Raw genomic sequence first — 161,807 nt, 5'->3', positions numbered from 1 at the left:
TTGCAGAGGGGGTGGCCAAGGGGGGGAGTGCGTTTGCGGGGGGAAGGGGGGTTTTGGGGGGGGGTTCCGGAGGAGGGGGGGGGGGGGGGGGGGGCGGGGGGGCCCCGGGGGGGGGCCCCCCCCCGGCCCGATGTGCACGGAGCCGTCGCCGGCGGGGCGTCTATTCGAGCAGCTCCGCGTAGGACCCCATGGCGAGCGCGATGTCCGCCTGGGCCCAGAACCGGTGGTACGTGAACGTCGGTGCCGCGCCGCCCGCCAAGTAGGCCTCGACCTTGGGCCAGTTGGGGTCGTCCTTGTAGAAGGAGCGCAGCGAGGAGAACGTGGACGAGGAGTTGATCGCGTCACCGTTCGGCATCGTGCCCGTCCAGCCGCTCGGCACGTAGACCGGGTCGTCGAACCGGCTGTAGTCGGTCCGTGTCTCCGGCACCGCGATACCGAGCGCGTCCTGGTCGTGCTCCCACATGCCGTCGAGCAGCGCCTTCGCCGTGCTCTTCGCCTGCGCGTCACCCGACTTGGCGGCGTAGTACGTCAGGGTCTTCGCGTACGCCGCGGCGACGCCTACATCGTTCGTGTAGTCGGCGACCTTGACGTGAAGTCCCGTATTGCCACCGGGAGTCGACGCGTTCCAGGTGTCGGGCTTGCCCGACCACTGGAGCGTCGAGGGGATACGGAACGTGCCGTCGGGGTTGACGGTCGTCTCGGACAGGGCCCAGTCGACCCACTTGTCCAGGACCACCTTCGCGTCGGCGTCGCCCGTCTGCTGGTAGTACTCGGCGACGCGCTCCATCGACCACGCCTGGAAGCCGAACCACTGGTTCGACGGCGGGTCGTGGTAGACCGGCGCCTCGTCGTAGAACATGCCGTAGAAGGTCGGCGTGCCCGACGGCGGGGTGCCGTAACTGCCGCCCCAGCTGTTCGTCGCGCCGCCCGCGATACCGCCCTCGTCCGACTGCAGCCAGCGGTAGAACTCCAGCTGCCGGTCGAGCGACTTGGCCCAGTCCGCCTGTCCCGTCGCCGACTTGGGCTTCAGATCGGCGGCCGAGGAGAGCGCGTACGCGGCGAGCGGGTTCTGGTAGCCGCCGTGCGTATGGCTCGAACCGATGCGCCAGGCCCAGCCCGCCGAGGTGTCGGCCGCGCCGCCCCAGGCGTAGTACCAGGACATCAGGTAGTGCGAGGCGTCCTTGCCGGTGCCGGCCGGGCAGGAGGTCGGCCCGACGCAGTTCCCGACCTTCTTGAAGTACTTGTCGTACATCGAGTACCGCAGGTAGTCGCCCATCTTGGCGGCCTTGCCGACGGTCGCCGACACGTCCGAGCCCTTGCCCTGCTGCTTGGCCCACACGTCCGCCCAGTAGGCGGCCTGCACCGCCCGGGCATCGGCGTCCGGGGCGTTGGTGAACTTCCACTGCTTGGCGTAGGAGGAGTCGCCGGTGAACAGGTCCAAGTACCCGTTCTTGCCGCCGTACTTGAAGGCGTCGCACGTCGGCTGCGGCACCGTCTCCCACACCGATTCCTGCGCGCCGCGCTGGAAGGTGTTGATGTAGGACGGCCCGGTGGCGCTCGGACCAGCCTCGCACTTGCCGGGTTCGTTCCCGTAGCCGTAGACGTTGTCGACGTCCTGGAGCCAGTGCATGCCGTAGACGTCGTCCGTGCCGTACGCGCTCCTCAGCTCCGCCGCGATCGGGTCGGGGCCGACGGGGACCGACGGGTCGAGCTTCGCCGGGTACTGGGACGGCAGGTCGTGCTCGGGCGCGTACGTCGCGGGCTTCGAGGCGTTGTACGAGGAGTTCGTCGGCTGGTCCGCGTGGGTGGGGATCATGTACTTCTCCATGAGGCCCCACGCCCCGTTGAACTTCGACCAGTCGCCGCTCACCTTGCCGTACATCGCCTGGAGCCACAGGAGGTAGCTGTACGCCTCCGACGTCGTCTCGTGGCCCTGGTCCGGCGCCTCCACGATCAGCGTCTCCACCGAGTGGTACGGGACGCCCTCCGGCGAGAAGTAGCCGTTCGCCGGGTTGGTGATCTTCCCGTAGAGGTCGAGGAAGCGGGCGTCGTACGTCTTGGCGGCGGCCAGCTGGGTGGCCGTGACCGTGGCCTTCGTGTGGCCGGGGGCCGACACCGTGAAGGTGGCCGCGCCCGTCCCCGAGGAGTCGGCCGCGATCGTCACCTTCTGGGCCGTGCTCCAGTTGGCCGGCGTGAAGGTCAGGCTCGCGCCGGAGGAGACGGACAGGCCGGTGTTGCCGCCCGTACGGGCCGCCGTGACCGTGACGTTCGACGCCGGCTGCGTCGAGAGCTTCACGTCGAAGGAGCCCGACTTGCCCTGCTGGACACCGAGTTGGGACGGCGTGGCGACCACGGCGGGGCCCGCCGCGACGGTGATGCCGACCGGCGTCGACTCCCCGGCCGCGCCCTGGCTGTCGTACGCCTTCGCGTACAGGGAGTGCGTCCCGGTCGCCAGACCGCCCGTGCCCAGCTCGTACGGCGCGGTGGTGTCCGTGCCGAGCAGCGCCGTGTCGTCGTAGAACTCGACCTTGTCGACGCTCGCCCCGTCGGCCGCCGCCGCGGTCGCCGCCAGCGGGACGTTGTCGCCCGCCGAGTAGACCGCGCCGGCCTTCGGGCTGGTGAGCACCGCGACCGGAGGCTGATGGGCACCGGCGCAGGTCGTGCCGTTGATCGCGAAATCGGTGGGTGCCGAATTCGCGCCACTGTACGTGAATTGCGCGCCTGCCGACGCGGCGGCGCCGACCGCGATCTTGGCGTTGTACGAGAGGCTTTTCGCGGTGATCGTCTTTCCGGACTGCGTCCAGGCCGCGTTCCAGCCGCTGGCCAGTTTCTGGTTTCCGCCGTAGCTGTAGGTGAGGGTCCAGCCGTCGATCGCCGCGGTGCCGCGGTTGGTGATCGTCACATCGGCCGTGAAGCCGGAGCCCCAGTCGTTGGTCTTGTAGTCGATGCTGCACGCAACTGCCGCTGCCTCAGCGGTGGTTGGCAGTGTCGCGAGTGTGGCGAGCGGTAGTGCCAGGGTGGCCGCGACAGCGGTCCACAGCCGCCGGGCCGGTCTGTGTGGCATGCCTGGTTCCTCCTTGCGGTTCGGGGGAGCGGGGGGTGCGAAAGGATGGTGAGTGACGTGGGCGTCACAACCTGTGAACCAGTGGGAGCGCTCCCAAGGATGGGGACGAGGGAATTGAGGGTCAAGAGGGTTGAAGAGTCGAATTAATTCGACAGTAAGAATTCGTAACTCCTCTGTTGCTTGACGGCAGTTCCTTCTCTACAGTCCACCAGCAACCAGTGGGAGCGGTTCCATCAGTGGACGCGCCGGCCTGTGCCGGTCGTGTCCGAGCTGCAAGGAGTCGCTCATGCGTCACCCCCCGCGCCGTGTGCTGTCCGCAACCCTGCTCGCGTGTGCCGTCTCGGCGGCCGCGCTCGTCCCCCTGACCGGCACCGCGACCGCGGCCGCCCCCGCCTGCTCGGTGGAGTACTCCGTCACCGGACAGTGGGGCGGCGGCTTCCAGGCCGCCGTGAAGGTCACCAACAACGCTGCCGCGAAAAACAGTTGGGACCTGACCTTCGCCTTCGCCGACGGCCAGAAGGTCACCCAGGGCTGGGCCGCGAAGTGGTCCCAGTCCGGCACGGCCGTGACCGCGTCCAACGAGTCCTGGAACGGTGCGCTGCCCTCCGGCGGCACCGTCTCCGCCGGGTTCATCGGCTCGTGGTCGGGCGCCAACACCGTGCCGACGGCCTTCAAGCTGAACGGCACGACCTGCAACACCGACGTCACCGACCCGACGGACCCCACGGACCCGACCGATCCGGGGGACGACGGCGCGGCCCCGGCCCTCAAGGTCTCCGGGAACAAGCTCGTCGACGGCGCAGGCGCCACGCACCGGATCCTCGGCGTGAACCGCTCCGGCGCCGAGTTCATGTGCGTACAGGGGTACGGGATCTTCGACGGTCCGGTCGACGACGCGTCCGTCGCGGCGATCGCCGACTGGAAGGCCAACGCCGTCCGGATCCCGCTCAACGAGGAGTGCTGGCTCGGCCTCGCCAACATCAAGCCCGAGTACGCGGGCGTCAACTACCAGAACGCGATCAAGGAGTTGGTGACCAAGGTCAAGGCCCACGGAATGACGCCGATCCTGGAGATGCACTGGTCCTACGGCCAGTACACCGGGAACTCGGCGGGCTGCACCGACCTCCACGCCACCTGCCAGAAGCCGATGCCGGACGCGCAGTACGCGCCCAGCTTCTGGTCGTCGGTGGCCAGCGCCTACAAGGACGATCCGGCCGTTGTCCTCGACCTGTTCAACGAGCCGTATCCGGACCGCGCGACCTCCAGCCTCGCGGACGCGTGGGCCTGCTGGAAGGACGGCGGCACCTGCCCCGGCATCGGCTACGAGGTCGCCGGCATGCAGGATCTCGTCGACGCGGTACGCGGCACGGGGGCCAGGAACGTGATCCTCGCGGGCGGCCTCGCCTACTCCAACGACCTGGGACAGTGGCTCGCCCACCGGCCCGACGACCCGGCCGGCAATCTCGCCGCGGCCTGGCACGTCTACAACTTCAACACCTGCGCCACCGAGAGCTGCTGGGACTCCACGCTCGCGCCCGTCGCGGCCCAAGTCCCGTTGGTGGCAGGGGAGATCGGCGAGAACACCTGCTCGCACGGGTTCGTCGACCGCGTCATGAAGTGGTTCGACGACCGGAAGCTGTCGTACCTCGGCTGGACCTGGAACACCTGGGACTGCTCCTCAGGACCGTCCCTGATCAGTTCCTACGACGGCACACCGACCGCGTTCGGGATCGGCCTGCGCGACCACCTGCGCGGCCTCTCCGGATGAGGGCCCCGCACCCCACCGACCACCTCCACCTCGCGGACCGTCCGCGCCCCACGATCCATCGTCACCTCATGATCCACCCGCACGAACCCCTCACCCCCGAGAAAGGGACACCGCACACCATGAGCCGTACCAGAACGCGAGCCGGGACCGCCGTGCTCGCCGCCCTCACCCTCACCGGCGCCGCCTTTGCCGGCACCGCCGCCGCGCTGCCCGCCGACGTCGCGGTGGGCGCCGCGGCCGCCGGATGCAGCGTCGACTACAAGGTGCAGAACCAGTGGGGCAGCGGCTTCACCACCGCTGTCTCCGTCACCAACAACGGCGCGGCAGTCAGCAGTTGGAACCTCACCTGGACCTTCGCGGGCGACCAGAAGGTCACCAACGGCTGGAACTCCGACCTCACCCAGTCCGGCGCGAACGTCACCGCCAAGAACGCCTCCTACAACGGCGCCCTCGCCACCGGCGCCTCCGCGTCCTTCGGCTTCAACGCCTCCTACAGCGGCACCAACGCCGTGCCCGCCACCTTCAAGCTGAACGGCGTGACCTGCAACGGGGCCACCGACCCGACGGACCCGACCGACCCCACGGATCCGACCGACCCGACCGACCCGGGCACCAAGGTGGACAACCCGTACGCCGGCGCCAAGGTGTACGTGAACCCGGAGTGGTCCCAGAAGGCCGCCGCCGAACCCGGCGGGACCGCGATCTCCAACCAGCCCACGGGCGTCTGGCTCGACCGCATCGCCGCCATCAACGGCGTGGGTGACGGCATGGGGCTGCGCGACCACCTCGACGCGGCCCTCAGCCAGAAGGGCAGCGGCGAAGAAGTGGTCCAGCTGGTCGTCTACGACCTGCCAGGCCGCGACTGCGCCGCCCTCGCCTCCAACGGCGAGCTCGGCCCGACGGAGATCGACAAGTACAAGAGCGACTTCATCGACCCGATCGCCGCGATCCTCGCCGACCCCAAGTACACGGGCCTGCGCATCGTCACGACGATCGAGATCGACTCGCTGCCCAACCTCGTCACCAACGTCAGCGGGCGCCCCACGGCGACGCCCAACTGCGACGTGATGAAGGCGAACGGGAACTACCAGAAGGGCGTCGGATACGCCCTCGACAAGCTCGGTGACATCCCGAACGTCTACAACTACATCGACGCCGGTCACCACGGCTGGCTCGGCTGGGACGACAACTTCGGCTCCTCGGCCGAACTGTTCAAAACCACCGCCTCCAGCAACGGCGCGAAGCTGTCCGACGTCCACGGCTTCATCGTGAACACGGCCAACTACAGCGCCCTGAAGGAGACCAACTTCACCATCGACGACTCGGTCAACGGGACCTCGGTCCGCCAGTCCAAGTGGGTCGACTGGAACCGCTACACCGACGAGCTGTCGTACGCCCAGGCCATGCGCACCAAGCTGGTGTCGCTCGGCTTCGACCAGAACCTCGGCATGCTGATCGACACCTCCCGCAACGGCTGGGGCGGCGCCGCCCGGCCCGCCGGTCCGGGCGCGAAGACCAGCGTCGACACGTACGTGGACGGCGGCCGCATCGACCGTCGTATCCACCTCGGCAACTGGTGCAACCAGTCCGGTGCCGGTCTCGGTGAGCGGCCGAAGGCCAGCCCGGCCACCGGTATCGACGCCTACGTGTGGATGAAGCCGCCGGGTGAGTCCGACGGTTCGAGCTCCGCCGTCGACAACGACGAGGGCAAGGGCTTCGACCGCATGTGCGACCCGACGTACACCGGTAACGCGCGCAACAACAACAACATGTCCGGAGCGCTGCCGAACGCGCCGGTCGCCGGACACTGGTTCTCCGCCCAGTTCCAGCAGCTCATGAAGAACGCCTACCCCGCGCTGTAGGCACTCCGCGGTCCGTCGGGGCCCGGGCTTCCCGCCCGGGCCCCGGCGGGCCGCGTCGGCGCGCCCGGTCCCGCACCGTTTTGCGCAAACAGCAACGCTGCTTGCTTCTCCGCGGGGCGCCCGAGCATCCTGGGCGCGGACCCCAGGACAGGCGCGAAGGGCGGCGAACCGAGATGGCACACGGCCACCACCAGCACGGCGATCACCAGCACGGGCACCACCAGGGCCACGCCAGCACGCACCCGGACTGGGCCGACATGATCCCGCACCTGGAGCGCAACGCGGAGGTCTACGCACCCCTGTACACACAGGCCCTCGACTGGCTGCGGGCCTCCCGGCCCGGCGGCACCGGGCTGATCGTCGACGCGGGCAGCGGCCCCGGCGCCGTCTCCCGCCGGCTGGCCGCGGCCTTCCCCGAGGCCCGGGTCGTCGCGGCCGACCCCGAGGAGGCGCTGCTCGCCCGCGCCGCCGAGCGGGCCGAGGAGGCGGGGCTCGCCGGCCGGGTGAGCACCCTGCGGGTCGAACTACCCGACGGCAGCGCCGAGTTGCCGGCCGCGGACCTCATCTGGGCGGCCCGTTCCCTGCACCACGTGGGCGACCAGCGGGCCGCGGTCGCCGCGCTCGCCGGCCGGCTCGCACCGGGCGGCACCCTCGCGCTCGTCGAGGGCGGGCTGCCGTCACGCTGCCTGCCGCGCGACTTCGGCCTCGGCCGCCCCGGCCTGCAGACCCGCGCGGACGCCGTGGAGGAGGAGTGGTTCGCCGAGATGCGGGCCGGTCTGCCCGGTGCCAAGCAGGACACGGAGGACTGGGCGGCCCTGCTGACGGACGCGGGACTGACCGGCGCGCGCAGCCGCACCTTCCTCCTCGACCTGCCCGCCCCGCTCTCGCCGGCCGCCCGCGAACTCGTCGTCGAGCTGTGGAAGCGGCGCCGTGACGTCTTCACGGACGCCCTGTCGGTGGACGACATCGAGGTGCTCGGCCGTCTCGTCGACCCGGCGGATCCCCAGAGCCTCTACCGTCGCGACGACGTCTTCCTCCTGACGGCCCATACGGTGCACACGGCCGTCCGGGCCTGAGGGCCGCCGGCCACCGACCGGGCGCGCACCAACGGAACGAGGCCACCGGCGCGGGCATCATCTCTGCCCGCTCCGGTGGCCCCGGTCGCCGTCGAGGCTCAGGCCACGTCGAACGTGGCCGGGTCCGGGCCGAGCCGCCGGTCCTCGTTGAGCGCGCTGATCGCGCCGAGGTCCTCGGTGTCCAGCTCGAAACCGAACACGTCGATGTTCTCCTTGATCCGTGACGGCGTCACGGACTTGGGGATCACCACGTTGCCCAGCTCGATGTGCCAGCGCAGGACGACCTGCGCGGGCGTCCTGCCGTGCTTCCGCGCGATCGCGACGATCGCCGGAACCTCCAGCAGGCCCTTGCCCTGGCCGAGCGGCGACCACGCCTCGGTCGCGATGCCCAGCTCCAGGTGCTTCTCCCGGGAGGCGCGCTGCTGGAGGTGCGGGTGGAGCTCGATCTGGTTGACGGCCGGGACGACGGAGGTCTCGGCGATCAGCCGGTCGAGGTGCTCGGGCAGGAAGTTCGAGACGCCGATCGCCTTGGCGCGACCGTCCGCGAGGATCTTCTCGAACGCCCTGTACGTGTCCACGTACGTGTCCTGGGACGGCAGGGGCCAGTGGATGAGGTACAGGTCCACGTAGTCGAGACCCAGCTTGTCGAGCGAGGTGTCGAAGGCGCGCAGGGTGGCGTCGTGGCCCTGGTCGGCGTTCCACAGCTTCGTCGTGACGAAGAGGTCCTCGCGGGGCAGGCCGGACGCGGTGATCGCCTTGCCCGTGCCCTCCTCGTTGCCGTAGATGGCGGCGGTGTCGATGCTGCGGTACCCGGCCTCCAAGGCCGTCGCCACGGCCTTCTCGGCCTCGTCGTCCGGCACCTGCCACACGCCGAAACCGAGCTGCGGCATCTCGGTGCCGTTGTTCAGGATGATCGGGGGGACCTTGCTCACGAGGTGTCGATCCTTAAGTCGGTGGTTGGTACTCCCATGGTCAACGATCACAGGCGTACCCGCATTCCTGTGCGGGGACCCGCGCGACCTGCCACGGGAGGCGTGCCGGCTACCAGCATGCCAGTCACGTATGTGAATTTTGTACCGGGGCCTGCGTCCCCAGATACGCCTCGCGTACCCGCTCGTCGGCCCGTACTCCCCCGGGAGTCCCGTCGGCCAGCACGCGTCCCAGATCGAGCACCACGACCCGCGTGCACAGCTCCATCACGAACGCCACGTCGTGCTCCACGAGCAGCACCGCGCACCCGTCCTCCGCGGCGAGGCGCCGCACCGTCGCCGCGAGCAGTTCCCGCTCCCCGGCCGTCATCCCCGACGCGGGCTCGTCCAGGAGCAGCACCCGCGGCCGGTCCGCCGCGGCCCGGGCCAGCTCCACCATGCCGGCCTGCCCGGCCGGCAGCGTCCCCGCGTACGCCTGCGAGAGCCCTTCGAGGCCGCAGCCCCGCAGCAGCTCCCGCGCCCGCCCGGGGTCCGCGCCACCGCGCCGCCACTCCTGCGCGACCAGCAGATTGTCCGCCACCGTGAGCTGCCCGAACAGCTGGCGGCGCTGGAACGTACGCCGCATCCCGTGCCGCGCCCGCCACACCGGGGAGCGCCGCGTGATGTCCGCGCCGTCGAGCAGCACCCGGCCCGTGTCGGGCCGCCGGATCCCGGAGACGGCGTCGAACAAGGTCGTCTTGCCCGCGCCGTTCGGCCCGATCAGACCGCACACCTCGCCCGCGGCGAGCCGCAGCCCCACCCCGTCGAGGGCCCGCACCCCGCCGAACCGCACGCCGATGCCCTCGGCCTCCAGTACGAAGCTCATGCCCGGCCCGCCTCCTCGCTCGGCTGCGGCCGGACCGGCGTCGCCGCGATGCCCAGGTAGGCGTCGGTGAGCCGCTCCGCATCGACCTTCTCGCGCGGCCCGCACCAGGTCACCCGGCCCTGCGCGAGATACGCCACCGTGTCGGCGACGCCGAGGATCTCGGACGCCTTCTCCTCGACGAGGAGCAACCCGGTGCCCGCGTCGCGGACTTCGGCGAGCAGCCGGTACACCTCCTCGACGACGCGGGGCGCGAGACCGAGCGAGGGCTCGTCCGCGACGAGTACCCGCGGCGGGCGGTGCAGCAGCGGAGCGAGCGCGAGGAGCTGCTGCTCGCCGCCGGAGAGCGAGCCGGCCGGGACGCCCCGCCGGGCGGCGAGCCCGGCGAAACGTTCGTACACCGCCGACCGGTCGGCCCGGGCGGGCAGTTGGAGTGCGAGGTTCTCGTCGACCGTGAGGGACGGGAAGATGCCGCGTCCCTCGGGGGCCAGCACCACCCCGGCCCGCGCCCGTCGGGCGGCTCCCTCGCGACCCGCGGCGCGCCCGGCGACGCGGACCTGCCCGTGCAGCGGTGTCAGCAGCCCGGCCGCGACCTTGCACAGGGTCGATTTCCCCGCGCCGTTCGGTCCGAGCAGGGCCACGATCTCACCGGGGCGGACAGTCAGGTCGACGCCCTGGAGGACCGGCGCTCCGTCGTAACCGGCCTGGACGCCGAGGAGTTGAAGTGTGGCCTCGTCGTCGGGGACGGCTTCGGAGCGTGGCCGGGCCGGGGTGCCCGCGGCCGCCGCCCCGCGCCGGTGCCGGCGCACCGAGAACGCGGCACAGTACCCGTCCGGGTCGTTGGCGAGCGCGAGCCCCGCGAGCCCGAACAGGATGACCGGCAGCTGCACGGACTCCGTCACGTAGTCGCTGATCAGATGCGGGACGACGGCGAACGTGAGCCCCGCGACCACCGCGAACTGCGGCCTGCGCACCCCCGCCGCGACCACCACCGCGAGCCAGATCAGCCCGGTCATCGCGGTGAAGTCGGTCGCCGTGACACGGGTGTTGTACGAGGCGTACATCACGCCGCCGAACCCGGCGAGGCCCGCCGAGACGGTGAACAGCAGCAGCTTCGTGCGGACGACGGAGATGCCGGAGGCCATGGCCGCGGCCGGCGCCGAGCGCACCGCGAGCATCGCCCGCCCGGCCCGCGACCCCCGCAGCGCGCCGAGCGCCGCCACAGCCGCCGCGCACAGCACGACCATGGCCACGCCCATCGCCCGGTCGTCCCCGAGGTCGACCGGCCCGAACACGGCCCGCGGGATCTCCCAGCCGGTGTCACCGTTGCGCAGCCGGCCCACCTGGAAGAGGACGTGGTCGGCCAGGAAGGCCAGCGCGAGCGTGGCGAGCGCGAGGGAACGGCCGCCGAGCCGCAGCGCGGGCAACGCCACCAGAGCGCCCAGCAGCGCCGCCGCGCACGTCCCGGCGAGGGCCGCGCCGAGGAACGGCCAGCCGTGGCTCATCAGCACCCCGGCGACCAGCGCCGCGCCCGTCACGAACGACGCCTGCGCGAGCGAGACCATCGCCCCGAGCCCGGTCACCACCGTGAACGACATGAACACCAGGGAGATCGCGAGGCCCTGGGCGAGGACCCCGCTCCAGAAGGGTGTCGTCACCGTGTAGAAGGCCGTCGCGAGCAGCACCGCGGCCGCCGCCCACGGCCCCCATCGCCGCGGCCACGACCGGCCGGCGAGATAGTCCACGGGCGGGGCGTCGCTCGCGGCCGTGCCCGCCGTGCGCTGCCGCCGCGTGAGCAGCAGCAGCCCGGCGAAGAGGATCAGGAAGGGCACCGCCGTCCGGAACCCGGTGATCTTCTCGGCGAACGAGGCGTACCCCGCCACGAGGTTCTGCAGCACCCCGAGGCCGAGCCCGCCCGCGAAGGCCAGCGGCACCGACATGAACCGGCCGAGGACCGCGGCCGTCGCCGACACGAACAGGAACAGCGTGAAATCGTGCGCGGAGAGCCCGAGCAGGGGAGTGGCGAGCACGCCCGCGAGGCCCGCGAGCCCCGAGGACAGCATCCAGGCCACCGACGACAGACGGTCCGCGCTCATCCCGCGCAGCTCGACCAGCGAGCGGTTGTCGACGACGGCCCGCAGCCGGAGCCCGAGCGCGGTGTGCCGCAGCAGCAGCCACAGTCCGAGCGCGACGAGGGCGGTCGTCGTCCAGGTGATGAGCTGGTCGGAGTCGATGCCGACGCCGTCCGTCAACTGCCAGTTCTCGGCCGGGCTCGGCCCGACGCCGGGCAGGCCGAACTGGTTCTCCGCGGGCTTCACCGGCGCCCCCGCGCCGTCGAGCAGTTCGACCACCCACAGGCCGAGCGCGGGCAGTGCGACGAGCAGCCCGATCGTCGCCACGATCTGCGCGCTCTCGCCGGCCCGCGCCAGCTTGCGGAACATCAGGAGGTCAAGTCCCCACCCCAGCAGCGGACATGCGAGAAGGACAAGGAGCAGGGCCGTCGGCAGGGCGGGCCAGCCGAGCCCCGAGCGCAGCTCGTAGAAGGCCAGCGCGCAGAGGTACGCGGTGGCGCCGTGCGCGAAGTTGAACAGACCGGACGCCGAGTAGGAGAGCACGAGCCCGGTGGCGAGCAGCGCGTACAGCGCGCCCGAGACCAGCCCGCTCAGGACGAAGGCAAGCAGGTCAGCCATGCGAGAGACCTTTCGGGCGGGCCTACTTGAACGGGATGGGCGGGTAGCACTTGAACGGTGACGACACCCGGTACGCCCCGCCCTTGAGCTGTACGAGGGCTCCGCAGCCGAACGACTCCCGCTGCCCGCGCGGCAGTTCACGGTCGCCGACCATCGTCCCGGAGTCCGCGAAGCCGTCCGCCGCCTTCTGGAAGGAGGCGACGTCGAGCTTTCTGCCCGCCTTCTCGGCGATGGCGAGGAAGAGGTCGGCGCTCATGTACCCGGTCATCATGTGCATGTTCAGGGGGACGTCCTTGCCCGCCGCTCTCCTGATGTCGGCCTTGAACTGCTTCATCGCCGCGGTCGACGACTCGAACGGTTGGAAGGAGAGCAGGACGTGCACCCCGTCGAGCGCCTGCTTCGTCGCGGTCTTGGCGAGCAGGCCGGGGTCGTAGTCGGTCGGGTCGGTCAGCACCCCCTTGAAGCCGGTGCGCTTGACGGCCGTGAACAGCCCGATGTTGTACGGCGTCTGCATCACGGAGACGACCACGTCGGGCGCTTTGCCGCCGTCGCCGCGCAGCAGTTCCTTGGTGTACGCGGACCAGTCGCTGGGCACCGACGTGGCGGGCACGGACGCCTTCGCGTACGTCACCTTGTAGCCGGCCGCGGCGAAGGACTGCCGGTAGGTGCGGATGGCGAAGGTGCCCGCGTCGTTGTCGTTGGCGAGGATGGCGACGGACCTGCCCCGCGCGCCGCCCGTGACGTTCTTGAGCCCCTCCGGCCAGGTCTGCGAGATCGTGCCGCCGGGGCTCGGCACCATGCAGCCGCCGAAACCGTAGATGTACGCAGGCCCGCAGAAGGTCGGCAGCGTGCCCCAGCCGAACGTCGGTACCCGCTGCTTCTGCAGGAAATCGGCCCCGGAGAACGTCACCGAGCTCATCGGGGCGATCGCGAACACCTTGTCCCGCTGCACGAGTTTGCGGGCCGCTGCCAGATTCTTCGCCGGGTCCTGGCCGTCGTCCTCCGCACCCAGGTAGTCGATCTTCCGGCCGTGGACGCCGCCCTCGGCGTCGGCCCGCGCGAAGCGCGCCCTCGCGCCCAGGTCGGTGTCCTTCTTGCTGTACCCGCTCGCCGTCGTCATGGAGACGATCCCGCCCACCTTGACGGCGTCGTCGCTCACCCCGCGTACGGAACCTCCCCCGTCCGCCGACGAACCGCCGCTCGCGGTGGAGTTGCAGGCGGTGGCGATCAGCAGCGCCGCCACGGTGGCGGTGATGGCGCGGATGGGTCGCGACACGGTCGGCCTCCTCCGTCGAAGTGAGGCAGATTCTGTGTCGGACCTGACGAAGCGTCAATAACTGACGCAGTGAAACTTGATGGCTCGTCAGAAACCGGTGTCGCGGCGGATCATCCCCGGTACAGGGCGTCCACCTCGGCCGAGTACGCCGACTCGATCGACTTCCGCTTCAGCTTCAGCGAGGGGGTGAGCAGCCCGTGCTCCTCGGTGAACTGATGGGCCAGGATTCGGAACGTACGGATCGACTCCGCCTGCGAGACGAGCGTGTTGGCGGCGACCACCGCACGCCGCACCTCCATCTCCAGGTCGCCGTCGCGCACCAGGTCCATGGGGGTCATCAGCTGTTTGCCGCGCATGCCGAGCCAGTGCTCGACGGCCTCGGAGTCGAGCGTGACGAGCGCCGCGATGTAGGGGCGGTCGTTGCCCACGACGATGCACTGCGCGACGAGCGGATGGTCCCGGACCCGCTCCTCCAGTTGCTGCGGCGAGACGCTCTTGCCACCGGAGGTCACCAGGATCTCCTTCTTGCGCCCGGTGATGGTGAGATAGCCGTCCGCGTCGAGGGCGCCCAGGTCACCGGTGGCGAGCCAGCCGTCGTGCAGGGCGGAGTCCGTCGCCTTGGGGTCGTTGAGGTAGCCCTGGAAGATGTTGGCGCCGTGCAGCCAGATCTCGCCGTCGTCCGCGATGTGCACGGTCGTGCCCGGAATGGCCTTGCCGACCGTGCCGTAGCGGGTCTGCTCCGGCGGGTTCGCGGCGGCCGCCGCCGTCGACTCGGTCAGTCCGTAGCCCTCGTAGATGGCGACGCCCGCGCCCGCGAAGAACAGGCCGAGCCGCCGGTCCATGGCCGAGCCGCCGGACATCGCCTGCCGCACCCGGCCGCCCATCGCGTCGCGCACCTTGGAGTACACCAGCTTGTCGAAGACCGAGTGCTGCATGCGCAGCGACGCCGACGGCCCCGGGCCGGTGCCGAACGCCTTCGCCTCCTGCGCGTCCGCGTACTTCACCGCGCACTCCACGGCCTTGTCGAAGGCGCCGGCCCTGCCCTCCTTCTCGGCCTTGCGGCGGGCCGCGTTGAAGACCTTCTCGAAGATGTACGGCACCGCGAGGATGAAGGTGGGCTTGAACGCCTGGAGGTCGGGCAGCAGCGCCGCCGCGTTGAGCTGCGGCTGGTGCGCCAGCTTCACGCCACCGCGCACGGCGGCGATCTGCACCATCCGCCCGAAGACGTGCGCCAGCGGCAGGAAGAGCAGGGTGGACGCGACGCTGTCCCGCTTGGAGGCGAAGACCGGCTCCCAGCGCGACACCATCGTGTCCGCCTCGAACATGAAGTTCGCGTGCGAGATCACGCAGCCCTTGGGGCGGCCCGTCGTGCCGGACGTGTAGATGATGGTGGCGGTCGAGTCCGGGGTGACCGCGCGGCGGTGCCGGTGCACGGTCTCGTCGTCGATGTGGGTGCCGGACGCCGACACCTCGCCGACCGCGTCCGCGTCCAGCTGCCACAGCCGCCGCAGGTGCGGCAGCCGGTCGATGACCGTGGCGATGGTCATGGCGTGGTCCTCGTGCTCCACCACCGCGGCCGTCACCTGGGCGTCGTAGAGCATCCAGAAGACCTGCTCGGCGGAGGAGGTGGGATAGACCGGGACGACCTGGGCGCCGATGGTCCACAGCGCGAAGTCGAACAGCGTCCACTCGTAGCGCGTGGGGGACATGATCGCGACCCGGTCGCCGAACCGGATGCCCTGGGCGAGCAGACCCTTGGCGAGGGCCAGTACCTCGTCCCGGAACTGGGCCGCGGTGACGTCGTGCCACTGGTTCCGCTTGTCCTTGCGGCCGAAGGCGATGTGTGAGGGGTCCTCCAGGGCGTGATCGAAGACGACGTCGGCCAGGCCGCCCACCGGCGGCGCCGTCGCCAGAGCGGGGTTGGTGAACTCGCGCAAAGTTGCTCCTTGTGGCGCTCCGCACAGCGTCGGTGACGGTACCCGACCGCGCGCCTCGGCGGGAGGGGTACCAAGTCGCCGGAAGCGCGCGGAATATGCACAGGTCAGCCGGGTAAATGCGGCCACAAGGGAAGGGGCGGGACAGATTACTTACGCATCAGTAAGTTTCGGTGGCGTAATCTCCCGGCGCTCTTCACCGGCCTCCACGGAATCTGTACGGAGAGGTCACCGAGGCGCCCCGACCGGCTTTTTGCACGGAGCAGTCGGTTCCGCATCGAGGGCCGGGGCCGACCGTACCAGGACGCGCAGGGCGGGGCCCGCGACGAGGGCCGCGCAACCGTCCGGCTACCGGGCTGCCCGGTGCAGGCGGTCCCCGCCGGCCAGGATCGCCCGGGCCAGAGCGGATCCGGCCCCGCCCTGATCCCGCCCCCGGCCCGCGGAATCGTGCAGCAGCACGAAATCGACCTCCCCCAGCTCCGGAAGCCCCACCCGGTCGGGGACCCGCACGAGCCCCGGAGGGATGAGCCCGCGCGCATGGGCCATCACGCCGAGACCGGCCCGCGCCGCCGCGATCAGCCCGTTCAGCGATCCGCTCGTGCAGGCGATCCGCCAGGGCCGCCCGTGCCGCTCCAGCGTCTCCAGGGCCATCGCCCGCGAGATGCCGGGCGGCGGATAGACGATCAGCGGCACCGGCCGCTCCGGGTCGATCCGCAGCCGCTCGGCCCCGATCCACACCATCCGGTCGTGCCACACGGACTCACCGCGCGGGTCCTGCGGCCGTCGCTTGGCCAGGACCAGGTCGAGCTTCCCGGCGTCGAGCTGCTCGTGCAGCGTCCCCGACAGCTCGACCGTCAGCTCCAGATCGACCTCGGGGTGCTCGTGCCGGAACGACTCCAGGATCTCGGTGAGCCGGGTCAGCACGAAGTCCTCGGAGGCCCCGAACCGCAGCCGCCCGCGCAGCCGCGTCCCCGTGAAGAACGCCGTGGCCTGCTCGTGCACCTCCAGGATCCGCCGCGCGAAGCCGAGCATCGCCTCCCCGTCCTCCGTCAGCTCCACGGAGTGCGTGTCCCGCGTGAACAGCGTGCGCCCGGCCGCGTCCTCCAGGCGCCGCACGTGCTGGCTGACCGTCGACTGGCGCACTCCGAGCCGCCGCGCCGCCTGCGTGAAGCTCAGCGTCTGCGCGACGGCGAGAAACGTCCTGAGATGCCCGGGGTCGTACATACCCCGACCCTATCGCCGCTCATCACGCGGCACGATCACAGTCAGAGCGGTATGCAGGATTCCCGATCACGGTGATCAGGGGGACCATGGAGAGGGCACGACCTGAACCGAGAGCAAGGAACCAATGGAACGCCTGCACCGGCCGCGCTGGATGCCGATCGACCCGTACATCATGGCGTTGATCGCGACCGTCGGCCTCGCCGCACTCCTCCCGGCCCGCGGCGCCGCCGCCGATGTCGCCTCCGGCGCCTCGACCGGGGCGGTCGCCTTCCTCTTCTTCCTCTACGGGGCCAGACTCTCGACCCGCGAGGCGATGGACGGCCTGCGGCACTGGCGGCTCCATGTCACGGTCCTCGCCTGCACCTTCGTCGCGTTCCCGCTGCTCGGTCTCGCCGCCCGCGGCCTCGTCCCCGTCCTGCTCCCGCGGAACCTCTACGAGGGCCTGCTCTTCCTCACCCTCGTCCCCTCCACCATCCAGTCGTCGATCGCGTTCACCTCGATCGCGCGCGGCAACGTACCGGCGGCGATCTGCGCCGGCTCCTTCTCCTCCCTCGCCGGCATCGTCCTCACGCCCCTGCTCGCCGCGGCGCTGCTCGGCAGCGGCGGCGGGGGCTTCTCCGCCGACTCGCTCGTCAAGATCGTGCTGCAACTGCTCGTGCCGTTCGTCGCGGGCCAGTCGCTGCGCCGCTGGGTCGGCGGCTTCATCGCCCGCCACAAGAAGGTTCTCGGTTACGTCGACCGCGGCTCCATCCTGCTCGTCGTCTACACGGCGTTCAGCGAGGGCGTGGTGCAGGGCATCTGGCACCAGGTCAGCGCCGTCCGCCTGGCGGGCCTGCTCGCCGTCGAGGCCGTGCTCCTCGCGGTGATGCTCACCGCGACCTGGTACGGCGCCAAGGCCCTCGGCTTCGACCGCGCCGACCGGATCGCCGTCCAGTTCGCGGGGTCGAAGAAGTCCCTCGCCTCCGGACTGCCCATGGCGAGCGTCCTGTTCGGCGCGCACGCCTCGCTCGCGGTACTGCCCCTGATGCTCTTCCACCAGATGCAGCTGATGGTGTGCGCGGTCATCGCCAAGCGCCGCGCGAAGGACCCCGAGGAGCCGACCGGCGAGCCGCTCAGCCCAGTCGCAGCGACACGAACCGCGGCCGGTACAGCGACACGTTCCGGCTGAGGTGCGCCTGCGCGGTGGCGGGCGCGGCGTCCAGCCAGTTCACGTCGTAGCTCAGCACCAGCCGCCCGCCGCCGCTCAGGTCCCGGTGCACCTGCGGGTTGTACGCGGCCACCGTGCCGTCCGGCAACGCGGGCGCGAACCCCTTCGCGGGGCCGTGCCAGGGCCCGGTGGGGGAGCACGCCCAGTACGAGGTCACGGTCGTCAGCCCCGCCGTCCCCGCCGCCATGGTGAACAGCACGTACGTCCCCGAGTCCCGCACCACACCGAACGCGCTCCCCACCCCGCGCCGCCGCCCGTCCCCGAGCACCGGCGCCGCCCGGGCGCCGGCCCGCCAGTGCCGGCCGTCCCAGTACTCCCAGGACCGCGTGGAGCCGAGCCGCCCGCGCGGGACCCGGGCCACATAGGCGCGGTGCACGGCGGCCTGCCCGTCGTCGCCGCCGAACACGTACGTCCACGCGCCCTCGTCGACCATGGTCGTGCCGTACAGCACCCGGCGCGCCGGGTCCGGCACCTGACGCTGGTCGAGGACCTGCGTGATGCCCTCCAGGCGCAGATCCGGCAGGGACAAGGTGGCCACCTCGGTCGCTGTCGGCACCCCGTAGATGTACGGGCCGGTGCCCGCCGTACGCGTCCACAGCAGGACGCGTACGACCGACGCGTCCGAGCCGGGGGAGCGCGGCTCCACCCGCGCCGCGACGGGCCACCGCCACTCGCCCGCCCCGGTGTCCGGGAACATCGGCGCGGCCACGGTCCGCTCGATCCGCCCCGAACGCCCCATGACCACAGCGGAGTTACGCACGAACGGGGCGTCCGGGCCACGCCAGGAGTGCGGCTCCCCGACCGGGTTGGGCGGCGGCCGCACGGCTCCCAGATACGTGTCGGAGAACAGCCAGAGCACCCGGCCGTCCGGCAGTCGCACGGAGTGGGTCCCGTCGCCGCCGGTCCAGTCGTCGGTGCGGGCGGCGTCGTCGCCGTAGCGGGTGAACTCCCCGTCCAGCGCGGAGTCCGGCTCCCAGGACGTCACGGAACGGGCCGCGCAGGCCGAGCCGTCCTCCCGCCGAGCGGGAACGGCCACGAGTATCAGCACAAGCCCGCAGGCGAGCGCCAGGACCAGCCCCGCCAGGAGCACGGGGAACCGCACGACCGGCCCCCACCGGCCGCGAGACGCCCACGTTTCCTCACGGCCCCCCACAGGACGCGACGCTAACCCCCCGGCCGCACCCGATCCAGCGGCAGCCACAGAACGGTCCGCCCGCCGGAGGTGACCCGCACGTCGTCGAGGGCCCCGCCGAAGAACGCCCGGCTGTCCATCCGCTGCCCCACATGCACCCCGAACGGCGAGTTCCGGCTCACCGATCCGGGTACGCCGGCCGCGCTCGCGACCACCGCCCCGTCGACGGACAACGTCAACCGGCCGCCCGCACGGCGGAGTCGGACCTGATGCCACGCCCCGTTGTTGTACGCGGACGAACTGCTCACCGAGACGGACCGCGGGGCACCCGCGCCGTCCCGCACAGTGATCGAGCCGGTGATCCGGTGCGAGGCGGGCTCACCGCGCAGCCACACCTGCGGCTGCGCCGCCCCGACCCCGCCCATCCACAAGAACGGCTGCTCGCCGCCGGTCGCGGTGTACCTGAACCGCAGCGACGCCGTGAACTCCCGCGCGCCCAGGGCGAGTCCCGGGCGGAAAGGCAGCCGGACCGCGTCGTCGACCCCGTCGAACGAGACCGCCCGCCCCACCGCGTCGGCCGTCACCGACGCCCCGCCGAGGACAGCGGCGCCGCGCGCGTGCCGCGCCCGGTCGTCCGTCGTCGGGCCGGCGCCGCGCCGCTCCTTCAGCCGGCCGGGCGTGAAGCGGACGAAGCGGATCTCGTCGCGGGCGTCCACCGCGCCGCCCTCGTACACCAGGCCCACCTGGTCCCGGCCGGCCCGCACCAGGTCCGAGTAGCCCGACCAGTCCGTGGTCACCACGGTGGCCCGGTCGAAGCTGTCCCAGGTGCGTCCGCCGTCGTAGGAGGAGCGGACGGTCATGGTGCGCCGCCGGTCCGGGTCGCCGGGGCAGGCGAGCAGCAGCCGCCCGCCCCCGCCGACGGGCAGGACCGAGCACTGCACCTGCGGCGCGTACAGGTCGGGGAGCGCCGCGAAGGGGCGGGCGAACGAGTTCCCGCCGTCGCGGCTCACCGTGTGCGTGCGGTGCCCGGGGTCGGTGCCGTCCTGCTCGCGCCCGCTGACGTAGACCGTGCCGTCGGGGAGTTCGGCGAGCGTCAACTCGGAGGGCTTCTGGCGGAACGTGCCGTCGTCCGCGACCGGCCACGAGTCCTTCGCGCCGGTGCGCCAGTGCTCGCCGTGGTCGTCGCTGATCAGCAGGGCGGCGTGGTTGGCGGTGATCCGGGCGCCGCCTCGCGTCTCGGCGTTGACGGTGAGGACGAGGCGCCCGCGGTGCCGGCCCCTGGTGAGCTGGATGCCGTGCACGGGGCCGGTCGCGTACCAGGAGTTGAAGTCGGGGGAGAGCAGTGCGCCGCTGAGATCGCGCGGCGCGGACCAGGAGCGTCCGTCGTCGTCGCTGTACTGGAGGTGCGGGGTGCGAGCGCACGGCACACCGCAGTTCCCGTTGCCGGTGCGGCCCGTGTTGTACGTCTCCGCGAGCATGATGCGGCCGGTCCGCAGGTCCACGACCGGCGCCGGGTTGCCGTGGGTGTCGCCCGCGCCCTCGTTGACGACCTGGAGCGGCGACCAGGTCAGGCCGCCGTCCTCGGACCGCTTGACGACGATGTCGATGTCGCCGGCGTCTGCGCAGTCGTTCGTGCGCCCCTCGGCGAAGGCGAGCAGGGTGCCCTCGGCCGTCCTCACGATCGCGGGGATCCGGTAGCAGGCGTACCCCGGATCCTGGGACGCCTTGAACAACACCTGCTGTTCGAAAGGGGGTTGGAGCTGCTCTCCGATGGTGGTGGTGGCGGCGCGCGCGGCCCCTGGCGCGGGCGGCGCGGGCAGTACGGGCAGTGCCGCGGCGACCGCGAGCGCCACCACCACGGATCTCGGGCGTGCGCGGAGTAGCTTGCTGCGGCGCATGGCGTGTCCCACCTTCCAGGTGAGCGACTGGATACGGACAACGGGACATCCCGTGTCCAACGTATGCATTCCAGGCATCACTGGAGCCGCTCGCCACCCCGTAGGAACCGCGCGTCACGAGAACAGACGACCGCGATCCAGGGGGCTCACGGGACTCAGGGGATGAGGACGACCTTGCCGAGGTTGCCTCGCTCCTCGATCACCGCATGCGCCCGCGCCGCGTCGGTGAGCGCGAACTCCGCGTGGACGACCGGTTTCAGAGCCCCCGTCAGGAACAGCCGCCACAACTCCTTGCGCCACAGGTCGTACGTCTCGGGCCTGCCGCGGGCGAGGAGGGCCATCTGGAACCCGATGACCGACTTCGCGCCGACGAGCAGGTCGTACGCCTCCACGGTCCCGCCGCCCGAGCTGTACGCCACGAGCCGCCCGTACGGCGCCAGGGCGGCGACCGCGGGCCGCAACAGCTCGCCGCCGACCGCGTCGAGGACGTACTCCACCGGCTCGCCCCAGGATTCGGCGTCGTACGCCACGACGGCGTCGGCCCCGAGCCCGCGCACGAAGTCGCCCTTGCGGTCCACGTCGGAGACGGCGGCCACGACCCGGGACGCGCCCTCCAGCCGGGCCAGTTGCAGCGCGAGGTGGCCCACACCGCTCGCCGCCGCCGTCACCAGCGCCGCCTCGCCCGGCTCCGGCCGCGCCGCCCGCAGCGCCCCGTAGGCGACGAGCCCGCTGCGGACGAGCGCCACCGCGTCGACCGCGCTCGCCGCGTCCGGCACCGGAGAGGCCATCGCCACATGGAGCAGCGCGTGGTCGGCGTAACCGTGGCCGAGGACCAGGCCCGTGACGCGGTCGCCGGGTGCGTACGCCCGCACGCCCTCGCCGAGCGCGACCACCTCGCCCGCGATCTCGCCGCCGAGCGCGATGGGCGCCCGGGGTTCGCGGACCTTGCGGACGACGGGCAGGGTGACGCCGATCGCCTCGACGCGTACCAGCAGCTCGCCGGGGCCGGGCGCGGGGACCGGCACCTCCTCCAGGAACAGGACCTCGGGACCACCGCTGTGCGTGTACCGGACACGACGCATGCGCCACCACCTCCACGGATCGACCAACCGTTGGGATTCCCAACGTTCGGTCGAGGATAGGGGCATCTTCGTTGGGAAGTCCAACGGAATTTCGGTACGCTGAGCCCATGAGCACGCCATCCAGCGCCCCGAGCACCATCCGCGACCTGCCGAGCTGGCTGCTGGGGCGGGCCGCCGCGCGGGGCCGCGCCCTCGTCGCCGAGGCACTGGCCGAGCAGGGGCTGAAGATGTGGCACCACGTCGTCCTCGCCGCGGTCGCCGACCTGGAGCCGGTCGCTCAGGCCGACCTCGTGCGCAGCGTCCAGCTCGACCCGAAGGACATGGTCGGTGTCCTGAACGATCTCCAGGGCGCGGGCCTCGTCGAGCGCGCCCCCGACCCCCGGGACCGGCGCAAGAACGCGGTCACCGTCACCGAAGAGGGCGCCCGTCTCGTCGAGGTGTGCGCCCGCGCGGCCCGCGGCGCCAACGACGCGCTGCTCGCCCCGCTCTCGGCGGCCGAGCGCGAGCTGTTCCTCGGCCTGCTCCGCCGGGTGTCCGGCACATCGGCGTAGGGGCCCGGCCGGCGCAGGGGGCGCTCCCCGCCGGTCCGGACCCCCGCCACCGTGCCGCGGGCGCCGGGTCAGCCGTGCTGGTGCGAACCGGCCGTCGTGGCCCGCAGGGCGACCCGGTGCTCACCCGCGTACACGTTCATGGAGGTGCCCCGCAGGAAACCGATCAGGGTGAGGCCGGACTCGGCGGCCAGGTCGACGGCGAGCGACGACGGCGCCGACACCGCCGCGAGCACCGGGATGCCCGCCATGACGGCCTTCTGCGCCAGCTCGAACGAGGCGCGGCCGGAGACCATGAGGACCGACCGCGACAGCGGCAGGTCCCCGTTCTGCAGAGCGCGGCCGACGAGCTTGTCCACCGCGTTGTGCCGGCCCACGTCCTCCCGTATGTCGACGAGACGCCCCTCCTCGTCGAAGAGGGCCGCCGCGTGCAGGCCCCCGGTCCGGTCGAAGACGCGCTGGTCCTCGCGGAGCCGGTCGGGGAGCGAGGCGAGCAGCTCGGTCGAGAGCAGGACCGGGGGAGTGTCGGCGATGGGGAACCGGGCCGTGGTCCGTACCGCGTCGAGGCTCGCCTTGCCGCACAGCCCGCAGGACGAGGTCGTGTAGACGTTGCGCTCCAGCGTGATGTCGGGCAGGACGACCCCGGGCGTGGTCCGCACATCGACCACGTTGTACGTGTTCACCCCGTCGGCCGTCGCGCCCGCGCAGTACACGATGTTCTGCAGGTCGTCGGCGCCGCCGAGCACGCCCTCGCTGACCAGGAAGCCCGCGGCGAGCGCGAAGTCGTCACCGGGTGTGCGCATGGTGATGGCCAGCGGCTTGCCGTTCAGCCGGATCTCCAGAGGCTCCTCGGCGACGAGGGTGTCAGGCCGGGTCGACACCTGCCCGTCCCTCACCCGGATCACCTTGCGCCGTTCCGTGACTCGTCCCATGTCCTGATCAGTCCCGGTTCTGTACGTGCTGGTAGCCGAAGCGGCCCTTGATGCAGAGGTTGCCGTGCGTCACCGGGTTGTCGTGCGGTGACGTGACCTTCACGATCTCATTGTCCTGCACATGGAGCGTGAGGTTGCAGCCGACTCCGCAGTACGCGCACACCGTCGTGGTCTGCGACTGCGCCGGCTCGTCCCAGGTACCCGCGGCCCGCATGTCGAACTCCGACTTGAACGACAGCGCGCCCGTCGGACACACCTCGATGCAGTTGCCGCAGTACACGCACGCCGAATCGGTCAGCGGCGCGTCCTGCTCCACCGCGATCCGGGCGTCGAAACCGCGCCCGGTGACCGAGATCGCGAAGGTGTTCTGCCACTGGTCGCCGCAGGCGGCGACGCACTTGTAGCAGAGAATGCATTTGTCGTACTCGCGCACGTAGAGGTCGTTGTCGAGCCGCGGTTCCTCGTCGAGACGGGCCGCGTCCGGCCCGAACCGGTCCGGCTCCGCCTCGTACTCCTTCAGCCACGAGGCGACCTGCGGTGTCGTCGACAGGTCGACCGAGGACGCCAGGAGTTCGAGGACGACCTTGCGGCTGTGCCGGGCCCGCTCGCTGTCCGTGCGCACCTCCATCCCGGGCTCGGCCTTCCTCGAACACGCGGGGACGAGGGTCCGGGCGCCCGTCACCTCCACGACACAGAGCCGGCAGGCGTTCTTCGGGGTCAGCGTGTCCCCGTGGCAGAGCGTCGGGATGTCCTTCCCCGCGGCGCGGCAGGCGTCGAGGACCGTCGCCCCCTCGGCCGCGCGCACCGGCGCGCCGTCGATCGTGAACTCCAGCAGACGGCGGGGGATCCCCAGTTCGACGGCGGTCATGACGCGTACGCTCCCAGACGGTCGATGGCGGACTCGATGGCGTTCCAGGCGGTCTGGCCGAGACCGCAGATCGAGGCGTCCTTCATGGCGCGCCCCACCTCGCGCAGCAGCGCGATGTCGTCGTCGGCGGCGATGCCCTTCTTCTCGGCGATCCGGTGCAGCGCCTCCTGCTGGCGCACCGTTCCGACCCGGCACGGCACGCACTGCCCGCAGGACTCCTCGCGGAAGAACTGGGCGATGCGCAGCAGGACACGCGGCAGCGGCAACGCGTCGTCGAACGCCATCACCACGCCGGAGCCGAGCGTGGTGCCCGCGGCGCGGGTGCCCTCGAAGGTGAGCGGGATGTCCAGCTCGTCGGGGCGTACGAAACCGCCCGCGGCGCCGCCGAGCAGGATCGCCCGGAGCGGGCCCGGGGTACCGGCGAGGGCGAGGAGGTCGCCGAGGGTGGCGCCGAAGGGCACTTCGTAGAGGCCGGGCCGGTCGACGGCGCCGGAGACGCAGAACAGCTTGGGCCCGGTCGACTGCCCGGTGCCGACGGCCGCGTACGCCTGCGCGCCCATGGTCAGGATCGGCAGGACGTTGACGAGGGTCTCCACGTTGTTGGCCGCGGTCGGCTTGCCGAACAGCCCCTTCTCGACGGGGAACGGCGGCTTGGAGCGCGGCTCGCCCCGGTAGCCCTCGATGGAGTTGAACAGCGCGGTCTCCTCGCCGCAGATGTAGGCGCCCGCGCCGCGCCGGATCTCGATGTCGAAGGCGAACCCCTGCCCGAGGATGTCCTCGCCCAACAGGCCCCGCGCGCGGGCCTGTTCGACGGCGTGGCTCATGCGGGCGAGCGCCCGCGGGTACTCGCCGCGCAGATACAGGTAGCCGTGGTGGGCGCCCGTCGCGTACGCCGCGATCGTCATGGCCTCAACGAGCGCGTACGGGTCGCACTCCATCAGGACCCGGTCCTTGAAGGTGCCGGGTTCGGACTCGTCGGCGTTGCAGACGAGATAGTGCGGGCCGGCCGGCTGCGCCGCGGTGGCCTGCCACTTCCGCCCCGTCGGGAACGCGGCGCCGCCCCGCCCCACGAGCCCCGCGTCGGTCACTTCCCGGATCACCCCGGCGGCCCCGATGGCGAAGGCCCGCCGCAGCGCGGCGTACCCGCCCTCGGCCCGGTAGTCGTCGAGGGAGGAGGGATCGACGCGGCCGACGCGCTTGAGGAGGACGAGAGCGGGGTCACCGGCTTGCGGCACGGCCGCAGACGCGACGGGTTCCCCTCGAGGAGCGGAGTCCGGGGCAGCGCCCCGCGGCAGTCCGACGGGCGCGGCGGAACAGGGAGAACCCGCCCGCACCAGCAACGCCGCAGGCGCCCGCTCGCACAACCCCAGACACGGCGACTCCTCGACCCGCACATCGGCCCCGAACCGCCCCCGCGCCGACTCGCACAGCTCCACGCCCCCGACCCGGGCACAGGCAAGGTCCGTGCACACGTGCAACACCGTCGCGGGACGCTCCCGCACAGAGAACATGGAGTAGAACGTGGCCACCCCGTACGCCTCCGCGGGCGGCACCGTGAGCCGCCGGCACAGATAGTCCAGCGCACCAGGGCTGATCCATCCCACCCGGTCGTTGACCGCGTGCAGCCCCGGCAGCAGCAGGTCCCGCCGCGCACGGGCCGCCCGCCCGCCCCGCGCCCAGCGCAGATCGGCGTCGGAGCGGTCGTCGGCCCCCTCCCACGCGGATTCCGGCGGCCCGAGCAGAGCGTCGAGCGCCTCCCGCTCCTCGTCCGTCGGTTTGCTGTCACCGAAGCGCAGATCCACGTTTCCTCAGCCCCTCACTGCTCACTCACTGCTCACTCACGCGGTCAGCTTCTCGATACGTACCGCCGACGCCTTGAACTCCGCCGTCCCCGCGATCGGGCAATTGGACTCGATCGTCAGCGCGTTGGTGTCCACCTCGTCGGGGAAGTGCATGGTCATGAAGGCGAGCCCGGGACGCAGCCCCGGATCGACCCAGACCGGCGCGGTCACCGCGCCCCGCCGCGACGAGATCCGGACCTCATCGCCGACCACGACCCCGTACCGCTCGGCGTCCTCCGGGCACAGCTCGACGTACTCGCCGCGGCGCAGCGGGGACGCGAAACTCCCGCTCTGCACACCGGTGTTGTACGAGTCGAGGCGGCGCCCTGTCGTCAGCCGGACCGGGTACGCCTCGTCGGTCAGGTCGACCGGCGGATCGTGCTCGACGAGCCCGAACGGCGCGAGCCGCCCGCGCCGCGCCGGATCCGCCTCCCACAGCCGGCCGTGCAGATACGAGGTGGGCGGCTCGTCCACGTCGGGGCAGGGCCACTGGAGCCCCTGCGCCTCCGCAAGCCGGTCGTACGTCATCCCGAAGTGGTCCGGCGACAGCGCGCGCAACTCGTTCCAGACGGCCTCGGCGTCCGCGTACTTCCAGTCGTGGCCCAGGCGGGAGGCGAGGTCGCAGATGATGTCGATGTCCTCGCGCGCCTCGCCGGGCGGGGTGAGCGCGGCCCGCACGCGCTGGACGCGCCGCTCGCTGTTGGTCGTCGTGCCGTCGGTCTCCGCCCACGCGGCCGTGGCGGGCAGTACCACGTCGGCCATCTCGGCGGTCCTGGTCAGGAAGATGTCCTGGACCACGAGGTGGTCGAGGGCGGCGAGCCGGCGCGCGGCCTGCTCGCTGTCGGCCTCCGACTGCGCGGGGTTCTCGCCGATGCAGTAGACGGCGCGCAGCCCGCCGTGCTCCATCGCCTCGAACATGTCCGTCAGGGTCATGCCGTACCGCGGCGGGATCACCGCGTCCCAGGCCCGCTCGAACTTTCCCCGGTGGCCGTCGTCGAGGAGGTCCTGGAACCCGGGGAGCCGGTTGGGGATGGCGCCCATGTCGCCGCCGCCCTGCACGTTGTTCTGCCCGCGCAGCGGTTGTACCCCGGCGCCGTACCGGCCGACGTGGCCGGTCAGCAGGGACAGGTTGATCAGCGCCCGGACGTTGTCGGTGCCGTTGTGGTGCTCGGTGATGCCGAGTGTCCAGCACAGCTGGGCGCGTTCGGCCCGCGCGTAGGCGTGCGCCAGCTCCCGGATCGCGGCGGCGGGGACGCCGGTCACCTTCTCCGCGAGGGAGAGCGTCCAGGGCTCGACGAGCGCCTTGTACTCCTCGAAGCCGGTCGTCGCCCGCGCCACGAACGCCTTGTTGTACAGGTCGGCGGCGATGATCTCCCGGGCGACGGCGTGGGCGAGGGGGATGTCGGTGCCGACGTTCAGGCCGAGCCAGCCCTCCGCCCACTCGGCCGTCGAGGTGCGGCGCGGGTCGACGGCGTACATCCGCGCCCCGTTCCTGATCCCCTTCAGTACGTGCTGGAAGAAGATCGGGTGCGCGAAGCGGGCGTTGGAGCCCCACATCACGATCAGGTCCGTCCGCTCGACCTCCGCGTACGAGGAGGTGCCGCCGCCCGAGCCGAACGCCGCCGACAGACCGGCGACGCTCGGCGCGTGACACGTACGGTTGCAGGAGTCGACGTTGTTCGTCCCCATGACGACCCGGGTGAACTTCTGCGCGACGAAGTTCATCTCGTTGGTGGCGCGGGCGCAGGACAGCATCGCGAAGGCGTCCGGGCCGTGCTCCTCGCGGGTGCGCCGGAAACCGTCGGCCGCGACCGTCAGGGCCTCGTCCCAGGTGGCGGGCCGGAAAGGGGAGGTGCGGTCGCCGGGTGTCTCGCGCACCAGTGGCCGGGTGAGCCGGGTGTAAATCTTCGGGGTGCGGTCGCGCCGCTTCTGCCTCGTGCTCATGCGGCGTCCCTCCTCATCATGGCGCGGGCGAGCAGGTCCGAGAGGGCGTGCACGGTGCGCAGCGTGGGCACCTCGACGCCCGTGATGTCCGCCAGCTCCACGACAGCGGCCAGCAACACGTCCAGCTCCAGGGGCTTTCCGCGTTCCAGGTCCTGGAGCGTGGAGGTGCGGTGGTCGCCGACCCGTTCGGCGCCGGCCAGGCGGCGCTGCACGGAGATGTCGGGTGTGCAGCCGAGAGCCGCGGCGACGGCGAGCGTCTCGGTCATCATGATCTCGATGACCCGGCGCGTACCGCCGTGCAGGCACATCTGCCGCATCGTGGCGCGCACCAGGGCGCTGATCGGGTTGAAGGAGATGTTGCCGAGCAGCTTGATCCAGAGGTCGGAGCGCAGATCCGGCTCGACGGGGCACTTCAGGCCGCCCGCCCGCATCGCGTCACTGAACGCGACACAGCGCGCCGATACCGTACGGTCCGGCTCCCCGAGGGAGAACCGCGTCCCTTCCAGGTGGCGGACGACTCCCGGCGCCGCCAGCTCCGTCGCGGCGTAGACGACACAGCCGACGGCCCGCTCGGGGGCGAGCACCGCGCTCACGGCCCCGCCCGGGTCGACGCTCTCCAGCCGGTGGCCGTCGTGCGGGCCGCCGTGCCCGTGGAAGTACCACCACGGGATGCCGTTCTGCGCCGCGACCACCGCCGTACGGTCGTGCAGCAGCGGCTCGATCAGCGGCCCGCACGCCGCGTACGAGGTGGCTTTCAGGCCGAGGAACACATAGTCGACGGGCCCGATCTCGGCCGGGTCGTCGGTGGCGTGCGCCCGCGCGGTGAAGTCGCCGCGCGCGCTGATGATCTGGACGCCGCTGTGCCTCATGGCCGCCAAGTGCGGTCCACGGGCGATGAGATGGACGTCGGCGCCCGCGCGGTGCAGCGCGGCTCCGACATAGGCGCCGATCGCTCCGGCGCCGAGGACTGCGACTTTCACGGGCGGGCTCCGTCCGGTCGAGGGTTCGGCTCCGCCCCGCTCGCACGGGCAGTGGCGGTCCGAAGTGAGGCGAAGACGGTCGGCAACGCGGCGACGACTGCCGGAAAGGCAGCGGAGACTGTCGATGGAATATTGTCTACAGTATGGAAGTTGGGTCGACAAGGCTTCGCGCACGGGCTCGCACCATGGCTTGCCCAGGCATTGCATACCGTCGACGGATTCTGTACGGAGTCTCGTCCCGCCCCTTCCCAACGCCCGGGCCGCTGCCTACGGTTCTGGATCATGAGGCCCCCCGTCGCACCACCCGGCTGGAGCCGCTGGCTCGTACCGCCCGCCGCCCTCTCGGTCCATCTCTCCATCGGCCAGGCCTACGCCTGGAGCGTCTTCAAACCGCCCCTCGAATCCGCCCTGGACCTGAGCGGCACCCAGAGCGCGCTGCCGTTCCAGCTCGGCATCGTGATGCTCGGCCTCTCCGCCGCGTTCGGCGGCACCCTCGTCGAACGCAACGGCCCGCGCTGGGCGATGTCCGTCGCCCTCGTCTGCTTCTCCTCGGGCTTCCTGCTCTCCGCCCTCGGCGCCGCCACCGAGCAGTACTGGCTGATCGTGTTCGGCTACGGCTTCGTCGGCGGCATCGGACTCGGCATCGGCTACATCTCCCCGGTCTCCACCCTCATCAAGTGGTTCCCGGACCGGCCCGGCATGGCCACCGGCATCGCGATCATGGGCTTCGGCGGCGGCGCGCTCATCGCGTCACCGTGGAGCGCGCAGATGCTGGAGTCCTTCGGCGCGGACAGCGACGGCATCGCGCTGGCCTTCCTGGTGCACGGCCTGGTGTACGCGGTCTTCATGACGCTCGGCGTCCTGCTGGTGCGGGTGCCCCGCAAGGAGGGGCGGCCAGGGGCGCGGGAGGCGGCGCGGACGACCCCCGCCGGCCCGCAGGTGTCGGCGCGACAGGCCATCCGCACCCCCCAGTTCTGGTGCCTGTGGCTGGTCCTGTGCATGAACGTGACGGCCGGCATCGGCATCCTGGAGAAGGCCGCGCCGATGATCACGGACTTCTACGCGCGGACCAGCACCCCGGTCACGGCGAGCGCGGCGGCCGGCTTCGTCGCCCTGCTCTCCGCCGCGAACATGGCCGGACGCATCGGCTGGTCCTCCACCTCCGACCTCATCGGCCGCAAGGACATCTACCGCCTCTACCTCGGCGTCGGCGCCCTGATGTACCTGCTCATCGCCGTCTACGGCGACTCCTCCAAACCCCTCTTCGTCCTCTGCGCCCTCGTGATCCTCTCCTTCTACGGTGGCGGCTTCGCGACCGTCCCCGCCTACCTGAAGGACCTGTTCGGCACCTACCAGGTGGGCGCCATCCACGGCCGGCTGCTCACCGCCTGGTCCACCGCGGGCGTCCTCGGCCCGCTCATCGTCAACCGGGTCTCCGACAGCCAGGAGGAGATCGGGAAGCATGGCTCGTCCCTCTACGGCCTCTCCTTCACGATCATGATCGGGCTGCTGGCCGTCGGCTTCGTCGCCAACGAGCTGGTCCGCCCCGTCCACCCCCGCCACCACGTCCCCGCCCAGAGGGAGTCCGCCGATGACAGCGCCGACGCCACCGCCGACCGTGACCGCCAGCAGCCCGCCTAGGCGCCGGGGCCTGATCGCCTTCGCCTGGCTGTGGGTGGGGGCGCCACTCGCCTACGGACTGTACGAACTGGTGCAAAAGGCCACACAGCTGTTCACAGGCTGACCGGGTGGAACTCTCCAACCGAGACCGCACAATCCTGTTGCTTACGTCACCTCCTACTCGCCGGTCGCTGAGCAGACTTGAACGTCCGCGACCCGCACGGGGGCGGGCCAGGCACACGAGGGGACCAGCTCCATGACCGGTTCGCGCATCGTCGGTATCGGCCACTACCAGCCCGCGAGAATTCTCACCAACGAGGACCTGGCGGCCATGGTCGACACCGACGACGAGTGGATCCGCTCCCGCGTCGGCATCCGGACCCGGCACATCGCGGGACCCGACGAGCCGGTCGACGAGCTCGCCGCGCACGCCGCCGCGAAGGCGCTGGCCGCGGCGGGTCTGACCGCCGACGCCATCGACCTGGTCGTCGTCGCCACGTCCACCGCCGTCGACCGTTCGCCGAACATGGCGGCCCGCGTCGCCCACCGCCTCGGCGTCCCCTCCCCGGCCGCGCTCGACCTGAACGTCGTCTGCGCCGGGTTCACCCACGCCCTCGCCACCGCCGACCACACCCTGCGGGCCGGGGCCGCCACCCGCGCGCTCGTCATCGGTGCGGACAAGATGTCGGCCGTCACCGACTGGACCGACCGCTCCACCTGCGTCCTGGTCGGCGACGGCGCGGGCGCCGTGGTCGTCGAACCGTGCGCCGACGGCCAGGAGCCCGGCATCGGCCCCGTCCTGTGGGGCTCGGTCCCCGAGATGGGCAACGCCGTACGCATCGAGGGCCAGCCCGCGCGGTTCGCCCAAGAGGGCCAGTCCGTCTACCGCTGGGCGACCCGGCAGCTCCCGCCGCTCGCCCGCGAGGCCTGCGCGAAGGCGGGCCTCGACCCGGCCGACCTCGCCGCCGTCGTCCTGCACCAGGCCAACCTGCGCATCATCGAACCCCTCGCCGAGAAGATCGGCGCCGTGAACGCGGTGGTGGCGCGGGACGTCGTCGACTCCGGCAACACCTCCGCCGCGAGCGTGCCGATGGCGCTGTCCAAGCTGATCGAACGCGGCGAGCTGGCCACCGGGGCGCCCGCGCTGCTCTTCGGCTTCGGCGGGAACCTCTCCTACGCGGGCCAGGTCGTGCGCTGTCCGTAACGCGGGGGATGCGGGATGTGACGAGGCCAACTGCCCCTGGTGGTAGCGATTGTGCTCGGTAAACTGTATTCCAAAGACAATCGAGTGTTCCGATCCGGGCCGACACCGTGTGGGCCGGGGACACCGGATCCGGGACCGGAATCGGCGTGCCGGATGCTCGAAGCCCAGGAGGGGGAGCGCGATGTTGTCCACAGGACTGCCGCAGGGGGCGGTGCCCAAGCTGGAGCGCCCCGGCCCGTTGCGCGAGCGGGTCTACGAGGCGCTGCTCGCACTCATCACGACCCGCGCCCTCCAGCCCGGCCAGCACCTCGTCGAGAGCGAGCTGGCCGGACATCTCGGGGTCTCGCGCCAGCCGGTGCGTGAGGCGCTGCAACGGCTGAACACCGAGGGCTGGGTCGACCTGCGCCCGGCGCAGGGCGCGTTCGTGCACGAGCCGACAGAGGAGGAGGCCGACCAACTCCTCACCGTCCGTACGCTGTTGGAGGCCGAGGCGGCCCGGCTCGCCGCGGCCAACGCGGGCAGGACCGGCATCACCGCCCTGGAGGAGCTCTGCGCCAAGGGTGAGCAGGCCGTCGCCGACGGGGACGTGGACGTGGTGGTCGCGACGAACGCCGAGTTCCACGCGAAGGTCATGGAACTCGCGGGCAACGTGGTCCTGGCCGAACTCGCCGGCCAGGTCGACGCCCGCGTCCGCTGGTACTACCAGCCCGTCGCCCGCCAGCGCGGCAAGCAGTCCTGGATCGAGCACCGCGAACTCATCGCGGCGATCTCGGCCCGCGACGAGTCACGGGCGACGGCGGTGATGCGGGCGCACACCGAGCACACCCGCGAGACCTACCACCACCGCAACCAGGAGTAACCTCGGCTTCCCGGGGCCCCCGGCCCTAGCCGTCGGCCTGCCACTGCGGATCGCGGCCCGTGAACGCCAGCAGCCGGGCCGCCGGGCCCGCCCCCGCCGGGCCCGCCCCCGCCGGGGCCGGGACGGCCGGGGCGTACTTGTGGAAGTTGTCCCGGACGAAGTCGACGAAGCGGTCGGCCGGCACCTGGAGGCCGGTGGCCAGCTCGTCCGTCAGGGGTAGCCGCCGGCCCGTCGCCCGGGCGATGTCCCAGGCGTGCACGCCCGCGTCCAGAGCGGCGGCGGCCGTGCCCAGCCAGGCCGGGAGCGGGCCGAAAGGCGTCGGGACGTCGCTCGCGCCACGGCCGACCGACTCCCACGCCTCGGTCACCGCGGCCAGCACCTGCTCCAGCTCGCCGAGCGGGTCGGGCCCGAGCGCGTTCTCCGGCGCGAACGGATCGCCGGCCGGCGCGATGTCGGATATCTGCATCACCAGCGCCTGCTGGTCGAGGCGGGCGTGGTTCAGTACCTGGCGCACGGTCCACTCGGCGCACGGCGTGGGCCGGTCCCAGCCGTCCACCGGTACTTCGCGCACTGCCGCACGCAGATACTCGTGCGCCTGCTCCAGCAGCTTGTATCCATCGACCGGTCCGTCTCCATCGATCGAACTCAAGGTCCCCACCCCTCTCGTAGTCGCCCCGCCCGGCGGGCAGGACGGAATCAGCGGTCGAAACGGTGCGCGTGCTCCCGGGTCCACCGGGGCTCCGGCCGCGGTGCGGAGCGTATGGCCTGCGAGCCGGCGTTCCCTGTCGCCCCCGTCGCCCCCGTCGCCTCCGTCCCCAGGATCATCCGGGCTCCCCGGCCGCGCCGCCACCCATGGTGGACGCACGAGGGGACCAGCGTGCCTCAGCGGCCAGCATCACCACCAAGGAGACGACGAGAGCGAGGAGTTGGGCCAGCGCGGAGACGTAGATGCCGAGCAGCGCCGTCGCGAGCACCACCGGGACCGAGAGCGTCCGGTACCCCAGCGGGAACAGCCGCATGGCCGCCCGGAACGCCGCGTCTCCCGCCAGGAACAGCGCGACACCGCCCGCGAGGGCCAGCGCGGGCCCCGTGTGCAGATGCTCCCCGATGTGCCCGAGCGACTTCTTGATCCCCGCGGCGAGAAACGCCACGCCGAGCAGCATGGGCAGGAACGCGTAGTAGTACGCGGTCATCGCGAGGCGCCAGCGCCGGTCGGCCGGTGTCGCGGCGAAGGCGTGCTCGGCGCCGCCCTCGTCGCGGACGAAGTAGGTCCACCACAGCGCCCCGGCGAGCGCGAGCGCCAGGAAGACACCGCTGAAGACGCTCGCCGTGAACGGCAGATCGCCGATGCCCACGCCGATCGCGATGACCGACTCGCCGAAGGAGACGATCAGCAGAAGACCGTGCCGCTCCACGAAGTGCCCGGGGTCCAACGCGCCCATCTGTGCCCGGAGTTCGGAGTTGGCGCGGCCGGAACGGCGGGCCGGGCCGTACTCCGCCATCACCGGGGTCACGAACTGCAGGGCGATGGCCAGCACCCACAGCCCGTCCGCGAGCAGCCCCGTGCACAGGCCGGCGCCCGTGACCGCCAGCGCGGCCAGGGAGTTGGGCGCCGCGTACCAGACGACGTCGTGGCCGTGGCTGCGGGTGTACAGGGCGCTGTGGACGACGACGACCAGCAGAAGACCGAGGCCGAAGACGACGCCCGCGTCCGAGTGCGGGTCGAAGACGTGCGGGATGGACAGGGCGCAGACGAGGAAGCCCGCCATGCCGAGCAGCATCAGCAGGCGGCGCGACGGCCGGTCCGGCGGCACCTGGTTGGTGAGGTAGGCGTAGGCCGAGTACATCCAGTACAGCACGGCGAAGATGAGCACGACGCGGCCCGCGGTGGCCCACGACAGATCGTGCGCGATCAGCACGGTCAGCTGCGTGAGCGTGTAGACGAAGACCAGGTCGAAGAAGAGCTCCAGCGAGGTGACCCGCTGCGAGAGCGCCGGTTGCCCCCCGCCGTCCCGTTCCTCGCGCTGTGGTGGTGCCGCCTGCGGCGTCATGCCTGAACTCCCCCTGTGACGTGGCGCGTTGTCGCGGCGCACAGACTACGGGCCGGTGACGTCCGGCGCAGGAGGACCTCAGGGAGTCCGCCGGGAGCCGACCTTTGTCCTGTGACTGGAGAAAGTCATGGGTAATTCCTGCGCAACTTCTTCCCACACCCGGCAGGCACTGCTACGTTCCCCATCGAAAGAACGACTGCGTGACTGGCCGAAACAGCATCGGTCCGGCCGGTCCACCGGAGCCCGAAGAGGCGGGGAGGGGCACGTGAGACGCATGACGGCTCGACCCGCCAACGCGCACCAGGCGCGCTTGCTGCGACTGCTGCGCGACGGAGGACCCAACTCCCGTGCCCAGCTGGGCGACCAGATCGATCTGTCGCGCTCCAAGCTGGCCGTCGAGGTGGACCGCCTCCTGGAGACCGGGCTCGTGGTCGCCGACGGACTCGCCGCCTCGCGCGGCGGCCGCCGCTCCCACAACATCCGGCTCGCCCCCGGTCTCCGCTTCCTCGGCGTCGACATCGGCGCGACCTCGGTCGACGTCGCCGTCACCAACGCCGAGCTGGAGGTCCTCGGGCACATCACCCAGCCCATGGACGTACGCGAGGGGCCGGTCGCGGTCTTCGAGCAGGTACTGGCCATGGCGGCGAAGCTGCGGGCATCGGGGCTGGCCGAGGGGTTCGACGGAGCGGGCATCGGAGTGCCCGGCCCCGTCCGCTTCCCCGAGGGCGTCCCGGTCGCCCCGCCGATCATGCCCGGCTGGGACGGCTTCCCGGTCCGCGAGGCGCTCAGCCAGGAACTGGGCTGCCCCGTCATGGTCGACAACGACGTGAACCTGATGGCAGTGGGGGAGCAGCACGCGGGCGTCGCCCGCTCCGCACGCGACTTCCTCTGCGTCAAGATCGGTACCGGTATCGGCTGCGGCATCGTCGTCGGCGGCGAGGTCTACCGCGGCACGACCGGATCGGCCGGCGACATCGGGCACATCCAGGTCGAACCCGACGGCAGGCAGTGCGCCTGCGGCAACCGGGGCTGCCTGGAGGCCTACTTCAGCGGCGCGGCGCTCGCCCGTGACGCCGAGGAGGCCGCCCGTGACGGGCGCTCGCCCGAGCTCGCCGGACGCCTGGAACTGGCCGGAAAGCTCAGCGCCGCCGATGTGGCGGTGGCCGCGGCCGCCGGTGACGGCACCTCCCTCGATCTCATCCGCGAGGGCGGCAACCGCACCGGCCAGGTCATCGCCTCCCTGGTCAGCTTCTTCAACCCCGGACTCGTCGTCATCGGCGGCGGCGTCACCGGCCTCGGCCACACGCTCCTCGCCGCCCTGCGCACCCAGGTCTACCGCCAGTCGCTCCCCCTGGCGACCGGCAACCTGCCCATCGTCCTGGGCGAGCTGGGCCCCACCGCCGGAGTCATCGGCGGCGCCCGCCTCATCAGCGACCACCTGTTCTCACCCGCGTAGCACTCCCGACACCCGTAACCGCACAGCGCCCTGCTCTGCCCTGCCCTGAAACCGGCCCGCACCCGCTGCTAGGGGAACCGCCATGGCACTTTCGGCACCAGAACCACCGCTGCTCACCATGAACGGCATCACCAAGTCGTTCCCCGGCGTACGCGCCCTCGACGGGGTGGACCTCGACGTCCGCCCGGGCGAGGTGCACTGCCTGCTCGGCCAGAACGGCGCGGGCAAGTCCACGCTCATCAAGGTCCTCGCCGGCGCCCACCAGCCGGACTCCGGCGCCATCACCTGGCGCGGCGAGCCGGTCTCCCTGCGCTCGCCGATCGCCGCGATGCGCCTCGGCATCGCCACCATCTACCAGGAACTCGACCTGGTCGAGGGGGTGTCGGTGGCCGAGAACGTCTTCCTCGGACACGAGCCGACCTCGGCCGGCTTCGTGGTCCGCGGACGCGACGCGAAGGCGGCGACAGCGGCCCTGCTCAAACGGCTCGGGCACGGCGAGATCGCCCCCGGCACCCTGGTGGGGAACCTGTCCGCGGCCGGGCAGCAGATCGTCTCGATGGCCCGCGCGCTCTCCCACGACGTACGGCTCATCGTCATGGACGAACCCTCCGCCGCGCTCGACCCCGACGAGGTCGACAACCTCTTCCGTATCGTCGGCGACCTCACAGCGGACGGCGTCGCCGTCGTCTACATCTCCCACCGCCTGGAGGAGATCCGCCGCATCGGCGACCGGGTCACCGTCCTCAAGGACGGCCGGGCCGTGGCCGGCGGCCTCCCGGCGAAGGACACGCCGACACGTGACGTGGTGGCGCTGATGACGGGCCGCAACGTCGAGTACGTCTTCCCGGACCGTCCGCCGGCCATCACGGCGGCCGAACCGGTCCTGCGCGTCCAGAACCTGTCCCGCCAGGGCGAGTTCGCGCCACTGGACCTGGAGATCCGCCCGGGCGAGATCGTCGGCCTCGCCGGACTGGTCGGCTCCGGACGCTCCGAGATCCTGGAGACGATCTACGGCGCCCGAAAACCGACGACCGGTCAGGTCAGTGTCGAGGGACGGGCGTTGCGACCCGGCAGTGTGCGCGCCGCGGTCCGGGCGGGCCTCGGTCTCGCCCCCGAGGAGCGCAAGGCCCAAGGGCTCCTGATGCTGGAATCGGTGACCCGCAACGTCTCGGTCTCCTCCATGTCCCGCTTCTCCTACGGCGGTTGGGTCGACCGGGGCCGGGAGGACGAGGCCGCCCGCAAGGCCGTCCGGGAGCTGTCGCTGCGCCCGGACAACCCGTCCGTCCCCGTCCGCACTCTCTCCGGCGGCAACCAGCAGAAGGCGGTGCTGGCCCGCTGGCTGCTCCGCGGCTGCAAGGTCCTGCTCCTGGACGAGCCGACCCGGGGCGTCGACGTCGGCGCCCGCGCCGAGCTGTACGCGGTCATCCGCCGCCTCGCCGACGACGGCCTCGCCGTCCTGCTGGTCTCCAGCGAGGTGCCCGAGGTCCTGGGCCTCGCGGACCGCGTCCTGGTCCTGCGCGAGGGCCACGTCGTCCACGAGGCCCCGGCCACGGAACTGACGGAGCACCGGGTCCTGGACCTGGTGATGGAAGGAACGCCGGCGTGAGCCGCCCCGCCGGGGGCGCGCCCGGGGGACGACCGCCCCGGCGCCGCCCGTGGACGACCCGCGCCCCAGCTCCGCCGCACAGACGACCCCGATCAGAAGGGACCCCGGCGTCATGACGCAGCCCGCCACCCCAACCCGCCCGGCGGAGCCCAAACGCGCCGCGGCCGCCAAGAACGTCAAAGCCGTCCGCCTGGACATCCGCACGCTCTCCCTGCTCGGTGTCCTCGCCGTCCTCATCGTCATCGGCGGGATCACCCAGCCGGACTCCTTCCTGGACACCGACAACGTCCAGCTGATCCTCACCCAGGCGTCCGTCATCGGTGTCGTCACCGTCGGCATGACCTTCGTGATCATCTCCGGCGGCATCGACCTCTCCGTCGGCGCGATCGTCGCCCTGGCCAGTTGCTGGGCCACGACGGTCGCCACCCAGGAGTACGGCTTCGTCGGCATCCTGTTCACCGCGATCGTCGTGGGTGTGGCCTGCGGCCTCGTCAACGGTGTCCTCATCGCGTACGGCGCCATGGTCCCCTTCATCGCCACCCTCGCGATGCTCGCCTCGGGCCGTGGTCTCGCCGAGCAGATCACCGACGGCAGCACCCAAGTGGTCACCGTGGGCAGCGTGTTGAAGCTCGGCGAGCGGGACGCCTACATCCTCGGCATTCCGCCGCTCGTCCTCGTCTTCGCCGCCGTCACCGTCATCGGCTGGCTCGTCCTGAACCGCACCACGTTCGGCCGCCGCTCGGTGGCCGTCGGCGGCAACGCGGAAGCCGCCCGGCTGGCCGGCATCGACGTACGCCGTCAGCGTCTGTACCTCTACCTGCTCTCCGGCCTGTGCTGCGGCATCGCCGCGTTCCTGCTGATCGTGCTGGCCGGCTCCGGCCAGAACACCAACGGCAACCTGTACGAACTCGACGCCATCGCCGCGGCCATCATCGGCGGCACCCTCCTCACCGGCGGCCGCGGCACCATCGTCGGCTCCGTCCTCGGGGTCCTGATCTTCACCACGATCACCAACATCTTCGCGCTGAACAACCTCCAGAGCGACGTACAGCAGATCGCCAAGGGCGCGATCATCGTCGCCGCGGTCCTGGTCCAGCGACGTACAGCACACACCCACTCCTGACCTCTCAAGCCCCGGGAAGGGACGACGTCATGCCAGAGATCACGAGCCGCAGAGGACTCCTGTTCGGCGCGGCCGCGGCCGTCACCACAGGCGGTCTGCTCACGGCCTGCACCAGCAACGAGCCCAGCGACAAGGGCGACAGCAGCAAGGCCGCCGACCAGCCGGTCGCCGACGACAAGCCCGGCAAGAAGGTCACCATCGGCTTCGCCGGGCCGCAGGCCGACCACGGCTGGCTCAACGCCATCAACGAGAACGCCAAGGAGCGGGCCAAGAAGTACTCCGACGTCGCCCTCGAAGCCACCGAGGGCTCCAACGACACGGCCGCGCAGATCGGCCAGGTCGAGACGCTCATCAACAAGAAGGTCGACGTCCTCGTCGTGCTCCCCGCCGACGGCAAGGCGCTGACGCAGGTCGGCCTCAAGGCGATGCGCGCCGGCATCCCCGTCGTCAACCTCGACCGCATCTTCAACACCCCGCAGGCGTACCGCTGCTGGATCGGCGGCGACAACTACGGCATGGGCCTGAGCGCCGGCAACTACATCGGCGAGAAGCTCAAGGACAAGAAGAACGCCAAGGTCATCGAGTTGGCCGGCATCGACAACCTCGAACTCACCAAGCAGCGCACCCAAGGGTTCGACGACGCCCTGAAGAACTACCCGAACATCGAGAAGGTGGCCCGCCAGGCCGCCGACTTCACCGTCGAGTCGGGGCAGGCCAAGATGGCCCAGCTCCTCCAGGCGCAGAAGAGCTTCGACGCGCTGTGGAACCACGACGACGACCAGGGCGTCGGCGCCCTGCGCGCCATCAAGCAGGCGGGCCGCGACGGGTTCCTGATGGTCGGTGGCGCCGGCGCCCTCGCCGCGATGCAGGCCATCGAGGCCGACGACAGCGTCCTGAAGGCCACCGTCCTGTACCCGCCCACCATGGCCGCGTCCGCCATCGACCTGGCCCGCGCGCTCGGTCAGGGCAAGGGCATCGGCGGCATGGCCGAGTTCGAGATACCCGCCCACGTGACCCTGTTCTCCGCCGTCGTCGACAAGGAGAACGTCGGCCAGTACATGCCGACCGGCTTCAAGTGACGGGCGCCGGCACGAGGCACCTGGGGATCACCGCGTGGACGAGGAGGACTTCCGCATGGCAGGCAGCAGCACGGGTTCGACGGCTCGGGTTACGGGCGGCGACAACGACGGAGAGGTGAAGCCGGTCCTGGGGGTCGGCATGGTCGGCTACGCGTTCATGGGCGCCGCCCACTCACAGGGGTGGCGCACCGCGGGCCGGGTCTTCGACCTGCCGCTGACGCCCCGGCTCGCCGCGGTCTGCGGCCGTGACGGCTCGGCCGTGCGCGCCGCGGCCGACCGGCTCGGCTGGGCCGCCGCCGAGACGGACTGGCGGGTGCTCATCGAGCGGGACGACGTCGACCTCGTCGACATCTGCACGCCCGGTGACAGCCATGCGGAGATCGCCGTCGCGGCGCTCGAAGCGGGCAAGCACGTGCTGTGCGAGAAGCCCCTCGCCAACTCCGTCGAGGAGGCCGAGGCGATGACCGAGGTCGCCCAGCAGGCAGCCGAGCGCGGCCTGGTGGCGATGACGGGCTTCAACTACCGCCGCGTCCCCGCCATCGCCCTCGCCCGCCGCATGGTCGCCGAGGGCCGCGTCGGCACCCTGCGGCACGTGCGCGTCAGCTACCTCCAGGACTGGCTCGTCGACCCGTCGTTCCCGCTGACGTGGCGGCTGCAGAAGCCGTACGCGGGCTCGGGCGCGCTCGGCGACCTCGGCGCCCACGCCGTCGACCTCGCCCAGTACCTCGCGGGCGAACCGGTCGCGGGCGTCTCGGCGCTCACCGAGACGTTCGTCCGCGAGCGCCCCGTCCTGGAAGGCGCCTCCGCCGGACTCTCGGCGACCGGGGGAGGGGGCCTCGGGCAGGTCACCGTCGACGACGCGGCCCTGTTCACCGCCCGCTTCGCCTCCGGGGCGATCGCCTCCTTCGAGGCGACGCGTTTCGCGACCGGCCGCAAGAACGCGCTGCGCGTCGAACTCAACGGCGAACGCGGCTCGTTGGCCTTCGACCTGGAGCGCCTCAACGAGCTGTCCTTCCACGACCACACGGAACCCGGCATCAGCGCCGGCTTCCGCCGCATCCTCGTCACCGAACCCGAGCACCCCTACCTGGAGGCGTGGTGGCCGCCGGGCCACGGCCTCGGCTACGAGCACACCTTCGTCCACCAGGCCCGCGACCTCGTCCACGCCATCGCCGAACACACTGTGCCCGCACCGTCGTTCGCCGACGGTCTCCAGGTGCAGCGCGTCCTCGCGGCGGTCGAGGAGAGCGCGGCGAAGAACTCCGTGTACACCCCTGTTCAGGCTTGAGGAGGCTTGCGACCGTGCCACGCCAGTTCACCCTGTTCACCGGTCAATGGGCGGATCTTCCGCTCGAAGAGGTCTGCCGCCTGGCCCGCGACTTCGGCTACGACGGCCTCGAACTCGCCTGCTGGGGCGACCACTTCGAGGTCGACAAAGCCCTCGCCGACCCCGGATACCTCGACTCGCGCCACGCGCTGCTCGACAAGTACGGCCTCAAGTGCTGGGCGATCTCCAACCACCTGGTGGGCCAGGCCGTCTGCGACGCCATCATCGACGAGCGGCACGAGGCGATCCTGCCCGCCCGGATCTGGGGCGACGGCGAAGCGGAGGGCGTCCGGCAGCGGGCCGCCGCCGAGATCAAGGACACGGCCCGCGCGGCCGCCGCCTTCGGTGTCGATACCGTCATCGGCTTCACCGGCTCCTCGATCTGGCACCTGGTCGCCATGTTCCCGCCGGCCCCCGAGTCGATGATCGAGCGCGGCTACGAGGACTTCGCCACGCGCTGGAACCCGATCCTCGACGTCTTCGACGCGCAGGGCGTGCGCTTCGCCCACGAAGTGCACCCCAGCGAGATCGCGTACGACTACTGGACGACACACAAGGCGCTGGAAGCGGTCGGCCACCGGCCGGCGTTCGGCCTCAACTTCGACCCGTCCCACTTCGTCTGGCAGGACCTCGACCCGGTCGGCTTCCTGTGGGACTTCCGCGACCGCATCTACCACGTCGACTGCAAGGAGGCCCGGCGCCGCCTCGACGGCCGCAACGGGCGTCTCGGCTCCCATCTGCCCTGGGGCGACCCGCGCCGCGGCTGGGACTTCGTCTCCGCGGGCCACGGGGACGTGCCCTGGGAGGACGTCTTCCGCATGCTCCGCTCGATCGATTACCAGGGGCCGATCTCGGTGGAGTGGGAGGACGCCGGCATGGACCGGCTCCAGGGCGCTCCCGAGGCGCTGGGCCACTTGCGCAAGCTCGACTTCGAGCCGCCGAGCGCGTCCTTCGACGCCGCGTTCAACAGCTGAGGGACCGCCCGCCGCACCGGGCACGGGGCGGGGACCGGACGCACCGCCGGTCCCCGGTCCGGCCTGCCCGCACCCTGCTTTGTCCTGTGATGGGAAAAAGCTCAACCAGTCGTGTCGCAAGGGGTGTTCGGCCCGGACGAACGCGGCTACGGTCCCTGAAGTGTCACTGAAGCGTTCAGGCCACACGTACCTCCGGGGTGACGGTGCACCCCGGCGCCCGCACCGCACGTCCTCGCACCCGTTCCGTACGGCCCACCCCGTTCCCGGAGGGACTTCGTGCACACAAGCAGCAGCAGAAGAAGCACCACCAGGCGCTCCAGACTCCGCACCACCCTCGCCCTGCTCACCGGCTCCGTACTGGTCGGCTCGTCCCTGGCGCTGGTGCCCGGTACGGCCGTCGCCCACCCGGAGCCGGACGCGCCCGCCGCGGACTCCGACTTCCAGCAGGTCACCCTCGCCAAGGGCGCGGACGAGACCGGCGAACCGATGTCGCTGGCCGTCCTCCCGGACCGCAGCGTCCTGCACACCTCCCGTGACGGCACGCTGCGGCTGACCGACGCGGGCGGCAGCACCTCCGTCGCCGGAAAGCTCGACGTGTACAGCCACGACGAGGAGGGCCTCCAGGGCGTCGGCATCGACCCGGCCTTCAAGGACAACCGGTTCATCTACCTCTACTACGCGCCGCCGCTGGACACTCCGGCCGGCGACGCCCCGGAGACCGGCACCGCCGCCGACTTCGCCAAGTTCGACGGCGTGAACCGGCTGGCCCGCTTCGTCCTCAAGGCGGACGGCACCCTGGACAAGGCCAGCGAGAAGAACATCCTCGAGGTCAAGACCTCCCGCGGCACCTGCTGTCACGTCGGCGGCGACATCGACTTCGACGCCGACGGCAACCTGTACCTGTCGACCGGCGACGACACCAACCCCTTCGCCTCCGACGGTTTCAGCCCCCTGGACGAGCGCGCCGACCGCAACCCGGCCTTCGACGCGCAGCGCAGCTCCGGCAACACCAACGACCTGCGCGGCAAGGTGCTCCGCATCAAGGTCAAGGCGGACGGCACCTATGACGTCCCCGCCGGCAACCTCTTCGCGCCGGGCACCGAGAAGACCCGCCCCGAGATCTACGCGATGGGCTTCCGCAACCCGTTCCGCATCAGCGTCGACAAGCCGACCGGCACCGTCTACGTCGGTGACTACGGGCCCGACGCCGGCGCCGCCGACCCCAAGCGGGGACCGGCAGGGCAGGTCGAGTTCGCCAAGATCACCAAGGCGGCCAACTTCGGCTGGCCGTACTGCACCGGCGACAACGACGCCTACGTCGACTACGACTTCGGCACCAAGGTCTCCGGCGCGGCCTTCGACTGCGACGCGCCGAAGAACACCTCGCCGAACAACACCGGCCTCACCGACCTGCCGCCGGCCCAGCCCGCCTGGATCCCGTACGACAACGCCTCGGTGCCCGAGTTCGGCTCCGGCTCCGAGTCGCCGATGGCAGGCCCGGTCTACCGCTACGACGCGAACCTCGACTCCCCGGTGAAGTTCCCCGAGGAGTACGACGGCGACTTCTTCGCCGGCGAGTTCGGCCGCCAGTGGATCAAGCGGATCGAGCAGGACGGCTCCGGGAACGTCTCGAAGATCAACGACTTCCCGTGGTCCGGCACCCAGGTCATGGACAGCGCCTTCGGCCCCGACGGCGCGCTCTACGTCCTCGACTACGGCCTCTCCTGGTTCGGCGGCGATGAGCACTCGGCGCTGTACCGCATCGAGAACGCCACCGGCGGTCACTCGCCGATCGTCGAGGCCAAGGCCACCAAGACCTCCGGCCAGTCGCCGCTGCGCACCACGTTCACCGCGACCGGCACCGACGCCGACAACGACCCCATCACCTACAGCTGGGACTTCGGCGACGGCACCAAGGGCACAGGCGCCAACCCCAGCCACACGTACCGCAAGGACGGCACGTACGTGGTGACGGTGACGGGTGACGACGGCACGGGCCGCACCGGCTCCGCCAACGTCCGTGTCGTCGTCGGCAACACCGCCCCCACGGTGAAGTTCCAGAACCCGCCCAACGGCCAGCTCTTCAAGTTCGGTGACACCATCCCGTTCAAGGTCGCGGTCAGTGACCCGGAGGACGGCACGATCGACTGCTCCAAGGTCACCGTGCGCTACCTCCTCGGCCACGACAACCACGCCCACGCGATCACCTCGGCCAACGGCTGCGAAGGCACCATCACGGCGCCCGCCGACGCCGAGCACGACCCGAACGCCAACATCTACGGCGTGCTCGACGCCGAGTACACCGACGGCGGCGGGGGCGGCCAGGCCGCACTCACCAGCCACGACCAGGTCCAGCTCCAGCCGCGCCACCGCCAGGCCGAGCACTACACCAAGCAGCAGGGCACCACGCCGCAGAACAAGACGCAGGCCAACGGCGGCCGGACCGTCGGCGACATCCAGGACGGCGACTGGATCGCCTTCTCGCCCTACAACCTCACCGGAGCCAAGAAGCTCACCGCCCGGATCTCCTCCGGCGGCGCGGGCGGCTACCTGGAGGTGCGCGCCGGATCGGCGACCGGCACCCTGCTGGGCTCCACCACGGTCCCCGTCACCGGCGGCTGGGAGACGTTCCAGAACGTCGACGTGCCGCTGCGCAACGTCCCGAAGAAGACCACCGACCTCTACCTCGTCTTCAAGGGCGGTGCCGGCGCGCTCTACGACATCGACGACTTCGAGATCAGCGGCGACGGCCCCGTGAAGGGCGCCAAGCGGGTCCTCGTCTTCTCCAAGACGGCCGGCTTCCGCCACGACGCGATCCCCGAGGGCATCGCGGCCCTGAAGGAGCTCGGCGCGACCAGCGACATCACGGTCGATGCCACCGAGTCCGCCGCCCAGTTCACCACCAACAACCTCGCCCGCTACGACGCGGTCGTCTTCATGTCGACCACGGGTGACGTCCTCAACGACAGCCAGCAGAAGGCGTTCGAGGAGTTCATCGCCAAGGGCGGCGGCTACATGGGCGTCCACGCGGCGGCCGACACCGAGTACGACTGGCCGTACTACGGCAACCTCGTCGGCGCCTACTTCGACTCGCACCCGGCCATCCAGAAGGCCACCGTGCGCGTCGAGGACTCCGCCAACCCGGCCACCGCCCACCTCGGCCAGGCCTGGGAGCGCACCGACGAGCTGTACAACTACCGCACCAACCCGCGCGACAAGGTGCACGTCCTCGCCTCCCTCGACGAGACGACGTACCAGGGCGGGAACATGAAGGGCGACCACCCGATCGCCTGGTGCCAGAGCTATGGCGGCGGCCGCTCCTTCTACACCGGCCTCGGCCACACGAAGGAGTCCTACGCGGACGACGCCTACCGCACCCACCTGCTCGGCGGTCTGAAGTACGCCAGCGGCCAGGCCAAGGCGGACTGCAAGCCGAACAGGGACTACCGGCCGATCTTCAACGGTCAGTCCCTCGACGGCTGGAAGCAGGCCGGCCCCGGCACCTTCAACGTCAAGGACGGCGCCCTGGAGTCCGAGGGCGGCATGGGGCTGCTCTGGTACCAGGCCAAGGAGCTGAAGTCGTACTCCCTCAAGCTCGACTGGAAGATGCAGGGCGACGACAACTCCGGTGTCTTCGTGGGCTTCCCCGCCTCCGACGACCCCTGGTCCGCGGTGAACAAGGGCTACGAGATCCAGATCGACGCCACGGACGCCGCCGACCGCACCACCGGCGCGGTCTACACGTTCAAGTCGGCGAACATCAAGGCCCGTGACCAGGTCCTGCGGCCGCCCGGCCAGTGGAACTCCTACGAGATCAAGGTCCAGGGCGAACGCCTCCAGGTGTTCCTCAACGGAGTCAAGATCAACGACTTCACCAACAAGGACCCCGAGCGGAGCCTGACCGACGGCTACATCGGCATCCAGAACCACGGCGCCGACGACCAGGTCTCCTACCGCGACATCCAGCTCAAGGAACCGCCCACCACGGGCGACTAGAACGGCGGCGGGCGGAGGACGCCGGACCTCCGCCCGCCGTCTCACCCGGCACACCCCGGCACCGCTCACGACCCCCGGTTCGTGTTTGACAAGGAGGCTGCCCATGTCCGCCGAACCGTCCCTTCCCTCCCCCCTCCCTTCCCCTCTCTCCGCTTCGTCCCCGGCCCCGCGCTTCGGCGTCTGGCTGGTCGGAGCACGCGGCTCCGTCGCCACCACCGCCATCGCGGGCTGCGCCGCCGTCGCCGCGGGCCTGCACCCGCCGACCGGCATGGTCACCGAGACCACCCCCTTCACCGATGTGGGTCTGCCAACGTTGTCGTCGCTCGTCTTCGGCGGCCACGACACCGTCGACTGCCCGCTGCCCAAACGCGCCGAACAACTCGCCGCCGGCGGTGTCCTGCCGCACGGCCTGCCTGCCGCCGTCGCCGCCGAACTGGCGGCCGCCGACCGGGAGATCAAGCCCGGCGGCCCCCTGCCGGGCCGCGACGACGACCGCACCCAGGACGAGCTGATCACCACCTTCGCCACCGACATCCAGGACTTCGTACGCGACCAGGGCCTCGCGGGCGCCGTCGTCGTCAACGTCGCCTCCACCGAACCGGCGCCGACCACCGACGGACCCCTCCCGCCCAGCTCGCTCTACGCCGCCGCCGCCCTCCGCGCCGGCTGCCCGTACGTCAACTTCACCCCCTCCACGGGCCTGCACCACCCGGACCTCGCGACCGCGGCCGCCGCCGCCTCGGTCCCCCACGCCGGCCGCGACGGCAAGACCGGGCAGACCCTGCTGCGCTCCGTACTCGGCCCGATGTTCCTGCAACGCGCCCTCGCCGTACGCGCCTGGTCCGGCACCAACCTGCTCGGCGGCGGCGACGGCGCCGCCCTCGCCGACCCCGCCGCGGCCGCGGCGAAGAACGCAGGCAAGGAACGCGTCCTTGTCGACACCCTCGGCGCCGCACCCCAGGGCGAGGTCCACATCGACGACGTGCCCGCACTCGGCGACTGGAAGACCGCCTGGGACCACATCGCGTTCGACGGCTTCCTCGGCGCGCGCATGGTCCTCCAGACCACCTGGCAGGGCTGCGACTCCGCGCTCGCCGCGCCCCTCGTCCTCGACCTGGCCCGGCTGCTGCTGAGCGCCACCGACCTCGGCCTGACCGGCCCCCGCCCCGAACTCGGCTTCTACTTCAAGGACCCGGACGGCGGCGCCTCGTCGGCGCTCGGCGAGCAGTTCGCCGCACTGGTGGACTTCGCCCAGCGGCTGCGAGACCCACGATGAGCGGCGGGCGACGGCGCGCCTGGGCCGAACTCCTGCGCCTTCCCGCCCTGTTCACCGTCCCCGGTGACGCCCTCGCCGGCGCCGCCGCCGTCGGTGCCCGCCCCGGCCGCGGCACCTTCCTCGCCATCGGCTCCTCCCTGTGCCTGTACGAGGCGGGCATGGCGCTCAACGACTGGGCGGACCGCGCCGAGGACGCCGTCGACCGCCCCCACCGCCCGATCCCCTCCGGGCGGATCCGCCCCGCCGCGGCACTCACCGCGGCCGGCGCGTTCACCGCGGCGGGGCTGGGCCTCGCGTTCCGCGCGGGCCGCACCGCCGGAGCACTGAGCGCGGCGCTCGCGGCGACGGTCTGGGTGTACGACCTGGGCCTGAAACGGACCCCCGCCGGACCACTGGCGATGGGCGCCGCCAGGGGCCTGGACGTGCTCTTGGGCGCCGCCGGATCGCAGCGGGACCAGCCGGGGCCGACGCGCCTCGGGCCACTCGTGAGCGCGGCCCGATCGCGGAGGACCGGGCTCGGTGGGAGCGCGGGTACGGGAGCGGGTGCTCGTGCCACGGCTGGCGCCGCTGCCGGGGCTGGTGGTGCCGAGCGTCCGGTACCGGGACTGGTATCGGCACCGGCACCGGCACCGGCGCCGCCGCCGAAGCCCGGGCAGTTGCGGGCGACAACACCCGGGCCGGGGTGGTTCGGCCCGCTGTCGGGCGCGGCCGGATCGCGGAGCGCCCCGCCCGGCCGCCGCGGCGTCCAGAACCCCGGCCCGCCCCGTCTGCTCGCGGCGCTACCCGCCGCCCTGACCCTCGCCACACACACCGCGGCGGTGACCACCGTCTCCCGCAACGAGACGACCGGCGGCACCCCCGCCGCCCCCGCGGCGGCCCTGGCCATTACGGCAGTGCTGACCAGGCATCTCCTCAAGCTCCCGGCGGGCCGAGGCGCCGCAGCCCTCCTCGGCCTGCCGGGTCCCACCGCGTACGCCGCCACCGTGACCCGCCCTCTCCTCCACGCCACCCTGAACCCCTCCCCACCCCTCACCCAACGCGCCGTCGGCGCCGGAATCCGCGCCATGATCCCGCTCCAGGCGGCCCTCGCCGCACGCGCGGGATCACCGGGCACAGCCCTGGCCACCGCCGCCCTCGCCCCACTGGCCCGCCGCTTCGCGAGGAAGGTGAGCGTGACGTGAGCCCTCTTTTGCCGCGCACGGCCGCCCGGAGCAGTGCCCGGGTCTGGGGCCCGGCCCCGGCCACCGCCGTCACCTTCACCCCGCCGGAGGTGAGCCCCATATGAGCACCCACCCGTCGCACCTCACCCAGGACGACAGCCCGAGCACCACCGCGACCGGCGCCGAGCACACCACCCCGCGCTGGGGCTACGGCACCAACGGCCTCACCGACCTTCGCCTCGACGACGCCCTCGCCCTCCTCGCCGACCTCGGCTACGACGGCGTGGGCCTCACCCTCGACCACATGCACCTGGACCCGCTGGCCCCGGACCTGGCGGCCCGCACCCGGCACGTCGCCCGGCTCCTGGAGCGGCACCACCTCACCGTGACCATCGAGACCGGCGCCCGCTACGTCCTCGACCCTCGCCGCAAACACGGCCCCTCCCTCCTCGACCCCGAACCCGACGCCCGCGCGGCCCGCGCCCGGCTGCTCGTCCGCGCCGTCCAGGTCGCCACGGACCTCGGCGCCCACGCCGTGCACTGCTTCAGCGGCATCACCCCCGACGGGACCGACCCGGACACCGCGTGGAAGCGCCTGGCCGACGAACTCGGCCCGGTCGTGGAGGCCGCCACCGGCGCCGGCGTCCCCCTCGCCATCGAGCCCGAACCCGGCCACCTCCTGGCGACGCTCACCGACTTCCACCGGTTGCGCCACGCCCTCGGCAGCCCGGACGCCCTCGGCCTCACCCTCGACATCGGGCACTGCCAGTGCCTGGAACCGGACTCGCCGGCCGACTGTGTCCGCGCGGCGGCGCCCTGGCTGCGGCACGTCCAGATCGAGGACATGCGCCGCGGCGTCCACGAACATCTGCCGTTCGGCGACGGTGAGATCGACTTCCCGCCGGTGCTCGACGCGCTCGCCGCCACCGGCTACCAGGGCCTGACCGTGGTCGAACTGCCCCGGCACTCCCACGCGGGCCCCGAACTGGCCGCCCGCTCCCTGCAGTTCCTGCGAGCAGCGGCACGAGGAGGCAGCGCATGACCCACCCCACCACCGTCACCGCACTCCGCACCCAGCTCGACACGGCCCTGACCGGCGCCGCCCGCGCCTGGCTCGACCAGGCCCTGGCCGAAGCCGCCGCGCACACCGGCCCCCGCGACGAACACGCGCCGCCCGTATGGGAGCTGAGGTTCGCCGAAGCGGGCCGCCGCACCGGCCAGAACCACGCCGACACCGCCCGTGTCCTCCTGCTGCACGCGGCGCGCGCCGACACGGCCTCCCTCACCCGCCTGTACGCGCAGGGCACCGCCGCCGAACGCCGCGCCGTCCTCCAGGCGCTGCCCCACCTCGTCCCCGGGCCCGACGGGCTGCCGCTCGTCGAGGACGCGCTGCGCACCAACGACACCCGCCTCGTCGCGGCCGCCGTCGGCCCGTACGCGGCCGAGCACCTGCCCGCCCACGACTGGCGGCACGCCGTCCTGAAGTGCCTGTTCACCGGCGTATCGGTGGACGCCGTCGCCGGGCTGCGGCGGCGCGCAGGCGGAGACACCGAACTCGCCCGCATGCTGGGCGACTTCGCCCAGGAACGCACCGCGGCGGGCCGGGCCGTCCCCGAGGACCTGCACCGCGTGCTGACGCTGACGGCACCCGCGAAGGAGGAGTTCTGATGCGCATCTTCGACCCCCACATCCATATGACGTCGCGCACCACCGACGACTACGAGGCCATGTACGCCGCCGGGGTCCGCGCCCTCGTCGAGCCCTCCTTCTGGCTCGGCCAGCCCCGCACCTCGCCCGCCTCCTTCTTCGACTACTTCGACGCGCTCCTCGGCTGGGAACCCTTCCGCGCCGCCCAGTACGGCATCGCGCACCACTGCACGATCGCCCTCAACCCCAAAGAGGCCAACGACCCGCGGTGCACGCCCGTCCTGGACGCGCTGCCCCGCTACCTCGTCAAGGACAACGTCGTCGCGGTCGGCGAGATCGGCTACGACTCCATGACCCCCGCGGAGGACGCGGCGCTCGCCGCCCAGCTGCAACTCGCCGCCGACCATGAACTGCCCGCGCTCGTCCACACCCCGCACCGCGACAAACTCGTGGGGCTGCGCCGCACCCTCGACGTCGTCCGCGAGTCCGCGCTCCCTGTCGATCACGTCCTGGTCGACCACCTCAACGAGACCACCGTCAAGGAGGCCAAGGACGCCGGCAGCTGGCTCGGCTTCTCCGTCTATCCCGACACCAAGATGGACGAGCACCGCATGGTCGAGATCCTGCGCCTCTACGGACCCGAGAAGGTACTCGTCAACTCGGCCGCCGACTGGGGCAGGAGCGACCCCCTCAAGACCCGCAAGGTCGCCGACGCGATGCTCGCCGCCGGCTTCACCGACGACGACGTCGACCAGGTCCTGTGGCGCAACCCGGTCGCCTTCTACGGACTGAGCGGTCGCCTCCAACTCGACGCGGTGACACCCCCGGAAGCGACCCACGAGGGCAACTCCATCCTGCGCGGGGGAGCGTGACACATGCGCTTCCGCCACCCCGACGGCTCCACCGTCCACCTCGCGTACTGCACGAACGTGCACCCCGCCGAGACGCTCGACGGCGTCCTCGCCCAGCTCCGTGACCACTGCGAACCGGTCCGCAGACGCCTGGGCCGCGACCGCCTGGGCATCGGCCTGTGGCTCGCCAAGAACGCCGCCCGCACCCTGACCGCCGACCCGGCGGCGCTGCGCGGCCTGCGCGCGGAACTCGACCGGCGCGGCCTCGAGGTCGTCACGCTCAACGGCTTCCCCTATGAAGGGTTCGGCGCCGAAGAGGTCAAGTACCGCGTCTACAAACCGGACTGGGCCGACCCCGAGCGCCTCGCCCACACCAGCGACCTGGCCCGCCTCCTCGCCGCGCTGCTCCCCGCCGATGTCACCGACGGCACCATCTCCACCCTGCCGCTCGCCTGGCGCACCGGGTACGACGAGCGGCGCGCCGACACCGCCCGCACCGCCCTGGTCACGCTCGCCGAACGCCTCGACGCCCTCGAGGAACTGACCGGCAAGTCGGTCCGCATCGGTCTGGAGCCCGAACCCGGGTGCACCGTGGAGACCACCGCCGACGCGATCGCCCCGCTCACCGCCGTGGCCCGCACCGACCGCATCGGTCTCTGCCTCGACACCTGCCACCTCGCCACCTCCTTCGAGGACCCGGACACCGCGCTCGACGGCCTCGCCGCCGCCCGCGTCCCCGTCGTCAAATCCCAGCTCTCCGCAGCCCTGCACGCCGAACACCCCCATCTCCCCGAAGTACGCGAGGCACTCGCCGCCTTCGACGAACCCCGCTTCCTGCACCAGACCCGCACCATCACCGCCGGCACCCTGCACGGCACCGACGACCTCGGCCCCGCCCTCGGCGGCGCCGCGCTGGCGGACACCGCACCCTGGCGGGCCCACTTCCACGTCCCGCTCCACGCGGCCCCCGCCGCACCGCTCACCTCCACGCTGCCCGTCCTGAAGTCCACGCTGGCCCGGCTCGTCGGCGGCGCGCGGCCTCTCACCCGCCACCTCGAAGTCGAGACGTACACCTGGCAGGCGCTGCCGCCCGAAGTACGCCCCCGCGCCCGGTCCCAGCTCGCCGACGGAATCGCAGCCGAACTGGCGCTCGCCCGCGACCTGTTGACCGACCTCGGCCTCAAGGAGCTGCCATGACGGACACCGGCCCCACCCCGCTCCTCGTCCTGGACGTCGTCGGCCTCACCCCCCGTCTCCTCGACCACATGCCCCATCTCAAGTCCCTCGGCCAGTCAGGCTCCCGCGCGCCCCTCGGCACGGTCCTGCCCGCCGTCACCTGCGCCGCCCAGTCCACGTTCCTGACCGGCACGACGCCGTCCGAGCACGGCATCGTCGCCAACGGCTGGTACTTCCGCGAACTCGGCGACGTCCTGCTGTGGCGCCAGCACAACGGACTCGTGTCCGGCGACAAACTCTGGGACGCCGCCCGTCGCGCCCACCCCGGCTACAGCGTCGCCAACATCTGCTGGTGGTACGCCATGGGCGCCGACACCGACATCACGATCACGCCCCGCCCGGTCTACTACGCCGACGGCCGCAAGGAACCCGACTGCTACACCCGGCCCCCGGCGCTGCACGACGAACTCACCGAGAAACTCGGCACGTTCCCCCTCTTCCACTTCTGGGGCCCCGGCGCCGACATCGTCTCCAGCCAGTGGATCATCGACGCCACCCGCCATGTCATGGCCACCCGCCACCTTGACCTGATCCTCAGCTACCTCCCCCACCTCGACTACGACCTGCAACGCTTCGGCCCCGACGACCCCCGCGCCCACCGGGCCGCCGCCGAACTCGACACGGCCCTCGCCCCACTCCTCGACGACGCGCGGGCCGAAGGGCGCACCGTCGTCGCCCTGTCCGAGTACGGCATCACCCGCGTCGACCGCCCCGTCGACATCAACCGGGCGCTGCGCCGCGCCGGCCTCCTCGAGGTGCACACGCAGGACGGCATGGAGTACCTCGACCCGATGACGTCACGGGCGTTCGCCGTCGCCGACCACCAGATCGCGCACATCTACGTGCGGCGCCCCGAGGACCTCGACGCCACCCGCGCCGCCCTCGCCGACCTGCCCGGCATCGAGCAACTCCTCGACGACCAGGGCAAGAAGGACCAGCACCTCGACCACCCGCGCTCCGGCGAACTCGTCGCGATCGCGGAACCCGACGCCTGGTTCACGTACTACTACTGGCTCGACGACGCTCGTGCGCCCGACTTCGCGCAGCTGGTCGAGATCCACCGCAAACCCGGCTACGACCCGGTCGAACTGTTCATGGACCCCCTCGACCCGTACGTCAAGGTCAAGGCCGCGGGCGCGCTCGCCCGCAAGAAGCTCGGGATGCGCTACCGCATGGCGGTCGTACCGCTGGATCCCTCACCTATTCGAGGCAGCCACGGCCGCCTGCCCACGAGCGACGACGAAGGTCCGCTCATCATCAGCTCCACCCCCCACGCTTTCCCCGGCCGGGTCCCGGCCACCCAAGTGAAATCCCTGCTCCTCGACCTGGCCGGACTGGGCCGAGCCGCGACACAGCTCGGCCCGACCCGCTCCTGACCAGGGCCAGTTACAGAGAGTGAAGCACGCGCCACTGACAACACGCCAGTGGTCCCCGCCCTATTCACCCGCACGTCGAAGAGAGGCACCCGTGACCGACTTCCAGGACACCCCCGCCGCCGACGCCCTCAGACAGCGTCTCGGCCTCGACCGCCGCCGTTTCCTCAGCACCTGCACCGCCGTCGCCGCGGGTGCGATCGCCGCGCCCGTGTTCGGCGCCGCACCCTCCTTCGCCCAGTCGCAGACCGGGGGAGGCGGCGGTCACGGACCCGCCCACGACCACGGCGGTCACGGCCGCGGCAGCGAACTCGTGCCCGCGAACAAGCGCGGCATCATCCTCTACACGGTGCGTGACGCGACGGGCCGCGACCCGCTCACGAGCGACCTGCCCTCGGGCTTCCGCGAGGTGTTCAAGGAGCTGGCCCGCTACGGATACAAGCAGGTCGAGTTCGCGGGCTACGGCCAGCACGCGAACGCACCGGGGGGCGCCAACCTGGAATCGGTCGCCGGGGCCAAGCTGTTGCGTTCCTGGCTCGACGAGTACGGCCTGCGGGCCCAGGGCAACCACGGCTTCATCCCGTCGTCCTGGCCGCTGACCCAGGCCGACATCGACACGTTCAAGAAGAACCTGGAGATCGCCAACATCCTCGGCATGGCCCACATGGGCACCGGCGGCGACCCCACCACCAGCTCCTACAAGGCCGACTGGGACGTGGCCGCCGACAAGTGGAACGCCCTCGGCGACCTCGCCCGCAAGGCCGGCATCAAGCTCTACACCCACAACCACGACGCGGCGTACGGCTTCCTGCTCGACGGTGGTCCGCTCGACGCGCAGGGTCGCCCGACCCGCAGCTCCGGCATCCGCAAGCTGGAGTACTTCCTCAAGGGCACCGACCCGAGGACGGTCTGGCTGGAGATGGACATCTTCTGGGCGCACGTCGCCCAGTACAAGTTCCACACCTACACCGCGCACGACGGTTCCCAGCGGGAGAAGGTCTTCGACCCGGCCGGGCTCGTCGTCCGCCACAACAAGCGCTACCCCCTGTTCCACGCCAAGGACGGCACCCGCAACGAGACGAGCGGGGAGGGGTACGACATGGGTGTCTTCGGTGAGGGCGTCATCGACTACCGCACCTTCTTCAGCCGGGTCGGCGAGAAGAACTACCGCAACCCCATGGTCGAGCAGGACAACGCACCGAGCTCCACGGACCTCGGCCAGTCCCTGAAATACGCCAAGATCGGTTACGACAACCTGGCGGCGCTGCGCAAGAAGCGCTGACCGGTCGACCGACCGCAGGCGGACCGAGAGGGGCCGGCCGACAGGCCGGGCCCCTCTCGGTCCGTGCGCGCGCCTACCGCGCGGCCGCGTTCCGCCCCTTTCCCGGCTGGCGCAACAGCAGCGCGACGGCTGCCGCCACCATCGATACGCCGCCGGCCAGCGCGTACGCCCCGTTGTAGCCCCACGCGGCGACCACCATCGAGCCGAGCCCGCCGCCGAAGAGGCCGCTGACGAGTTTTCCGCTGTAGACCAGCCCGTAGTTGGTGGCGTTGTAGTTCTCCCCGAAGTAGTCCGGGGTCAGCGCCGCGAACATCGGGTAGAAGGCGCCGCCGCCGAAGCCCGACAGGAAGGCGAAGAGCAGGAACAGCCACTCGCTGCGGACGTCCCCGGCCCAGATCACGCCGAACTGGGCGAGGCCGAGCACCACGATCACGAAGACGAGGCTCGCCTTGCGGCCCAGGATGTCCGACAGCCAGCCGACGACCGCGCGGCCGACGCCGTTGATCACGGCCATGACGCCCATCGAGGACGCCGCGACGAGAGGACCGAAGCCGACCTCCTTGGCGAAGTCCACCTGGAAGGAGATCCCGAAGATCGACACCCCGGCCGTCAGCACCAGACTCAGCCACATCAGCGGCAGCATCCCGGTCCTGATGGCCTCCTTGGGCGTGAACTGCCGCACCGCGGGCGGATTCTTGGCGAGGCTCCTCGCGTTTTTGCCCGACCCGTCCTTGGCCATCGGATCGATCCCGGCCGGCCACCAGTTCTTCGGCGGGTCCCTGAAGAAGAAGGCGCAGACCAGAACGACGACCAGGACATACACGCCGATCATGTCGAGCACCCGGTGGTAGTTCGACGTGTCGAACCCGTAGTTGAAGATGAAGATGAACGGCAACGACCCGTAGGCGAAACCGCCGTTGACGAATCCGGTCCTGCCGCCCTTACGTTCCGGGAACCATTTGCCGACCATGTTGATACAGGTCGCGTAGACGAGACCGGAGCCCAGGCCGCCGATGACACCGAACCCGAGGATCGCCAGCCACACGTCGTCGAAATGGGACAGGGCGAGAAATCCCAGTAAGCACATGAACGCGCCGGTCATCGTCGCTCTTTTGGCCGTCAGGATCCCTCTCTCGCGCATCCACCCGGCCGGGAAGGCGATGCCCGCCTGGAAGAACACCCAGATGCTGAGGATCCAGAAGGTGTTCGACTGCGTCCAGCCGTGCGCGCTGGACAGCGTGTCCTCCGCCGAGCCGTACGCGTACTCGGAGACGCTGATGGCCATCATCGCGAGCCATGGCAGATACACCATGAACTTACGGGAGTGGCCGAGGATGTCGCGGTCCGTCTCGCCCACGCGGTAGACGCGGCCGTTCTCGTCGGTTATCTCTCGGTACTCCGTGCCGGTGGCCGGTGCTGAATTTCCTGCGGCGATGGGCTCCGCCGTCATATCAAGCCATCTCCTCACCGAGTGGTTGCGGGTTGGGTCGGACATCACGGGGCTTCGGCCTGCCGGGCGGCGACAGGAACAGCGCGATGAATCCGGCGAAGAACGAGATGCAGCCGGCCAGGACGAAGGCGCCGGAATGGCCCCACGAGCCGACGACGACAGCGCCCATGCCCGCGCCCAGTCCGGAGACGAGTTTGGAGCTGTAGACCATGCCGTAATTGGTCGCGTTGTTGTTCTCGCCGAAGTAATCCGCGGTGAGCGCCGCGAACATCGGGAAGATGGCGCCGCCGCCGAACCCCGATACCGCGGAGAAGACCAGGAAGCAGGGAAGGTTCTTGGCCTCGGCCGAGAGGAGGATGCCGAACTGGGCGGCGCCCAGAATGACGCAGACGGCGAGCAGGCACTGCTTGCGGCCGTAGCGGTCGGAGAGCCAGCCGATGACACCGCGCCCGCTGCCGTTCACGATCGCCTTCAGCGACATCGCGGTGGCCACGATCCCGCCGGCGAATCCCGCCTCCTCACCGATGTCGACCTGGAAGGCGATACCGAAGATGTTCACACCGGAGGTGCACGCCAGACAGCACCACATCAACGCGACCCGCCCGGTCCGCCACGCCTCCATGGGGGTGTACTGCTTGACGGCCGGCGGGTTCTTCTCCAGGGAACGCCGCGCGCGCGGGTCCTCCGGAGGGTTGAGCGGGTCGATGTTCTCGGGCCACCAGTTCTTCGGCGGATCCTTGAAGAAGTAACCGGCGGACGCGACCATCACCGCGAGCAGGACCCCCACCGAGAGCAGCACCCAGCGGAAGTTGGTCAGATCCATGAAGCCGGTGAAGAGGAAGACGAACGGCACCGAACCGTAGGCGAAGCCGCCGTTGACGAAGCCGGTCTTGCCACCCCTGCGCTCGGGATACCACTTGCCCACCATGTTGACGCAGGTGGCGTACACCATGCCCGCGCCCATCCCGCTGAGCACGCTGAAACCGAGGTACGCGACGACGACGTGCGGCGCGAGAGCCAGCGACAGGTACCCCATGAAGGTGCCCGCGGCGCCGATCATCATCGCCCAGCGAGCGGACAGTCTGCCGCTCTCACGCAACCGGCCCGCTGGGAAGGCCACCGCGGCCTGGAAGAAGACCCAGACGGTCATCATCCAGAAGATGTGCAGGCTGTTCCAGTCGTGCGCGGTGTGCAGCGTCTCCTCGGCGGACGCGAACGCGTACTCGGCGGAGGAGATCCCCATCATCCCCACCCAGGGCAGGATCACCATCCACTTGCGCTTGCGGCCCATGATGTCGATGTCGCTCTCGCCGACCCGGTACACCCGGCCGTTGACGTCCGCCACCTCCCTGTACGGGACGGAGACGGGTAGCTCGGTGGTTGTCATGACGGTCGCACCCCTCGCGTCGAAAGATCTGGCCAGCGCCCCCTGTCCAAATTGCTTTCGTGTGCGCACGGGACCTGGGTCCGGACGACGCGCACCGCCGACCGGACCCGAGGGAGGTCAGGTCATGGACCGCCCCCTCAGCAGGCCGGCCGCGCGCGCCCACCGGTACTTGGCGCCGAGCACCGCCACCGGCTTCTCGGTCGTGTACGGATACGCGACCACGCCGCGCTCGAAGAGGTACTGGCACGCCTCCTCGACCTCGACGTCCCCGGCCAGCGACGCGACGACGGGCTTCTCGATGCCGCGCTCCCGGAACTCCTGGACGACGCGGGCCGTTACCTCCGCAAAGACCATGGGAGGGGTGACGATGGTGTGCCAGTAGCCGAGCACGAGCGCGTGGATGCGCGGATCCTCCAGGCCGAGCCGGATCGTCGCCTCGTACGTCGACGGCGGTTCCCCGCCCGTGATGTCGACGGGATTGCCCGCGGCCCCGAAGGGCGGGATGAACTTCCGGAAGGCGGCGTCCAGGTCGGCCGGGATCTCCATGAGCCGCAGCCCGTTGTCCGTCACCGCGTCCGACAGCAGCACACCGGAGCCGCCCGCACCGGTGATGATCACGATGTTGTCGCCCCGCGGCGCCGGCAGCACGGGCAGCGCCCGCGCGTACTCCAGCATGTCGTTCAGGCCCGGGGCCCGGATGACGCCTGCCTGCCGGAGAATGTCGTCGTAGACGGCGTCGTCCCCGGCCAGCGCGCCCGTGTGCGACCCGGCGGCCCTTGCGCCTGCGGCCGTGCGCCCGGCCTTCAGGACGACGACGGGCTTCTTCGGCACGGTCGCCCGCGCGGCCTGCACGAAGGCGCGCCCGTCCTTGAGGTCCTCCAGGTGCATGGCGATGCACGTGGTGTGCGGGTCCTCGCCGAACCAGGTCAGCAGATCGTCCTCGTCCAGGTCCGACTTGTTGCCGAGCCCCACGATCGCCGAGACGCCTGTCTTGGTGGTGCGTGCGAAGCCGAGAATAGCCATCCCGATGCCACCGGACTGCGAGGTGAGGGCGACACCGCCCCTCACGTCGTAGGGCGTGCAGAACGTGGCGCACAGGTCATGCCACGTCGAGTAGTAGCCGTAGATGTTCGGCCCGAGCAGCCGCACCCCGTACCGCTCGCCGATGGCCACGATCTCGTCCTGGAGGCCCTGTTCACCGGTCTCCGCGAAGCCGGAGGGGATGAGCACCGCGTTCGGGATGCCCTTGCGTCCCACCTCCTCCAAGGCCGCTGCCACGAACTTGGCGGGGATCGCGAAGACCGCCACATCCACCTCACCGGGGACGTCCGTGACACTCTTGTACGCCTTGCGGCCCAGAATGTCATCGGCCCTGGGGTTCACCGGATGGATCTCCCCGGAGAAGCCGCCGTCGACGAGGTTGCGCATGACCGAGTTGCCGATCTTGCCCTGCTCGTTGGAGGCACCGATCACGGCGACCGAGCGCGGCTCCATGAGACGCCGCATCGATGTGAGGATCTCCTCGCGCGTGTACGTACGCCGCGCTTTGGGCGCCCCTTCGGAGAGCAGCACCCGGATGTCGGCGGCGACCGCGCCCTCCGGGGTGGCGATGACGGGGTTGAGGTCGACCTCGGCGATCTCCGGGAAGTCGGTGACCAGTTGGGACACGCGACGGATCTGCTCGGCCAGCGCCCACCGGTCGACACCGCGCGCACCGCGCACCCCGCGCAGCACCTCGGCCGCCCGGATGGAGTCGAGCATGCCGACCGCCTCGTCGGCATCGACGGGGGCGAGCCGGAAGGTGATGTCCTTCAGCACCTCCACGAGCACCCCGCCGAGCCCGAAGGCGACGACCTTGCCGAAGGTCGGGTCGGTGACCGCCCCGACGATGACCTCCTGCGTGTCCGCCCCCGTGGGCAGCAACTCCTGCACCTGTGCGCCTTCGATGCGGGCGTCCGGCGCGTACGCGCGCGCGTTGTCGATGATCCGGTGGAACGCCGCACGGATGTCGGCCGCGCCCTCCACCCCGACGACGACGCCGCCCGCGTCGGTCTTGTGCAGGATGTCCGGGGAGACGATCTTCAGCACGACCGGCCCGCCGAAGCGCGCCGCGGCCGCCACCGCCTCGTCGACGTCGGTGGCCAGGTCCTCGCCGGGGACGGCGATCCCGTACGCGTCGGCGAGCACCTTCCCCTCCGGCGCGGTGAGCGCCGCTCGGCCCTCGGCCCGTACGGTGTCGAGCAGCGCGCGTACCGTCAGCGCACGGTCCTCGGCCATCAATCAGATCACTCCGTTCGATTTGAGCAGGAGCAACTCCTCGTCACCGAGCCCGAGTTCTCCGACGAAGACCTCTTCGTTGTGCTGGCCGAGCAGCGGGGAGCTGGTGACGTCCACGGGGGAGTCGGAGAGCTTGAGCGGGGAGCCGACGGTCGTGAAGGTGCCGCGCTGCGGGTGCTCCACCTCGACGACCATCTCGTTGGCGACGAGCGAGGCGTCCTCGATGATCTCCTTGGTGGAGAGGATCGGGCCGCACGGGATGTTGTGGGTGTTGAGCTTCTCCAGCACCTCCCACTTGGGGAGCGTCGAGGACCACTCCTCGATCAGCTGGAACATCTTGCCGAGCTTGGGAAGGCGCGCCTCCGGGGTCGCCCACTCGGGATCGCCGGCCAGCTCGGGCCGGCCGATCAGCTCGCTCAGCGGCTGCCAGCCCACGGGCTGCACGATCACGTACACGTAGTCGTTGGGCCCGCCGGGCGCGCACTTCACCGCCCAGCCGGGCTGGCCACCGCCCGAGGCGTTCCCGGAGCGCGGCACCTCGTCACCGAAGTCCTCGTTCGGGTACTCGGCGAGCGGGCCGTGCGCGAGGCGCTGCTGGTCGCGCAGCTTGACGCGGCACAGGTTGAGCACCGCGTGCTGCATGGCCACGTTGACGCGCTGGCCGCGCCCGGTGCTCTCCCGCTGGAGCAGGGCGGCCAGGATGCCGGCCACCGCGTGGATCCCGGTGCCGGAGTCGCCGATCTGCGCGCCGGTGGCGAGGGGCGGCCCGTCCGCGAAGCCGGTGGTCGACATCGACCCGCCCATCGCCTGGGCCACGACCTCGTACGCCTTGAAGTTGGTGTACGGGCCGTCGCCGAAGCCCTTGATGGAGGCGTACACGATCCGCGGGTTGATCTCCTGGATGCGGTCCCAGGTGAACCCCATGCGGTCGACGGCGCCGGGCCCGAAGTTCTCGACCAGCACGTCGGAGCGGCGGATGAGCGCGGTCAGCAGCTCCTTGCCGCGCTCGGTCTTGGTATTGAGGGTGATGCTCCGCTTGTTGCAGTTGAGCATCGTGAAGTAGAGGGAGTCGACGTCCGGGAGGTCGCGCAGCTGCTTGCGTGTGATGTCGCCCGACGGCGCCTCCAGTTTGACGACGTCCGCACCGAGCCACGCGAGGAGCTGGGTGGCGGAGGGCCCCGACTGGACGTGGGTCATGTCGAGGACGCGTATGCCTTCGAGAGCCTTGGTCACGAGGGACTCACCTCACTACTTGTACATGGTCTGGTTCATGGTTCCGGGGGCGTACGCGTCCGGATCGACCCATACGTTGATCAGCGACGGCTTGCCGGACTCGCGCGCGCGGCGCAGCGCCGGACCGATGTCGGCGGGGTCGCGGACCTCTTCGCCGTAGCCGCCGAGCATCTGGGCGAACTTGTCGTAGTGCACATCGCCGAGGGTGTTGCCGACGCGTTCGCGCGCCTCGCCGTACTTGGCTTTCTGGCCGTACCGGATCTGGTTCATCGAGGAGTTGTTGCCGACGATCCCGACGAAGGGCAGGTCGTAGCGGACGAGCGTCTCGAAGTCCCAGCCGGTCAGGGAGAACGCGCCGTCTCCGAAGAGGGCGACGACCTCCTTGTCGGGCCGCGCCTTCTTGGCGGCGAGGACGAAGGGGATGCCGACGCCGAGGGTGCCGAGCGGGCCCGGGTCCATCCAGTGGCCGGGCGACTTGGGCTGCACGACCTGCCCGGAGAAGGTGACGATGTCACCGCCGTCGCCGATGTAGATCGAGTCCTCGGTGAGGAAGTCGTTGATCTCGCTGACGAGGCGGTACGGGTGGATGGGGGAGGCGTCGGAGCGCAGGTTCGGCAGCCGTTTCTCGATCGCCGTCTGCTCGGCGGCCCGCAGCTCGTCGAGCCACTCCTTGCGCCTGGCCGCGCCGCCGTTGATCCGCCCGGAGGCGGCCTCGGTCACGGACTTCAGGACGAGCCCCGCGTCGCCGACGATGCCGAGGTCGATGTCGCGGTTCTTGCCGACGGTGCGGTAGTCGAGGTCGATCTGCACGACGGTCGCGTCCGGGGAGAGCCGTTTCCCGTAGCCCATGCGGAAGTCAAAGGGGGTGCCGACGATGACGATGAGGTCGGCGTTGGAGAAGGCGTAGCGGCGCGACAGCTGGAAGTGGTGCGGGTCGCCCGGCGGCAGGGTGCCGCGGCCCGCGCCGTTCATATAGGCGGGCACGTTCAGGGTGCGGACCAGGTCGATGGCGGCCGTGGTGCCGCGCGTCGTCCACACCTGGCTGCCGAGCAGGATCGCCGGCTTCTCGGCGTGCACCAGGAGGTCGGCGAGTTTCTCGACGGCGTCCGGGTCACCGGCGGACCTGGTGGAGGCCCGGTATCGGCCGGCGCTCGGCACTCGTGCCTTCTCCACCGGCACCTTGGCGTCGAGCACGTCGCGCGGGATCTCCAGGAAGGAGGGGCCGGGCGCCCCGTGGTAGCACTCGCGGAACGCCATGGACACCATGTCGGCCGCCCGCGCGGTGTCCGGCACGGTCGCGGCGAACTTGGTGATCGGCGTCATCATGTCCACGTGCGGCAGGTCCTGGAGGGAGCCCATCTTGTGCTGGGTGTGGGCTCCTTGGCCGCCGATGAGCAGCATCGGTGACTCGGCGCGGAAGGCGTTGGCGACGCCGGTGACGGCGTCGGTGGTGCCGGGCCCGGCCGTCACGACGGCGCAGCCGGGCTTGCCGGTGATGCGCGCGTAGCCGTCGGCGGCGTGCGCGGCGACCTGTTCGTGGCGCACGTCGACGACTTCGATGCCCTCGTCGACGCAGCCGTCGTAGATGTCGATGATGTGGCCGCCGCACAGGGTGTAGATGACCTCCACCCCCTCGGCTTTGAGCGCCTTGGCGACCAGATGCCCGCCGGAGATCAGTTCCTGGCGGTTGTCCGCATCGGACTGGGGCATGGCGAAGTCCCGTCCCTTCGTAGGGGAGTGAAAGAGAGCAGGTCGAAGGCGTGGCAGCCACGGCTCCGGCATGGTTCTCACGCGTCGCTCGTACATTGCATACAGTCGACGAATACTGTATGAACCTTGTTATCCCGCATCCGATGGGTGGTGTCCAGGGGGCGTGCGGCACTTTCGAGTCAGGAGCCGAAATGGACCTGTACGAGCACCAGGCAAGGGAACTCTTCGCGGAACACGGCATCGTGGTACCGCAGGCCGAGGTCACCGACTCCGCCGGACAGGCGCGTGACATCGCCCGCAGGCTTGGCGGGCCGGTCGTCGTCAAGGCACAGGTCAAGACCGGCGGCCGCGGCAAGGCGGGCGGCGTCAGGTTCGCCGCGGACCCGGCCGCCGCCGAGGCCACGGCGCGGCAGATGCTCGGCATGGACATCAAGGGCCACACCGCGCACACGGTGATGCTGGCCCGGCCTGTGGACATAGCCGCCGAGTACTACGTCTCGTACGTCCTCGACCGTGCGGCCGGCGCCTTCCTCGCCATCGCCTCCGCCGAGGGCGGCACGGAGATCGAGGAGGTCGCCGCGGCCCGCCCCGAAGCCGTCGCCCGCGTCCTGATCGACCCGGCGGAGGGCGTCACCACCGCCAAGGCCGCACAGATCGCCGAGGCGGCCGGGCTTCCCCCGCAGGCCGTCGACGTCCTCGTCCGGCTGTGGGGCGTACTCACCCGTGAGGACGCCGTCCTCGTCGAGGTGAACCCGCTCGTGCGCACCGCACAGGGGCAGATCGTCGCGCTCGACGGCAAGGTCACCCTCGACGACAACGCCCGCTTCCGGCGCGAGCGTTGGGGCATCCAGGAGGTCACGCACGACGACCCGTGGGAGGCCGAGGCAGCCGCCAAGGGCCTCAACTACGTGCGGCTGGACGGCGAGGTCGGCGTCATCGGCAACGGCGCGGGCCTCGTCATGGCCACCCTCGACGCCGTCGCCGGCTGCGGCGCCCGCCCCGCCGACTTCCTCGACATCGGCGGCGGGGCCTCCGCGCGGACCATGGCCGACGGACTGAACGTCATCCTCTCCGACCCCGCCGTGAAGTCCGTCCTCGTCAACGTCTTCGGCGGCATCACCGCCTGCGACGCCGTCGCCGACGGCATCGTGCGGGCCCTCGACAGCGTCCGGCTGACCAAGCCGCTCGTCGTCCGGCTCGACGGCAACAACGCCGCCCGGGGGCGCGCCATCCTGGACGGCCGCGCGCACCGGCTGATCCAGCAGGCCGCCACCATGGACGGCGCCGCACGGCAGGCCGCCGACCTCGCCCTCGCCGCCAACGCCCGCTGAGGAGTCCGGACATGGCCATCTACCTCACCAAGGAGAGCAAGGTCCTCGTCCAGGGCATGACCGGCGCCGAGGGCATGAAGCACACCCGCCGCATGATCGCCGCCGGCACGAACGTGGTCGGCGGCGTCAACCCCCGCAAGGCCGGCCGCACCGTCGACTTCGACGACCGGGCCGTCCCCGTCTTCGGCAGCATGGGGGAGGGTGTCGAGGCCACCGGCGCCGACGCCACCGTCGTCTTCGTGCCGCCCGCCTTCGCCAAGGCCGCCGTCCTCGAAGCCGCCGACGCGGGCATCGCGCTCGCCGTCGTCATCACCGAGGGCATCCCGGTGCACGACGCCGTGGCCTTCCACGCGTACGCCCGCCGCCAAGGCACCCGCGTCATCGGCCCCAACTGCCCCGGCCTCATCACCCCCGGCCACGCCAACGCCGGCATCATCCCCGCCGACATCGCCAAGCCCGGCCGTGTCGGACTCGTCTCCAAGTCGGGCACGCTCACCTACCAACTCATGTACGAGCTACGGGACATCGGCTTCTCCACCTGCGTCGGCATCGGCGGCGACCCCGTCATCGGCACCACCCACATCGACTGCCTCGCCGCCTTCGAGGACGACCCGGACACCGAACTCGTCGTCCTCATCGGAGAGATCGGCGGTGACGCCGAGGAACGGGCCGCCGCGTACATCCGGGACCACGTCAACAAACCGGTCGTCGCCTACATCGCCGGGTTCACCGCGCCCGAGGGCAGGACCATGGGCCACGCGGGCGCCATCGTCTCCGGTTCGTCCGGAACCGCGCGGGCCAAGAAGGAGGCGCTGGAGGCGGCCGGGGTGCGCGTCGGGTCCACGCCGACAGAAGCGGCCCGCCTCGTCCTGGACCGGATCGCGGCCACGCGCGGAGGCGTAGTGACGCGTCTCATACCCGCCGACCCGGCTGTTCCATAAGGTTCTTGGCGTACGGGAGGTGCCCGCCGGGCACCTCCCGTCCAGTACGAGAAGCCACGACCCGCGACCAGCGCCGAGTGCTCAGCGATCAACGCTCAGCGCGAAGAGTCAGCAACTGGAACAGCTCTCAGCACGAACAGCCATGACACCCGCCCCGCCCCGACTGTGCACCGTGAGCGGAGATCAGAGAAATGGCAACCACCCTCACCACCGTCCCCACCACCCTCAAGGCAGGTACCGCCTGGGACGACGCCTGGCGGCGCTGCCTCACTGTCGCCCCCGAGGCGTTCCGCGACGACCGCGTCCTCAACCTCTGGAACGGCGGCTGGCACGCCGACGGCCGCGCCCTGCCCGCGACCAGCCCCGTCGACGGCAGCCCCATCGCCGGCCCGCCCCGCCTCGACGCGACCACCGCCCACCAGGCCGTACGCGCCTCGCTCGACCAGCACCGCGTCTGGCGGCACATCCCCCTCGCCGAACGGCGCGCCCGCGTCGCCGCCACCCTCGACGCGCTCACCCACCACCGCGAGCTGCTCGCCCTGCTCCTCGTCTGGGAGATCGGCAAGCCGTGGCGGCTGGCCCAGGCCGACGTGGACCGGGCCATCGACGGAGTGCGCTGGTACGTCGACGGCATCGACTCCATGCTCGGCGAACGCACGCCGCTGCCCGGGCCGGTGTCGAACATCGCCAGCTGGAACTACCCGATGAGCGTGCTCGTTCACGCAATGCTGGTCCAGGCACTGGCAGGGAACGCGGTCATCGCCAAGGCCCCGACCGACGGCGGCGTCTCCTGCCTCACCCTGGCCTGCGCCCTCGCCGCCCGCGAGGGCATCCCCGTCACCCTCGTCAGCGGCAGCGGCGGGCAGCTCTCCCAGGCGCTGGTGCGGGCGCCCGAGATCGGCTGCGTGTCCTTCGTCGGCGGCCGCGACACCGGCGCCTCCGTCGCCACGGACGTCGCCGACCTCGGCAAGCGGCACATCCTCGAACAGGAAGGTCTCAACACCTGGGGCATCTGGAACTTCACCGACTGGGACAGGCTGACCGCGACCCTCCCCAAGCTCTTCGACTACGGGAAGCAGCGCTGCACCGCCTACCCGCGCTTCGTCGTGCAGCGCGACGCCTTCGACGCCTTCCTCGCCGCCTACCTGCCGGCCGTACGCACCCTGCGCGTCGGTCACCCCCTGGCCGTGGCGGACCCGGCGGACCCCCACCCCGAGCTGGACTTCGGCCCGCTCATCAATGCGGCGAAGGCCAAGGAACTGACCGACCAGGTCACCGAGGCGATCGACCGCGGCGCCGTCCCCCTGTACCGCTCCACGCCCGACCCCGGCCGCTTCCTCCCGGGCCAGGACATCAGCGCGTACGTGCACCCGGTCACCCTGCTCGCCCCACCCCCGTCGTCACCGCTGCACCACGCCGAACCCTTCGGCCCGGTCGACACGATCGTCCTGGTCGACACCGAGGCGGAGCTGCTCGCCGCGATGAACGCCTCGAACGGCGCCCTGGTGGCCACCCTCTCCACCGACGACGAGGCGACGTACGCGCGTCTCGCCCCGCAGATCCGCGCCTTCAAGGTCGGCCACGGCACCCCGCGCTCGCGCGGTGACCGGGACGAGTTGTTCGGCGGGTTCGGAGCCTCCTGGCGGGGAGCGTTCGTCGGCGGCGAACTGTTGATCAGGGCGGTCACCGAGGGGCCGACCGGGGAGCGGCTGCCCGGGAACTTCCCGGAGTACCACCTGATGCCGTGACCCCGGCGGCGTGACCGGCCCGTCACTCCTGGTGAGACTGTAAACCCCCAGGTCAGACCGGCGGGGCGAGGGCCGGATATGCAGGTGAGAGCCACTCCGAAACCTTGGTATTGTTGTCCATGTCGCCGCGGGGAACACCCCGCGAACGACAGACACCTTGTCCGGGTGGCGGAATGGCAGACGCGCTAGCTTGAGGTGCTAGTGCCCTTTATCGGGCGTGGGGGTTCAAGTCCCCCCTCGGACACCACAGAGAACCACAGAAATCCCCAGGTCATCGATGACCTGGGGATTTTGTGCTGTGCCCTCACCCACGTCGCAGCCGGGGCGCAGAAGGTTGCTGGGCGGCCCCGGTCAAGCCGGGCGCAGCGCGTCGATCGCCAGGTGCAGCAACCGTCCTGTCCGCTCGGGGCAGTTGCTCGCCGTGGTGGACAGGAAGACCCCGAGGAGCATCATCGTGACCTCCTCCGCCTCCACGTCCGCGCGCAGGGTGCCGGCCTCGGCCCCGGCGTCGAGGATCATCGCGATGGCGGCGGTGATCCGTTCGCGGGTGGCCGGGGTCGCGATGGCGCCGGAGGCCCAGCCCGCCCGCAGCGTGTCGGACATTCCGCGCTTGGTGGCGAGGAACGCGGCGTAGCGGTCCACCCAGGCGCGCAGCGCCGGCTCGGGCGGCAGGTCCTGGAGGAGCGCCGGTGCGCTGGTGACGACGGCGTCCAGTTCGGCGGCGTAGAGGGCTTCGACGAGGGCTTCGCGGGTGGGGAAGTGGCGGTAGAGCGTGCCGATCCCGACACCGGCCTCGCGGGCGACGGCCTCCAGCGGGGCGGTCCCGTCCGTCGCGGCGAAAGCGGTGCGTGCGGCGGCGAGGAGCTTCTCCCGGTTGCGCCGGGCGTCGGCGCGGGCCGGACGCGCGGCCGCTGCCGGGGAGCGGCCGGGGCGCGCGGGCTCGGGGCGCGCCGCATGGGGACGCGCAGGATCAAGGCCCGCCGCATCGGGGCGCGCGGGATCGGGGTGCGCGAATTCTGGGCGTGCGAATTCTGGGTTCGCGGAATCGGGCGCGGTCAAAGCGGAGGCCCTCCGGTTAGTGCTACGGTCCTAGTAACGGAGTCCCTCCGTTTATCTCATCGTCTCACGAGGGCGGCACTGTCATGGCTTCCACCACCCGATCCGACCAGTTCACAGCCGTCGGGGCGGCCCGGGCCGGCGGACCCGGCACGCTCGCCGGACGCACCGTCTCCCGCGTCGGCTACGGCGCCATGCAGCTGGAGCGGCTGCGGGGCGACCGCGCCGCCGCTGTCGCGCTGCTGCGCCGCGCCGTCGAACTCGGCGTCGATCACGTCGACACCGCCCAGTTCTACGGGAACGGCTTCGTCAACGAGGTCATCGCCGAGGCGCTGCGCCCCGAGGACGACGTCATCGTCGTCAGCAAGGTCGGCGCCGAACCCGACCCCGACGGTCCGATCCCGCTCCGTCTCGCCCAGCGGCCCGAGCAGCTGCGGGCCGGTGTCGAGGAGAACCTCAAGAGCCTGGGCCTCGAACAGATCCCCCTCGTCAACCTGCGCCGCGCCGACACCGGCCCCGGGCTGCGCCCCGAGGGTGACCAGGTCGTCGACATGGACGACCAGCTCGCCGTCATGACCGCTCTGCGCGACGAGGGCAAGATCGGTGCGATCGGCCTCAGCAGCGTCACCCCGGACCAGCTCCGCAGGGGCCTTCCGGCGGGTATCGCCTGCGTCCAGAACGCCTACAGCCTCGTGGCGCGCGACGACGAGGACATGCTGCGGATCTGCCTCGACCAGGACATCGCCTGGGTGCCGTACTTCCCGCTCGGCAGCGCCTTCGCCGGCCTGCCGAAGGTCACCGACGAGGCCGCCGTCGTCGCCGCGGCGCGGGCGCTGGGCGTCGCCCCGGCCCAGGTCGGGCTGGCCTGGCTGCTCCACCACGCCCCGAACGTGCTCCTCATCCCCGGCACCGCCGACCCGGAGCACCTGCGGGCCAACGTGGACGCGGGGGCGATCACGCTCGACGAGGCCACGCTCACCGCACTCGACGCCGTCCCGACGCGCGCCGGGGACATCGAACTCGGCTAGGGCGTGTTGCGAAAGTCCCGCCTGACCCGCGACGCCACACACGCGCGCTCCCAGACGCCACACACGCGCGCTCCCAATGGAGCGCCGTCAGGTCTACGGCACTCGCGCCGTCCACTCCGGCGTGCCGAACTTCGTGCGGACGAGTTCCTCAGCGCGGGCCCTCTCCGCCTCGGTCACCCGGCCGTCGCTGAGCCCGTACCGGCCGCGGAACGAGTCGATCATGCGGTCGATGACCTTCTCGCGGGGCAACCCGGTCTGCCGGCGCAGGGGGTCGACGCGCTTCTTCGCGCTCTTGGTTCCCTTGTCGGAGAGCTTCTCGCGGCCGATGCGCAGCACCTCGACCATCTTGTCGGCGTCGATGTCGTAGGACATGGTCACGTGGTGGAGCACGGCGCCGGTGCCCGCCACGATCCGCTTCTGGGCGGCGCCCGCGACCTTCCCGACGTCCGTGGCGATGTCGTTGAGCGGCTGGTACCAGGCCTTGATGCCCATGTCGGCCAGCGCGCCGAGCACCCAGTCGTCGAGGTAGGCGTACGAGTCCTGGAAGGAGAGGCCCGAGACCAGGGACTCGGGGACGGCCAGGGAGTAGGTGATCGTCGACTTCGGCTCGGCGAACATCGCGCCGCCGCCGGAGATCCGCCGCACCACGGTGGCCCCGTGCCGGGCCACGCCCTCGGGGTCGACCTCGTTGCGCAGCGACTGGAAGCTGCCGATGATCACGGCCGGGCGGTCCCACTCCCACACCCGCAGCGTCGGCGGGCGGTGCCCGAGGGCGACCTCCTCCGTGATCACCTCGTCGAGCGCCATGTGCAGCACGGGGGACTGCGGGGCGTCGTGGATGAGCTGCCAGTCGTAGTCGCGCCAGTCGGTGGCCTGGGAGAGCGCGCGCCGCACGGCCGTCGCGACCCCGTCGGTGGTCAGGCCGAGCATGGTGGTGCCGGGCGGGAGCGCCGCCTCGACGCGGGCGGCGAGCGTCGCCTGGTCCGCGTCGGCCGGGGCGCCTTCGAGCGCGGCGTCGATCGCCGGGAGCGCGTCGTCCGGTTCCAGGAAGAAGTCACCGGCCACCCGGACGTCGCGCAGCACGCCGTCCTCCACGCCGACATCGACGACGACCAGCTTGCCGCCGGGGATCTTGTACTCGCCGTGCACCGTGTGCCGCCTTCCGTCGCGGATGTCCGGAATCCGCGAATGTTCCTCATGCCGTCAACGCTATCCGCAAGCGGGACATTCCGGTTCGCGCCGACGCTCCGCCCGGTGCCGTCCGCGGCCCCCGTCCTCCCTTGACACTTCGTCAGTTCTCCCGCATCGTCCCCCAGCACCCTGCGGAGGAGCGATGCGATGGACCTCGACGTGCTGTACGAGATCGACGTACCGAAGCCCTGGAGCGGCGCCCATCCGCACGGCCAGCGCGCCGCGGAACAGCGGGCCTACCGGGAGGCCGTCGAGCAGATCCGGCTCGCGGACCGGATGGGCTTTCGCACCGTGTGGGCGGTCGAGCACCACTTCAGGGAAGGGCGCTCGCACTGCCCCGCGCCCGAGGTGCTGCTCGGGCACATGGCCGCGCTGACCGAGCGGATCCGGCTCGGCTTCGGGGTGACGCTGACGCCCTTCGGGTTCACGCCGCCGCAGCGTATCGCCGAGAAGGTCGCGGCCGTGGACGTCCTGTCGGACGGGCGGGTGGAGTGGGGCACCGGCCGCTCCACGCCCATGGAGCAGGCGGCGTTCGGTGTCGACCGGGAGCGGTCGCGGGCCGACTGGCGCGAGGCCGTCGAGATCGTCACCGGGATGTGGCGCGAGGAGTACTTCAGCTACGAGTCCGAGCGGTTCCGCTTCCCGCGCCGCATGGTCACCCCGAAACCCGTACAGGACCCGCACCCGCCGTGCTGGATGGCCGCCACCTCGCCCGGCTCGGCGGAGGTCGCGGGCGCCGCCGGGCTCGGCCTGCTCTCGTTCTCGATCATGCAGCCGCTGGCGGCGATGGGCCGCCAGATCGCCGCGTACCGGGAGGCGGCCCGTGCCCCGCGCCCGCTCACGGACGTGACGACGGACCGGGTCGCCGCCTACACCCTCGTGCACGCCGCCGACCGGCCCTCGCCCCGCGTCTGGTCCTCCGTGGCCTGGTGGTACCGCAACCTCGCGCAGTTCACCCTCGACTGGGAGCTGCCGCACCTGAGCGCCGACGAGCGCGAGAGCACCTTCCCGCTGCTCACCCCGATCATCGAGGGGCACGTGCCCGTCGAGGAGTTCGACGCCGGCGACATGATCCTCATCGGCGACGCCGAGACCATCGTCCGCAAGGCCAAGCGGTACGCGGACCTCGGCGTCGACCAGCTGATCTGCTACGTCCAGTGGGGCTATCTGGAACACCGCGAGATCCTGCGCACCATCGAGGTGCTCGGCAAGGAAGTCATCCCCGAACTCGCCGCGTACGTACCGAAGCCGGCGACGGCGTCATGACCCCGTCCGAGCCGCCCGACGTGACCCCCGTGCCCGACTACGCGGCCCTGCACCGTCTCGACGGCCGCCGCGTTGTGCTCCTCGGCGCGGGCAACGGCATCGGCCGCCAGAGCGCCCACGCGCTCACCGCGTCCGGCGCGCGCGTGCTCTGCGTCGACCGCGACAAGGAGCGCGCCGAGGCGGTCGCCGCGCAGACCGGCGGCGCCCCGTACGTCGCCGACGTCACGAGCCGGGCGGACATGCGGGAGCTGTTCGCCCACGCCCGGGCGGCGGGACCCGTGCACGGCGTCGTCGACATCGTCGGGATGGCCCGCTACGCCGCGCTCGACGAACTCGACGACGACGCCTGGGAGTGGCACTTCTCGATGGTGCTGCGCCACGCGTGGCTCGCCGTGCAGTACGGCGGCGCCGCCGTCGCGGAGGCGGGCGGCGGCCCGCTGGTCTTCGTCGCGTCCGTGTCGGGTCTGACCGCGGCGCCCCTGCACGGCGCGTACGGGGCGGCCAAGGCGGGGCTGATGTCGCTGGTGCGCACGGCCGCCGTCGAGTTCGGGCCGCGCGGGGTGCGGGTCAACGCGGTCGCGCCCGGAGTGGTGTGGACGCCGCGGGTCGCGGGCCTGCTGGGGGAGGAGGGCCGGGCGCGGAACGCCGCGAACGCGCCGCTCGGCCGGGTCGCCGAACCCGCCGACATCGCCGCCGCCCTGCTCTTCCTCGCCTCGCCGCTCTCCTCGTACGTGACCGGGCAGACGCTCGTCGTGGACGGCGCCGCCGGGGTGAAGTTCCCCTACCCGACGCTCGGCGGCGCCCGATGAGGGAGTACGTGCGCGGCGCCGCCTGGTGGGCGCCGGACGGCCGCCCCGTGCGCGCCGACCCGGCCGGCCGGGACAGGCTGCCCGCGGACACCTGGGAACGGGCGTTGATGCCGGCCGGGGTGCGTCTGGAGTTCAGGGCGCGCGGCGTCACCGCCGTCCAGGTCGCCTACGAGGGTCAACAGCCGGCGGAGGCCGACGCCCACCGCGGGATGCCGGCGGCGTTCACCGTGATCGGCGGCGTGGACGTGCCCGCCGCCGTCGGCGCCCATGTGGTGCGGCTTCCGCTGCCCCGCCCTGACGGCACGTACACCGTGCAACTCCCGGAAATCATCCGCCCGTTGCTCCGCGAGGTGCGGGCTCTCGGCGGCGGCACGATCGAACCGGCGCCGCCCCGCCCCCGGTGGCTCGTGTACGGCGACTCCCTCGTGGAGGGCTGGGCCGCGACCCGCCCGCACTTCGCCTGGCCCTCCGTCGCGGGACGGGCGCTCGGCGTCGAGGACGTGAACCTCGGGTACGCGGGCGCGGCCCGCGGCGAACTCGCCTCCGCCCGGCAACTCGCCTCCCTGGCCGCGGACCTGGTGGCCATCGCGTTCGGGACGAACTGCTGGTCGCGTACGCCGCACTCGGCGCCGGAGCTCCACGGGACGGTCCGCGCCTTCCTCGCCGCCGTCCGCGCGGGCCACCCGCATGCGCCGCTGCTCGTACTCTCCCCGGTGCTCCGCCCGGACGCCGAGACGACGCCCAACGAACTCGGCGCCAACCTGGCCGAGTTGAGGGACGCGATGGAGCAGGCGGTACGCGATGCCGTCGACAGCGGCGACAAGCGGCTCGTCCTCCTGCCGGGCGGCGATCTGCTCACCGCGGAGCACCTCGTGGACGGCGTGCACCCCGGCGACCGCGGCCATCTGCTGATCGCGCGCGCGGTGGCGGAAAACCTCAGGAGCAACGACGGCCCCGGCCACGTGATTCGGTAAGGGCCTTGACTAATACCTGTTCGAAGTCGAAGGATCCGTTACCGCAGACCAGTTGCTTTCTGGTGAATCCTGTTTGCTTCGAGGGGACCCGTCCATGCCTGTCACCCGCAGAACCGTGCTGGCCGCGGGCGCGGCCGCCCCCGCCGCCGGGGCCCTCGCCGCACCCGCGGCGCGCGCCGCCGAGCGCACCGCGACGGTCGGGCGCCGCACCGTCGAACTCACCGACGGCTGGCGCTTCGCGCTGGTCGACCCCGGCGGGATCACCGACCCGACGGGGGCCTACGCCGACGCCGGACAGCCCGGCTTCGACGACACGGACTGGCGCACGGTCGCGGTCCCGCACGACTGGAGCATCGAGCAGACCCCCACCACCGAACACCGCACGACGAGCGGCACCGGGTTCCTGCCGGGCGGACTCGGCTGGTACCGCAAGAGGTTCACCGTGCCGCGCGACTACGCGGGCAAGCGGATCTCCGTCGAGTTCGACGGCGTCTACATGGACGCGAACGTCTACGTCAACGGCGAGCTCGTCGGCAACCACCCCTACGGCTACACCGGCTTCGCCTACGACATCACCGACCTCGTGCACACCGACGGCCGCACCCCGGACGTCCTCGCCGTCGAGGTCCGCAACCAGCTGCCCAGCAGCCGCTGGTACTCCGGCAGCGGCATCTACCGTCACGCCCGTCTGGTGGTCACCGAGCCGGTGCACGTCGAGCGCTGGGGCACGTTCGTGACGACGCCCGGCCTGGCCGCCACCCTCGACAAGGGGTACGCGACCGTCGACGTGCGCACCACGGTCGTCGGCGAGGCGGGCGTCGCGCGGGACGTCACCGTCGTCTCCACCGTCCGCGACCCCAAGGGGCGCCGCGTCGCACGCGCCGAGACCGTGATCGAGGCGGTCGCGGGCGACCCGGGCACGTCCCACGACCGGCTCACCGTCAAGAGCCCGCAGCTGTGGTCCATCGACACCCCGGAGCACCGGTACACGCTCGTCACCGACCTGCGCGTGGGCGGCCGCACCGTCGACACGTACCGCACCCGCTTCGGCATCCGGCACGCCACCTTCGACCCCGAGCGGGGCCTCTCCCTCAACGGCGTCCACACGAAGATCAAGGGCGTCGACCTCCACCACGACCTCGGGGCGCTCGGCGCCGCGGTCCAGCCCGACGCCGTACGACGCCAGTTGCGGATCATGAAGGACATGGGCGTCAACGCCCTGCGCACCTCCCACAACCCGCCCGCGCCCGAGGTGATCGAGGCCTGCGAGGAGCTGGGCGTCATCATGCTCGTCGAGGCCTTCGACTGCTGGCGCACGGGGAAGAACACCTACGACTACGGGCGGTTCTTCGACGAGCACAGCGACGCCGACCTCGCCGAGATGGTGCGCGCGGCCCGTAATTCGCCCGCCGTGCTGATGTGGTCGATCGGCAACGAGATCCCCGACTCCACCCGCACCGAGGGCGTCGCCATCGCGCGGCGCCTCGTCGCCTGCGTCAAGGCCCTGGACACGACGCGGCCGGTCGTCATCGGCTCCGACAAGTACCGGTCGCTGCCTGCCGCCGGGTCGCCCGCCGACCTGATCCTGGCCGAGCTCGACGGCCTCGGCCTCAACTACAACACGGCCGCCTCCGTCGACGCGCTGCACGCCCGCTACCCGCACCTGTTCCTCTTCGAGTCCGAGTCGTCGTCGCAGACGTCGAGCCGGTCCACGTACCAGGAACCGCAGCACCTCAACACGGGCGAGAACCACACCCCGGGCCGCCGCGCCACCTCCAGCTACGACAACAACCTCGCCTCCTGGACGATGAGCGGCGAGTACGGCCTGAAGAAGGACCGCGACCGGCGGTACTTCGCGGGCGAGTTCCTGTGGTCCGGCATCGACTACATCGGCGAGCCGACCCCGTACGACGTGTTCCCGGTGAAGGCGTCGTTCTTCGGCGCGGTCGACACCGCCGGGTTCCCGAAGGACATGTACCACCTCTTCCGCAGCCAGTGGTCCGCCGAGCCGATGGTGCATCTGCTGCCGATGGACTGGACGACGTACGAGGCCGGGGAGGAGGTGGAGGTGTGGGCGTACGCGAACGTCGCCGACGTCGAACTGTTCCTCGACGGCCGTTCCCTGGGCGTGCGGTCCTTCGACGCGAAGAAGACCGTCGACGGCCGGGCCTACCTGGAGACCACGGAGGCGACCGGTGACGACAAGACCGTCACCACCGGCGCCTACCCGGGCAGTTACACCAGCCCCAACGGCAGCGCGGGCAAGCTGCACCTGACGTGGAAGGTGCCGTTCGCGCCCGGCGAGCTGAAGGCGGTGGCGCGGCGGAACGGGCGGATCGTGGCCACGGACGTCCTGCGCACGGCCGGGAAGGCGCACGCCGTACGGCTGACGGCCGACCGCAAGTCCCTCGCGGCGGACGGGCGTTCCCTGGTCTTCGTGACGGCCGAGGTCGTCGACAAGCGTGGCGTGGTCGTGCCCGACGCCGAGCACCTCATCGAATTCGCCGTCGAGGGCGGGCACTTGGCGGGGCTCGACAACGGCCGGCAGGAGAGCGCCGAGCGCTACCGGGCCAGTACGCGCACCGCCTTCCACGGACTCGCCCTCGCGATGGTCCGCTCGGGGACCAGGCCCGGCGCGCTCACCGTGACCGCGCGGGCGGACGGGCTGCGCGCCGGGAAGACATCCGTGCGGATCACCGGGCCGGCCGGCGCGCCCGTCACGCCTGCCGCCCCCTTCACTCCGGACCCGGGGCCCGACGTCACGTACCCGCGTGCGGACGCCAGTTACTCGGGCGCCGTGCACACGCTGCCCGCCGCGATGCTCGACGGGGATCCGGCCACCCAGTGGTCCAACGCCTTCCAGAAGGCGGCCACCGCCCTGCTGCCCGCCTTCGACGGGGCCCGGCCGCGGGACTGGGTGTCGGTCGAGTGGGAGGAGGAGCGGACGATCGGCCGGGTCGAAGTCTCCTTCACCGTCGACGCCCGGCACGCGCTGCCCGAGACGGTCGCCGTGTCGGCGTGGGACGGCAAGCGGTACGTTCCCGTGCCCGACGCGGACATCGACCGGTCCGCGGTCTCCGGTGAGCCGACCGTCGTCACCTTCGACGCGGTCCGCACCCGCCGTCTCCGCCTCGACCTCGTCAGCGCGCGACCGGGTACACCGCAGGGCGCGTTCGGCATCAGCGCGCTGGACGTGGCCCCGTCATGACCCCGGGGGCGGGCGAGGGCCTGTGGCACGAGCCCGCCTACCTCGCGGTCCGCGCCGCGCTGTCGGATACCTGACGCGAGGTCGGCAACCTTTGGGGGGTCGTACGGCGACTGCACATCAGCCCGTGTCCTCCGGCGCGGGCGCCCCCCACCCGTAACGGAGTGCAGCCGAAGATGAGCGACACCCGCAGCAGGGCCCGGCACCGCAAGCGCAAGACCGTCCTCGGAGCGGGGGCGCCGCTCGCGGTGGCCGCCGCCCTCGTCCTCGCCCACGGAAGCGGCGTCCTCGGCGCGGGCGGCGGTGGGCGGGCCTCGGCCGCCGCCGCCCCCACCGCCGCCGCGGCAGCCTGGGCCGACGACGTGGCCGACGGCTTCGCGTCCGTCGACGCCCAGGGACAGAAGGGCACGTACGGCGGGCGCGACGGCCGGACCGTGACCGTGAAGACCCTCGCCGACCTGGAGAAGTACGCGACCGCGAGCGAGCCGTACGTCATCGTCGTCGCGGCCGCCATCACCATGAACCCCGTCGGCAAGGAGATCAAGGTCGCCTCCGACAAGACGATCGTGGGCTCCGGCACCTCGGGACACATCGTCGGCGGCGGCTTCTTCCTCGGCACCGGCGTGCACAACGTGATCATCCGCAACCTGACGATCCGCGACACGTACCAGGGCACCTGGAACGACAAGGACCACGACTTCGACGCCATCCAGATGGACGGCGCGCACCACGTCTGGATCGACCACAACGACCTGCGGCACATGGCCGACGGCCTCATCGACGTGCGCAAGGACAGCACGGACGTGACCGTCTCCTGGAACAAGCTCAGCAACGACAACAAGGCCTTCGGCATCGGCTGGACCGACAACCTCGTCACCGACATCACGATCCACCACAACTGGATCCGCGAGACCGAGCAGCGCAACCCGTCCACCGACAACTGCGCCCACGCGCACCTCTACAACAACTACCTCCAGGACGACCCGGACACCGCCATCACCTCCTCGTACGGCAACTACTCCCGGGGCCGGACCAGGATGGTCCTGGAGAACAGCTACTTCCAGGGGGTGAAGAACCCCGTCACCAAGGACGCCACCGCCACCGTCGAGCAGCGCGGCAGCGTCTTCTCGGGGACCAGCGGCAGGAACGAGAGCGGCGGCACGGCCTTCGATCCCAAGGACTTCTACGCCTACACGCTCGACAAGGCGGCGGCCGTACCGGCGCTGCTCAAGTCCGGTTCGGGGCCACGGAGTTCGATCGGCACCCAGGCCGCCAACCTGACCGCGGCGGCCACCACCCTCACCGTCGCCAAGGACGGCAGCGGGCAGTACAAGGCCGTGCAGGCGGCCGTCGACGCCGTGCCCACGGGCAACACCGCGCGCGTGGACATCCTCATCGCGCCGGGCACGTACCGCGAGACCGTGACCGTGCCCGCGAACAAGCCGCACGTCACCCTGCGCGGCACGGGGGCCAGCCGCAAGGACACCGTCATCGTCGAGGGGCACGCCGCCGGCTCCACCAAGCCGGACGGCTCGACGTACGGCACCTCGGGCAGCGCCACCGTGCACGTCCTCGGCGCCGACACCCAGCTGCGCAACCTCAGCGTCACCAACGACTTCGACGAGGGCGCGAACCAGTCCATCGCCGGGCAGGCCGTGGCCCTGCGCACCCACGCCGACAAGACCTTCCTCGACAGCGTCATCGTCAGCGGTGACCAGGACACCCTGCTGCTCGACGGCTCCGGCAAGCGTGTCTACATGACGAACTCCTACGTCGTCGGCAACGTCGACTTCATCTTCGGCGGCGCCACCGCGGTCATCGACAAGTCCGTGATCACGCTGAAGAAGCGGTGGAACGGCACGTCCGCCGGGTACGTCGCGGCGCCGAGCACCGCCGCCGCCGACAAGGGCATCCTCATCAACCGCACCACCATCAGCGGTGACGTCTCCGCCGGCAGCTTCTACCTCGGCCGCAACTGGCACGCGGGCGGCAACGCCGCCCTCGATCCGCAGGCCACCGTGCGGAACTCGACGCTGAGTGCCGCGATCAGGCCGACGCCCTGGACGGACATGGGCGGCTTCTCCTGGAAGGACGACCGTTTCGCCGAGTACAAGAACACCGGGGCGGGCGCCGGTTCCGCGAGCGCCGACCGGCCCCAGCTGACCGACGCGCAGGCCGCCGCCCAGGAAGTCGCGGACTGGCTCGGCGACTGGACGCCGACCGCCGGATGAGCCCGGGGACCCGGCCGGCTCTGTAGGAATCGTTGACGGGTGGGCGCCGGACGCTTAGCTTCTGGTCGGTTTACCGAGCTGCCGTCGATATATCGACCAGGAGTGAGGTCCACGTGGCTTCCGGCCCCACCAGAAGAGCCCTCATCGGCGCCGCCACCCTGGGGGCGGCCGCGCTCTCCCTGGCCCCGGGCCGCGCCGACGCCGGACCGCGCACGGCAGCCGCCCCCGGTCCTGCGGCGCCCGCGGCGTGGACGGTACGCCCCTTCGTCCTCGGCCAAGTGGCGCTCGGAAAGGGCGTGTTCGCCGACAAGCGGCGGCTGATGCGTGGACCGCAGCCGGACTGCTCACGCCCGCCGACGTGACAAAGAGCGTGGCGACGGCGGAACGGGCGTCCTACCAGACGTGACGGGGCTGCCGACGTCCTCCGGCTCGCGCCGGACGTCGATGACGCCACGGGGAGGACCGGGCCGGGGCCCCAGCCCGCTCAACGGGCCGGCCCTGTAAGGGGATACGTTCTCTGCTCATGCGGATCACGAAGTACACCCATGCCTGCGTACGGTTCGAAGACGAGGGGCGCGTGTTGGTCGTCGACCCGGGGATCTGGAGCGAACCGGACGCCCTGGCCGGGGCCGACGCCGTCCTGGTGACGCACGAGCACGCCGACCACGCCGACATCCTGCGCCTGCGCGCCCTCGGCGTGCCGGTGCACGTCCCGGCCGAGGCCCACCTCCCCGGCCTGGACGTCCAACGGGTGCGCGCAGGAGCGGAGTTCACCGCCGCGGGCTTCACCGTGCACGCCGTCGGAGGCCGGCACGCCACCGTGTACGGCGGACAGCCGGACTGCGCGAACCTCGGCTACGTCGTCGACGGCGCCGTCTACCACCCCGGCGACGCCCTGCACGTGCCAGAGGAGCCGGTGGACACGCTGCTCGTCCCGGCCCACGGTGCGTGGATGAGCACGGCGCAGGCGATCGACTTCGTCAACTCGGTCGGCCCGCGCCGGGCGTTCGCCGTGCACGACGCGCAGATCAACGAGCGGGGCTTGAGCAGCGTCAACGGCTGGCTCGCGCAGGAGACCGGCACCGACTACCGGTATCTGCGCCCCGGCGAACCGCTCTGACCCCGGGAGCCGTTCACCGGCCTTGATCGGTTACGCTGCCGCTCTCTGACGGCAAAGACGGCAGGTACACCAAGAGGAGCTATGTCCTGGAAGCGGCGTCCGGCACTCGCCGGGCTGACGATGGTGTTCGTGACCGTGCTCGCGGCGTGCGGCGGCGGTGCGGACAACGCGTCGTCGGCGCACGCCGGTCCCGCGAAGGGCGACAGCGCCTACGCCGGACAGCAGGAGGCGCGGCCGCGGACGGTCGCCGGGGTCCGTGACACCCTGCGGCACGTCACCCGTCAGACCACCAAGGGCACCAGGCCGCACCTGGTGAAGAAGTGCACGACCGGCAGCCGCAAGGTCAAGCACTCGCAGCGCGGCAAGGGCCGTACCAAGACCTGGTACACCACCGAGAACCACCAGGACTGCGAGAAGGTGCGCCGGGGCACCGAGACGTACACCCGCGTCCTGCGGCAGGAACGCTGGTGCGTCGCACTGGACGACGTGAACGGCCGGCCCGCCGAGGACGACGTCTGGTACCGCGTCCGCCGCGCGGCCTACAGCGAGGTCAACGAGGCGGACGCGCGCGCGAAGGTGACGTTCGAGCCGCTTGCCGAAGGCTGTTGAGGGCCCGGGGTCACGCGACCCCGGGTATCCGCTCCTTCACCATCGCGTACAGCACGCCGGTTCTGCTACGTCGCCGGGGCTCGTGCGTCTTCTACGTCGCTGGGGCTCGGGCGGGCCGTCACTGGTTGCGTACCGCGCGCTGAACCGCCTCGGCGGCGAGGTGTGCGGCGGCGCGGCGGGTGGCGGAGGCGAGCAGATCCGTGTGGATCGGGCCGCCCGCGGCGAGGTGCCGGTCGTAGGGCAGGTGGACGACGCCGACGCCGGTCTCGCGGACATGGGCGGTCGCGGCGGCCAGGTCGAGGTTCTGGTCCGGCGCGCCGGAGGTCAGCGCCACGACGGTGGACGGCAGCGCGGAGTGCGGCAGCCCGGCCAGCCAGTCCAGGACGACGCGGGTGCCGCCGACGCCCTCGGCGGTCATCGGGGCGACGATGATGCGGGCGTGCGCGGTGTCCATGGCGGTACGCGCGACTTCGCCGGGCAGCGTCTCGCAGTCGACGACCGTCATGGCGAAGTGGCGGCGCAGCGCGAGGGTGACGGTGCGGTAGGTCGGGATGTCGAGCGGGGGCCCGACCCGGCCCTGGCTGGCGGGCAGCAGCCAGCCGCCGTCGGGGAGCGGCACCAAGTAGCCGGTGATGTCGAGGAGATGCATCGACGGCGTCAGTATGCGGGCCAGTTCGCCGCACGACCAGCGCACCGACTGGGCGCCGAGCCGCACCGCCAGCGTACCGAGGGCGGCGTCCGCCTCCAGGGCGAGAACGGGGTCCTGGCGGACCCGCTGGAGGGTGCGGGCGACGAGCGCGGCGGCGGTGGTCTTGCCGACGCCGCCCCGGATCGAGGTCACGGCGATGACCCGGCCCTTGGTCACCGGGTGCTGCAACTCCCGCGCCCAGCGCGCTTCTTCGCCACCGGCCTGGGCCGAAGGTCTGGCGATCCGGCGCAGTGACTGCCCCGAACGCCGCGCCACCGAGTCGCCGTGCTGCGGCTTGCCCGCGGCCTGCGTGAGCCGCGGGTCGACGGTGAGAACGGGCTCGGGCGCCGGGAACGCGATCCCCGGCCGGGGGCGGACGACGGGCACGGAGCCCGTCGTCGCGGGCGGCTCGGGCGGCATCGGCGGCGCGGACGCGACGGGCCCGTGCGTCGCGGCACCCGGCGCGGGCGACCCCGGGTTCGCCGCGGCGCGGGGGGCCGCCCCGTGGGCCGCGTCCTGCCCCGGCATCGGCCCGGGCACGCTGTCCTCGGGCTCCGGCGCGGCGCTGGGTGGGGGCGTGCTGTCCGCGGGTGCGGGGCCGTTCCGGGGCTGCGTCCCCGGGATCGGCCTGGGCGTGAAGTCGATGGCGACCGGCGCGACGCTGACGGTCGAGCGTGGCAGCGGGGCGTTGCTCTCCGAGCCCAGGCTCCCTGAGTCCAGGCTCCCTGAGTCCAGGCTCTCCGAGCCCAGCCTTTCGGCGACCGGGGTCGGGTCGGAGGCGGGTGCGGGTGCGCTGTCGGTGCGGGGTTGCGGCGCGGAGTTCTCCGTACGCGGCGACTGCGGCGCGTGGACCTCTGCACCCGCGCGCTCCGCTGAACTCTCTGCGCGCGGCTGCCCTATCTCCGAGCCTTCGCTGCCCTGCTGGGGCGCCAAGCCCTCCGTACGCGGCCGCACCGCAGCCGAGCCCTCCGCACCTGGCCGCACCGGAGCCGAGCCCTCGTTGCCCGACCGTGGTGCCAAGCCTTCTGCACCCGGCTGCCCTATAGCGGAGCCGTCCGCACGCGGCTGTCCTGCAACCGAGCTCTCCGCACGCGGCTGCCCCACAACCGAACCCTCCGCGCGCGGCTGCGGTGCCTGGGTCTCCTGGCGCGGGCGTGGCGCCCTGGGCCTGGATTTCGAGCGGACGGTCCCCGGGTTGGGGCGGTCCTTGTCCGGGTGGCGTACCGGCAGCGGGGTCTTGGCGCGGTCCGGGGTCGCGTGCTCGGTGTTGTTCTCCACGTGGGTCACCACGCCTGCCGGGCGGCAGCCCGGGTCGGCACCAGCGGACCAGTCATCCTCGCCCCCACGTCGAACATCATCGGCAGACCCCCGGATCGAGTCAGTTCGCCTTCACTTGTGCCGGGCGCGGCCCGCGACGGACCCCCGGCCGCGAAAGCCTATCTCCCCGCACCCGTAGCACTGGCAAAGGCCCGCGCGTACCGCCCCTGGGGTGCGGTCGCCGCGTCACGCCTCCAACGCCCGCGCCCGCCCGGCCCCGGCCGCCAGCCGAACCCGAGCGCGTCGCCGAGCGGCGCCCAAGGCGGCGTGGGCGCATACCGAGACCGTGGAGGCGGCCATGGAACATATGGCGGAGCAGGGGACGGGCGCGGTGACGGTGACGGCGACGGAGGCCGGTGAAGGGTGAGGCGCCCTCTCGACATTCCGGACGCAGTCACCACCAGCACCCTGGGTTGCAGCGGCATCCGGCTGCGCACCGCGCCGCCCCGCCGCACCCCTGTCGGTGGCGCCCGCACGGTTCTACCCTGACTGTGCCTCACCGGGCTTCGAGGGGGAGTCGCATGAGCGATGGCATCGAGCGCACCCATGACGACGGCCGACGGGCGGACCCTCCGGGCGGTGGCGAGCGCCTGGCCGACTGGGCGGACGGCCGGCTCGGCCTGTACCAGCTCGCCAAGACCCAGATGCGCAAGATCTTTCCGGACCACTGGTCCTTCATGTTCGGCGAGATCTGCCTCTACAGCTTTCTCATCCTCATCCTCACCGGCGTCTATCTGACCCTGTTCTTCGAGCCCAGCAACGCCGAGGTCGTCTACAACGGCTCGTACGAACCGCTCAAGGGCATCCTCATGACCCGGGCGTACGAGTCGACGATCGACATCAGCATGGAGGTACGCGGCGGTCTGCTCATCCGGCAGATCCACCACTGGGCCGCGCTGGTCTTCGTCGCGGCGATGCTCGCGCACATGATGCGGGTCTTCTTCACGGGCGCGTTCCGCAAGCCCCGCGAGGTCAACTGGCTGTTCGGCTGGACCCTGTTGATGCTCGGCATCATCACCGGCCTCACCGGCTACTCGCTCCCCGACGATCTGCTCTCCGGTACGGGTCTGCGCTTCGCGCAGGGCGCCATCCTGTCGGTGCCGGTCGTCGGGACGTATCTGTCGTTCTTCCTCTTCGGCGGCGAGTTCCCCGGCGAGGACTTCATCGCCCGGCTCTACCCGGTCCACATCCTGCTGCTGCCCGGCATCATGCTGGGCCTGGTCGCGGCCCATCTGATCCTGGTCTTCTACCACAAGCACACCCAGTTCGCGGGCCCCGGCCGCACCGAGCGGAACGTCGTCGGCGCGCCCTTCCTGCCGATCTACGTGGCCAAGGCCGGCGGCTTCTTCTTCCTCGTCTTCGGCGTGCTCGCGATGATGGGGGCGGTCGCGACGATCAACCCCGTGTGGGCCTTCGGCCCGTACCGGACGGATCTCGTCACGACGGGCGCCCAGCCCGACTGGTACCTCGGCTTCTCCGAGGGCCTGATCCGGGTGATGCCGGGATGGGAGATCAACGCCTGGGGCCACACGTTGCAACTGGGCGTCTTCATCCCGTTCACGCTGTTCCCGCTGGTCATGACGGTGATCGCGGTGTATCCGTTCATCGAGGCATGGATCACGGGCGACAAGCGCGAACACCACATCGCCGAGCGCCCGCGCAACCGGCCCGTCAGGACCGGACTGGGCGTCGCGTGGCTGGCGCTGTACGCGGTACTCCTGATCGGAGGCGGCAACGACATCGTGGCTCTCAACTTGCACCTGTCCATCAACGCCATCACCTGGTTCGTGCGGATCGCCTTCTTCGTCGCCCCGGTGTTCGCCTTCGTCGTCACCAAGCGGATCTGCAACGGGCTTCAGCGCCGGGACCGCGAGAAGGCCCTGCACGGCCGCGAGTCCGGCACGATCAAGCGGCTGCCGCACGGCGAATTCATCGAGGTCCACGAACCGCTCACGCGCGCCGAGTTGTACACCCTGAACCTGCACGAGCAGCCCAAGCCCTACGAGTTGGGGCCGCGGATCGACGAGAACGGGGTGGCGCGGAAGTTCTCCGTGCGCCAGCGGGTGCGGGCACGTCTCGCCAAGGCGATGTACGGGCCGGGGACCTACGTGCCGAAGGCGACCGCCGAGGAGTACCGGGCGCTGCACGCCGGATGGCACGAGTCCGAGCGGGACCCGTCCGCGCACTGACGCGCTCCCGTCCACCCGCGTACGGGCGCCTGTCGTTCCCGCGGCATCGCTGCTACCTTCCCATCTAACAAATGTTAGGTAGGAAGGTGGCGGAGTCGCTGATGCCTGTCTCCCTCTCGTTCGCGGACCACGCCGACAACGCCGACAACGCCGACAACGCCGACAGTGCCGACGGCTCCGCGGCGGACAAGGCCATCGCCGTCGTCGACGTCGACTACGCCCCGGTCAACGCCCTGCCGGTGCAGGGCTGGTACGACCTCGCCGACACCGTGCGCGCGGCGGGCCGCGACCCCGACGTGCGTTGTGTCGTGCTCACCGCCGCCGGCCGCGGGTTCAACGCGGGCGTCGACATCAAGGAGATGCAGCGCGACAGCGGCCACGCGGCGCTGATCGGCGCCAACCGGGGGTGCGCGGCGGCGTTCGCCGCCGTCTACGAGTGCGAGGTGCCCGTCGTCGCCGCCGTGCAGGGCTTCTGCCTCGGTGGCGGGATCGGGCTCGTCGGCAACGCGGACGCGATCGTGGCGAGCGACGACGCCACGTTCGGCCTGCCCGAGCTCGACCGGGGCGCCCTCGGCGCCGCCACCCACCTGGCGCGGCTGGTCCCGCAGCACCTGATGCGCGCCCTCTACTACACCTCGCGCACCGTGACCGCCGCCGAGCTGCACGCGCACGGCTCGGTCTGGAAAGTCGTCCCGCGTCACGAACTGCGCTCCCAGGCACTCCAGTTGGCGGCCGAGATCGCCCGCAAGGACGGCTACCTGCTGCGGCTCGCCAAGGCCGCGCTCAACGGCATCGACCCCGTCGACGTACGCCGCAGCTACCGCTTCGAGCAGGGCTTCACCTTCGAGGCGAACCTCAGCGGCGTCGCCGACCGGGTCCGCTCCACCTTCGGCGCCGCCCCGCAGGAGACGACATGAGCACCGACGGGACCGGCCTGATCGACAAGAGGCTCTCCGCCGACGAAGTGGCCGCCCGGCTGCGCAGCGGCATGACACTCGGCATCGGCGGCTGGGGCTCGCGCCGCAAACCCATGGCGCTGGTGCGGGCGGTGCTGCGCAGCGATCTCACCGACCTGACCGTCGTCTCCTACGGCGGCCCGGACGTGGGGCTGCTGGCCGCCGCGGGGAAGGTGCGCAAGGTGGTGGCGCCCTTCGCCACGCTCGACTCGATCCCCCTGGAGCCGCACTTCCGCGCCGCGCGCGAGCAGGGCCGCATCGAACTGACGGAGGTCGACGAGGCCATGTTCATGTGGGGGCTGCGCGCCGCCGCGAACCGGCTGCCGTTCCTGCCCGTGCGGGCGGGCATCGGCTCGGACGTCATGCGCGTCAACCCCGGCCTGCGCACGGTGACTTCGCCGTACGAGGACGGGGAGACGTTCGTCGCGATGCCCGCGCTGCGCCTGGACGCGGCCCTCGTCCACATGAACCGCGCGGACCGGGCGGGCAACGGCCAGTACCTGGGCCCCGACCCCTACTTCGACGACCTGTTCTGCGCGGCGGCCGAGGAGGCGTACGTCTCCTGCGAGCGGGTCGTGGACGGCGCCGACCTCGCCAAGGGCGGCCCCGCGCAGTCGCTGCTGATCAAACGGCACCGGGTCACCGGCGTCGTCGAGGCGCCGAACGGGGCGCACTTCACCTCCTGCGTACCCGACTACGGACGCGACGAGGCGTTCCAGAAGCTGTACGCGACAACGCCGTTCGGGGAGTTGCGGGCCCGGTTCCTCGACGGGGACGAGGAGGCGTACCAGGCCGCGGTCGAGACCTGGCGCCAGGAGCGGGAGAGCGGGGACGGACGATGACGACCACGACGGACGACGCCACGGCCGGGCTCGTGACCCGCGCCGACCACTGCGTCATCGCCTGCGCCGAGGCGTGGCGCGGCAGCGGGGAAGTGCTCGCGAGCCCCATGGGTACGGTCCCCGGCATCGGGGCGCGGCTCGCCCGCCGCACGTTCGCGCCCGGACTGCTGCTGACGGACGGCGAGGCCACGCTGATCGGCCCCGACGGGGAGCCCGAGGGCTGGCTGCCCTACCGCCAGCACCTGGAGCTCGTGGCGAGCGGCCGCCGGCACGTCATGATGGGCGCGAGCCAGCTCGACCGGTTCGGCAACCAGAACATCTCCTGCATCGGCGACTGGCGCCGGCCCACCCGGCAGCTGCTCGGTGTGCGCGGCGCACCGGTCAACACGCTGAACAACCCGACGAGTTACTGGGTGCCCAAACACTCCCGGCGGGTCTTCGTGGCCCAGGTCGACATGGTGAGCGGCGTGGGGTACGACAGGGCCGCCGCGGCCGGGCCGTCCGCCACCCGCTTCCACCACCTGCCGCGCGTCGTCACGAACCTCGCCGTGCTGGACTTCGCCACGCCGGACCACACGATGCGGCTCGCCTCGCTGCACCCGGGGGTCACGGTCGAGGAGGTGTGCGAGGCGACCGGGTTCGAGCTGGTCCTGCCCGACGAGATCCCGTACACCCGGGACCCGACAGCGGCCGAACTCCAACTCATCCGGGCCGAGTTGGACCCGGGCGGCCTGCGCCACCGCGAGGTGCCCGCGTGACCGGTGGGCCCGCGCCCGACCCGCCGTCGGGCCCGGTGCTGAAGACGGCCCTCACCGAACTCACCGGCGTACGCCACCCGATCGTGCAGACCGGCATGGGCTGGGTCGCCGGAGCCCGGCTCGTGTCGGCCTCCGCGAACGCCGGAGCTCTCGGCGTGCTCGCCTCCGCGACGATGACCACCGGCCAACTCCGCGCGGCCGTACGGGAGGTGAAGGCCCGCACCGACCAGCCCTTCGGGGTCAACCTGCGGGCCGACGCGGGGGACGCGCGCGACCGCGTACGCGTCATCGTCGAGGAAGGCGTGAAGGTGGCCTCCTTCGCGCTCGCCCCCTCCCGGGACCTGATCGCCGAGCTGAAGGATGCGGGCGTCGTCGTCATCCCCTCCGTCGGGGCGCGCCGGCACGCCGAGAAGGTCGCCGCGTGGGGCGCGGACGCGGTCGTCGTGCAGGGCGGCGAGGGCGGCGGCCACACCGGCGAGGTGGCGACCACCGTGCTGCTGCCGCAGGTCGTCGACGCGGTCGACATCCCGGTGATCGCCGCGGGCGGCTTCCACGACGGCCGCGGCCTGGTCGCGGCGCTCGCCTTCGGGGCCGCCGGCGTCGCCATGGGCACCCGCTTCCTGCTCACCTCGGACTCGACCGTGCCCGACGCCGTGAAGGCCCGCTACCTCGCCGCGGGCGTCAAGGACGTCACCGTCACCACCGCCGTCGACGGGCTCCCGCACCGCATGCTGCGCAGCGAACTCGTCGCGTCCCTGGAACGCGCGGGCCGCACCGCCCGCCTGCTCCGCGCGGTGCGGCACGCGGCGGCCTTCCGTGAGGTGTCCGGGCTCGGCTGGACCCGGATGCTCCGCGACGGCCTCGCGATGAAGCACGGCAAGGAGCTGACCTGGAGCCAGGTGCTGCTGGCGGCCAACACGCCCATGATGCTCAGGTCCGCGATGGTGGACGGCGATCCGCGAGGCGGCGTGATGGCCTCAGGACAGGTCGCCGGCCTCGTCGAGGACCTGCCCTCGTGCCGTGAGCTGGTGGACCGGATCATGGCCGAGGCGGGGGAGACACTGGAGCGGCTGCGGTCGGCGTAGCCGAAGGGCGGGCCGCACCGACCGCGGGTCGCCTACAGGCGCTCGATGATCGTCACGTTGGCCTGGCCGCCGCCCTCGCACATCGTCTGGAGACCGAACCGGCCGCCCGTGCGCTCCAGTTCGTGCAGCAGCGTCGTCATCAGCTTCACGCCCGTCGCGCCCAAGGGGTGGCCGAGGGCAATGGCGCCACCGTTCACGTTGACCTTCTCCGGGTCGGCGCCGGTCTCCTTCAGCCAGGCCAGGACCACCGGGGCGAACGCCTCGTTGATCTCCACCAGATCGATGTCGTCGAGCGACATCCCGGTCTTCTTCAGCGCGTACGCCGTCGCGGGGATCGGCGCCGACAGCATCCGGACCGGGTCCTCGCCGCGTACGGAGAGGTGGTGGACGCGGGCGCGGGGCGTCAACCCGTGTTCGCGCACGGCCCGTTCGGACGCGAGGAGCATCGCCGCGGCGCCGTCCGACACCTGCGAGGAGCATGCCGCCGTGATGGTGCCGCCCGCCACGACCGGGGCGAGCGACGCCATCTTCGCCAGGGTCGTGTCCCGGCGCGGGCCCTCGTCGACGGTGACGTCGCCGTACGCGACCGTCTCGCGCGCGAAGCGCCCCTCGTCGATGGCGCGGACCGCCCGCCGGTGCGAGCGCAGCGCCCACTCCTCCATGGCGGCCCGGGTGATGTCCCACTTGTCGGCGATCAGCTGCGCGCCGTGGAACTGGTCGACCGGCTGCGTGCCGTAGCGGGCGCGCCAGCCCTCGCTGCCCGCGAACGGGCCCTCCGCCAGGCCCAGCGGTGCGGCCGCCTGCCGCGAGGCGAACGCGATCGGGACGAGCGACATGTTCTGCGTGCCGCCCGCGACCACCAGATCCTGTGTGCCGGAGAGCACGCCCTGCGCCGCGAAGTGCACGGCCTGCTGCGAGGAGCCGCACTGCCGGTCGACCGTGACCCCCGGCACCTCCTCGGGCAGCCCGGCCGCGAGCCACGCGGTCCGCGCGATGTCACCGGCCTGCGGGCCGACGGCGTCGAGGCAGCCGAACACGACGTCCTCGACGGCGCCGGGGTCCACCCCGGTGCGCTCCACGAGCGCCTTGAGCACGTGCGCGCCCAGGTCGGCGGGGTGCACGGCGGAGAGACCGCCTCCGCGCCTGCCCACCGGGGTCCGCACAGCGTCCACGATGTACGCCTCGGGCATGGTCGACTCCTCCTGGCTGTAGGGGTTCAGGCGTGCCGGTCGCTGACGGAGAGCACCTCACCGGTCAGGTACGAGGAGTAGCCGCTGGCCAGGAAGACGATCGTGTTGGCGACCTCCCACGGCTCGGCGTACCGGCCGAACGCCTCGCGTGACGTCAGCTCCGCCAGGAGTTCGGGCGAGGTGACCTTCACCAGATGCGGATGCATGGCGAGGCTCGGCGCGACCGCGTTGACGCGGATGCCGTGCTCCGCCGCCTCGACGGAAGCGCAGCGGGTCAGCGCCATCACCCCCGCCTTCGCGGCCGCGTAGTGCGCCTGCCCGGCCTGGGCGCGCCAGCCCAGCACGGAGGCGTTGTTGATGATGACGCCGCCGCGGCCCGCCTCCTTCATGCGCCGCAGGGCCGCGCGGGTGCAGCGGAACGTGCCGGTCAGTGTCGTGTCGATGACCTTCGCCCACTGCTCGTCGGTCATCTCGGTCAGTTCGGCGGTGCCACCGAGGCCCGCGTTGTTCACGACGATGTCCAGGCCGCCGTGGACCTGCCCGGCCAGCGCGAACAACGCCCGCACCTGCTCCTCGACGGTCACGTCGCAGGGGGTCCCCGCCACGCGGTCGGCGCCGAACTCCTCGGCCAGCGCCTCCACCGTCTCACCCGTGCGTCGCGCGTGCGCGTCCCCGACGACGATCCGCGCACCCTCCTCCAGGAAGCGGCGGGCGGTGGCGCCGCCGATGCCGGCGCCGGCCGCCGCGGTGATCACGGCGGTACGCCCGGCGAGCAGTCGATGACCGGGCTCGTACGGCGGCGGTGCGCTCATCCGGGTACCTCCCTGGGCTCTCGACGGCTGTCCGATCCGGAGGCTAATCTACCAAACACTTGTTAGGGAAGAAGAGGTGTGAGGCCGATGGACCTGACGATCGACGCCGAGGACGCGGCCTTCCAGGAACGGGCCCGCGGCTGGCTCGCCGCACACGTACCGGCCGAACCGCTGCCCTCCCTGGAGACCGGGGCCGGCTTCGCCGCGCACCGGGAATGGGAGCGTGAACTGGCCGCCGACCGCTGGTCGGTCGTCTCCTGGCCCGAGCGGTACGGCGGCCAGGGCGCCGGCCTCGTACGGTGGCTGCTGTTCGAGGAGGTTTACTACGCGGCCGGGGCGCCCGGCCGGGTCTCGCAGAACGGCATCCACCTCCTCGCGCCGACCCTGTTCGACCACGGCACCGACGAGCAGCGCGCCCGGATCCTGCCGCCCATGGCGAGCGGCGAGACCGTCTGGGCGCAGGCGTGGTCCGAACCCGGATCCGGCTCCGACCTCGCCTCGCTGCGCTCGACCGCCGTCCCCGTCGCCGGCGGTTGGCTGCTCAACGGCCAGAAGACGTGGTCGTCGCGGGCCGCCTTCGCCGACCGGGCCTTCGGCCTGTTCCGCAGCGACCCGGCCACCGGGAGGTCGGACAAGCCGCACCGCGGGCTCACCTACCTCATGTTCGACCTGCGCGCGCCGGGCGTCACCGTCCGGCCCCTCGCGCGCCTCGACGGCAAACCGGCCTTCGCGGAACTCTTCCTCGACGACGTCTTCGTCCCCGACGCCGACGTCATCGGGGAACCCGGGCAGGGATGGCGCATCGCCATGTCCGCGACCGGCAGCGAGCGCGGTCTGACCCTGCGCTCGCCCGGCCGGTTCCTGGCGAGCGCCGAGCGGCTGGCGCGGCAGTGGCGGGCGGCGGGCGACCCGGCGGACAGCGGGATCCGGGACCGGGTCGCCGACGCCGTGATCGGGGCCCGCGCCTACGAACTGTTCACCTGGACCCACGCCTCGCGCGCCCTCGACGGCCAGGAACTCGGCGCCGAGTCCAGCCTGAACAAGGTCTTCTGGTCGGAGTACGACCTGGCCCTGCACGAGACGGCCCTCGAACTCGACGGCCCCGAGGGCGAGCTGGCGGACGGGCAGTGGGCGGAAGGGTACGTCTTCTCCCTGGCCGGGCCGATCTACGCGGGCACCAACGAGATCCAGCGGGACATCATCGCCGAGCGGCTGCTCGGCCTGCCGAAGGGACGGCGCTGATGCGTTTCCTCCTCGACGCCGAGCAGCGGGAGTTCGGCCGCACCCTCGACGCGCTGCTCGGCGCCGCGGACGTACCGGCGGCGGCGCGCGCCTGGGCCGCGGGCGAGCACGCGCCTGGCCGGGCCCTGTGGCGCCGCGTCGCCGGCACCGGCCTGTTCATGCTCGCCGTCCCCGAGGAGTTCGACGGCGTCGGTGAACTCCCCGTCGAACTGGCCGTTGCTTTCGAGGGGTTGGGGCGGCACGCGGTGCCTGGCCCGTACGCGGAGTCGGTGGCGGCGGCCTCCCTGATCGCGGCGCTCGCGGCCGGCGGCGCGGGCAAGGACCTCCTGGACGGGCTGCTCGGCGGGGACGCCATGGTCACCCTCGGCGCGCCGGGGAACGGGCCCTACGTCGTGGACGCCGACGCGGCCGACGCGCTGCTCGTGGTGGAGGCCGGCCGCGCCCCCGGAGCGCCCTGGACAGTGCGCTCCGCGCCCGGCCACGGCCCCGTCCGCCCCGGCCTCGACGCGGCCCGCCGCCACGCGCTGCCCCTGCCCGGCGGTGACGGCCTCGCCGCCGGGCCGGCCGTACGGGAAGCGGCCCTGCACGCCGCCGCGCTCGCCCGCCTCGCCACCGCCGCGCAGGCCCTCGGGGTCGGCCGGGCCCTGCTCGACCGCACGGTCGCGCACGTCAGGCGGCGCACCCAGTTCGGGACACCGATCGGCGCGTTCCAGGCCGTCAAGCACCGGCTCGCGGATACCCTGATCGCCGTGGAGTTCGCCCGCCCGCTGGTGTACGGCGCGGCCCTGACGATGCGCCCGGCCGACCTCGCCGCCGCCAAGGTGGCCGCGGGCGAGGCCGCGTACACGGCCGCCCGCACGGCACTCCAACTGCACGGCGCCATCGGCTACACCGCCGAGTTCGACCTGAGCCTGTGGCTCACGAAGGCGCGGGCGCTGCGCGGGGCGTGGGGTACGCCGGGCGCGTGCCGGGCACAGGTGCTCGCCGGGTGAGTCCGGTCACCGGCCGCCGGCCGCGTAGGCCCAGAAGTCCCGCATGACCGGGGGCAGCGGCGAGGGGCCGGTCAGGGCGAGCTGGGTCATCAGGACGGTGACCGTGCCCGTCGACGGGGTCAGGTGCCCCGCCGTGCCGGTGCCGCCGACCCAGCCGTAGCGGCCCGGCACGTTCCACGGGTCGCGGCGCTCCACGTCCACGGAGCCGCCGAAGCCCCAGCCCGCCCCTTGCGTGAACAGCTCGGCGGCCGCGCGCTGGTCCGCGCTCAGATGGTCCGTCGTCATCAGCCGCACCGACTCGGCGGAGAGCACGGACCCGCCGCCGTCGAGCAGCATGCGGGCCAGCGCCCACCAGTCGTCCACCGTGGAGGCGAGCCCGCCCGCGCCGGAGGGGAACGCGGGCAGGCCGCTCCACTGGCCGTCGGGGGTGTCGACGCGCTCGGCGCCGCCGTCGGCCGTGGGCACGTAGGAACTGGTGAACCGGGACCGCTTGGCCGCGGGGACCTCGAAGGCGGTGTCGCGCATGCCCAGGGGCTCGAAGATCCGCTCGGCGAAGAAGTCCGGCAGGGGCTGCCCGGTCACCCGGGAGACCAGGGCGCCCTGGATGTCGGAGCACGTGTTGTAGAGCCACGCCTCGCCGGGCTGGTACAGCAGCGGGACCCGGCCGAGGGCGGCGAGCCAGGTGTCCGGCTCCGGCAGGCGCTGCGGCCCGTGCGGGTCCATCAGCGCGAACACCGGCCGCACGGCGGGCAGCGAGAAGTCGGACGGGCAGCCCCAGCCCGCGCGGAACGTCAGCAGGTCCTCCACCGTGATCGGGCGGGCCGCCGGCACGACGTCCTCGACCGGACCCGCCGGGTCCCGGACGACGTTCGGCGTGGCCAGCTCGGGCAGCCAGTGCCCGATCGGCGAGTCGAGGGTGAGGCGCCCCTCGTCGAGCAGGATCATCACGGCCGCCGCCGTGACCGGCTTGGTGAGCGAGGCGATGCGGAAGATCGAGTCCCGTGCGAGGGGGGTGGTGCCCTCGGCGTCGGCGTGCCCGACGGCTGCCACCTCCACCCGGTCGCCGCGGGCCACCAGACCCACGGCTCCCGGCACGGGCCCCTTCGTGACGTGCGGGGCCAGAACATCGCTCAAAGCGGACTCGGACATCGGGGTCACCCTTCTGGTCAGGCGATGGCGTACGTGGTGCGTACGAGAAGGGTGACCGCAGGACCGCTCTCAACTCATCGGTTCACCGTCCCACAGCGTGTCGTGCGCACGGTGCGCGTCGGTCAGGCCGTCCGCGAAGAACCGCTCGTAGTACTCACCCTCCACGTGGTGCGCCTGCAACCAGATGCCGGGCACGTGGATGGCGTCCGTGTGCGCGGGAAAACGGCGGTGCGTGGCCAGGATGTACGTACAGACGTCACGGGCGCAGTCGATGACGCGCTCGTCGTACTCGCTGGCCTCGGCGAGATAGCGCTGCCCGTAGTCCTCCTTGTAGATGCGGCTGAAGACGTCCTTGTCGCCGTACGTGCCGCCCGCGCCGAACTTTGTCTCGACGATCGCGTCGACCGCGTCCGACATGGAGGCGTGGGCGGGCGGACAGGCGGCCGCGATCAGCGGCTCGCCCGTGGCGGGGTCGGTCAGGCCGACCGGTTGCGAGCGCAGCGTGGCGTACTTGGGCAGCGGGACGTGCCAGCGCCACAGGTCGGCCAGGCGCCAGCGCGGCGTGACGAACGTGAAGCCGAGCATCCGGCCGTACACCTTGCTGAACTTCGGGTACCCGAGCGCGATCTGCGGATTGAGTGAGGCGTGGATCCAGGCGCCGAGCCCCATCGCCTCCGCCGTCAGCATCACCGTCTGCAGCAGCAGATCCGCCTCGATCTGGGTCCGCATCGGCCCGAGCGCGCCGAGCGGCAGCTTCAGGTCCTTGTTCAGGAAGCCGTTGTCCATCCACTTCTTCACGCCCGCCGGGCGGTACAGATTGCGGTCGTCGACGAAGGTCGGCCGCGCCCCGTCCGGCTGGGTGAGCAGATACATCAGCGCGTTGATGTACTGGTGCGAGAGGTCGACGACCGGGAACAGGACGGTGGTGCCCGGCAGGTTGGACAGGAACCGGTTGGAGTCCAGGTACGCCGGGAAGTCGCGCAGCCCCTCGGCCACGTCGAGGCGGTGGTCGAGGACCTTGACCTTCGTCCGCCGGGCGCGTTCGATCAGCGTCCGCGCGTCGAACGGCTCGTGCGGGGCGGCGGGCAGCTTGCGCAGGAAGTACGTACCGCTGTCGTTGATCAGGAAGAAGTACGTGCCCTGCGCGTTGTCGGGGCTGCCGGCCGTGCGGCCCGTCATGGTCAGGTTCGGCTTGGCCATGATGGGCTTGTGGTCGCGCGGGTCCTCGAACGGGCGGTCCGGCATGGTCAGCCCGGTGGAGCCGGTGACCGCGATGAGCAGCGCCTCCTCCAGCTCGGTCAGCGGCTGCGCCTTGTGCGGCGACTGATAGCTCATCGACCCGGCCGGCACCGACGCGCCCCGGGAGACCCGGTGGGTGCGCCGCCGCCAGACGGTCTGCAGGAACGGGCGGGAGAGCAGGTCGTCCAGGCCCCGGTCGCCCGAGCCGCCCGGCTCCGCGTCAGCCGATGTCATCGTGGCCTCCGGTGGCCGCCGGGGAGACCGGCCGCCACGGCGCGAACGCGCTCGCCTCGCGCGGCATCAGGCTTGCCAGCTCCGGGCAGTGCCGCAGCACGACGGACTTCATGCCGCCCTTCTCCACCCAGTCGATACCGAGCGGCGTGTAGATCTCCGGGCGGTAGTCGACGGTGAGGAACCGGTCGCTCTGGAGCCGGCGCGTCGCCATCAGGATGAAGACGCGGAACGCGGTGTCCGAGAACCCGAAGCCGGTCGGCGGGTTCTCCGCGAACAGGCCGACGACCGTGTCGATCTCGTCGACCGTGCGGTACACCTCCTTGAGGCGCGCCAGGGTCTCCGGCTCCTGCGTCAGGTCCTCGAAGCGGCGGATGCGCTCCTTGTGCAGGCCCGCGCGGAAGTCGTTGTAGCGCGGCACCCCGCGCCTGCGGGTACGCACCAGGTCGACCACCGACAGGTCGATGATCTCGCCCTCGCGCTGGAAGTTCTGGAGGGACTTCGGGTAGTTGTGCAGCGTGATCGCGCCCGGGTGCGCGATGCCGAACGAGTACAGGGTGTTCGCCAGGCCGGTCTTGCGGATCTGGCTCTCCGCCGCCGCGCCCTGGATGTCGTTGAAGCCGACGGTCTCCAGGCGCTGTCCGAAGTGGTGCTCGCGCAGCTCGTAGTCGTCGGGGATCAGCGGGTGCATCCGGTAGACGGTGACGAAGTCCTCGGTCAGCGCATACGGCGCCCCGTGGTGGTCGGGGAGCGTCTTCGGGATGCCGGTCAGCGCATGCGATTCGAGGAGCCACAGGCCCAGCTGGTTCAGCCAGTTCTTCGGCGGGCCCTCCCAGTTGGTGCGCAGACCGATGTCGATCGCCTTCGTCGCGAGGATCGCCGGGGTCCACTCCACGGTGTGGATCTTCGCGATGAGCGCCGAGACGACGAGCCGGGCCGTGTGGTAGATCCGGTCCTCGCTCATCGACGGGTACTCGGCGCGCAGCGCGTCGCAGACGGCGTTGTGCTCACGGGCGAACAGCGTGTGCATGGCGCTGAGCCCCATCCACCAGTTGTCCTTGAACCCGGTGATCGGGATGCCGTGGCGGTCGATCGGGATGTGCCCGCCGTCGAGCAGCAGCTTGGCGCCGCCGTCGGGCTCCCGCAGCTGCTTCGCCGTCGTCTCGTCGCCGCCGTACACCTCGGAACCGTCCCACCAGTGCGAGGCGGTGTTCCCGAAGAGGATCGGCGGTTTGTCGCCGGGCAGCTCGATGCCCTCGTTCTCGGCGAACCGCATCAGGTTCTCCTGCGGGCCGCCGGGGGAGTTGGTCCAGGTGCCGCCGCCCGGGGGCAGCGGCACCTCGACCGTCCTGCCGCCCTCGCCGTAGCGCCGGTGGTTCACCCAGTCGTGCACCTGGAACTGGATCCACGCCGCCGCCAGCACGTTCAGGGAGGTCGCGGGCACGAAGCTGTCCCGGGTCAGGAGCTGACGGCTGACCGTCACCGGGTTCGGGGTGTCGAAGAGGTCGGGCCGGTACACCGGCTTGAGGTTGCGGCCGAACGCGGCGCCCACCGCGCCCATCTTCGGCGCCGACAGATCGTTGTAGGTGCCGTCGTACGAGCGTGAGGTGCGCAGCCGCTCGTCGACCGGGACCGGCACCGGCTCGGCCTTCGGCGGCGCTTCCGGCACATCGGTGTCGATGAGGTTGAACCGGCGCAGCACCCTGCGCAGGAACACCAGGTTGAGCAGGCTCGCCTCCAGCGGCAGCCGGTGCCACGGCACGACGCGGTTCAGGGCCCGGAAGACGTACGCGACCGGCGCGCCGAGGACGCGGTTCCTGACCGGCTCCTCGGTGGTGAAGCGGAGGTCGCCGCGGTGCGCGGCGCTCGCCCGGTACGCGACCTTGCGGGCCCGGTTGATGTTGCCGAGCGGCTTGAAGTCCTCCGTCGTGAACCACGGGTTGAACGCGAGCTCCTCGATCCGCCGCGCCGCCGAACCGGCCTCGGCCGTCGAGATGTCCTGCCGCGGGATCGTCAGCCGCGCCACCACGACGGGCGGCGTGATCGCCTCCTGCCACTCCACGGAGCCGTCCTCGACGGGCGTGCGGCGCTCGTCGACGTAGCGCTGCACGCACAGGTCGAAGGCGACGTCGTCACGGGAGAGGCGCCGGCCGAGCTCCGCCCGCAGGAAGTTCGGGTCGCGGCGGTCCGGGTGCGGTGCGACGCCGCCACCGCCCGCGGCGGGCCGGAACAGATAGCGGACCGGGCCCGCCTCCGCCCACAGGATCGCGCCCCGGCTCCAATAGGTCTCCCGGGCCAGGGAGTTGACCGTGTGCCGGGTCGCCGCCCGGACATTGCGGCGCATCCGGTTCGCGGTACCGAGCCCCACCGCGAGTGGCAGCTTCACGAACAGGCCGATGGCCTTCCGCAGCGGGCTGCGCGCTCCGGCCATTGCCTTGGCGAAGGCCACGAACTCGCGGGCGTCGCGGGCGTGCGACACCGGGAAACTGGTCGCCATGAGGTCGTGGCTCTCGTCGCCCGTGACCTGGACGCGGACAGCGACGCCGTGCAGATCGGGCGCGCCGTCGGGGCCGCGGATGCCGCTGGCGTTCGACAGCCGTACCGTCGCCGGATAGTCGGCGCCGGGCTGGGCGAAGCCGCTGCGCAGAGCGGCCGGGAGGTCGTCGGCGAAGCGCAGCCGGGCGTTCTCCACGCCGAGCGCCGCCTTTGCGTGGAAGACGCGCTCGTACCCGGGGGTTCCTGCGGCCCGCCGGTTCTTGACCTGCACCTTCATGATCTCTCGGGCGAGGTGTTCGAACACGAGCCGCTCGGCCTCGGGGCTGCCGCCCTCGTACCGCTCGTACTGTGCCGATTCGTACGGAGTGTGGCGTTCGGTCTCGGCCATGGGTTGCCGTCCCTGTCGTGTGCTGTGCGTCGGGAGATCGGGCCTCGTACGCGGAAGGGGAGGGGTCAGCGACGCTAGCGGCGCCGCGACACGCCCCACAGCGCCCGTTCCCGCCATGTCCACCACCCCGCCCCGGGCCCGAACTCCCGTACGCACGAGCGGGTTCGGGCCTGTCAGCGGCGCACACCCGATCGGCGCCCGCCGCGCCGACGCACCGTGCGCCGCCCACCCCTCACCCGCCCCACCCGAAGGCCCCGCCGATGGCCGGTCAGCGACGCCTTGACGGCGCCCCGCTCCGGTGGTGTGCTCAGCAGCCCGCCCAGGGAGGTTCCATGCGGGACACGACCGAGCACGGCCCCACCTTCGCCGCACTGCGCCCCTGCAAGGAACCGACGTTCGTCGAACCGGGGCGGACCGGCTTCCCCGTCTACCCCGACCTGCTCGACCGGCTCCTGGACGACAAAGGCCACCCCGACCCGGACGGCGTCCTTCCGCACGCCTTCGCGACCTGCTCGGCGTACGCGTACGCCGGGTACGGCCAGCGCGGCGACGCCCGGACGATGGCGACGATGGCGACCCGCCTCGGCCTGCCCGAGAACCGCTGCCGCCTCGTCGAACAGCGCGTCGACGCCCTCTACATCGCCTCGGCCGCCTACCTCGTCCAGGACAAGGACCGCCGCGTCGCGATCCTCTGCTACCGCGGCACCCAGCCCGAGGACATCATCAGCATCCTCACCGACGCCGACGTGCACCCCGACACGCTCCGCGTCGACCTCGACGGCGTGCGCCACCCCGTGCACGCGGGCTTCTACCGCAACATGCGCGCCACCCGCCATCTGGTCCTGGAGGCCCTCGACCGGGCCGTACGCGGCGAGTCCGTCGACCTCGCGGAACAGGGCGTCCGCGGCGGCGGCCTCGAAGCGCTCTACATCACCGGCCACAGCCTCGGCGCGGCCATGGCGGCCCTCATGGCGGTCACCCTCGTCCACGAACCGCGCTACGCGCACATCGCCCGCTGTCTGCGCGCCGTCTACACCTTCGGCCAGCCCATGCTCGGCGGCCCCGAACTGGCCCGCGCCTGCGAGAGCGCCACCGACTCGAACGGTACGCACCTGCTCCGCGACCGGCTGCTGCGCTACATCCACGACCGCGACATCGTGCCCGCGCTCCCCCCGCGCCCCGTGGGCCCGTACGCCGCGTTCGGCCGCGAGTTCCACTACCGCAGGCCCCGCGCGGGCCTGGACGCGCTGCTCGGGGCGGCGGCCGACGCGGCGGCCGAGGCCGTCGCGGTCCCCGGCGACCTGCTCACCGGCGCCAACCCGCTGCGCCGCCTGCGCCGGCTCGCCGAGGTCCCGGCCCGCTCCCGCCGGCAGGGCTGGGCCGAGCGCCGCGACCCGGCCCCGCACTACGCCCAGATGGACAGCCTGGCGGGGCTCGCCGTCGTCGCCCCGCTCGCCTTCTTCGCGGCGCGGCTCGCGCTGACCCGGTCGATCCCGTTCCAGTACTCCTTCGAGGACCACGGGCCCGGGAACTACGTCAACGCGCTGGCCCCGGAAGGCGTGCTGAGCGAGTTCGGCGACGTGCGCTGAGACCGCCCGGCGCCACGGGCCACCTCAGTCCCGGCACACGTCCCCGACCGGCAGCTCGGCCGGGGCGCCCGGACGGAAGGCGATGACCGGGTCCGCCACCCACTGGCCCCCGGCCAGCCGCACCGTGCGCACGGCGAGCGTGTGGGCGTCGCCCTCGCGGGCCACGAACACCTCGTTGTAGCCGTTGCTCTCGTCCGTCTCGCGGCTGCCGAGCGCGGGCGCCCCCGCGATCCGCGTCGTCCACTCCCGCGCGCCGCCGAGCAGCCGCTCGGCGGCCAGGAACCCCAGATGCGTATGGCCGTGCAGGACCAGAGAGGTCTCGGCGGCGGCGAGCGCCCATTTCGCCTGACCCGCGTTGACGACACCCGAGTACGGGGCGATCTCCACCGTGGGCACAGGGGAGAGCGGATGGTGCAGGGCGGCGAGGGTGGTGTAACCCCGGTCGGGCGCGAGCCGGTCCAGCACGCCGCGCGAGACGACACCGGGATCGATCCGCTCGAAGTCCATTATCAGCGAAGCCAGTTGGGACTCGCCCAGGGTGTGGGCGAACTCCTCCTGGGCGGCCTCCAGCTTCTGCCGGTCCTCGTCGTGCGCCACCTCGCCGCCCGACTCCGCGGAGCCGAGGAGGGCGATCCGCAGCCCCGCCTCCGGATAGCGCACGTACAGGCGGCGCCGGTCGTGCCGGGGCTCCTGGAGGTCGGGGTGCGGGAACTCGGCGAAGGTCCGCGCGAACCACTCGTGCCGCGCCGCCGGCCGCGGATCGAGGGACAGGTCCCACGACACGTCGTGATTGCCGCCCACCAGCAGGATGCGGGGGTCGTCCGGGCGCAGGTCCGGATGGTCCGCGAGCTTCTTGCCCGCGTCGCGCAGCCAGTTCAGCGCGAGGGTGCCGAAGGGGTCGTGCGGCCGGTTCACCAGATCGCCCGTGACGAGCAGCAGATGAGGGGCGCGGCCGAGTTCGCCGAGGTGGCGCAGATGCTCCAGATAGCTGTCCATGGGAGAGCCCGCGCCCGCGAGAGAGCCAAGCTTGCGGCCCGCCCTGGTGCCGTCCTTGGCGTCGACGTTGGACCGCAGGCTGCCGCCGTGGTGCAGGTCGGACACGTGATGGATGCGGAGCACCTCGGGCAGATGGCGGGCGAGCACCGGATCGGCGGCCGGGTCCGCGGCACCGGTCCGCGGCTGCCCGGCCCGGTCGCCCGCGCCGGCCACGTCCACCCCGGCGCGGTACCACCGATGCGCGCGCAGCCGCGAGCGGCCCACCGTCGACGTGCCGTCGTGGAACCACTGGCCGATGTAGGCGTGCTGCTGCACGGCCGCGTCGCAGGCCGCACGGTCGAGCGCCTCCGCGTCCGTACGCAGCTCCGGCTGCGACTCCGCGCTGTGCAGAGCCAGTTCGAGAAGGAACGGGGTCTGGAGCCAGCCGGGGAAGGAGTCGCGGAGCAGCTCCACCACCGGGGGCGCCCAGTCGGGGGCGCGCCCGGCCAGGCGGGCGCACTCCTCGGGCGAGAGCACGGGCGGGCGCACCACGTCCTTGGGGTGGTCGGCGCCCAGGTACGGGACGAGCAGTTCGTGTTCGGCCGGTGTCGCGAGGACCACGGGGACGATCCCGGCCGCCCGTACCTGTTCGAGTCCGGCGGCGAGCACGGCCGGTTCGACACCGAGCCCCCGCCCGTCCGCCGTGGAGAGCGCGGGCTCGTCGACGAACAGCACCGTCCCCGGCGCCCGGGCCGGTGCCGTACGACGGCCGACGAGACAGCCGAGGCCGGCCCTGCGGACGGTCGCCTCGCCGGAGCGCAGATCGATCCGGCGCGCCCTGCCCGGGGCGTGCGCCCGCTCGGCCGCCTGGGCCAGCCAGCTCTTTCCGGCGCGCCGCGCCATCACGACGACCCACGCGGTGCTGTTGGGTTGCTGGCCCTCGACCAGCGGGCGGGCCCACGCCGGGACCGTGCCGTCGGCGAAGCGGATGTCGAGGTCCTGGCGGTAGGCCTGGCTGGGCCGGAAGTCGGTCATCGTCGTCATTCCCGGATACCTGGAGCACGGATGGGACGGAGGGCGCGGGAGGAGCGGGGCGAGCGGGTCGACGGGGAGAGGCGGGCGCGGGCGCGCGGGCCGGTGGCGGTCACGGCCGGGACTCCTCGTCGCGCAGCGAACTCTCGCTGTGCCCGATCCAGTCGAGGAACGGCCGGTCGGAGAGCCACTTGTTGTCGGGCCGCAGCAGCCCCACCTCCCGCAGGTCGTTGCGCTGGGCCCGGGCCGGGTCCACCGGTATCCCGCCGGGGTCGGCGAGCAGTGCCGCCCGCCCGGCCGGACCGATCTCCTGCCAGCGGGCCCGGAAGTGGTGGTCCCACTCCATGATGAGCCGCTGCTCCACCAGATCGGCGAGAGCCCCGTCGTCGCTGAGCGGGCGGACCTCGTTGGCCTGCGCCGCGCGGACCACCGCGTCGCCGACGACCTGGAGGTAGAACGGCCAGGTGCCGACCAGGTCGAGGACGGCCTGCCCGGTCCGGTCGGGCGCGATGTTCACCCCCAGGTTCTCCGCCGTGCCGGTGAGGAACTTCAGGGCCGACTGATCGTCCAGCGGGCCCAGGACCCGCGCGTTCACGTCGTTGCCGAAGCTCGAACCGGGCGCGGTCAGCGCCCAGCGCACCACCCGGTGCCAGTCCTTCTCGGTGCCCGTGTAGACGAACCAGGCCCCGGCCTGCCCCAGATCGCGCAGCCACGAGACCACGCCCGGGTCGTAGTTGACGAGCCGCCCGATCTCGTCGAGCAGGAACGCCATCCGGTCGGAGCCCGAGCGCCTGCCCACCTTGTTGATCAGCCGCTGCGCCGCGCCCGGCCCGTGCAGCCGCCGGTCCAGGAGGTGGGCCAGCGCGTCCGGGGTGTCGACCTGCCCGCTGGACGGCAGCACCATGATCGGCTGGACGGCGGTCGCACCGTCCGCGCGCAGCCGCCGCCACAACTCCTCCAGGACCCACGTCTTGCCCGCCCTGCGCGGCCCGAGCAGCGCGACCGAGGCGCCGGTGGCGTGCCGGTCCCGGAGCCAGGCCAGCTCCGCCTCCCGCCCCACCGGGCGGCCCTTCCCCGTCCCCACGTGGAACTGGTCGGCCACCAGCGGCAGGTCCTCGATCCGGAACGGGCGCTGACTGCCCTGCACCTCCGTGTCACGGCCGCGCGCCTCGGCCGCGTACCGGGCGAGGGCATCGGTCTGCCCCTGCCGCGTCGTCGGCCCCGGCAGCGTCGCGATCTGCAGCAGCCGCCCGCTCTCGGCGCTCAACGCCCGCCCGGCGGGCTGCACTTCGGGGATCCGGCGCCGGGTCAGCCCCACACTGGCGTACCAGTCGGGGTCCGGCAGGCGCAGCACCAGGAGCCGCTCGGTCAGCGAGACGAGCCGCCGCGTGCTCAGGATCTGGGCGCCGCCCGCGAGGACCGTGCAGACCCCGACCTGCGGCCCGCCGCGCAGCACCGCGTACAGATCGTCGACGGCTCCGCCGCCGTCGGTGGAGCCCATGCTGGTCAGGAACTCCTCCCAGCCGTCGAGGAGGACGAGGAGGTAGTGCATCCGGCGCGGCCCCGCCACGGACTGCCGCTGCGCGCCGATGTCCGCGAAACCGCCGTGCGAGAGCAGCTCCTGGCGCCTGCGTACGGTGGCGGTGAGCATGCCCAGCAGGCGCACCATGTGATCGGGCCGGCCCAGGTGCACGACGGCACCGCAGTGCGGGAGTTCGGTCAGCGCCTGCAACGCGCCGTCGCCGCAGTCGATGCCGTACACGTGGATGTCCGCGGTGCTGTGCTGGCGGGCCACCGCCGCGGCGAGCGTGCGCAGGAACTGCGAGCGGCCCGTACGGGGCGCGCCCACGATCCGGAGGTTGCCGTCCCGCGCGAGATCGAGGATGGCCGGGCGCTGGGTCTGCTCCTCGGGCGCGTCCTCGAGGCCGAACGCGAGGGGCGCGAGGCCCCGGCCGCGTAACGGCGGCCGGATGTCGGTGAGCGGCAGGACCTCCTTGAGCGGCGGCGGCAGGGGCGTCGGCGGCGCCGCCACGGCGAGCAGTTCGGTGGCCTGGCACACGGCGTCGACCAGCAGCGCGAGATCCGTCGTGCCGACCGAGTCCGGCTCGTCCCGCACGGTGAGCGGGGTCCGCGGCTGGGATCCGTACGGCACGATCTCGTGCACGCCGACCGTCTCCCGCCCCGCGGGCCGGTACAGGCCGCCGACGCGGGCGGTCTGGACGACGAGCGGGTCGGAGGTGCCGGTCCTGATGAGGGCGAGGCCGGGTGAGGACTTGGTGAGCCGGGCGGCGTCCGGCGCGTCGATGACGTCGTGGCTCTCGCCCGCGTCCATCAGCCGCAGGGCGATCCGCAGATTGGTCAGGGCGCGGATCTCCGGGCTGACCACGCCCGCGGGGCGCTGGGTGGCGCAGACGAGGTGCACACCGAAGGAGCGGCCGCGCCGCGCGATGTCGACGAGCCCGGAGAGGAAGTCGGGTTCCTCGGCGGCGAGCGAGGCGAACTCGTCCATGACGATGACGAGCCGGGGCAGCGGCGGCAGCAAGCGGTCGAGGTCCTGCGGCTCCCGGTCGCGCAGCTCCGCGTACTCGGCGATGTCCTTGACGTGCGCTTCGAGCAGCCGCCGCTCCCGGCGGCGCAGTTCGGCGCCGAGTCCTTCGAGGACGCGGTCGCCGAGGCCGGGCCCCACGTCGTTGACGACGGCCACGGTGTGCGGCAGCCGCACCAGGTCCCGGAAGGCCGAGCCGCCCTTGTGGTCGACGAGCATGAACGTCATCTCGTCCGGCCTGTTCGCCACGGCGAGCGAGGCGATCCAGGTGCACAGGAACTCCGTCTTGCCGGACCCGGTGGTCCCGGCGACCAGGGCGTGCGGCCCGTCCCTGTGCAGGTCGAGGGCGACCGGTGTGGGCGTGGAGCGGCCGATGAGCGCCTCGGTGGCGCGCGGGGACGCCTCCCAGCGGGCGGCGATCTCCTGCGCGTCGGGAGCGCCGAGTCCGAGCAGGTCAAGGAGGCGGTGCGGCTGCGGGCGCAGATCGTCGGCGGCGGCGTCCCGCAGCGGCGCGACGGCCCGGGCCATCCGGTCGAGCCAGTCGTCGGACACCGTGTCGGCGATCCCCGTGAGGACGGCCTCCCCGCCCGTGGCGAGGGTGAACGCGGTGAGGCTCGGAGCCCCCGCCACGGCCCTCGGCGGGATCTGTTCGACCTCGACGACCGCCCGGCACTCCTGGGGCAGCGACCGGCCGTCCGGGGCCAGACAGATGACGAACACCCCGGCGGCGGGCCCCTCGCGCAGCAGGAGCGACACGCCGGGCAGCGAGGTGAGGGGGCGGGCGCCGTCCAGCACGAGCACCAGATTGCGGCGGGTCCCGTCCGCGTACGGCACCGGCCCGCGCTGCCGCTCGCGCAACGTCGTGAGGGCCTCGGAGACCTGACGGTGGTGGCCGGTGCTGTCACAGCTGATGCGGGGCTGGCTCTCCCCGTCGTACGAGCGCAGGCCGGGCAGCCACCGGGCGAACCGCCAGTCGGCGGCGCCGGAGGACGTCGTCAGGATCCGCACCCCGACATCGGCGGGGCTGTGCTCCAGCGCCACCTGCGCGACCAGCCAGGCGGCGAGACGCCGGGTCACCGGGGTGGAACCGGCGATGCCGAGGATGCCGGCGGTCGGCAGGTCGAGCGGTACGGGCACCGAGTACGCCCCCACGCTGGTGACCCCGAGACGCAGGCGCAGATGGTCGCCGTCCGTGACCCGGCGCTCCCAGAGCCGGGCCGTGTGGCCGTAGGACCCGGCCAGGATGTCGTTCGGCCCCGGGACCAGGTACTCCGTGTAGGCCTGGTGCTGTTCGCGGGCCCGCTTCGCCGACCGGCGCATCCGGAACCGGCCGGACGCGCCCCGGGAGACGGCCCGTTCGATCTCGGCGGGCAGTTCGTGCGGCAGCACCCGGGGCGGCTTGCGGAACATCAGGGTGCCCTCGCTCCCCGGTGCCAGCAGCTCCTGCGGCAGATCCGTGAAGTCCGGGCCGGCCGCGTCCGGCGGCGCCGGGGACCGGTTGAGCCACACCGTGCAGCCGTCCCGCAGCGCCGACTCGTCGAGCGAGGCGTCGAGCGCGACCTCGACGCCGCCGCCCCCGTCACGCAGGCACAGGGACGTCACCTCCCCGACCCCGCAGAAGCCGCCCAGCGCCCCCGCCACGGCCCACATCGGCGTGTCCCCGGCCGCCGTCACCACCACGTCCCGGTCCACGCCCTCCGGTGCGACCACCGTGAAGATGCGCCCCATGCCCCTCGCCCCCGTCCGAACTCAAGTCCCCGCGGGCGGCCCCGGCGCGGGGCCGGGCGCCGTCGTCTGTTGCCGTAACTGCTGCTCGCTCGCCGCGAACTCGGTCAGCCAGTGCGCGGTCTCGCCCTCGACCTCGCTGTGCACGGCCGCCACCAGCGCGGTGACCAGATCCATCCGCAGCTCAAGTTCCGGTGCCGTGATCCCCTCCGCCGCGGCGCCGGCGCGCAGCTCCTCGCGCGACCAGGCGAGCCGGAACTCGCTCAGCTTCGTGCGCAGGGCCTGCGCCGCCGCCATGTCCCGCATCCACGCGGCGGACAGCCCGAAGAAGTGGTCGAACCCCTTGCACCCGGCGGCCAGGGCCAGCAGGACGTACCCCAGGGCCTGCGGCGGGCCCCCGTCCAGCGAACCCGCCAGGGGGACGGCCGTCCCCGCTATGGCCAGCAGGATCGTCAGGCCGCGGATGAACCGGGAGCCGAGCCGCTTGCGCCGCCGGTCGCTCAGGTACCAGTCGACGGCGTCCTCGGCCTCCTGCTCGGCCCAGGCGCGGATCGCCGTGAGCGCGTCGCGCCGCGCCTGCGGCGATCCGCCCGCGACCGCAGGGAAGGGCCGGCTGCGCAGATCTCCCGGCGGACGCGCACGACCGTCACCCACTGTGTCACCGCTGATCCCCCGACGCAGCATCAACACCACCAGAACATAGGCGAGTTCACTCACTGTGAGCGTAACCGGTCGGGGTGCCCCCTGTCCCGGCTCCGTCACTCACGCCATCTGTCGCCGCACCAACTCGTGCAACCGGCCGCCCGTGTCCGCGAGCAGCTCGGCGGGGGCTCCCTGCTGGACGACGCGCCCGGCCGACATGACGACGACCCGGTCCGCGTCGAGGACCGTGGACAGGCGGTGCGCGATCACGACGCGGGTCGCGCGCAGGGCCCGCGTGCTGTCGATCACGATGCGCTGGGTCTCGTTGTCGAGCGCGCTCGTCGCCTCGTCGAAGAAGAGGATGCGCGGACGGCGGATCAGCGCCTGGGCGATCATGAGGCGTTGGCGCTGCCCGCCGGAGATCGCGCCACCGCCCGAGATCATCGTGTGCAGCCCCATCGGCATCCGTCCGATGTCCTCGGCGAGGCCCGCCATCTTTGCCGCCGCCATCGCCTCCTCCTGGGTGAACGACTCCGCGCCGCAGATGCAGTCGAGGATCGATCCGGTCAGCGGCTGCGCGTTCTGCAGGACGACGCCGCACTGGCGCCGCACCGCCCCCTGGTCGAGCGCCGACAGGTCCTGGCCGTCGTACAGGACGCTGCCGGACGTCGGCCCGTCGAAGCCGATGAGCAGCCGCAGCAGGGTCGACTTGCCGCAGCCGCTCTCGCCGACCACGGCGACGAACTCGCCCGGCCGGATCGCGAGCGACACGTCGTCGAGGACGAGCGGACCGTCGTCGGTGTAGCGGAAGGACAGGTTGCGCGCCTCCAGGGCCCCGGTCAGCTCGCCCGGCTGGGTCGCGGAGCCGCGCACCTCGGGCTCCGCGTCGAGCACCGGCTTGATCTGCTCGTACATCGGCAGCACGGCGGCCGCCGAGACGAGGGCGCCCGTCAGCTGTGTCACGGACGTCAGGAGCATCGTCACCGAGGTGTTGAAGGTGAGGAACGCCGCCGCCGACAGGCTGCCCCGCGCGGGCCCCGCGAGCAGCATGAACATCACCAGCGAACAGAGCGGCAGATACACGGCGTTGAGAACCGTCGTCACGTTCTTGATGCGGCCCGCCCGCCGCTGAAGGTCGCGGCTGTGCGCGAACTCCTTCGCCCATGCCGCGTACGCGAAGCTCTCCGCCCCGGCGACCCGCAGCTTCGGCAGACCGCGCAGGGTCTGGTAGGCCCGGTTGTTGAGCTTGTTGCCGAGCTCCACCAGGCGCCGCTGCCACCGCAGTTCCCACAGGCCGAGCGTGAGGAAGACACCCGCCACGACCGCCAGCATGGCGAGCGCCGCCAGGGCCAGCGGCACGCTGTAGAGGAGGAGCATCACCAGGTTCATCGCGCCGATCGTCACCGACTGCACGGCCACGGGCCCGACCCCGGACAGCAGCCTGCGGATCGCGCTGATGCCCATGGCCGCGCTCGCCAGCTCACCGGTGGAACGCGCCGCGAAGAACCGGGTGGGCAGCCGCAACAGCCGGTCCCACACCGCTGGTTGGAGCACGCTCTCCACGCGCCCCTCGACCCGCAGCACGGTCACGTTCTGGAGCAGCATGAAGGCCGCGGACACGATGCTCGTGACCACCACCGCCAAGGAGACCTGGGTGATCAGGCTCGTCTGCGCGCTCGGCACGTACGTACCGAGGACCTGGCCCGTCGCGACGGGCACGAGCGCGCCGAGCCCCACGGTCACCAGCCCCGCGAGCAGCAGCCTGCGGACGTCACGGGCGGCGGCGCGCAGACTGAACCGGGCCAGCCGCCAGGGCGTCAGCCGCCCTTCCGGGAGCGGCCGGTAGAGCATCACGGCGCGCTCCTCGAAGTCCTGCGCCGTGTCCTCGTCGATCCGGCTGCCCCGCGCGGCGGAAGGGTGCACGGCCTCGTACCCGCCGCGCCGCCACAGCAGCGCGACCGGTGCCCCGGACGCGGCCCGGAAGCCGACGAGCGGACCCGTGTCCTGGCGCCACCAGGCCCCGGCGAGCCGGACGGGGCGGGTGCGGATCCGCGAGGCCACCGCGATCTGCTCGACCGGGTCGATCCGGTCACTGACCGCGCCGCCGTGGCCCGGCTCGACCAGCTCGATGCCGGCCGCGTCCGCCACCAGTCTGCAGGCCGCGTACGTCGCGTCGACCCCGCCCTGCGTCCCGCGCGCGCGGCGCCCGCGCGAGCCGATCGAGGCGAGCAGCGCCCGGTCGGCCTGCTCGCGGACGGCCTCGCCCGCGCGGATCCCGGCCGCCGTCCGGTCCTCGTGCGCGCTCTCCAGGCGTTCGATCCACCGGTCGAGTGTGGACAGGAGCCGGTACTGCTGGTTCACCATCCGCTGCCACAGCGCGCCGTCCATCAGCAGATCGGCGGCCGCTTCGGCGGCGTACGCGGACCCGTACTGCACACTGCCCGGCGCGAGTTGGGGCCACAGCACATCGTCGTCGCCGGTGACGTCGTCGTCCGCCGTGTGCCCGGCCCTGTCGGCGAGCGGCGCCTCGAACAGCACCCGCTGGCCGCGCCCGACGCCCAGCGCGAACGCCTCCTCCAGCAAGCTCCACGCCATGTCGTACGAGCCGTCGTGGGCGGGCGGCGTGTACGGCAGCTCGCGGAGCGGGACGCGGCGCAGCGCACAGCCCGTGAGCGGCCGCCCCACCAGGGTGTGCTGGGCGCCCTCGACCGGGCCGAGCAGCAGCGTGCCCGGCTCCAGACGGCCCAGGAAGTGCCAGTGCCCCTGCGCGTGGGCGTCCACGGCGAACAGGTCGAGCGCGCCGTCCACGACGAGCCACAGCACCTGCGGCCCCTCAAGCGGCAGGCTGCGCAGGCCCGCGCAGTCGACCGGGGTGCCGAGTCCGCCGAACGCGGCGACCACCTGGTCCGAGGCGGCGTGCGGAGCGAACTCCGGTTGCGTGTACGTCACTTCAGTGCTCCCTGACCAGATCGGCGTAGGGCCCGCCGGCCGCCAGCAGCTGCTCGTGGCGGCCGCGCTCGACGACCTGTCCGTGGTCGAGGACCACGATCTCGTCGCTGTCGCGCACCGTGCTCAGCCGGTGCGCGATGACCACGCACGCGCAGCCACGTCGCCGGATGTTGTCCATGACGACCCTCTCGGTCTCGGCGTCGAGCGCGCTCGTCACCTCGTCGAGGACGAGGATGCTGGGCCGGCGCACCAACGCCCGCGCGATCTCCAGACGCTGACGCTGCCCGCCGGAGAAGTTGCGGCCGTCCTGCTCGACGCGGCTGTGCAGCCCGCCGGGCCGCCTGGCCACCACGTCGTACAGGCAGGCGTCGCGCAGCGCGTCGGCGACCGCCTCGTCCGGGATCGAGGGGTCCCACAGCGCCACGTTGTCGCGGACGGTGCCCTCGAAGAGGAAGACGTCCTGGTCGACGAAGGAGACGGACGCCGCGAGAGCGCCGCGCGGGATGTCGTCCAGGCGCCGGTCGTCGATCCGGATGACGCCCTCCCAGGGCGCGTACAGGCCGGAGATCAGCCGGGAGACGGTCGACTTGCCGCTGCCGGAACCGCCGACGAGCGCCACCTGCTGCCCGGGGCCGACCGTCAGCGAGAACCCGGACAGGAGCGGCTTGTCGAGCGGGCTGTAGCCGAACGTGATGTGGTCCAGTTCGACGTGCCCCTTCAGCCGCCGCGTGCTCGGCACCGCTTCCGGGCGGGCGTACACCGTGTCGACGGGGAAGTTCTCGACGTCCTTCAGCCGGGCCACGTCGGCGGCGAAGTCCTGGACGCGGCCCGCGACCCCGTTCAGCCGCGTGATCGGCGCCGTGAAGCGGGCCACCAGCGCCTGGAAGGCGACCAGCAGACCCACCGACAGATGCCCCTCCACGGCACGCAGCCCGCCGATCCACAGGATCAGCGCACTGTTCAGCGTCGCCAGCGTCGGCGCGACGATCCCGAGCCACGCGCTCGGCACACCGAGCCGCTGCTGCTCCTCCAGGGTCGTCGCGTGCTGCCCCGCCCACCGCCGGAAGTACCCGTTCTCGCCCCCGGTGGCCTTCATCGTCTCGATCAGCTGAAGCCCCGTGTACGAGGTGTTGGTGAGCCGCGCGGTGTCCGCCCGCAGCTTCTGCGTCCGCGTCGCGCGCAGCCGTACGACGATCCGCATCGCCACCACGTTCAGCAGCGCGATGCCGACGCCGACCATCGTCAGCTGCGGGTCGTAGCTCCACAGCAGCGCCGCGTAGAGCAGCACCACGATGCCGTCGACGCCGGCCGCCGTGAGATCGCGGGCCAGGGTCTCGGCGACCGCGTCGTTGGACTGGAGCCGCTGGACCAGGTCGGCGGGGCTGCGCTGCGCGAAGAACGTCACCGGCAGCCGGAGCAGGTGGCGGAAGAAGCGGGCGCTGCTCAGCGTCGAGGAGATGATGCGCCCGCGCAGCAGATTGGCCTGTTGCAGCCAGGTGAGGACACCGGTGAGGGCCACCATGGCGCCCATCGACGTGAACAGCGCGCCGAGCAGCGAGGTCTGGTCGCCGATGAGGAACAGGTCGATGTACGTCCGGCTGAGCGCGGGCACCGCCGCGCCCACGGCCACCAGCAGCAGGCTCGCGACCAGGGCGGCCAGCATCGTGCCGGTCGTCCCGCGCAGCCGGTCCGGCATGGCCCGCAGCACCCCGGGGCGGCGCCCGCCGGCCCGGAAGCCGTCACCCGGCTCCAGGACCAGCACCACCCCCGTGAAGCTGGTGTCGAAGTCCTCCATGGCGACGAACCTGCGGCCCTTGTCGGGGTCGTTGATGTGCACGCCGCGCCGCCCGAAGCGCCGCCCCATGCCGTCGTAGACGACGTAGTGGTTGAACTCCCAGAAGAGGATCGCGGGGCCCTGCACGTCGGCGAGGGCCGCCGTCTCCATCTGCATGCCCTTGGCGGTCATGCCGTAGCCGCGGGCCGCCTTGAGGAGGTTGCTGGCGCGCGAGCCGTCCCGCGAGACGCCGCACGCGATGCGCAGCTCCTCCAGCGGGACGTGCCGGCCGTGGTGGGCCAGCACCATGCCCAGGGCGGCGGCGCCGCACTCGACGGCCTCCATCTGGAGCACGGTGGGCGTGCGCACCGTCCTGCGGCGCTTGGGCGGCGGGGGAGCGGGCCGGGCCCGGCGGCGGCCGTGCCCGGCGGGCGGCAGGGAAGTGGTGGTCACGGCAGCAGCCAATCGATCGGGCGCTGCTCGGCGAGGTGCACGGCGCCGGAGGCGAGGGTCATGGAGGTGAGGGGGTAGGGCGGCCCGTCCGCCGTCGACCAGGCGTAACCGGACTTCGTGGACGCCGACTTCGTGAGCCGCACGAGGACCGGCACCCGGGCCCCGTCCCGCGTGAACTGCGCGGCCAGCTCGCCGTCGCCGAGGAAGTCGGTGACCTGCCGTCGCGTCTGCGCCCCGCGGCCCACCGCCCGCACCGTGCCGCGCAGCACTCCGTAGCTCTGGGCCGCGGGCACGGTGAGGTCGACCGAGGCGCCCGCGGGCACGTTCGCCGCGCCGGTCACGGGCACGTACAACATGGCGAGCAGCGGATCGCGCGCCGAGGCGGTCCGCTCCAGCGTCGCGACGTCCGCGCCGGTGGTGATGACCGAGCCGAGCCGCGCGACGAGGGCGGTGATCCGGCCCGCGTCGATGGCGCGCACGACCTCGTTGCCCTGCTCCGTACGGACTTTGAGCAGGGGCGCGTGCGCGCCGACGCGCTGACCCTCCTTCACGTACACACCGGTGACCTGGCCGGTGACCGGGGTCTGCAGGACGTAGCTGCCCTGTCCGTAGGTGAGGATGCCGCTCGCCCTGAGTGTGGAGTCCACCGAACCGGTGACGGCCCACACGCAGGAGGCCGCCATGACGACGAGGGTCACGGCGAGGACGAGCACGCCCTGTGGCCGCGCGAGGCGGACCGGCAGCTCGAGTTCCTCCGGTGACTGCAGCTTGCTGAGGGCCTGTTGGCGGAACTGCACGGGGTGTTTCCCTTACGTTGCTCAAGGCCGGGCAGGGCCCGGACGCGCCCGAAGGCCCCGGGACCGGAGTCCCGAGGCCTTGGGGGCCGCCGCCGGTCAGGTCGGCGGTGGTGCGATCCGTTGGGGATCAGGCTCAGAGGCCGGCGACCAGGCCGGTGGCCAGGCCCGTGACGGCGCCGGTGTTGAGGCCGGTCAGGCCCTCGACCGTGCCGGTGACGCCCGCGACGACGCCCGAGACGGGGGCGATCGAGTCGACGGTGCCGGTCACGTTGGAGACGACACCGCCGACGAGGCCGCCGGAGACGTTGTCCAGCTCGGCGTCGGAGATCTCGAGGGTCTGGACCTGGGGGGTGTTGCTCATGAGGAGAGCCGCCCTTCTCAGTGGTAACTGGGTAATTCGAAAAACGCGGAACGCGGCACGGGAATCGGTGGAGCCGAATCCGTGAGGTCCAGCGGTGCGGAGGATCAAAGCACGCCGACGCTTCGCACAGCTAATCGGAAGGTCCCCGGTCAGGGGGGATGTGCGAGGTCAATTGCCGCATGGTGCAGTCTTGTTCACCGGCCGTCGGCAGCTCCTTCACAACCTTCACCATGTGAATTGCGCGAAGGGCGGGACCACTTTCAGCAAAATGGACACTCGCGCATCAATGGGTTTGTTCGTCTGTAGCGTGCAATGGATTTTTGTGGACCCGCGTGACCGCCCTGCGCAATCGCTGTGCAGGTTTCTGGCATCCGACGGCCGCGGCCGTGAGCGCGGCGGGTGACACGAACGCCCACGGCGGCGCTCCCGCGTGCACGGCGACGGCGCACGCGGCCCCGGCGACGACCGCGCAGAGCCGGGCGGCGACCCACCACCGCTCGGCCCCGCGCCCCGAACCGTCCGCGACCCCGGTGACGAGCGTGGTGAGGGTCCCGGTGAAGTAGGTCGTCGGCGCGGCGCCCGGCCCGGCCGCGACCATCGCCGCCGACTGCCCGCCCATCGCCAGGGCGGCGGCCACGAGCAGCACGGTCCGCCACGCGGCGCCGGGCCGCCCGTCGAGGACGCCGGTCACCACGGCGGCCCCCGCGAGCAGCGCGGTCTGCGCGGCGAGAGCGGCCACCACCCGGCCCGGCCACTGCCCGTGCCGCCCGGCCCGGCCGCCGCGGCAGAACAGGGCGGTGCTCGCGGCCCCCACGGCGTACCCGCCGAGCGCGTACAAGGGGGCGGTCGCGTCCGCCGCGAAACCGTGCCCCGCCGAGATCCCGAGCAGCACCAGGTTCCCGGTCATCACACCGGCGAACACGGTGCCCAGCATCGTGAAGGCGAGGGCGTCCACGGCGCCGGAGGCCCCGGCGAGCAGCAACAACGAGATCTGGGTGCGACTGTTCATAACGCCCGACGGTAGGCGGCCCGCCACCCCCGGGCCGGGGCGGACGCGCCCGGTCCGGCGAAGGAAGGGAGACGGTCGGCGGTGCTTCCCCTAGGGGTGATCCACGGCTGCCTCCCTCCACTCCGCACCCCTCTCCACCGTCTGACCCGGTTGTCCGGACGACATGAACTGTTCATGTCCTAGCGGGAATTGGTCCTCTCGGCGTGTTCGTTGTTCCCGTCATGACAGTGGGAGTGACACTCGACACGACCGGCACCAACCTCCTCATCGACGACGCCGTGCGCCAGGGGAGGGAGGCCCGCGCGTCCGGCCTCACCTCCCTGTGGTTCGGGCAGACCCTCGGCTTCGACTCGCCGACGGTCGCCGCGCTCGTCGGCAGCGCCGTCCCCGACATCCACCTGGGCACCTCCGCGATCCCCGTCTTCGGCCGCCATCCGCTGCTCGTGGCGAGCCAGGCCCAGACGGCCCAGTCGGCCACTGGCGGGCGCTACCACCTCGGACTCGCGCTCGGCACGAAACTGCTCACCGAGGGCGCGCTCGGTCTTCCCTTCGAGCGCCCTGTCGCCTGGCTCCGCGAATTCCTCACCGCGATCCGGCAGTTGCTGGAGACCGGGGAGGCCGACTTCGAGGGCGAGCTGATCACCGCGAGGACCCCGCTGCCCGCCCGCGTGCCCGGCGCCGAACCGCCCGTGCCGCTGCTCGTCGCCGCGATGGGCCCCCAGGCGCTGCGCGTCAGCGGCCGTCTCGCCGACGGGATCCTGCCGTATCTCGCGGGCCCGCGCGCCCTGGAGGAGCACATCGTCCCCGAGGTCACCCGGGCCGCCGCGGAGGCGGGCCGGCCGGCGCCGCGCATCGTCGCGTTCGTGCCCGGCGTCGTCACCCGGGACGCGGAGGCGCTGCGCACGAGGGTCCACGAACAGTTCTCGTTCTACGCGCAGATCCCGTCCTACGCCCGCGTCGTCGAGCTGTCGGGCCACCGGCACCCGTCCGAACTGGCCGTCCTCGGCGACGAGAAGAACCTCGCGGACGCCGTGCGCCGCTACCGGGACGCGGGCGCCACCGACGTCGTCGTCAGCGGCACCGAGCTCGACGGCGACGACGCCCGGCTGCGCACGTGGGAGGTGCTGGGCGAACTGGCCTGACCTCGACGGTCGGGACCCCGGAGGGCGCGAGCTGTCATTACCCTGTGTGGTGGCAGCGGGGCGACTTTCCGCTGTCGAAGCGCTTCGACGGACTTCTGGACAGGTGCGAGTCGGCCCCATAGGGTCGATCCGTCGAACGTACCAAGGCAGTCCGTCCCCGTCGAAGCGCTTCGCGTCGGCGCCCCCCTCGTCACGGCTCAGGAGAACGACATGGTCACGCTCGCAGAGGTCGCCCGGCACGCCGGAGTCTCCGCCAGCACCGTGAGCTACGTCCTCAGCGGGAAACGGTCCATCTCCGCCGCCACCCGCGAGCGCGTCGAGAGCAGCGTCCGCCAGCTCGGCTACCACCCGAACGCCGGCGCACGAGCCCTGGCCAGCAGCAAGTCGAACATCATCGCGCTGATGGTGCCGCTGCGCACCGACATGTACGTGCCCGTGATGATGGAGATCGCGATGGCCGTCGCCACCGCCGCCCGCACCCACGGCTACGACATCCTCCTGCTCACCGGCGAGGAGGGCGCCCAGGCGGTGCGCCGCATAGAGGGCAGCGCGCTGGCCGACGCCATGATCCTGATGGACGTCGAGCTGGACGACGAGCGGCTGCCGCTGCTGCGCACCGCGAGCCGGCCTGCCGCCCTGATCGGGCTGCCCGACGACACCACCGGACTCACCTGCGTGGACCTCGACTTCACCGCCGCGGGCGCCCTGTGCGCCCAGCACCTCGCCGACCTCGGACACCGCGAGATCGCCGTCATCGGGGAGGCCGCCGCGGTCTACGAGCGGCGCACCGGATTCGCCGAGCGCACCCTGACGGGCCTGCGGGAGCGCAGCGCCGAGCTGGGCCTGAAGCTGCTGCACCGCCCCTGCGAAGGCTCGTACGCCGCGGTCTCGGCAACGTTGTCGAGGATCTTCGACGAGCGCCCCGGCACCACCGCCTTCGTCGTGCAGAACGAGGCCGCCACCGACCCGCTGCTCGCCCTGCTGCGCCAGTCGGGCCGTGCCGTGCCCGAGGACGTGTCGGTCGTCGCCGTCTGCCCCGAGCAGGTCGCCGCGCACGCCTCGGTGCCGCTCACCTCGGTCGCGGTGCCCGCGCAGGAGCTGGGGCGACGCGCCGTCGAGCAGGTCATCGCGCAGGTCGAGGGGCGCGGATCGGGCGGCGAAGTCGTCCTCCTCGCCCCGGAGTTGACCGTGCGCGAGAGCGCGGCCCAGGCCCCCGACGGGGTCTGAACCGCGCGCCTCGCTCCTCCCGGGTCAGCTGCTGGAGACCTTGAAGCTGTTCGTCGTGAAGTTCAGCCCGCCCGCCGACGAGGTGATCTCGTAGCCGAACTGGACGTCACCGATCGTCTCGTTGCCCCACCAGCCCTTGGTGTCCTTGATCCACTTCAGGATCGGCAGGACGTTCACCGTGCCGGACGCCGAGTCCGAGGTGCGCAGGAACGAGAAGACCTCGTTGGCGCCGTTGTTCCCCTTGTAGACGGTCCAGGTGTGACCGCCGAGCGTGACATTGCCCTGCGAGGTGCCCAGCGGGCCGACCGCCCCGTTGTAGTTGACCCAGAGCATGACCTCGTAGTCGTAGTCGCTGTCCCATATGTCGTACGACGTGTTGTACGCGCCGGACGACGGCACCGTCACGTTGTAGCTGCTGGTGAGCGAGGTCAGTGAGCCGATCGGCTTGTTCACGACCTTCTTGGCGTTCGGGTAGGACTTGATGCCGCCCGTGTTCGGGTGGTTGGCCGAAACACCCCAGTTCGACGAGGAGTTGGCCCAGATCGACTGGGAGCCCGCGCCCGAACCCCAGATGTTGTTGTAGAGCGTGTAGCCGTCCGAGGTGGTGTAGTTGCCCCACTGGTCGGACGACGACCAGATCGCCGCCTGTGCGGGGGCGGCGGCGAGGGCGATCGCGGCCGAGGCCGCCAGCGCGGCGCCGAGCAGGGTGCGGCGTCGTACGAAGGTGCTTGCCGTGGGTGCCATGGGGTCCCTTTCCATGGTCGGTGGGGGTCATCGTGGGGGATGTACTACCGCGTTCTCACCGTGAGTTCGCGGTCCTCGCCCGCGGACAGGCGCAGGCGCGCCGGTCCGCCGGTGGGGGTCTTGAGGTCCACGTCCGCGTCCCGGTCCGGGCTGATCAGGGCCGTGCAGATGCCGCCGCCCCAGCTCAGGTCGACGCGCGCGCCGAACCGGGTGCGCAGCCCGGAGACCGCGCCGCGCCGCCAGCCGGGAGGCGGCGCGGGCAGCAGGACGAGCCGGTCCGGCGTGGACTGCAGGAGCGACTCGGTGAGCAGCGCGGGCAGGGCGTGCGCGGCGTCCGCGTTGTAGACGTCCCGGCCCGGGTAGTGCGCGCTCATCAGGGAGCGGTGGAAGTAGTCGCCGGTCAGCACCTGGCGCAGGGCGTCGCCCACCCGGTCCGGGTCGCGCAGCCGGGCCGCGATCAGGGCGTGGTGGAGGTGGCCGTGCGCCGAGTCGTTCTCGGCGCCGCGCAGCTCCAGCGCCCGGTGCGCCGCCTTCGCCCACTCGGGGGTGGAGTACGGGTCGATCTCGTGGTGCGGCCAGACCGGGTAGAGGTGGCTGAGATGGCGGTGGTCGTAGGAGTCTTCGAGGCCCGGCCAGGCCCATTCGGCCAGCGCGCCGTCGGAGTTGACCCGGTAGTCGGGCAGCCGGTCGGCGAGGGCGCTCCAGCGCTCGCCGGCCGGACCCGGGTGCCAGGCGGCGGCGGTGCGCAGGGCGTGCCGGGCCGCCGCGATGTCCATCGTGGCGTTCAGCGTGCCCCAGCTCGCGTTGGCCGGGCGGTTCTCCGGCGAGTACGACGGCACGATCACCACGCGCCCGTCCGGTCCGGTCCGGGTGAGGAAGTCCTCGTAGAACAGGGCGACTTCGGCAAGAGCGGCGGCGAGCCAGGAGGGCCGTCGCCCTGTCGTCTCGGCCTGCTCGACCAGCGGGGTGAGGAGCCAGTCGGCGCCCGCCGTCCACAGGTGCATCGGCCACTGTCGCTGGAAGTGGTAGGCGTGCCCCGACTCGCCGTCCGTGTGCGCGGGCGCGACGATGCCCCGCGCCCCGAAGATCTCCCGCGCGTTGTCCCGCCAGTGCGCCAACTGCGCTTGTATCAGCGCCCCTTGGGCGTCGGTGACCTCGGGCAGTGCGCAGCTGACCGCGGACGCCGTCTGCAGATTGAGGTTGGCGTCCGTGGTGAACGCGCCGGACCAGGCCGTGTCCCATTCGCCGGTCCACAACCCCGTCAGCCGGGGCGGCAGCGCCCCGGACGCGCTGAGCAGGTGATAGCGGCCCGCGGCGAACAGCCGCTCCAGCAGGGCGTGGCTCTCCGGGTGCTCCAGCAGCGCGCTGCCGGGCAGGCCGCGCTCGGTACGGGGCGCGTTCAGGTCGAAGGCCACCCGCTCGTACGCGGTGCGGTGCGGCTCCTCGTGCCGGGCGAGCAGATCCGCGTAGGTCACCGCAGGACCGCCGGTCACCAGCGCCGCGAGACCGGTGGCCTCGCTGCCCGCGTCCAGCTCTCCGACGTGCCGGTGCACCCGTGTGAGCAGCAGCAGCCCCTCCGCGCCGTCGACGCGCAGCCCCGTCGCGCCGACCGAGGTGTGCCCGCCGTGCGTGAGCGCGAGCGTCACCCCGGTGAACGCCAGATCGCTCTGCGGATACCGGCAGCGCAGCGTCAGCTGGGCCCCCCGCGGGGTCAGCACGACGGCCCGGCCGACACCGAGACCACCCGGCACCCCGGCCAGCCGGTGGTCGAGCGAGAGTTCCCCGCTGAGCCCGGGCCCGGTGACGTACTGCACGACGACGTCGTCCGCGCGCGACACGAACACCCGGCTGTGCCACCCGCCGCACCGCGCCTCGGCCACCCCCGTCGCGAAGTCCACCGCGCGCCGGTACCCGCGCCACACCACGCTGTCCCGCACGAACCGCGCCTGGAACGCCGGATGGAACGCCCGCACCCATCGCAGTGCCCGGCCGTCCGTGAACTGCTCGGCGGCGCTCGCCTCGCCTGCCAGCAACCGGTCCTGGAGCAGCGAGAGTTGGGAGGCGAGCGCGGGCGGCCGAGGCTGCGGGCCGCCGTCCGGGCGGACCAGCGCGTGATGCGTGACGATCACCCGGTCGTCGTGCGGATCGCCGAACACGAGGGCGCCGTGCCGGCCGTTGCCGCTGAGGAAGGCGTCCTCCCAGCGGGCGGCGGGCGCCGGTTCCCAGGTGCCGTGCGGATGTTCAGGCAGCACCGCGCCCCCGCGTCCCGCGCGCGAGTACGGCGACGCCGAACCGGCCGAGCGGCACGGAACCCGTGTGCTCCTCGCCGCTCAGCACGTCCCGGTACGGCGCGTCGTCCGGCAGCGTGACAGTGACCTCCCCGCGCCCGTGGTGCAGCAGGAACAGCAGCCCGCCGCGGCGTACGGCCTCCACACCTGCGGGGAGGCCGGACATTGGAGGCCGTACGCCCGCCCCGGCGGCCGCGTCCGCGAGCAGCGAGCACAGGGCCGGGGGTTCGGGGAGGGTGGAGAGGTACCAGGCGGGGCCGCGGCGCAGCACGGCCGGCAGCCCGTCGAGCTCGCCGCCGCGGTACGCGGCCACCACCTCGGCGTCGGGTGCTGCCGTCAGCTCCTCCGACCACAGGGTGCCGGTGAAGGCGCCGCAGTCCACGCTCTCCCGCTCCTCCAGCGGCCACCACTCGTGCACCGTGCGGATGCCGAACAGCTCGCGCAGCCGGGCGTCCATACCGCCGCCCCGCACCCGGTCGTCGGCGTCGGCGACCCCGGTGAAGAACCCGCACACGAGCGTCCCGCCGCCGCGCGCGTACGCCACGAGGTTCTCGATCGCCGCGTCCGTCAGGAGGTACAGCTGCGGCACGACGACCATCCTGTACGCGGAGAGGTCGTGCTCGGGATGGGCGAAGCCGGCGGTGAGGTGGGCCTCCCACAGGGCCCGGTGCCAGGCCCGCACGACCTCCTCGTACGCGACCCGCGCCGACGGTCTGCCGTCCTGGCCGCCCGCCCACCAGGAGTGCCAGTCGTGCAGCACGGCGATGTCCGCGGGGACCCCGGCGCCGGCCACCTCCGGGCCGAGCCGGGCGAGTTCGGCGCCGATCCGCCTCACCTCGGCGAAGGTGCGGCCCTCCTTGCCCGCGTGCGTGAGCATCCCGGAGTGGAACTTCTCCGCGCCCTGCCGGGACTGCCGCCACTGGAAGTAGCAGACCGCGTCCGCGCCCCTGGCCACCGCCTGGAGGGACCAGAGTCGGTTGAGCCCGGCCGGCTTGGGGTGGTTGACCCCGCGCCAGTTCACCGGCCCCGCCGCCTGCTCCATGAGCATCCACGGGCCGCGGGCCTGGCCGCGCGTCATGTCGGCGATCATCGCGTTGTACTGGCCGCCCAGCGGGTCGCGCGGATCCGGGTAGACGTCGACGGAGACGATGTCCTCCTGCTCCGCCCACGCCCAGGCGTCCTGGCCCACCCACAGCGGCATGAAGTTGGTGGTGACCGGGGTGTGCGCGGGGGAGTGGCGGCGGACCAGGTCGCGTTCGGCGACGTAGCACTCCATGAGCGCGTCCGAGGTGAAGCGGCGGAAGTCGAGGAGCTGCGTGGGGTTGCGCAGGTACTGGGCGCGGCGCGGCGGGATCACGTCGTCCCACGTGTCGACGTGCTGGCTCCAGAAGGCCGTGCCCCAGGCCTCGTTGAGCGCCTCCAGGGTGTGGTACTTCGCGCGCAGCCAGTCGCGGAACGCGCGGGCCGCCTCGTCGCCGTAGTCGAACGTGCAGTACTCGTTGTTGATGTGCCACATGCGCAGCGCCGGGTGGTGGCCGTAGCGGATCGCGAGGTCCTCGGTGATCGCGGCGGCGTAGCGGCGGTAGGCGCTGGAGGAGTGCGCGAACTGCTGGCGCGAGCCCCACCACACCGTCTGCCCGTTCTCGTCGCGCGGCAGCGTCTCGGGGTGGAGGCGGCCAAGCCAGGGCGGCGGCGAGGAGGTCGGGGTGGCGAGGACGACACCGATGCCGTGCGCGTGCATCAGGTCCATCAGCCGGTCGAGCCAGCCGAACTCCCGCGCCCCTCGGCGGGGTTCGAGCTTCCCCCACGAGAAGACGCCGAGGGTCACGGAGGTGACACCCGCCTCCTTCATCAGGGTCACGTCCTCGGCCCAGACCTCCTCGGGCCACTGCTCCGGGTTGTAGTCGCCGCCGAAGAGGAGGCGGCCGTCGGGCGCGATGGTCGGGCGCTCGCCGGTCATCCCTTCACCGCCCCGGTCAGCATGCCCTTCTTGAAGTGGCGCTGGACGAGCGGCGAGGCCACGGCGACGGGGATCAGGGCGAGGACCATGACGGCCATCTGGAGTCCGAGCGTGGAGAGCTGGCCGGTGCGGACCGCCTGCTGGAGCCCGGTCGGCGCCGCGGTGTTCTTCTGGACGAGCTGGATGAGCACGTTCTGGAGCGGCATCATGTCCTGGTCGGTGAGGTAGATCGAGGCGTTGAACCAGGCGCTCCAGTAGCCGACCGCGTAGAACAGCGAGATGACGGCCAGCACCGCCCGGGACAGCGGCATGATGATGGTCAGCAGGATGCGCAGGTCGCTCGCCCCGTCGATGCGCGCGGACTCGGTGAGTTCCGGGGAGATCCCCATGAAGAAGCCGCGCAGGACGAGGATGTTGAAGACGCTGACCGCGCTCGGCAGGATCAGCGACAGATACGTGTCGGTGAGACCGAGCGACTGCACCAGCAGGTAGGTCGGGATCAGTCCTGCCCCGAAGAACATGGTGGCCATCAGGGTCATCAGGAGGAGCCGGTGGCCGAGGCTGCCGGGGCGGGACAGACCGTAGGCGGCGAGCACCGACACCGCCATCGAGAACACGGTGCCGACGAGCGTGACGCCGACCGAGACGAGGATCGCCCGGCTGACCTGGCCGCCGCCGAGCAGCTCCGTGTAGTTGATGAACGTGATGCCCTGCGGGATCACGACGAGCCCGCCGACCCGGTCGATCACCGGCTTCGGGGAGAGGCTGGTGACGATCACGATCCACAGTGGGGCGATCACGCCCAGACAGCACAGGACGAGGAAGCCGCCCTTCGCGGTGAGCCCGGCCTTCTTCGGCGGCTCCTCCCACGCGGGCCTGGCCGGTGCCTTGAGGCTGCGGATGAGCTGCGTGTTCAGGCTCATTTCTTGTACACCCCCTGCTCACCGAGCAGATGAGCGAACTTGTTCGCGGCGAGCACGAGAGTGACCCCGATCACGCCCTTGACCAGGCCGACCGCTGCCGCGTAGCTGAAGTCGCCGTTCTGGATGCCCATGTTCCACACGTAGGTGTCGAGCACCTCGCTGGCGCCCACCCCGACCGCGTCGCGCTGGAGCAGGAACTGCTCGAAGCCGACGCTCAGCGCGTCACCGACCCGCAGCACGAGCAGCAGCGCGATGACCGGGCGCAGCGCGGGGAGCGTCACGTGCCACATGCGGCGCCAGCGGCCCGCGCCGTCCATCGCGGCGGCCTCGTAGAGGTCGGTGGAGACGGCCGCGAGGGCGGCGAGGAAGACGATGATCCCCCAGCCGGCGTCCTTCCACACGGACTGCGCGGTGACGAGGAACTTGAACAGGTCCGCGTTCGTCATCAGGTCGAAGCCGCCCCAGCCGTGCTTCTCCATGGTCTGGGCGATGATGCCCGCCCCGCCGAAGACCTGCTGGAAGACGGTGACGACGAGGACCCACGAGAAGAAGTGCGGCAGGTACATGATCGCCTGCGCGACGGCCCGGACCCGGGGCCGGATCACGCTGTTGATGAGGAGCGCGAGGGCGATCGGGATGGGGAAGAAGAGCACGAGCTGGAGCAGGAACAGCACGACCGTGTTCTTCGTCGCGCTCCAGAACAGCGGATCGTCGAACATCCGGGAGAACTGCTCCACGCCGAGCCACGGGCTGTGGAAGATCGCCGTGACGCCGTTGCTCGCGGCGTACGGGTCGTAGTCCTGGAACGCGACGACGTTGCCGAGCAGCGGGACGTAGTTGAAGAGCAGGAGCAGCGCGATGGCGGGCAGCGTCATCAGGATGAGCGCGCGGTCGCGGCGCAGCCGGACCCGCCAGGGGAGCCGGCCTGCCGCACACTTCCTGGGAACCGCCTTCGGGACGAGCGCGGCCACCGGCTCCTCGACGGCGGCCGCGGGACGGGTCCCGTCGGGCCTGCTCCCGGCCGTGAGAGACATCAGTTGCCGCTGCCGTTCTTGTCGATGAGCTTCTTGTACCAGTCGCGCAGCTTGTCGCCGCCGGAGGACTTCCAGGTGGCGACGGCCTGCTGCACGTCGGACAGCTTCTTGTTGCCGCGCACGTAGTCGATCTCCAGCTGCTCGAACTGGCTGGAGAGATTGGCGTAGCGCGTCGGCTCGACGATGTTCATGCCGTACGTCGACGTCTTCTTCATGAAGGCGCCCATCCGCTGCTCCCACTCGACCTGCTTGCGGGCGACGTCGGGGTAGTCGGGGTGCGCGAAGTACGGGGCGGGGGCGGCCAGCATCACCCAGGCGTTGATGACCTCCTGGTTGCCCTGGTCGGTCTTGACGGGGACGCCGTCCTTGACCGTGTAGTGGGTGCCCTCGACGCCGTAGTCGACGAGGATGCGCTCCTTGGTGCCGTACGGGGCGGCCGCGAAGTTGGCGGCGGCCAGCGCGTTCTCGACCGTCTCCTTCGAGGCGCCCTTGCGGATCAGCGACCAGATGTTGGCGGGCTGGCTCGCCCACAGCCGCGGGGCGCCGCCGTCGGCGCCGAAGATGTCCATGGCGTCGATCGCGAAGTCCGGGTTGGACTTGGCCTGTTCGGCGGTCTTGCCGTACCAGGCGGACATGTCCATGTTGTACATGAGGATCTGGCCGGCGCCGAAGCGCTGGCTCGCGTCGCCCGAGCGCGCCTTGTCGTCGGGGTGCACGACGCCCGCGTCGAACAGCTTGCGGGTCCATTCCAGGGCTTCGAGGTACTCGGGCTGCTCGATGCGGTACTTCAGTTTGCCGTCGTCCTCGATGTGCCAGCCGAGCGTGCCGGAGGGGCGGACACCGAAGATGTTGAAGGCGGTCCAGCTCATGTCACCGCAGGCGTACACCTTGGCTTTGGCGCTGGTCGCCTCCTTGGCCCAGCTGACGAACTCATCCGGCGACGTGGGGGCCTTGTAGCCCTTCTTGTCGAAGATGTCCTTGCGGTAGTACGCGATGTTGAAGGTCGCGGCGGCGGTCGGCATCGGGATGCCGCGCAGCGCGCCGCCGAAGATGCCCATGCGCCAGGAGTCCGAGGGGATCGCGGCCAGGTTCGGGTACTTCTTCACCTTGTCGCCGGCCAGGTACGGGCCGAGGTCCATGAACTTGGCGGTGACCGCGTTGGAGATCTTGCCGACCAGTTCCCAGGCCGGCACGACCACCATGTCCGGTATGGAACTGGAGGCGAGCACGGCGCCGAGCTTCTGCCCGTAGGTGTTGCCGTCCTGGTTCTGCCAGGTGACCTTGGTGCCGGCCGCCGCGTCGAGCGCCTTGTAATAGGCGCAGTCGCCCTTCGGCGGAGAGCCCCAGAACGGGGACATGATCTTGATGGGGGTGCCGGTGCCGAGTTTCTCGGCGGCCGACGCGGCGAGGGCCGAGAGCTCCACCTTGCCGGTGTAACCGGCCGCCGAGCCGTTCTTCGAGGGAAGGTCCGGATCGGCGAACTTGCTGGCCATGAACGTCGGCAGCAACTTGGCCGCGTCCTTTCCGGAAGTGGTGCCTTCCCGGTCCTTGCTGTCCGACCCGCCGCAGGCGGTGAGCAGCGGCATCCCGCCGGCCACGGCCGCGGCGGCCACGGCGGTGGAAGCCAGGAAACTTCTCCGGCTGGGAGCGGAGGGGGAGGGCGAGTTCGGCGTCATTGCGGCAACCCTTCAAGGAACGCGTCGCGTGTTTGTCGAAGCGCTTCGATGTTGCAGCGAGGCTAAGGGAACGTTTCCGGGGTCACAAGGTGGGTGCGCGGAATTCCTCAACCGACTTTCCCCGCCCGGCTCTTGACACCTGCTGGGGCGAGTGCGGAGCATCGAAGCGCTTCGAAGATTCCTTCGCCTCCGCCCCGCTCCTTTGCCAAGGGACTCGCACGTGACCGAAAAGCCCCTGCTCCGCCCCGATTCCGTGCCCGGCGCGGACAAACGCGTCGACGACCTCCTGGCCCGGCTGACGCTCGACGAACGCATCGCGCTGCTGCACCAGTTCACACCTGCCGTCGAACGGGTCGGCCTCGCCGCGTTCCGCACCGGACAGGAAGCGCTGCACGGCGTCGCGTGGATGGGCCCTGCCACCGTCTTCCCGCAGGCCGTCGGGTTCGGCGCCACCTGGAACGACGACCTGGTGCGCCGCGTCGGCGACGCCGTCTCCGCCGAGGTGCGCGCGATGCGCGCCCGCGACGACCGCGTCGGCCTCAACGTCTGGGCCCCCACGGTCAATCTGCTGCGCCACCCGCTGTGGGGGAGGAACGAGGAGGGCTACTCCGAGGACCCCCACCTCACCGCCGCGATCGCCACCGCCTACACCCGCGGCCTGCGCGGCACCCACCCCACGTACTGGCGCACCGCCCCCGTACTCAAGCACTGGCTCGCCCACAACAACGAGACCCGCCGGGACACGTCGAACTCCTCCGTACGCCCCCGCGTCCTGCACGAGTACGACCTCAGGGCCTTCCGCGCCCCGGTCCAGGCGGGGGCGGTCGCCGGAGTCATGCCCGCCTACAACCTCGTCAACGGCCGCCCCAACCACGTATCCCCCTCTCTGCGCGAGCAGTTGAGAACCTGGACCGACCAGGGGCTCCTCGTCTGCTCGGACGCGGGCGCGCCCAGCAACCTCGTCGACTCCGAGCACTACTTCGACACCCACGAGGAGGCCACCGCCGCCGCGCTCGTCGCGGGCGTCGACAGCTTCACCGACCACGGCACAGACTCCTCGACGATCACCGGACGGCTCCGCCGCGCCCTCGACCAGGGGCTGATCTCCGAGTCCGACATCGACACCGCCGCCCGCCGCCAGCTCGAAGTCCGGGCGCGGCTCGGCGAGTTCGAGGAGAGCGACCCCTTCGAGGACGTACGGGACTTCGACACCGAGGCCCATCGCGCCCTCGCCCAGGAAGCCGCCGAGCAGGCGATCGTGCTGCTCAAGAACGACGGCCTGCTGCCCCTGCCCGCCACCGCCCGGATCGCACTGGTCGGACTCCTCGCCGACGAGTGCAAGACGGACTGGTACAGCGGCACCCTCCTGCACCGCTCCACCCCGCTCGACGGCCTGTACGAGAGGTTCGGCACCGAGCAGGTCACCTTCGCGGAGGGCGTCGACCGCGTGCGGCTGCGCTGCGACGAGGGCTGGCTGTACGTCCCCGACGCCCCCGGACAGGAGGGGGCCCAGGGCGACGGGGCCGCCCTCGACCCCGCGCTCCTCGCCGGCCGCACCGACCTGCCGCCGCTCACCACCGCACGCGACACCGGCACCGAACTCGCCTTGGTCGACTGGGGCGAGGGCGTCCTCACCCTGCGCGCACCGGACGGCCGCTACCTGTCGGTCGCCGAGGACGGCCGGGTGCGGGCCTCCGCCGAGCAGCCCGGAGGCTGGATCGTCCAGGAGACGTACGAGCTCGAACCCCACGGAAACGGTCACCTCCTGCGACACACGGGTACGGGTCGGTACGTGTCTGTCGCCGCCGACGGCGTGCAGGTTGCCGACGAAGGCACCGTTTTCCGGGTGGAGTTCGTGGAGCGCGGCGAGGAAGCCGTGGCCAGAGCCGCCGCCGAGGCGGACGTGGTGATCGTCGTCGCGGGCAACGACCCGCACATCAACGGCCGCGAGACCGAGGACCGGACCACCCTCGACCTGCCCGCCCACCAGGACCGCCTGTGGCGCGTGGCCCGCGCGGCGAACCCGGCTACCGTCCTGGCCCTGGTCTCCGCCTACCCGTACGCCGTCCCCGACGCCCACGCCGCACTCCCCGCCCTGCTGTGGACCGCCCACGGCGGCCAGGCCGCGGGCCGCGCCCTCGCCCGGGTGCTCGCGGGCGACGTCAGCCCCGCCGGCCGCCTCCCGCAGACCTGGTACGCGGCCGACGCCGACCTGCCCGGTCTGCTCGACTACGACGTCATCGGCTCCCGCCAGACCTACCTCTACTTCGAGGGCGCCCCGCTCTACCCGTTCGGCCACGGCCTGTCCTACACCTCGTTCACCTACGACGCGCCCTTCGTGACCCGCGGCGACGAGGCGCTGGAGTTCACCGTCACCGTCACCAACACCGGCCCCCGCACCGCCGACGAGGTGGCGCAGCTCTACGTCCGCCCGCTCGGCATGCCCGTGCCGCGCCCCCGCCGCCAGCTCCTCGCGTACCGCAGGCTGACCCTCGCGGCCGGCGCGGCCGAGCGCGTCACCTTCACCGTGCCGCTCGGCGACCTCGGCCACCACGACGTGGCCCGCGACCGGTGGAGCGTCACCTCGGGCACGTACGAACTGCTCGTCGGCGCCTCCAGCGAGGACATCCGGCACACCGCGCGGCTCACCGTCGAGGGCGACGACCCCGCCCCCCGCCCGGTGCGCGCCGCCGGCCTGGACGCGGCGAGCTACGACGAGCAGCACGGCACCGAGATCGTCGACCGCACGAAGACCTCCGGCGACGCCGTGACCACGGTCGCCGACACCGGTGAACTCCTCTACCGGGACTGCGACTTCGGCGCCGACGGCGTCTCCGGCGTACGTGTGCTGGCCGTGGGCGAGGGGACCGTCGAGATCGCGGAGGGGTGCGTGGTCACCGTCCCACCGACCGGCGGCCCGTACACCTACCTCACGCTGGACGCCGACTTCACCGCCACCGGGGTGCGCGACCTGCGCGTCCGGCTGCGCGGCGGGGTCCGCCTGGCCCGGCTCACCTTCGTCCCGCGGGGGACCGACAGCGTTCCACGGGGGGTCGACGCATGAAGTTCACCGACGGTTTCTGGCTGATGCGCGAAGGGGTCCGCGCCGCGTACGCCACCGATGTCCGCGAGGTCAGGGTCGGCGAGGAGGGCGGCGACCGGTTCACCGCCTACGCCGCCGTGCGGCACGTCAGGGGCCGGGGCGACACCCTCAACCAGCCGCTGATCACGGTCGACTGCTTCTCTCCCGCCGAGGGCGTCATCGGCGTCCGCTTCACCCACCACGCGGGCGGCCGGCGCCGTGGCCCCGACTTCGAACTGCTGCCCGCGGAGGGTGGCAGCGGCGCCCGGGTCACCCGCGACGGCACCGTCACCGAGCTGACCACGGGCCCGCTGCGGCTGCGCCTGGACACCGCGGGGGAGTGGGGCCTGGAGTTCCACGACACCTCGACCGGGCGCCGGCTGACCGCCGTCGAGAGCAAGGGCACCGCCTTCGCGACGACCCCCGACGGCGCCCACCACATGATCGCCCAGCTCGCGCTCGGCGTCGGCGAACAGATCTACGGCCTCGGCGAACGCTTCACGCCGTTCGTCAAGAACGGCCAGACCGTCGACATCTGGCAGGCCGACGGCGGCACGAGCAGCGAACTCGCCTACAAGAACGTCCCGTTCCACCTCTCCTCCCACGGCTACGGCGTCCTCGTCAACCACCCGGGGAAGGTCAGCTACGAGATCGGCTCGGAGTCCGTCGGGCAGCTCCAGTTCAGCGTCGAGGACCAGTCGGTCGAGTTCTACGTCGTCGCGGGCCCGACCCCCAAGGACGTACTGCGCCGCTACACCGCGCTCACCGGCCGCCCGGCGCTCCCGCCGGCCTGGTCGTTCGGCCTGTGGCTGACGACATCCTTCTGCACGCAGTACGACGAGGAGACGGTGACGTCGTTCGTCGACGGCATGGCCGAGCGGGACATCCCGCTGAGCGTCTTCCACTTCGACTGCTTCTGGATGCGCGAGTACCAGTGGTCGGACTTCGCCTGGGACCCGGACGTCTTCCCCGACCCGGCCGGCATGCTGCGCCGCCTCAAGGCCCGCGGCCTGCGCATCAGCATGTGGATCAACCCGTACATCGCGCAGAAGTCCCCGCTGTTCGCGGAGGCGGCCGGCCTCGGCCACCTGGTGCGGCGGCCGAACGGTGACATCTGGCAGTGGGACCTGTGGCAGCCCGGCATGGCCCTCGTCGACTTCACCGACCCGGCGGCCCGTGACTGGTACGCGGGCAAACTGCGCACCCTGCTCGACCAGGGCGTCGACAGCTTCAAGACGGACTTCGGCGAACGCGTCCCCACCGATGTCGTCTGGCACGACGGCTCCGACCCGGAGCGCATGCACAACTACTACGCGCAGCTCTACAACCGCACCGTCTTCGAACTCCTGGAGAAGGAGCGGGGCAGCGGCGAGGCGGTCGTCTTCGCCCGTTCGGCGACCGTCGGCGGCCAGCAGTTCCCGGTGCACTGGGGCGGCGACTGCTTCGCGTCGTTCACGGCGATGGCCGAGTCGCTGCGCGGCGGACTCTCCCTCTCGCTGTCCGGCTTCGGCTTCTGGTCGCACGACATCGGCGGCTTCGAGGGCACCCCCGACCCGGCCGTCTTCAAACGCTGGCTCGCCTTCGGGCTGCTCTCCTCGCACAGCCGGCTGCACGGCAACGTCTCGTACCGGGTGCCGTGGGAGTTCGGCGAGGAAGCGGTCGACGTGGCCCGCGAGTTCACCAAGCTCAAGCACCGCCTCATGCCGTACCTGTACGGGGCCGCGGTCGAGGCCCACGCCACCGGTGTGCCCCTGATGCGGCCGATGCTCCTGGAGTTTCCCGGCGACCCGACCGCCCGCTCCCTCGACCGCCAGTACATGCTCGGCCCCGACCTGCTCGTGGCCCCGGTCTTCACGGCCGACGGCGACGTCGAGTACTACCTGCCCGCGGGCACCTGGACCCATCTGCTCACGGGGGAGCGGGTCGAGGGCCCGGTGTGGCGCCGCGAGACCCACGGCTTCGACACTCTGCCGCTGTACGTCCGCCCGGGCGCGGTGATCCCGCTGGGCGCGGACGACCGGCGCCCGGACGGCGACTGGCCCGACGGTCTGACCCTGCTGGTCGCGCCGGGGGCGGACGACGTGACGGTGACGGTGCCGGGCCACGGCCCGGACGGGACCGGCCGGTCCGCGACCTACCGGGTGAGCCGGGAGCGCGACGGCGGGGCGCTCTCGGCCCAGGTGACGGGTACGGAACTGCCGTACGAGATAAGGGAGTTGTAGGAAGTCGAGGTGTGAGGGGAGGGCGGGCCTACGCGGGTCCTTGCTCGAACCAGTCGAAGTGCACGGTGCCGGCCGCGGCGTACAGACCGATGACGCGGCCGGTGAAGCCGCCGGCCACCTCGGTGGAGAGGTACCGGCCGTCGAGAGTGGCGAGCGCGGTGAAGGTGCCGTCCGGCGCCGCGACGCCGAAGGTGAGGGTGTCGGGCCCGGTGCGGGGGTCGCGGAGCGTCTCCGTGGCGGCGATGTCGACGCCGAGGACCAGAGGCCCGCCGGGGAGCGGCCGGGACGCCAGTACGCTCCGCACCGGCCCGATGCGGGCGACGACCCGCACCTCGGCCGCGTCCGCCTCGATCTCGTAGTGGTGCAGCTCGTCCAGGCGCACGGCCAGGCCGCCGCGACCCCGCGCCGGATCGACGCGGGCGCGCACACGGCACGACAGCTGCTCCTGCCGCCGGCCGACGAGAACCACGTCGGGCTCGTCCAGGGAACCCCCGGCGGCCCGCAGCGTCAGCGATCCGGGCCGCTCCTCGGTGGTGACGTGCCCGGCAGGGCGGCCGCGCGGCGAGATCCAGCCGTGCGCGAGCGCGGCCAGGTCGAAGTCGTCCCGGTACGGGGCGGGAGGCGTGGCCGCGCCGGTGACGAGCGCGCCGACCACCGGCCAACCGTCCTCCCAGGTCACCGGCGCGAGGAAGGTCTCCCGGCCGAGCACGTGCCAGCCCGGGGAGCCGCCGCGCGGGCGCACCCCGAGCAGCACCATCCACCAGGTGCCGTCGGGTGCCTGTACGAGGTCGGCGTGGCCGGTGTTCTGGACCGGGTCATCGGTGGAGCGGTGCGTGAGGACCGGGTTGGCCGGGCACGGCTCGAAGGGGCCCGCCGGGCCGGGGCCCCGCGCGACCGAGACGCCGTGGCCGCGCTCCGTGCCGCCCTCGGCGATGAGCAGGTACCAGTAGGCGCCGATCCGGTGGAGGTGCGGCGCCTCCGGTGCCTTGGCGCCCGGCGTGCCGGACCAGATCCGGCGCGGCTCGCCGAACGTCTCCCCGGTGGACGGGTCGATGCGGACCTGGGAGACCCCGGCCACCGTGCACCAGCACGTGCCGTCGTCGTCCCAGGCGAGGTCCGGGTCGATGCCGGGGACGCCGGGCAGCCGGACGGGGTCCGACCAGGGCCCGGCCGGATCGGTGGCGGTCACCACGAGGTTGCCGCCGCCGTCGGCGACGTCCGTGACGATCAGCCAGAACCGTCCGTCGTGGTGGCGCAGCGTGGGCGCGTAGATCCCGGCGGAGGCGGGGGTGTCCACCGGCAGGCTCAACTGGCCCGGCCGGTCGAGGGCGTTGCCGATCTGCGTCCAGTGCACCAGGTCGCGGCTGTGGAACAGCGGCACTCCGGGGAAGTACTCGAAGCTGGAGCACGCGAGGTAGTAGTCCTCGCCCACGCGGCAGACGCTGGGGTCGGGGTGGAAGCCGGGGATGACCGGGTGTCCGCCTGCCATGCGGTTCCTCTCCTGGGAGTCGAAGCGCTTCGACCGTCGGAGGGTAGCCAGAGCGGTGAGGACCCGGCAAGACCCCGGGCTCTCAGCGCTCCAGCTCGCGGTGCGCGCTCTCCGGCAGCCGCAGGTAGACCACGGACGACACCAGGCAGAGCGCGGCGACGTACCAGGGGAACAGCCCGCTGTGGCCCCACTCCTTGAAGAGCGTGCCCATGTACGGTGCGGTGCCGCCGAACAGAGCGACCGTCAGCGAGTACGGGAACCCGATCCCGGCCGCCCGCACCCGCGCCGGGAAGATCTCCGCGTTGACCGCCGCCGAGATCGACGTGAAGCCGGTCAGCAGCACCATGCCCGCGCACTGTGTGAGCAGCAGGGAGCCGATCGAGCCCGTCAGCGAGTGCAGCAACGGCACACTCAGCAGGGCGAAGCCGACGCCGAAGAAGAGGAGGAGCGGCTTGCGGCCCAGCCGGTCGGAGAGCAGCCCGCCCACCGGCTGGAGCAGCGCGAAGAAGGCGAGCGAGACGGTGCCGACGAGCAGCGCGTCCGACGTGTCGATGCCCGTGTTCAGCTCCGCGTACGTCGGCAGGTACGACGTCCACGTGTAGTACGCGAGTGTGCCGCCCGCCGTGATGCCGCAGATCAGGAGCGACTCGCGCGGGTGGTGGCGCAGTGCGTCGAACAGGCCGGGCCGCGCGTCCGGCCGCGCGAGTTCCTGGCTGCGGGTCTCCTGCGCACCCTGCCGGATCCAGAACCCGACGAGGCTGAGCAGGGCGCCCGCGAGGAACGGCACGCGCCAGCCCCAGCCGTCCATCTGCCCGTCCCCGAGCGTGCCGACCAGGAGTGCGGCGAGACCCGACGCCGCCAACTGGCCGATGGACGTGGACACGTACTGGAAGGAGGAGAACAGACCGCGCCGCCCCGGCCCGGCCGACTCGACCAGGAACGTCGTGGACGCCGCGAACTCACCGCCCACGGAGAGCCCTTGGAGCAGCCGGGCCAGGACCAGCACGACCGGCGCGAGGACGCCCACGGCGGCGTACGTCGGGGTGAGCCCCACCAGCAGGCTGCTGCCGCCCATCAGCAGGATGGTCACGGTCAGCGCGGCGCGCCGCCCGCGCCGGTCCGCGACGGTACCCATCAGCAGCCCGCCCACGGGGCGCATGAAGAAGCCGACCGCGAAGACGGCGAAGGTGGACAGGAGCGGGACCAGCGAGTTGTCGGCGCTCTTGGGGAAGACCTGGTCGGCGATGTACGTCGCGAGGAAGGTGTACGCGTACCAGTCGTACCACTCGACGGCGTTGCCGACGGAGGCGGCGAGGAGTTGGCGGACCGGGTGAGCGGGTGGGGCCGCGGTGGCGATCGTCTCTGTCATGATCCTGACCCATTCCCAGGACAATCCCTGCTCACGCGCGGGTCGAGACACTCGACCCGCAGCCGCCGGCCACCCCGGTCGCGGCGCCGACGCCTATATCGACGCCGGGGCCCGGGAACCTCGCACAACGGCGTGCAACAGGGATATGGCGTCCCTGCGACGCGGCGGGCTGCTCAACCTGTCGGTGTTCAAGGACGTCGTCCAGCCGCTCGAGAAGGTGAACGAAGCGATCCCTGGTGTAGAGAATTGTCACGGCGGATTCAGCAACTTCATCATCGGCCTGACCGTGCGCTGAGCCGTTCGACGCGCGCTGAATAGCGATGGCATGGCTCAACGGTAGGCAGATCTGGACAGACCTCACGTACCTCCACGACTGCTTGGTCACCTACCCCAGCGGCGCAGACAGCGGCCCCAGTCGCCTCTCCCTGACAGCGGTGAAGTACGAGGCCCCATGTCAGAGCCGCATGCATAGGTCACGGCCGTCGTAGACAGCGACGCCACCGAGCTTGCCCGGGGCGGCGACGCTCCGGGGAGGCAAGCGCGCAGGCGTGGTCCGGCGACACGGAAGGGCCACCGGCGGAGTGGCGGCGGAGTGGCGTCCGGGGCGGCAGGGACGCAGGGGCCATGGATGACGAAGAAGAGGAGCGCCAAAATGTCACCTGGCGACCATCGCGTGACCGCTCTCCGCCGGGCGATTTGTCAGATCCAGGGGAAGGATTGGAGGGCGCTACGGCGAGCAATCAGCCGCCGACGCACCCTCCCACACCCGAACCGCGCCGGAAGGACATGTCATGGCCGCCACCACACCCAAGGCTCCGACTGCACCAGGGGTACGGTCCTGGTGGGGGATCCCGTATGCCACCGCCGAGCGGTACCGCCGCCCCGTGGTCGCGGAGTTCGATCCGGACCTCCCCTATAACCGCAAGGGCGTCGTCTCCGTCCAGCCCGACAGCGGTGACTGGCTCGAAGCGGACAGCGGGATGGGCGAGGACTGCCTGAACCTGAACGTGTGGGCTCCCGAGGAGTCGGCCAGGGAGGCGCTGCCGGTGGCCGTGTACATCCACGGCGGCGGATTCGAGTACGGCGCGAACACGCAGATCACCTCGAACGCCGCCGGCCTCGCCGCGACGGGGCGCGTGGTGGGCGTGTCGATCAACTACCGGCTCGGCGCCCTGGGCGCGCTCTCACTCTCGCAGTACGGCGGGCGGCTCGCCGAGGCCAGCAACCTCTTCCTGCAGGACGCCATCGCCGCGCTCACCTGGATCCAGCGGAACATCGCCCACTTCGGTGGCGATCCCGACCAGGTCACCGTCTACGGCCACAGCGGCGGCGCCTATACCACCTTCGGGCTGCTCAGTGCCTCCTCCGCCAACGGCCTGTACCGGCGCCTGGCCGGGTTCTCCGGCGGGCCGGCCCGCTCCATCCCGGCCTGGTGGGCCGAGGAACTCGCGCACCGGTTCGTTACGGAACTCGGTGTCGCAGACAACCCCGACAAGCTGATCGACCTCGACACGGCCTCCCTGGCGGCCGCCCTGAAGAAGGTCGCCCCGACGGATCTCGGAGTCCGCGGCGGGGTGGACAACCAGGCCACCGGCGTCGTCCTGGACATCGGACAGCCCGGCGCGGTGGTGCACGCCCACCCCATGGACGTCCTGGCCTCGGGCGCGCACCGCGGTGTCGACGTGCTGCTGAGCATGGCCAGCGACGACATGGGCTGGTGGGTGGCGAACGACCTCGACCGGTTCGACCCGCACACGCTCGACCGCGTCACCGACGAGGTCGCGGGGTGGCGCATTTCCCGCTCCCGCGCCAGGAAGATCGTCCATGCCTACGACCAGGGCGGCCGTACCCCGGCCGAGGTTCGCGCCGCGCTCATGGCGGACTACCTCTTCGCGCTTCCCGCCGCCCGTGGTGCCCTGGCCCACGCCGCCGCGGGCGGCACCGCCCATCTCCTGGTGATCGGACCCGCCGAGGGCGCGCCCGCCGTGCACGGCACCGAGATGTACGCCCTGGTCGGCCAGGAACAGCCGGGCCGCAGTGCCGAGCAGGCCGAGCGTGACACGCGTATCCGCGACATCCTGCTCGACTTCGTCACCGGCGAGCAGTCCCGGCTGTGGCCCGCCGTCACGGACCGTCCGACCTCGGAAAGGGTCGGCAACCCTCCCTTCGAGGCGAGCGCCCACTATCAGGCGGCCCTCGACCTGTGGGAGGGCATCGACCGTCCCTGACGGCCATCGGGGAATACGGACATGCGGAACAGCACAGAGCCACCCGGGGACGAACACGGTAAAGGAGCTGGGTATGAGCCGAGGGACAGCAACCGGCGATTCCGTACCGGCGACGATGCGGGCCGTTGTCGTCACCCGGCCGGGCGGCCTGGACGCACTGGAGATCAAGGATGTGCCGGTGCCCGTCCGTAAGCCCGGCTGGGTGCGGATCAGGGTGAAGGCGTTCGGCGTGAACGAGTCCGAGGTCACCACCCGCAAGGGCGAGTCGGATGCGGAGGTCACCTACCCGCGCGTTCCCGGCATCGAGGGCGTCGGTGTGGTCGAGGAGGCCGACGGGGCCAGCGGACTGCGGCCGGGACAGCAGGTGGCGACCATGATGGGCAACATGGGCCGCTCGTTCGACGGCGCGTACGCCCAGTACGTGACCGTCCCGGCGGCGCAGGTCATCCCGTTCGAGACCAGTCTGCCGTGGGAGGTCGTCGGTGCGCTGCCGGAGATGTTCCAGACCGCCTACGGATCGCTGACCACCGGTCTGGACCTCAAAGCCGGGCAGACGCTGCTGATCCGCGGCGGCACCTCCACGGTCGGGCTGAGCGCGGCCACGATCGCGAAGGACCTCGGAGCCACCGTGCTGTCCACCACCCGCAGCCCCGGCCGGGCCGGGGAACTCACGGCCGTGGGCGTCGATCATCCCCTTGTCGACGACGGCACACTTGCCGACCAAGTGCGCGCGCTGCTGCCGGACGGCGTGGACGCCGCACTGGAACTGGTGGGCTGCTCGGTCCTCGCCGACACCCTCAGCACCGTCCGCCGCCACGGCACGGTCTGCTTCACCGGAGCCCTGGCGGGGCAGTGGACGATCCCCGACTTCACCCCGTTCATGATCCCCAGCGGGGTGCGGCTGACCAGCTACGCGGGCGAGGCCGCCGACCTGCCGGCCGACGTCTTCGCCCACCAGCTCCAGGCCATCGCCGAAGGGCGCCTCAAGGTCCCGGTCGCGAAGGTCTACCACGGCCTGGAACAGGTCCGTGACGCCCAGGCCGACCTCGAGTCCGGCACCACGCCGGGCAAGCACGTCGTCGTCCTGGACGACTGAGCCAGGATCCCTCGACTTGAGCGGCAAGAGCGGTCGGCGCCGTCACGGAACGTTCGCGCAGGGCGGCCGCCAGCCCGGGGACCTCAGCGCGCTCGGGGGAAAAGCTGCTCGACTGCCTTGAGGAGAACGCCGGCGCCGCCGACGTCCAGCTCTCCGCCGCCGATCTGGCCCGTATCGCTGAGATTCTTCCCCACGGCTCGGCAGGCAGCCGCTACCCCGCTGCGCTGCTGTCCAGTTTCACCACGGACTGACCGCGCCGGGAGTCATCGTCTCCTGACGGGCAAGGGGCCTGCGCCGCGTTTCCGTCACGCGTCGGTCCTGACTCCCGCGAAGGCGGCCGGGGTGAGGCCGGTGCGGTCGCGGAAGAAGCGGCCGAAGTTGGCGGGGTCGGTGAAGCCGAGGTGGGCGGCCACGGACCGGGCATCCCATCGGGCGCTGCCCAGCAGGCGCCGGGCTTCGAGCAGGCGCCGCTCGTCGATGAGCTCACGTACTCCCTTGCTGGTGGCTTCCCGGGCGGCGCGGCTGAGGGTGCGGACCGAACAGCCGAGCAACTCTGCGTAGTCCGCGGCCAGGTGCAGTTCGCGGAAGTGCAGCTCCAGGGCGTCCGTGAACCGTCCGTAGGCGTCACTACGGCTCCTGTCGGCACTCGTGTCGGCTGGGGCGATCCCGGGGGCGTTGGCCAGGCGCAGCAGCAGCGATTCGAGCAGGCTGCGCCGCAGGGCGTGGTGGACGTCGAGGGGGCGGCGCCCGAGTGCGCGGTGTTCGTCCAGAAGCTGGAGTGCCGTCTGCTGGAGCCAGGCGGCGTCGTCGGGGTGCGGGCTCAGTACGGGAGGAGCTTCGTGGGCGGTGAGAGGGACCAGCAGGCGGGCGATGTCGGGCCGCAGCACGTCCGGTTCGAACAGGATGAACGGGCCGCGGGCCGCGCCGAGCGGATGCCAGCACTGCGCGTGCCCCGGGCGCACCCACAGCCACTGGCCGGGGGTGACGGTCCGCGTGAGGTGGTCGACGTCGTGCCGCAACTCGCCCTCGGTGACGGCGATGAGGTAGTGGAAGGTGGCGCGGCCCGGACGGGGCGGGTTCCACGGCCAGTCGTCGTGCTCGGCGAAGAAGTCCTCGACGGTGCTCACCTCAAGGCCGTACGGGGTGCCGACCGGGGGCTGGAAACCGTACAGCGGAACCGCGGCCGACGTGGCCTGTCCGCTCGGGCTGGGGTGTCGCTTGTCGACCATCACGTGTCCGCAGCTTACCGCCCTATTTGTCGGCTTCAAAGGAAGAATGGGGTGTGCCCGCCGGGACCACCTCGTGAGGAAGGCAACGCCCCATGAACGGAACGACCCTGCACAAGACCGCCGCCGACTGCGCCGAGGAGCTTCCCGGAGCCCAGCTGGAACATCCCTTCGGCGACGACTGGGAGGTCTTCAAGGTGCGCGGCAAGGTGTTCATGCTGATGACCGAGGTCCCGGGGCGCCCCGTCGTGATCCTCAAGGCGGACCCCGGCGAGGCCCACGCCCTGCGGGAGCAGTACAGCCACATCACCCCCGGCTACCACATGAACAAGAAGCACTGGATCACCCTGGAGGGTGGGGACGGCGTCGACAAGGGACTCGTCGCTGAGCTCGTCACCGACTCCTACCGACTCGTCGTCGCCCACCTGCCCAAGACCGAGCAGCCCGTCGACCCGCACACCTACGGCACCAGCACGCGAGCGGCCCGGTGAGCGCGGCCGGCGACCGCCTCCAGGACACCGCCCGCGAGGCGGCCCTCGCGCTGCCCGGGACGGACCACGGCTACCCGTTCACCCAGCACCTGGACGTGTACAAGGTCGCGGGCAAGGTGTTCCTGATCGTCACCGACGACCCGGACGAGCAGATCATCACGGTCAAGTGCGAGCCCGAACACGCCCGCGCGCAAGTAGGTGGCTACGTCTCGATCACACCGGGCCGCTACCTCGACAAGCGGCACTGGATCTCGCTGGGGCCGGGCCCCGGCATCACCGAGCGGCTGGTCACCGACGCGGTCCAGGACTCCTACGACCTGGCCGTCGAGCGGCTGCCCAGGCGCGACCGCCCCCGTAGCCGCTGAGCACCGCAAGCGCGCCCACGAGCCGCTGAGCCCGCGCCTGTCAGTGCCCCGTGCAAGGCTCGCCACGCCCGCACACCTCCGCCCGCGATCGAAGAGACCGATGGAACCGACCGAAGCGACCCTGCCACTCTTCGACGAGGAGCCCGCCCGGCCACTCGCCGACCGCCTGCGCCCCACCCAGCTGGATGAGGTCGTCGGGCAGGACCACCTCCTGGCCCCGGACGCCCCGCTGGGTCGCATGGTCGCGTCGCAGCGCCTCGGCTCCGCCATCCTGTGGGGCCCGCCCGGCGTGGGGAAGACGACCATCGCCCGCCTGCTCGCGGACGGCAGCAACCTGGCCTTCGAACCGGTGTCGGCCACCTTCTCCGGCGTGGCCGACCTGCGCAAGGTCTTCGCCGCCGCCCGCAGCCGGCGCACCATCGGGCAAGGCACCCTGCTGTTCGTCGACGAGATCCACCGCTTCAACCCCGCCCAGCAGGACAGCTTCCTGCCCTACGTCGAGGACGGCACGATCACCCTGATCGGCGCCACCACGGAGAACCCGAGCTTCGAACTCAACGGCGCCCTCCTCTCCCGCACCCAGGTCCTCGTCCTCAAACGCCTCGACGAAGCCGCCCTGTCCACACTCCTCGACCGCGCCGAGGACCTCACCGGCCACCGGCTGCCCCTGGCCGACGACGCCCGCCGCGCCCTGATCGCCATGGCCGACGGCGACGGGCGCTACCTCCTCAACATGGCCGAACAGCTCCAGGCTCTCCCCGACCCCGGCACCTCCCTGGACACCGCCGCCCTCACCCACCACATCCAGCAGCGCGCCCCCCTGTACGACAAGGCGCAGGAGGGCCACTACAACCTGATCTCCGCGCTCCACAAGTCGATGCGCGGTTCCGACCCGGACGCGGCCCTGTACTGGCTCGCCCGCATGCTCGACGGCGGCGAGGACCCCCTGTTCGTGGCCCGCCGCTTGATCCGCTTCGCGAACGAAGACATCGGCATCGCCGACCCGCACGCCATCCAGCAGGCCCTCGCCGCCTGGGACGTGTACGAGCGACTTGGCTCCCCCGAGGGCGAGTTGGCGATCGCCCAAGCGGTCGTCTACCTCGCCACGGCCCCCAAGTCCATCGCCGTCTACCGCGCCCTCGACGCGGCCCACCGATCCGCCCGCCGCACCGGCTCACTCATGCCGCCCGCCCACCTCCTCAACGCCCGGACCCGGCTGATGAAGGACCTCGGCTACGGCAAGGATTACCAGTACGACCCCGACACCACCGACGGCTTCTCCGGCGCCGACTACTTCCCCGACGACATGGACCGCGAGACCTATTACCAGCCCACACGCAACGGCTACGAAGCCCAGATCAGCGAACGGCTACGCCACTGGGCCGCCCTCCGCGCTCGCCCACGCAGCGGCTGACACGGACGCGTGGGCAGCGCACAGAGGGTGCACACGGCAGATGTCGCGCACAATATCGGATGGACGGACAACGAACTTCGGGGCAGAGATCGATACTTCGTATCGGGGCCCGGTGCACACCTCCAGTCTCTCCCAGAGGACGGAGCGGTGCTGAGACAGATCGACGCCGCTGTCTCGCACGGCGACCCGGCAGGCGTTCCGTGCCGCCGCTAGGGCGGTCAGGTACGTGACGTCCAGGGTCCTTCGGCTTTGTATGCGCTGATCACCGCTCTCTCGCTTCCATCGGCGATGGTCCAAGAGGTTGGCAGACGCGGTCGCGATGCCTCCGCCGACCAAGGTACTCAGCAGTGTTCCCCACTCCATCGCACCAACTCTTCAGCTGGGGGCACACTCCATGGTTGGCTGCCGGTGACGGGCCAGGGGCGTCATCGTTGGTCACGTCATGATGACCAGTCATGTCACAGTCGGCCTCCCTGTCCACAGCAGTGATGTCTTCGGGTACGGGGTGCGGCAGGCGGTGCTGAACGAGCTCGCCTCGTGCCTGGACGCCGACGACAGTGTCTTGTCGTCGGTGCACCGGCACGCCCTGCTGCCGGCGGGCAAGCTCCTGCGGCCGCTGCTGGTGGTCCAGTCCGCGATCGCCGTGGGCGGCACAGCGTACTCGGTCATGCCTGCGGCAGTGGGGCTGGAACTGCTGCACACGGGCAGTCTGGTCCATGACGACATCATCGACAGGGACATCGTGCGGCGGGGCCGGCCGTCCGCCCACCACCGCTTCGGCACCGACCGCGCCATCATCGGTGCGGACGCCCTGTTCTTTCAGCCCTTCGCGCTGTTGACCGGGTGCCGGCAGCGAGGTGTTCCTGACGAAAGGATCGTCGCCGCCAGCCGTGTGCTCGCCGATGCCGGACAGGACCTGTGCCGTGGGGCGATGCTGGAACTCGACCAGGCAGGCATCTTCCGACTGACGGCGGATGAGTATCTGCACATGGCCGGGTTGAAGACGTCACCCCTGCTCAGCGGCGCCTGCCAAATCGGCGCGATTCTGGCCGGAGCCTCAACCACCAAGGTGGAGGCACTGGGCCGCTACGGCCACGCACTGGGCCTGGCCTTCCAGGCCCGCGACGACATGCTCCCCTACGACACCGAGCCCGAGGCCGCAGGCAAACCGGCCGACAGCGACCTGGCCAACCACCGCCCCACCCTGCCGATCCTGTGCGCCTACCGCCTCGCCGACGCCGCCGACCGCCGCCTGATCGAAACCTTCCTGACCGGCGGCGCCCGAGCCGCGGATGCCCGCACGCGGATGGGCGAGGTACTGCACCGCACCGGGGCCCTTGAAGCAGTACATGAGGTCGTCGCGGAACAGGTGGATGAGTGCCACCGCGCGCTGTCGGGGCTCGAACCGGGGCCAGAGGTCGCAGAGCTCGCGGACATGGCCGAACATCTGCGCCACTCCTCGACGCTGACTTCGGTGAGCGGAAGGCGGTGACCGTCCTCCAACCGGCCAGGACGTCCAGCCGGGCTGCGCGGTCGGCACGTCGGGGGGCCCACCTTGAGACACTGCGCCCTTACGACCTGGTCGCAGTGGCCGCGGTCGCCGCGGCCGGGGCGGTGCTGGCCGCACCGGCCGCCGATCTCGCATGGGTGGGGCCGGCCGTACTGGTCGCCTTGAGCGCCTGCATCAGCGCCCTCTACGCGGCGGACTACCTCACCCGGCACGACGACATCCTGGCCAAGCCTCACCGGCCCATCCCCTCCGGCAGGCTCTCCGGCACGGCCGCCAAGCGCTGTGCGACGGCGGGGGCGGTGACCGCGCTGGCGGTGATGTGCGCGGTCAACTGGCACGGCCTGCTCTTCATCGCCGCCGCCGCGGCAGGGCAGGGTGCCTACGCCTGGCGGCTCAAGGGCCAGGGGCTGTGGGGGGACCTCGCGGTCGGCCTCTCCGGGTGGACCTGCGCCATGCTGACCGCCGCGACCGTCACCACCTCCTGGCCACCCGCCACCCTGTGGCCCGCCGCACTGGCGCTCGGCCTGCAAGGAACACTCAGCAACACCTTGCTCGCCCTCGGCGACACCGACACCGACCGCGCCGCAGGCTGCCGCACCCTCCCCGTCCGCATCGGACCCCGCGCCACCCTCGCCACGATGGCCGGGTACGCCGCCGCCTGCTACATCCTGGCCGCCCTCGCCGCGGCGGCCCCGGACCGGCGGCCCGGCCCCGCCTTCCTCGGGCTGCTCCTCGCCGGGGCGCTCCTTCTTCTCGGCTGTCTGACCCTGGCGCGCAGCCGAAACCGACTTCTGCTGGCCACCGAGCTGCACCTGTACGAGCGGCTCGCCCTGCCCGGGGCGCTGCTCGCCCTGGCCGGCCACACGTTGCCCGCCGTCGCGCTCACCGCCACCGGCGCTGCCGTCCTGGCCCTCACCCCGCGCGCCATGCTCGACCGCTGAGCACCACCAGACACCCGCTGCCATCCGGCGCAACGGCCCAACTTCGGTGAGACGCGTACGCGTCCGTCCACCTTCGTTGAGACAGGTCACCTGGGTGCAGAAGAAGGAGATGCGGAGTTCGACGCAGGCGGTGTACAGTAGGTAGTACAAGGGATCGGTGGGCGGGGCTGCCACAGCGGACCAAGACCTTTACCGAGGCACATGCGCGAAATCAGCCGAGGCACAGAGATGGGTTCTCAGGCTTCGACGTCGATGCCGTAGTCGGCGGCCAGGCCGCGTAGGGAGGCAGTCGACACCGCGCCTTCACTCTGCGGAACGCGCTGAGTCAGGTCCCTCCCGGCGTCCGGCAAAGCCGTCTCGGCAGTAGGGGCGGTCGAAGGATTCCGGGCGCTGGGGAGAATCCGGTGAGACGCAGAAGCGGCAGGGACTTCATGGCATAGGACGATCTAGGGGACCCGGTCCGCAGGCGCCAGCGCGGCGACCGCTTTCTCCCACGGGAACGCGCGCGGATGCCCCCGCTCCGGCGGATGCGGCATGTAGCCGTCCAGCCCGTTCAGCACCAGCACGCCCTGCTTCCGCAGCGCTTCGATCGACCGGGCCACCGCAGGCTGCGCACCCTGCGCCTGATTGAAGTACGGCATCGCCGCGACCGGCACCCCCATGTGCACAGCCTCCGACGGGACGCCGATGGCCACCGTGTCGGCGATCCCCGCACCCCACTTGTTCAACGTCGTACACGACATCGGCGCCACCAGCATCGCGTCCGCCTTCGGCAGTGCATCCGACTCCCACGGCAACTTGTACCGCGACCGCACCGGATGCCCGGTCAGATCCACCAGCTCCCGCATGCGCGGCTCCCACCAACTCGCCGCCGACGGCGTCAAGATCAGGCACACGTCCCAGCCGTCGGCCTGGGCGACGCGCACTCCTTCGTCGATGTACTGGGTGGGTCCGGCCGCACAGGCGATCAGGTAGAGCACTCGTGTCATGCGCGCAGTCCACAACGCTCCGCCGGAGCACGCAACTCCCCGCTGGGCGCCGCCCTGCCACTCGGCCACATCCCCGGCCTCATCCACGGAGCCGGCCGCGGACCGCACCCGGGGCGTGGTGCGCTCTCCACGCGTGGGAGGGGGACGCCCGGACGTCGGAGCCGCTCAAGGGCGATGCCGCGAGGCGCCATCGTCAACGAGCAGGCCGACGAGCAAGGGGACGGGCACCCTCAGGTGGGGGCGCTGTCCCGCCGGCCGGGTGTGCGGAGGTAGGCGAGCGCCATGTCGCTGAGTTCGTCGGCGTAACGGCGTTGGGCGTCCTCGCCGGTCGCCGGGTCGGGGCGTACGGAGTTGTGGAAGCAGGCCCCGAGGAGGGCGCGGGCCGCGGTGTCCAGCGCCGTCTGCGGGTCGGAGCGGCGGATCTGGTCCGCGTAGGGAGCCGCCGCTCCGAGCAGGAGCCGGTGGATCGCGGTAATGGTGCGGGCGCCGCGGTCCGAGGGCCTGGCGCCTCGTGCGCGCAGCAGCTCGGGGAAGAGGGCGCTGCTGTCGGCGAAGGACTGCAGCAGGGCGTGCGCGTAGGCGTCCATCACGCCGGACAGTGACGGCTCGGCCTTGCGCAGCTGCTCGGCCACGTACTCCTCACGCCGGTCCAGCATCCGCTCCGTCAGCGCGTTGATCAGCTGCTCCTTGTCCTCGAAGCGGCGGTAGATCGTGCCGACCGAGACGCCGGCGCGCTCCGCGACGCCGGAGATCGTCATCTCCTCCAGACCGGCCGAGATGGCGATTTCCTCGGCCGCACGCAGAACGCGGGCCAGGGTCGCGGCGCTGCGTGCCTGCCGGGGCTCCTTGTAGGGCGCCGGGCGGTCGTGCTGGTCGGTCATGTCCCGCATCGTATCGGCGGGGGTCCGGCAGGAACGGTTGACAGGGGGTGGGTCTCTCCGCGTAATCTCCTGATGCGAATGTGAATTTACATTCGCATCACCATTCGCATCACAGGGTTCGGCCATGACCGGCCGGACAGAGGCGCCGGGCCCGGCTTCACCCCCGACCCACCGGCAGCGGGCCCTCTCCCGCGCCTGATACGTCGAAGAAGGAAAAAGACCCACCATGACCCGCTCCTCCGCCTCGCCTGGCACCAGGCGCAAGCTGACCCTGGTCGTCCTCGGACTGGCGGCCCTCATCACTGCGATGCTCTGCGCTTTCGCGCTGCCCTCGCTGCACAGCGGACCGCACCGGGTACCCGTGGGTGCCACCGGGCCCGCGCGAACGACGGAGGCCCTCCAGAAGAAACTCGACGGCCCCGAGTGGGACATCCGCCTCTACAAGACGCCCGCTGCCATCGAGTCGGCCGTCGAGGACGGTGACCTCGCGGGTGGCCTGGCCGTCACCGCCCACGGCGTCGACGTCTACACCGCCACGGCCGGCGGCCCGTCGGCCACCGGCGCGCTCACCGCACTGGGCGACAGCGTCGCGGCACAGCAGGAGACGGAGGCCACCGTCCACGACCTGGTGCCCTTCACCAAGGACGACCCCCGAGGTGCGGGGCTGACCTCGGCGCTGATGCCCATGATCTTCGGGGGGATCTTTCCCGCTCTGATCCTCGGCAGCGTCTTCCCCGGCCACCGGGGGCTGCGGATCCGGCTGGCGGGCGCCTTGCTGTTCTCCGCCGTGGCAGGGGCGGCCGTCGCGGCCGTCCTGCAGTTCGGCACGCACTCGGTCGACGGCGACTTCGGGCTCACCGCCCTCGGGGTCATCCTCGGCATGGCCGCCATGTCCACGGTGCTTCTCGGACTCCAAGCCCGCCTCGGCGTCGCCGGGTTCGCCCTCGGAGGCGCCCTCATGATGCTGCTGGGCAACCCTCTTTCGGGCCTGGCCACCGGTCCGCACTGGCTCCCCGACGGATGGGCCGCCGTGGGCCAACTGCTCCCTCCGGGTGCCTCGGGCAGCCTGCTGCGGGCCAACGCCTTCTTCGGCGCGGCGGGTGGCGGTCTGCCCGCCCTGGTTCTCACGGTCTGGGTCGCGATCGGCGTCGGTCTCGCCCTGCTCGCGGACCGGCGCGGCAGGCGCGCCCCCATGGCCCCCGAGGCCCCCGCGAAGGAGGGCGCCGCGCCCGGAACCGGGGGCGCCTCGCACGCCGAGTACGCCACGTCCTGAGAGCGAACGCCGCCCGCGCTTTCGCAGAACGGCAGGCTCCTCCGGCTGCGGACGGGGTCACCTCCAAACATCTCTGCGGCGCGGGCCGAGGATGCGGGACAGAGGAGTCGGATCGAGTGCGCACCCTCTTGACACATACGCGTCACACCGGTCTGCTGTGGTTGCTTTCGTTCGTCCTCGTTGATTTGTGCGCCACATTTCCCCCCTAGGAGCCGCACATGCACAGCGAACAGCACACTTTCAGACACCGTTTCGCGGCGTCAGCCGCTTCGCTCACGCTGGCCGTCGGCGGTCTGACCGGCGCCGCCGTCGTGACCGCAGGGGTCACGGCCAGTACGCAGATCGCCGCCGTGGCCGCAGCGCCGGAGGCCGCCGCGCTGGAGAACGGCCTTGCCCGGACACCACCGATGGGCTTCAACAACTGGAACACCACGGGCTGCGGGACCCAGTTCAACGAGGCGATGGTCAAGGGCGTCGCCGACACCTTCGTCGCGAAGGGTCTCAAAGCCGCCGGTTACACCTACGTCAACCTCGACGACTGCTGGGCGCTGCCCCAACGCAACTCCGCCGGCAACCTCGTTCCCGACCCGGCGCGGTTCCCCAACGGCATCAAAGCCGTCGCGGACTACGTGCACTCCAAGGGCCTGAAGTTCGGCCTGTACTCCAGCGCGGGCACCAAGACCTGCGCGAACGAGGGGTTCCCCGGCGGCCTCGGACACGAGACCCAGGACGCCAATCAGTGGGCCTCCTGGGGCGTCGACTACCTGAAGTACGACAACTGCAACAACACCGGCGCCGACGCGCAGACCCGCTACAAGACGATGGGCGACGCGCTCAAGGCCACCGGCCGCCCGATCCTCTACAGCATCTGCGAGTGGGGCTCCAACTCGCCCTGGAACTGGGCTCCGCCCATCGGCAACAGCTGGCGCACCACCGGCGACATCAACGACACCTGGTCCAGGATGATCGGGATCGCCCACGAGAACCAGCCGCGGGCGCAGTACGCCAAGCCCGGCGCCTGGAACGACCCGGACATGCTGGAAGTCGGCAACGGCGGCATGACCGACACCGAGTACCGCACCCACTTCAGCCTCTGGGCGCAGATGGCCGCGCCCCTGCTCATCGGCAGCGACATCCGCACCGCGAGCCCGGCGACGCTGAGCATCCTGGAGAACCCCGACGTCATCGCCGTCGACCAGGACTCTCTGGGCAAGCAGGGCACCGTCGTCTCCTCCTCCGGCGGACTCGTGGTGATGACCAAGCAGTTGGCGGGCGGCGACCGTTCGGTCACCCTCACCAACGAGAACAGCTCCACCGCCACCGTCACCACCACGGCCGCCGCGGCCGGGCTGCCGGGCGCGGCCTCGTACAAGCTCACCAACCTGTGGTCCAAGGCGGTCACGTCGACGAGCGGCACGATCAGCGCGTCGGTGCCCGCGCACGGCACGGTGATGTACCGCGTCTCGGCCGGGAGCGGCAGCAGTATCGGTACGACCCACCCGCTGGTCAGCGCCTCCTCCCAGCGCTGCCTGGACGCGGAAGGCGCCGGGACGACACCCGGCACCAAGATCGGGATATGGGACTGCAACGGCCGCCCCAACCAGGCCGTGACACTCACCGCCGCCGGTGAACTGCGCCTCTACAACGGCACGCAGTGCGTCGACGTCCACGAGAACGGGACCACCCCGGGCTCCGCGGTACAACTGTGGACCTGCAACGGCGGAACCAACCAGCAGTGGAAGCTCAACCCCAACGGGACCGTCACCGGCGTCCAGTCGGGCCTGTGCCTCGACGTCACGGGCGGCGACAAACCCGCGGGGAACGTCAACGGCACCGCGCTGGAGCTGTGGACCTGTAACGGTGGCGCCAACCAGCAGTGGATCCTGGGCTGAGGCGTTCGTCGCCGCTGCCGCCCCCCGGTCCGTTCCTTCGGCCTGGGGGGCGGCAGCGGCGAAGCCGGGTCAGGGCCGCCCGGATCAGGTCCGCTTGTACGCGATCACGGCCGTCGTCACCAGGCACGGTGCGGGTGGCACGACCGCGACGCGCAGGGTGCCGCGCGCGGTGTCGTAGTCGATGCCCTCCGCCTCGAAGGTGCCCGCGCAGATGCTGCGCCGCGGGATGGCGAACGCGCTCGTCACGTGCCCCGCGACCAGCTTCCCGTCCAGCGGGCGGTCGAGCGTGACCTCCAGTACCTCCTTGGCCGCGTCGTCCGACGAGCACAGCAGGCGCGTGGCGTCGGTGAAGTCGCAGCCCTGGATGTTCTCGACGCCCTTGTCGAGGGTGATCTGCCCGGCCTGCGGGAGGTTCGCGCCCGGGGCGGGTGCGGACGGGTTCAGCGCCGGGGTGGGGAAGACCTGCAACCGGTTCATGGAGCCCCATTCGCCGGACACCAGCCACTGCCCGTCAGGCGACACGGCGGCGAACGAGTTGTTGAGCAACTCGCCCTGATCCAGAGCGTGTTCGTACGTCGTGCGTTTCCCGTCGGGGGCCGTCGCCGCGAACATCTTCTTCGACGCGCCGTCCCCGCCCTGGTACGCGTCGAAGGTGTAGCCGCCCGCCACGTCCGGGTCCCCGACGTGCGACCAGCCGGCTATGCGCAGGTCCAGCGGGACCGAGGCGAGCCCCCGGTGGATGAGCGAGCCGTCGGCGCGGCTCGCGAGGCCCTGACTGCCGGTGAGCGAGTTCACCTGACTCGTGCCGGTCTCGGTCCAGGAGGGTGCGGCCGTGGCCGACGCGGTGTTCGCGCCGAGGGCGAGCGCACCCGTCAGCGCGGCCAGGGTGAGCAGTCGGGGTCTCGTGCGCCGGTTCATGGGGGGCCTCCGCCGGTCGAAGATCAGGTCGGGGACCAGGCTGCCTTACGATCACGCCATGAGGCTGACGATTCTCGGCGGTGGCGGATTCCGGGTGCCCCTCGTGTACGGGGCGCTCCTGGCCGATCACGCGCCAGGCAGGGTCACCGAGGTCACACTGCACGATGTCGACACAGACCGGCTGCGGGCCATCACCGGTGTACTGACAGAACAAGCCAACGGTGTGCCCGACGCCCCCGCCGTGCACGCCACGACCGATCTCGACGAGGCGCTGCGCGGCGCCGACTTCGTCTTCTCCGCGATCCGCGTCGGGGGCCTCGCGGGCCGCGCCGCGGACGAACAAGTAGCTCTGGCCGAGGGCGTGTTGGGGCAGGAGACGGTCGGTGCGGGCGGGATCGCGTACGGGCTGCGGACCGTGCCCGTCGCCGTGCACATCGCGCGCCGGGTCAAGGCGGTGGCCCCCGACGCCTGGGTCATCAACTTCACCAACCCGGCGGGCCTGGTCACCGAGGCCATGTCCCGGCACCTGGGCGACCGCGTCATCGGCATCTGCGACTCGCCCGTCGGACTCGGGCGCCGCGTCGCCCGTGTGCTCGGCGCGGACCCGGCCGACGCCTGGGTCGACTACGTGGGCCTCAACCACCTCGGCTGGCTGCGCGGCCTCACGGTGCGCGGCCGCGACGAACTGCCGCGGCTGCTGGCCGACGAGAAACTGCTCGGCTCCTTCGAGGAGGGCCGTCTCTTCGGCCCCGACTGGCTGCGCTCGATCGGCGCGATCCCCAACGAGTACCTGCACTACTACTACTTCAACCGCGAGACCGTCCGCGCCTACCGGCAGGCCGACCGCACGCGCGGCGCCTTCCTCGCCGACCAGCAGTCCGCGTTCTACGCCGATCCCTCCTACGCGAGCTGGGACCGCACCCGCGCCGAGCGCGAGGCCACGTACATGGCGCACAACCGGGAGGCGTCCGGCGCGGGCGAGCGGGACGCCGCCGACCTGGAGGAGTCCGGCGGCTACGAGAAGGTGGCCCTCGCCCTGATGCGGGCCATCGCCCGCGACGAACGCGCCACGCTCATCCTCAACGTCCGCAACCGGCGCACCCTCGCGGCGCTCGACGCGGACGCCGTCATCGAGGTGCCCTGCCTCGTGGACGCCAACGGCGCCCACCCGGTCGCCGTCGACCCGCTGCCCCTGCACGCCACCGGTCTGGTCACCGCGGTCAAGGCCGTCGAGCGCGAGGTGCTCGCCGCTGCCGAGTCCGGGTCGCGCGCCACCGCCGTCAAGGCGTTCGCGCTGCATCCTCTCGTCGACTCGGTGACCGTGGCAGAACGCCTGGTGAGCGGCTATCTCACCGCGCACTCCGGCCTCGCCTACCTCTCCCGTGGAGGGCGGCGTAAGGACGTGTAAAGGCTTGTAAAGACGGTAGTTGGAAGGGGCGGCCTTAAAGGCTGCCCCTTTCGTGTTGCTGACGTCCTGTCATCTCTCCCCGTGGCGGAAGCAACTCCTCCGCAGGTGTGATGCGTTCTACAGAGAGAATCTGAGAAATTCCTCAGGAGAGTGACGCCGGAGAGTCACCATGCGCTTGACTTGGTGCGCCCCCCAACTAGGAGTACTGATGCGACCGTTCGCCCTGAACTACGCTCGCCCCGTGCGAGAGGCCGAGGTCAGCGCGGTGTACACATACGACTCCGCACTGCAGTTGAACGTGCTGCCCGACGGCGGAGCGGCCGCGCACGACTACGCAGTGTTGCGAGAATGTGCGGCCACCACCTCCACCGCCGGATCAAAAACCCATTTCGACGACTGAACGGCCGCCCGAAATGACGGTGCTGATCCTGACGAACGAACAGGATGTGACGGCCGACATGGCGGTCGTCGAATTGAACGCCGGAGGAATCCCGGTCCTCCGCCTCGACCCGGCCGAACTGCCGGGCGGCGTCGACATCTCGGGGGAGTACGCGCACGGCGTGTTCCAGGGCCACCTGTCCGTCGGCGGACGCATGGTGAGCATGAGCGGGCTGCGCTCCATCTGGGTCCGCAGACCCGGCGTGCCGGCCACCCGGTCCCACGCCGCGTCGGCCTGGCTCACGGAAGAGGCATCGCAGGCGCTGTACGGGATGCTGCGCTGCACCGACGCGCGGTGGATGAACCATCCGGACGCCGCCCGCCAGGCCCGGCACAAGCCCTGGCAGCTGTGGCTGGCACGGGAGTGCGGGCTGCCCGTGCCCGCCACCCTGATCACGACGTTCCCCCGGGTGGCCCGGGCCTTCGCCGAACGCTGTCCCGACCTCGTCGTCAAGCCCGTGTCCGGGGCGCACCCCGGCGACGGGACGCTCGCCGTGCCGACGACCCGGGTGCGCCCCGGCGAGGACTACCAGGACGTGGCGCACGGGCCGACGCTGTTGCAGCGCAGGGTGCGCAAGACCGCGGACATCCGGCTCACCTGCGTCGGTTACCGGCTGTTCGCCGCCCGCTCGGCGAGCGACGGCGACCCCCTCACCCCGGACGCCTCCGGCGCCGACGGCGTGGTGGACGTCCGCTTCGATCCCGGCGCCGGGCCCTGGCGTCCGGTGAGCGTGCCGCGACGCGTCGCCGACGCCGTCCACGCCTACCTCACGCGGGCCCAACTGGCCTACGGGGCATTCGACTTCGCCGAGGACGCGGACGGGATCTGGTGGTTCCTGGAGTGCAACCAGTCCGGCCAGTTCGGCTTCGTCGAGATCGAGACGGGGCAGCCCATCGGCCGGGCCGTCGCGGAGTGGCTGGCGGGCGAGGCCCTGGGGCCGCCCGGCGCGCACGCCACGCCGGACATCGGGCCCGCGGACGCGGCAGAGCGCCCGCATGCCACGCCGGACATCCGGCCCGAGAACGCGGCAGAGCGCCCGCACACCACGCCGGACATCCGGCCCGAGAACGCGGCAGAGCACCCGCACGGCGCGGACCCGACACACCCTTGATCCGCACGCGTGATCTTTACGCGGTGGTGGGTGGCACGGTACGAGAGAGAGTGGTGCCCGGACGCCGGGCACGCGGCGCACATCGAACGGGCCGGGGAATCCGGCCGCCGTCCGGCGCCGCCCTGCCGGACCTCCGACCGAGGGAGCCCCACCGCATGACCGACGCATCCCCTGAGTGCACCACCCGGCAGGGCGCCGTGCGCGGCCGCACCGAGCACGGGGTCACCGCCTTCCTCGGAGTGCCCTACGCCGCCGCGCCGTTCGGGCCGCTTCGGTTCGCCGCGCCCGCCCCCGCCGAGCCCTGGACCGGGGTGCGCGACGCGGGCGCGTACGGGCCGACCGCGCCCAAGGCCCCGTACGCCCCGCCCTTCGACGCGCTCATCCCGGAGACGTCCGTGCCGGGCGAGGAGTGCCTCAACCTCAACATCTGGACCCCGGAGCCGGGCCCCGGCGCGCGCCTGCCCGTGATGGTGTGGCTGCACGGCGGCGCGTTCTCCAACGGCTCCGCGAACTCCTCCGGCTACCAGGGCGAGACGTTCGCCCGCGACGGCGTCGTCTTCGTCGGCGTCAACTACCGCCTGGGCGCGGACGGTTTCCTGCACCTGCCCGGCGCCCCGGACAACCGCGGCCTGCTCGACCAGATCGCCGCACTGGAGTGGGTGCGCGACAACATCGCGGCGTTCGGCGGCGACCCGGACCGCGTCACCGTCTTCGGCGAGTCGGCGGGCGCCGTGGCGATCGGACAACTGCTCGTGGAGGAGCGCGCCCGGGGCCTGTTCCGGCGGGCCGCACTCCAGAGCGGAGCCTGTCACCACTTCATCCGGCCGGACACGGCGCGCCGGATCGGCGAGCGGATGGCGACGCGGCTCGGCGTCCCGCACACGGCGGAGGCGTTCGCGGCCGTGCCGCTGCCCGCGCTCGTCGACGCGCAGGCCGCGCTGCGGGCCGACTACGCCACCAGGCCCGACCCGGCCGTCTGGGGCGACGCGGCGCTCAACGGCATGGTCTTCGAACCGGTCGCCGAGGGGCTACGCCTCCCGGGGCCCGCCCTCGACGTCGATCTCCTCGTCGGCTCCAACCGCGAGGAGAACCGCCTCTACATGGTGCCCTCGGGGCGCTTCGACACCATCACGGAGCGGCGGCTCCTGCGGACCGCCCAGGCCTACGGCGCGGACCTCGACGGGTACCGCGCGGTCCGCCCCGGCGCGAGCCCGGGCGAACTCCTTGAGGCGCTCGTCACCGACTGGTTCTGGCGCGTCCCGGCCATCCGCCTGGCCGAATCCGTGCCGGGCACGCACCTCTACGAGTTCACCTGGCGCTCCCCGCAGTTCGACGGCGAGCTCGGCGCCTGCCACGCCCTGGAACTCGGCTTCGTCTTCGACCTGCTCGACGACCCCGACTACGTGCCCATGGCCGGGGAGAAGGCGCCGCGCGAACTGGCCAGGACGATGCACGCCGCCTGGGTCGCCTTCGCCGCGACGGGAGACCCGGGCTGGCCCGCCTACGACCCGGCGGGGGAGCGGGCGACGATGATCTTCGACGACGGCGCCTGCCGCACCGAGCCCGACCCCCGGGCGAGGGAACGGCGGCTGTGGCAGGGCATCCGCTGACGCACGGCCGCTGACCCGGGCCTGCCCGGCGCCGGCGCGGGGCGGCGCCCGGACCGCCGCCCCGCCCTCGGCGTCGCGCACCGGCCGCGCATATTTTGCGCGACTGTCACTTCAGTCCCCTTTCCTTTCACCCCGTTCGTCTTGAACACTCCCTGTTGCCCCTCAGAGCCTGTCTTTGAACCCCCGTCTGCACCCCGACGCCCGGCACGCACGCTCGCCGCACGGCGCCCCAGGACAGGTGGCTCCGCCACATGACCTGGGGCGCCGCACGCCGATCGCACGCACCGACCGCCGCTGCGCCCGCGCTGCGCGCGGACGACGGGGGTTCAAAGACAGGCTCTGCGCGGAACGGATCACCCCCGAGGCAACAGGAGACCCCCACACCCATGACCGAACTCAATCGGCGCCGCTTCCTCCAGATCGCCGGCGGCACCGCCGCCTTCACGGCGCTGTCCGGCTCCATCGACCGCGCCGCGGCCATCCCGGCGGCCCGCCGCAGCGGCACCGTCAAGGACATCGAGCACATCGTGGTGCTCATGCAGGAGAATCGTTCCTTCGATCACTACTTCGGAACGATGAAGGGCGTACGCGGCTTCGGTGACCCCCGCCCGGTGACCCTGCCCAGCGGCAAGCCCGTGTGGCACCAGTCGAGCGCCGGCAAGGAGACCCTGCCGTACCACCCGGACGCCGACGACCTGGGCATGCAGTTCATCGCCGGTCTCGACCACGACTGGGCGGGCGGGCACAGCGCCTTCAACAACGGCAAGTACGACAACTGGATCGCCGCCAAGGGCACCGGCACGATGGCCCACCTGACGCGGCAGGACATCCCGTTCCACTACGCCCTCGCCGACAAGTTCACCGTCTGCGACGACTACCACTGTTCGTTCATCGGCGCGACCGACCCGAACCGCTACTACATGCTCACCGGCCACGTCGGCAACGACGGCACCGGCGGCGGCCCGGTCCTCGGCAACGAGGAAGCGGGCTACGGCTGGACCACGTACGCCGAACGCCTGGAGAAGGCGGGCGTCTCCTGGAAGGTCTACCAGGACATCGGCGACGGCCTGGACGCCGCCGGCGGCTGGGGCTGGATCGACGACGCCTACCGCGGCAACTACGGCGACAACTCGCTGCTGTACTTCAACAACTACCGCAACGCCAAGCCCGGCGACGCCCTCTACGAGAAGGCCCGCACCGGTACGAACGCCAAGGCCGGCGACGGCTACTTCGACCACCTCAAGGCCGACGTGAAGGCCGGGAAGCTGCCGAAGATCTCCTGGATCGCCGCGCCCGAGGCGTTCTCGGAGCACCCCAACTGGCCCGCGAACTACGGCGCCTGGTACATCTCGCAGGTTCTGGACGCCCTTACCTCGAATCCGGAGGTGTGGAGCAGGACGGCCCTGTTCATCACGTACGACGAGAACGACGGCTACTTCGACCACGTCGTGCCGCCCTACGCGCCCGCCTCCGCGAACCAGGGCCTCTCGACGGTCGACACGAAGCTCGATTACTACCCGGGCGGCACCCGCGCCGCGGGCCCGTACGGGCTGGGGCAGCGCGTGCCGATGATCGTGGTCTCACCCTGGTCGACCGGCGGCTACGTGTGCTCGGAGACCTTCGACCACACCTCGATCATCCGCTTCATGGAGAACCGGTTCGGGGTGAAGGAGACCAACATCTCGCCGTGGCGCCGCGCCATCTGCGGTGACCTCACCTCGGCCTTCGACTTCTCCCTCAAGGTCACCGACCCGGCGGACCTGCCCGACACGGCGGGGTACGAGCCGCCGGACCGCGACCGCCACAGCAGCTACGTGCCGAAGCCGCCCGCGCAGGGCGCGCTCCCCAAGCAGGAGAAGGGGTCCCGGCCCAGCCGTCCGCTGGCGTACGCGCCCTACGTCGACGGCGCGCAGGATCTCGCGACGGGCAAGTACAAGCTGACGTTCAGCGGCGGCGACAAGAAGGGCGCCGCCTTCCAGGTGCGCTCCCAGAACCGCGGCGACGGCCCGTGGACCTATACGGCCGAGGCCGCCAAGTCGCTCTCCGACAGCTGGAACTCGGTGTACTCCGGCGGCAGGTACGACCTCACCGCGCACGGCCCGAACGGCTTCCTGCGCGCCTTCAAGGGCAACAACAAGGTCGCCGAGCCGGAGGTGACCGCCCGCCACGACGGCACCACCGGCAACCTGCACCTGACCCTGAGGAACCCGACCACCGCGGACGTCCACCTCACCGTCACCAACGGCTACGGCGGCGCGCCGCAGACGTACACGGTGCGGGCGGGTGCCACCACGAAGCAGACCGTCGACCTGCGCGCCACGAAGCGCTGGTACGACCTGAAGATCGTCGTCGAGGGCAACGCCGGCTATCTGCGGCGGCTCGCCGGGCACGTCGAGAACGGGCAGATCGGAGTGAGCGACCCCGCCCTCGCCACGGCCTGAGCCCCGCGCCCCTGCGGGCCCCGTGAGCCCGGGGCCCGCAGGGGCGCACATCACATTCGTCGGGCCTGATTCGTTCGTCGAACGGCGCGATAGTGTGCCCCGGTGACGACGCAATCGAACACCCCCGCAGGTTGGTACCCGGACCCTCAGGGCGCTGCCCTGACGCTGCGGTGGTGGGACGGTGCCCAGTGGACCGACCACACGCACGCCCAGGGGCAGCCGCAGGCCCAGGCGCCCGCCCCGGCGCAGGCACCGCAGCAGGCACCCCAGCACGCACCGCAGCAGGCGCCCCAGCAGATGCCCCAGCACGCGCCGCAGAACATGGACGCGGGCCGGGTGCAGCGCCAGGTGCAGCAGCAGGCCGGGGTCGCGGCGGCGGGGCAGGGCGGCGGCTCGCTGTTCACCGAGCCGGTCCTGGTGGTGAACCAGAAGGCCAAGCTGATCGAGCTGACCAACGAGTACAGCGTCATGGACCAGCACGGCAACCAGCTCGGTTCGGTCACCGAGGTCGGCCAGAGCAGCCTGAAGAAGGCCCTGCGCTTCGTCTCAAGCGTCGACCAGTTCATGACCCACAAGCTGGAGATCCGGGACGCGTACGGTCAGCCGCAGCTAGTGCTGACGCGCCCCGCGAAGTTCATGAAGTCGCGGGTGGTCGTCGAGCGCCCGGACGGCTCCCCGGTCGGTGAGATCGTCCAGCAGAACATGATCGGCAAGATCAACTTTGCGATGAACGTGAACGGGCAGCAGGTCGGCGCGATCAAGGCGGAGAACTGGCGGGCCTGGAACTTCGCGATCGTCGACCACGCGGACACCGAGGTCGCCCGCATCACGAAGACGTGGGAGGGCCTCGCCAAGACGATGTTCACCACCGCCGACAACTACGTGCTGCAGATCCACTTCCAGCTGCCCGAGCCGCTGCTCAGCCTCGTCGTGGCGACGGCCCTGACGGTGGACACCGCGCTGAAGCAGGACTCGCGCGGTTTCGGCTGAGCCGCCCCGGGCGGCTCAGCCTCAGAGACAGGCTCTCAGGAGACGCGCAGCGTGAGCGGCTCGGGTTCGGGCTGCGCCGGAAGGGCCGGCAAGGTCAGCACGGGGCTCTCGGCACCGCTGGCCGGCGCCGGACTCCGCGTCAGCAGCACCACCCCGCGCGCCGCCAGCACCGCCCCGGCACCGGCGAGGATGAGCCCGGCGACTCCGCCCTGGAGCCGCTCGCCGAGGAGCGCGAGGCCGATCACCGCGGCGGCCACCGGGTTGGAGAGGGTCACCATCGCGAGCGGTGCGCCGAGCCCGCCGCGGTACGCGGTCTGGGACAGCAGCAGGCCGCCCGCGGCGAACACCGCGACCAGCAGCGCCACCACGATCACCTGCGGCGCGAGCAGGGGGCCCGTCCGGTCCGTCGCCGCGACGGTGACGGTCTGGGTGAGCGCCGAGGCGACACCGGAGGCGACGCCGGACGCGGTCGCGTGGCGCAGACCGGGCTTGGCGCCGCGCCGCGAGAGCGTTCCGATGAGCGCTGCCGTGGCCGCCGCCACCGCGAGCGCCTCGGGCAGGGAGAGCGTGGTCTCGGGGGCGGGCCCGGACGCGGTGACGAGCAGTGCGCCCAGGCCGGCCAGCGTCAGGGCCGTGCCCCGCCACTCGACCGGGGTGACGTGGCGTCCGGCGATCCGCGCGCCCAGCGGCACGGCCGCGACGAGTGTGAGGGCGCCGAGCGGCTGCACCAGCGTGAGCGGCCCGTACTTGAGGGCGGCGACGTGCAGCAGCGCGGCCCCGGCGTTCAGGACGACCGACCACCACCAGGCGCCCGTGCGCAGCAGCCGCAGGAGGCTCGCCCCGGCGTCGGCGGTGCGGGCGGCGAGCCGTTCCTGGGCCACCGCCGCGGCGGCGTAGGCCACCGCGGAGACGAGGGAGAGCGCGACGGCGAGCAGGGTGGCGCTCATCGCGGGGCTCCTGTCGTGACGAGCTGCGGGGCGGTCGCCGCCGAGGTCGATCCCGGCGTCGGGGAGACCCGCAGCGGTATCCGTATCGGCATCCGTTCCAGCACGTCCGACGCGGCCAGGGAGTCCGGGGGCGCCCGGAACGCGGCGGCGGGCGTCCAGGGCGCGGGCTCCAGCGTGCCGCGCGCCTGGACCGGCGCCGCGGTGGCGGCGGGGGCGGGCAGCAGGTGGCGGCGGATCGCGGCCGTACCGCCGACGGTGCGCGGCATCCGGACCACCGCGAGGGCGAGACCGAGCAGGGCCGTGGCCACGATCGTGTCGAGCCAGTAGTGGTTGGCGGTGCCGACGATCACGAGCAGTGTGAGCAGCGGGTGCAGCAGCCAGAGCCAGCGCCAGCGGGACTTCAGGGCGACGATCAGCGCGATCGCGACCATCAGCGCCCAGCCGAAGTGCAGCGACGGCATGGCCGCGAACTGGTTGGCCATCGTGTCGGTGGCCGGCTTCGCGGCGTAGACCGAGGGCCCGTAGACCTGCGCGGTGTCGATGAGGTGCGCGGCGTCCAGCATCCGCGGCGGCGCCAGCGGGAAGCCGAGGTGCAGCGCGAGCGCCGCGGCCGTCAGCACGGCGAGCACCCGCCGCGTCCACACGTAATGGCGCGGCCTGCGCAGGTACAGGAAGACAAGCAGGGCGAGCGTCGCCGGGAAGTGCACGGTCGCGTAGTAGGTGTTCGCGATGTGCACGACCGCGTCGCTGTGCAGCAGAGCGCCCTGGACCAGGCCCTCGCCGGGCAGGTGCGCGGCGCGCTCGAAGCTCCACACGCCGTCGGCGTTGCGGAACGCCTCGGCGGTGTGGCCGTTGGCGAGACCGCGGCCGAACTTGTAGACGAGGAAGAGTCCTACGACCAGCAGGAGCTCGCGGACCAGGGGCGGTCGGGCAGATCGGCTGGCCGGCTCCGGTTCGACAGGCTCGGTAAGGGAATCCATCCCCCGGCCCCTTTTCGTGACGACTGGGTGGTGCGTGGTGGTACTGGGTGCGCTTGTGGCGCGGTGGTGAACGTGGCTCGATCCGTACGGCCCGTCCGACCCTTACGGCTCGGTCGGTGTGGACCGCATTCATCGATACGCCAGTGTACCGATACGCCAGTGTACCGAAACGTTGGCGTACCGGTACACTGGCGTATCGATAGAGCATGTGATCTCATCGACACGAGCCGCAGAGCGAGGAGTGGGGAGTCATGACGACGCGAGAACAGGTCACCGCGAAAGCGCCGACAGCCTCGCGCCGATCCAAGATCACCCCGGCGCGGGCGCAGGAGTTCTACGACGCCGTCCTCGACCAGCTGCGCAAGAACGGCTACGACGCGGTCACCATGGAGGGCGTCGCGGCCCAGGCGTGTTGCAGCAAATCCACGCTGTACCGTCAGTGGAAGACGAAACCGCAGCTCGTGGCCGCCGCGCTGCGCGCCGGGCGCTGCACGAAGTTCTCCGCGTCCGACACGGGCAGCCTCGCCGGGGACCTCGTGGCCGCCGCTCGCAACGCGGCGGCGCAGGCGCTGCCGGACGCGGCGCTGATGCAGGCCCTCGGGCACGCGGTGCGGGAGGACGGCGAGTTGCAGGGCGCCCTGCGCGAAGCGCTGGTCGACCCGGAGCTCGCCTCGATCGACGCGATGATCGAGCGGGCCGTGGCGCGCGGCGAGATCGCCGCCGACCACCCCGGTCTGCGCTATCTGGCCGCGCAGCTCTTCGGAGTGATGCGCAGCCGGCCCCTCCTGGAAGGGCGCGACGCCGACGCCGACTACCTGGTCGGCTTCGTCGAGAGCGTGCTGCTTCCGGGGCTCGGCCTGACCGCTTCGGATCAGGCCACCTGAACGGGAGGCCACCGGTCGCAGAGATGACCGGCCGGTGGTCTGCCCGCGCCGCACCGTGGGGACGGGGGCGGCGCGCACCCCCGGGCCGGGCGGGCTCCTCTTGAGCGGAGAGGAACCGCCCGGCCCTGTGTGTGCCCTCGGACCATGGGCCCGGACCTACGCGGTGGGCAGCCGGAACCGGTCGACCGGCGCCGTGCCACCCGCCGCCAGCGCCGCCGTCCACGCCCCGATCAGCGGCGCGAACTTGGCACCATGGCCCGAGCACGGCGAGCACACGACCAGCGGGCCGTGCCGGTCGAGCACGAAGTCGTCCTTCGGGGCGGAGGTGTACAGGCACGTCGCCTCGTTGAACGGCTCCGGGGCGAGCCCCGGCAGCCAGTCGCGCACGTACGCGGTGATCCGCTCACGGGCGGCCGGGTCCACCACGCCGTCCCGGGTCCGCGCTGTCGTCCTTCGCCCCGCGTCGTGCTCCGCGAGCTTCCAGCCGCCCAGCGGGCCGCCGTCGGCGCCGCCCGGCAGGCCGTACACGAGCAGCTCCGCGTCATGGACGAGGACCGGCCAGCCCTCCGCCACCGACCGCTCCCGCGGCGGGAAGTGGAAGATCTGCTGCTGCGTGACCGTCAGCTCGGGCAGCGGCACCAGAGCGCCGAGCAGGTCCCGCGCCCACGCCCCCGCGGCGACCACCGCCCGGCGCGCCGTCACGGAGCCGTCGTCCGTGACCAGCCGGACCGCTTCCTCGCCGAGCACCTCGATCCGGCGCACCGGCGTGCGCGCGCGCACCTCGGCCCCGCGCGAGCGGGCCCGCTCCGCGAACGCGCCCACCGCCGCGGCCGCGTCGACCGTCCCCGCGTCCGGGTGGTACAGCACCGGGCCCTCGAACCGGAGCCCGGCCCAGCGGCGCTCCGCCTCCGCCGCCGGGATCACCTCGTGCGGCACCCGCTCGTCGGCGAGCACCGCGGCGATCCGCTCCGGCGCGCGCACCGCACCCTGGTCGGCGGCGCCCGTCATCCGCAGCAGCCGCACCCCCGCGTCGTCCTCCAGCTCCCGCCACATCCGCAGCGCCGCACCGGTCATCCGCACGTACAGCGGGTCCTCGTAGGCGCGCCGCACGATCCGGGCGCTGCCGTGCGAACTGCCGTGCGCGTGCCCCACGTCGTACTGCTCCAGCAGCGTCACGTCCCGGCCCTCGCGGGTCGCCGCCCAGGCCGTCGCCGCGCCCATCAGGCCCGCGCCGACGACGGCCACCTCCACCTCGGGTCGCCAGGCCATCGCTCAGACGTCCTGGCCGTCGCCGCCGGAGCCGCCGGTGAACTCGGCCTTCTTGATGCCCTTGACGAGCTTGTCGATCGAGGTGTTGTCCGGCCCCGCGGCCTTCTCCTTGGCGGTACGCGGGATGTCGACGCCTATGCGTATGACGACGAGCGTCTTGGGGTCGGTCGGCGAGGGGAACGCGACCGACTCCACCCAGGCGTCGATCTTCGACTTGGTGTCCACGTTCCAGCGGACCCGGTACCCCTGCTGCCCGGCCACGGTGACCTTCTCGGACAGCAGCTCGTCGTGCTGGACGATGCCGCCGTAGACCTTGCCGCCGTAGGACTCCTTCGCGTTCTTGAGGATGTCCTCCTTCGCCGCCGCCTCCGCGGTCGTCGCGTCGAGCTTGAGGCGCTTGGCGGACGCGGTGGACGCGCCGCCCTTCACGCAGCTCTGCTCCACGTCGTCGGGGCACTTGTACGTGCCCGTCTGCACCCCGGCGACGCCCGCGCCGTCGGAGCCCGTCCAGTCGTCGAGGACCGGCAGCGCGACCCCGTTGACGATGTCGGTGGCGTACCCCTCGTCGAGCGGGGCCTGCGGCGAGCCGGGCGCCTCGGGCGAGGGGCTGCCGTTGCCGCCGCCGCTGTCGCCGCCCGGCCCGTCCGGCCGCCGCGGCTCCTTCGGCTCGTGCGACGGGGCGCCCACCGTGCCGCTCCCGCCGTCGCCGTCCGTCGTGAGCGCGTAGACGCCGCCGACGACGCCGGCGAGCACGACCACCGCGACACCGGCCGCGACCGCGATCCGCGTGCGACTGCGCGGCTTCGGCGGCAACTGTGACGGGTATGCCGGGTAGTTGGAGTATGCCGGAATCGTCCCGGGGGCGGTCGGTTGCTGCGCATCGCTCGGCGGCGGGAACGGCGGCGGGGTCGTGGCGGGCCGGGTCTGATCCGTCCAGCGGCTGCCGTCCCACCAGCGTTCGGTGCGCGGGCCGGCGGGGACCTGGCCGGGATCGGGGTACCAGCCTGCGGGAGTCTGCGACGTCATGAACGGAACAGTATGAGGCGTGCCTGAAAAGGGGATGAGAGGGTCCGCATCGCGGTCGGGATCGTTACGGATCGCCCCCGGAACCCGGCCGGAC

At 71.8% G+C, this 161,807-nt stretch carries 119 protein-coding genes and 1 tRNA gene; 66 read left to right on the top strand and 54 right to left on the bottom strand.

Annotation, left to right across the window (positions count from 1 at the left end; all coding sequences use genetic code 11):
- Positions 1-160 precede the first annotated feature (160 nt).
- A complete protein-coding gene (locus tag ACZ45E_RS23390) occupies positions 161-3,064 on the bottom strand; it encodes a glycoside hydrolase family 48 protein (protein ID WP_468223464.1) in 2,904 nt (967 codons plus the stop codon).
- A 286-nt stretch (positions 3,065-3,350) separates the two neighbouring features.
- Between ACZ45E_RS23390 and ACZ45E_RS23385 the strand changes: the two genes are divergently transcribed.
- The 3 genes from ACZ45E_RS23385 (at position 3,351) to ACZ45E_RS23375 (ending at position 7,770) form a co-directional block, all read left to right on the top strand.
- Positions 3,351-4,832 (top strand): cellulose binding domain-containing protein, encoded by a 1,482-nt coding sequence (locus ACZ45E_RS23385; protein WP_468223461.1) that lies wholly within the window; start codon positions 3,351-3,353, stop codon positions 4,830-4,832.
- A gap of 119 nt (positions 4,833-4,951) precedes the next feature.
- Complete coding sequence (locus ACZ45E_RS23380; RefSeq protein WP_468223458.1) at positions 4,952-6,694, top strand: glycoside hydrolase family 6 protein; 1,743 nt, start codon at positions 4,952-4,954, stop codon at positions 6,692-6,694.
- Positions 6,695-6,867: 173 nt separating this feature from the next.
- Positions 6,868-7,770, top strand: a complete 903-nt coding sequence (locus ACZ45E_RS23375; RefSeq protein WP_468223457.1) for a class I SAM-dependent methyltransferase — start codon at positions 6,868-6,870, stop codon at positions 7,768-7,770.
- A 98-nt stretch (positions 7,771-7,868) separates the two neighbouring features.
- Here ACZ45E_RS23375 and ACZ45E_RS23370 read toward each other — a convergent pair whose 3' ends face one another.
- The 6 genes from ACZ45E_RS23370 to ACZ45E_RS23345 form a co-directional block, all read right to left on the bottom strand.
- The gene (locus ACZ45E_RS23370; protein WP_468223659.1) at positions 7,869-8,660 is read right to left on the bottom strand and encodes an aldo/keto reductase; all 792 of its coding nucleotides are present in this window, start codon (positions 8,658-8,660) and stop codon (positions 7,869-7,871) included.
- 166 nt (positions 8,661-8,826) lie between these two features.
- On the bottom strand, positions 8,827-9,564 hold the full coding sequence (locus tag ACZ45E_RS23365; RefSeq protein WP_468223455.1) for an ABC transporter ATP-binding protein: 738 nt from the start codon (positions 9,562-9,564) through the stop codon (positions 8,827-8,829).
- Positions 9,561-12,251, bottom strand: coding sequence for an ABC transporter permease subunit (locus ACZ45E_RS23360; RefSeq protein ID WP_468223452.1), 2,691 nt, complete (start codon positions 12,249-12,251; stop codon positions 9,561-9,563). Before ACZ45E_RS23360 ends, ACZ45E_RS23365 begins: the two co-directional genes overlap by 4 nt.
- 22 nt (positions 12,252-12,273) lie before the next feature.
- Entirely contained in the window at positions 12,274-13,527 is a 1,254-nt protein-coding gene (locus ACZ45E_RS23355; RefSeq protein ID WP_468223450.1) for an ABC transporter substrate-binding protein, read from the bottom strand.
- A 110-nt stretch (positions 13,528-13,637) separates the two neighbouring features.
- Entirely contained in the window at positions 13,638-15,464 is a 1,827-nt protein-coding gene (locus tag ACZ45E_RS23350; RefSeq protein WP_468223448.1) for an AMP-dependent synthetase/ligase, read from the bottom strand.
- 345 nt (positions 15,465-15,809) lie between these two features.
- The gene (locus ACZ45E_RS23345; protein WP_468223446.1) at positions 15,810-16,685 is read right to left on the bottom strand and encodes a LysR substrate-binding domain-containing protein; all 876 of its coding nucleotides are present in this window, start codon (positions 16,683-16,685) and stop codon (positions 15,810-15,812) included.
- 124 nt (positions 16,686-16,809) lie between these two features.
- Between ACZ45E_RS23345 and ACZ45E_RS23340 the strand changes: the two genes are divergently transcribed.
- Positions 16,810-17,853, top strand: a complete 1,044-nt coding sequence (locus tag ACZ45E_RS23340; RefSeq protein ID WP_468223443.1) for a bile acid:sodium symporter family protein — start codon at positions 16,810-16,812, stop codon at positions 17,851-17,853.
- Here ACZ45E_RS23340 and ACZ45E_RS23335 read toward each other — a convergent pair.
- From ACZ45E_RS23335 to ACZ45E_RS23325, 3 genes are all read right to left on the bottom strand, one after another.
- Complete coding sequence (locus tag ACZ45E_RS23335) at positions 17,798-18,994, bottom strand: hypothetical protein (RefSeq protein ID WP_468223441.1); 1,197 nt, start codon at positions 18,992-18,994, stop codon at positions 17,798-17,800. The two genes, ACZ45E_RS23340 and ACZ45E_RS23335, sit on opposite strands and share 56 nt — an antisense overlap.
- 62 nt (positions 18,995-19,056) lie before the next feature.
- The gene (locus ACZ45E_RS23330) at positions 19,057-20,922 is read right to left on the bottom strand and encodes an exo-alpha-sialidase (RefSeq protein WP_468223439.1); all 1,866 of its coding nucleotides are present in this window, start codon (positions 20,920-20,922) and stop codon (positions 19,057-19,059) included.
- Between the two features lie 155 nt (positions 20,923-21,077).
- A complete protein-coding gene (locus ACZ45E_RS23325; protein ID WP_468223437.1) occupies positions 21,078-22,004 on the bottom strand; it encodes a quinone oxidoreductase family protein in 927 nt (308 codons plus the stop codon).
- Positions 22,005-22,111: 107 nt separating this feature from the next.
- On the opposite strand from ACZ45E_RS23325, the gene ACZ45E_RS23320 reads away from it, so the two are divergent.
- Positions 22,112-22,555, top strand: a complete 444-nt coding sequence (locus tag ACZ45E_RS23320; protein ID WP_468223434.1) for a MarR family winged helix-turn-helix transcriptional regulator — start codon at positions 22,112-22,114, stop codon at positions 22,553-22,555.
- A 68-nt stretch (positions 22,556-22,623) separates the two neighbouring features.
- Here ACZ45E_RS23320 and fdhD read toward each other — a convergent pair whose 3' ends face one another.
- From fdhD to ACZ45E_RS23295, 5 genes are read right to left on the bottom strand one after another with little or no spacing between them, the layout of a single operon-like run.
- Positions 22,624-23,484 (bottom strand): formate dehydrogenase accessory sulfurtransferase FdhD, encoded by an 861-nt coding sequence (fdhD, locus tag ACZ45E_RS23315; protein WP_468223432.1) that lies wholly within the window; start codon positions 23,482-23,484, stop codon positions 22,624-22,626.
- 7 nt (positions 23,485-23,491) lie between these two features.
- Positions 23,492-24,352: a 2Fe-2S iron-sulfur cluster-binding protein gene (locus ACZ45E_RS23310; protein WP_468223431.1), complete on the bottom strand. Its 861-nt coding sequence runs from the start codon at positions 24,350-24,352 to the stop codon at positions 23,492-23,494.
- Positions 24,349-26,154, bottom strand: coding sequence for an NADH-ubiquinone oxidoreductase-F iron-sulfur binding region domain-containing protein (locus ACZ45E_RS23305; protein ID WP_468223429.1), 1,806 nt, complete (start codon positions 26,152-26,154; stop codon positions 24,349-24,351). Before ACZ45E_RS23305 ends, ACZ45E_RS23310 begins: the two co-directional genes overlap by 4 nt.
- Positions 26,155-26,190: 36 nt before the next feature.
- A complete protein-coding gene (locus ACZ45E_RS23300) occupies positions 26,191-28,137 on the bottom strand; it encodes a molybdopterin oxidoreductase family protein (RefSeq protein WP_468223427.1) in 1,947 nt (648 codons plus the stop codon).
- Positions 28,134-29,117: a 2-dehydropantoate 2-reductase gene (locus ACZ45E_RS23295; protein WP_468223424.1), complete on the bottom strand. Its 984-nt coding sequence runs from the start codon at positions 29,115-29,117 to the stop codon at positions 28,134-28,136. The genes ACZ45E_RS23300 and ACZ45E_RS23295 overlap by 4 nt, the downstream gene beginning before the upstream one ends.
- Positions 29,118-29,399: 282 nt before the next feature.
- Here ACZ45E_RS23295 and ACZ45E_RS23290 point away from each other — a divergent pair, with 282 nt between their 5' ends.
- The 4 genes from ACZ45E_RS23290 to ACZ45E_RS23275 all read left to right on the top strand — a co-directional run bounded on the left by ACZ45E_RS23290 (position 29,400) and on the right by ACZ45E_RS23275 (position 32,800).
- Positions 29,400-30,758 (top strand): OFA family MFS transporter, encoded by a 1,359-nt coding sequence (locus ACZ45E_RS23290; RefSeq protein ID WP_468223423.1) that lies wholly within the window; start codon positions 29,400-29,402, stop codon positions 30,756-30,758.
- Entirely contained in the window at positions 30,709-30,861 is a 153-nt protein-coding gene (locus ACZ45E_RS23285) for an MFS transporter small subunit (RefSeq protein WP_468223421.1), read from the top strand. The genes ACZ45E_RS23290 and ACZ45E_RS23285 overlap by 50 nt, the downstream gene beginning before the upstream one ends.
- 132 nt (positions 30,862-30,993) lie before the next feature.
- Positions 30,994-31,941, top strand: a complete 948-nt coding sequence (locus ACZ45E_RS23280; protein WP_468223418.1) for a beta-ketoacyl-ACP synthase III — start codon at positions 30,994-30,996, stop codon at positions 31,939-31,941.
- A 181-nt stretch (positions 31,942-32,122) separates the two neighbouring features.
- Positions 32,123-32,800, top strand: coding sequence for a GntR family transcriptional regulator (locus tag ACZ45E_RS23275; RefSeq protein WP_468223415.1), 678 nt, complete (start codon positions 32,123-32,125; stop codon positions 32,798-32,800).
- 25 nt (positions 32,801-32,825) lie between these two features.
- Here ACZ45E_RS23275 and ACZ45E_RS23270 read toward each other — a convergent pair whose 3' ends face one another.
- Both ACZ45E_RS23270 and ACZ45E_RS23265 read right to left on the bottom strand, forming a co-directional pair.
- A complete protein-coding gene (locus tag ACZ45E_RS23270) occupies positions 32,826-33,449 on the bottom strand; it encodes a TIGR03086 family metal-binding protein (protein WP_468223414.1) in 624 nt (207 codons plus the stop codon).
- Between the two features lie 172 nt (positions 33,450-33,621).
- Positions 33,622-34,851 (bottom strand): low temperature requirement protein A, encoded by a 1,230-nt coding sequence (locus tag ACZ45E_RS23265; RefSeq protein WP_468223412.1) that lies wholly within the window; start codon positions 34,849-34,851, stop codon positions 33,622-33,624.
- 274 nt (positions 34,852-35,125) lie between these two features.
- Here ACZ45E_RS23265 and ACZ45E_RS23260 point away from each other — a divergent pair, with 274 nt between their 5' ends.
- The 15 genes from ACZ45E_RS23260 to ACZ45E_RS23190 all read left to right on the top strand — a co-directional run bounded on the left by ACZ45E_RS23260 (position 35,126) and on the right by ACZ45E_RS23190 (position 55,237).
- Positions 35,126-36,307, top strand: coding sequence for an ROK family transcriptional regulator (locus ACZ45E_RS23260; RefSeq protein ID WP_468223410.1), 1,182 nt, complete (start codon positions 35,126-35,128; stop codon positions 36,305-36,307).
- Between the two features lie 118 nt (positions 36,308-36,425).
- Positions 36,426-37,913: a sugar ABC transporter ATP-binding protein gene (locus tag ACZ45E_RS23255; RefSeq protein ID WP_468223656.1), complete on the top strand. Its 1,488-nt coding sequence runs from the start codon at positions 36,426-36,428 to the stop codon at positions 37,911-37,913.
- Positions 37,914-38,025: 112 nt separating this feature from the next.
- Complete coding sequence (locus ACZ45E_RS23250) at positions 38,026-39,036, top strand: ABC transporter permease (RefSeq protein WP_468223408.1); 1,011 nt, start codon at positions 38,026-38,028, stop codon at positions 39,034-39,036.
- A 29-nt stretch (positions 39,037-39,065) separates the two neighbouring features.
- On the top strand, positions 39,066-40,115 hold the full coding sequence (locus ACZ45E_RS23245) for a substrate-binding domain-containing protein (protein ID WP_468223405.1): 1,050 nt from the start codon (positions 39,066-39,068) through the stop codon (positions 40,113-40,115).
- Positions 40,116-40,170: 55 nt separating this feature from the next.
- On the top strand, positions 40,171-41,403 hold the full coding sequence (locus tag ACZ45E_RS23240; RefSeq protein WP_468223402.1) for a Gfo/Idh/MocA family protein: 1,233 nt from the start codon (positions 40,171-40,173) through the stop codon (positions 41,401-41,403).
- Positions 41,404-41,417: 14 nt separating this feature from the next.
- The gene (locus tag ACZ45E_RS23235; protein WP_468223400.1) at positions 41,418-42,416 is read left to right on the top strand and encodes a sugar phosphate isomerase/epimerase family protein; all 999 of its coding nucleotides are present in this window, start codon (positions 41,418-41,420) and stop codon (positions 42,414-42,416) included.
- A 276-nt stretch (positions 42,417-42,692) separates the two neighbouring features.
- Entirely contained in the window at positions 42,693-46,412 is a 3,720-nt protein-coding gene (locus ACZ45E_RS23230) for a ThuA domain-containing protein (protein ID WP_468223397.1), read from the top strand.
- A gap of 103 nt (positions 46,413-46,515) precedes the next feature.
- A complete protein-coding gene (locus ACZ45E_RS23225; protein WP_468223396.1) occupies positions 46,516-47,688 on the top strand; it encodes an inositol-3-phosphate synthase in 1,173 nt (390 codons plus the stop codon).
- Positions 47,685-48,869, top strand: coding sequence for a UbiA family prenyltransferase (locus tag ACZ45E_RS23220; protein ID WP_468223393.1), 1,185 nt, complete (start codon positions 47,685-47,687; stop codon positions 48,867-48,869). The genes ACZ45E_RS23225 and ACZ45E_RS23220 overlap by 4 nt, the downstream gene beginning before the upstream one ends.
- Before the next feature lie 100 nt (positions 48,870-48,969).
- Positions 48,970-49,890 carry a sugar phosphate isomerase/epimerase family protein gene (locus ACZ45E_RS23215; protein ID WP_468223390.1) on the top strand — a complete coding sequence of 307 codons (921 nt, stop codon included), beginning with the start codon at positions 48,970-48,972 and terminating at the stop codon, positions 49,888-49,890.
- Complete coding sequence (locus ACZ45E_RS23210) at positions 49,887-50,516, top strand: EboA domain-containing protein (RefSeq protein ID WP_468223387.1); 630 nt, start codon at positions 49,887-49,889, stop codon at positions 50,514-50,516. The genes ACZ45E_RS23215 and ACZ45E_RS23210 overlap by 4 nt, the downstream gene beginning before the upstream one ends.
- The gene (locus ACZ45E_RS23205; protein ID WP_468223385.1) at positions 50,516-51,367 is read left to right on the top strand and encodes a TatD family hydrolase; all 852 of its coding nucleotides are present in this window, start codon (positions 50,516-50,518) and stop codon (positions 51,365-51,367) included. The genes ACZ45E_RS23210 and ACZ45E_RS23205 overlap by 1 nt, the downstream gene beginning before the upstream one ends.
- 3 nt (positions 51,368-51,370) lie before the next feature.
- A complete protein-coding gene (gene eboE / locus ACZ45E_RS23200) occupies positions 51,371-52,543 on the top strand; it encodes a metabolite traffic protein EboE (RefSeq protein ID WP_468223382.1) in 1,173 nt (390 codons plus the stop codon).
- The gene (locus ACZ45E_RS23195; RefSeq protein ID WP_468223380.1) at positions 52,540-53,958 is read left to right on the top strand and encodes a nucleotide pyrophosphatase/phosphodiesterase family protein; all 1,419 of its coding nucleotides are present in this window, start codon (positions 52,540-52,542) and stop codon (positions 53,956-53,958) included. The genes eboE and ACZ45E_RS23195 overlap by 4 nt, the downstream gene beginning before the upstream one ends.
- Before the next feature lie 91 nt (positions 53,959-54,049).
- Positions 54,050-55,237, top strand: a complete 1,188-nt coding sequence (locus ACZ45E_RS23190) for a sugar phosphate isomerase/epimerase family protein (protein ID WP_468223378.1) — start codon at positions 54,050-54,052, stop codon at positions 55,235-55,237.
- Between the two features lie 73 nt (positions 55,238-55,310).
- On the opposite strand, the gene ACZ45E_RS23185 is transcribed toward ACZ45E_RS23190, so the two are convergent.
- From ACZ45E_RS23185 to ACZ45E_RS23165, 5 genes are all read right to left on the bottom strand, one after another.
- Positions 55,311-56,687, bottom strand: a complete 1,377-nt coding sequence (locus tag ACZ45E_RS23185; RefSeq protein ID WP_468223376.1) for an OFA family MFS transporter — start codon at positions 56,685-56,687, stop codon at positions 55,311-55,313.
- Between the two features lies 1 nt (position 56,688).
- Positions 56,689-58,074 (bottom strand): OFA family MFS transporter, encoded by a 1,386-nt coding sequence (locus tag ACZ45E_RS23180; RefSeq protein WP_468223374.1) that lies wholly within the window; start codon positions 58,072-58,074, stop codon positions 56,689-56,691.
- Positions 58,075-58,191: 117 nt separating this feature from the next.
- The gene (locus ACZ45E_RS23175) at positions 58,192-60,351 is read right to left on the bottom strand and encodes an acetate--CoA ligase family protein (protein WP_468223371.1); all 2,160 of its coding nucleotides are present in this window, start codon (positions 60,349-60,351) and stop codon (positions 58,192-58,194) included.
- Between the two features lie 3 nt (positions 60,352-60,354).
- Positions 60,355-61,584, bottom strand: coding sequence for a formyl-CoA transferase (frc, locus tag ACZ45E_RS23170; RefSeq protein WP_468223368.1), 1,230 nt, complete (start codon positions 61,582-61,584; stop codon positions 60,355-60,357).
- Positions 61,585-61,599: 15 nt separating this feature from the next.
- A complete protein-coding gene (locus ACZ45E_RS23165; RefSeq protein ID WP_468223365.1) occupies positions 61,600-63,294 on the bottom strand; it encodes a thiamine pyrophosphate-binding protein in 1,695 nt (564 codons plus the stop codon).
- Positions 63,295-63,485: 191 nt separating this feature from the next.
- Between ACZ45E_RS23165 and sucC the strand changes: the two genes are divergently transcribed.
- The 4 genes from sucC (at position 63,486) to ACZ45E_RS23145 (ending at position 67,561) form a co-directional block, all read left to right on the top strand.
- On the top strand, positions 63,486-64,625 hold the full coding sequence (gene sucC, locus ACZ45E_RS23160; protein WP_468223362.1) for an ADP-forming succinate--CoA ligase subunit beta: 1,140 nt from the start codon (positions 63,486-63,488) through the stop codon (positions 64,623-64,625).
- 11 nt (positions 64,626-64,636) lie between these two features.
- Positions 64,637-65,566: a succinate--CoA ligase subunit alpha gene (gene sucD / locus ACZ45E_RS23155; protein WP_468223360.1), complete on the top strand. Its 930-nt coding sequence runs from the start codon at positions 64,637-64,639 to the stop codon at positions 65,564-65,566.
- A gap of 191 nt (positions 65,567-65,757) precedes the next feature.
- Positions 65,758-67,314, top strand: a complete 1,557-nt coding sequence (locus ACZ45E_RS23150) for an aldehyde dehydrogenase family protein (protein ID WP_468223357.1) — start codon at positions 65,758-65,760, stop codon at positions 67,312-67,314.
- A gap of 159 nt (positions 67,315-67,473) precedes the next feature.
- Positions 67,474-67,561, top strand: a tRNA-Leu gene (locus tag ACZ45E_RS23145).
- Positions 67,562-67,665: 104 nt separating this feature from the next.
- Here ACZ45E_RS23145 and ACZ45E_RS23140 read toward each other — a convergent pair.
- Positions 67,666-68,373, bottom strand: coding sequence for a TetR/AcrR family transcriptional regulator (locus ACZ45E_RS23140; protein WP_468223355.1), 708 nt, complete (start codon positions 68,371-68,373; stop codon positions 67,666-67,668).
- A gap of 83 nt (positions 68,374-68,456) precedes the next feature.
- Between ACZ45E_RS23140 and ACZ45E_RS23135 the strand changes: the two genes are divergently transcribed.
- Entirely contained in the window at positions 68,457-69,398 is a 942-nt protein-coding gene (locus tag ACZ45E_RS23135; protein ID WP_468223354.1) for an aldo/keto reductase, read from the top strand.
- A gap of 93 nt (positions 69,399-69,491) precedes the next feature.
- On the opposite strand, the gene ACZ45E_RS23130 is transcribed toward ACZ45E_RS23135, so the two are convergent.
- On the bottom strand, positions 69,492-70,547 hold the full coding sequence (locus ACZ45E_RS23130; protein WP_468223353.1) for a lipoate--protein ligase family protein: 1,056 nt from the start codon (positions 70,545-70,547) through the stop codon (positions 69,492-69,494).
- A gap of 189 nt (positions 70,548-70,736) precedes the next feature.
- On the opposite strand from ACZ45E_RS23130, the gene ACZ45E_RS23125 reads away from it, so the two are divergent.
- The 8 genes from ACZ45E_RS23125 (at position 70,737) to ACZ45E_RS23090 (ending at position 80,803) form a co-directional block, all read left to right on the top strand.
- Positions 70,737-71,855, top strand: a complete 1,119-nt coding sequence (locus ACZ45E_RS23125) for an LLM class flavin-dependent oxidoreductase (RefSeq protein ID WP_468223351.1) — start codon at positions 70,737-70,739, stop codon at positions 71,853-71,855.
- A complete protein-coding gene (locus ACZ45E_RS23120; protein ID WP_468223348.1) occupies positions 71,852-72,664 on the top strand; it encodes an SDR family NAD(P)-dependent oxidoreductase in 813 nt (270 codons plus the stop codon). Before ACZ45E_RS23125 ends, ACZ45E_RS23120 begins: the two co-directional genes overlap by 4 nt.
- Positions 72,661-73,638, top strand: coding sequence for a GDSL-type esterase/lipase family protein (locus ACZ45E_RS23115; RefSeq protein WP_468223346.1), 978 nt, complete (start codon positions 72,661-72,663; stop codon positions 73,636-73,638). The genes ACZ45E_RS23120 and ACZ45E_RS23115 overlap by 4 nt, the downstream gene beginning before the upstream one ends.
- Before the next feature lie 94 nt (positions 73,639-73,732).
- Positions 73,733-76,846 (top strand): glycoside hydrolase family 2 TIM barrel-domain containing protein, encoded by a 3,114-nt coding sequence (locus ACZ45E_RS23110; RefSeq protein ID WP_468223344.1) that lies wholly within the window; start codon positions 73,733-73,735, stop codon positions 76,844-76,846.
- A gap of 173 nt (positions 76,847-77,019) precedes the next feature.
- A complete protein-coding gene (locus ACZ45E_RS23105) occupies positions 77,020-79,074 on the top strand; it encodes a pectinesterase family protein (protein ID WP_468223341.1) in 2,055 nt (684 codons plus the stop codon).
- A 113-nt stretch (positions 79,075-79,187) separates the two neighbouring features.
- Complete coding sequence (locus ACZ45E_RS23100; RefSeq protein ID WP_468223339.1) at positions 79,188-79,436, top strand: hypothetical protein; 249 nt, start codon at positions 79,188-79,190, stop codon at positions 79,434-79,436.
- A 161-nt stretch (positions 79,437-79,597) separates the two neighbouring features.
- Positions 79,598-80,194: an MBL fold metallo-hydrolase gene (locus ACZ45E_RS23095; protein ID WP_468223338.1), complete on the top strand. Its 597-nt coding sequence runs from the start codon at positions 79,598-79,600 to the stop codon at positions 80,192-80,194.
- Positions 80,195-80,275: 81 nt separating this feature from the next.
- Positions 80,276-80,803 (top strand): hypothetical protein, encoded by a 528-nt coding sequence (locus ACZ45E_RS23090; protein ID WP_468223336.1) that lies wholly within the window; start codon positions 80,276-80,278, stop codon positions 80,801-80,803.
- Between the two features lie 118 nt (positions 80,804-80,921).
- On the opposite strand, the gene ACZ45E_RS23085 is transcribed toward ACZ45E_RS23090, so the two are convergent.
- On the bottom strand, positions 80,922-82,424 hold the full coding sequence (locus tag ACZ45E_RS23085) for a hypothetical protein (protein ID WP_468223334.1): 1,503 nt from the start codon (positions 82,422-82,424) through the stop codon (positions 80,922-80,924).
- Positions 82,425-83,329: 905 nt separating this feature from the next.
- On the opposite strand from ACZ45E_RS23085, the gene qcrB reads away from it, so the two are divergent.
- The 5 genes from qcrB to ACZ45E_RS23060 all read left to right on the top strand — a co-directional run bounded on the left by qcrB (position 83,330) and on the right by ACZ45E_RS23060 (position 88,638).
- Entirely contained in the window at positions 83,330-84,997 is a 1,668-nt protein-coding gene (qcrB, locus tag ACZ45E_RS23080; protein ID WP_468223332.1) for a cytochrome bc1 complex cytochrome b subunit, read from the top strand.
- A gap of 101 nt (positions 84,998-85,098) precedes the next feature.
- Entirely contained in the window at positions 85,099-85,914 is an 816-nt protein-coding gene (locus ACZ45E_RS23075; RefSeq protein WP_468223330.1) for an enoyl-CoA hydratase family protein, read from the top strand.
- On the top strand, positions 85,911-86,795 hold the full coding sequence (locus tag ACZ45E_RS23070; RefSeq protein ID WP_468223328.1) for a CoA transferase subunit A: 885 nt from the start codon (positions 85,911-85,913) through the stop codon (positions 86,793-86,795). The genes ACZ45E_RS23075 and ACZ45E_RS23070 overlap by 4 nt, the downstream gene beginning before the upstream one ends.
- On the top strand, positions 86,792-87,553 hold the full coding sequence (locus tag ACZ45E_RS23065) for a CoA-transferase subunit beta (RefSeq protein WP_468223327.1): 762 nt from the start codon (positions 86,792-86,794) through the stop codon (positions 87,551-87,553). The genes ACZ45E_RS23070 and ACZ45E_RS23065 overlap by 4 nt, the downstream gene beginning before the upstream one ends.
- Before the next feature lie 38 nt (positions 87,554-87,591).
- Positions 87,592-88,638 carry an NAD(P)H-dependent flavin oxidoreductase gene (locus ACZ45E_RS23060; RefSeq protein WP_468223654.1) on the top strand — a complete coding sequence of 349 codons (1,047 nt, stop codon included), beginning with the start codon at positions 87,592-87,594 and terminating at the stop codon, positions 88,636-88,638.
- Between the two features lie 32 nt (positions 88,639-88,670).
- Here ACZ45E_RS23060 and ACZ45E_RS23055 read toward each other — a convergent pair whose 3' ends face one another.
- Together ACZ45E_RS23055 and ACZ45E_RS23050 are read right to left on the bottom strand one after the other, a co-directional pair.
- Entirely contained in the window at positions 88,671-89,828 is a 1,158-nt protein-coding gene (locus ACZ45E_RS23055) for an acetyl-CoA C-acetyltransferase (protein ID WP_468223325.1), read from the bottom strand.
- Positions 89,829-89,854: 26 nt separating this feature from the next.
- The gene (locus ACZ45E_RS23050; RefSeq protein ID WP_468223323.1) at positions 89,855-90,640 is read right to left on the bottom strand and encodes an SDR family oxidoreductase; all 786 of its coding nucleotides are present in this window, start codon (positions 90,638-90,640) and stop codon (positions 89,855-89,857) included.
- Positions 90,641-90,727: 87 nt separating this feature from the next.
- On the opposite strand from ACZ45E_RS23050, the gene ACZ45E_RS23045 reads away from it, so the two are divergent.
- Both ACZ45E_RS23045 and ACZ45E_RS23040 read left to right on the top strand, forming a co-directional pair.
- Positions 90,728-91,882, top strand: coding sequence for an acyl-CoA dehydrogenase family protein (locus ACZ45E_RS23045; RefSeq protein ID WP_468223322.1), 1,155 nt, complete (start codon positions 90,728-90,730; stop codon positions 91,880-91,882).
- Positions 91,882-92,874 (top strand): acyl-CoA dehydrogenase family protein, encoded by a 993-nt coding sequence (locus ACZ45E_RS23040; RefSeq protein ID WP_468223320.1) that lies wholly within the window; start codon positions 91,882-91,884, stop codon positions 92,872-92,874. The genes ACZ45E_RS23045 and ACZ45E_RS23040 overlap by 1 nt, the downstream gene beginning before the upstream one ends.
- Positions 92,875-92,880: 6 nt before the next feature.
- Here ACZ45E_RS23040 and ACZ45E_RS23035 read toward each other — a convergent pair whose 3' ends face one another.
- From ACZ45E_RS23035 to ACZ45E_RS23025, 3 genes are all read right to left on the bottom strand, one after another.
- Positions 92,881-94,023 carry a serine hydrolase domain-containing protein gene (locus ACZ45E_RS23035; protein ID WP_468223318.1) on the bottom strand — a complete coding sequence of 381 codons (1,143 nt, stop codon included), beginning with the start codon at positions 94,021-94,023 and terminating at the stop codon, positions 92,881-92,883.
- A gap of 69 nt (positions 94,024-94,092) precedes the next feature.
- Positions 94,093-95,496, bottom strand: a complete 1,404-nt coding sequence (locus ACZ45E_RS23030; RefSeq protein WP_468223316.1) for a hypothetical protein — start codon at positions 95,494-95,496, stop codon at positions 94,093-94,095.
- Positions 95,483-98,377 (bottom strand): peroxidase family protein, encoded by a 2,895-nt coding sequence (locus ACZ45E_RS23025; protein ID WP_468223313.1) that lies wholly within the window; start codon positions 98,375-98,377, stop codon positions 95,483-95,485. Before ACZ45E_RS23025 ends, ACZ45E_RS23030 begins: the two co-directional genes overlap by 14 nt.
- 332 nt (positions 98,378-98,709) lie before the next feature.
- Between ACZ45E_RS23025 and ACZ45E_RS23020 the strand changes: the two genes are divergently transcribed.
- Positions 98,710-99,966: a lipase family protein gene (locus ACZ45E_RS23020; RefSeq protein ID WP_468223312.1), complete on the top strand. Its 1,257-nt coding sequence runs from the start codon at positions 98,710-98,712 to the stop codon at positions 99,964-99,966.
- A 24-nt stretch (positions 99,967-99,990) separates the two neighbouring features.
- On the opposite strand, the gene ACZ45E_RS23015 is transcribed toward ACZ45E_RS23020, so the two are convergent.
- From ACZ45E_RS23015 to ACZ45E_RS22980, 8 genes are all read right to left on the bottom strand, one after another.
- Complete coding sequence (locus ACZ45E_RS23015; protein WP_468223310.1) at positions 99,991-101,985, bottom strand: metallophosphoesterase family protein; 1,995 nt, start codon at positions 101,983-101,985, stop codon at positions 99,991-99,993.
- Positions 101,986-102,085: 100 nt separating this feature from the next.
- On the bottom strand, positions 102,086-106,246 hold the full coding sequence (locus tag ACZ45E_RS23010) for an FtsK/SpoIIIE domain-containing protein (protein ID WP_468223307.1): 4,161 nt from the start codon (positions 106,244-106,246) through the stop codon (positions 102,086-102,088).
- Positions 106,247-106,267: 21 nt separating this feature from the next.
- The gene (locus ACZ45E_RS23005; RefSeq protein ID WP_468223305.1) at positions 106,268-106,960 is read right to left on the bottom strand and encodes an SLATT domain-containing protein; all 693 of its coding nucleotides are present in this window, start codon (positions 106,958-106,960) and stop codon (positions 106,268-106,270) included.
- Positions 106,961-107,005: 45 nt separating this feature from the next.
- The gene (locus ACZ45E_RS23000; RefSeq protein ID WP_468223304.1) at positions 107,006-109,834 is read right to left on the bottom strand and encodes an NHLP bacteriocin export ABC transporter permease/ATPase subunit; all 2,829 of its coding nucleotides are present in this window, start codon (positions 109,832-109,834) and stop codon (positions 107,006-107,008) included.
- Position 109,835: 1 nt separating this feature from the next.
- Positions 109,836-112,061 (bottom strand): NHLP family bacteriocin export ABC transporter peptidase/permease/ATPase subunit, encoded by a 2,226-nt coding sequence (locus tag ACZ45E_RS22995; protein WP_468223301.1) that lies wholly within the window; start codon positions 112,059-112,061, stop codon positions 109,836-109,838.
- Entirely contained in the window at positions 112,058-112,858 is an 801-nt protein-coding gene (locus tag ACZ45E_RS22990) for a hypothetical protein (RefSeq protein ID WP_468223299.1), read from the bottom strand. The genes ACZ45E_RS22995 and ACZ45E_RS22990 overlap by 4 nt, the downstream gene beginning before the upstream one ends.
- Positions 112,859-112,991: 133 nt before the next feature.
- Positions 112,992-113,219, bottom strand: coding sequence for a type A2 lantipeptide (locus tag ACZ45E_RS22985; protein WP_468223298.1), 228 nt, complete (start codon positions 113,217-113,219; stop codon positions 112,992-112,994).
- A gap of 283 nt (positions 113,220-113,502) precedes the next feature.
- Positions 113,503-114,228 (bottom strand): YoaK family protein, encoded by a 726-nt coding sequence (locus ACZ45E_RS22980; RefSeq protein ID WP_468223296.1) that lies wholly within the window; start codon positions 114,226-114,228, stop codon positions 113,503-113,505.
- A gap of 221 nt (positions 114,229-114,449) precedes the next feature.
- Here ACZ45E_RS22980 and ACZ45E_RS22975 point away from each other — a divergent pair, with 221 nt between their 5' ends.
- Both ACZ45E_RS22975 and ACZ45E_RS22970 read left to right on the top strand, forming a co-directional pair.
- Positions 114,450-115,370: an LLM class F420-dependent oxidoreductase gene (locus ACZ45E_RS22975; RefSeq protein WP_468223294.1), complete on the top strand. Its 921-nt coding sequence runs from the start codon at positions 114,450-114,452 to the stop codon at positions 115,368-115,370.
- Between the two features lie 210 nt (positions 115,371-115,580).
- Positions 115,581-116,597, top strand: coding sequence for a LacI family DNA-binding transcriptional regulator (locus tag ACZ45E_RS22970; RefSeq protein WP_468223291.1), 1,017 nt, complete (start codon positions 115,581-115,583; stop codon positions 116,595-116,597).
- A gap of 24 nt (positions 116,598-116,621) precedes the next feature.
- Here ACZ45E_RS22970 and ACZ45E_RS22965 read toward each other — a convergent pair whose 3' ends face one another.
- The 6 genes from ACZ45E_RS22965 to ACZ45E_RS22940 are packed head-to-tail and all read right to left on the bottom strand — an operon-like array spanning position 116,622 to position 125,222.
- Positions 116,622-117,341 carry a GH12 family glycosyl hydrolase domain-containing protein gene (locus ACZ45E_RS22965; RefSeq protein ID WP_468223290.1) on the bottom strand — a complete coding sequence of 240 codons (720 nt, stop codon included), beginning with the start codon at positions 117,339-117,341 and terminating at the stop codon, positions 116,622-116,624.
- Between the two features lie 44 nt (positions 117,342-117,385).
- Positions 117,386-119,593, bottom strand: coding sequence for a glycosyl hydrolase family 95 catalytic domain-containing protein (locus tag ACZ45E_RS22960; RefSeq protein ID WP_468223288.1), 2,208 nt, complete (start codon positions 119,591-119,593; stop codon positions 117,386-117,388).
- Entirely contained in the window at positions 119,583-121,589 is a 2,007-nt protein-coding gene (locus ACZ45E_RS22955) for a beta-galactosidase (RefSeq protein WP_468223286.1), read from the bottom strand. Before ACZ45E_RS22955 ends, ACZ45E_RS22960 begins: the two co-directional genes overlap by 11 nt.
- Positions 121,586-122,512: a carbohydrate ABC transporter permease gene (locus ACZ45E_RS22950; RefSeq protein ID WP_468223285.1), complete on the bottom strand. Its 927-nt coding sequence runs from the start codon at positions 122,510-122,512 to the stop codon at positions 121,586-121,588. The genes ACZ45E_RS22955 and ACZ45E_RS22950 overlap by 4 nt, the downstream gene beginning before the upstream one ends.
- The gene (locus tag ACZ45E_RS22945; protein ID WP_468223282.1) at positions 122,509-123,546 is read right to left on the bottom strand and encodes an ABC transporter permease; all 1,038 of its coding nucleotides are present in this window, start codon (positions 123,544-123,546) and stop codon (positions 122,509-122,511) included. Before ACZ45E_RS22945 ends, ACZ45E_RS22950 begins: the two co-directional genes overlap by 4 nt.
- Entirely contained in the window at positions 123,546-125,222 is a 1,677-nt protein-coding gene (locus tag ACZ45E_RS22940; protein WP_468223280.1) for an extracellular solute-binding protein, read from the bottom strand. Before ACZ45E_RS22940 ends, ACZ45E_RS22945 begins: the two co-directional genes overlap by 1 nt.
- 220 nt (positions 125,223-125,442) lie before the next feature.
- Here ACZ45E_RS22940 and ACZ45E_RS22935 point away from each other — a divergent pair, with 220 nt between their 5' ends.
- Together ACZ45E_RS22935 and yicI are read left to right on the top strand one after the other, a co-directional pair.
- Positions 125,443-128,286 carry a glycoside hydrolase family 3 C-terminal domain-containing protein gene (locus ACZ45E_RS22935; protein ID WP_468223278.1) on the top strand — a complete coding sequence of 948 codons (2,844 nt, stop codon included), beginning with the start codon at positions 125,443-125,445 and terminating at the stop codon, positions 128,284-128,286.
- Positions 128,283-130,526: an alpha-xylosidase gene (gene yicI / locus ACZ45E_RS22930; protein ID WP_468223277.1), complete on the top strand. Its 2,244-nt coding sequence runs from the start codon at positions 128,283-128,285 to the stop codon at positions 130,524-130,526. Before ACZ45E_RS22935 ends, yicI begins: the two co-directional genes overlap by 4 nt.
- A 28-nt stretch (positions 130,527-130,554) precedes the next feature.
- Here the strand turns inward: yicI and ACZ45E_RS22925 are convergent, their stop codons facing one another.
- The gene (locus ACZ45E_RS22925) at positions 130,555-132,015 is read right to left on the bottom strand and encodes a glycoside hydrolase family 43 protein (protein ID WP_468223274.1); all 1,461 of its coding nucleotides are present in this window, start codon (positions 132,013-132,015) and stop codon (positions 130,555-130,557) included.
- A gap of 82 nt (positions 132,016-132,097) precedes the next feature.
- The gene (locus ACZ45E_RS22920) at positions 132,098-133,384 is read right to left on the bottom strand and encodes an MFS transporter (RefSeq protein WP_468223272.1); all 1,287 of its coding nucleotides are present in this window, start codon (positions 133,382-133,384) and stop codon (positions 132,098-132,100) included.
- Here ACZ45E_RS22920 and ACZ45E_RS22915 point away from each other — a divergent pair.
- The 3 genes from ACZ45E_RS22915 (at position 133,383) to ACZ45E_RS22905 (ending at position 136,708) form a co-directional block, all read left to right on the top strand.
- Positions 133,383-133,679: a hypothetical protein gene (locus ACZ45E_RS22915; RefSeq protein WP_468223269.1), complete on the top strand. Its 297-nt coding sequence runs from the start codon at positions 133,383-133,385 to the stop codon at positions 133,677-133,679. The two genes, ACZ45E_RS22920 and ACZ45E_RS22915, sit on opposite strands and share 2 nt — an antisense overlap.
- A 496-nt stretch (positions 133,680-134,175) precedes the next feature.
- Positions 134,176-135,612, top strand: a complete 1,437-nt coding sequence (locus ACZ45E_RS22910; RefSeq protein ID WP_468223267.1) for a carboxylesterase family protein — start codon at positions 134,176-134,178, stop codon at positions 135,610-135,612.
- A 73-nt stretch (positions 135,613-135,685) separates the two neighbouring features.
- Positions 135,686-136,708: an alcohol dehydrogenase catalytic domain-containing protein gene (locus ACZ45E_RS22905; RefSeq protein WP_468223264.1), complete on the top strand. Its 1,023-nt coding sequence runs from the start codon at positions 135,686-135,688 to the stop codon at positions 136,706-136,708.
- Positions 136,709-137,013: 305 nt separating this feature from the next.
- On the opposite strand, the gene ACZ45E_RS22900 is transcribed toward ACZ45E_RS22905, so the two are convergent.
- A complete protein-coding gene (locus tag ACZ45E_RS22900) occupies positions 137,014-137,940 on the bottom strand; it encodes a helix-turn-helix domain-containing protein (RefSeq protein WP_468223261.1) in 927 nt (308 codons plus the stop codon).
- 89 nt (positions 137,941-138,029) lie between these two features.
- On the opposite strand from ACZ45E_RS22900, the gene ACZ45E_RS22895 reads away from it, so the two are divergent.
- The 5 genes from ACZ45E_RS22895 (at position 138,030) to ACZ45E_RS22875 (ending at position 142,655) form a co-directional block, all read left to right on the top strand.
- Complete coding sequence (locus tag ACZ45E_RS22895; RefSeq protein WP_468223260.1) at positions 138,030-138,425, top strand: MmcQ/YjbR family DNA-binding protein; 396 nt, start codon at positions 138,030-138,032, stop codon at positions 138,423-138,425.
- Positions 138,422-138,790, top strand: coding sequence for an MmcQ/YjbR family DNA-binding protein (locus ACZ45E_RS22890; protein ID WP_468223257.1), 369 nt, complete (start codon positions 138,422-138,424; stop codon positions 138,788-138,790). Before ACZ45E_RS22895 ends, ACZ45E_RS22890 begins: the two co-directional genes overlap by 4 nt.
- Positions 138,791-138,890: 100 nt before the next feature.
- Complete coding sequence (locus tag ACZ45E_RS22885; protein ID WP_468223254.1) at positions 138,891-140,204, top strand: replication-associated recombination protein A; 1,314 nt, start codon at positions 138,891-138,893, stop codon at positions 140,202-140,204.
- A 442-nt stretch (positions 140,205-140,646) separates the two neighbouring features.
- Positions 140,647-141,696 carry a polyprenyl synthetase family protein gene (locus ACZ45E_RS22880; RefSeq protein WP_468223253.1) on the top strand — a complete coding sequence of 350 codons (1,050 nt, stop codon included), beginning with the start codon at positions 140,647-140,649 and terminating at the stop codon, positions 141,694-141,696.
- Positions 141,697-141,791: 95 nt separating this feature from the next.
- Positions 141,792-142,655: a UbiA family prenyltransferase gene (locus tag ACZ45E_RS22875; RefSeq protein ID WP_468223250.1), complete on the top strand. Its 864-nt coding sequence runs from the start codon at positions 141,792-141,794 to the stop codon at positions 142,653-142,655.
- A gap of 446 nt (positions 142,656-143,101) precedes the next feature.
- On the opposite strand, the gene ACZ45E_RS22870 is transcribed toward ACZ45E_RS22875, so the two are convergent.
- Complete coding sequence (locus ACZ45E_RS22870) at positions 143,102-143,644, bottom strand: flavoprotein (protein ID WP_468223248.1); 543 nt, start codon at positions 143,642-143,644, stop codon at positions 143,102-143,104.
- A 230-nt stretch (positions 143,645-143,874) separates the two neighbouring features.
- Complete coding sequence (locus ACZ45E_RS22865; protein WP_468223246.1) at positions 143,875-144,525, bottom strand: TetR/AcrR family transcriptional regulator; 651 nt, start codon at positions 144,523-144,525, stop codon at positions 143,875-143,877.
- A gap of 226 nt (positions 144,526-144,751) precedes the next feature.
- Here ACZ45E_RS22865 and ACZ45E_RS22860 point away from each other — a divergent pair, with 226 nt between their 5' ends.
- Together ACZ45E_RS22860 and ACZ45E_RS22855 are read left to right on the top strand one after the other, a co-directional pair.
- On the top strand, positions 144,752-145,798 hold the full coding sequence (locus tag ACZ45E_RS22860) for a hypothetical protein (RefSeq protein ID WP_468223244.1): 1,047 nt from the start codon (positions 144,752-144,754) through the stop codon (positions 145,796-145,798).
- Positions 145,799-146,016: 218 nt separating this feature from the next.
- On the top strand, positions 146,017-147,690 hold the full coding sequence (locus ACZ45E_RS22855) for a glycoside hydrolase family 27 protein (protein WP_468223243.1): 1,674 nt from the start codon (positions 146,017-146,019) through the stop codon (positions 147,688-147,690).
- A gap of 84 nt (positions 147,691-147,774) precedes the next feature.
- Here the strand turns inward: ACZ45E_RS22855 and ACZ45E_RS22850 are convergent, their stop codons facing one another.
- Entirely contained in the window at positions 147,775-148,608 is an 834-nt protein-coding gene (locus ACZ45E_RS22850) for a hypothetical protein (protein ID WP_468223241.1), read from the bottom strand.
- A 58-nt stretch (positions 148,609-148,666) separates the two neighbouring features.
- On the opposite strand from ACZ45E_RS22850, the gene ACZ45E_RS22845 reads away from it, so the two are divergent.
- From ACZ45E_RS22845 to ACZ45E_RS22820, 6 genes are all read left to right on the top strand, one after another.
- Entirely contained in the window at positions 148,667-150,016 is a 1,350-nt protein-coding gene (locus tag ACZ45E_RS22845) for a 6-phospho-beta-glucosidase (protein ID WP_468223238.1), read from the top strand.
- 208 nt (positions 150,017-150,224) lie between these two features.
- Positions 150,225-150,416 carry a putative ATP-grasp-modified RiPP gene (gene tgmA / locus ACZ45E_RS22840; protein ID WP_404215777.1) on the top strand — a complete coding sequence of 64 codons (192 nt, stop codon included), beginning with the start codon at positions 150,225-150,227 and terminating at the stop codon, positions 150,414-150,416.
- A gap of 13 nt (positions 150,417-150,429) precedes the next feature.
- Positions 150,430-151,566 (top strand): ATP-grasp ribosomal peptide maturase, encoded by a 1,137-nt coding sequence (gene tgmB, locus ACZ45E_RS22835; RefSeq protein WP_468223236.1) that lies wholly within the window; start codon positions 150,430-150,432, stop codon positions 151,564-151,566.
- A 155-nt stretch (positions 151,567-151,721) separates the two neighbouring features.
- Entirely contained in the window at positions 151,722-153,176 is a 1,455-nt protein-coding gene (locus ACZ45E_RS22830; RefSeq protein WP_468223233.1) for a carboxylesterase/lipase family protein, read from the top strand.
- A gap of 386 nt (positions 153,177-153,562) precedes the next feature.
- On the top strand, positions 153,563-155,617 hold the full coding sequence (locus ACZ45E_RS22825) for a phosphocholine-specific phospholipase C (protein ID WP_468223231.1): 2,055 nt from the start codon (positions 153,563-153,565) through the stop codon (positions 155,615-155,617).
- 102 nt (positions 155,618-155,719) lie between these two features.
- Positions 155,720-156,607 carry an LURP-one-related family protein gene (locus ACZ45E_RS22820; RefSeq protein ID WP_468223228.1) on the top strand — a complete coding sequence of 296 codons (888 nt, stop codon included), beginning with the start codon at positions 155,720-155,722 and terminating at the stop codon, positions 156,605-156,607.
- A 35-nt stretch (positions 156,608-156,642) separates the two neighbouring features.
- Here ACZ45E_RS22820 and ACZ45E_RS22815 read toward each other — a convergent pair whose 3' ends face one another.
- The gene (locus ACZ45E_RS22815; RefSeq protein WP_468223226.1) at positions 156,643-157,554 is read right to left on the bottom strand and encodes a DMT family transporter; all 912 of its coding nucleotides are present in this window, start codon (positions 157,552-157,554) and stop codon (positions 156,643-156,645) included.
- Entirely contained in the window at positions 157,551-158,534 is a 984-nt protein-coding gene (locus ACZ45E_RS22810; protein ID WP_468223224.1) for a phosphatase PAP2 family protein, read from the bottom strand. The genes ACZ45E_RS22815 and ACZ45E_RS22810 overlap by 4 nt, the downstream gene beginning before the upstream one ends.
- 251 nt (positions 158,535-158,785) lie before the next feature.
- On the opposite strand from ACZ45E_RS22810, the gene ACZ45E_RS22805 reads away from it, so the two are divergent.
- A complete protein-coding gene (locus ACZ45E_RS22805; protein WP_468223223.1) occupies positions 158,786-159,418 on the top strand; it encodes a TetR/AcrR family transcriptional regulator in 633 nt (210 codons plus the stop codon).
- A 156-nt stretch (positions 159,419-159,574) separates the two neighbouring features.
- On the opposite strand, the gene ACZ45E_RS22800 is transcribed toward ACZ45E_RS22805, so the two are convergent.
- Both ACZ45E_RS22800 and ACZ45E_RS22795 read right to left on the bottom strand, forming a co-directional pair.
- The gene (locus ACZ45E_RS22800; RefSeq protein WP_468223221.1) at positions 159,575-160,687 is read right to left on the bottom strand and encodes an FAD-dependent oxidoreductase; all 1,113 of its coding nucleotides are present in this window, start codon (positions 160,685-160,687) and stop codon (positions 159,575-159,577) included.
- Between the two features lie 3 nt (positions 160,688-160,690).
- The gene (locus ACZ45E_RS22795; protein ID WP_468223219.1) at positions 160,691-161,713 is read right to left on the bottom strand and encodes a DUF2510 domain-containing protein; all 1,023 of its coding nucleotides are present in this window, start codon (positions 161,711-161,713) and stop codon (positions 160,691-160,693) included.
- Between the last annotated feature and the right edge of the window lie 94 nt (positions 161,714-161,807).

It is taken from the genome of Streptomyces sp. NPDC030991, from assembly GCF_055571235.1.
This window is presented reverse-complemented; position numbering and strand designations above follow the sequence as displayed.

Bases quoted from the DNA above. Each gene is read 5' to 3' on its own strand.
- ACZ45E_RS23390 (WP_468223464.1), bottom strand. From the start codon at position 3,064: ATGCCACACAGACCGGCCCGGCGGCTGTGGACCGCTGTCGCGGCCACC.
- ACZ45E_RS23385 (WP_468223461.1), top strand. From the start codon at position 3,351: ATGCGTCACCCCCCGCGCCGTGTGCTGTCCGCAACCCTGCTCGCGTGT.
- ACZ45E_RS23380 (WP_468223458.1), top strand. From the start codon at position 4,952: ATGAGCCGTACCAGAACGCGAGCCGGGACCGCCGTGCTCGCCGCCCTC.
- ACZ45E_RS23375 (WP_468223457.1), top strand. From the start codon at position 6,868: ATGGCACACGGCCACCACCAGCACGGCGATCACCAGCACGGGCACCAC.
- ACZ45E_RS23370 (WP_468223659.1), bottom strand. From the start codon at position 8,660: ATGCCGCAGCTCGGTTTCGGCGTGTGGCAGGTGCCGGACGACGAGGCC.
- ACZ45E_RS23365 (WP_468223455.1), bottom strand. From the start codon at position 9,564: ATGAGCTTCGTACTGGAGGCCGAGGGCATCGGCGTGCGGTTCGGCGGG.
- ACZ45E_RS23360 (WP_468223452.1), bottom strand. From the start codon at position 12,251: ATGGCTGACCTGCTTGCCTTCGTCCTGAGCGGGCTGGTCTCGGGCGCG.
- ACZ45E_RS23345 (WP_468223446.1), bottom strand. From the start codon at position 16,685: ATGTACGACCCCGGGCATCTCAGGACGTTTCTCGCCGTCGCGCAGACG.
- ACZ45E_RS23340 (WP_468223443.1), top strand. From the start codon at position 16,810: ATGGAACGCCTGCACCGGCCGCGCTGGATGCCGATCGACCCGTACATC.
- ACZ45E_RS23330 (WP_468223439.1), bottom strand. From the start codon at position 20,922: ATGCGCCGCAGCAAGCTACTCCGCGCACGCCCGAGATCCGTGGTGGTG.
- ACZ45E_RS23325 (WP_468223437.1), bottom strand. From the start codon at position 22,004: ATGCGTCGTGTCCGGTACACGCACAGCGGTGGTCCCGAGGTCCTGTTC.
- ACZ45E_RS23320 (WP_468223434.1), top strand. From the start codon at position 22,112: ATGAGCACGCCATCCAGCGCCCCGAGCACCATCCGCGACCTGCCGAGC.
- fdhD (WP_468223432.1), bottom strand. From the start codon at position 23,484: ATGGGACGAGTCACGGAACGGCGCAAGGTGATCCGGGTGAGGGACGGG.
- ACZ45E_RS23310 (WP_468223431.1), bottom strand. From the start codon at position 24,352: ATGACCGCCGTCGAACTGGGGATCCCCCGCCGTCTGCTGGAGTTCACG.
- ACZ45E_RS23300 (WP_468223427.1), bottom strand. From the start codon at position 28,137: ATGAGCACGAGGCAGAAGCGGCGCGACCGCACCCCGAAGATTTACACC.
- ACZ45E_RS23290 (WP_468223423.1), top strand. From the start codon at position 29,400: ATGAGGCCCCCCGTCGCACCACCCGGCTGGAGCCGCTGGCTCGTACCG.
- ACZ45E_RS23285 (WP_468223421.1), top strand. From the start codon at position 30,709: ATGACAGCGCCGACGCCACCGCCGACCGTGACCGCCAGCAGCCCGCCT.
- ACZ45E_RS23280 (WP_468223418.1), top strand. From the start codon at position 30,994: ATGACCGGTTCGCGCATCGTCGGTATCGGCCACTACCAGCCCGCGAGA.
- ACZ45E_RS23275 (WP_468223415.1), top strand. From the start codon at position 32,123: ATGTTGTCCACAGGACTGCCGCAGGGGGCGGTGCCCAAGCTGGAGCGC.
- ACZ45E_RS23265 (WP_468223412.1), bottom strand. From the start codon at position 34,851: ATGACGCCGCAGGCGGCACCACCACAGCGCGAGGAACGGGACGGCGGG.
- ACZ45E_RS23260 (WP_468223410.1), top strand. From the start codon at position 35,126: ATGACGGCTCGACCCGCCAACGCGCACCAGGCGCGCTTGCTGCGACTG.
- ACZ45E_RS23255 (WP_468223656.1), top strand. From the start codon at position 36,426: ATGAACGGCATCACCAAGTCGTTCCCCGGCGTACGCGCCCTCGACGGG.
- ACZ45E_RS23250 (WP_468223408.1), top strand. From the start codon at position 38,026: ATGACGCAGCCCGCCACCCCAACCCGCCCGGCGGAGCCCAAACGCGCC.
- ACZ45E_RS23245 (WP_468223405.1), top strand. From the start codon at position 39,066: ATGCCAGAGATCACGAGCCGCAGAGGACTCCTGTTCGGCGCGGCCGCG.
- ACZ45E_RS23240 (WP_468223402.1), top strand. From the start codon at position 40,171: ATGGCAGGCAGCAGCACGGGTTCGACGGCTCGGGTTACGGGCGGCGAC.
- ACZ45E_RS23225 (WP_468223396.1), top strand. From the start codon at position 46,516: ATGTCCGCCGAACCGTCCCTTCCCTCCCCCCTCCCTTCCCCTCTCTCC.
- ACZ45E_RS23220 (WP_468223393.1), top strand. From the start codon at position 47,685: ATGAGCGGCGGGCGACGGCGCGCCTGGGCCGAACTCCTGCGCCTTCCC.
- ACZ45E_RS23215 (WP_468223390.1), top strand. From the start codon at position 48,970: ATGAGCACCCACCCGTCGCACCTCACCCAGGACGACAGCCCGAGCACC.
- ACZ45E_RS23210 (WP_468223387.1), top strand. From the start codon at position 49,887: ATGACCCACCCCACCACCGTCACCGCACTCCGCACCCAGCTCGACACG.
- ACZ45E_RS23205 (WP_468223385.1), top strand. From the start codon at position 50,516: ATGCGCATCTTCGACCCCCACATCCATATGACGTCGCGCACCACCGAC.
- eboE (WP_468223382.1), top strand. From the start codon at position 51,371: ATGCGCTTCCGCCACCCCGACGGCTCCACCGTCCACCTCGCGTACTGC.
- ACZ45E_RS23195 (WP_468223380.1), top strand. From the start codon at position 52,540: ATGACGGACACCGGCCCCACCCCGCTCCTCGTCCTGGACGTCGTCGGC.
- ACZ45E_RS23185 (WP_468223376.1), bottom strand. From the start codon at position 56,687: ATGACGGCGGAGCCCATCGCCGCAGGAAATTCAGCACCGGCCACCGGC.
- ACZ45E_RS23180 (WP_468223374.1), bottom strand. From the start codon at position 58,074: ATGACAACCACCGAGCTACCCGTCTCCGTCCCGTACAGGGAGGTGGCG.
- ACZ45E_RS23175 (WP_468223371.1), bottom strand. From the start codon at position 60,351: ATGGCCGAGGACCGTGCGCTGACGGTACGCGCGCTGCTCGACACCGTA.
- ACZ45E_RS23165 (WP_468223365.1), bottom strand. From the start codon at position 63,294: ATGCCCCAGTCCGATGCGGACAACCGCCAGGAACTGATCTCCGGCGGG.
- sucC (WP_468223362.1), top strand. From the start codon at position 63,486: ATGGACCTGTACGAGCACCAGGCAAGGGAACTCTTCGCGGAACACGGC.
- sucD (WP_468223360.1), top strand. From the start codon at position 64,637: ATGGCCATCTACCTCACCAAGGAGAGCAAGGTCCTCGTCCAGGGCATG.
- ACZ45E_RS23150 (WP_468223357.1), top strand. From the start codon at position 65,758: ATGGCAACCACCCTCACCACCGTCCCCACCACCCTCAAGGCAGGTACC.
- ACZ45E_RS23135 (WP_468223354.1), top strand. From the start codon at position 68,457: ATGGCTTCCACCACCCGATCCGACCAGTTCACAGCCGTCGGGGCGGCC.
- ACZ45E_RS23125 (WP_468223351.1), top strand. From the start codon at position 70,737: ATGGACCTCGACGTGCTGTACGAGATCGACGTACCGAAGCCCTGGAGC.
- ACZ45E_RS23120 (WP_468223348.1), top strand. From the start codon at position 71,852: ATGACCCCGTCCGAGCCGCCCGACGTGACCCCCGTGCCCGACTACGCG.
- ACZ45E_RS23115 (WP_468223346.1), top strand. From the start codon at position 72,661: ATGAGGGAGTACGTGCGCGGCGCCGCCTGGTGGGCGCCGGACGGCCGC.
- ACZ45E_RS23110 (WP_468223344.1), top strand. From the start codon at position 73,733: ATGCCTGTCACCCGCAGAACCGTGCTGGCCGCGGGCGCGGCCGCCCCC.
- ACZ45E_RS23105 (WP_468223341.1), top strand. From the start codon at position 77,020: ATGAGCGACACCCGCAGCAGGGCCCGGCACCGCAAGCGCAAGACCGTC.
- ACZ45E_RS23095 (WP_468223338.1), top strand. From the start codon at position 79,598: ATGCGGATCACGAAGTACACCCATGCCTGCGTACGGTTCGAAGACGAG.
- ACZ45E_RS23090 (WP_468223336.1), top strand. From the start codon at position 80,276: ATGTCCTGGAAGCGGCGTCCGGCACTCGCCGGGCTGACGATGGTGTTC.
- qcrB (WP_468223332.1), top strand. From the start codon at position 83,330: ATGAGCGATGGCATCGAGCGCACCCATGACGACGGCCGACGGGCGGAC.
- ACZ45E_RS23075 (WP_468223330.1), top strand. From the start codon at position 85,099: ATGCCTGTCTCCCTCTCGTTCGCGGACCACGCCGACAACGCCGACAAC.
- ACZ45E_RS23070 (WP_468223328.1), top strand. From the start codon at position 85,911: ATGAGCACCGACGGGACCGGCCTGATCGACAAGAGGCTCTCCGCCGAC.
- ACZ45E_RS23065 (WP_468223327.1), top strand. From the start codon at position 86,792: ATGACGACCACGACGGACGACGCCACGGCCGGGCTCGTGACCCGCGCC.
- ACZ45E_RS23055 (WP_468223325.1), bottom strand. From the start codon at position 89,828: ATGCCCGAGGCGTACATCGTGGACGCTGTGCGGACCCCGGTGGGCAGG.
- ACZ45E_RS23050 (WP_468223323.1), bottom strand. From the start codon at position 90,640: ATGAGCGCACCGCCGCCGTACGAGCCCGGTCATCGACTGCTCGCCGGG.
- ACZ45E_RS23045 (WP_468223322.1), top strand. From the start codon at position 90,728: ATGGACCTGACGATCGACGCCGAGGACGCGGCCTTCCAGGAACGGGCC.
- ACZ45E_RS23040 (WP_468223320.1), top strand. From the start codon at position 91,882: ATGCGTTTCCTCCTCGACGCCGAGCAGCGGGAGTTCGGCCGCACCCTC.
- ACZ45E_RS23035 (WP_468223318.1), bottom strand. From the start codon at position 94,023: ATGTCCGAGTCCGCTTTGAGCGATGTTCTGGCCCCGCACGTCACGAAG.
- ACZ45E_RS23030 (WP_468223316.1), bottom strand. From the start codon at position 95,496: ATGACATCGGCTGACGCGGAGCCGGGCGGCTCGGGCGACCGGGGCCTG.
- ACZ45E_RS23025 (WP_468223313.1), bottom strand. From the start codon at position 98,377: ATGGCCGAGACCGAACGCCACACTCCGTACGAATCGGCACAGTACGAG.
- ACZ45E_RS23020 (WP_468223312.1), top strand. From the start codon at position 98,710: ATGCGGGACACGACCGAGCACGGCCCCACCTTCGCCGCACTGCGCCCC.
- ACZ45E_RS23015 (WP_468223310.1), bottom strand. From the start codon at position 101,985: ATGACGACGATGACCGACTTCCGGCCCAGCCAGGCCTACCGCCAGGAC.
- ACZ45E_RS23010 (WP_468223307.1), bottom strand. From the start codon at position 106,246: ATGGGGCGCATCTTCACGGTGGTCGCACCGGAGGGCGTGGACCGGGAC.
- ACZ45E_RS22985 (WP_468223298.1), bottom strand. From the start codon at position 113,219: ATGAGCAACACCCCCCAGGTCCAGACCCTCGAGATCTCCGACGCCGAG.
- ACZ45E_RS22980 (WP_468223296.1), bottom strand. From the start codon at position 114,228: ATGAACAGTCGCACCCAGATCTCGTTGTTGCTGCTCGCCGGGGCCTCC.
- ACZ45E_RS22975 (WP_468223294.1), top strand. From the start codon at position 114,450: ATGACAGTGGGAGTGACACTCGACACGACCGGCACCAACCTCCTCATC.
- ACZ45E_RS22970 (WP_468223291.1), top strand. From the start codon at position 115,581: ATGGTCACGCTCGCAGAGGTCGCCCGGCACGCCGGAGTCTCCGCCAGC.
- ACZ45E_RS22965 (WP_468223290.1), bottom strand. From the start codon at position 117,341: ATGGCACCCACGGCAAGCACCTTCGTACGACGCCGCACCCTGCTCGGC.
- ACZ45E_RS22955 (WP_468223286.1), bottom strand. From the start codon at position 121,589: ATGACCGGCGAGCGCCCGACCATCGCGCCCGACGGCCGCCTCCTCTTC.
- ACZ45E_RS22950 (WP_468223285.1), bottom strand. From the start codon at position 122,512: ATGAGCCTGAACACGCAGCTCATCCGCAGCCTCAAGGCACCGGCCAGG.
- ACZ45E_RS22945 (WP_468223282.1), bottom strand. From the start codon at position 123,546: ATGTCTCTCACGGCCGGGAGCAGGCCCGACGGGACCCGTCCCGCGGCC.
- ACZ45E_RS22940 (WP_468223280.1), bottom strand. From the start codon at position 125,222: ATGACGCCGAACTCGCCCTCCCCCTCCGCTCCCAGCCGGAGAAGTTTC.
- yicI (WP_468223277.1), top strand. From the start codon at position 128,283: ATGAAGTTCACCGACGGTTTCTGGCTGATGCGCGAAGGGGTCCGCGCC.
- ACZ45E_RS22925 (WP_468223274.1), bottom strand. From the start codon at position 132,015: ATGGCAGGCGGACACCCGGTCATCCCCGGCTTCCACCCCGACCCCAGC.
- ACZ45E_RS22915 (WP_468223269.1), top strand. From the start codon at position 133,383: ATGATCCTGACCCATTCCCAGGACAATCCCTGCTCACGCGCGGGTCGA.
- ACZ45E_RS22920 (WP_468223272.1), bottom strand. From the start codon at position 133,384: ATGACAGAGACGATCGCCACCGCGGCCCCACCCGCTCACCCGGTCCGC.
- ACZ45E_RS22910 (WP_468223267.1), top strand. From the start codon at position 134,176: ATGGCCGCCACCACACCCAAGGCTCCGACTGCACCAGGGGTACGGTCC.
- ACZ45E_RS22905 (WP_468223264.1), top strand. From the start codon at position 135,686: ATGAGCCGAGGGACAGCAACCGGCGATTCCGTACCGGCGACGATGCGG.
- ACZ45E_RS22895 (WP_468223260.1), top strand. From the start codon at position 138,030: ATGAACGGAACGACCCTGCACAAGACCGCCGCCGACTGCGCCGAGGAG.
- ACZ45E_RS22885 (WP_468223254.1), top strand. From the start codon at position 138,891: ATGGAACCGACCGAAGCGACCCTGCCACTCTTCGACGAGGAGCCCGCC.
- ACZ45E_RS22880 (WP_468223253.1), top strand. From the start codon at position 140,647: ATGATGACCAGTCATGTCACAGTCGGCCTCCCTGTCCACAGCAGTGAT.
- ACZ45E_RS22870 (WP_468223248.1), bottom strand. From the start codon at position 143,644: ATGACACGAGTGCTCTACCTGATCGCCTGTGCGGCCGGACCCACCCAG.
- ACZ45E_RS22865 (WP_468223246.1), bottom strand. From the start codon at position 144,525: ATGACCGACCAGCACGACCGCCCGGCGCCCTACAAGGAGCCCCGGCAG.
- ACZ45E_RS22860 (WP_468223244.1), top strand. From the start codon at position 144,752: ATGACCCGCTCCTCCGCCTCGCCTGGCACCAGGCGCAAGCTGACCCTG.
- ACZ45E_RS22855 (WP_468223243.1), top strand. From the start codon at position 146,017: ATGCACAGCGAACAGCACACTTTCAGACACCGTTTCGCGGCGTCAGCC.
- ACZ45E_RS22850 (WP_468223241.1), bottom strand. From the start codon at position 148,608: ATGAACCGGCGCACGAGACCCCGACTGCTCACCCTGGCCGCGCTGACG.
- ACZ45E_RS22845 (WP_468223238.1), top strand. From the start codon at position 148,667: ATGAGGCTGACGATTCTCGGCGGTGGCGGATTCCGGGTGCCCCTCGTG.
- tgmA (WP_404215777.1), top strand. From the start codon at position 150,225: ATGCGACCGTTCGCCCTGAACTACGCTCGCCCCGTGCGAGAGGCCGAG.
- tgmB (WP_468223236.1), top strand. From the start codon at position 150,430: ATGACGGTGCTGATCCTGACGAACGAACAGGATGTGACGGCCGACATG.
- ACZ45E_RS22830 (WP_468223233.1), top strand. From the start codon at position 151,722: ATGACCGACGCATCCCCTGAGTGCACCACCCGGCAGGGCGCCGTGCGC.
- ACZ45E_RS22825 (WP_468223231.1), top strand. From the start codon at position 153,563: ATGACCGAACTCAATCGGCGCCGCTTCCTCCAGATCGCCGGCGGCACC.
- ACZ45E_RS22815 (WP_468223226.1), bottom strand. From the start codon at position 157,554: ATGAGCGCCACCCTGCTCGCCGTCGCGCTCTCCCTCGTCTCCGCGGTG.
- ACZ45E_RS22810 (WP_468223224.1), bottom strand. From the start codon at position 158,534: ATGGATTCCCTTACCGAGCCTGTCGAACCGGAGCCGGCCAGCCGATCT.
- ACZ45E_RS22805 (WP_468223223.1), top strand. From the start codon at position 158,786: ATGACGACGCGAGAACAGGTCACCGCGAAAGCGCCGACAGCCTCGCGC.
- ACZ45E_RS22800 (WP_468223221.1), bottom strand. From the start codon at position 160,687: ATGGCCTGGCGACCCGAGGTGGAGGTGGCCGTCGTCGGCGCGGGCCTG.
- ACZ45E_RS22795 (WP_468223219.1), bottom strand. From the start codon at position 161,713: ATGACGTCGCAGACTCCCGCAGGCTGGTACCCCGATCCCGGCCAGGTC.